This window comes from Streptomyces sp. NPDC088817 (genome assembly GCF_044750345.1).
In the GTDB taxonomy this organism is placed as follows: domain Bacteria; phylum Actinomycetota; class Actinomycetes; order Streptomycetales; family Streptomycetaceae; genus Streptomyces.
In genome coordinates this window covers 453292-678303 of the sequence record NZ_JBIVJN010000001.1, presented here as the reverse complement: position 1 = coordinate 678303, position 225012 = coordinate 453292, and the positions used below count along the sequence as shown (strand labels likewise).

Annotated in this window: 207 protein-coding genes, 1 tRNA gene, 1 other RNA gene, 5 pseudogenes and 2 riboswitches (2 of these 216 cut by a window edge); of the genes and pseudogenes, 88 read left to right on the top strand and 126 right to left on the bottom strand. The window is 72.1% G+C overall.

The window, feature by feature from the left end; all coding sequences use genetic code 11:
* Positions 1-403: the 3' portion of a hypothetical protein gene (locus ACIP4X_RS03140; protein ID WP_358729667.1), read on the top strand. The gene continues 470 nt to the left of window position 1, outside the view; only the last 403 of its 873 coding nucleotides appear in the window; its start codon lies off the left edge, out of view; its stop codon occupies positions 401-403.
* A gap of 4 nt (positions 404-407) precedes the next feature.
* Here the strand turns inward: ACIP4X_RS03140 and ACIP4X_RS03135 are convergent, their stop codons facing one another.
* Entirely contained in the window at positions 408-1037 is a 630-nt protein-coding gene (locus ACIP4X_RS03135; RefSeq protein WP_401346356.1) for a hypothetical protein, read from the bottom strand.
* Between the two features lie 157 nt (positions 1038-1194).
* Here ACIP4X_RS03135 and ACIP4X_RS03130 point away from each other — a divergent pair, with 157 nt between their 5' ends.
* Entirely contained in the window at positions 1195-1968 is a 774-nt protein-coding gene (locus ACIP4X_RS03130) for an IclR family transcriptional regulator (protein WP_358729475.1), read from the top strand.
* The gene (locus ACIP4X_RS03125) at positions 1965-2810 is read left to right on the top strand and encodes an SMP-30/gluconolactonase/LRE family protein (RefSeq protein WP_358729476.1); all 846 of its coding nucleotides are present in this window, start codon (positions 1965-1967) and stop codon (positions 2808-2810) included. Before ACIP4X_RS03130 ends, ACIP4X_RS03125 begins: the two co-directional genes overlap by 4 nt.
* 36 nt (positions 2811-2846) lie before the next feature.
* On the opposite strand, the gene ACIP4X_RS03120 is transcribed toward ACIP4X_RS03125, so the two are convergent.
* The 12 genes from ACIP4X_RS03120 to ACIP4X_RS03065 all read right to left on the bottom strand — a co-directional run bounded on the left by ACIP4X_RS03120 (position 2847) and on the right by ACIP4X_RS03065 (position 19843).
* Positions 2847-4244, bottom strand: coding sequence for an FAD-dependent monooxygenase (locus tag ACIP4X_RS03120; protein ID WP_358729477.1), 1398 nt, complete (start codon positions 4242-4244; stop codon positions 2847-2849).
* A gap of 26 nt (positions 4245-4270) precedes the next feature.
* Positions 4271-5446, bottom strand: coding sequence for an MAB_1171c family putative transporter (locus tag ACIP4X_RS03115; RefSeq protein ID WP_358729478.1), 1176 nt, complete (start codon positions 5444-5446; stop codon positions 4271-4273).
* 166 nt (positions 5447-5612) lie between these two features.
* Complete coding sequence (locus tag ACIP4X_RS03110) at positions 5613-6779, bottom strand: MAB_1171c family putative transporter (RefSeq protein ID WP_358729479.1); 1167 nt, start codon at positions 6777-6779, stop codon at positions 5613-5615.
* Positions 6776-7297 (bottom strand): toxin, encoded by a 522-nt coding sequence (locus ACIP4X_RS03105; RefSeq protein WP_358729668.1) that lies wholly within the window; start codon positions 7295-7297, stop codon positions 6776-6778. The genes ACIP4X_RS03110 and ACIP4X_RS03105 overlap by 4 nt, the downstream gene beginning before the upstream one ends.
* A 232-nt stretch (positions 7298-7529) precedes the next feature.
* Positions 7530-10496 carry a beta-galactosidase gene (locus ACIP4X_RS03100; RefSeq protein WP_358729480.1) on the bottom strand — a complete coding sequence of 989 codons (2967 nt, stop codon included), beginning with the start codon at positions 10494-10496 and terminating at the stop codon, positions 7530-7532.
* Between the two features lie 263 nt (positions 10497-10759).
* Positions 10760-12367, bottom strand: a complete 1608-nt coding sequence (locus tag ACIP4X_RS03095) for an aminotransferase class I/II-fold pyridoxal phosphate-dependent enzyme (protein ID WP_391453176.1) — start codon at positions 12365-12367, stop codon at positions 10760-10762.
* Positions 12368-12548: 181 nt separating this feature from the next.
* Complete coding sequence (mmsB, locus tag ACIP4X_RS03090) at positions 12549-13793, bottom strand: multiple monosaccharide ABC transporter permease (RefSeq protein WP_358729482.1); 1245 nt, start codon at positions 13791-13793, stop codon at positions 12549-12551.
* Complete coding sequence (mmsA, locus tag ACIP4X_RS03085; RefSeq protein ID WP_358729483.1) at positions 13790-15349, bottom strand: multiple monosaccharide ABC transporter ATP-binding protein; 1560 nt, start codon at positions 15347-15349, stop codon at positions 13790-13792. Before mmsA ends, mmsB begins: the two co-directional genes overlap by 4 nt.
* Positions 15350-15401: 52 nt before the next feature.
* Complete coding sequence (gene chvE / locus ACIP4X_RS03080) at positions 15402-16511, bottom strand: multiple monosaccharide ABC transporter substrate-binding protein (protein WP_358729484.1); 1110 nt, start codon at positions 16509-16511, stop codon at positions 15402-15404.
* A gap of 60 nt (positions 16512-16571) precedes the next feature.
* Positions 16572-17540 (bottom strand): hypothetical protein, encoded by a 969-nt coding sequence (locus ACIP4X_RS03075; protein ID WP_358729485.1) that lies wholly within the window; start codon positions 17538-17540, stop codon positions 16572-16574.
* Between the two features lie 138 nt (positions 17541-17678).
* On the bottom strand, positions 17679-18683 hold the full coding sequence (locus ACIP4X_RS03070; protein WP_358729486.1) for an alcohol dehydrogenase catalytic domain-containing protein: 1005 nt from the start codon (positions 18681-18683) through the stop codon (positions 17679-17681).
* Entirely contained in the window at positions 18680-19843 is a 1164-nt protein-coding gene (locus ACIP4X_RS03065) for a mandelate racemase/muconate lactonizing enzyme family protein (RefSeq protein ID WP_401346349.1), read from the bottom strand. The genes ACIP4X_RS03070 and ACIP4X_RS03065 overlap by 4 nt, the downstream gene beginning before the upstream one ends.
* Before the next feature lie 220 nt (positions 19844-20063).
* Between ACIP4X_RS03065 and ACIP4X_RS03060 the strand changes: the two genes are divergently transcribed.
* Positions 20064-20942 carry a hypothetical protein gene (locus ACIP4X_RS03060; RefSeq protein WP_401346346.1) on the top strand — a complete coding sequence of 293 codons (879 nt, stop codon included), beginning with the start codon at positions 20064-20066 and terminating at the stop codon, positions 20940-20942.
* 775 nt (positions 20943-21717) lie between these two features.
* On the opposite strand, the gene ACIP4X_RS03055 is transcribed toward ACIP4X_RS03060, so the two are convergent.
* The gene (locus ACIP4X_RS03055; protein WP_358729489.1) at positions 21718-22167 is read right to left on the bottom strand and encodes a MarR family transcriptional regulator; all 450 of its coding nucleotides are present in this window, start codon (positions 22165-22167) and stop codon (positions 21718-21720) included.
* Between the two features lie 87 nt (positions 22168-22254).
* On the opposite strand from ACIP4X_RS03055, the gene ACIP4X_RS03050 reads away from it, so the two are divergent.
* The 3 genes from ACIP4X_RS03050 to ACIP4X_RS03040 all read left to right on the top strand — a co-directional run bounded on the left by ACIP4X_RS03050 (position 22255) and on the right by ACIP4X_RS03040 (position 24675).
* On the top strand, positions 22255-23253 hold the full coding sequence (locus ACIP4X_RS03050; RefSeq protein ID WP_358729490.1) for an NADP-dependent oxidoreductase: 999 nt from the start codon (positions 22255-22257) through the stop codon (positions 23251-23253).
* Between the two features lie 120 nt (positions 23254-23373).
* Positions 23374-23793 carry an organic hydroperoxide resistance protein gene (locus ACIP4X_RS03045; RefSeq protein ID WP_358729491.1) on the top strand — a complete coding sequence of 140 codons (420 nt, stop codon included), beginning with the start codon at positions 23374-23376 and terminating at the stop codon, positions 23791-23793.
* A gap of 72 nt (positions 23794-23865) precedes the next feature.
* Positions 23866-24675, top strand: a complete 810-nt coding sequence (locus ACIP4X_RS03040; protein ID WP_391453190.1) for an EI24 domain-containing protein — start codon at positions 23866-23868, stop codon at positions 24673-24675.
* 181 nt (positions 24676-24856) lie between these two features.
* Here ACIP4X_RS03040 and ACIP4X_RS03035 read toward each other — a convergent pair whose 3' ends face one another.
* Both ACIP4X_RS03035 and ACIP4X_RS03030 read right to left on the bottom strand, forming a co-directional pair.
* Entirely contained in the window at positions 24857-25828 is a 972-nt protein-coding gene (locus ACIP4X_RS03035) for a galactose-1-epimerase (protein WP_391453192.1), read from the bottom strand.
* Positions 25829-25906: 78 nt separating this feature from the next.
* Complete coding sequence (locus ACIP4X_RS03030) at positions 25907-26779, bottom strand: SGNH/GDSL hydrolase family protein (RefSeq protein ID WP_358729494.1); 873 nt, start codon at positions 26777-26779, stop codon at positions 25907-25909.
* A 253-nt stretch (positions 26780-27032) separates the two neighbouring features.
* On the opposite strand from ACIP4X_RS03030, the gene ACIP4X_RS03025 reads away from it, so the two are divergent.
* Complete coding sequence (locus ACIP4X_RS03025) at positions 27033-27527, top strand: DUF3145 domain-containing protein (protein WP_141361221.1); 495 nt, start codon at positions 27033-27035, stop codon at positions 27525-27527.
* A 68-nt stretch (positions 27528-27595) separates the two neighbouring features.
* Here the strand turns inward: ACIP4X_RS03025 and fabF are convergent, their stop codons facing one another.
* From fabF to fasR, 5 genes are all read right to left on the bottom strand, one after another.
* Complete coding sequence (gene fabF, locus ACIP4X_RS03020; protein WP_358729495.1) at positions 27596-28867, bottom strand: beta-ketoacyl-ACP synthase II; 1272 nt, start codon at positions 28865-28867, stop codon at positions 27596-27598.
* Between the two features lie 86 nt (positions 28868-28953).
* Complete coding sequence (locus ACIP4X_RS03015) at positions 28954-29202, bottom strand: acyl carrier protein (RefSeq protein WP_003989952.1); 249 nt, start codon at positions 29200-29202, stop codon at positions 28954-28956.
* 100 nt (positions 29203-29302) lie between these two features.
* A complete protein-coding gene (locus ACIP4X_RS03010) occupies positions 29303-30334 on the bottom strand; it encodes a beta-ketoacyl-ACP synthase 3 (protein ID WP_391453198.1) in 1032 nt (343 codons plus the stop codon).
* A 21-nt stretch (positions 30335-30355) separates the two neighbouring features.
* A complete protein-coding gene (locus ACIP4X_RS03005) occupies positions 30356-31273 on the bottom strand; it encodes an ACP S-malonyltransferase (protein ID WP_358729497.1) in 918 nt (305 codons plus the stop codon).
* 89 nt (positions 31274-31362) lie between these two features.
* A complete protein-coding gene (gene fasR / locus ACIP4X_RS03000; RefSeq protein ID WP_358729498.1) occupies positions 31363-32568 on the bottom strand; it encodes a fatty acid biosynthesis transcriptional regulator FasR in 1206 nt (401 codons plus the stop codon).
* 95 nt (positions 32569-32663) lie between these two features.
* Between fasR and ACIP4X_RS02995 the strand changes: the two genes are divergently transcribed.
* Complete coding sequence (locus ACIP4X_RS02995) at positions 32664-33326, top strand: pirin family protein (RefSeq protein WP_358729499.1); 663 nt, start codon at positions 32664-32666, stop codon at positions 33324-33326.
* 26 nt (positions 33327-33352) lie between these two features.
* Here ACIP4X_RS02995 and ACIP4X_RS02990 read toward each other — a convergent pair whose 3' ends face one another.
* Together ACIP4X_RS02990 and ACIP4X_RS02985 are read right to left on the bottom strand one after the other, a co-directional pair.
* On the bottom strand, positions 33353-34177 hold the full coding sequence (locus tag ACIP4X_RS02990; RefSeq protein WP_391453202.1) for a serine hydrolase: 825 nt from the start codon (positions 34175-34177) through the stop codon (positions 33353-33355).
* 18 nt (positions 34178-34195) lie between these two features.
* Complete coding sequence (locus ACIP4X_RS02985; protein WP_358729501.1) at positions 34196-34666, bottom strand: GNAT family N-acetyltransferase; 471 nt, start codon at positions 34664-34666, stop codon at positions 34196-34198.
* Positions 34667-34772: 106 nt separating this feature from the next.
* Between ACIP4X_RS02985 and ACIP4X_RS02980 the strand changes: the two genes are divergently transcribed.
* A complete protein-coding gene (locus tag ACIP4X_RS02980; protein WP_391453204.1) occupies positions 34773-35246 on the top strand; it encodes a MerR family transcriptional regulator in 474 nt (157 codons plus the stop codon).
* Positions 35247-35299: 53 nt separating this feature from the next.
* Positions 35300-36322, top strand: coding sequence for an aldo/keto reductase (locus tag ACIP4X_RS02975; protein ID WP_391453206.1), 1023 nt, complete (start codon positions 35300-35302; stop codon positions 36320-36322).
* A gap of 27 nt (positions 36323-36349) precedes the next feature.
* Here ACIP4X_RS02975 and ACIP4X_RS02970 read toward each other — a convergent pair whose 3' ends face one another.
* From ACIP4X_RS02970 to ACIP4X_RS02960, 3 genes are all read right to left on the bottom strand, one after another.
* Entirely contained in the window at positions 36350-37204 is an 855-nt protein-coding gene (locus tag ACIP4X_RS02970) for a DUF4429 domain-containing protein (protein WP_358729504.1), read from the bottom strand.
* Between the two features lie 66 nt (positions 37205-37270).
* A complete protein-coding gene (locus tag ACIP4X_RS02965) occupies positions 37271-38488 on the bottom strand; it encodes an alpha/beta hydrolase (RefSeq protein ID WP_358729505.1) in 1218 nt (405 codons plus the stop codon).
* Between the two features lie 149 nt (positions 38489-38637).
* Positions 38638-39330: a TetR family transcriptional regulator gene (locus tag ACIP4X_RS02960; protein WP_358729506.1), complete on the bottom strand. Its 693-nt coding sequence runs from the start codon at positions 39328-39330 to the stop codon at positions 38638-38640.
* Between the two features lie 147 nt (positions 39331-39477).
* Between ACIP4X_RS02960 and ACIP4X_RS02955 the strand changes: the two genes are divergently transcribed.
* Positions 39478-41097: an MFS transporter gene (locus tag ACIP4X_RS02955; protein WP_358729507.1), complete on the top strand. Its 1620-nt coding sequence runs from the start codon at positions 39478-39480 to the stop codon at positions 41095-41097.
* 99 nt (positions 41098-41196) lie between these two features.
* A complete protein-coding gene (locus tag ACIP4X_RS02950) occupies positions 41197-41505 on the top strand; it encodes a small hydrophobic protein (RefSeq protein WP_358729508.1) in 309 nt (102 codons plus the stop codon).
* A gap of 61 nt (positions 41506-41566) precedes the next feature.
* On the opposite strand, the gene aceE is transcribed toward ACIP4X_RS02950, so the two are convergent.
* Positions 41567-44350: a pyruvate dehydrogenase (acetyl-transferring), homodimeric type gene (gene aceE, locus ACIP4X_RS02945; protein ID WP_401346339.1), complete on the bottom strand. Its 2784-nt coding sequence runs from the start codon at positions 44348-44350 to the stop codon at positions 41567-41569.
* Positions 44351-44762: 412 nt separating this feature from the next.
* Here aceE and ACIP4X_RS02940 point away from each other — a divergent pair, with 412 nt between their 5' ends.
* From ACIP4X_RS02940 to ACIP4X_RS02915, 6 genes are all read left to right on the top strand, one after another.
* Complete coding sequence (locus ACIP4X_RS02940) at positions 44763-45200, top strand: DUF3052 domain-containing protein (protein WP_358729510.1); 438 nt, start codon at positions 44763-44765, stop codon at positions 45198-45200.
* Positions 45201-45319: 119 nt separating this feature from the next.
* Positions 45320-45778 (top strand): peroxiredoxin, encoded by a 459-nt coding sequence (locus ACIP4X_RS02935; RefSeq protein WP_358729511.1) that lies wholly within the window; start codon positions 45320-45322, stop codon positions 45776-45778.
* Between the two features lie 136 nt (positions 45779-45914).
* Entirely contained in the window at positions 45915-46490 is a 576-nt protein-coding gene (locus tag ACIP4X_RS02930) for a TerD family protein (RefSeq protein ID WP_100567001.1), read from the top strand.
* Positions 46491-46602: 112 nt separating this feature from the next.
* Positions 46603-47181, top strand: a complete 579-nt coding sequence (locus ACIP4X_RS02925) for a TerD family protein (RefSeq protein WP_100567002.1) — start codon at positions 46603-46605, stop codon at positions 47179-47181.
* Between the two features lie 51 nt (positions 47182-47232).
* Positions 47233-48381 carry a DUF475 domain-containing protein gene (locus ACIP4X_RS02920; RefSeq protein ID WP_358729512.1) on the top strand — a complete coding sequence of 383 codons (1149 nt, stop codon included), beginning with the start codon at positions 47233-47235 and terminating at the stop codon, positions 48379-48381.
* A gap of 527 nt (positions 48382-48908) precedes the next feature.
* Positions 48909-49646, top strand: a complete 738-nt coding sequence (locus ACIP4X_RS02915; protein WP_358729513.1) for a Tellurium resistance — start codon at positions 48909-48911, stop codon at positions 49644-49646.
* A gap of 21 nt (positions 49647-49667) precedes the next feature.
* On the opposite strand, the gene ACIP4X_RS02910 is transcribed toward ACIP4X_RS02915, so the two are convergent.
* Positions 49668-50465 (bottom strand): TerD family protein, encoded by a 798-nt coding sequence (locus tag ACIP4X_RS02910; RefSeq protein ID WP_391453213.1) that lies wholly within the window; start codon positions 50463-50465, stop codon positions 49668-49670.
* Positions 50466-50636: 171 nt separating this feature from the next.
* On the opposite strand from ACIP4X_RS02910, the gene ACIP4X_RS02905 reads away from it, so the two are divergent.
* Genes ACIP4X_RS02905 through ACIP4X_RS02895 form a run of 3 tightly spaced genes read left to right on the top strand, consistent with a single transcriptional unit; the run spans position 50637 to position 55298 of the window.
* The gene (locus tag ACIP4X_RS02905; RefSeq protein WP_391453215.1) at positions 50637-51815 is read left to right on the top strand and encodes an HpcH/HpaI aldolase/citrate lyase family protein; all 1179 of its coding nucleotides are present in this window, start codon (positions 50637-50639) and stop codon (positions 51813-51815) included.
* 37 nt (positions 51816-51852) lie between these two features.
* Positions 51853-54486, top strand: a complete 2634-nt coding sequence (locus ACIP4X_RS02900) for a phosphoribosyltransferase domain-containing protein (protein ID WP_391453218.1) — start codon at positions 51853-51855, stop codon at positions 54484-54486.
* Positions 54486-55298, top strand: coding sequence for an HAD family hydrolase (locus ACIP4X_RS02895; RefSeq protein ID WP_358729517.1), 813 nt, complete (start codon positions 54486-54488; stop codon positions 55296-55298). Before ACIP4X_RS02900 ends, ACIP4X_RS02895 begins: the two co-directional genes overlap by 1 nt.
* A 40-nt stretch (positions 55299-55338) precedes the next feature.
* On the opposite strand, the gene ACIP4X_RS02890 is transcribed toward ACIP4X_RS02895, so the two are convergent.
* Positions 55339-55560 carry a zinc ribbon domain-containing protein gene (locus ACIP4X_RS02890; protein WP_358729518.1) on the bottom strand — a complete coding sequence of 74 codons (222 nt, stop codon included), beginning with the start codon at positions 55558-55560 and terminating at the stop codon, positions 55339-55341.
* 382 nt (positions 55561-55942) lie between these two features.
* On the opposite strand from ACIP4X_RS02890, the gene ACIP4X_RS02885 reads away from it, so the two are divergent.
* From ACIP4X_RS02885 to ACIP4X_RS02875, 3 genes are all read left to right on the top strand, one after another.
* Complete coding sequence (locus ACIP4X_RS02885; protein WP_358729669.1) at positions 55943-58186, top strand: transglycosylase domain-containing protein; 2244 nt, start codon at positions 55943-55945, stop codon at positions 58184-58186.
* A 58-nt stretch (positions 58187-58244) separates the two neighbouring features.
* Positions 58245-59549: a hypothetical protein gene (locus ACIP4X_RS02880; RefSeq protein WP_391453221.1), complete on the top strand. Its 1305-nt coding sequence runs from the start codon at positions 58245-58247 to the stop codon at positions 59547-59549.
* A 174-nt stretch (positions 59550-59723) separates the two neighbouring features.
* Complete coding sequence (locus ACIP4X_RS02875) at positions 59724-60959, top strand: amidase domain-containing protein (protein ID WP_391453819.1); 1236 nt, start codon at positions 59724-59726, stop codon at positions 60957-60959.
* A 31-nt stretch (positions 60960-60990) separates the two neighbouring features.
* Here the strand turns inward: ACIP4X_RS02875 and ACIP4X_RS02870 are convergent, their stop codons facing one another.
* The 4 genes from ACIP4X_RS02870 to ACIP4X_RS02855 all read right to left on the bottom strand — a co-directional run bounded on the left by ACIP4X_RS02870 (position 60991) and on the right by ACIP4X_RS02855 (position 64054).
* Positions 60991-62280, bottom strand: a complete 1290-nt coding sequence (locus ACIP4X_RS02870) for a hypothetical protein (protein ID WP_358729670.1) — start codon at positions 62278-62280, stop codon at positions 60991-60993.
* A 303-nt stretch (positions 62281-62583) separates the two neighbouring features.
* Positions 62584-63354: a DUF4097 family beta strand repeat-containing protein gene (locus ACIP4X_RS02865; protein ID WP_391453223.1), complete on the bottom strand. Its 771-nt coding sequence runs from the start codon at positions 63352-63354 to the stop codon at positions 62584-62586.
* A 215-nt stretch (positions 63355-63569) separates the two neighbouring features.
* Positions 63570-63641: transfer RNA gene (locus ACIP4X_RS02860), tRNA-Val, on the bottom strand.
* Between the two features lie 50 nt (positions 63642-63691).
* A complete protein-coding gene (locus ACIP4X_RS02855; protein ID WP_391453225.1) occupies positions 63692-64054 on the bottom strand; it encodes a hypothetical protein in 363 nt (120 codons plus the stop codon).
* 126 nt (positions 64055-64180) lie between these two features.
* Here ACIP4X_RS02855 and ACIP4X_RS02850 point away from each other — a divergent pair, with 126 nt between their 5' ends.
* On the top strand, positions 64181-64411 hold the full coding sequence (locus ACIP4X_RS02850) for a DUF2277 family protein (protein WP_391453227.1): 231 nt from the start codon (positions 64181-64183) through the stop codon (positions 64409-64411).
* A gap of 125 nt (positions 64412-64536) precedes the next feature.
* On the opposite strand, the gene ACIP4X_RS02845 is transcribed toward ACIP4X_RS02850, so the two are convergent.
* Positions 64537-65115, bottom strand: a complete 579-nt coding sequence (locus ACIP4X_RS02845; RefSeq protein WP_391453821.1) for a VTT domain-containing protein — start codon at positions 65113-65115, stop codon at positions 64537-64539.
* Between the two features lie 268 nt (positions 65116-65383).
* Positions 65384-66037: an HNH endonuclease family protein gene (locus ACIP4X_RS02840; RefSeq protein WP_358729525.1), complete on the bottom strand. Its 654-nt coding sequence runs from the start codon at positions 66035-66037 to the stop codon at positions 65384-65386.
* Positions 66038-66470: 433 nt separating this feature from the next.
* On the opposite strand from ACIP4X_RS02840, the gene ACIP4X_RS02835 reads away from it, so the two are divergent.
* Together ACIP4X_RS02835 and ACIP4X_RS02830 are read left to right on the top strand one after the other, a co-directional pair.
* Complete coding sequence (locus ACIP4X_RS02835; protein WP_391453230.1) at positions 66471-67049, top strand: TMEM165/GDT1 family protein; 579 nt, start codon at positions 66471-66473, stop codon at positions 67047-67049.
* Positions 67050-67454: 405 nt separating this feature from the next.
* Positions 67455-68114, top strand: a complete 660-nt coding sequence (locus ACIP4X_RS02830; RefSeq protein WP_358729527.1) for an HAD-IA family hydrolase — start codon at positions 67455-67457, stop codon at positions 68112-68114.
* Between the two features lie 36 nt (positions 68115-68150).
* Here ACIP4X_RS02830 and ACIP4X_RS02825 read toward each other — a convergent pair whose 3' ends face one another.
* Positions 68151-69020: a peptidoglycan-binding protein gene (locus ACIP4X_RS02825; protein ID WP_401346326.1), complete on the bottom strand. Its 870-nt coding sequence runs from the start codon at positions 69018-69020 to the stop codon at positions 68151-68153.
* A 954-nt stretch (positions 69021-69974) separates the two neighbouring features.
* Here ACIP4X_RS02825 and ACIP4X_RS02820 point away from each other — a divergent pair.
* On the top strand, positions 69975-72254 hold the full coding sequence (locus ACIP4X_RS02820; protein ID WP_391453235.1) for a DHA2 family efflux MFS transporter permease subunit: 2280 nt from the start codon (positions 69975-69977) through the stop codon (positions 72252-72254).
* Between the two features lie 3 nt (positions 72255-72257).
* Here ACIP4X_RS02820 and ACIP4X_RS02815 read toward each other — a convergent pair whose 3' ends face one another.
* Both ACIP4X_RS02815 and ACIP4X_RS02810 read right to left on the bottom strand, forming a co-directional pair.
* Positions 72258-72758, bottom strand: a complete 501-nt coding sequence (locus ACIP4X_RS02815; protein ID WP_391453237.1) for a GNAT family N-acetyltransferase — start codon at positions 72756-72758, stop codon at positions 72258-72260.
* 89 nt (positions 72759-72847) lie between these two features.
* A complete protein-coding gene (locus ACIP4X_RS02810; protein ID WP_391453239.1) occupies positions 72848-73252 on the bottom strand; it encodes a DnaJ family domain-containing protein in 405 nt (134 codons plus the stop codon).
* A gap of 100 nt (positions 73253-73352) precedes the next feature.
* On the opposite strand from ACIP4X_RS02810, the gene ACIP4X_RS02805 reads away from it, so the two are divergent.
* Positions 73353-73745 (top strand): hypothetical protein, encoded by a 393-nt coding sequence (locus ACIP4X_RS02805; RefSeq protein WP_358729532.1) that lies wholly within the window; start codon positions 73353-73355, stop codon positions 73743-73745.
* Positions 73746-73769: 24 nt separating this feature from the next.
* Here the strand turns inward: ACIP4X_RS02805 and ACIP4X_RS02800 are convergent, their stop codons facing one another.
* Positions 73770-74441: a class I SAM-dependent methyltransferase gene (locus ACIP4X_RS02800; RefSeq protein WP_391453241.1), complete on the bottom strand. Its 672-nt coding sequence runs from the start codon at positions 74439-74441 to the stop codon at positions 73770-73772.
* Between the two features lie 101 nt (positions 74442-74542).
* Entirely contained in the window at positions 74543-75904 is a 1362-nt protein-coding gene (locus ACIP4X_RS02795) for an MFS transporter (protein ID WP_391453242.1), read from the bottom strand.
* Between the two features lie 415 nt (positions 75905-76319).
* Here ACIP4X_RS02795 and ACIP4X_RS02790 point away from each other — a divergent pair, with 415 nt between their 5' ends.
* Together ACIP4X_RS02790 and ACIP4X_RS02785 are read left to right on the top strand one after the other, a co-directional pair.
* Positions 76320-78380: a phosphatase PAP2 family protein gene (locus ACIP4X_RS02790; RefSeq protein ID WP_391453244.1), complete on the top strand. Its 2061-nt coding sequence runs from the start codon at positions 76320-76322 to the stop codon at positions 78378-78380.
* Between the two features lie 62 nt (positions 78381-78442).
* Positions 78443-80368: a cellulase family glycosylhydrolase gene (locus ACIP4X_RS02785; RefSeq protein ID WP_391453246.1), complete on the top strand. Its 1926-nt coding sequence runs from the start codon at positions 78443-78445 to the stop codon at positions 80366-80368.
* Between the two features lie 27 nt (positions 80369-80395).
* On the opposite strand, the pseudogene ACIP4X_RS02780 reads toward ACIP4X_RS02785, so the two are convergent.
* Both ACIP4X_RS02780 and ACIP4X_RS02775 read right to left on the bottom strand, forming a co-directional pair.
* Positions 80396-80740, bottom strand: a pseudogene (locus tag ACIP4X_RS02780) (LuxR C-terminal-related transcriptional regulator); the annotation flags it as partial.
* A 163-nt stretch (positions 80741-80903) separates the two neighbouring features.
* Positions 80904-81338, bottom strand: coding sequence for an ATP-binding protein (locus tag ACIP4X_RS02775; RefSeq protein WP_358729537.1), 435 nt, complete (start codon positions 81336-81338; stop codon positions 80904-80906).
* A gap of 89 nt (positions 81339-81427) precedes the next feature.
* Between ACIP4X_RS02775 and ACIP4X_RS02770 the strand changes: the two genes are divergently transcribed.
* Entirely contained in the window at positions 81428-82276 is an 849-nt protein-coding gene (locus ACIP4X_RS02770) for a helix-turn-helix transcriptional regulator (RefSeq protein ID WP_358729538.1), read from the top strand.
* Positions 82236-82514, top strand: coding sequence for a DUF397 domain-containing protein (locus ACIP4X_RS02765; RefSeq protein WP_358729539.1), 279 nt, complete (start codon positions 82236-82238; stop codon positions 82512-82514). The genes ACIP4X_RS02770 and ACIP4X_RS02765 overlap by 41 nt, the downstream gene beginning before the upstream one ends.
* 3 nt (positions 82515-82517) lie before the next feature.
* Here ACIP4X_RS02765 and ACIP4X_RS02760 read toward each other — a convergent pair whose 3' ends face one another.
* From ACIP4X_RS02760 to ACIP4X_RS02720, 9 genes are all read right to left on the bottom strand, one after another.
* Positions 82518-83051, bottom strand: coding sequence for a PH domain-containing protein (locus tag ACIP4X_RS02760; RefSeq protein ID WP_391453250.1), 534 nt, complete (start codon positions 83049-83051; stop codon positions 82518-82520).
* A gap of 60 nt (positions 83052-83111) precedes the next feature.
* Positions 83112-83810 carry a DUF1275 family protein gene (locus tag ACIP4X_RS02755; protein WP_391453252.1) on the bottom strand — a complete coding sequence of 233 codons (699 nt, stop codon included), beginning with the start codon at positions 83808-83810 and terminating at the stop codon, positions 83112-83114.
* Positions 83811-83885: 75 nt separating this feature from the next.
* A complete protein-coding gene (locus ACIP4X_RS02750; RefSeq protein ID WP_391453254.1) occupies positions 83886-84305 on the bottom strand; it encodes a transglycosylase SLT domain-containing protein in 420 nt (139 codons plus the stop codon).
* Positions 84306-84624: 319 nt separating this feature from the next.
* Positions 84625-85512, bottom strand: coding sequence for an ECF transporter S component (locus tag ACIP4X_RS02745; protein ID WP_391453256.1), 888 nt, complete (start codon positions 85510-85512; stop codon positions 84625-84627).
* The gene (locus ACIP4X_RS02740) at positions 85509-87206 is read right to left on the bottom strand and encodes an ATP-binding cassette domain-containing protein (RefSeq protein WP_391453258.1); all 1698 of its coding nucleotides are present in this window, start codon (positions 87204-87206) and stop codon (positions 85509-85511) included. Before ACIP4X_RS02740 ends, ACIP4X_RS02745 begins: the two co-directional genes overlap by 4 nt.
* Complete coding sequence (locus ACIP4X_RS02735) at positions 87203-88339, bottom strand: CbiQ family ECF transporter T component (protein ID WP_391453260.1); 1137 nt, start codon at positions 88337-88339, stop codon at positions 87203-87205. Before ACIP4X_RS02735 ends, ACIP4X_RS02740 begins: the two co-directional genes overlap by 4 nt.
* Entirely contained in the window at positions 88332-88973 is a 642-nt protein-coding gene (locus ACIP4X_RS02730) for an SCO2322 family protein (RefSeq protein WP_391453262.1), read from the bottom strand. Before ACIP4X_RS02730 ends, ACIP4X_RS02735 begins: the two co-directional genes overlap by 8 nt.
* The gene (locus tag ACIP4X_RS02725; protein WP_391453264.1) at positions 88970-90190 is read right to left on the bottom strand and encodes a prenyltransferase/squalene oxidase repeat-containing protein; all 1221 of its coding nucleotides are present in this window, start codon (positions 90188-90190) and stop codon (positions 88970-88972) included. Before ACIP4X_RS02725 ends, ACIP4X_RS02730 begins: the two co-directional genes overlap by 4 nt.
* Positions 90191-90321: 131 nt before the next feature.
* A riboswitch (cobalamin riboswitch) is annotated at positions 90322-90395 on the bottom strand.
* Positions 90396-90556: 161 nt separating this feature from the next.
* A riboswitch (TPP riboswitch) is annotated at positions 90557-90732 on the top strand.
* Positions 90732-91355 (bottom strand): TetR family transcriptional regulator, encoded by a 624-nt coding sequence (locus tag ACIP4X_RS02720; RefSeq protein WP_391453266.1) that lies wholly within the window; start codon positions 91353-91355, stop codon positions 90732-90734. It overlaps the preceding riboswitch by 1 nt.
* 207 nt (positions 91356-91562) lie before the next feature.
* On the opposite strand from ACIP4X_RS02720, the gene ACIP4X_RS02715 reads away from it, so the two are divergent.
* From ACIP4X_RS02715 to ACIP4X_RS02705, 3 genes are read left to right on the top strand one after another with little or no spacing between them, the layout of a single operon-like run.
* A complete protein-coding gene (locus tag ACIP4X_RS02715) occupies positions 91563-92981 on the top strand; it encodes a glycosyltransferase family 4 protein (protein WP_358729549.1) in 1419 nt (472 codons plus the stop codon).
* Positions 92975-93727, top strand: a complete 753-nt coding sequence (locus tag ACIP4X_RS02710; protein WP_358729550.1) for a methyltransferase domain-containing protein — start codon at positions 92975-92977, stop codon at positions 93725-93727. Before ACIP4X_RS02715 ends, ACIP4X_RS02710 begins: the two co-directional genes overlap by 7 nt.
* Positions 93724-94797 (top strand): prenyltransferase/squalene oxidase repeat-containing protein, encoded by a 1074-nt coding sequence (locus ACIP4X_RS02705; protein WP_358729551.1) that lies wholly within the window; start codon positions 93724-93726, stop codon positions 94795-94797. Before ACIP4X_RS02710 ends, ACIP4X_RS02705 begins: the two co-directional genes overlap by 4 nt.
* Positions 94798-94838: 41 nt before the next feature.
* Here ACIP4X_RS02705 and ACIP4X_RS02700 read toward each other — a convergent pair whose 3' ends face one another.
* Positions 94839-95132, bottom strand: coding sequence for a hypothetical protein (locus tag ACIP4X_RS02700; RefSeq protein WP_358729552.1), 294 nt, complete (start codon positions 95130-95132; stop codon positions 94839-94841).
* Positions 95133-95282: 150 nt separating this feature from the next.
* On the opposite strand from ACIP4X_RS02700, the gene ACIP4X_RS02695 reads away from it, so the two are divergent.
* Positions 95283-95846, top strand: coding sequence for a hypothetical protein (locus ACIP4X_RS02695; RefSeq protein WP_358729553.1), 564 nt, complete (start codon positions 95283-95285; stop codon positions 95844-95846).
* Positions 95847-95960: 114 nt separating this feature from the next.
* Here the strand turns inward: ACIP4X_RS02695 and ACIP4X_RS02690 are convergent, their stop codons facing one another.
* The 5 genes from ACIP4X_RS02690 to ACIP4X_RS02670 form a co-directional block, all read right to left on the bottom strand.
* Positions 95961-96719, bottom strand: a complete 759-nt coding sequence (locus tag ACIP4X_RS02690; RefSeq protein ID WP_358729554.1) for a hypothetical protein — start codon at positions 96717-96719, stop codon at positions 95961-95963.
* A 154-nt stretch (positions 96720-96873) separates the two neighbouring features.
* Complete coding sequence (locus ACIP4X_RS02685; RefSeq protein WP_358729555.1) at positions 96874-97872, bottom strand: N-acetylmuramoyl-L-alanine amidase; 999 nt, start codon at positions 97870-97872, stop codon at positions 96874-96876.
* 124 nt (positions 97873-97996) lie between these two features.
* Complete coding sequence (locus ACIP4X_RS02680) at positions 97997-98353, bottom strand: DUF805 domain-containing protein (protein ID WP_358729556.1); 357 nt, start codon at positions 98351-98353, stop codon at positions 97997-97999.
* Between the two features lie 342 nt (positions 98354-98695).
* On the bottom strand, positions 98696-99367 hold the full coding sequence (locus ACIP4X_RS02675; RefSeq protein WP_391453270.1) for a class I SAM-dependent methyltransferase: 672 nt from the start codon (positions 99365-99367) through the stop codon (positions 98696-98698).
* A gap of 192 nt (positions 99368-99559) precedes the next feature.
* Entirely contained in the window at positions 99560-101302 is a 1743-nt protein-coding gene (locus tag ACIP4X_RS02670; protein ID WP_391453272.1) for an MFS transporter, read from the bottom strand.
* Positions 101303-101711: 409 nt separating this feature from the next.
* On the opposite strand from ACIP4X_RS02670, the gene ACIP4X_RS02665 reads away from it, so the two are divergent.
* Positions 101712-102506 carry a methyltransferase domain-containing protein gene (locus tag ACIP4X_RS02665; protein WP_391453274.1) on the top strand — a complete coding sequence of 265 codons (795 nt, stop codon included), beginning with the start codon at positions 101712-101714 and terminating at the stop codon, positions 102504-102506.
* A 31-nt stretch (positions 102507-102537) separates the two neighbouring features.
* On the opposite strand, the gene ACIP4X_RS02660 is transcribed toward ACIP4X_RS02665, so the two are convergent.
* The 4 genes from ACIP4X_RS02660 to ACIP4X_RS02645 are packed head-to-tail and all read right to left on the bottom strand — an operon-like array spanning position 102538 to position 106126.
* A complete protein-coding gene (locus tag ACIP4X_RS02660) occupies positions 102538-103179 on the bottom strand; it encodes a response regulator (RefSeq protein WP_391453276.1) in 642 nt (213 codons plus the stop codon).
* Between the two features lie 49 nt (positions 103180-103228).
* Entirely contained in the window at positions 103229-104476 is a 1248-nt protein-coding gene (locus tag ACIP4X_RS02655) for a histidine kinase (RefSeq protein WP_391453278.1), read from the bottom strand.
* A gap of 22 nt (positions 104477-104498) precedes the next feature.
* Positions 104499-105227: an ABC transporter permease gene (locus ACIP4X_RS02650; RefSeq protein ID WP_391453280.1), complete on the bottom strand. Its 729-nt coding sequence runs from the start codon at positions 105225-105227 to the stop codon at positions 104499-104501.
* Entirely contained in the window at positions 105227-106126 is a 900-nt protein-coding gene (locus tag ACIP4X_RS02645; RefSeq protein WP_391453282.1) for an ATP-binding cassette domain-containing protein, read from the bottom strand. Before ACIP4X_RS02645 ends, ACIP4X_RS02650 begins: the two co-directional genes overlap by 1 nt.
* Before the next feature lie 193 nt (positions 106127-106319).
* Between ACIP4X_RS02645 and ACIP4X_RS02640 the strand changes: the two genes are divergently transcribed.
* On the top strand, positions 106320-107255 hold the full coding sequence (locus ACIP4X_RS02640; protein WP_391453284.1) for a MaoC/PaaZ C-terminal domain-containing protein: 936 nt from the start codon (positions 106320-106322) through the stop codon (positions 107253-107255).
* Between the two features lie 29 nt (positions 107256-107284).
* Here ACIP4X_RS02640 and ACIP4X_RS02635 read toward each other — a convergent pair whose 3' ends face one another.
* Both ACIP4X_RS02635 and ACIP4X_RS02630 read right to left on the bottom strand, forming a co-directional pair.
* Complete coding sequence (locus ACIP4X_RS02635; RefSeq protein ID WP_358729565.1) at positions 107285-107440, bottom strand: hypothetical protein; 156 nt, start codon at positions 107438-107440, stop codon at positions 107285-107287.
* Positions 107441-107538: 98 nt separating this feature from the next.
* Entirely contained in the window at positions 107539-109083 is a 1545-nt protein-coding gene (locus ACIP4X_RS02630; RefSeq protein ID WP_391453286.1) for a hypothetical protein, read from the bottom strand.
* 197 nt (positions 109084-109280) lie between these two features.
* Here ACIP4X_RS02630 and ACIP4X_RS02625 point away from each other — a divergent pair, with 197 nt between their 5' ends.
* Genes ACIP4X_RS02625 through ACIP4X_RS02615 form a run of 3 tightly spaced genes read left to right on the top strand, consistent with a single transcriptional unit; the run spans position 109281 to position 112320 of the window.
* On the top strand, positions 109281-110150 hold the full coding sequence (locus tag ACIP4X_RS02625; protein ID WP_391453288.1) for a Nif3-like dinuclear metal center hexameric protein: 870 nt from the start codon (positions 109281-109283) through the stop codon (positions 110148-110150).
* Positions 110147-110890 (top strand): C4-type zinc ribbon domain-containing protein, encoded by a 744-nt coding sequence (locus tag ACIP4X_RS02620; RefSeq protein WP_358729671.1) that lies wholly within the window; start codon positions 110147-110149, stop codon positions 110888-110890. The genes ACIP4X_RS02625 and ACIP4X_RS02620 overlap by 4 nt, the downstream gene beginning before the upstream one ends.
* 50 nt (positions 110891-110940) lie before the next feature.
* On the top strand, positions 110941-112320 hold the full coding sequence (locus tag ACIP4X_RS02615; RefSeq protein WP_391453290.1) for a bifunctional RNase H/acid phosphatase: 1380 nt from the start codon (positions 110941-110943) through the stop codon (positions 112318-112320).
* Positions 112321-112337: 17 nt separating this feature from the next.
* Here the strand turns inward: ACIP4X_RS02615 and yaaA are convergent, their stop codons facing one another.
* Genes yaaA through ACIP4X_RS02600 form a run of 3 tightly spaced genes read right to left on the bottom strand, consistent with a single transcriptional unit; the run spans position 112338 to position 114584 of the window.
* Positions 112338-113138, bottom strand: a complete 801-nt coding sequence (gene yaaA, locus ACIP4X_RS02610) for a peroxide stress protein YaaA (protein WP_358729569.1) — start codon at positions 113136-113138, stop codon at positions 112338-112340.
* Between the two features lie 4 nt (positions 113139-113142).
* Positions 113143-113796, bottom strand: coding sequence for a hypothetical protein (locus ACIP4X_RS02605; protein ID WP_391453292.1), 654 nt, complete (start codon positions 113794-113796; stop codon positions 113143-113145).
* Positions 113793-114584: a MerR family transcriptional regulator gene (locus tag ACIP4X_RS02600; protein WP_391453294.1), complete on the bottom strand. Its 792-nt coding sequence runs from the start codon at positions 114582-114584 to the stop codon at positions 113793-113795. Before ACIP4X_RS02600 ends, ACIP4X_RS02605 begins: the two co-directional genes overlap by 4 nt.
* Before the next feature lie 128 nt (positions 114585-114712).
* On the opposite strand from ACIP4X_RS02600, the gene rnpB reads away from it, so the two are divergent.
* Positions 114713-115115: RNase P RNA component class A (rnpB, locus tag ACIP4X_RS02595), an RNA gene on the top strand.
* Positions 115116-115311: 196 nt separating this feature from the next.
* Here the strand turns inward: rnpB and ACIP4X_RS02590 are convergent.
* Positions 115312-116391, bottom strand: a complete 1080-nt coding sequence (locus ACIP4X_RS02590; RefSeq protein ID WP_391453296.1) for a UvrD-helicase domain-containing protein — start codon at positions 116389-116391, stop codon at positions 115312-115314.
* Between the two features lie 493 nt (positions 116392-116884).
* Between ACIP4X_RS02590 and ACIP4X_RS02585 the strand changes: the two genes are divergently transcribed.
* The 3 genes and pseudogenes from ACIP4X_RS02585 to ACIP4X_RS02575 all read left to right on the top strand — a co-directional run.
* Entirely contained in the window at positions 116885-117100 is a 216-nt protein-coding gene (locus tag ACIP4X_RS02585) for a type II toxin-antitoxin system HicB family antitoxin (protein ID WP_358729573.1), read from the top strand.
* Positions 117097-117321, top strand: a complete 225-nt coding sequence (locus tag ACIP4X_RS02580) for a type II toxin-antitoxin system HicA family toxin (protein ID WP_391453299.1) — start codon at positions 117097-117099, stop codon at positions 117319-117321. Before ACIP4X_RS02585 ends, ACIP4X_RS02580 begins: the two co-directional genes overlap by 4 nt.
* A gap of 262 nt (positions 117322-117583) precedes the next feature.
* Positions 117584-118102, top strand: a pseudogene (locus tag ACIP4X_RS02575) (NAD(P)-binding domain-containing protein); the annotation flags it as partial.
* On the opposite strand, the pseudogene ACIP4X_RS02570 reads toward ACIP4X_RS02575, so the two are convergent.
* Positions 118101-118466: pseudogene (locus ACIP4X_RS02570) on the bottom strand (response regulator); the annotation flags it as partial. The pseudogenes ACIP4X_RS02575 and ACIP4X_RS02570 sit on opposite strands and share 2 nt — an antisense overlap.
* 591 nt (positions 118467-119057) lie before the next feature.
* Between ACIP4X_RS02570 and ACIP4X_RS02565 the strand changes: the two are divergent.
* From ACIP4X_RS02565 to ACIP4X_RS02545, 5 genes are all read left to right on the top strand, one after another.
* The gene (locus tag ACIP4X_RS02565; protein ID WP_358729575.1) at positions 119058-120884 is read left to right on the top strand and encodes an ATP-binding protein; all 1827 of its coding nucleotides are present in this window, start codon (positions 119058-119060) and stop codon (positions 120882-120884) included.
* 122 nt (positions 120885-121006) lie between these two features.
* Positions 121007-121426: a roadblock/LC7 domain-containing protein gene (locus ACIP4X_RS02560; RefSeq protein ID WP_358729576.1), complete on the top strand. Its 420-nt coding sequence runs from the start codon at positions 121007-121009 to the stop codon at positions 121424-121426.
* The gene (locus ACIP4X_RS02555; protein WP_358729577.1) at positions 121423-121779 is read left to right on the top strand and encodes a DUF742 domain-containing protein; all 357 of its coding nucleotides are present in this window, start codon (positions 121423-121425) and stop codon (positions 121777-121779) included. Before ACIP4X_RS02560 ends, ACIP4X_RS02555 begins: the two co-directional genes overlap by 4 nt.
* Entirely contained in the window at positions 121760-122377 is a 618-nt protein-coding gene (locus ACIP4X_RS02550; RefSeq protein WP_358729578.1) for an ATP/GTP-binding protein, read from the top strand. Before ACIP4X_RS02555 ends, ACIP4X_RS02550 begins: the two co-directional genes overlap by 20 nt.
* The gene (locus ACIP4X_RS02545) at positions 122374-123633 is read left to right on the top strand and encodes a cytochrome P450 (RefSeq protein ID WP_391453302.1); all 1260 of its coding nucleotides are present in this window, start codon (positions 122374-122376) and stop codon (positions 123631-123633) included. Before ACIP4X_RS02550 ends, ACIP4X_RS02545 begins: the two co-directional genes overlap by 4 nt.
* 98 nt (positions 123634-123731) lie before the next feature.
* On the opposite strand, the gene ACIP4X_RS02540 is transcribed toward ACIP4X_RS02545, so the two are convergent.
* From ACIP4X_RS02540 to ACIP4X_RS02495, 10 genes are all read right to left on the bottom strand, one after another.
* A complete protein-coding gene (locus tag ACIP4X_RS02540; RefSeq protein WP_358729580.1) occupies positions 123732-124958 on the bottom strand; it encodes a cytochrome P450 in 1227 nt (408 codons plus the stop codon).
* A gap of 158 nt (positions 124959-125116) precedes the next feature.
* On the bottom strand, positions 125117-125920 hold the full coding sequence (locus tag ACIP4X_RS02535) for an urease accessory protein UreD (protein ID WP_391453305.1): 804 nt from the start codon (positions 125918-125920) through the stop codon (positions 125117-125119).
* A 7-nt stretch (positions 125921-125927) separates the two neighbouring features.
* On the bottom strand, positions 125928-126620 hold the full coding sequence (ureG, locus tag ACIP4X_RS02530) for an urease accessory protein UreG (protein WP_391453307.1): 693 nt from the start codon (positions 126618-126620) through the stop codon (positions 125928-125930).
* Positions 126610-127320 (bottom strand): urease accessory UreF family protein, encoded by a 711-nt coding sequence (locus ACIP4X_RS02525; RefSeq protein WP_358729582.1) that lies wholly within the window; start codon positions 127318-127320, stop codon positions 126610-126612. The genes ureG and ACIP4X_RS02525 overlap by 11 nt, the downstream gene beginning before the upstream one ends.
* A gap of 41 nt (positions 127321-127361) precedes the next feature.
* The gene (locus tag ACIP4X_RS02520; protein ID WP_391453310.1) at positions 127362-129071 is read right to left on the bottom strand and encodes an urease subunit alpha; all 1710 of its coding nucleotides are present in this window, start codon (positions 129069-129071) and stop codon (positions 127362-127364) included.
* Positions 129064-129375, bottom strand: coding sequence for an urease subunit beta (locus ACIP4X_RS02515; protein ID WP_358729673.1), 312 nt, complete (start codon positions 129373-129375; stop codon positions 129064-129066). The genes ACIP4X_RS02520 and ACIP4X_RS02515 overlap by 8 nt, the downstream gene beginning before the upstream one ends.
* A gap of 176 nt (positions 129376-129551) precedes the next feature.
* Positions 129552-129854, bottom strand: coding sequence for an urease subunit gamma (locus ACIP4X_RS02510; RefSeq protein WP_358729584.1), 303 nt, complete (start codon positions 129852-129854; stop codon positions 129552-129554).
* Between the two features lie 95 nt (positions 129855-129949).
* Complete coding sequence (locus tag ACIP4X_RS02505) at positions 129950-130441, bottom strand: hypothetical protein (protein WP_358729585.1); 492 nt, start codon at positions 130439-130441, stop codon at positions 129950-129952.
* 96 nt (positions 130442-130537) lie between these two features.
* Positions 130538-130906, bottom strand: coding sequence for a MazG-like family protein (locus ACIP4X_RS02500; RefSeq protein ID WP_358729586.1), 369 nt, complete (start codon positions 130904-130906; stop codon positions 130538-130540).
* Positions 130907-130973: 67 nt separating this feature from the next.
* The gene (locus ACIP4X_RS02495) at positions 130974-131519 is read right to left on the bottom strand and encodes a DoxX family membrane protein (RefSeq protein ID WP_358729587.1); all 546 of its coding nucleotides are present in this window, start codon (positions 131517-131519) and stop codon (positions 130974-130976) included.
* A 141-nt stretch (positions 131520-131660) separates the two neighbouring features.
* Here ACIP4X_RS02495 and ACIP4X_RS02490 point away from each other — a divergent pair, with 141 nt between their 5' ends.
* The 3 genes from ACIP4X_RS02490 to ACIP4X_RS02480 all read left to right on the top strand — a co-directional run bounded on the left by ACIP4X_RS02490 (position 131661) and on the right by ACIP4X_RS02480 (position 134389).
* On the top strand, positions 131661-131987 hold the full coding sequence (locus ACIP4X_RS02490; protein WP_358729588.1) for a nuclear transport factor 2 family protein: 327 nt from the start codon (positions 131661-131663) through the stop codon (positions 131985-131987).
* A 69-nt stretch (positions 131988-132056) separates the two neighbouring features.
* On the top strand, positions 132057-133052 hold the full coding sequence (locus ACIP4X_RS02485; RefSeq protein ID WP_391453314.1) for an aldo/keto reductase: 996 nt from the start codon (positions 132057-132059) through the stop codon (positions 133050-133052).
* A 143-nt stretch (positions 133053-133195) separates the two neighbouring features.
* Positions 133196-134389 (top strand): D-alanyl-D-alanine carboxypeptidase family protein, encoded by a 1194-nt coding sequence (locus ACIP4X_RS02480; RefSeq protein WP_391453316.1) that lies wholly within the window; start codon positions 133196-133198, stop codon positions 134387-134389.
* A 39-nt stretch (positions 134390-134428) separates the two neighbouring features.
* Here ACIP4X_RS02480 and ACIP4X_RS02475 read toward each other — a convergent pair whose 3' ends face one another.
* Both ACIP4X_RS02475 and ACIP4X_RS02470 read right to left on the bottom strand, forming a co-directional pair.
* Positions 134429-135187 carry an SDR family oxidoreductase gene (locus tag ACIP4X_RS02475; protein ID WP_358729591.1) on the bottom strand — a complete coding sequence of 253 codons (759 nt, stop codon included), beginning with the start codon at positions 135185-135187 and terminating at the stop codon, positions 134429-134431.
* Positions 135188-135296: 109 nt separating this feature from the next.
* Positions 135297-136355 carry a Gfo/Idh/MocA family oxidoreductase gene (locus tag ACIP4X_RS02470; protein WP_391453319.1) on the bottom strand — a complete coding sequence of 353 codons (1059 nt, stop codon included), beginning with the start codon at positions 136353-136355 and terminating at the stop codon, positions 135297-135299.
* A 153-nt stretch (positions 136356-136508) separates the two neighbouring features.
* On the opposite strand from ACIP4X_RS02470, the gene ACIP4X_RS02465 reads away from it, so the two are divergent.
* The 5 genes from ACIP4X_RS02465 (at position 136509) to ACIP4X_RS02445 (ending at position 141962) form a co-directional block, all read left to right on the top strand.
* A complete protein-coding gene (locus ACIP4X_RS02465; RefSeq protein ID WP_391453321.1) occupies positions 136509-137816 on the top strand; it encodes a Bcr/CflA family efflux MFS transporter in 1308 nt (435 codons plus the stop codon).
* Positions 137765-138952 (top strand): serine hydrolase, encoded by a 1188-nt coding sequence (locus ACIP4X_RS02460; RefSeq protein ID WP_391453323.1) that lies wholly within the window; start codon positions 137765-137767, stop codon positions 138950-138952. Before ACIP4X_RS02465 ends, ACIP4X_RS02460 begins: the two co-directional genes overlap by 52 nt.
* A 480-nt stretch (positions 138953-139432) precedes the next feature.
* Positions 139433-140428: a small ribosomal subunit Rsm22 family protein gene (locus ACIP4X_RS02455; protein ID WP_358729594.1), complete on the top strand. Its 996-nt coding sequence runs from the start codon at positions 139433-139435 to the stop codon at positions 140426-140428.
* A gap of 66 nt (positions 140429-140494) precedes the next feature.
* A complete protein-coding gene (locus ACIP4X_RS02450; RefSeq protein WP_358729595.1) occupies positions 140495-141124 on the top strand; it encodes a TetR/AcrR family transcriptional regulator in 630 nt (209 codons plus the stop codon).
* Between the two features lie 100 nt (positions 141125-141224).
* Positions 141225-141962: a bifunctional DNA primase/polymerase gene (locus tag ACIP4X_RS02445; protein WP_391453326.1), complete on the top strand. Its 738-nt coding sequence runs from the start codon at positions 141225-141227 to the stop codon at positions 141960-141962.
* Between the two features lie 30 nt (positions 141963-141992).
* Here the strand turns inward: ACIP4X_RS02445 and ACIP4X_RS02440 are convergent, their stop codons facing one another.
* The 7 genes from ACIP4X_RS02440 to ACIP4X_RS02410 form a co-directional block, all read right to left on the bottom strand.
* Entirely contained in the window at positions 141993-142994 is a 1002-nt protein-coding gene (locus ACIP4X_RS02440; protein WP_391453328.1) for a hypothetical protein, read from the bottom strand.
* Complete coding sequence (gene efeU, locus ACIP4X_RS02435) at positions 142954-143826, bottom strand: iron uptake transporter permease EfeU (RefSeq protein ID WP_358729598.1); 873 nt, start codon at positions 143824-143826, stop codon at positions 142954-142956. The genes ACIP4X_RS02440 and efeU overlap by 41 nt, the downstream gene beginning before the upstream one ends.
* Positions 143827-143829: 3 nt before the next feature.
* Positions 143830-145089 (bottom strand): iron uptake transporter deferrochelatase/peroxidase subunit, encoded by a 1260-nt coding sequence (gene efeB / locus ACIP4X_RS02430; RefSeq protein ID WP_358729599.1) that lies wholly within the window; start codon positions 145087-145089, stop codon positions 143830-143832.
* A gap of 17 nt (positions 145090-145106) precedes the next feature.
* Entirely contained in the window at positions 145107-146243 is a 1137-nt protein-coding gene (gene efeO, locus ACIP4X_RS02425; RefSeq protein ID WP_391453331.1) for an iron uptake system protein EfeO, read from the bottom strand.
* 186 nt (positions 146244-146429) lie between these two features.
* A complete protein-coding gene (locus ACIP4X_RS02420) occupies positions 146430-147254 on the bottom strand; it encodes a heme ABC transporter ATP-binding protein (protein WP_358729601.1) in 825 nt (274 codons plus the stop codon).
* Positions 147251-148336, bottom strand: coding sequence for a FecCD family ABC transporter permease (locus tag ACIP4X_RS02415; RefSeq protein WP_401346283.1), 1086 nt, complete (start codon positions 148334-148336; stop codon positions 147251-147253). Before ACIP4X_RS02415 ends, ACIP4X_RS02420 begins: the two co-directional genes overlap by 4 nt.
* A gap of 5 nt (positions 148337-148341) precedes the next feature.
* The gene (locus ACIP4X_RS02410) at positions 148342-149355 is read right to left on the bottom strand and encodes a hemin ABC transporter substrate-binding protein (RefSeq protein ID WP_401346281.1); all 1014 of its coding nucleotides are present in this window, start codon (positions 149353-149355) and stop codon (positions 148342-148344) included.
* Between the two features lie 112 nt (positions 149356-149467).
* Here ACIP4X_RS02410 and ACIP4X_RS02405 point away from each other — a divergent pair, with 112 nt between their 5' ends.
* From ACIP4X_RS02405 to ACIP4X_RS02395, 3 genes are all read left to right on the top strand, one after another.
* Positions 149468-150934 carry an HtaA domain-containing protein gene (locus tag ACIP4X_RS02405; protein WP_401346279.1) on the top strand — a complete coding sequence of 489 codons (1467 nt, stop codon included), beginning with the start codon at positions 149468-149470 and terminating at the stop codon, positions 150932-150934.
* Between the two features lie 125 nt (positions 150935-151059).
* Complete coding sequence (locus ACIP4X_RS02400; protein WP_401346277.1) at positions 151060-152652, top strand: HtaA domain-containing protein; 1593 nt, start codon at positions 151060-151062, stop codon at positions 152650-152652.
* A 65-nt stretch (positions 152653-152717) separates the two neighbouring features.
* The gene (locus ACIP4X_RS02395) at positions 152718-153407 is read left to right on the top strand and encodes a PhzF family phenazine biosynthesis protein (protein WP_358729606.1); all 690 of its coding nucleotides are present in this window, start codon (positions 152718-152720) and stop codon (positions 153405-153407) included.
* Between the two features lie 37 nt (positions 153408-153444).
* Here ACIP4X_RS02395 and ACIP4X_RS02390 read toward each other — a convergent pair whose 3' ends face one another.
* Positions 153445-154092 (bottom strand): biliverdin-producing heme oxygenase, encoded by a 648-nt coding sequence (locus tag ACIP4X_RS02390; RefSeq protein WP_358729607.1) that lies wholly within the window; start codon positions 154090-154092, stop codon positions 153445-153447.
* A 171-nt stretch (positions 154093-154263) separates the two neighbouring features.
* Positions 154264-155121: a type I methionyl aminopeptidase gene (gene map, locus ACIP4X_RS02385; protein WP_358729608.1), complete on the bottom strand. Its 858-nt coding sequence runs from the start codon at positions 155119-155121 to the stop codon at positions 154264-154266.
* A 58-nt stretch (positions 155122-155179) separates the two neighbouring features.
* On the opposite strand from map, the gene ACIP4X_RS02380 reads away from it, so the two are divergent.
* Positions 155180-155410 carry a hypothetical protein gene (locus tag ACIP4X_RS02380; RefSeq protein WP_358729609.1) on the top strand — a complete coding sequence of 77 codons (231 nt, stop codon included), beginning with the start codon at positions 155180-155182 and terminating at the stop codon, positions 155408-155410.
* A 28-nt stretch (positions 155411-155438) separates the two neighbouring features.
* On the opposite strand, the pseudogene ACIP4X_RS02375 reads toward ACIP4X_RS02380, so the two are convergent.
* Both ACIP4X_RS02375 and ACIP4X_RS02370 read right to left on the bottom strand, forming a co-directional pair.
* A pseudogene (locus tag ACIP4X_RS02375) lies at positions 155439-155665 on the bottom strand (MFS transporter); the annotation flags it as partial.
* A gap of 223 nt (positions 155666-155888) precedes the next feature.
* A complete protein-coding gene (locus tag ACIP4X_RS02370) occupies positions 155889-156488 on the bottom strand; it encodes a hypothetical protein (RefSeq protein ID WP_358729610.1) in 600 nt (199 codons plus the stop codon).
* 106 nt (positions 156489-156594) lie between these two features.
* Between ACIP4X_RS02370 and npdG the strand changes: the two genes are divergently transcribed.
* Both npdG and ACIP4X_RS02360 read left to right on the top strand, forming a co-directional pair.
* Positions 156595-157299 (top strand): NADPH-dependent F420 reductase, encoded by a 705-nt coding sequence (npdG, locus tag ACIP4X_RS02365; RefSeq protein ID WP_358729611.1) that lies wholly within the window; start codon positions 156595-156597, stop codon positions 157297-157299.
* A gap of 4 nt (positions 157300-157303) precedes the next feature.
* On the top strand, positions 157304-157570 hold the full coding sequence (locus ACIP4X_RS02360) for a hypothetical protein (RefSeq protein ID WP_391453344.1): 267 nt from the start codon (positions 157304-157306) through the stop codon (positions 157568-157570).
* Here the strand turns inward: ACIP4X_RS02360 and ACIP4X_RS02355 are convergent.
* Entirely contained in the window at positions 157560-158369 is an 810-nt protein-coding gene (locus ACIP4X_RS02355) for a site-2 protease family protein (protein ID WP_358729613.1), read from the bottom strand. The genes ACIP4X_RS02360 and ACIP4X_RS02355 overlap by 11 nt on opposite strands.
* Positions 158370-158522: 153 nt before the next feature.
* Here ACIP4X_RS02355 and ACIP4X_RS02350 point away from each other — a divergent pair, with 153 nt between their 5' ends.
* Positions 158523-162302, top strand: a complete 3780-nt coding sequence (locus ACIP4X_RS02350; protein ID WP_401346440.1) for an AfsR/SARP family transcriptional regulator — start codon at positions 158523-158525, stop codon at positions 162300-162302.
* 25 nt (positions 162303-162327) lie between these two features.
* Here ACIP4X_RS02350 and ACIP4X_RS02345 read toward each other — a convergent pair whose 3' ends face one another.
* The 3 genes from ACIP4X_RS02345 to panB form a co-directional block, all read right to left on the bottom strand.
* Positions 162328-163158, bottom strand: a complete 831-nt coding sequence (locus ACIP4X_RS02345; protein ID WP_358729614.1) for an ABC transporter permease — start codon at positions 163156-163158, stop codon at positions 162328-162330.
* Complete coding sequence (locus ACIP4X_RS02340; protein ID WP_401346271.1) at positions 163155-164180, bottom strand: ATP-binding cassette domain-containing protein; 1026 nt, start codon at positions 164178-164180, stop codon at positions 163155-163157. The genes ACIP4X_RS02345 and ACIP4X_RS02340 overlap by 4 nt, the downstream gene beginning before the upstream one ends.
* A gap of 282 nt (positions 164181-164462) precedes the next feature.
* Complete coding sequence (gene panB, locus ACIP4X_RS02335) at positions 164463-165329, bottom strand: 3-methyl-2-oxobutanoate hydroxymethyltransferase (RefSeq protein WP_391453348.1); 867 nt, start codon at positions 165327-165329, stop codon at positions 164463-164465.
* A 191-nt stretch (positions 165330-165520) separates the two neighbouring features.
* On the opposite strand from panB, the gene ACIP4X_RS02330 reads away from it, so the two are divergent.
* From ACIP4X_RS02330 to ACIP4X_RS02315, 4 genes are all read left to right on the top strand, one after another.
* Positions 165521-167119 (top strand): MFS transporter, encoded by a 1599-nt coding sequence (locus ACIP4X_RS02330; RefSeq protein ID WP_358729617.1) that lies wholly within the window; start codon positions 165521-165523, stop codon positions 167117-167119.
* Between the two features lie 122 nt (positions 167120-167241).
* Positions 167242-167868 (top strand): TetR/AcrR family transcriptional regulator, encoded by a 627-nt coding sequence (locus ACIP4X_RS02325; protein WP_358729618.1) that lies wholly within the window; start codon positions 167242-167244, stop codon positions 167866-167868.
* A gap of 176 nt (positions 167869-168044) precedes the next feature.
* On the top strand, positions 168045-169100 hold the full coding sequence (locus ACIP4X_RS02320) for an endonuclease/exonuclease/phosphatase family protein (protein WP_401346267.1): 1056 nt from the start codon (positions 168045-168047) through the stop codon (positions 169098-169100).
* Between the two features lie 107 nt (positions 169101-169207).
* Complete coding sequence (locus ACIP4X_RS02315) at positions 169208-170470, top strand: MFS transporter (protein ID WP_401346264.1); 1263 nt, start codon at positions 169208-169210, stop codon at positions 170468-170470.
* Positions 170471-170575: 105 nt separating this feature from the next.
* Here the strand turns inward: ACIP4X_RS02315 and ACIP4X_RS02310 are convergent, their stop codons facing one another.
* The 4 genes from ACIP4X_RS02310 to ACIP4X_RS02295 all read right to left on the bottom strand — a co-directional run bounded on the left by ACIP4X_RS02310 (position 170576) and on the right by ACIP4X_RS02295 (position 176137).
* The gene (locus ACIP4X_RS02310; RefSeq protein WP_358729621.1) at positions 170576-172330 is read right to left on the bottom strand and encodes an NAD+ synthase; all 1755 of its coding nucleotides are present in this window, start codon (positions 172328-172330) and stop codon (positions 170576-170578) included.
* A gap of 232 nt (positions 172331-172562) precedes the next feature.
* Positions 172563-174500 carry a protease pro-enzyme activation domain-containing protein gene (locus ACIP4X_RS02305; protein ID WP_391453356.1) on the bottom strand — a complete coding sequence of 646 codons (1938 nt, stop codon included), beginning with the start codon at positions 174498-174500 and terminating at the stop codon, positions 172563-172565.
* A gap of 309 nt (positions 174501-174809) precedes the next feature.
* Complete coding sequence (locus tag ACIP4X_RS02300; RefSeq protein WP_401346260.1) at positions 174810-175442, bottom strand: DUF305 domain-containing protein; 633 nt, start codon at positions 175440-175442, stop codon at positions 174810-174812.
* A complete protein-coding gene (locus ACIP4X_RS02295; RefSeq protein ID WP_401346257.1) occupies positions 175439-176137 on the bottom strand; it encodes a DUF3105 domain-containing protein in 699 nt (232 codons plus the stop codon). The genes ACIP4X_RS02300 and ACIP4X_RS02295 overlap by 4 nt, the downstream gene beginning before the upstream one ends.
* Positions 176138-176313: 176 nt before the next feature.
* On the opposite strand from ACIP4X_RS02295, the gene ACIP4X_RS02290 reads away from it, so the two are divergent.
* A complete protein-coding gene (locus ACIP4X_RS02290) occupies positions 176314-176757 on the top strand; it encodes an Rrf2 family transcriptional regulator (RefSeq protein ID WP_358729625.1) in 444 nt (147 codons plus the stop codon).
* Positions 176758-176864: 107 nt separating this feature from the next.
* Here ACIP4X_RS02290 and ACIP4X_RS02285 read toward each other — a convergent pair whose 3' ends face one another.
* Complete coding sequence (locus ACIP4X_RS02285) at positions 176865-178055, bottom strand: globin domain-containing protein (RefSeq protein WP_358729626.1); 1191 nt, start codon at positions 178053-178055, stop codon at positions 176865-176867.
* Positions 178056-178383: 328 nt separating this feature from the next.
* Between ACIP4X_RS02285 and glnA (ACIP4X_RS02280) the strand changes: the two genes are divergently transcribed.
* On the top strand, positions 178384-179745 hold the full coding sequence (glnA, locus tag ACIP4X_RS02280; RefSeq protein ID WP_100567106.1) for a type I glutamate--ammonia ligase: 1362 nt from the start codon (positions 178384-178386) through the stop codon (positions 179743-179745).
* Between the two features lie 96 nt (positions 179746-179841).
* On the opposite strand, the gene ACIP4X_RS02275 is transcribed toward glnA (ACIP4X_RS02280), so the two are convergent.
* Positions 179842-180288, bottom strand: coding sequence for a PIN domain-containing protein (locus ACIP4X_RS02275; RefSeq protein WP_358729627.1), 447 nt, complete (start codon positions 180286-180288; stop codon positions 179842-179844).
* Positions 180289-180610: 322 nt separating this feature from the next.
* A complete protein-coding gene (locus ACIP4X_RS02270; RefSeq protein ID WP_358729628.1) occupies positions 180611-181537 on the bottom strand; it encodes an SPFH domain-containing protein in 927 nt (308 codons plus the stop codon).
* Between the two features lie 251 nt (positions 181538-181788).
* Between ACIP4X_RS02270 and ACIP4X_RS02265 the strand changes: the two genes are divergently transcribed.
* Positions 181789-182487, top strand: a complete 699-nt coding sequence (locus ACIP4X_RS02265) for a VWA domain-containing protein (protein WP_358729629.1) — start codon at positions 181789-181791, stop codon at positions 182485-182487.
* A 473-nt stretch (positions 182488-182960) separates the two neighbouring features.
* On the opposite strand, the gene ACIP4X_RS02260 is transcribed toward ACIP4X_RS02265, so the two are convergent.
* Together ACIP4X_RS02260 and ACIP4X_RS02255 are read right to left on the bottom strand one after the other, a co-directional pair.
* Positions 182961-183170 carry a DUF397 domain-containing protein gene (locus ACIP4X_RS02260; RefSeq protein WP_358729630.1) on the bottom strand — a complete coding sequence of 70 codons (210 nt, stop codon included), beginning with the start codon at positions 183168-183170 and terminating at the stop codon, positions 182961-182963.
* Entirely contained in the window at positions 183167-184042 is an 876-nt protein-coding gene (locus tag ACIP4X_RS02255) for a helix-turn-helix transcriptional regulator (RefSeq protein WP_358729631.1), read from the bottom strand. Before ACIP4X_RS02255 ends, ACIP4X_RS02260 begins: the two co-directional genes overlap by 4 nt.
* A gap of 200 nt (positions 184043-184242) precedes the next feature.
* On the opposite strand from ACIP4X_RS02255, the gene ACIP4X_RS02250 reads away from it, so the two are divergent.
* The gene (locus ACIP4X_RS02250) at positions 184243-187239 is read left to right on the top strand and encodes a bifunctional [glutamine synthetase] adenylyltransferase/[glutamine synthetase]-adenylyl-L-tyrosine phosphorylase (RefSeq protein WP_401346248.1); all 2997 of its coding nucleotides are present in this window, start codon (positions 184243-184245) and stop codon (positions 187237-187239) included.
* 81 nt (positions 187240-187320) lie between these two features.
* On the opposite strand, the gene ACIP4X_RS02245 is transcribed toward ACIP4X_RS02250, so the two are convergent.
* Together ACIP4X_RS02245 and ACIP4X_RS02240 are read right to left on the bottom strand one after the other, a co-directional pair.
* On the bottom strand, positions 187321-188163 hold the full coding sequence (locus tag ACIP4X_RS02245; RefSeq protein ID WP_358729633.1) for a phosphatase PAP2 family protein: 843 nt from the start codon (positions 188161-188163) through the stop codon (positions 187321-187323).
* Between the two features lie 75 nt (positions 188164-188238).
* The gene (locus ACIP4X_RS02240; RefSeq protein ID WP_358729634.1) at positions 188239-189273 is read right to left on the bottom strand and encodes a LacI family DNA-binding transcriptional regulator; all 1035 of its coding nucleotides are present in this window, start codon (positions 189271-189273) and stop codon (positions 188239-188241) included.
* A gap of 444 nt (positions 189274-189717) precedes the next feature.
* On the opposite strand from ACIP4X_RS02240, the gene ACIP4X_RS02235 reads away from it, so the two are divergent.
* The 8 genes from ACIP4X_RS02235 to ACIP4X_RS02200 all read left to right on the top strand — a co-directional run bounded on the left by ACIP4X_RS02235 (position 189718) and on the right by ACIP4X_RS02200 (position 202648).
* Positions 189718-190989, top strand: coding sequence for an extracellular solute-binding protein (locus ACIP4X_RS02235; RefSeq protein WP_358729635.1), 1272 nt, complete (start codon positions 189718-189720; stop codon positions 190987-190989).
* 114 nt (positions 190990-191103) lie between these two features.
* Entirely contained in the window at positions 191104-192108 is a 1005-nt protein-coding gene (locus tag ACIP4X_RS02230; protein WP_358729636.1) for a sugar ABC transporter permease, read from the top strand.
* Positions 192109-192127: 19 nt separating this feature from the next.
* The gene (locus ACIP4X_RS02225; RefSeq protein WP_358729637.1) at positions 192128-193033 is read left to right on the top strand and encodes an ABC transporter permease subunit; all 906 of its coding nucleotides are present in this window, start codon (positions 192128-192130) and stop codon (positions 193031-193033) included.
* A 211-nt stretch (positions 193034-193244) separates the two neighbouring features.
* On the top strand, positions 193245-194933 hold the full coding sequence (locus ACIP4X_RS02220; RefSeq protein WP_358729638.1) for a glycoside hydrolase family 13 protein: 1689 nt from the start codon (positions 193245-193247) through the stop codon (positions 194931-194933).
* A gap of 132 nt (positions 194934-195065) precedes the next feature.
* A complete protein-coding gene (locus ACIP4X_RS02215; RefSeq protein ID WP_358729639.1) occupies positions 195066-196442 on the top strand; it encodes an alpha-amylase family protein in 1377 nt (458 codons plus the stop codon).
* The gene (locus ACIP4X_RS02210) at positions 196436-196648 is read left to right on the top strand and encodes a hypothetical protein (RefSeq protein ID WP_358729640.1); all 213 of its coding nucleotides are present in this window, start codon (positions 196436-196438) and stop codon (positions 196646-196648) included. The genes ACIP4X_RS02215 and ACIP4X_RS02210 overlap by 7 nt, the downstream gene beginning before the upstream one ends.
* Positions 196649-196846: 198 nt before the next feature.
* Positions 196847-202258: a pullulanase-type alpha-1,6-glucosidase gene (gene pulA, locus ACIP4X_RS02205; protein WP_401346240.1), complete on the top strand. Its 5412-nt coding sequence runs from the start codon at positions 196847-196849 to the stop codon at positions 202256-202258.
* Between the two features lie 33 nt (positions 202259-202291).
* Entirely contained in the window at positions 202292-202648 is a 357-nt protein-coding gene (locus tag ACIP4X_RS02200) for a 5-carboxymethyl-2-hydroxymuconate Delta-isomerase (protein WP_401346237.1), read from the top strand.
* An 18-nt stretch (positions 202649-202666) separates the two neighbouring features.
* Here the strand turns inward: ACIP4X_RS02200 and ACIP4X_RS02195 are convergent, their stop codons facing one another.
* The 3 genes from ACIP4X_RS02195 to ACIP4X_RS02185 all read right to left on the bottom strand — a co-directional run bounded on the left by ACIP4X_RS02195 (position 202667) and on the right by ACIP4X_RS02185 (position 205931).
* Positions 202667-203356 (bottom strand): TetR family transcriptional regulator, encoded by a 690-nt coding sequence (locus ACIP4X_RS02195; protein ID WP_391453385.1) that lies wholly within the window; start codon positions 203354-203356, stop codon positions 202667-202669.
* A gap of 97 nt (positions 203357-203453) precedes the next feature.
* Complete coding sequence (locus ACIP4X_RS02190) at positions 203454-205379, bottom strand: hypothetical protein (protein WP_358729644.1); 1926 nt, start codon at positions 205377-205379, stop codon at positions 203454-203456.
* Positions 205380-205430: 51 nt separating this feature from the next.
* On the bottom strand, positions 205431-205931 hold the full coding sequence (locus ACIP4X_RS02185) for a tetratricopeptide repeat protein (protein ID WP_391453387.1): 501 nt from the start codon (positions 205929-205931) through the stop codon (positions 205431-205433).
* A 158-nt stretch (positions 205932-206089) separates the two neighbouring features.
* Between ACIP4X_RS02185 and ACIP4X_RS02180 the strand changes: the two genes are divergently transcribed.
* Positions 206090-206503 carry a hypothetical protein gene (locus ACIP4X_RS02180; protein ID WP_358729646.1) on the top strand — a complete coding sequence of 138 codons (414 nt, stop codon included), beginning with the start codon at positions 206090-206092 and terminating at the stop codon, positions 206501-206503.
* Between the two features lie 126 nt (positions 206504-206629).
* Here the strand turns inward: ACIP4X_RS02180 and ACIP4X_RS02175 are convergent, their stop codons facing one another.
* The 7 genes and pseudogenes from ACIP4X_RS02175 to ACIP4X_RS02145 all read right to left on the bottom strand — a co-directional run bounded on the left by ACIP4X_RS02175 (position 206630) and on the right by ACIP4X_RS02145 (position 212976).
* A complete protein-coding gene (locus ACIP4X_RS02175; protein WP_358729647.1) occupies positions 206630-208219 on the bottom strand; it encodes a DUF1996 domain-containing protein in 1590 nt (529 codons plus the stop codon).
* 91 nt (positions 208220-208310) lie between these two features.
* Positions 208311-209426, bottom strand: coding sequence for an NAD-dependent epimerase/dehydratase family protein (locus tag ACIP4X_RS02170; protein ID WP_358729648.1), 1116 nt, complete (start codon positions 209424-209426; stop codon positions 208311-208313).
* Between the two features lie 59 nt (positions 209427-209485).
* Positions 209486-210124, bottom strand: coding sequence for a winged helix-turn-helix domain-containing protein (locus ACIP4X_RS02165; protein WP_358729649.1), 639 nt, complete (start codon positions 210122-210124; stop codon positions 209486-209488).
* 341 nt (positions 210125-210465) lie between these two features.
* Positions 210466-210867: pseudogene (gene glnII, locus ACIP4X_RS02160) on the bottom strand (glutamine synthetase); the annotation flags it as partial.
* 117 nt (positions 210868-210984) lie between these two features.
* Positions 210985-211713, bottom strand: coding sequence for a hypothetical protein (locus ACIP4X_RS02155; RefSeq protein WP_401346230.1), 729 nt, complete (start codon positions 211711-211713; stop codon positions 210985-210987).
* A gap of 161 nt (positions 211714-211874) precedes the next feature.
* A complete protein-coding gene (locus ACIP4X_RS02150; protein ID WP_391453396.1) occupies positions 211875-212237 on the bottom strand; it encodes an ArsC/Spx/MgsR family protein in 363 nt (120 codons plus the stop codon).
* A 118-nt stretch (positions 212238-212355) separates the two neighbouring features.
* Positions 212356-212976: a hypothetical protein gene (locus tag ACIP4X_RS02145; RefSeq protein ID WP_401346227.1), complete on the bottom strand. Its 621-nt coding sequence runs from the start codon at positions 212974-212976 to the stop codon at positions 212356-212358.
* A gap of 255 nt (positions 212977-213231) precedes the next feature.
* Between ACIP4X_RS02145 and ACIP4X_RS02140 the strand changes: the two genes are divergently transcribed.
* Positions 213232-213546, top strand: coding sequence for a hypothetical protein (locus ACIP4X_RS02140; RefSeq protein ID WP_358729653.1), 315 nt, complete (start codon positions 213232-213234; stop codon positions 213544-213546).
* A gap of 45 nt (positions 213547-213591) precedes the next feature.
* On the opposite strand, the gene ACIP4X_RS02135 is transcribed toward ACIP4X_RS02140, so the two are convergent.
* The 5 genes from ACIP4X_RS02135 to ACIP4X_RS02115 all read right to left on the bottom strand — a co-directional run bounded on the left by ACIP4X_RS02135 (position 213592) and on the right by ACIP4X_RS02115 (position 218537).
* Positions 213592-214779: a winged helix DNA-binding domain-containing protein gene (locus ACIP4X_RS02135; RefSeq protein ID WP_358729654.1), complete on the bottom strand. Its 1188-nt coding sequence runs from the start codon at positions 214777-214779 to the stop codon at positions 213592-213594.
* An 84-nt stretch (positions 214780-214863) separates the two neighbouring features.
* Entirely contained in the window at positions 214864-216501 is a 1638-nt protein-coding gene (locus ACIP4X_RS02130; protein ID WP_401346225.1) for an alpha/beta fold hydrolase, read from the bottom strand.
* 88 nt (positions 216502-216589) lie between these two features.
* Positions 216590-217174 (bottom strand): hypothetical protein, encoded by a 585-nt coding sequence (locus ACIP4X_RS02125; protein WP_358729656.1) that lies wholly within the window; start codon positions 217172-217174, stop codon positions 216590-216592.
* A gap of 2 nt (positions 217175-217176) precedes the next feature.
* The gene (gene htpX, locus ACIP4X_RS02120; RefSeq protein WP_358729657.1) at positions 217177-218100 is read right to left on the bottom strand and encodes a zinc metalloprotease HtpX; all 924 of its coding nucleotides are present in this window, start codon (positions 218098-218100) and stop codon (positions 217177-217179) included.
* A gap of 179 nt (positions 218101-218279) precedes the next feature.
* A complete protein-coding gene (locus ACIP4X_RS02115) occupies positions 218280-218537 on the bottom strand; it encodes a hypothetical protein (RefSeq protein ID WP_358729658.1) in 258 nt (85 codons plus the stop codon).
* Positions 218538-218911: 374 nt separating this feature from the next.
* Between ACIP4X_RS02115 and ACIP4X_RS02110 the strand changes: the two genes are divergently transcribed.
* A complete protein-coding gene (locus ACIP4X_RS02110; RefSeq protein WP_358729659.1) occupies positions 218912-219184 on the top strand; it encodes a hypothetical protein in 273 nt (90 codons plus the stop codon).
* Positions 219185-219311: 127 nt separating this feature from the next.
* On the opposite strand, the gene glnA (ACIP4X_RS02105) is transcribed toward ACIP4X_RS02110, so the two are convergent.
* Positions 219312-220721: a type I glutamate--ammonia ligase gene (gene glnA, locus ACIP4X_RS02105; protein ID WP_358729660.1), complete on the bottom strand. Its 1410-nt coding sequence runs from the start codon at positions 220719-220721 to the stop codon at positions 219312-219314.
* Positions 220722-220930: 209 nt separating this feature from the next.
* Between glnA (ACIP4X_RS02105) and ACIP4X_RS02100 the strand changes: the two genes are divergently transcribed.
* Positions 220931-221398, top strand: coding sequence for an RDD family protein (locus ACIP4X_RS02100; protein WP_401346218.1), 468 nt, complete (start codon positions 220931-220933; stop codon positions 221396-221398).
* Positions 221399-221515: 117 nt separating this feature from the next.
* Here the strand turns inward: ACIP4X_RS02100 and ACIP4X_RS02095 are convergent, their stop codons facing one another.
* The 4 genes from ACIP4X_RS02095 to lipB all read right to left on the bottom strand — a co-directional run bounded on the left by ACIP4X_RS02095 (position 221516) and on the right by lipB (position 224680).
* Positions 221516-222217, bottom strand: coding sequence for a DUF4191 domain-containing protein (locus ACIP4X_RS02095; protein WP_358731023.1), 702 nt, complete (start codon positions 222215-222217; stop codon positions 221516-221518).
* 103 nt (positions 222218-222320) lie between these two features.
* Positions 222321-222521, bottom strand: coding sequence for a hypothetical protein (locus tag ACIP4X_RS02090; RefSeq protein WP_358731024.1), 201 nt, complete (start codon positions 222519-222521; stop codon positions 222321-222323).
* Between the two features lie 273 nt (positions 222522-222794).
* Entirely contained in the window at positions 222795-223760 is a 966-nt protein-coding gene (gene lipA, locus ACIP4X_RS02085; protein WP_100567150.1) for a lipoyl synthase, read from the bottom strand.
* Between the two features lie 119 nt (positions 223761-223879).
* On the bottom strand, positions 223880-224680 hold the full coding sequence (gene lipB / locus ACIP4X_RS02080; protein ID WP_358731026.1) for a lipoyl(octanoyl) transferase LipB: 801 nt from the start codon (positions 224678-224680) through the stop codon (positions 223880-223882).
* Positions 224681-224924: 244 nt separating this feature from the next.
* Here lipB and ACIP4X_RS02075 point away from each other — a divergent pair, with 244 nt between their 5' ends.
* Positions 224925-225012 carry the 5' portion of a regulator gene (locus ACIP4X_RS02075; RefSeq protein WP_391453409.1) on the top strand. 1406 nt of this gene lie beyond the right edge of the window, so only the first 88 of its 1494 coding nucleotides appear in the window; its start codon is at positions 224925-224927; the stop codon falls past the right edge of the window.

Below are 225012 nucleotides of genomic sequence, written 5' to 3'. Positions count from 1 at the left end.
GATGCACGCCGAAGGGCTCACGGCCATGGTGCAGCCGTACATGCGGCGCATCGACGCGGGCGGGGAGCGGGCACTCCAGTTCTTCGGCGGACGTCTGCTGCACGCCGGCCGCAAGGGCGCCGTCCTCGCCCCCGGTATCGCCTACGACGAGCGCAAGGTGGCCCACCCCGGCATCTCGCCCTGGACCCCGACCCCTGCCGAACTCGCCGTCGCCGAAGCCGCGTTGGCCGCCGTGCCCGGAGCTCCCGAGCTTCTCTTCGCCCGGGTCGACCTGGTGGACGGGGAGGACGGCGAACCCCGGCTCATGGAGCTGGAGTTGGTGGAGCCGAACCTGTTCCTGTGGCTGCACCCGCAGTCGGTGGCGGCGGTGACGGAGGCGATCCTGGCCGCCGCCGCGGGCTGAGCCACTACTCGCCCACGCGCGTGCGCTGCAGCAGGCCCCAGGTGAACTCGGCCACGACCTCCCGGGGGACGCCCTCCCCGTCCGGGGCCCGGAACGCCAGGCCCCAGCGGGTCGGGGCGGTGCCCTCCAGGGGACGGGCCGGGGCGAAGGCGCGGGCGGCCTCGTCGACCGTGCAGGACCAGGGGGTCAGATCGGCCACGGTCCGCAGGTCGGGCCCCTCGGCGCCAGGGGCGCGCACCAGCCACTCGTTCCAGACCCGGCCGTCCGGGGCGACCAGTACCTCCAGGCGCAGGTCGGGCCAGAGCGGGACGGGCCACGTGCGCGCCTCACAGTCCAGATCGCCGATGCGGCGGGCGGTCGTCGACTCCGGTTCGCCGAGGACCGAGCGGATGGGGGCACCTCCCATGCCGTTGAGGCTATGGGGGAGGGACGCCGCCGAGCGGGCCCGTGGCGAGCGGGCCATCGCCTGCCACCGCTTGTTGGCCTCGCGCATCTGCGCGCGGGAGACGCCCAGCGTACGGCGGGCCTCCTCCACCAGCTCCGGGTTGTGGTCGGCCATGCGGCGCAGCAGCACGAGCTGGAAGTCCAGCGGGGTGAAGGGAGCGGCGGGGCGCTTTCCGGAGGGCGTCGTCATGCGGTCCATCGTCGCCCAAACCCGGCCTCGCCCGGCCCTTTCCCCCCATTGCCCGCGCATTCCGCTCTGACTAGCCTGTGTTCGTCATGCCGACCGCCTTTTGAGATTTCGAACAAGACTGGATCACACAGGCGCATATCAAGGGAGGGGACCGGTCGTGGGACGCCTCGTACCTGCCGTGACCCGGGCTCTGGACATACTCGAGCTCTTCCTCGACGGGGACGGGACGCTCTCCGCCCCCGACATCGTGCGCAGGCTGGGACTGCCGCGCACCACGGTGCACGAGCTGGTCACCACGCTCGCGGCACGCCAGTACATCGTCCCCGTGACCGGGCAGCCCGGACGCCACCGGCTGGGCGTACGCCCGTACCAGCTCGGCAGCCGCTACGCGGAGCAGCTGGATCTCGCCGCCGAGGGCCAGTCGGTCGCCCGCTCGGTCGCGGAGACCTGCGACGAGACCGTGCACGTGGCGATCCTGGAGGACACCGACGTCATCTACATCGCCAAGGTGGACTCCACGCACGCGGTGCGCATGGTTTCCGCGGCCGGCCGCCGCCTCCCGGCGCACTGCACCTCGGTCGGCAAGATGCTGCTCGCCTCCCTGCCCGAGGAGGAGCTCGGCGCGCGCATCCCGGACGACGCCGAACTGGTCGCGATGACGCCGAACAGCATCACCGACCCGGCCACGCTGCGCGAGGCCCTGGGCGAGGTCCGGCGGCGGGGTGTGGCGGTGGAGAGCCGCGAGTCCAACCCGGACGTCAGCTGTGTGGCCGCGCCGGTGCGCGACCGTACCGGGCGGGTGGTCGCGGCCCTGTCCATCTCGGTGCCGATGATCCGCTGGAGCGAGGAGCGGCGGGCGGAGCTGGAGCGGCTCGTCGCGCAGGGCGCCGCCGGGCTGTCCGAGCGGCTCGGCCACCGGGGCGCGGCATGACGGGCTACGAGGTCGCCGTCCGGGCACGGGCGGAGCTGGGCGAGGGCCCGACCTGGGACCCGGCGGCCGGGCGCTTGCTCTGGGTCGACATCCTCTCCTCCCGGGTGCACTCCTACGACCCCTCCTCGGGCCGGTGCACGGTCCGTACGACCGAGCAGCACGTGGGCGCGGCGAAACCCCGCGCCGGCGGCGGGCTCGTGCTCAACCTCCGGGACGGTGTGGGTCTGGTGGACCCCGACGACGCCTTCCGCTGGCTGCACCACGACCCGGCTCCAGGGCGGCGCGGCAACGACGCGGCCGTGGCACCCGACGGCTCCCTGTGGGCCGGCACCATGCGCTACGACGAGGCCGCGGGAGGCGGCACCCTGACCCGCCTCACCGGCGACGGCACGGCCGAGGTGGTGCTGCCCGCCGTGGCGGTGAGCAACGGCACCGCCTGGAGCCCCGACGGCCGCCTGATGTACTACGCCGACTCGCCGACCCGCCGTGTCGACGTCTTCGACTTCGACGGCCGGCGGATCACGGGCAGGCGGCCGTTGGCCCAGGTGGAGGAGGGCGCCGGCTTCCCGGACGGCCTCGCGGTCGATGCCGACGGCTGTGTCTGGGTGGCCCTGTGGGACGGCGCCGCGATCCGCCGCTACACCCCCACCGGCACCCTGGACCGCGTACTCGCGCTCCCCGTTTCCCACCCCACGGCCTGCGCCTTCGCCGGCCCCGGCCTGACCGACCTCTACGTCACCACGGCCCGCACGGGCCAGACCGCCCCCCACCCCCTGGCGGGCTCACTCCTCGTCGTCCCCGACGCGGGGCGGGGCCTGCCCCAGCCCGCCTTCGCGGGCTGAATCCGCCTGCCCCGGGGCTCGTCGGCCGGGGCCGGGTCAGGTGTTCGTCCGGTCCAGCTCCTGAAGGATCTTGCGTTCGGCCGGGGTCAGCGGCGGGCCCGCCAGCCGAGGAAGAAGAGGGCCGTTCAGGACGTCGAGAAGGGTGTCGGGGCGCAGAAGGCGCTCCGGGCCGCTGCGGAGGCTGGTGACCTCCCAGAGGGCGGCCGCTGCGCGGTAGGAGCCGGTGGCCGCCCGCGTGAGACGGCGGCTGTAGGCGGTGACCAGGCGGTCGACGGCTCCGGGGCGGGCGCCGCGGCTGTCCGGGTACCAGACGTCCTGGCCGACGGCGGCCGCCCAGGCCGCGTCGACCGGCCGGGCGGCGCCGCGCTGCACCCGGCGCGCGAGTCCGGGCGCGTCCGGGCCGAGGCGGCGCAGTTCGTCGCGCAGCAGCCGGGCGCCGAGCGCGGCCACCGACATGCCCTGCCCGTAGGCCGGGTTGTAGGTGGCCACCGCGTCGCCCAGCGCCACGAAGCCCTCCGGCCACCGCGGCAGCTTCTCCAGGTAGCGGCGCGCGTTGCTGGTGCTGCGGCTGATGTACACGTCGGTGAGCGGCTCGGCGCCGGAGACGAGCCGGCCGACGACGGGGGACGGCAGGTCGAGGGCGTAGCGCAGGAACCCGTCGGGGTCCGACGGCGGTTCGCCGCCCCGCGAGCCGGCGAGGCTGACCATCCAGCGGTCGCCCTCGATCGGCAGCACCATGCCGCTGCGGCCGGGGCGGCCCGCGTACGGGTCGGCCTGCACCATCGTCAGCGGGAACTGCTCGGCCCCGGCGGGCGTGCGGTACACGCGTGTGGCGTTGACCAGCCCGGCGTCCACGCCGCGTTCCCGCACTCCGGAGATCCCGAGCTCCCCGAGCCAGGTCACCACCCTGGTCCCGCGCCCGCTCGCGTCGACCACGAAGTCCGCGGCCAGCACCTCCTCCGCCCCGGGGGTGGCGACGCGCACACCGCGCACGCGCCCCGCGTCGCCCACCAGGCCGACCGCCTGCGCCTTGCGGATCACCGTCCCGGTGTGGGCGAGGACGGTGGAGCGGACCGTGAAGTCCAGCAGGGCGCGGGTGCAGCTGAGCATCCGCGGCCCGTCGTGCCGCCAGCGCCGCAGCCAGCCCTCGGGGGTCAGGGCCACCATGCCGTGGCCCAGCGGTATCTCCCGGGCGCCCGCGGCCAGCAGCCGCCGCCGGATGCTCCCGCCCGGCATCAGCTCCTCCATGGCGGCCAGACCGCCGGCCATGAGCAGATGGGCGTGACGCCCCTGCGGCAGCCCTCTGCGGTGCTCCGGCCCCTCGGGCAGGTCGTCGCGGTCCACCACGACCACCTCGTCCACGACGTCGGACAGCACCGCCGCGGCCAGCATGCCGGCCAGTCCGGCACCGATGACGACAGCTCTACGGGGCATGGGGCTCCTCGGAGTCGGCCATGGCCTCAGCCATGGGTGGTCCTCACCGTTCCCGCTGGTACGGCGGTTTCGGAGGGGGTACGCGCCAGGGCCTGCGCCAGTTCCACCAGGCCGCTGGTTCCGGACACCTCCGTGGCGTGGAGGCGGTAGCCGCTCGGCGCCGGGAGCGGCTCCCCGCGGGCGGCGGCGCGGCGCGCGGCGTCGGCGAGCATCGCCGCCTCCGCCGCGATCCGCGCCTCGTGCGCGCCGCGGCCCGCGCGCCGGGCGGCGGCCAGCGCCCGCTCGCGGACCGTGTCGTCGAAGTACGGCGCGAGGCCCAGCAGCGCGTCGTGGATGGACACCTCGCGCCACTGAAGGCGCGCCAGCGGCAACTGCCACCAGGAGCTCGGCGGTTTGGGCGCGGTGGACACGAACCGCACCCGCGACCACAGCGGGCCCAGCCGCCGGTGGTCGCGCAGACCGCGCGCCTGCGCGAGGGCCGCGGGGAGCAGTCTGGGCAGCACGAAGCCCGCCGAGCACAGGATCGCGGCGAGGGAGGCCATCGGCGGGGCGACCTTCGTGGACAGCACGTCCAGGTCGTGTCCCGTCCAACGGGCCACGACCGCCGTGTACTTGGCCAGCTGGAAGCCCACCACGTCCAGCGCCGAGCCGGCCAGGATCAGCCGCAGCCCGGCCCGCAGCAGCCCGGTGACCTCGCGGCTCCACTTGACGCACAGCGCGCACGCCGCCAGGGTCGCGGCGCTGTGCCCGAGCAGATAGAGCAGGATCATCTCGCGCAGGTACGGCGTGTTGGCGTAGTAGGTGTCCAGGTCGGTGAGCCGCTCGGTGCGGGCGTCGCCGAGGGCGAACAGCACGACGATGGCGACGATCAGCGGGGCGTAGACGGCGATGCTGCGCAGCACCGTCCGCCGCACCCGCTCGCGCGGCCCGCCCCGCCAGTTGATCAGCAGGATCAGCAGCGAGCAGCTGTACGCGGAGAGCATCCCGTAGGTCAGCGGGGCACCGAAGTTGGGGATGCCGGTGAGCTCGTTGACGGTGGCCAGCGTCAACGGCGCCGAGCAGACGAACACCAGTGAGCCGAGCACGATCGCCGCGCAGGTGGACATGGTCAGCGGGTTCCGCACCGCGGTCCGCGGCCGGCGCAGCAGCACGGTGGCGGAGAGCCCGAAGATCCCGGCCGCCAGGTAGACGACAAGACTCACCCCGACCACCTCCGCCCACGGCGCGCGGCGGTTCCGCGCGCGGCGGCGGCCGTGCGGGTGGCTGTGCGTGGTGCGGCGGGCGGGCGGGGCGCCGGGCGCCCCGTCGTGGCCACGGGCGTGGCTGCGGCGGGTTCCTGTGGCGGCCGTCGCGCCGCCGGGGTGGCCGTCATGGCGTGCTCGTGGGGGTGGGGCCGGTGGGGATGAGGGGAGCCGCCGCCGGGGGCGGGGCGGACAGGGCGTCCGAGACGCGGACCAGGGCGGCCGGGCCCGGTACCCGCACGGTCAGGCGGTCCGCTTCGCCGGGCAGCGGCGCGCCGGGCTCCCGTACGGCGGCGGCGATCACCGCCGCCCACGCGGCGGCCTCGGCGCGTTCGGTGTCCCCGGTCGCCCCCAGCACCGCCTCGTGGGTCCGCTCGTACAGGGACCGGTCGAAGGACGCGTCGAGGTAGCTCAGCGCGTTGTGGATGCTGGTCTGGCGCCACACCAGTCGCGTGGTGGGTGTGGCCCAGCGCGGCCGCGGCAGCCGCAGACAGCGACGGGTGAGGAGATCGTCCAGCTCGCGCTCCAGCGGCTCCAGCCGCGCGTACGCCCGCCGCGACCGCCGCCACTCGGCGAGGCGGGGCCCCGCCAGCGGCACCATGATGCCCGCCGACATCAGCAGCGCGCCCAGCCCGGCGGCGGCCGGCGAGACGTTCGTGCTGAGCCCCGACCAGTCCCGCCCGCACCAGCGGGCGACCACGGCGACGAGCTTGGTCACGCTGTACCCGCCGCCGCACAGCGACCCCACCCCCAGGACCACGAGACCCGCCCGCAGCCAGCCGGCCACGTCGCGCGCCCACCGCAGCGCGGACACCGCGGTGACGCTGACGGCGCAGAGATGCCCCACCAAATACAGCACGATCATCTCGGCGAGGAACGGCGTCGTCGCGTAGTAGGTGTCCAGGTCGGTACGCCGCTCCACCGGCGCCTCACCGAGCGCGAACATGGCGGCGATGCCGACGAGCACCAGCGTGTAGGCCACGATCCAGCGCCGGGCCACCCGGTGCACGTGCTCGCCGCCCCGCCAGTGGACGACGAGGACCTGGGAGGCCGCGCTGTAGGCGGTGATCGACGCGTACGTCAGCGGCGCGGCGAGGTTGGGCACACCGCTGAGCCGGTTGATCGCGCCGACCGTCGGCGGGGCCCCGAGCAGGAAGCAGAAGCCGGCCAGCCCCAGCACCGCGCAGATCGCGCGCAGATACGGATCGCTGCGGTGACGGGCCAGATCGGGCGCCTTCACCGCCAGGCACAGCCACAGCACACCGCAGCTCACGTAGTTGATCAAGCCGCTCATCCGCCCCGGATCCCCCGGTAGTTGAGGGCCGCCCCGATCCGTCCGGCGAGGTCCTGGCCGTGCTCGGGGCCCTCCGCGACCGGGTCCGCCGACGCCTCCAGCCAGGTCCGCAGCCGACGGCCCATCAACATGCCGAACCGGTCGGCCTCCTGCTCGTCGGCCAGGCTGAAGTCGGTGCGCGCCGCGACCGGCCGGGGCGGGCCCGCGGCCGGCGCGGCGTCCGCGTCGCTCCGCCGCCGGCTCATGTGCCACACCTCGTGACAGAAGATCACGAGCTGGTGCCACACGGCGGCCCGCTGGTCGACGACGACCACGTCCTGGGTCTCGCCCTCCAGCCACAGTCCGCTGGCGGTGTGCGGCGGGAACACCTCCCGCCGGACGACGACCCGGCGTCCCCGCCAGGCGCTGACGGAGTCGACGAGCGCGGCCAGCAGCACCTCCGGGTCGGCGGGCACGGGCACCTGGATCGGGTCGATGAGCGCGTCGGCCAGCCGGCGCATCTCCCTCTTCCTACGCACCATCTTCCGCCGCGCACCTCCCAGGCCTGCCCTCATCGCCGGGCGAGGCGGACCGGTCCGCCCGCGGAGTCCATCGCCGCACCCCTTCCGGCCCCCTGTCAGGGGGGTCGTCCGAGCCTACGCGGCCGGAGTTGCCCGCGTCATGCGATCCGACGACCGTCGTACGACCGGAAACGACCGCCGTCCTCCGCGCGACGCGTACCCGCCGGTGACCGGGCGGGAACCCGTCCGGTCACCGCCCCGGCGAGGGCAGCGGCGTCACCGGCACCCCGCCGGCCGCCGCGCCCAGCAGCGTCAGCCGCACCTGCCCCGGACCCGACAGCGTGGTGAACTCCGACAGCACCGCCAGGGCAAGGGTGTTGGTGCCGCGTGTGCGCAGGATCCCGTTCGGCAGGACGAACGTGTGCTGCGGACCCACATCGTTGATGTACTGGCCCATGTTCCAGCCGTTGAGGAAGATCTGCGCACGGTAGGAGCGGTACCGGTCGTCGTCCAGGGTGAGCCCGATCGAGGCGTCCACGCCCTGTTCCACGGCCAGCCGGAACGTGGTCCGGTACCAGGTCACCCCCTGCCGTCGCGCCGCGCGCGGGAACGTGACCGGCTCCCAGCCGCCGTCCGCGAAGCCCGGCAGGTGCCAGCCCTCCCGCTCCCCGTACAGCCCGCCGTTGTTGAGCGGCCCGCGCACCGGGTCCGGAGCGGCCTCGCCCTGGATCCGCCACCGCACCTTGGGCGCGCCCCCCTTGAAGGCGACCGCCGTCAGACCGCGCGCCGCCTTGTGCGTGTCGCGCGCGGAGCCGTCCTGGTCGTGCTGCATCCGCCGCACCAGGACCGACAGCACGTGCCGGCCGGGCCCGCGCCGTGCCCCGCGCACCGGGAAGACCGCCGTGTCCGACCAACTGCCCTTCCGGATCGTGCTGTTGTCGGGAACGGGCAGCCGGTGGGTGCCCAGCGGCTCACCGTCCAGCCAGGCCATCAGCAGCCCCTGCGTGCCGGCGGTGTAGGAGAGGGAGACCGACTCGATGCCGGTGGCGTCCGAGAACGTGCCGCGGTACCAGACGTCCCCGTAGTGGAAGCCGTAGTCGTCGGCGAACAGCACCGGCTGCCCCTTCGGCACCGGGGTCGTGCTGTACGAGGAGGTCCGGTCGGCGGCCTTCCACGCCGAGTCGTCGAAGCCCGGCCCGGACTCGGGGTTCTCGGTGCGCGTCCGCCAGCCGCCGAGCGCGGGCAGCGTCACCTCGGGCACGCCCGGCAGCGGGGCGCCCGCCCGCACGCTCTCCGAGCCGGTGGCCGACACCGGTACCGCGCGGCCGTTCCACGTCACGGCGTCGATGCCGCGTGGCCCCCACATCTCCAGACCGGTCTCGCCGACGGTGTCACCGGTGAGGTGCACCGTGGAACCGCTCACGGTGGCGGTGCGCAGCAGCGCGGGGCCGTGGACCAGCAGGGAGCCCGACGGGGTGTCGTACGGCCACAGGCGCGCCGAGGTGGCCTCGTCGGCGAACAGCAGCAGCAGGGGGCGGCCGTTGCCGTCGCCCTCCACCCGGACCCCGATCAGCCCGCCGGCGCCGAGCGGGACGGTCAGCCGCAGCAGGCCCCGGTCGTAGGCGTACGCGGCCTGCTGGCTCATCCGGGTCACCAGCGGCTCCTCGGCGGCCTCCAGGACCACGCGCGCCAGTTCGCCCTGCCGCCCGCAGAACACGGCGACGTCCTGCCGTCCGGCGTTCAGGAAGAGCATCGGCTGCGCGGTGGAGTACCGCACCTTCCGCTGCCCCAGCGTCAGCCCGGTGACCATCAGCCGGGCGTCCCGGGCCGGCACGGTCACCGGCAGGTCGGCGCCGGCCGCGCGCAGCGTCGAGGAGACCTCCTGGGCGCCGTCGTTGCGCAGGACGTAGACGTGGGCGCCGGTGTCGGGGTTCTTCAGGTGGTACGTCGTGAGCCCGCGCACCTTCACGTCGGCGGCGCGGTCCAGCCGGGCGAAGTCGGGGACGCGCTGGAGCATGTGCCCGATCTGGTGCAGCGGCACCAGCTTGTCGGTGGGCCGGCGGCCCTCGTCCAGGGCCGCCCCGTAGTCGTACGACGTGTAGACGACCGGTGCGGGCAGCCAGCCCCAGGAGGTGCCGCCGAAGGCCATGTACACGTTGTGGACGGTGATGCCGTTGGCGAGGTGGGTCAGGTAGAAACGCCGCTCGTACGCCGCGTCCCGGGTGCGCCGCGACTCCGCGTACCCCTTGCCCCGGGACCAGGCGCCGCCCCACGGGTCGAACCAGCCGCCGCCGGACTCCGGCATGAACCCGGGTGTACGGGGGCCGGCGCTCGCCCCGCCGGTCTTGCCGCCGGCGCCGAAGTGCCCCCAGTCGGGCGGCGTCCGGGACGGCGAGGGGTACCCGTCGAACCCGTACAGCCATCCCCGCTTCTCACCGCCGGTGTCGAACGAGCCGGGGGTCCAGTGGCCGTTCCTGCCCTTGTCGTTGTGGAAGAGGGGTACGTCGATGCCGTCGGCGCGCACCTTCTTGTACAGGTGGGACATGTAGGCGCGCCCGGTCGGCTCGTCCACGTGGGCGTCGTACTCGTTCTCGATCTGGTAGAGCAGGACGGTGCCCCTGCCCCGGGTGAACAGATGCCGGACGGCGATGGCGTCGACGTGGCTCAGCCACTCGTCGACGTGCTTCAGGTACGCCGGGTCGGCGGTCCGCGCGGTGCCCTCGGTGGCGGTCAGCCAGCCGGGGAAACCGCCGCCGTCGACCTCGGCGTTGATGTAGGGGCCGGGGCGCAGGATGACGTAGAGGCCGGTCTCGGCGGCCATCCGCAGGAACAGGTCCAGATCGCGCACGCCGGTGAAGTCGTACCGTCCCGGGGCGGGGGAGTGGTAGTTCCAGGCCACGTAGACGCTGACGGCGTTGAAGCCGTAGGCGCGCATCTTCTGGAGCACGTCCCGCCACAGGGCCGGGCTCGGCAGCCGGAAGGGGTGCATCTCGCCCGACCACAGCACCAGCCGCCGGCCGTCGACCAGCAGTGAGTAGGAGTCGAAGCCGACGCTGTGCCGTCGTCCGTCGGCGCTCGGCGGGGGCGGCGGCGGGCCCGTGGGCACGGAGCGCGCGGCGAAGGCCGACGGCGCCCCCGGGCCACCGCTGCCGCCCAGGGCCAGTCCGAGCGCGGCGGTACTCGCGAGAGCGCTGAATGAACGTCTGCTGAGCGCCAAGGGTGTGCCTCCGGGGCGATCTTACGGTCGCGGATCCCGCCATTCTCCACGCCGAGCCCCCGCCCCCACGCACGCCCACACCCCTGGGCGCGGCCACGGGGGACGACCAAGGAGCCGCACCCCCCGACTCAGCCGCCCCATACACGCCGCGCCCGACCAGCTCCGGAGACCGGCCCGGACGGCCGTCGAGGGGAGGGAACGCCTGGCGGGGTGGGGCCCGGAACGGGCCGGGTCGTGGCTGTGGGGTACCCCCGGCTCGGCTGCTACCCGGCCTGGTTCATGCCTGCTGCGTTGGGCCAGTTTTGGGGGGCGGGCCAGCCGGCTGCCGGGGCCGGGGTGAGGCCGGGGGCCTCGGGGGGCGGGGCGGTCATGCCGCGCACCTGGGCGGCGGTGAGGCCACCGCGGGCCGGGACGCCCGGCGGGGTGGGCCCGGGGACGGGGGGCGGAGCCTGTTGCGCCGGCGGGGCCAGGGGTTGCATCGGCACGGGCGGCAGGGGCGGGCCGGGGACGGGCGGCTGCGGGGCCGGGGCCGCCGCCGTGGCGGGGAGCGGCATCGCCACGCCGGGGGCCGGGGCGGTCAGCGCCATTCCGGCGGCCGGGGCAGTCAGTGCCGGGGCGGGGGCCGGGGCGGCGGCGGTCACGGCGGCCGGTATTCGCATGCCGGCGCCGTTGGTCTCGCTGACCAGCCGGTCCACCGCCGCCGTACCCGAGCTGTAGTTGGTCCCTGTCCCCAACTCGGGTACGGCGGCTCCCTTCCTGCTGCCGTAGAGCACCTGTTCCAAGGCGGACACGAGACGACGCACGTCCACCTCGGGGCGCACCACGAGCCGCAGGAAGCGGCTGGAGGAGCCGATCTTGTTGCCGCACTCGCGAACCAGGATCCGGTGCTCGGTGAGCAGCCGGTCCCGGACCACGGTGCCTTCGGCGCCCACGGGAAGGCGCACGAAGAGGAAGTTGCCCTGGGACGGGTAGACCGTCAGACCGGGCAGCGCCGAGAGATGGGCGGCCATCTCCATCCGGTCGCGGCGCACCTGCTGAAGGCTCTGCCGGTACTCCGTGCCGTGCTCCTTGAGCATGAACACCACGTGCTCGGCGAAGGAGTTGAGGTTCCACTTCGGCAGCATCGAGCGGACCTTGCCCGCCAGCGCCGGATTGGCGACCAGGTACCCGAAGCGGATCCCGTGCAGGCCGAAGTTCTTGCCCAGGCTGCGCAGCACGACCACGTTCGGGCGCAGCATGGCCTCCTGCACCACGCTCGGCTCGGCCTCGGCGTCGGCGAACTCCAGGAACGACTCGTCGATCACCACCAGGTCCAGATCGGCGAGGGAGTCCATGAACTGCACCAGGGTGTGCTTGGGTACGAAGCCGCCGTCGGGGTTGTTGGGGTTGCAGACGACGGCGACCCTGGTCCCCCGCGCCCGGATGAACTCGGAGTACTGCGCCAGGTCCAGGGCGAACCCGTTGGACTCCTGGAGCGGGAACATGTCGACCCGCTTGCCGGTCTCCATGGGCTGGTCGGTCCAGCGGCCGAAGGTGGGGACGGGGACGGCCAGGGACTCGCGCACCAGCAGATGGTCGATCCAGGTGATCAGCTCGGTCGAGCCGTTGCCCATCGCCACGCACTGCGGCGGCAGTTGGAGCAGATTGCACAGCTCTGCGGTGATCGTGTCGGCGCTGGACGGGTAGTACGTGACGATCTCACGCAGCCGAGTCGCCATGTCCTGGAACATCTCGGGCGTGGGGAAGTACGGATTGCACGGAATGCAGAAGTCCACCGGCCCGGCCCCGTCGCCGCCCTCCCGCGTCAGCGCCGCCATCGACGGACTGTGCGCCGCGGTGCTGCGGAACAGCGAGGTGACGTTGTCGGCCATGGAACCTCCCTATGGGGCGGGCCCGGTGGGGGCGGCCGGGTCCGTCGTTCTGGGGTGGCCCGCGCGGGGGAGCGCGGGCCACTCATGGATACGCGGACGGAGGCGGCGCTGTTCAACTCATGTGTGGGAAGTGTGCTTTCCGGGTAACCGCGGGCCCCGCGCGGGCGCGGCGCGCGTCGGCCTACGCACCGGACCTGCGCTTGTTCCACACGTCGAACCCGACCGCCGCCAGCAGCGCCAGCCCCTTGATGACCTGCTGCCAGTCGGTGCCGACGCTGAGCAGGTTCATGCCGTTGTTCAGCACGCCGAGGACGAGCCCGCCGATGATCGCGCCGAGCACCGTTCCCACACCGCCGCTCATGGACGCGCCACCGATGAACGACGAGGCGATGGCCTCCAGTTCGTAGTTCACGCCGGCCTTCGGAGAGGCCGCGTTCAGGCGGGCGGCCACCACCAGTCCCGCCAGGGCCGCGAGCACGCCCATGTTCAGGAACACCTGGAAGGTGACCCTTCTGTCCTTGACGCCGGACAGCTTCGCGGCGGGCAGGTTGCCACCGATGGCGTAGATGTGGCGGCCGAAGACGGCGTTGCGCATCACATAGCCGTAGCCGGCCACCAGCGCGCCGAGGACGATCAGCACGATCGGCGCGCCCTTGTAGCTGGCGAGCAGCAGCGTGACGACCAGGACGGCGGCGACGAGGGCGACGAGCTTGAGCGCGAACAGCCGCGCGGGCAGCACGTCGAGGGAGAACTCCTGCTGCCGGCGCCGGTCGCGCACCTCCTGCCACACCACGGAGGCGATCAGGACGAGGCCGAGGAGCAGGGTGAGGTTGTGGTAGTTGGTGCTCGGCCCGACCTCGGGCAGGAAGCCGTTGCCCATCTTCTGCAGCCCGCCCGGGAACGGGCCGAGGGTCTGGCCCTTGAGCAGGATCTCCGTCAGCCCGCGGAAGAGCAGCATCCCGGCGAGGGTGACGATGAACGACGGTATGCCCAGATAGGCGATCATGAACCCTTGCAGCGAGCCCGCGGCCGCCCCCACCAGCAGGCACAGGCCCATCGCCGCCGGCCACGGCACCTGGTGGCTGACCGTCAGGGCCGCCGCCACCGCGCCGACGAACGCGGTCAGCGAGCCCACCGACAGGTCGATGTGGCCCGCGATGATCACCATCATCATGCCGATGGCCAGGATCAGGATGTAGCTGTTCTGGAGCACCAGGTTGGAGACGTTGCGCGGCAGCAGCAGGTCCCCGCCGGTCCAGATCTCGAACAGGACGACGATCAGCCCGAGCGCGATCAGCATGCCGTACTGCCGCATGTTGCGGCGCAGACCGTTCAGCACCAGCCCGAGCAGACCGCCGCCGGTGGCCGCCGCGCCGCGCTCCGGTGGCGCGGGGGCCGGGGTCTGCGCGGTCATGTCCGTGCTCATCGCGTCACCTCTTCGTCCTTCGTGTTCTTCGTCATGTGGCGCATCAGCACTTCCTGGGTGGCCTCCGCCCGCGGCACCTCACCGGTCAGCCGCCCCGCGGCCATCGTGTAGATGCGGTCGCACATGCCGAGCAGTTCCGGCAGTTCGGAGGAGATGAAGACGACCGCCTTGCCCTGGGCGGCCAACTGGTTGATGACCGTGTAGATCTCGTACTTGGCGCCCACGTCGATGCCGCGCGTGGGCTCGTCCAGGATCAGCACGTCCGGACCGGCGAAGATCCACTTGCTGAGGACGACCTTCTGCTGGTTGCCGCCGGACAGCCTGCCCACCGGCTCGAAGACGGTCGGCGCCTTGATGTTCATGGACGTGCGGAACCCCTCGGCGACCTGCTGCTCCTCGTGTTCGTCCACCACACCCCGCCGGGCCACCTTGCGCAGCGCGGTCAGCGAGATGTTCCGGTGGACGGTGTCCATGAGGTTCAGGCCGTAGTGCTTGCGGTCCTCGGTGACGTAGGCGATGCCGTGCCCGACCGCCTCCGCGACGGTCCTGGTGCGGATCTCCCGGCCGTCCTTGAGGACCGTGCCGGCCGCGTACCGGCCGTAGGCGCGGCCGAAGACGCTCATCGCCAGTTCGGTGCGGCCGGCGCCCATCAGGCCCGCGATGCCGACGATCTCGCCGCGCCGCACCTGGACCGACACGTCGTCGACGACCCGGCGCTGCCGGTCGAGCGGGTGGAACACGGTCCAGCCCCGGATCTCCAGGGCCGGGGCCGCGCCTTCCTCGGTCGGATGCGGGGTGCGTTCGGGGAAGCGGTGGTCGAGGTCGCGGCCGACCATGCCGGCGATGATCCGCTCCTCGGTGGTGCCGGCCGCCTTCACGTCCAGGGTCTCGATGGTGTGGCCGTCGCGCAGGATCGTCACCGAGTCGGCGACCCCGCGGATCTCGTTGAGCTTGTGGGAGATGATGATCGAGGTGATGCCCTGCTTCTTCAACTCAAGTATCAGGCGCAGGAGTTTGCCGCTGTCCTCGTCGTTCAGGGCCGCCGTCGGCTCGTCCAGGATGAGCAGCTTCACGGACTTCGACAGCGCCTTGGCGATCTCCACGAGCTGCTGCTTGCCGACGCCGATGTCCGCGACCCGGGTCTCGGGGTGCTCGTCGAGGCCGACGCGGCGCAGCAGGGCGGTGGCGTGCCGGAGGGTGTCGTTCCAGTTGATGAACCCGCGCGTGGCGTGTTCGTTGCCGAGGAAGATGTTCTCCGCGATGGACAGGTACGGCACCAGCGCCAGCTCCTGATGGATGATGACGATGCCGCGCCGCTCGCTGGCCCGGATGTCCTTGAAGCGGCAGACCTCCTGCTCGAAGAGGATCTCGCCCTCGTAACTCCCGTGCGGATGGACGCCGGAGAGCACCTTCATCAGGGTGGACTTCCCGGCGCCGTTCTCCCCGCAGATGGCGTGCACCTCGCCCCGGCGAACCGTCAGCGTGACGTCCGACAGCGCTTTGACACCGGGAAAGGTCTTGCCGATCGAGCGCATTTCCAGGACGGGTCCCGCCATGGTCGTGCCTTCCAGTCGGTTGGGGTCGGTGGATGCGGCGGTCGCTTCCCGGCTACTTGTTCAGCTCGGCGTCCGTGTAGTAGCCGCCCTTGACCAGGACCTCCTCGTAGTTGCTCTTGTCGACGCTCACCGGCTGCAGCAGGTAGGCGGGCACCACCTTCGAGCCGTTGTCGTAGGTCTTGACGTCGTTGACCTGCGGCTTCTTGCCCTTCAGTGAGTCGTCGACCATCGCAGAGGCGATCTCGGCGAGCTTGCGGGTGTCCTTGTAGACGGTCTGCGTCTGGTCGCCCGCGATGATCGACTTCACCGAGGCCAGCTCGGCGTCCTGACCGGTGACGACGGGCAGCGGCTTGTTCCCCGAGCCGTAGCCGTCCGACTTCAGCGCCGACAGGATGCCGATCGAGATGCCGTCGTAGGGCGAGAGCACCGCGTCGACCCGGCCGCTCTTGTAGGACGAGGTGAGGATGTCGTCCATGCGCCGCTGCGCGGTCGCGCCGTCCCAGCGCAGGGTCGTGACCTTGGTGAGCTGCGTCTGGCCGGACCTCACCTTCAGCTTGCCGCTGTCCAGATACGGCTTCAGGACGCTCATCGCGCCGTTGAAGAAGTACTTGGTGTTGTTGTCGTCGTTGGAGCCGGCGAACAGCTCGATGTTGAACGGGCCCTTGCCGTCCTTCAGGCCGAGCTTGTCGACGATGTAGCCGGCCTGGAGCCGGCCGACCTTCTCGTTGTCGAAGGAGGCGTAGTAGTCGACGTGCTCCGTGCCGAGGATCAGCCGGTCGTAGGCGATGACCGGGATGCCGGCGTCGGCCGCCTCCTGGAGCACGTTGTTCAGCGACTTGTTGTCGATCGCGGCGACGATCAGGCCCTTGACGCCCTGGGTGATCAGGTTCTCGATCTGCGAGACCTGGGTGTCGGGGTTGTCCTCGCCGAAGACCAGTTTGGTCCGGTAGCCCTTGGCCTGGAGGTCCTTGACGACGTTGTCGCCGTCGGAGATCCAGCGCTCGGAGGACTTCGTCGGCATCGCGATGCCGATGGTGGCCCCCTTGGTGCTGCCCGACTTCTCCTTGCTGCCGCCCTCGCTGTTCTGCCCGCAGGCGGACAGGGTCAGGGCGAGGGACGCGGCTGCGGCCGTGGCGGCGAGGGCGGCTCTGCGGTTGCGCATGGTGATCAGTCCTTGTCCGTCTGGTCGGTGTGGGGCGTGGGGAGGTGCTCGCGGCGCCGGTCAGGCACCGGTGGGGAAGCGGTGGAGCGGGCCCGGCAGCCGGGAGCCGAGCGGGGCCATGTCACCGGCGGCGCCGTGGCGGGCGAGCAGGTCCAGGGCGAGCCGGCCGCGCCGCACCCGTTCCCGGGCGGTCGCCAGGGTGAGCTCCCGCAGGTGGTGTCCGTACGGGTAGATGCCGGGCGCCTTGGACAGGCCGAACTTCAGATAGAGCGGTGCGCCGCGCCGGATCAGCTCGGCGACCTCGTACATCCGCACATAGCCGCCGAGGTCGTCGGGCGCCTCGATGTACATGTCCATGGGGGCGCCCGACACCCGCCGGATCTCGGTGAGGTGATCGAGCGTCAGATCGCTGGGCACGTTCACGGAGTCGGCGCCCAGCCGCTCGAAGACGGCGTACGACGCCGGGTTCACCGGGCCGATCAGCGCGGACACCTTCAGGGTGGTGTCGGCCGGGATCAGGCCCGTCGTACGAGCCCGGTGCAGCGTCCACAGCACCCCCTCGTCGGCCACCAGCAGGCAGCGCACGCCCAGCTCCGTGGCCCGTACGGCGTCCTCGACGCACCCGGCGACCGCGTCGTGGCCCCGAGCGCGCAGCCCCGCCCCGCGCGAGTCGGAGCGCACCGAGCCCCCGGTGTCCCAGGTGCCGCGCGGGCCGGTGAACAGGCACAGTTCGACGCCGTGCGCGGTACTCGCGTCGACCATCTCGGTGATCTCGGCGTCGGTCAGCATCCACACGCCGCTGCCCTGGCTGATCCGGTGGACCGGCACATCGAGCCGTGCGGCCTCGTCGAGGACCACCGCCAGCGCCTCCGGGCCCTCGCACGAGGGGATCTCGGTGCGCCAGCGGCCGCCGCCCGGGAAGGCGTGCGGCGAGGTGTCGGCGGGGTCGAGGGCGGGGGCGCCGAGGCCCAGGGCGGTGAGCGTCTGCTCAGCGGGTCTGCGGGCGGCCGTGGCGGAAGCGTCGGTCACAGGCTGTCCTTAATGTTCGGTATTTCGGACAAGGTTCGCGGCTCCGGGTGAGGCGGGCGGCACACCTGGACCGGCGGTGAGCCGGGCCCGGTGCGGCGCTCGTGGCCCCCTCGGATCACGCCGTGAGCGGCATACGGATCACGGGCGGAGCAGCACCTTGCCCACTTTCGGATCGCCCGCCCCCACCAGATCGATGGCGTGCGAGAACTCGGTGAGCGGGAGCTCGTGGGTGACGAGCGGGAGCGGATCGAGCAGCCCGGCCGCGAACATCCGCACCGTGTGCGCCCAGGCGTGCGGCGGCGCCCCGAAGACGGTGTGCACCTCCAGCTGCCGTACGACGAGGTCGGTCGGGTCCAGCCCCTCGGCGCCCGGTGCCGGGATGCCCGTCAGGGCCAGCCGCCCACCGCGTCTGAGCAGCGCGGCGGCGGTACGCGCCGCGTCCGCCGACCCGGCCGTCTCGATCACCACGTCGAAGCCGCCGGGCAACCCCCGGTCCTTGGTGGTGAAGCCGGTGGCGCCGAACCGCCGCGCCAGGGCCGCACGGTCGTCGCGCGTGCCGACGACCAGCAGCTCGGCCGGGGAGGCTGCCTTGAGGAACTGCGCGGCGAACATCCCGAGCGTGCCGGTGCCGACCACGGCGACCCGCTCGCCCGGCCGGGCGTCCGCCTTCAGCGCGGCGGCCGCGACACAGGCGGCCGGCTCCAGCAGGGCGGCGGCGGTGAGGTCGGCGTCCTCGGGCAGCACGTGCAGCAGCCGGGCCGGCAGCGTCAGCGTGGTGGCCATCGCGCCCGGCAGGGTGAAGCCGGTCTCCTCGTACCCCGCCGTGCACAGCGTCGTCTCGCCGGCGTGACAGCGGTCGCACACCTGGCAGTTGCGGAAGCCCTCGCCGACCACCTTGCGGCCCACGAGAGCGCCGGGCACCCCGGCGCCCACCCGCCGGACCGTCCCGGACCACTCGTGGCCCGGCGTCAGCGGGTAACGGACGTACCCCTCGGGCCGGTTGCCCTGGTACACCTCGCGGTCGCTGCCGCAGATCCCCACGGCGTGCACGGCCACCAGCGCCTCGCCCGGCCCCGGTTCGCGCGGCGTGTGCCCGGCGATCCGGTGCGCGCCCGGCGCCTCGACGACGACCTCGGTGCTCACTTCGTCCCCTTCGGCCTGCGCTGCTCCCAGCCCTCGGCCCACAGGTCGAACCGGGCCTGCTGCTGGGGGAATTCGGCCGCCGCGTCGACGTCCAGCTCGACGCCGAGGCCGGGCGCGTCGGAGAGGTGGAAGCAGCCGTCCTCCGGATCCACGCGGGGCGCGCCCCTGACCACCTTCTTGATCTCCGCGTCGGCGAAGTCGTTGAAGTGCTCCAGGATCTTGAAGTTCGGCGTGGTGAAGCCCACTTGGAGCGAGGCGGCGGTGAGTACGGACCCGCCGACGTTGTGCGGGGCGACGGACATGTAGTGCGTCTCGGCGGTCGCGGCCAGCTTCCGTGTCTCCCAGATGCCGCCGACGTGGCCGACGTCCGGTTGGATGATGTCGGCGGACTGGTCGTCGAAGAGTTCGCGGAACTCGATCCGGTCGTGGATGCGTTCCCCGGTGGCGACCGGGATGTCGACCTTGGCGGCGACCTTCCGCAGCGCCTTCAGGTTCTCCGGCGGCACCGGCTCCTCCAGCCAGGCCGGGGCGAAGGGCGCCATCTCCCTGGCCAGCCGGACGGCGGTGGCCGGGGAGAAGCGGCCGTGCATCTCCAGCATCAGCTCGGCGTCCGGGCCGATGGCGTCCCGTACGGCCTCGACGAGCGAGACGGCGTACAGGGTCCGCTCGTGGTCGAGTTCGAAGTGCCCGGTGCCGAAGGGGTCGATCTTGAGGGCCCGGTAGCCGCGCTCCACGACCCCCTGCGCGGCCTTGTGGTACGCCTCCGGGGTGCGCTCGGTGGTGTACCAGCCGTTGGCGTACGCCTTCACCCGGTCGGTCACCCTGCCGCCGAGCAGCTGCCACACGGGGACGCCGAGCGCCTTGCCCTTGATGTCCCAGCAGGCCATCTCCACGACCGCGATGCCGGACATCACGATCTCGCCCGCGCGGCCGAAGTCGCCGTACTTCATGCGGCGGACGAGGTCCTCGGCGGCGAACGGGTCCGAGCCGAGGATGTGGTTGGTCTCGGCCTCTCTCAAGTAGCCGATCAGCGCGTCGGTGTGGCCCAGCATCCGGGTCTCGCCGACCCCCGTGATGCCCTCGTCGGTGTGCACCTGGACGTAGGTCAGGTTGCGCCACGGCGTCCCGACCACGTGGGTGCTGATTCCGCTGATGCGCACGGCGCCCGCCCCTCAACTGCTTGACATCACTGCTGTGTTCGAGATTTCGTCAGACGTTCGAAATGCTGGCGCGACAGTAGGGACGGGGTGGTGAGGGTGTCAATGGGTCCGACAGATAACGGTTTCGGTGAGGCTGTTCGGTCACTTTTTCGATCCCGCACAGAACCTTCACAGGGGTGCCTAGGAACCGCGCCCATCCGGAACTTACTCTTCCCGCGTCATGAACTACTGCCACCCGTGCCGTCGGCACCTCAATGGCGCTCTCGCCTGCCCGGGGTGCGGCACCCCAGTGGAGTCACCTCCCGTGCACACGGAGGACCCCGGGGTGAGTGCGGAACCCGCTGCCACCCAAGTCCCGCAAGAGAGCGGGGAGTTCCACCCTGACGAGGGGCGCGCTGAGCGCGCTGGGGACGACGATGGCGGGGGTGACGACGGCCACGCCGAGCCCGAGGGCCGGGCCGGGCGGCGCCGCTCGCGCGGCCGCGGCGTAGTGGCCGAGGACGGGGCGGAGGAGGACGTCGAGGGCGACGTCGATGACGCCGAGGGCCGGAGTGCGAGCCGGCGGGACCGCAAGGCCGCGGTCCACCGCAGGCGCCGCCGCCGCGTCGTGCTGATGGCCGCCGGCTTCGTCCTGGCGGGCGGCGGTCTGAGCCTGGCCGAACTCGGCGTCGACGCGCCGGGCCTGCCGGGCTTCTCCAGCCAGGAGCCGGCCGCGGTCGGCGACGACGTGGGGGAGGACGACGCGTCCCCCTCGGACACCGGTGGGACGGCCGGGCCGACTGACGGCGCGCCGGGGAGCGTTACGGACACGGCCACGCCGGACGCCTCGAAGTCGGCCTCTCCCTCCGCCTCCGCGAAGGACGGGCAACCGGAACCGGACGCGAGCGACACGAGCGGCCCCCGGCAGTCGGCCGAGGCGACGGTACAGAGCGACACGGGCAGGAGCGCGGACCGGCCGAGCGTGCCGGACTCCGCGACCCCGGAGGCGCCCCAGCCCGCGGACCCCCCGGCGAGCGACCCCGCCCCGCCGCCCCCTCAGCCGGACCCCACACCCACCCCGACCCACACCTGCGACCGCTTCCTGTGGTGGTGCACGTAGGGCGCGATGCGCGGGCCTGAGGGCCGCACGGTGGCTCGACGCCGAACAGGGCGGCGACCGCGGGTGATTGGCGAACCCGCGGCCGCCGCACTGCCGGCGCCGGGCCGCGCGTCCCCACAGCGGCGGCCGCGCTCGGCCGAGCCGCGCCGTTCAGCCGGCCCTCAGTGGAACTCGTCAACCCGAGCTTCTCGGCCGAACCACTCAGCCCGAGTGCCGGGGGCGTGAGCCCCTCGGCGCGAGCCTCAGCCGGACCGCTCAGCCGAGTTCGTCGGCCGAACCGCTCAGCCCGGGCCCCTCGACGCGGGCCCTGGGGGCCGGGCGGCTTGCCCCCGCCCGCTCGGCCGAACTGCTCAGCCGAGTTCGTCGGCCGAGTTCGTCAGCCGGACCGCTCAGCCCGCCCCCCGGGCCCGAGCCCCTCAAGCTGAGCCGCTCGGCCGAGCCGCTCAGCCCGGGCCCCTCGACGCGGGCCCTGGGGGCCGGGCGCCTTGCCCCCGGCCGCTCGGCCGAACCTCTCGGCCGAGTTCGTCGGCCGAGCCCGTCAGCCGAACCGCTCAGCCCGGGCTCCCGGGCCCTGGGGGCCGGGCCACTCGGCCGAACCGCTCAGCCGAGCCCGTCAGCCGGACCGCTCAGCCCGGGCTCCCGGGCCCTAGCCCATCGACGCGAGCCGTTCAGCCCGAGACCGGGGCCTGTGTCCCTCGACGCGGACCTGGGGCCCGAGCCCCTCGACTCGGGCCGCTCGGCCGAGCCGCCCAGCCGAGTTCGTCGGCCGGGCCCCTCAGTTCGGTTCCCCCTCGTTCACCATCCGTCGCAGCAGGTCCCGTAGGGCCAGGCGTTCGCCCTCGGAGAGGCCGGCCAGGGGTTCGCGGGCGAAGCGGAGGCCTTCTCGTAGTTCTCGGGCCACCCGGCGCCCCTCCTCCGTCGCCGCCGCCAGCTTCACGCGCCGGTCGCCCGGGTCCGGCCGTCGCTCCACCAGGCCCCGTGTCTCCAGCCGGTCCACGATCCCGGTGACGTTCGACGGCTCGCACTTCAGCTTCTGCGCCAGCCTGCGCATCGGCAGCGGCTCCAGCGACAGCAGGCTCAGCAGCCGCGCCTGCGCCCCGGTCAGCGCGTGCTCACCGGCGGTCTCCTCGTAGTCCTCGTAGAAGCGGGCCACGACGTCCCCGATCAGCTCGACGACCTCCAGGGTCAGCGCGTCGGGTCGGCGGGTGTTCGGTGCGGCGGCCATGCGTCCAGGGTACCGGCTTACTTGACTTCATGAAATATTCAGGCGCATGGTTGTTTCAGTAACTGAAGTAACCGAAAGGCTCCTGCCGTGATCAACCGAGAATGGCACCTGCTCAGCCGCCCGGTCGGCTGGCCGAAACCCGAGGACTTCGCCCTGGTCGAGGCCGAGGTCCCGCAGCCGGGCGAGGGTCAGGTCCTCGTCCGCAACAAGTACCTCTCCGTCGACCCCTATATGCGGGGAAGAATGAACGCGGCCAGGTCGTACGCCGAGCCGTACGACCTGGGCAGGCCCATGCAGGGCGGCGCCGTCGGCGAGGTCGTCGCCTCCGAGGCCGAGGGGATCGCGGTCGGCGACCACGTCCTGCACTTCGGCGGCTGGCGCGAGTACGCCGCCGTCAACGGCCGCAGCGCCGTCAAGGTCGACCCCGCGGCCGCGCCCCTGCCGGCGTACCTCGGCGTGCTGGGCATGACGGGGCTGACCGCCTACGCCGGTCTGCTGCGCATCGCCTCGTTCAAGGAGGGCGACGCCGTCTTCGTCTCCGGCGCGGCCGGCGCGGTCGGCGGCCAGGCCGGGCAGATCGCCAGACTCAAGGGCGCCTCGCGGGTGATCGGCTCCGCGGGCTCCGACGAGAAGGTCCGGCTGCTGACCGAGGAGTACGGCTTCGACGCCGCCTTCAACTACAGGAACGGCCCGGTGGCCGAGCAGTTGAGGGCCGCCGCCCCGGACGGCGTCGACGTCTACTTCGACAACGTCGGCGGCGAGCACCTGGAAGCCGCCATCGGCGCCCTCAACCTGGGTGGCCGCATCGCCATCTGCGGCATGATCTCGGGGTACAACAACACCGAGCCCGCACCGGGTCCGAGGAACCTCGCCCGGCTGATCCAGACCCGCGGCCGCATCGAGGGCTTCCTCGTCGGCGACCACTCCGACCTCCAACCCGAGTTCGTGCGGGAGGTCGGCGCCTGGGTGCGCTCGGGCGAGCTGAAATACCGCGAGACCGTCGTCGAGGGCATCGAGAACACCCTGGAGGCCTTCCTCGGCCTGCTGCGCGGAGACAACACCGGGAAAATGATCGTCAAGCTGTGACCCCCGCCCGACGGCCGTTCCCTGAAGTTTCGGTATGCGGTAGCTTCTTTCCGGAAACCGAAGCCGCCAGGTGCGACCGTGGGCGCGAGTCGCGGCGGACGCAGGAAGGAACGCAACCCCATGCCCATCCAGCACTCCGACGTTCTGTACACCGCCGTCGCCACCGCCGAGAACGGCCGCGACGGCCGGGTCGCCACCGACGACGGCAAGCTCGACGTCGTCGTCAATCCGCCCAAGGAGATGGGCGGCAGCGGCGCCGGCACCAACCCCGAGCAGCTTTTCGCCGCCGGCTACAGCGCCTGCTTCCAGGGCGCCCTCGGCGTCGTGGCCCGCCAGGAGGGCGCCGACATCTCCGGCTCCACCGTCACCGCGAAGGTCGGCATCGGCAAGAACGAGGACGGCTTCGGGATCATCGTGGAGATCTCGGCGGACATCCCCAACGTCGACGCCGCCACGGCGAAGAGCCTGGTGGAGAAGGCCCACCAGGTCTGCCCCTACTCGAAGGCGACCCGCGGCAACATCACCGTGACGCTCGCCTGAGTCACACGCTCGGCCCGCGCCCGTACCGCCCCCGGGGGGTGTGCGGGCGCGGGCCCCGCATACAGTCTTCGCATGCGTGACCTCGGGGCCGGCTTCGCTCATCTCCTCAAAGGCCAGCGCTGGATGGCCCGGCACGGGCGGTCGTACCGCTTCGGACTGCTCCCCGGTCTGATCACCCTCGTGCTGTACGCGGCGGCGCTCACCGCGCTCGCGCTGTGGGGCGACGGCGCGGTCACGTGGGCCACCCCCTTCGCCGACGACTGGCCGGACCCCTGGGCCGGTCTCTTCCGCGGCCTGCTCACCGCCGTGCTGTTCACCCTGGGCCTGCTCCTCGCCGTGGTCACCTTCACCGCGGTCACCCTCCTGATCGGCCAGCCCTTCTACGAGAGCCTGTCCGAGCGGGTGGACCGGGACGTGTCGCCCGACGGCACGGCGCCCGAGTCCGGCCTGCCGTTCTGGCGCGAGCTGTGGCTCTCGGCCCGTGACAGCCTGCGGATCCTCGTACGGGCCGCGCTGTGGGGCGTGCTGCTCTTCGCGCTGGGCTTCCTGCCGTTCGTCGGGCAGACGGTCGTGCCGGTGGCCGGCGTCTTCGTCACCGGCTTCTTCCTGACCGAGGAACTCACCGCCGTCGCGCTCCAGCGCCGGGGCGTCGGACTCGGCGCCCGGCTGGCCCTGCTGCGCTCCCGCAAGCTGCTGGTCTGGGGCTTCGGCGCGCCGCTCGGCCTGGCCTTCCTGGTGCCGTTCGTGGCGGTGTTCCTCATGCCGGGCGCGGTCGCGGGCGCCACCCTGCTCGCCCGTGAGCTGCTGGACGAGGAGTCCGGCGACGCGGCCGTTCCGGCACCGCGCACGCCCCCCGCGTCGGAGTCCCCGGCACCCGCCTGACCCGGGGGCCGCGGCACAGCGGCGAAGCCGCCCGTGATTGTGAAGGGTTCGTACGGGATCTCCGGCCCGGCGCCCGACAACCGGCCACCTCCTTCTTCCGGCGGCTAACGTCTGGTCCGGGCCGAGTCCGCCCACCGGCGCCCCGGCCCGGGACCTGACCCCCGGGCCGGGGCCGGCGCGCTCAGCGCGCCGAGAAGCCGTACACCGTCCGCGAACGGAAGACCTCGCCCGGCCTGAGCTCGGTGCTCGGGAAGCCGGGGCGGTTGGGGGAGTCCGGGAAGTGCTGGGTCTCCAGGGCGATCCCTTCGCCGGGGGCGAAGGGGGCGGGAAGGTGGTCGCCGGTGTAGAGCTGGAGGCCCGGCTCGGTCGTCGCCACCGTCAGGACCCGGCCGGACGCCGGATCGTGCAGCTCGGCGACCTCCACCGGCTCGCCGGTGACCCCCTTGTCGAGGACCAGGTTGTGGTCGTACCCGGAGCCCGTCTTGCGTGTCTGACGGAAGTCGAAGCGGGTGCCCGCCACCTCGTCGAGGGCGCCGGTCGGGATCAGCTCCGCGTCCACCGGGGTGTACCGGGAGGCGGCGATCCGCAGTTCGTGGCCGCCCGCGTCGCCGTGGCCGCCGAGGTTCCAGTACGAGTGGCTGGTGAGGTTGACGACGGTCGGCGCGTCCGTGACCGCCTCGTAGGCGATGTGCAGGGCGCCCGCCGTGTCCAGGGTGTACGTCACCGAGACCTCCAGGCGGCCCGGGAAGCCCTCCTCGCCGTGCGGGGAGACCCGGCTGAGCCGCAGCCCGTGCTCGAACGGCTCCGCCTCCCACATCCGCTTGTCGAAGCCGCCGTCCCCGCCGTGCAGCGAGTTGCCGCCCTCGTTCTGCTCCAGCGCGTACGTCCGCCCGTCCAGCGGGAAGCGGCCCCCGGCGATCCGGTTGGCGTACCGCCCGATCAGCGCGCCGAGGAACGGCTCGGGGTGGGCCAGATAGCCGTCGAGGCCGGGGAAGCCCAGCACCACGTCCGCCGTGCGCCCGTCCCGGTCCGGCACCTCGACCGACTGCACGATCCCGCCGTACGACAGCACCCGTACCCGCACCCCGGCCCGCTCCAGCGTCCAGCGGTGCACCTCGGTGCCGTCGGCCAGCGTGCCGAAGAGTTCGCTCATGGGGAAACCCTAAGTCCTGTCGTCCGGGGGCCTTCAGGGGCGCTTCAGGGGCTGTCCGGGGGCAGTTCGGGCGCATCGTCAGGATGTCTTCGCGGTGACGGTCCGGTAGGCGATCTCGGCGAGCCGCGCCTGGCCGTCGCGGCTCGGGTGGAACCAGTCCCAGTGGCTGAGCTGGTCGGTGCCGAAGCGGTAGTCGAAGACGGCGTTGTTGTCGAAGCGGCAGCGGCTGTCCTTCGCGCAGACCTCCTTCAGCACCACGTTGTACGACCGCACCCGGGCCTGCACCGTGTCGCGCCGCTTGGTGGCCGCCGCGTCCAGCGCGTCGGCGTCGCCCAGCATGGACGGGCAGATGCCGAGCTTCCAGATCTGCTTGCCCAGCGCGTTCGTACGGCCCTCGGACCACAGCCGCTTCAGGTCCGGCACGCTGGAGACATACACCTGTGTCTTGGGCAGGGACTGACGCAGTGTATCCATCGCGGCCTCGAACTCGGCCCGGAAGACCGCCACCGGCGTCATCGCGTCCAGGGAGTCGCGGCAGGCGTCGTTGGCTCCGGCCATCACCGTCACCAACTGCGGCTTCTTCTTCACGGCCTGCGCCATCTGGCTGTGCAGATCGGACATCCGGGATCCGGTCACCGCGAAGTTCCAGCTGCTCCGGGCCGCCCCGGTCGACCCGAGCAGCCGCACCGCCAGGCTGTTGACCGACGCGTCGCTGCCCGTCGCCCACGACGCCTCCGGGCAGTCCGTCAGCACCATGCAGGAGTCGAACCCACGGGTGATGGAGTCGCCGACCGCGGCGATCGACTCCGGGCTGGTGTTCCAGACGGGCGCCGCGGCCGGGCGGGAGGCCCCGGCCCCCGTGCCGAGACCGGTACCGCAGCCCGCGGTGGCCAGGGCGGCCGCCGCCACGACGGCGTGGGCGGCCCGGGTACGGTGACGTCGATTCCGCATGCCGTGATCCCCTCGGTCGTCGTGAAGTGCTCCCCTCCATGAGAACGCGCGAGGGTTCCCGCCCCCACTCGAGTGGTCGGCGCGCACCCGTACAAGCGTCCCCCTGGGTGAATGGAGGGCGTTTCCTGGCACCGGGACCGACGGTACGTCACACTCCTTGCCCCGTCGCACGGTAGCCTCGCCATCAACGTGGCCTCACACGCCACCGCTGTCCGCCCGCCCGCACCATGTCCCGCTCTGCCCGGAGGTCCCGGTGACGACACGTGGAGTTCTGTACGTGCACTCCGCGCCGCGCGCGCTGTGCCCGCACGTCGAGTGGGCCGTCGCCGGGGTGCTCGGTACGCGCGTCAGCCTGGACTGGATCCGGCAGCCCGCCGCTCCCGGCACCTGGCGCTCGGAGTTCTCCTGGCAGGGCCAGCCCGGCACCGCCTCCAAGCTCGCCTCCGCGCTGCGCGGCTGGCAGCTGCTCCGCTTCGAGGTCACCGCCGAGCCCTGCCCCACCGCCGAGGGCGAGCGCTACAGCTGCACCCCCGACCTCGGCATCTTCCACGCCGTCACCGGCATCCACGGCGACATCCTCATCCCCGAGGACCGGCTGCGCGCCGCCCTGCTGCGCTCCCAGCGCGGCGAGACCGACCTGGAGGCCGAACTCGCCAAGCTCCTGGGCAAGCCCTGGGACGACGAGTTGGAGCCGTTCCGCTACGCGGGTGAAGGCGCCCCCGTGCGCTGGCTGCACCAGGTGGTCTGACGACCACTCGCAGAACGAAAGGGCCCCCACCGACCGGTGGGGGCCCTTCCACATCCGCTGCCGGGGTCTCAGACCGACCGGAACGCCAGCACGACGTTGTGCCCGCCGAAGCCGAACGAGTCGTTCAGCGCGGCGATACGGCCCTCGGCGGGCAGCTTGCGCGCCTCGCCGCGGACCACGTCCGCGTTCGCCTCGGCCTCGGGGTCGATGTTCTCGACGTTGATGGTCGGCGGAGCCACCCGGTGGTACAGCGCCAGCACCGTCGCCACCGACTCCACGCCGCCCGCGCCACCGAGCAGGTGACCGGTCATCGACTTGGTCGCGGAGACCGCCATGTGGTCGGCGTCGTCGCCGAAGACCTTGCGCAGCGCCTTCAGCTCGGCGATGTCACCCGCCGGCGTCGAGGTGGCGTGCGCGTTGACGTGCACGATCTCCGCCGGGTCCAGGCCGGTGTTCTCGAGCAGGTGCTGGAGGGCGTGCGAGATGCCCCGGCCCTCCGGCTCCGGCTGGACGATGTCGTGGGAGTCGGCGGAGATGCCCTGGCCGACCGCCTCCGCGTAGACGCGGGCACCGCGCCTGGCGGCGTGCTCGGCGGACTCCAGGACGAGCACACCCGCGCCCTCGCCGAGGACGAAGCCGTCCCGGTCGACGTCGTAGGGGCGGGAGGCGCCCTCGGGGTCCTCGTTGTTCTTCGACATCGCCATCATGTTGCCGAACGCGGCGATGGGCAGCGGGTGGATCGCCGCCTCCGTACCGCCGGCGACGACGACGTCGGCGCGGCCGGTGCGGATCATCTCGATGGCGTAGCCGATGGCCTCGGCGCCCGAGGCACACGCGGAGACCGGCGTGTGCACGCCCGCGCGGGCGCCCACGAGCAGGCCCACGTTGGCCGACGGGCCGTTCGGCATCAGCATCGGGACGGTGTGCGGGGAGACGCGGCGGACGCCCTTCTCCTTCAGCACGTCGTACTGGTCCAGCAGGGTGGTCACACCGCCGATGCCGGAGGCGACGACCACGCCGAGCCGGTCCGGGTCGACGGAACCGTCCTCACCGGCCTTGCCGGTGAAACCGGCGTCCTTCCAGGCCTCCTGGGCCGCGATCAGCGCGAACTGCGCGGAGCGGTCCAGCCGGCGCGCCTGCGGCCGCGGGATGACCTCGGTCGGCTCCACGGCCACCGGGGCCGCGATACGGACGGCCTGGTCGGCCGCCCACTCCTGGGTCAGGGGCTTCACACCGGACTTGCCGGCGACCAGGCCCTCCCAGGTGGAAGCTACGTCGCCACCCAGCGGTGTGGTTGCGCCGATACCGGTGACGACCACGGTGCGATTGGTCGAGCTCACGGGAATTCTTTCTCCAACGGAACGAGGATTCGTACGGCGCCACCGCCGGGTGGCGGGGCAGTCAGCTCAAGGCTGTGATCGGTCGATCAGCCCTGGTGCTTGAGGATGTAGTCGGTCGCGTCGCCGACCGTCTTGAGGTTCTTGACGTCCTCGTCGGGGATCTTGACGTCGAAGCGCTCTTCGGCGGCGACGACGACCTCGACCATGGACAGCGAGTCGACGTCCAGGTCGTCGGTGAAGGACTTGTCCAGCTGGACGTCCTCGACCGGGATCCCGGCGATCTCGTTCACGATCTCCGCGAGACCGGCGACGATCTCTTCCTGAGTGGCGGCCATGTCGGCGCTCCTTCGTAGATTTCCAGAGGGTGTGGCGCCCACCGCGTCAGCGGCAGGGGTGTGCGGTCCCGCACCGGAAGCATGATCCGGCACGGAGTGCCTAGGGGAGGGTAACGACCGTCGCGGCGTACACGAGACCCGCCCCGAAGCCGATGACGAGCGCGGTGTCGCCGCTCTTCGCCTCGCCGGTCGCCAGGAGCCGCTCCATCGCGAGCGGGATCGAGGCGGCCGAGGTGTTGCCGGTGGTGCGGATGTCACGGGCGACCGTGACGTGCTCCGGCAGCTTGAGCGTCTTCACCATCGAGTCGATGATCCGCACGTTGGCCTGGTGCGGGATGAAGACGTCCAGTTCGTCCGGTGAAAGTCCGGAGGCGTCCAGCGCCTCCTTGGCGACCTTAGCCATCTCGAACACGGCCCAGCGGAACACCGCCTGGCCCTCCTGCGTGATCGCGGGGAACTTGACGTTGCCCTCGCTGTCGACAGGGAGTTCGGAGACGTCGCCGATCCTGAAGCGGTCCCACGGGACGGTCTGCTTGATGGTCTCGGCCTTGTCGCCCTCCGAGCCCCACACGGTCGGGCCGATCGCGGGCTCCTGCGAGGGGCCGACCACGACCGCGCCGGCGCCGTCACCGAACAGGAAGGCCGTGGCCCGGTCCTCCAGGTCGGTCAGGTCGGAGAGCCGCTCCACGCCGATGACCAGCACGTACTCCGCCGAGCCCTCGACGACCAGGCCCTTGGCCAGGGTGAGGCCGTAGCCGAAGCCGGCGCAGCCCGCCGAGATGTCGAAGGCGGCCGCCTTGTCCGTGCCCAGCTTGTCCGCGATCTCGGTGGCGATGGCCGGGGTCTGGCTGAAGTGCGAGACCGTCGAGACGACCACGGCGCCGATCTGCGAGGCGTCGATCCCGGCGTCCGCGATCGCCTTGCCGGAGGCCTCGATCGACATCACTGCGACCGTCTCCTCGGGCGACGCCCAGTGCCGGGTCTCGATGCCCGAGCGCGAGCGGATCCACTCGTCGGACGAGTCGATCGTCTCGAGGATGACCTCGTTGGGCACCACACGGGTGGGCCGGTAGCCGCCCACACCGAGGATGCGCGCGTACGGGGCACCCTTGCTGGGCTTGATCTTCGACATGCTCGTCGGCTCCTTAAGGCGTCAGGCGCTCGCGTGCTCGGCGATGAGCTCGCGGGCCGCGTCGAGGTCGTCGGGGGTCTTCAGCGCCAGCGTCTTCACGCCGGGCAGCGCGCGCCTGGCCAGGCCGGTCAGGGTGCCGCCGGGACACACCTCGACCATGGCGGTGGCGCCCAGCTCCTTGAAGGTCTCCATGCACAGGTCCCAGCGGACCGGGTTGGCGACCTGGCCGACCAGCCGCTCGACGACCTCGGCGCCGCTGTGCACGGCCCGGCCGTCCCGGTTGGAGACGTAGGTGACCTTCGGGTCGGCGGGCGAGAGCGACTTGGCGGCCTCCGCGAGCTTCTCGACCGCGGGCGCCATGTGGTGCGTGTGGAAGGCGCCGGCCACCTTCAGCGGGACGACCTTGCGCACGCCCTCCGGCATGTCCTCGCTCAGGGCGGCGAGCTGATCCATGGTGCCCGCGGCCACGATCTGGCCGGCCCCGTTGACGTTCGCCGGGGTCAGGCCCAGCTTGCCCAGGTGCGCCGTGGACACGTCCGGGTCGCCGCCGAGCAGCGCCGACATGCCCGTCTCGGTGATCGCGGCGGCCTCGGCCATGGCCAGGCCGCGGCGGCGGACCAGGGTCAGCGCCGCGGTGTCGTCCAGGACGCCGGCGAACGCGGCGGCGGTGATCTCGCCGACACTGTGGCCCGCGACCACGTCCGCGCCGGTGTCACCCAGTGCCGCGGCCGACAGCAGCCCGGCGGCGACCAGCAGGGGCTGGGCCACCGCGGTGTCGCGGATCGCGTCCGCGTCGGCCTGCGTGCCGTAGTGGACGAGGTCCAGGCCGATGGCGTCGGACCAGGCGGCCACACGGTCGGCGGCGCCGGGCAGTTCGAGCCAGGGAGTCAGAAAGCCGGGCGTCTGGGCGCCTTGGCCGGGAGCGACGAGTACGAGCACTCTCACACTCTCTCTTGGGGACGGCCGCGACCGCCCGTGGGGACAGGGACGAAGAACGGGAAGGGGTTTTGTGGGCCCCCGACAAAAGCCTAGGCCTGGGGATCTCCGTCGGCCAGACGCCCCAGGATCAGTGCGATCCGCAGGGTGAAGGCGGATCGTACATCGGAGGGTGACCAACCGGTGACGTCAGTCACACGTCGGAGCCGGTAGCGCACGGTGTTCGGGTGAACGAAGAGCATCCTGGCCGCGCCTTCCAGGCTGCTCGCCTGCTCCAGATAGACGCTGAGCGTTTCGAGCAGCGCGGAGCCTGCCTCCTCCAGCGGTCTGTAGATCTCCTCTACCAACTGCTCCCGCGCGCCCGGGTCGCCGGCGATGGCGCGCTCCGGCAGGAGATCGTCCGCCAGGACCGGCCGCGGCGCGTCCTGCCAGGCCGAGCAGGCCTTCAGCCCGGCCGCGGCGGCCTGCGCGGACCGGGTCGCGGCGAGCAGATCGGGCACGACGGGCCCGGCGACGACGGGGCCGGGCGCATACGGTCCGATCAGCGACTTGGCCACCGCCAGCGGGTTGTCGCTGCCGCCCGCGATCACGACCAGCCGGTCCCCGAGGACGCCGGTGAGCACCTGGAGCTTGGCGTGCCGGGCGGCCCGCCGGATGGCCTCCACGGTCAGCTCGGAGTCCCCGTCGGGCGCGGTCCCGAGCACCACGCACACGTGTTCGGGGGAGTTCCAGCCCAGGGCGGCGGCCCGCGACACGGCCCCTTCGTCGGCCTCCCCGCTGAGCACCGCGTTGACGACCAGGGACTCCAGCCGGGCGTCCCAGGCACCGCGTGCCTCGGCGGCCTGGGCGTAGACCTGGGCGGTGGCGAAGGCGATCTCACGGGCGTAGACGAGCAGCGCCTCCCGGAGCGCGGACTCGTCGCCCGGCGCCGCCACCTCGTCGATGGCCGACTCCATGACCTCGATCGTGGTGCGCACCATCTCCACGGTCTGCCGCAGCGTGATCGCCCGTGTCAGCTCGCGCGGCGCGGTCCCGAACACGTCGGTGGAGATCGCCTGGGGCGCGTCCGGGTGCCGGAACCACTCGGTGAAGGCGGCGATGCCCGCCTGGGCGACCAGCCCGATCCAGGAACGGTTCTCCGGGGGCATCGCCCGGTACCACGGCAGCGTCTCGTCCATCCGCGCGATCGCCTGCGCGGCCAGCGACCCGGAGGACTTCTCCAGTCTTTTCAGGGTCGCGGCATGGGGATGGAGGGGGCGGGCTGCGGCATCGGCCTGGCGGGTTTCGGGTTCGGGCACGGGGACAAGACTGCCTCATCCGGACGTGCGTGCGTGCCGCCGGGTCTGGCCTGGGCTGCCGGGGTTCCTCAGGGCCGGGAGTTACGGTGGTCCGCGTGACGACGGAAGTACGCCGCGCGGCAGAGCGCTACGAGGGCGGCGAGCCGGCCGCCGGAATCACCTCCCGGCACGCCTTCTCCTTCGGCCCGCACTACGACCCGGACAACCTCCGCTTCGGCGCGATGATCGCCTGCAACGAGGAACACCTCGCACCCGGCGCCGGTTTCGACGAGCACCGGCACAGTCACACCGAGATCGTCACCTGGGTCGTCGAGGGCGAGCTGACCCACCGCGACTCCACGGGCCGCGAGACGGTGGTCCGCCCCGGCGACGTTCAGCGGCTGAGCTCGGCGGGCGGCGTCCACCACGTGGAACGCAACGCCGGCCCCGCCCCCCTGACCTTCGTCCAGACCTGGCTGGCCCCCCTGGAGCCCGGCGGCACCCCCTGCTACGAACTCGTCCACGGCATCGCCGACTCCACCCCGTACGCCGTCCCGGAGGCCGGCACGATGCTCCACGTCCGCCGCCTGACGGCGGGGGAGCGGACGGCGGTACCGGACGCGGCGTACGTGTACGTCCACGTCGTACGCGGCGAAGTGCGCCTGGGAGCCGAAACGTTGGGCCCAGGGGACGCGGCCCGCATCACGTCGGCCAGGGACGCCGAGGCGGTCGCCCTGACGGCCGCGGAGCTGCTGATGTGGGAGATGGCGGCCGACTGACCCGGTGAACGCAGGCGACGCCCCCCTCAGGCGGCGCGCAGTTCGGACAGGACCCCGTCCGTGAACGGGGGCCAGGCATCGATGGCCCAGGGGCCGAAGGGGCGGTCCGTCAGGGCGACGCAGGCCGCGCCCGCGGCCGGGTCGGTCCACAGGAACGTGCCGGACTGGCCGAAGTGGCCGAAGGTGCGGGGGGAGGAGGAAGTGCCCGTCCAGTGGGGGGACTTGGAGTCGCGGATCTCGAAGCCGAGGCCCCAGTCGTTGGGGTTCTGGTGGCCGTAGCCCGGCAGGACGCCCTTGGTGCCGGGGTACTGGACCGTCATCGCCTCGGCTACCGTCCGCGGGTCCAGCAGGCGCGGGGCCTGGAGTTCGGCGGCGAAGAGGAGCAGGTCGTCGACCGTGGAGACCGCGTCCTTGGCGGGGGAGCCGTCCAGGGTCGTCCGTGTCATGCCGAGCGGGGCCAGGACCGCCTGGCGCAGGTACTCCGCGAACGGAATGTCCGTGGCCTTCGCCACATGGTCACCGAGCTGCTCGAAGCCCGCGTTGGAGTACAGCCGCCGCTCGCCGGGCGGGGCCATCACCCGGTGTTCGTCGAAGGCCAGCCCCGAGGTGTGGGCGAGCAGATGGCGGACGGTCGCGCCGGGCGGACCCGCCGGCTCGTCCAGCTCGATCGCGCCCTCCTCGTAGGCGACGAGCACCGCGTAGGCCGCCAGCGGCTTGGTGACCGAGGCCAGCGGGAAGGGCCGCGCGGTCGGGCCGTGGGTGCCAAGGACCGTGCCGTCCGCGCGGACCACGCCCGCCGCCGCGGTGGGGACCGGCCAGTTCTCGATCGACGCCAGGGAGTTCAACGACATGACGTCGAGCCTAAGCGCTCAGAGCCACAGCTCCAGCAACGGGTCGGGCTTGGGCCGGAAGCCCAGGGAGGTGTACAGCGGCGCCCCCTCGGTGGACGTGGTGAGCTGCACCCGGCCTGCCCCGCGCTCACGGAACCAGTCCAGCAGCGTCTCCATGCACGCGCGCGCGTACCCGCGGCGCCGGGTGTCCGGATCCGTCGCGACGCTGAAGACGTAGCCGACCGTGCCCCCGGGGTGGCCCGCCCGGCCGATCCGGTAGTCGAGCGTGCCCGCCACCAGCGCGGCCAGCGCCCCCGGTCGTTCCGGATGGTCCACCACGTACGCCGCGAAGTCCCCGTCCGGGTCGGCCAGCCTCGCCCGCAGGACGGGCAGGGACTCCGCGTGCCAGTCGGTGGAAGGATCGGTGCCGTGGACCGAGTCGATCATCACCTGGCGCAGGCGCAGCACTTCCGCCGCGTCCTCGGGCTCGGCACGTCGTACGAGACTCATGTCCGGCACGCTAACGGCCCCGCCCGTCCCGCGTCGTGCGTATTTCCCGCCCCGATGCCGGGTCCGGCTTGCTTGGAGCGCACTCGAAGGTCATAGCGTTGAGGCCATGACGGTGACGCAGACAACGGCCGTGACCATCGAGAACACCGAGGAAGCCCCCACCGGCGCCGACCTCTGCTCCGCCCCGCCCCGGCGGCACCCGCGCCCCGACGGGCAGGACGGCTACACGATCAGCGAGGTCGTCGCCCTCACCGGGCTGACGGCCCACACCCTGCGCTGGTACGAGCGGATCGGCCTGATGCCCCACGTCGACCGCTCGCACACCGGCCAGCGCCGGTACACCAACGGCGACCTCGACTGGCTCGACCTGGTCGGCAAGCTCCGGCTGACCGGGATGCCGGTCGCCGACATGGTCCGGTACGCGGAGCTGGTGCGCGAGGGCGAGAGCACCTACGGCGAGCGGTACGCGCTGCTGGAGGCGACCCGCCGGGACGTCCTGACCCGGATCGCCGAACTCCGCGACACGCTCGCGGTACTGGACCGCAAGATCAGCTTCTACGCGGACGCCGGACGACACTGACCAGCGACCGCGACCCCAGAACCCGCACGCCCCTGAGAAGCGGAGAGAACGCGATGACCGAGAGCAGGATCCCGACCGTACGGCTGGGTGAGGAGGGACCGGAGGTCGGCGTACAGGGCCTCGGATGCATGGGCATGAGCTTCGCCTACGGCCCCACGGACGCGGAGGAGTCCCGCGCCGCCCTGGAACGCGCCCTGGAACTGGGCGTGACCCTCTACGACACGGCCGACGCCTACGGGCGGGGCGAGAACGAGCGGTTCCTCGCGCCCTTCCTCAAGGCGTACCGGGACGAGGTCGTGATCGCCACCAAGTTCGCCCTGTCGATCCCGCCGGACGAGCCGAACCGGCGGATCATCCGCAACGACCCGCCGTACATCCGGCAGGCCGTCGAGGCGAGCCTGCGGCGCCTGGACGTCGACGTGATCGACCTCTACTACATGCACCGCCGCGACGTGAACGTTCCGATCGAGGAGAGCGTCGGCACCATGGCCGACCTGGTGCGCGAGGGCAAGGTGAAGCACCTGGGCCTGAGCGAGGTCACGGCCGACGAACTGCGGGCCGCGCGGGCCGTGCACCCGATCGCCGCCGTGCAGTCGGAGTGGTCGCTGTTCAGCCGCGACATCGAGACGCACGTGGTGCCCGCGGCGCGCGACCTCGGCGTGGCGCTGGTGCCGTACTCGCCGCTCGGCCGGGGCTTTCTGACCGGCGGGTTCGTCGACGCCGAGAAGGATCTGACCAGCGACGACCTCCGCCACGCCATGCCCCGCTTCCAGGGGGAGAACGCGGTGGCCAACGCCGCCCTGCTGGAGCCGGTCCGCACGGTCGCCGAGGCCCACGGAGCCTCGCTCGCGCAGATCGCGCTGGCCTGGGTGCAGCAGCAGTCGTCCGTGCACGGCCTCCCGGTCGTCCAGATCCCCGGCACCCGCAGGGCGAGCCGGGTGGAGGAGAACGCGGCGGCGACCCGGATCGTCCTGACGGACGAGGAAATGGCTTTGCTCGACCCGATCGCCGCGAAGGTGTCGGGGCCGCGGTACGCCGACATGTCGTTCACGTCGCGAGGCCGGGAGCAGCAGTAGCCCCGCGGCTCGGCCGAGCCGTGACTCCTACAGCTCGGAGAGGAGTTCCGCCTTCTTCAGCGAGAACTCCTCGTCGGTGACCAGCCCCGCCTGATGCAGCTCCCCGAGGTGGCGAATCCGTTCCGCGATGTCGGCGGGGTCGCGGTGCGGGGCCGGCACCGGTACCGGCGTCGGCGGGCCCGCCTCCCGCACCGCCGCCAGGACGGCCGCGGCGAACGGCAGTGACTCGTGCACCGGCCCGTACCCGAGCCCGAACACCACCGAGGCCGGGTCCTGGTCCGGCTGGGGCGGCGGCGCGGCGGTGCCTGGATCGCGCGGCAGCAGCCGCAGATGCCCCTCGAAGGCCTCGGGCGAGCGCCACTCCACGCCGCCCATGTCGGCGACGGGGAAACTCTGGTCTCCCGCCTTCCACTTGGCCGAGGAAGCTCCCGTCCAGGACCACCGGAACCGCACCGTCGTGCCGTCGAAGGACGCCTTCCCGTCGTACGCCTTGAACTGGAGCGGGGCCGCCGGTGGCGCCACCAGGTGGCGGTCGGCCGGTCCGTTCTCGAAGATGCGGGCCCGCAGTTCCTCGGCGCAGCGCTCGGCCGGCGTCTCCTGTTCGGCGGGCAGCACCAGGCGGTAGGGGTCGCAGCTCTCCTTGAGCTGCCCGTCGGCCGCGTCCATCAGCGGGTCGGCGCCCGGTCTGGGCTCGGCGCGCAGGACCACGGTGCCGCGGCGGCCCGCGCCGACCGTCACGCCCGCGAGCGCCGCCAGCGGGATCCGGCGGGCACCGAGGGCCTGGAAGAGCTTGGGTGTTCGAATCCCCCGTTCGTATCGGATGAGCACGGAATCGGACTCGAATTCCCAGGCAGCATGAAATCCGGCCAGTACATCACCCATGCGGCTCATCGTAGGGGGCTGGGGCTCCTTCGTCCCTCCCCGGGCGGACCGCAGTTCCTGCTGTCTCTACGCGCGTCCGGCCGGTGTCGCGCCGGACAGATTCGCCCGGCACCCGTCGTCGTCATGTGCACACCGCACCGACCCGTACGCGCCGACCCCGATCTCGGCGAAGTTGGCCAGGCTGTCGGTGCCCGGCTCGAAGTATCCGGCGTGGCCCTTGGCACCCTGTGCCGAGAGAACCCGTGCCCCGAACGCCGGGGAGACCGGGTCGGCGCCGTGGCCGAGGCCGCCGAGTTCGAGGTAGGGCACGTCCTGGATCCAGTCGGTGGCGTCCCGCATCGCCCACACCCGGGCGGAGGTGTGCAGGCGGGAGGCGTTCTGCACGCGCATGCCCGGGCTCGCGGCCACCGCTATGTCGGAGACCCGCCGCGGCAGGGCACGCGCGGCCACGCCGCACACCACCGACCCGTAGCTGTGGCAGAACAGGGAGACGGAGGAGTCGCCGGGCAGCCCCCGGAGCAGCTTGTTCAGCCGCACCGCGCCCTCTTCGGCGCGCATCGCCGTGGCCGCGTCCACACCGAGGCCGCTGGGCGCGGTGTAGTCGGCCCAGGCGATCACGGCCGTACGGGTCGAGGGGGCCGCGCCGCGCTCCGCCGCATACAGCGACTTCGCCATGCCGTACGGCGCCGAGTACGGGCGGTAGGTCTTCCGGAAGGTGATCAGGTCGGTGTCGACGCCGGGGACGACGACGGAGACCCGCTCGGCCCGGCGCAGATCGCCGAAGACCTCGGCGACGCGGCCCGAGCCCTCGGGATCGAAGGCCAGGATCTGCCGGTCCTTCGCCATCAGCGAGGTGTAGCGCTGCATGCGGCGGCCCGCGTCCTGCTGCCCGGCCGGTGAGAGCCGGCTGTCGTGCGTGCGGGCCAGCTCGGTTCTGCGCGCCTCGCGCAGCGCGATGCGGTTGGCCTGGTAGCGCAGCCGCACCGGGGCGCCGTCCATGTTGCCGACCGCGAGCGGATAGCGGTGGGCGAGCCGGCCGCGGTCCTGCGCGCCCAGCGAGTCGAAGAAGCGCCGCAGCAGAGCGGGGGAGGCGTCCGCGTCCGGCAGCCGGTGTCCGTGCAGGTGGCCGCGGTCCCAGGCGGTCAGCGACGCCTGGAGGGCGGTGGTCCCGCGATGGCCGCGCACCGCGGTCCAGCCGGTGGTGGCCAGCATCACGAAGACCACGGCCAGCGCGAGCAGTGCGCGCCAGACGTTGAGTTGTGGGGAGGTGTCGAAGGAAGTCACTGGAAGGACACACTAGGAGAACGGGACGGTCTCGCGTTAACCGAGTGACAGGTATCACGTTTCGAGCGGTGTGACGGTCACCTCAGCCGGTGAGCGTGTCCAAGGACCGGCGGACGTAAGGCAGTTCAAGATCGGTGGAATGTTCCGGCTCAAGGCCGTTGGCTCGTACGCCAGTTCCCGGTGAGCGCGGGTCCCACCTGATCGAGGTAGGCGGCGGTGAGTTCGCGCATGGCCTCCGCGCCGGCGTCCTCGCGCGTGCTCCACTGGCGGCTCGTCACCCGCATCACCGCGCCGAACACGGCCACCGCCAGCCGCGGCCGCGGGTCGGCGTCCACGTCGAGGCCCTCGCGCTCGGCGAGCAGCCGGGCGATCTGCTCCTCGGTCTCCGCCGAGCGCCGCAGATGCTCGGCGAGCAGGGCCGGCGTCGACTCGATCGCCCGGAACATGCGCAGGTACAGCTCCACGGGCACGACGCTCCCCACGGCGTCGCTGATCGTGTCCCAGCCCTCCAGCAGACCGCGGCGCAGCGCCTCCAGCGGAGCCTCCCCGGGCGGGCGGGCGCGCAGCGAGTCGATGAAGTGCGCCTCCACCATCTCCTGCACGGCGAAGGCGGCCTCCTCCTTGTTCGGGAAGTAGCGGAAGAAGGTGCGCTGGGAGACGTCGACGGCCTCGGCGATCTCGTCGACCGTCGTCCGTTCGTACCCCTGGGTGGTGAACAGTTCCAGCGCCGCCCGCAGCAGTGCGTCGCGGGTGCGCCGCTTCTTGCGTTCGCGCAGTCCCGGCCGTGCCGCCGTCCGTGACAGCGTCCGTGACGCCGTCCCGGCGGTCCCCGCCGTCTCCATGGACCTCTCCGGACCTCTTTCCCGCACCCGCACCGTTTCCCGAACACGAACCGTTTCCCCTGATCAGACTATAGGGGAGCGACACGTCAGTTACCGACTTGTGAATTGGTTTGTCGTTTGTCAGTGGCTGTCATTAGCCTCGAACGTATGACTAGTCAGACCACCATCGACACGACGGGGCCGGGGGACGGCGCCTCGGCGGGCCCGTCGGACCCCACGCCCGCCAAGGGGCTGCGCGGGCACCCGTGGGTCACCCTGATCACCGTCGCCGTAGGGGTCATGATGGTGGCCCTCGACGGCACCATCGTGGCCATCGCCAACCCCGTGATCGGCAGGGAGCTGCACGCGACCCTCGCCGATGTGCAGTGGATCACCAACGCCTACTTCCTCGCCCTCGCGGTCTCCCTGATCACCGCGGGCAAGCTCGGTGACCGCTTCGGGCACCGGCAGACCTTCCTCATCGGTGTGACCGGCTTCGCCGCTGCCTCGGGCGCCATCGGCCTGTCGGACACCATCGCCATGGTCATCACCTTCCGGGTCTTCCAGGGTCTGTTCGGCGCGCTGCTGATGCCGGCCGCGCTCGGCCTGCTCCGGGCCACCTTCCCGGCCGAGAAGCTCAACATGGCCATCGGCATCTGGGGCATGGTCATCGGTGCCTCCACCGCGGGCGGCCCGATCCTCGGCGGTGTGCTCGTCGAGCACGTCAACTGGCAGTCGGTGTTCTTCATCAACGTGCCCGTCGGCGCCCTCGCCCTGGTCCTGGGCCTGCTGATCCTGCTCGACCACCGCGCCGAGAACGCGCCGCGCTCCTTCGACATCCTCGGCATCGTCCTGCTCTCCGGAGCGATGTTCTGCCTGGTGTGGGCCCTGATCAAGGCTCCGGCCTGGGGCTGGGGCAACGGCACGACGTGGGCGTTCATCGCTGTCTCCGTGCTCGGCTTCGCCGCCTTCGCCTTCTGGGAGACGAGGGTGAAGGAGCCGCTGATCCCGCTGGCGCTGTTCCGCTCGGTGCCGCTGTCCGCGGGCGTGGTGCTCATGGTGCTGATGGCCATCGCGTTCATGGGCGGCCTGTTCTTCGTCACCTTCTACCTCCAGAACGTGCACGGCATGAGCCCCATCGAGGCGGGCACGCACCTCCTCCCGCTCACCGGCATGATGATCGTCGGCTCCCCGCTCGCGGGCTTCATGATCACCAAGGTGGGCCCGCGCGTCCCGCTGGCGGGCGGCATGGCCGCCACCGCGCTCGCCATGTACGGCATGTCCACGCTGGAGACGGGCACGAGCGGCCTCACCATGTCGCTCTGGTTCGCCCTGTTGGGCCTCGGCCTCGCTCCGGTGATGGTCGGCGCCACCGAGGTCATCGTCGGCAACGCGCCTCTGGAGCTGTCCGGTGTGGCCGGCGGCCTGCAGCAGTCCGCCATGCAGATCGGCGGCAGCCTCGGCACGGCCGTGCTGGGCGCGGTGATGGCCTCCAAGGTCAACAGCGATCTGGCCGGCAACTGGAAGGACGCGGGGCTCCCGCCGCTCACCCCGGCCCAGCTGGGCCAGGCCTCCGAGGCGGTCCAGTTCGGCGCGGCGCCGGTGCCGGAGGGAACGCCCGAGGAGATCGCCACGAAGATCACCTCCGTCGCGCACGAGACGTTCATCTCCGGGATGAGCCTCGCCTCCCTCGTGGCCGCCGGGATCGCGGCCGTGGCCGTCCTGGTGGCGCTGCTCACCAAGCGCGGGGAGAACGCGGAGGCGGGCGCGGGCGTCGGCCACATCTGACCGCGCGTCAAGCCCCATGGGCTTCAGTGGCCGGAACCGGGGTACCCGCACCTACGAAACCCAGAGGAACTCCAACTCGACAGACAGTCAAGGGAGTTGATGATGGCGGGCTTCGGAGGCGGAACGCGCGGGTACCCCCGTTCACGCGGCCGGACGTGGCAGCGGAGCGGGCCGGACCGCGCGACACTCGGGATCATCGGGACCATCTGCGCGGTCGCCGGTTTCTTCGCGCTGGGGATCATCCTCGGCCCGGCGGCGGTCGTCTGCGGCCGGCTCGCGATGGGCCGCACCTGGGCGGGCGACCGCTCGCTCCCGGCCCTGGTCGCCGTGGTCCTGGGCGCCATCGACACCCTCCTGGCCGTCGTCTGGCTGGCCGGAGCGGCAATGCCGGGCAACGGCCTGTTCTGACACCGGACAGGAGGGCGGCGGACCGACGGTCCGCCGCCCTCCTGCGGCTCCGGTCACAGCATCAGGCGTCGCCGCCCGCCGTGCCCGGGTCGGCCGCCGTCACCTCCAGGATCCGGTAGCGGTCCAGGGCCTGCTTCAGCACCGACCGGTCGACCCTGCCCTCACGGGCCAGCTCCGTCAGCACCGCCAGCACGATGGACTGGGCGTCGATGTGGAAGAACCGCCGCGCCGCCCCACGGGTGTCGGCGAAGCCGAAGCCGTCGGCACCCAGCGACTGGTACGTGCCCGGCACCCACCGCGCGATCTGGTCGGGCACCGACCGCATCCAGTCGGAGACGGCCACGAACGGCCCCTCGGCCGCGCTCAGCCTCCGCGTCACCCACGGCACCCGCTGCTCCTCCTCCGGGTGCAGCAGGTTGTACTCCTCGCACGCCACGGCCTCGCGCCGCAGCTCGTTCCAGGAGGTCGCCGACCAGACGCCGGCCCGGACGTTCCACTCCTCGGCGAGGATCCGCTGCGCCTCAAGGGCCCACGGGACCGCCACGCCCGACGCCATGATCTGCGCCGGGATGTCGCCCGCCGTGCCCTCGCCGAGCCGGTGCAGGCCCTTGAGGATGCCCTCGGCGTCCACGTCCGCCGGCTCGGCCGGCTGCTGGATCGGCTCGTTGTAGACGGTGAGGTAGTAGAAGACGTCCTCGCCGTGCGGATGCCGCTCGTCGCCGCCGTACATGCGGCGCAGTCCGTCCTGCACGATGTGCGCGATCTCGTACCCGTAGGCCGGGTCGTAGGCCACGCACGCCGGGTTGGTGGAGGCCAGCAGCTGGGAGTGCCCGTCGGCGTGCTGGAGCCCCTCACCGGTCAGGGTCGTACGGCCCGCGGTCGCGCCCAGGACGAAACCGCGCGCCAACTGGTCGGCCATCTGCCAGAACTGGTCGCCGGTGCGCTGGAAACCGAACATCGAGTAGAAGACGTACACCGGGATCAGTGGCTCGCCGTGGGTGGCGTAGGCCGAGCCCGCCGCGATCAGCGAGGCCGTGCAGCCCGCCTCGGAGATGCCGTCGTGCAGCATCTGCCCGGTCGGCGACTCCTTGTAGGCGAGCAGCAGGTCGCGGTCGACGGACTCGTACTGCTGGCCGAGCGGGTTGTAGATCTTCGCGCTCGGGAAGAAGGAGTCCATGCCGAACGTGCGGTACTCGTCCGGCGCGATCAGTACGAACCGCCTGCCGATCTCCTTGTCCCGCATGAGGTCCTTCAGCAGCCGGACGAAGGCCATGGTGGTCGCGATGGACTGCTGGCCCGAGCCCTTCTTCACGGACGCGTACGTCCGCTCCCCGGGCAGGTGGAGCGGCTTGGAGCGCACGATCCGGGTCGGCACGTAGCCGCCGCAGCTCTTGCGGCGGTCGTGCATGTACTGGATCTCCTCGGTGTTCCGGCCCGGGTAGTAGTACGGCGGCGGGCCGGACTCCAGCTCCCGGTCGGAGATCGGCAGGTGCAGCCGGTCGCGGAAGTGCTTGAGGTCGTCGACCGTCAGCTTCTTCATCTGGTGGGTGGCGTTGCGGCCCTCGAAGTTCGGGCCGAGCGTCCAGCCCTTGACCGTCTTGGCCAGGATGACCGTCGGCTGCCCCTTGTGCTCCAGGGCCGCCTTGTACGCCGCGTAGATCTTGCGGTGGTCGTGGCCGCCGCGGCCCAGGTGCAGGATCTGCTGGTCGGTCATGTTCTCGACCATCTTGCGCAGCCGGTGGTCGTCGCCGAAGAAGTGCCGGCGGATGTAGGCGCCGGACTCGGTGGCGTAGGTCTGGAACTGGCCGTCCGGCGTGGTGTTCATCCTGTTGACCAGCACGCCGTCGCGGTCCTGGGCCAGCAGCGGGTCCCAGGTGCGGTCCCAGATCAGCTTGATCACGTTCCAGCCGGCGCCGCGGAAGACCGACTCCAGCTCCTGGATGATCTTGCCGTTGCCGCGCACCGGGCCGTCCAGGCGCTGGAGGTTGCAGTTGACCACGAAGGTCAGGTTGTCCAGGCCCTCGCGGGCGGCGATCGACAGTTGGCCGAGCGACTCCGGCTCGTCCATCTCGCCGTCGCCGAGGAACGCCCACACGTGCGAGTCGGAGGTGTCCGCGATCCCGCGCGCGTGCATGTAGCGGTTCATCCGGGCCTGGAAGATCGCGCCGATCGGGCCGAGGCCCATGGAGACCGTCGGGAACTCCCAGAAGTCCGGCATCGAGCGCGGGTGCGGATAGCTGGACAGCCCGTACGGCGCCTTGGACTTCTCCTGGCGGAAGCCGTCCAGGTGCTCCTCGGAGAGCCGGTCCAGCAGGTACGCGCGCGCGTAGATGCCCGGTGAGGCGTGCCCCTGGAAGAAGACCTGGTCGCCGCCCCTCCCTCCCCCACTCTCGGCTCCGCTCGAGCGGGAGGTGCCCCCATCCTTGCCGCGGAAGAAGTGGTTGAAGCCGACGTCGTAGAGGGAGGCGGAGGAGGCGAAGGTGGCGATGTGGCCGCCGACGCCGATGCCCGGCCGCTGGGCGCGGGAGACCATCACCGCGGCGTTCCAGCGCGTGGCGTTGAGGATCCTGCGCTCGATCTCCTCGTTGCCCGGGAAGAAGGGCTCGCTCTTGGTGGGGATCGTGTTGACGTAGTCCGTGCTGCGCATCTCGGGCACGGCCACGCGCTTCTCGCGGGCGCGCTCGATCAGCCGGAGCATGAGGTAGCGGGCCCGCTCACGGCCCCGCTCGTCGACCGCGGCGTCGAGCGAGTCGAGCCACTCCTGGGTCTCCTCGGGATCGAAGTCAGGAACCTGACTCGGGAGGCCGCCAATGATGATCGGGTTTCGATCGGATCCGGAAGCCACGCTGTTCCTTACCTGTCAGAGGGCTGACATGTCTGGGGCGAATCTGGGTTCGTTCTGCTGGTTTCCTGTGTTCCTGTAGGTTTGTCTGACTGTGCCTGCACCGCTCCCCATCGTGTACCTCGCGCGAGCCGCACGTCATCTCTACCGCGGGGTAATACCGGCTCTCTCCGGCATCCCCTGCCCGGACGTGCGCTCCCGAACACGCGAACCGGACAGAACGGTGTGGTGTGTGTCGCCGCTGATCGCGATACCGTGTCAGGAGTTGCGGCGACACAGCCGGGATCGTCACCGTTTCGGCGGTCTGAACCGCCGGGTACTTGCGCGATCCGGCCCGCCCGTGTGGACTACGGCCAATGCTTCGCGCACGCGCGTGGCTGAAGACCTAAATCGCAACATCATCAGGAGGCAAACCGTGAGCGCGACCGCGGACCACGCGGAGGAGCGGACCAACCCGGCCGCCAGGCTGGGATTCCAGCCCGGGCAGGTGGTCCAGGAGATCGGCTACGACGACGACGTAGACCGGGACCTCCGCGAGGCCATCGAGGAAGCGATCGGCAGCGAACTCGTGGACGAGGACTACGACGACGTGGCCGACGCCGTGGTGCTGTGGTTCCGCGACGACGACGGCGACCTGACGGATGTGCTGGTGGACGCCACCACGTACATCGAGGAGGGTGGCGCGATCCTGCTCCTCACGCCGAAGACGGGCCGTGCCGGTTACGTGGAGCCGAGTGACATCTCGGAAGCCGCGACCACGGCGGGTCTGTCGGCGAGCAAGGGCGTCAGCGTCGGCAAGGACTGGAGCGGCAGCCGGCTCGCGACGCCCAAGGCGGCCAAGTCCAAGAAGTAGCCGCACCTCGTCCCCGGATCGACGGACGGGCCGACTCGAGTCGGCCCGTCCGTCGGCCTGCGGTGATCACTGCGTAGGGTGGCATCACCCGAACAGGCCCACCGAAGGGAAGCAGGACGATGGCGATCCAGGCCGGCGACAAGGCACCCGACTTCGAGCTCAAGGACAACCACGGCCGGACCGTGCGGCTGTCCGACTTCCGCGGCGAGAAGAACGTGGTGCTGCTCTTCTACCCGTTCGCCTTCACCGGAGTGTGCACCGGCGAGCTGTGCGCCCTGCGCGACAACCTGCCGAAGTTCGTCAACGACGACACCCAGCTGCTCGCCGTCTCCAACGACTCCATCCCCACCCTGCGCGTCTTCGGCGAGCAGGAGGGCCTGGAGTACCCGCTGCTGAGCGATTTCTGGCCGCACGGCAACACTTCGCGCGCCTACGGCGTCTTCGACGAGGACAAGGGCTGCGCGGTGCGCGGCACCTTCATCATCGACAAGGAGGGCGTCGTGCGCTGGACGGTCGTCAACGGCCTGCCGGACGCCCGCGACCTGAACGACTACGTGAAGGCGCTCGACACCCTGTGACCCGGCGACCCCGACACCGGTGATTCTTCGGCTCCAGGGCCTGCGTGGCGCGGGAACCCGTCACTAGGATCGAGTCGTTGATCCCATATCCGATGCACGACGGGGCTCCCTGCCCCAGGACACCAATGGAGGACTCGTGGGAGTCAGCCTCAGCAAGGGCGGCAACGTATCGCTGACGAAGGAGGCCCCGGGCCTGACCGCGGTCCTCGTCGGCCTGGGCTGGGACGCCCGCACCACGACCGGCAGCGACTTCGACCTCGACGCCAGCGCGCTGCTGCTGAACAACTCCGGCAAGGTGGTCAGCGACCAGCACTTCGTCTTCTTCAACAACCTCAAGAGCCCCGACGGCTCGGTGGAGCACACCGGTGACAACCTCACCGGCGAGGGCGAGGGCGACGACGAGACGATCAAGGTCAACCTGGCCGGCGTCCCGGCCGACGTCGACAAGATCGTCTTCCCGGTCTCGATCTACGACGCCGAGAACCGCCAGCAGTCCTTCGGCCAGGTGCGCAACGCGTACATCCGCGTGGTGAACCAGGCCGGCGGCCAGGAGATCGCGCGGTACGACCTCAGCGAGGACGCCTCGACCGAGACGGCCATGGTCTTCGGCGAGCTGTACCGGCACGGCGCCGAGTGGAAGTTCCGCGCCATCGGCCAGGGCTACGCCTCGGGCCTGCGCGGCATCGCGCAGGACTTCGGCGTGAACGTCTGAGCCGGGTCCGCACGGCTCGACCAGACCCGACCCGTCCGGCGCCGCGCGTTTCAGCGCGGCGCCGGACGCGCAGGACAACCAGACAGGCACCACCTCGGGGAGGACCAGCATCATGGGCGTCACGCTCGCCAAGGGAGGCAACGTCTCCCTCTCGAAGGCCGCACCGAACCTGACCAACGTCATGGTCGGACTCGGCTGGGAGGAGCGCTCCACCACCGGAGCCCCCTTCGACCTCGACGCCAGCGCGCTGCTGTGCACGGGCGCCAACCGGGTGCTGGGCGACGAGTGGTTCGTGTTCTACAACCAGCTCACGAGCCCGGACGGCTCGGTCGAGCACACCGGCGACAACCTCACCGGTGAGGGCGAGGGCGACGACGAGACGATCCTGGTGGACCTCACCCGAGTGCCCTCGCAGTGCGAGAAGATCGTCTTCCCGGTCTCCATCCACATGGCCGACGAGCGCGGCCAGACGTTCGGGCAGGTCTCGGACGCCTACATCCGCGTGCTCAACCAGGCCGACGGCACGGAACTCGCCCGCTACGACCTGAGCGAGGACGCGAGCACGGAAACCGCGATGATCTTCGGCGAGCTCTACCGCTACCGGGGCGAATGGAAGTTCCGCGCGGTGGGCCAGGGGTACGCGTCGGGGCTGCGCGGAATCGCTCTAGACTTCGGGGTCAACGTTTCGTAAAGCCAAGTGCGGCGCGGGGGAGACCCGTACCGGATACGGATTGGGTAGCCAGTGCTCCTGAAAACCTTCGGCTGGTCGTTCGGGGTAACCGCGGTCGGCCTGGCCGCGGCGGTCTTGTACGGGGGGTGGACCGCCTTCGGGATCGTGGCGATCCTGTCGATCCTCGAGATCTCGCTGTCCTTCGACAACGCGGTGGTCAACGCCGGAATCCTGAAGAAGATGAACGCCTTCTGGCAGAAGATCTTCCTCACGGTCGGCGTGCTCATCGCGGTCTTCGGCATGCGGCTGGTCTTCCCCGTCGTCATCGTCGCCGTCAGCGCCAAGATGGGCCCCGTCGAGGCCGTCGACCTCGCGCTCAACAACAAGGACCACTACCAGCAGCTGGTCACGGACGCCCACCCCGCGATCGCCGCGTTCGGTGGCATGTTCCTGCTGATGATCTTCCTCGACTTCATCTTCGAGGACCGGGACATCAAGTGGCTGGGCTGGATCGAGCGGCCGCTCGCCAAGCTCGGCAGCATCGACATGCTGTCGGTCTGCATCGCCCTGGCCGTGCTGCTCATCACCTCCTTCACCTTCGCCACCCACGCCCACCAGCACGGCGGCGCGCACGTCGACAAGGCGCAGACGGTACTGATCGCCGGCATCGCCGGTCTGATCACCTACATGGTCGTCGGCGGGCTCTCCGGCTACTTCGAGGACAAGCTCGAGGAGGACGAGGAACGCGAGCACGAGGAGGAGGAAGAGGCCGAGCGCACCGGCAGGAAGCGCTCCGCCGTCGTGCTGGCCGGCAAGGCCGCGTTCTTCATGTTCCTCTACCTCGAGGTGCTCGACGCGTCCTTCTCCTTCGACGGCGTGATCGGCGCCTTCGCCATCACCAACGACATCGTCCTGATGGCCCTCGGCCTCGGCATCGGCGCCATGTACGTCCGTTCCCTCACGGTCTACCTGGTCCGCCAGGGCACCCTCGACGACTACGTCTACCTGGAGCACGGCGCGCACTACGCGATCGGCGCGCTGGCCGTGATCCTCATGGTCACCATCCAGTACCAGATCAACGAGGTGATCACCGGCCTGGTCGGCGTGGTCCTCATCGCCTGGTCCTTCTGGTCCTCGGTGCGCCGCAACCGCGCCCTGGCGGCGGCCGGGGGAAACGCGTCGGGCTCGGACGAGGAGACTGAGGTTTCGGCGCAGGTGTGACGGACCTGGGGGGCAACTGCTCGCCAAGGGCGTGCTCAAGGTCTGCTTAGCTCGATCGTGTGATGGTCGGCTCGCGGGCTTGCGTTGCCCTGAGCTGATCGGAGTAGCGTGATCAACGCAGTCTGGGATGCCTGGGCACGGCATCGGCGTGCGGGGCCCCCTTGCCACCGGAGTGATGGTCTGGGGCCTCCCCGTCGCCTCCGGCCGTGCCCTACCGCCCAGGTTGTGCAGGGAACCGGACTCCCGGGATCGGACCACGCACGGGATGCGTGTCGCCGTCCTCGGGGACGAGTATGCCGGGGACCAGTACGCCCACAACCGTTCGGGGCGCGCGGCTGAGCACGCGCAACTCATGCTCAGTCTCCAGGAACGGTGTGACAGCCCTCCGAGTGAGGAAGGCTTCTGCGCGGGGCGGCCGACGCGGACGACGGCGATCGAGCCAGGTTCTCGGGGCCGCCCCATGGCGTATGTGGGTACATACGTGTGTGCGGGGCCGGTGTGCGGTGAACTTGGGGGCGGAAAGGGACATGGGCTTCTTCGACGGTCTGCTGGGAGGACGCGCGGCCGAATTCGACTCGGGCAGCGCCTCGTCCAACGCGATCGAACTGACCAAACGGCACCATCATGTGTCGCTGACCAAGCAGGGCGCGGCCACCGGCCATCTGCGCGTCAACCTGACCTGGCGGATGCGCACCTCCGACCTCGGCGGTCCGGCCCGGGAGAGCCTGCTGCGGCACCCGCTCAGGGCGCTCAAGCCGGCGCCGGTGATCGGGCACAGCCAGAGCATGGTCAACGTCGACCTCGACCTCGGCTGCATGTACGAGCTGTCCGACGGCACCAAGGGCGTCGTACAGCCCCTCGGCGGCTTCCTCGGCGACGTGAACGCGCCGCCGTACGTCAAGCTCAGCGGCGACGACCGGTTCGGGTCCGGGTCCGGCGAGACCATGTACATCAACCTCGACCACCGGGACGAGATCAAACGGCTCCTGGTCTTCGTCTACATCTACGACCAGACACCCGCCTTCGACCGCACCCACGCGATCGTCACGATGTACCCGAGCAACGGCCCCCGCATCGAGATCGGCCTCGACGAACGCCACCCGCAGGCACGCTCGTGCGCCGTGGTCCTGATCGAGAACGTCAAGGACGAACTGATCGTCCGCCGCGAGGTCAAGTTCGTCTACGGCTTCCAGTCGGAACTGGACCGCCTGTACGGCTGGGGCCTTCAGTGGGGCCGTGGCTACAAGTCCAAGGCCGACCGGTAGCGCACCCCGCCGAGGGCCGGCCTACTGCCCGATGAACTGCGGCCCCTGCGGCGGCAGCCGGAAGTCCGGGTCGGGCGCGGCCGCCACCGGCGGGGGATACCCGTACCCCGACGGGGCCGTGGCCGCCGGCGGCTGCTGCGGGTAGCCGTACGCGGGCTGCGGATAGCCGTAGGCCGGCTGCGGATATCCGTACGCCGGCTGAGCCGCCGCGGGCACCGGCGCGGGCTGCTCCGGCGGCAGCGGCTGCGCGGCCGGAGCCGCGCCCTGCGCCTCCTCCGACTCGTCCACCGAGATGCCGAAGTCGGTGGCGAGGCCCTTCAGACCGTTGGAGTAGCCCTCGCCGAGCGCGCGGAACTTCCAGCCCTCGCCCCGCCGGTACAGCTCACCGCAGATCAGCGCGGTCTCCTGGCCGGTCTCCGGCGTGATGTCGAAGTAGGCCAGCGGCTCCTCACCGGCGGCCGCCGCGTCGTACACCAGGATGCGCAGCCCCTGTACGGCGTCGAAGGCGACACCGTCCGCCGAGGCGACCAGCAGGATCCGGCCCACCTCGGGATCGAGCCCGGCGAGATCCGCCTGGACCGTGTCCGCCAGACCGTCCGCGATCCGCTTCTTGCCCAGCCGCCAGACCGTCCCGGACGGATGCCGCGGCTGGTTGTAGAAGACGAAGTCCTCGTCGGAGCGCACACGGCCGCCGGGCCCCAGAAGCAGCGCCGAGGCGTCGACGTCCGGGACCCCCTGCCCGGCCGTCCAGCGCACCACGGCCCGTACCGTGGCGGCGTCCAGCGGGACGTTCGACCCCTTCAGCATCGCGTGCGTCATGCCGTCATCCTGCCTTCTCCGTCCTGATCACGACAACGCGGGGCGTCGACACGGCGGGGTTACCTGAAATTCATGCCCAGCGGGAACCTCGGACATGGATTCGTACGTACTATTACCGGCCACCTTTTGACAGTCTTCGCAGGCCGCTCGATGCGCCACGGGGGGAGTTCCATGCGTCATTTCGGGCATCTCGCCACCGAGTTGCGCCAGCACCTGTTCCACCGGGAGCCGTGCGAGTTCACCGCCGACTCCCCGGCCCGGACCCTCTCCGCGGCCCTCGGTGCCACGCTGTACAGCCCGGCCACCCGGCCGCGGCTCGCCGCCGACGTCGTCAAGCAGGCGGCCCGCGGCGTGGTCTCGATGGTGCTGTGCCTGGAGGACTCGATCGACGACGCCGAGGTGGAGGACGGTGAGGAGAACCTGGTCCGGCAGTTCGCCGAACTGGCCTCGCTGCCGCGGACACCCGGCTCCGTGGAGCTCCCGCTGCTGTTCATCCGGGTGCGCACCCCCCAGCAGATACCCGACCTGGTGCGGCGCCTCGGACCCACGGTGCGGCTGCTGTCCGGGTTCGTGCTGCCGAAGTTCACCGGGGAACGGGGCATTCCGTTCCTGGAGGCGGTGGAGGCCGCCGAGACGGAGAGCGGACGGCGGCTGTTCGCCATGCCGGTCCTCGAATCACCCGAGCTGCTCTACCGCGAGTCGCGGGTGGAGACCCTGGAGGGGATCTTCCGCGCGGTCGACAAGCACCGCGACCGGGTGCTCGCGCTGCGCCTCGGCGTGACGGACTTCTGCTCCTCTTACGGGCTGCGCAGGGCCCCCGACATGACGGCCTACGACCTCCAGGTCGTCGCCTCCGTGATCGCCGACGTGGTGAACATGCTGGGACGCGCCGACGGCACCGGGTTCACGGTGACCGGGCCGGTGTGGGAGTACTTCCGGGTGCAGGAGCGCATGTTCAAGCCACAGTTGCGGCAGAGCCCCTTCATGGAGGTGCAGGCCGTCGAGCTGCGCGCGAAGCTGATCGAGCACGCGATGGACGGGCTGCTGCGGGAGATCTCCCTGGACCAGGCCAACGGACTGCTCGGCAAGACCTGCATCCACCCCTCCCACGTCCTGCCCGTGCACGCGCTGTCCGTGGTCAGCCACGAGGAGTTCAGCGACGCGGCGGACATCCTGCGGCCCGAGCGGGGCGGCGGGGGCGTGCTGAGGTCGGCGTACACGAACAAGATGAACGAGGTGAAGCCGCACCGCGCGTGGGCCGAGCGGACCCTGCTGCGCGCCGAGGTCTTCGGCGTGGCGCGGGAGGACGTCGGCTTCGTGGAGCTGCTGGCTGCCGCGGTCTCGGACTGACCGCACCGCACCACCGCCGAGGGCACACAAGGAAGGCATGAACAAGCCAGTGAACGACGGGCTCTGGTCCGGCACCTGGGTCGCCGAGCGACTCGGTGTCGAACTCCTGGGCGACGACCGGCTGACAGGCCTCCTGGGTCTCGCGCTGCGCCGCAACCCCAAGCGGGCGCACCTGCTCGTGTCCAACGTGCTCGGCAAGCACGTGCCGCAGTCGCCGTCGGTCGTGTACGGCCACGGGTTCGCCCTGGGCCGCAGGGTCCGGAACCTGCTGGGCACCGAACAGTCCGGCCGGGCGGTCGTCCTGGGCTACGCGGAGACCGCGACGGGCCTCGGGCACGCGGTCGCGGACGGCCTGGGCGACGCGCCGTACCTGCACTCCACGCGCCGCCCGGTGCCCGGCATCGCCCCGGCCGGCGGCTTCGAGGAGTCCCACTCGCACGCCACCTCACACCTCCTGCTGCCCGAGGACCCCGCCCTGCTCGCCTCCGACGGCCCGCTGGTCCTGGTGGACGACGAGTTCTCCACCGGCAACACGGTCCTGAACACCATCCGCGCCCTGCACGCCCGCTACCCGCGCAAGCGCTACGTCGTGGTCGCCCTGATCGACATGCGAGCCCCTGCCGACGCGGACCGCCTGCGGCAGTTCGCCGACCGGATCGACGCCCAGGTCTCCCTGATCACCACCGCCTCCGGCACCCTGCGCCTCCCGGCGGACGTCCTGGAGCGAGGCCAGGCCCTCGTCGCCCAGCACGAAACGGCCCAGCAGACCGAGCAGCGCACGCCGCACGCGTATGCGTCCGCCGTCCCGGAGGGGGCGGACGGGTCCGCCGTACCGGAGCCGGCCGGCGAGGGGGCCTCAAGCACCGCCGCGGAGCACCCCGGAACCATGGACGGGCCCGGTGAGCCGCCGGGCGATCTGCGGCAGTGGCCGACCGGGCGGGTGCGGCGGGTCGAGCTGCGGTGGCCGCGGGGGGTGCCGGACGGGGGCCGGCACGGGTTCACGCCGACGCATCGGGGACGGCTGGACGGAGCGCTGCCCGCCATGGCCGCGCGGATAGCCGAGGCGCTGCCGCGGCACGCCCGGCAGGTACTCGTGCTCGGCTGCGAGGAACTGATGTACGCGCCGCTGCGGCTGGCGCGGGAGCTGGAGCAGGTCGTGGAGGCCGAGGTGCGGTACTCCACCACCACCCGCTCACCCGTCCTGGCCGTCGACGACCCCGGTTACGCGATCCGCACCCGGCTGGTCTTCCCGGCCCACGACGACCCGGCCGACGGCCCCGGCGAGCGCTACGCCTACAACGTCGCAGGCGGCGGCTTCGAGGCCGTGGTCGCCGTCGTCGACTCCGCCGCCGACACCCCCGAACTGCACGCGCCCGACGGCCTGCTGGCACGGCTCGCCGACCACACCCCGCACGTCCTGCTCACGGTCGTGCCCTCGTACCTCCCCGCGCCCCCGCACGCCCCCGAAAGGTCCCCGATGCTGCCCGAGCCCCTTCGCGGCCCCGCCTTCTCCTCGTACGCGCCCGACGAGGTCGGCTGGCTGCTCCAGGACCTCTCGGACGTGACGCTGGAGGCGCCGACGGAGGAGCGCGAGGAGGCCATCCAGAGCGGCGGCGCCCACTACGCCGAGTCGCTGCCGGTGGAGTACCAGCCCAGCGAGCAGTACCAGGAGCTGTTCCACACGGCCCTGACGGCCTCCGCCGCGCGCATCGCCCGGGCCGTCGGCGTGGTCACCGAGACGATCCTCGCCGAAGTCCCCCTGCGCCGGAAGAGCCCGGCCGGGACGGACGAGAGCCCCGGCCCCGTGCTCGTCTCGCTCGCCCGCGCCGGCACCCCCGTCGGCGTACTGATGCGGCGCTGGGCCCGGTTCCGGCACGGCCGGGACCTGCCGCACTACGCCGTGTCGATCGTGCGCGGCCGGGGCATCGACACCAACGCGCTGCGCTGGCTCGCCGCCCACCACGACCCGCGCGACGTCGTCTTCGTCGACGGCTGGACCGGCAAGGGCGCCATCACCCGCGAACTGAGCCAGGCGATCAGGGAGTTCGAGGAACGGGAAGGGATCACCGGCTTCGACCCGGAGATCGCCGTGCTCGCCGACCCCGGCTCGTGCGTGCGCACGTACGGCACCCGGGAGGACTTCCTCATCCCCTCCGCCTGCCTCAACTCCACCGTCTCCGGCCTGATCTCGCGGACCGTGCTGCGCGCCGACCTGGTCGGCCGGCACGACTTCCACGGCGCGAAGTTCTACCGCGAACTCGCCGGCGCCGACGTCTCGAACGGCTTCCTCGACGCCGTCTCCCAGTGCTTCCCCGAGGTCGCGGACCGCGTCGACGTCGCCGCCAAGGAACTGCTCGCCACCGACCGCGCCCCCACCTGGGAGGGCTGGGCGGCGGTCGAGCGCATCAGCGAGGAGTACGGCATCCACGACGTGAACCTGGTCAAGCCCGGCGTCGGCGAGACCACCCGGGTGCTGCTGCGCCGGGTGCCGTGGAGGATCCTGGCGCGGGCCGGCGCCGGCGCCGACCTGGACCACGTGCGGCTGCTCGCCGGGCAGCGGGGTGTCCCGGTCGAGGAGGTCGGCGAACTCCCCTACAGTTGCGTCGGACTGATCCACCCTCGGTACACGCGCGGGGCGACCGGCGCCGACGGCAGGACGGTGACCCGCTGATGCCGGTTCTCGTGGCGAGCGATCTCGACCGTACGCTCATCTACTCCTCCGCCGCCCTGGCGCTCACCATGCCGGACGCGCGGGCGCCGCGGCTGCTGTGCGTGGAGGTGCACGAGAGCAAGCCGCTGTCGTACCTCACCGAGACGGCCGCCCAACTGCTCACCGATCTCGCCGACACGGCGGTGTTCGTGCCCGCCACGACCCGCACCCGCAAGCAGTACCTGCGCATCAACCTGCCCGGCCCGGCGCCGACGTACGCCGTCTGCGCCAACGGCGGCCACCTGCTGGTGGACGGCGTCTCGGACGGCGACTGGCACCGGCGGGTGATCGGGCGGCTGGCCGAGGAGTGCGCGTCGCTCGCGGAGGTCCAGGAGCATCTGCTGCGCACCGCCGACCCCGTCTGGGTGCGCAAGCACCGCGTCGCCGAGGACCTGTTCGCCTACCTCGTGGTGGAGCGCGAACTCCTGCCCGAGGACTGGGTGAAGGAGCTGACCGCGTGGGCGGCCGGGCGCGGCTGGACGGTCTCCCTGCAGGGCCGCAAGCTCTACGCCGTGCCCAAGCCGCTGACCAAGAGCGCCGCCGTCCGCGAGGTCGCCCGCCGCACGGGCGCCGACCTCGTCCTCGGCGCCGGCGACTCGCTGCTGGACGCCGACCTGCTGCACGCCGTGGACCGCGGCTGGCGGCCCGGACACGGCGAACTGGCCGACTCCGGCTGGACGGCACCCGGTATCGCGGCTCTGCCCGAGCGCGGGGTGCTCGCCGGGGAGCGGATCGTGCGGGAGTTCCTCAGGGCGGCCCGGGCGCCCGGGTAGGGACGCGAGCCGCCGTCGACGCCGGCCGGTTGTCGGTACGTCAGCCGCAGCAGCCTCCGCCGCAGCACCCGCCGCCGCCCGAGCCGGACCGCGGCGCGGGTGCGGGGGCGGCCGCGGAGCCGCCCACCGCGACCGTGGACAGCAGCTTGACCGTGTCGTCGTGCCCGGCGGGGCAGCCGGCCGGGGCGGAGGACTCCGCCATGGGACGGCTCAGTTCGAAGGTGTCGCCGCAGCTCCGGCAGCGGTACTCGTAGCGAGGCATGCGCCCAGATTAACGGGCGTGACAGGACACACAGCCCTTCGTGTTTCTTATGTCTTGGTTTCTGTCCAGTTCTTGTGCGGAGAATTGGAAAAGACGGCTGATAATTTTGTAGCGCCGCGAGGGCCGCGTGGTGACTGCGAACAAGGGGGAGAGCAGTCGCAGTTGCGGTGAATGTGTCGACCCGCGCGAGCACCACGAAAGTGCGGAGGAGGACGCAGTCGTGACGGAGGCAGGGCGGGGGGAAGGTCTTCCGGAGGAAGACCGCGAGTCCGACGGACGCCGCACCGAGGCCGGACAGCCGGACCAGTCGAAGACCGACCGGCCGGTGCGTGCGGAGGAAACGATCCAGCTCAAGGTGGACGCCCTGCGGGCGGACGAGACCATGCAGCTGAAGGTCGACAGCCTCCGCGAGCGGCATACAAGCGCGCAACCGCACGAGACGATGCAGTTGCGCGCCTTCCAGCCCCCACCCCCGGACCCGTCCGACCCCTCCGACCCGCCGGAGCGGTCCGAGCAGTCCGACCAGACCGACGGGTCCGGCCGGTCCGAACCGTCCGACGGCGCGCCCCGGCGGCGCGGCGACCGCCGCAAGCCGCGCACCCGCCCCACGGTCACGGTGCCCCCGGCCCTGACCCGGCGCCTCGCCCCCCTCGTCGCGGTGGCCGCGCCGTACGCCCGCAGACTCAAACCCGTCTACCCGCGCCCCGGCCGCACCGGCTGGCGCCGCTGGCTCCCCTCCTGGAGGCAATGGCTCGGCGCCACCCTCGCGGCCATGGGCCTGAGCGGCTTCCTGCTGGCCATCGCCTACGCCGCGACCGACATCCCGCAGAACCTGAACACCTACGCCACCCAGCAGGACAACGTCTACTTCTGGTCCGACGGCACCCCCATGGCCCGTACCGGCTGGGTGCAGCGCCAGGCGATGCCCCTGAAGGACATACCCGAGGACGTGCGCTGGGCCGTCCTCGCGGCCGAGAACGAGAGCTTCTACAGCGACCCCGGCATCTCCTTCACCGGCCTCAGCCGGGCCGTGTGGCGCACCGTCGGCCAGGGTGACACCCAGGGCGGTTCCACCATCACCCAGCAGTACGTCAAGAACGTCTACCTCTCCCAGGACCAGTCCGTCAGCCGCAAGTTCACCGAGGCGATGATCTCGCTCAAGCTCGACAACCAGATGAGCAAGGACAAGATCCTCGAGGGCTACCTCAACACGAGCTGGTTCGGTCGCGGCACCTACGGCATCCAGCGCGCCGCCCAGGCCTACTACGGCAAGGACGTCGGCGACCTGAACGCCAGCGAGGCCGCCTTCCTCGCCTCCCTGCTCAAGGGCGCCGGGCTCTACGACCCCACCCTGAGCGAGGCCAACCACCGCCGTGCCGTGGAGCGCTGGACCTGGACCCTCGACCGCATGGTCAAGATCGGCAAGCTGTCGAAGGCCGAACGTGACACGTTCCGGACGTTCCCCGAGCCGCTCAAGCGCAACCCGCTCTACGACACCGGCCAGCAGAGCGACTACCTGGTCGAACTGGCGTCGCAGTACGCCAAGAAGACCGCGCACATCACCGACCAGGAGTTCGACCTCGGCGGCTACCAGATCTACACCACCTTCGACCGCAAGCGGGAAGGAACCCTGACCGAGGAGGTCACCAAGGCCCGCAAGGAGGCCGGCAAGACCGCCCCGGGCCCGGCCAAGACCGTGCACTACGGCGCCGCCTCCGTGGCCCCCGACGGCCGCATCCTCGCCGTCTACGGCGGCCCCGACCACCGCACCCAGGGATACAACGAGTCCAACGCCTCCACCGTCCCGGCCGGTTCGGCCTTCCTGCCGTTCGTCTACGCGGCCGGACTCGAACACGGCGTCATCAAGCAGCGCGACGCCCCCCGGGAGCAGATCACCCCGCAGACCGTCTACGACGGCGACGACGACGTGCCCGTCACCACCCCCGAGGGCCCCTACTGGGACCGCAGCGGAAAGAAGGTGTCCGCCCACAACGACGACCGGAAGTCATGGGGGCGGATCAGCCTGCACCAGGCGCTCGCGAACTCCGTGAACACGCCGTTCATGCAACTCGGCATGGACACCGGCCTGGACAAGGTCAAGCAGACCGCCCAGGCGTCCGGACTGCTGCCCTCCAGCATGGGCCCGCAGGTCCCCGCGCTGTCCCTCGGCAGCTCCACCCCGAGCGCGATCCGGATGGCCGGCGGCTACGCCACCTTCGCCGCCAAGGGCACGCACACCGAGCCGTACTCCGTGCGGCGCATCACCCGCAACGGCTCCGCCGTCCGGCTGGACACCCCGGCCACGCGGCGCGCGGTCGGCCGGGACGTGGCCGAGGCGGTCACCGAGGCGCTCGGCGAGTCCTTCCGCACCGCCCACCCGGGCGTGGCGTCCGGCACGGCGGCGGAGGCGGCCACGGCCCCGGTGGCGGGCAAGGCCGGCACCACCGAGGACGACACCGCCGCCTGGTACGTGGGCACCGTCAAGTCGGTGTCCACGGCGGTCGTCGTCTACCGCATGGATCTGGCCAAGAGCCTCGAACCGCTGCCACTGGAAGGAGTCGCCGGTACCCGGGCCGACAGCGTTGCCTACGGGATCTGGGCCGGTGCCATGAACCCACCCGTCTGAACCCGGCGGTCCGCCCGCACCCGCCCTCACCAGCCCCCCTCGCAGATTGAGCCCCCCCATGAAGTCAACCGGCCGTCGGCGCAAGGCCCGTGAAACCCGCCGCGCCACCCGCCCCGAGTTCCTGACCCTGGCCGCCCTGCTGGTCGTCGCCTCCGTGGTGGCGGGGTTCCTGACGCTCACCCGTTCCGACTCGACCGCGCCCACCGCGTCCGCCGGATCGAAGGGGGAAGAGGCCAAGCGCGGCCCCAAGAAGGGCGGTTCGCCGTCCGGCCCGGCCGCGGAGCCCGAGTGGGACGGCAAGGTCCGGGTGCTCGGCGACGGCTCCACCTCCTACACCGGCCCGCAGAAGAACGAATGGAAGCCGAAGCCGCTCGAACCCGGCGAGAAACCACCGCAGTTCGTGGTCTTCTCCTGGGACGGCGCCCTGGAGGGCGACGACCACCTGTTCTCGCACTACCGGGAGCTGGCCAAGGAGTACGACGCCCACATGACCTTCTTCCTCACGGGCATCTACCTGCTGCCCAAGGCCAGGAAGGAGCTCTACCACCCGCCGCAGCACTCGCCGGGCGCCGCCGCCATCGACTACGCCACCGTCGACCACATCCGCACCACCCTGGAACAGCTCCGCGCGTCCTACGAGGACGGCAACGAGATCGGCACCCACTTCAACGGCCACTTCTGCGGCGACAAGGGCGGCGGCGACTGGAGCGTCGAGGAGTGGAAGAGCGAGATCGACCAGTTCTACGACTTCGCGGAGAAGTGGAAGACCAACTCCGGCCTCACCGACGTGGCGCCACTGCCCTTCGACTTCCGCAAGGAGATCACCGGCGGACGCGCGCCCTGCCTGGAGGGGCAGCCCAACCTGCTGAAGGCCATCAAGGACTACGGCTGGCGCTACGACGCCAGCTCGCCCGGCGACTTCCAGATCTGGCCGGCGAAGAAGGAGGGCATCTGGGACTTCCCGCTCCAGATGCTCCCCTACGAGGACGGCAAGTACCAGGGCCTGTCCATGGACTTCAACTTCCTCTACAACCAGTCCGACGGCGAGACCCAGGGCAATCCGGCCAACTTCCCGAAGTGGCAGCAGCAGACCGTCGACTCCTACATGGCCGGATTCAACCGCGTCTACTACGGCAGCCGGGCGCCCCTGTTCGTCGGCAACCACTTCGAGGACTGGAACGGCGGCATCTACATGAAGGCCATCGACGAGGTCGTCAAGAACACCTGCACCAAGAAGGACGTCAAGTGCGTGTCGTTCCGGGAGCTCGCCGACTGGCTCGACGTGCAGAAGCCGGAAACGCTGCAACGGCTGCGCGCCCTGGACCCGGCGCAGTCGCCCGACTGGTCGTCCGTGGTCAACTGACTCGCAGGACCGGAGAGTTCCGCTTGTGGCCCCCGCTCCACAGCGCCTCCACACCGCATGCGAAGATGCCGTCGCCCGGCAGGTCTGCCGGCGTAGAGGGGAACACCATTGAAATCAAGAAAACTCAGCCGTAAGCGGCGTCGCGCCACCATAATCTCGGCGGCGGCCGCCTCCCTGGTCGCCGGCGTCGCGCTGGTGCCCAACTGGAGCGCGGGCGCGGCCGTCACCGACGACCCGACCGTGGACGCGGCCACCAAGGCCACCTTCCAGAAGCTGGCCGACGCGGTCTTCACCGACCGCACCCAGGCCCTGGTGGACGACGCGGGCAGCAAGGGCCGCCACCACCGGCTGGCCTCCGGCTTCTCCGGCAAGGTCCGCCTGTCCGGCACGCAGTCGCGCCAGGAGACCTCCGCACTGGACCAGCTGCGCGGCCGCAAGGCACGGCTCGCGAAGCTGGGCGAGAAGTACAGCGCCGGCAAGACGAGCGTGTCGCTGGACGCCACCCGGGTGCAGGGCCGCGACGCCAAGGTCGCCGTCACCGAGACCACGACCCTGACGTACCGGAAGGTCCGCGGCAACGAGCCGAAGACCACCGGTTTCCAGGCCCGCCACGAACTGACGTTCAAGGCCGACCAGCGGGGCAACTGGCAGCTCACCGGCATCCGCGACACGGACGACGGCGTCGCCGTCAACCAGATCGCCGAACCGTCCGTCGTCACGCCGCCCAGCGCGAAGCCGTCGCCCACGGCACCGACCGCGAAGGCGTCGACCAAGCCGCCCACCACGGCGCCGACGACCCCGGCCCCGACCACCGCGACCCCGGCGCCCTCCACCACGGCCCCGAGCGTCGCCGCCGACGACAACCCGCCGTCGGCCGCCCGCTCGGCCATCACCGCGAACCCGCCCGCCGCACCGAAGAACCTCACCGGCGGGGCCTACGACTACAAGGCCATGGCGGCGTACGCGACGAAGTACTGGAACAACTACAACCCCGAGTACCCCGACTTCAACGGGGCGGGGGCCGGCGGCGACTGCACCAACTTCGTCAGCCAGTCCCTCAAGGCGGGCGGCTGGAAGCACGAACCCGGCTACACGTACGACTTCCACAAGTGGTTCGGCAACGCCGAGATCCAGTCGGACTCGTTCGTCGGCGTCAACGAGTTCTCCTGGTTCGCCCTGTCCTCCAAGCGGGTCACCAGCCTCGCCAACGTCTACCAGATGGACGTCGGCGACGTGCTCCAGGTGGACTTCAACCGCGACGGGTCCAAGGACCACTCCATGATCGTCACGTCGCGCACCGCGCAGGGCGTGCCGTACCTGTCGTACCACTCCACCAACACCTACAACAGGTCGGTGGCGAGCATCATCGCCTCCTACCCGGACGCGTACTACTACGCCTACCGCACCTGACCGGTGACTTTCGGGAGCGGGGAGCGGGCCGTCAGTGGCCGGCTCCCCGCTCCTCGCGGATCCGGGCCACCACCGCGGCCACCGTCCGCCGCACCGCCTCGGTCTCCGTCAGGAAGTGCCAGTAGTCGGGATGGCGGCCCTCCAGCGTCGCCACCGCCCGCTCCAGCCGGCCCACCGAGTCGTCCAGCGGCCGGGCGTGCCGCGGATCCGGCGTCGTACGGCCCGACATGGCCAGCCGCTGCGCGTCCCGGATCGCGAACCGGGTCCGCTCGATCTCCGCCTGCGGGTCCTTCTGCACCTCGTTCAGCCGCCGCAGCCGCTCCCCGGCGGCCGACACCGCCTCGTCCGTGGTGTTCAGCAGCGCCCGTACCGTCGACAGCAGCGCCGTCGCGTCCGGCCAGCGCTGGGCGTCCCGCGCGGCCCGCGCCTCCCGGAGCTTCGCCTCCGCCTCCCGCACGCTCCCGGCGGCCTGCTCCGGCACCTGCTGGAGATCCTGCCAGCAGGCGACCGTGAACCGCCGCCGCAGCTCGCTGAGCACCGGCTCCACCTGACCGGCCCGCGTACCCAGCGCCTGCGCCCGGGTGCGCAGCGACACCAGCCGGTGATCGATCTCGGCGGCCTGCTCGGGCAGCCGCGCCGCCTCCGCCCGGATCGCCTCCGCCTCCCGCGCCACCCGCTCGGCACGCTCCAGCGTCGCCTGCACACCGTGCTGTCCCGCACCCTGGTTGAGCCTCGTCAGCTCGGGGGAGAGCGCGGCGAGCCGGGCGGCCAGGTCGTCCGCCCCGAGCCCGGCCCCACGCGCGTCGTCCAGCGCGCCTGCGGCGGCGCTCAGGGCCTGCCGGGCACGCTCCACCGCGGGCGCCACACGGGCGAGTTGGGTCTCGGCCTTGCCGAGCAGCGGCCCGAGACCACTGCCGAATCGATCCAGCTCCCTCTTGACGCCCAGCAGTTCGTCCTTGGCGGCGGTCAGATCGACACGAGCCCGGGAGGCGACGGAGGCCTCCAGGTCGTCGCGGTCCAGGTCCTGGGCGTCGACGGCCTGGATGTAACGCTGACTGACCTCGTCGATGCGCCGGCCGAGAGCCTCGAACTCGCCGACCGCGCGCCGGGCGTCCGCGGAGTCGTCGACCGCCGTGATCGTCTCGATCGAGATCCGCAGGTCCCGCTGGGCGGTGTCCAGCTCGTAGAAGGCCGCCGCGGCGGCGTCCTTGGCGGCCTGCGCCTCGGCCCGCTGGGTCTCGGCCCGCCCGCCGAACCAGCGCCGGGTGCCGCCGCCCGCGAAGGCGGCGGGCAGCGCGAGCGCGGCCAGCAGGGGCAGCATCAGCACGACCGAGAGTGAGGTTTCGCTCAAAGGGGAGGAATAGCCCCGCGCGGCTCGGTATGCTGACTGCCGTGCGTTGCGAGAGCCAAGCACGCGCAACTCCTTTGTCCTAACGGGCAACCGGGCAGGTTCCGTCCCGGCTGGTGCTGAGAGCGTCGGACTCCTTCGTTCGCCGAGCGAATGAGCTGCTTGAGCCAGGAATCCCCTTGCTTCAGCTTGGGGAGGGTTCAAATCCCTCTCCCGTGTTCTTCGCCCTGCATAGTGCTCATTCTTCCATCTGTGCAGGACGAACACACGGGCCGGTCAGTCAGCCGTACGAACTGTGATCCCTCCGTCGCCGGTGGTCGCGGACACCACGTGGGAGGCGGCGTCGTCCCGGGGCACGTCGACGTCGACCGAGCCGTCGCCGGTTTTCGTCGTCACCCGGTACGCGGCGTGCGGCAGCGTGATGCTGACCGAGCCGTCCCCGGACCTGGTGTCCACGAGGTCCGGTACGGTGCCCAGCTCCAGGTGTATCGAGCCGTCGCCGGTGGTGGCCCGCACCCGGCGCGAGGAGACCTCGGCCCGTACGGAACCGTCGCCGGAGCGCAGCTCCAGGGGCCCGGTGGAGTCGGTGACGTGCACGGAGCCGTCGCCGGTACGGATGCTCAGCGCGTCCCCGAACCCGCGCGCCCGCACACTGCCGTCGCGGTCCTCGACCTTCACGGCGATCCCGCGCGGGACCTCGATCCGGTGCTTGGCGGAGCAGTCGGCGATGAACCCAGAGCACTTCAGCCGCAGCACCAGCCGGTCGTCCTTCATGGACCAGGTCACCCTCGGGTCGTCCCCGATCAGCACGGACCCGCGGAACCAGCGGGTGACCTCCACGGCCCCAGCCTTCGCCGAACCGCCGGAGACGATCTCCAGCGACGAGTCGTCCGAGTCGACGGTCAGGGTGTCCCCGCGCAGGGCGAACGAGCGCCGCTCGGGACTGCTGTCGTCCTCGGCGGAACCCCCGCAGGCCGTGGCCGTGGCGACGAGCACCACGACGACACCGGCGACGGCGGCGACACGAGCGGGCACGGAACGGGACATGACGATCTCCCCCTGACAACGGACGACGAACCCCAACGGCTCTGAGAGGACCGTAGAAAAAACCCGGCCCCCGGAAAATCCGGCGCGCCACCGGGCGGGGGGTGGGGTAAACCCCCGCAGCCACCGGGTCCTTGACACGACGAGGGCCCAGGTCCCGGGGTGTCACCCGTGGACCTGGGCCCTGTCAGTGCATTACGGCCATGTACCGTGACCGGTGGGCGCGGACGGTTTCGAACCGCCGACATCCTGCTTGTAAGGCAGGCGCTCTACCCCTGAGCTACGCACCCGGACGAGTCGACAGCCTACCTTGCCGGGGGACCTGTCCCGCAAACCCGGTTCAGGCGGTCGAGGGCGGGGCCTCGTCCTCGTTCTCCGGGGGCTCGTGGGCGTGTTTCAGGTGGCTTCGGGCGGTGACGCCGTCCGGGCCGGGCAGGTCCGACCAGTAGCGGTGGGTGCTGACGAACACCGCGAGTTCGCGCTCGCGGCGGCGTAGCTTTTCGACCGCCGCCTGTTCGTCGGGAGTCCAGCCCGGTGAGGCCGGGCGCTCCACCTTGCGCCAGCCGCCGTCGTCGCTGAACCCGTCCAGCGGCTCGACCGACCAGGGCAGCCGCTTGAGCAGGGCCGCCAGTTCGGCCCGGACCTGGTGCAGCTCCTCCTGACCGGCGAGGAGGTCACTCGGAAAGTCGTAGCGCGTACCCACACCGCAATGCTACGCCTGTTCGAATTTGTGGCGCGAGCGCAATGGGGTGGGTTCATGTGTTCGAGGCTGCCTCGGGGGCGCCGGGGCGCTTGCGCGGTGCGCGCGGGGCGTGCTGACACTGGGGGCATGTGCCGGAGTATCAAGACATTGCGCCCGCCCGTGTTGCCCGAGGAGGCGACCGAGGAGGAGATCCGGGCGGCCTCGTTGCAGTTCGTGAGGAAGGTCTCGGGGTTCCGGGCCCCGGCCGCGCACAACCAGGAGGTCTTCGACCGGGCGGTCGACGCGATCGCGCGGGCCACGGAGGAGCTGCTGGCGGGGCTGGAAGTGCGGGGGAGGGCGGGGCGCGGGGCCGGGTGACGGGCCGGGGTGGTCGGGAGGCTGGGGGGCCTTGGCGGCCGGGGCGGCTCTGGGGCCGTGGTGGCTGCTGGTGGCCGGGGGCGCTGGTGCCGGGTGCCGGGTGCCGCGTGCCGCGTGGCGGTCTTTTACGGTGCTTCGGCCGGTTTCAGGGGGCGGCGCATCAGGTAGACCGCTCCTGCGCCCGCCGCGAAGAGTGCCGCCACCGAGACGCCGGTCGCGAGCCAGGCCGCGCCCAGCCAGCGGGTGCCGAAGTAGCCGAGGGCCACGCTGTAGGTCGCCCAGGACAGGCCGGCCAGTGCCGACCAGGGCAGGAACTCCCGGACCCGGCGGTGCGTGGCGCCGGCGCTGAAGGAGACGACCGAGCGGCCGGCCGGGGCGAAGCGGGCGAGGACCACCAGTGCGCCGCCGCCGCGGGACAGGGCCGCGCCGAGCCGTTCCTGTGCCCTGCTCAGCCGCCGGGAGCGGGAGATCGCGCGGTCCAGGCGCTCGCCGCCGTGCCGGGCCAGACGGTAGGCGACGAGGTCGCCCAGTACGGACGCCGTCGCCGCGCAGAGGGTCAGAGCCAGGATGTCGGGCACGTTCTGCGGGACACGACCCGTCGCCGCTCCCGTGCCCGCGGCCGCCGCCGTGGCGGCCGTCACTATCAGCACGCCGCTGGGCAGGACCGGCAGGAACACGTCCAGCAGTACGGACGCGGCCACCATGACGTAGATCCATGGAGTGCCGGTGAGTGCACCCACCCTCGCCACACTCTCCAGCACCGAGAACTCCCCCTGTCACCCCCGTACCGCGGACCGTGCCGCGGTGTCGCGCGGGAGCGGCAGGAGCGGCCTGTGAAACCTATACAGCGTACGCCGGAAGTGTGACAGAAGTTTCACTGGGGGTGTATGTGGTTGGGGTGTTGGTTTCGGACGTCTCCGCCGCCCCACAGCAGTGCGGGGCGACGGAGACCTGTGGGGAGGGTGCCCAGGATCAGCAGGCGGCGAGGTAGTTCTGCAGTGCGGTCTTCTCGGCCGTGTCGACGGAGAGGTCGTAGTAGTACTTCACCTGCACCCAGGCACGGACGTAGGTGCAGCGGTACGACGTCTGGCTCGGCATCCACTGCGCCGGGTCCTTGTCGCCCTTGGACCGGTTGGAGCTGGCCGACACCGCGATCAGCTGGGGGCGCGTCAGGTCGTTGGCGAACGCCTGGCGCTGGGCGGTGGTCCACTTGCTCGCGCCGGAGTCCCAGGCCTCGGAGAGCGGCACCAGGTGGTCGATGTCGAGGCTGGAGGAGACGGTGAAGGTGGTGCCGTCGTACGCGGAGTACCAGGAGCCGCTGGTGGAGGCGCAGTTGGCGTCGGTGACGACGTTCGAGCCGTCCCGCACGAGGACCGTCTCGCGGGTGTCGCACTTTCCGCTGATGGTGATCCAGTGCGGGAAGAGGCTGCGGTCGTAACCGGTGTGGTTCGGCGTCGCGACGGTGAGCGAGGCGAGGTAGCTGCGGGCGGTGGCCGCGCTGACGGGGGTGGGGAGGGCGGCGGAGGCGGCCGGGCCGTTCAACAGGCCTATGGAGGCGATGAGTCCGGTGAGGGCCGCGAGTATGCTGAGCCGTTGACGCGCGTAGAACTTGGACCTGCGGGACATGCGAACTCCCTTGGGGGTGAGGGACCTTGGGTTCGAGCAGGGGGAGGCGAGGGAATGCTCGCCGCGCAGTGTTGCGAGCAGGTGAGTGTGCGGTGAGAAGTTAGTGACGCGTGCATGACACAGCAAGGGGTGTGACGGGACTTGCTGTCCGCTGTGATGTGGATCTCGGTGCCGGCCGGGGTGCGCGGGCGGTCGCGTACGATGGGCGGCGCGGAAGGGGAGTAGCTCTTCGCCGGACCGTCGACATACTGCTCAGCTCTGCTGAGCCGGCGCCCGGAGGCGGGCCTCGTGAGCGAGGCCGGCCAGCGAGACCTTCGGTGAGCAGTGCACGCCCGTGCCCTATGGCAGGGGTGACCCGTGTGCTGCCCTGCCGAGGCGTCTTCGCAACAGTCGCAGCACTCTCGGCGGGGTGGCCCCGACCGATTGAGGAACAGTGATCACCTTCAGCGTCCTGGCGATCGTCTTCGGCGTCGTCTTCCTCGCGGAGCTGCCGGACAAGACGGCACTCGCGGGGCTCGTCCTCGGTACGCGCTACCGGGCCTCGTACGTCTTCGCCGGTGTCGCCGCCGCGTTTCTGCTGCACGTGGTGCTGGCCGTGGCGGCCGGCAGCGTGCTGACGCTGCTGCCGCAGCGGATCGTGCACGCGCTGACGGGTGTGCTGTTCCTCGGAGGCGCGGCCGTGCTGCTGCTGAAGAAGGGGGACGGTGAGGAGGAGATCAGGCGACCCGAGGACCAGTCCTTCTGGAAGGTCGCGGGGACCGGGTTCATGCTGATCCTGGTCGCGGAGTTCGGTGACCTCACGCAGATCATGACGGCGAATCTCGCGGCTCGTTACGACGATCCGCTGTCGGTCGGGGTGGGGGCGGTGCTGGCGCTGTGGGCGGTGGCGGGGTTGGGGATCCTGGGGGGCAAGGCGTTGATGCGGAGGGTGCCGCTTGTTTTGATCACCAAGGTGGCGGCGTTGGTGATGGTGGGGTTGGGGGTGTGGGGGTTGTGGGAGGCGGTGGCGTGATCGGTTGGGTTCGGGTCCCGGCTTTGCCCACCCACCCGCCCGTCTCGGTGGGGTGAGGGGGCCCCGTCCCTGGGGCTCCGCCCCAGGCCCTGGCGGGGGCTCCGCCCCCTGCACCCCGGTTTCCCACCCGCCCACCCGTCTCGGTGGGAGGGGAGGGGCCCGTTCTGGGGCTCCGCCCCAGGCCCCGGCGGGGGCTTCGCCCCTTGCATCCCCAGGGCTTTGCCCCCTGCTCCCTGCCGAAGGCCCGCCTTCAGGATGGAGGCGTGGTGGCGGGATGCCCGGATGTTTTGTACCGTGGGGAAACAAAGTGGCTCCCGTCCGCTTTCCCTGACCGGTGGACGGGGCCGCCTTGTTTCTTCGGGGGCGTGTTCCCACGCCCCCTTCGCCATGTCTTGGAGTTTGCCGATGACGGCCACCGCCGTGTTCACCGCCCGCGCCCTCCTGCTGGACATGGACGGCACCCTCGTCAATTCCGACGCCGTCGTCGAGCGGATCTGGCGGCGCTGGGCCGACCGGCACGGGCTGGACGGCGACGAGGTGATGAAGGTCGTCCACGGTCGTCAGGGGCACGCCTCGATGGCACTGCTGCTGCCTGACCGGCCCGTCGAGCGGAACCTCGCCGACAACGCGCGCATGCTCGCCGAGGAGACCTCGGACATGGACGGCGTGATCCCGATCCCCGGGGCGGCTCAGTTCCTCGCGGGGCTGCGGGACGTGCCGCACGCCCTCGTCACCTCCGCCGACGTGGCCCTCTCCACGGCCCGGATGGCCGCCGCCGGCCTGTCCCTGCCCGACGTGCGCGTCACCGCCGAGTCCGTCGGGGCGAGCAAGCCGGACCCCGAGGGCTTCCTCAAGGGCGCCGCCGAACTCGGAGTCGCGCCCGCCGGCTGCGTGGTCTTCGAGGACTCCGGTGCCGGGATCGCGGCCGGCCGCGCCGCCGGCATGCGGGTGATCGGCGTCGGTCCACGCGCAGGGTTCCACCAGCCGGACGCCGTCGTGCGCGACCTGACCCAGGTGCGGGTCGAGCCCCTCGGTGACGGAGGCGTCCGGCTGCACGTCGGCTAGTCGCGCCGCCGCCGGGGCGCTCCCGCCACCCCCGGCTCAGGGCGCCTTCGTCTCCGACTCCAGGCGCGCCCTCGTCGCCGGTCCGTACACCCCGGATTCGTCGGCGCTGATGCCGCGCGCCCACTGGTACGCGCGTACGGATTTCTCCAGCCTGTGGCCGAAGACGCCGTCGACCTTCCCCGGGAACAGGAACAACTGGCGAAGCCGTAGCTGGAGTTCGGTCACCTCGGCGCCCTGGTCACCACGTCGCAGCACCGGGGCTGGGGCCGGGGCCGGCGGGGCGCTTTCACGCAAGGTTGTCGCCGTCTCCGTCGGCCCGGCCGACTCCGGACCCGGGGCGGGAACGTTCCCCGCCTCCGATCCGGACGGCGACGGCTCCGCCGTCCCCGGTTCCGAGGCGGACGCGGACGGCGAGACGTCCGCGCCGGGCGTCGGCGACTCGCCCCCCGGTGCCGCGGCCGACGGCGTGTCCGACGGCACGGCGGCCGTCGACGCGGACGCCGTGGGCGTCTCCACCCACGCGTCCGGCACGCTCTCCCGTACCTGACGGGAGGCATGGTCCCGCTCCGGCGACTCGTACGAGAACATCCCGCTCGCGAACCCCGCCCCCGCCACGACGGCGACCACGGCCGCCCCGGCGGCGACCACGACGACGGGGCGGGTACGCCGGCCGCCACGGCGGGTGCTCGCCCGGCCCGGCCGGCCCTCCGGGCCCCCGGAGCCTTCCGCGGCGACGACCGACTCCCGGGTGGCGGCCGGGTCCGCCCCTGTCGCCTTGTCGAACATGCTCACGTCGGCCGCGCTCGGTTCACCCGGCGGCGGCGCGAACAGGGTGGTCGCGGGTGGGGTGGTTGAGGGTGGGGTGGTGCTGGCCGGCGGCTGTGCGGGGATGGCTCGCAGCGCCATCGTGGACTCCGCGGGGGTGGCGGCGTCCTTCTGCCCCGTCCGCGCATCGGTGGGAGCGGCCCCTCGCACCGCCGCGGCCTCAGCGGGAGCGGCCCCTCGCACCGCCGCGGCCTCAGCGGGGAGCGTGCGCAGCGCCATTGTGGCGTCTGCGGGGAGGGCGCGCAGCGTCATTGTGGCGTCGACGGGGGAGGGGGACTGCGCTCCCTGCCCGGCGGCGCCAGCCGTACCGGCGGTCCGGGCCGTACCGGCGGCGCCAGCCGTACCGGTGGCTCCGGAGGTCATGGTGGCCCCGGAGGCCCCGCCGGTCCTGGTGGCCGCGAGCGCCTGGGTGGCCCTGCCGTCTTCGCCGCCTCCGGCGGCTCCGGCGGCTCCGGCGGCTCCCGCGACTACGGCTGCTCCCGCAGCGCCAGGGGTTTCTGCGGCCCCGGCGACCCCGCCATGCCCGGCACCCCCCGCCGAAGCGCCGCCCTCAGTCAACGCATCGCCCTCCGCCGAAGCGCCGCCCTCAGTCAACGCATCGCCCCCCGTCGAAGCGCCCGCCGAAGCACCGTCCCCTGCCGGGGCACCCCCCGTCAGGGCGTCCCCCGCCGTGCCCGTCGGCGCCGGTGGCTCCCCGATGTCCACGTACGGCCGAATCCGCAGTGGATTGAAGTCCTCCGCTGCCGCGGCCTCGGCTGTCCGGGTGTTGCGGAGAGCGTCGGACGCCCGGCTTCCGCAGGCGCATGACGGGGTGTTGTCCAAGCCCCGGGGCACCCCGCACTCGGGGCAGACATGCCCCTTCCGCTCTTCCACGCGTCGGTCCCCTCCCGTACGAACTCCAAGGATTATGCAGATCCTGCACACACCTTCTCCCCGAAGGGCCCCCGGAATGGCGGCGTCCGGGAGGACTCAACAGGCCATAACCGGACACACCGATGACGATGGGAGATGTCACGAGAGCGTCGGGAGGACTCCATGGCCGGCGATGGGCACGGCAGGACCGGCATGACGGGGACGACGGGCGACGTCCCGGGCGAGGTCCCGGGCGGCGACCGGCCGCCGTCGGCCGTCCCCGCGTCCCCGCGCGCCCCGGAGACCGAGCGGGTTCCACAGACACAGGCCGAGCAGCGTCCCCAGGCCGAGCAAGGTCCCCAAGCCCAGCAGCGTCCCCAAGCCCCGCAGGGTCCCCAGGCCGAGCCGGGCCCGCCCGGCCCGCCCGATGCGCAGGCCCCGCCCGGTGGTGCCGCGGCTCCGCCCGGGCAGGTACCCGGCAACGTTCTCGCCTCGATCGGCGCGCTGCTCCTCGGCTTGCTGCTGGCCGCGCTCGACCAGACCATCGTGTCGACCGCGCTGCCCACCATCGTCAGCGACCTCGGCGGCCTGGAGCATCTGTCCTGGGTGGTGACGGCGTATCTGCTGGCGTCGACCGCCGCGACTCCGCTGTGGGGCAAGCTCGGTGACCAGTACGGGCGCAAGAAGCTCTTCCAGACCGCGATCGTGATCTTCCTGATCGGTTCCGTGCTGTGCGGCATGGCACGGAACATGCCTGAGCTGATCGGTTTCCGGGCCCTGCAGGGACTGGGCGGCGGCGGGCTCTTGGTGCTGTCGATGGCGATCGTCGGCGATGTCGTCGCGCCCCGCGAACGCGGCCGCTACCAGGGCCTGTTCGGCGCGGTGTTCGGCACGACCAGTGTGCTCGGGCCGCTGCTCGGCGGGCTGTTCACCCAGCATCTGAGCTGGCGCTGGGTGTTCTACGTCAACATTCCCGTCGGCATGGTCGCCCTCGCCGTGATCGCCGCCTCCCTGCGCATCTCCCCCCGTTCGCAGCGGCACGTCATCGACTACCTCGGCACCTTCCTCATCGCCTCGGTCGCCACCTGCCTGGTGCTCGTCGCCTCGCTCGGCGGCACCACCTGGGGCTGGGGCTCGCCGCAGATCATCGGCCTGGTGGTGGTCGGCGTCGTGCTCGTTCTCGCGTTCCTGGCCGTGGAGCGGAGGGCGGCCGAGCCGGTGCTGCCGCTGAAGCTGTTCGGCATCCGCACGTTCTCCCTCTCCGCGGTCATCAGCTTCATCGTCGGCTTCGCCATGTTCGGGGCGATGACCTACCTGCCGACGTTCCTCCAGGTCGTGCGCGGCATCTCCCCGACGGTGTCCGGTGTGCACATGCTGCCCATGGTGGTCGGCATGCTGTCGGCCTCCACCGGTTCCGGGCAGATCGTCAGCCGCACCGGCCGCTGGAAGGTGTTCCCCGTCGTCGGCACCGCCGTCACCGCGATCGGGCTGCTTCTGCTGCACCAGCTCGACGAGCACAGCGCGACGATCGTGATGAGCGTCTGCTTCTTCGTCTTCGGCGTGGGTCTCGGCCTGGTCATGCAGGTGCTCGTCCTCATCGTGCAGAACGCCGTCGGCTACGAGGACCTGGGGGTCGCCACCTCGGGCGCCACCTTCTTCCGCTCCATCGGCGCCTCCTTCGGCGTGGCCATCTTCGGGACGGTCTTCGCCAGCCGCCTCGGCGACAAGCTGACCGCCGCCTTCAAGGGCGTGCCGCTGCCGCACGGAGTGTCGGCGGACACGCTGAAGTCCGATCCGCGCGGCATCGCCGCCCTGCCGGCCGCGCTGCGTCCGGCCGCGCTGCACGCGTACTCGTCCGCGATCACCGACGTCTTCCTCTACGCCGCCCCCGTCGCCCTCGTCGGCTTCGTCCTGGCCTGGTTCCTGCAGGAGGACCGGCTGCGCGGCTCGGTCACGGCCCCCGACGTCACGGAGACGTACGCGACCAACCCGGTCGAGCGGTCCTCGTACGACGAGGTGTGCCGGGCGCTGTCCGTGCTGGGCACCCGCGAGGGGCGGCGCGAGATCTACCGGGAGATCACCGCGCGGGCGGGCTACGACCTCGACCCCGCGGCGAGCTGGCTGGTGCTGCGGATCAAGAAGTACGGCTGGGTGGAGCCAGCCCTGCTGGCCGAGCGCACCACGCTCCCCCTGAGCACCATCATCGGGGCCACCCGCGAGGTCGAGGAACGGCACCTGGGCGAGCGCCGCGGCGTGGACCTCGTACTGACGGGCGCCGGCCTCGAGGCCGCCGAGCGGCTGGCGCGGGCCCGGGAGGAGTCGCTCGCCCGGCTGCTCGGCGACTGGTGGGGCCCGGACCGGCCGACCGACCTGGTGCAGCTGGTGAAGGAGCTGACGGCGGAGCTGTGCGGGTCCGACTCCGAACGGCCGCACGACGGGCGGCCGGCGACCCGTCCGGCCTGAGCCTCAGACGAGTGACTTGCCGAACCAGTGCTCCGCGTACGGGTCGTCGTTGTGCGGGGCGGTCTCCGTGTAGCCGAGCCGGGTGTACAGGGCGCGGGCCTCCACGAGGTCGCCGCGGGTGTCGAGGATCATCCGGCGGGCGCCCAGCGCGCGGGCGGCGTCCTCGGCGGCGGTGACCAGGAGGGCGGCGCCGCCCCTGCCCCGCGTCTCTTCGCGCAGGAACACCCGGGTGAGTTCGGCCCGTTCCGCGTCCAGCAGCCGTACGCCCGCGGTGCCGGCCGGGCTGCCGTCGTGCCGTGCGAGGAGCAACTGACCGGTGGGTGGGGTGAGTTCGGCGCCCGTACGGGCGGCGATCTCCCGTTCCAGCTCGGCGGGGTCGGTGCGCCGCCCCTCGTGCAGCAGGTACCAGCGGTCGCTGATCTCGGTGTAGTACGCGCGCCACAGTGCGGCGGCCGCGGGGGAGTCGACGGGTTCCGGGGCGATGGTCCAGGTCACGACCGCCATTGTGGGGACGTGGCGGGGGACGGACGCAACCGGTTAAGCACGCGCCGGACGGCGAGCTCGGCCGCCCGGGCGCACGCGATCTCCAGGGCCTACTCGGCCGCCGCCCGCCGTGTCCGCCACGCCTGGACGACCTCCTCGACGTCGTACCGCTTCAGGCCCAGCGGCGGGCCCGGCGGCGGCTTCACCATCATGTCGAGGATCTTGGTGTTGATGTCCGCGATGACGGCGCGGACCACCCGCTCCGAGGGGGCCGCGAGGGCCGCCGCGAGGGCGTCCTCGGCCTGTTTGCGCAGCGCGAGCGTCGGGGGCAGGTAGGACAGGCCCTCGCGGGACATCTTCCGCTTGACCCACCACAGCTCGTCGTACGTCGTGTCGTCCGGCAGCGGCTTGCCCGCGCCCGGCAGCCGGTCGAACTCGCCGCGTCCCTGCGCGTCGCGGATCTGCTTGTCGACCCAGGACTCGAACGCAACACCGGGTGGCTTCCGCTCGGTCATGGGTCCATTGTGCCGGACGTGGCCCCGCCGGGCGTTTTATCATGCGGCGGCGGTCAGGCAATCCGGCCACCGCGCGAAAGACGCCGCAGGGAGAACCGACGTGCTCGAACTGACCATGGCCTCCGTCTCCGGGACGGACGCGGGCGCCACGGCGGGGATGCTCATGGCCGACGCTCCCAGCGAGCCGGGCGCCGCGCTGCGGGTGGGCCGGGACCCGGCCGTCTGCCGCCTGGTGACGCCCGACGACTGGCTGTTCGTCTCCCGGGTCCACCTGGAGTTCCTGTGCGGGGCCGACGGGACCTGGCAGGTCACCTGGCTGCGCGGCTCCCAGCCGGACCCCTCCTCCGAGGTCCGGCTGACCCTCGGTGAGTACACCCAGCCGCTCGCCTACGGCGGGACGGTGGCGCTGCCCCGGGGCGGCTCCGGCGAGATCGTCGTGCAGGACCGTACGAGTCCGCGCAGCGTCAACGTCGGGTTCTTCCACGAGGTATGAGCACCGCCCGGCCGGTCGCCGCCGTCATTCCAGCACCCGTGCCAGCGCGAAGCCGTCGTGGCCCTTGCTGCCGACCGTCTGGATCGCCGTGCCGTCCAGCCTGGGGTGCTCGGCGATGAGGTCGAGGGCGGCGCGGGTGCCGAGCACGCTCGGGTCGGTACTGGTGGGGTCGGTGACGTGGCCGCCGCGTACGACGTTGTCCAGGACGATCAGGCTGCCGGTGCGGGTCAGGCGCAGGGCCCACTCCACGTAGTGCCGGTTGTTGGCCTTGTCGGCGTCGATGAAGACCAGGTCGAAGGGCGGCGGGTTCTCGTCGGCGAGCTGGGGCAGCGACTCCAGGGCGGGACCCACCCGCACCTCGGCGACCTGCTCCAGGCCGGCGCGCGCGATGTTGCGGCGGGCCACGTCGGCGTGGCGGGGTTCGTACTCCAGGGAGATCAGCCGTCCGTCGGCGGGCAGCGCGCGGGCCAGCCAGATGGTGCTGTAGCCGCCGAGCGTGCCGATCTCCAGGATGGCGCGGGCGCCCTGGAGCTGGGCGAGGAGGTGCAGCAGCTTGCCCTGGTTCGCGGTGACGTTGATGTGCGGCAGGCCCTCCGCGTCGCTGTCGCGCACCGCGGCCTGAAGGGGTTCGTCCTCCGGGGAGAGCAGAGTGGTGAAGTAGGAGTCCACGTCGTCCCAGAGCTGCGAGTCGCTCATGCACCAGGCCTTTCGTATGGCTAGTTAGATTCTCTAAGTAGCTGCGCTAACGAATATAGCCGGGCGGGGAGGCACTGTCAGGCAATGACGGCCGGGGACGTTCAGGCCTCCACCGACGGCGCCGAGCCCGGCAGCGGACGGCCCGCGGACTCCGCCATGAACCAGACCGCCGCACCGCCGATCAACGAGGCCGCCATCATGTAGTAGGCGGGCATCATCAGGTTGCCGGTCGCGCCGATCAGGGCGGTGACCACCAGCGGGGTCGTCCCGCCGAACAGTGAGACGGAGATGTTGAAGCCGATCGACAGCGAGCCGTAGCGGACCCGGGTCGGGAACAGCGCCGGCAGGGCGGACGGCATCGCGGCCGTGAAGCAGACCAGGAGCAGGCCGAGGGCGGCCATGCCCAGGCCCACCGCCGCCAGGCTGCCCTGGCGGATCAGCAGCAGCGCCGGGACCGACAGGAACAGGAAGCCCGCGCATCCGGCGGCGATCACCGGGCGGCGTCCGACGCGGTCGGTCAGCGCGCCGGCGAACGGCTGGACGATCATCATCAGGGCCATCACGCAGAGCACGACCAGCAGGCCGTGCGTCTCGTCGTACTTGAGCACGCTGGTCAGATAGCTCGGCATGTACGACAGCAGCATGTAGTCGGTGACGTTGAAGACCAGCACCAGGCCCACGCACAGCAGCAGCGCCTTCCACTGGCCGGCGATCATCTCGCGCAGCGGCACCTTCGGGCGTGACTCGCACTTGTCGGCCTCCGCCGCGAACGCCGGGGTCTCCTCCAGGCGCATCCGCAGATAGAGGCCGATGATGCCCATGGGGCCCGCGACCAGGAACGGGATCCGCCAGCCCCAGGAGGTCATCTGGTCCGAGGACAGCAGGGCCGTCATCAGGGTGACCAGGCCCGCGCCGCCGATGTAACCGGCCAGGGTGCCGAACTCCAGCCAGCTCCCGAGGAAGCCGCGCCGCTTGTCCGGGGCGAACTCGGCGATGAAGGTGGACGCGCCCGCGTACTCGCCGCCGGTGGAGAAGCCCTGCACCAGCCGGGCCGCGAGCAGCAGCAGCGGCGCTCCGACGCCGATCGTCGCGTAGGACGGGATCAGGCCGATCGCGAAGGTGCCCACGGCCATCATGATCATGGTGAAGGCCAGCACCTTCTGGCGGCCGACGCGGTCGCCCAGCGGGCCGAAGACCATGCCGCCGAGGGGCCGGACCAGGAAGGCCGCGGCGAAGGCGCCGAACGTGGAGAGCAACTGCGCCGTGGGGTTGCCGGAGGGGAAGAAGACCTTGCCCAGCGTCACCGCGATGTAGCTGTAGACACCGAAGTCGAACCACTCCATGGCGTTGCCCAGCGCGGCGGCCTTCACGGCGCGCCGGACGAGTGCCGGGTCGGTGACGGTGGTGTGGCGGCTCTTGGTGAGAGAGACGGACCCGGGTGCGGTGACGGTGACAGCTGACAAGGCTTCGCTCGCCTGCCTTTCGACGGGGACAGGGACCCGGCCCCGTGCGGCGGCGCTGACGCGGGGGCCGGATACAGCCCACCTGGGCAGGCCGAAAATCGACCATACGACTGTTGATGTCCGTTACGCACCGTGCGTGCGTCGGTGCGTGCTGCACCTAAATGTGGGGTGTACAGGCACTTAGCCCCCGCACGGACCGTGATCGACCGTTCCGCACTGTGATCCTTGTCGCGCCCGGCCGGGGGAACCGAACCGCCCCCGGACTATCGTCATCCTGACAAAAGGCGGGCGGACGACAGGTGAATCGGGGGTAGCCGCGTCCCTCTCCGGGGGAGGCGTGAGCCTCTCGGGGACGGCGAAAGGGTTCCCGGCGCGGGAAGAGCGCGGGACGTACCGGGCGGGAGGCCGAGGGGGCGTGGCGAATGCGGAGCACGGTGGGGGACCGGCGGCGGCGTTCGGAGCGGCGGCGGACCCGGCCACGGCGCGCCTGCACGCTATCCGGCTCGCCCTGTGGCTGATCGCCGGGATCCTCGCGATACGGCAGGTGGCGGCCGTCCTCACCTCTCCGCGCGGCAGCCGGCTCACCGACCTGGAGACCTGGGCAGGACCGAACGGCGTCCTGCACGTCAAGGGGTCGCTGTACGAGTCGACGCAGTTCACCGGCACCCCCTTCGGCGGCCTGGTGCTCAAGCCGCTGACCAGGGCCGCCGAGCAGGCCCTCGGCTGGGGCTGGACCTTCGGCACGCTGCTGCTCGTGGTCGCCCTCGGCCTGGTCGCCGCCCGCGCCCTGCCCGAGCCGGTCGGCCGCCGCACCTCCCTGCTGGCCGCACCCGTCGCGATCAGCCTGCTCATGCTGTCGCTGCCGGTACGCAACACGCTCTGGCTCGGCCAGACCAGCGTCATCCCGGTCCTGCTCGTCCTGCTCGGCTGCTTCGTCGTGCGCGGACAGCGGTCCTGCGGCGCGCTGATCGGCCTCGCGGCCGCCCTCCAGCCCGCGGTGCTCCTCTTCGCACCCCTGCTGTGGTTCACCGGGCGTCGGCGGGCCGCCGTCTCCACCGCCGTCACGTTCGCCGTGTGCACCGCGCTCGCCTGGGCCGCGATGGCGCACGACTCCTCCGTGTACTGGGTGCACCACATGGCGGGCGTGGGTCTCGGCGGCCGTGCCGACGGCCTCGCCAACCAGTCCCTGCACGGCGCCCTGCTCCGGCTCGGCCTGACCGGCCCGCCGGAGACGGGCCTGTTCCTGCTGCTGGGCGCGGCGGTCGCCGTGCTCGGTCTGCGCCGGGCCGTGCGCTACGCCCGCGACGGCCAGCTGCTGCTCGCCGTCGCGATCACCGGCTGCGCGGCGATAGCGGTGTCGCCCACCACCTGGCAGCACCAGTTGCTGTGGGTGCTGCTCGCGGTCGTCGGCCGGGTCGGCCGCCGCGCCTCGGACCGGTACGTCTGGCCGGTCGCCGTCATCCTTGTGATGACCCTGCCGGCGACGATGATGCTGCCGCACATGGCGGTCCTGAACCCGCTGCGGGACAACGTCGTCCTGCTGGCCGCCCTCGCCGCGGCGACGGCCGTGCCGTTCCTGTCCCGCGCCTCGGAGCACTACGCCTCACCCGTCCCCACGCAGTACGCGCCGCCGGTCCCGGCCCGCTTCCGGCGGGTCCCCCTGCTGCCCTTCCCGCGCCGGGTCCTCAGCCGCCCGAACCTGCTCCTCGAACTGCTCCTCATACGGGTCACCTACGCCGCCTACCAGCAGGTGCGCCTCGCCGCGACGGGCGGCACGACATCCGGCGGCCGGGCCCGTGCCGAGCGGCACGGAGACGAGATCCTCTCCATCGAGCGCTTCCTGCACATCGACATCGAGCACGCGGTCAACCACGCCGTGGTGAAGATCGACTGGCTGCGGGACTTCTTCGACTTCTACTACGAGTCCTTCCACTTCGTCGTCCCGCTGACGGTCCTCGGCGTCCTGTACTGGCGCCGCCCGGTCGACTACCGCTGGGCCCGCGCGGCCCTCGGCTTCGCCACGCTCCTCGCCCTCGTCGGCTTCTGGCTCTACCCCCTGGCCCCGCCCCGCCTGATGCCCGCCCTCGGCGTCATCGACACGGTCCACGGCGTCCAGGACTTCTCCCAGCCGGACTACGGCACCCTGACCGCCCTGACCAACCAGTACGCCGCGATGCCGTCCCTGCACTTCGGCTGGTCCCTGTGGTGCGGCGTGGTCATCGCGGTCGTCGCCCCGAAGTGGTGGATGAAGGCCCTGGGCCTCCTGCACCCCCTCTTCACCGTCTCGGCCATCGTCGCCACCGGCAACCACTGGGTGCTGGACGCGGTGGGCGGCGCGGTCGTCGTCGGCGCGGGCTTCGGGCTGACCTACCTGCTGTCCGGCCCGCGCGCGGCCGCCGTGCCCGCCGCACCGGAGCGAGAACCGGCACCCGAACTCGCCGCCCGCTGCCCGGGCCCGGCGGCAGGTCTGGACTGATTCCGGAACGTCCACCATGCTGACGCATACATGACAGCCATGCTCACTCGGGACGGTCAACCGTGCGTGGATTCCTGGGCAGGGCCGGCCTGGCCGCCGTACTCCTGCTGGCGCCCCTGGCGCCCGTCGCCCCCGCCGCCGCCGTGGAGAAGGAGGCCGGAGCCGGGGCCCCGGCGGTTTCCGTGACCGCCGCGGACTGGACGCCGCCGCTCAGCACGCGGGGCCGCTGGATCGTCGACGCGAACGGGAACCGGTTCAAGCTGCGGTCGGGCAACTGGCACGGGGCCAGCGGCACATGGAACGGCTCGGGAAGCACCGAGGACGAGGCCAACCACCACGCGGGCGAGAACTCCGGCCGCGTCCCGCTCGGCCTGGACCGGGCCCCCATGGCCGAGATCATCTCCGGCTTCCAGGAGATCGGGATCAACAGCATCCGGCTGCCCTTCTCCAACGAGATGATCCACGACGACCGTCCCGTCACGGACCGCGCCGTCGGCGCCAACCCCTCGCTGCGCGGGAAGACACCGCTCCAGGTGTACGACGCGGTGGTGCGCGGGCTCACCGACGCCGGACTCGCCGTGATCCTCAACAACCACACCAACACGACGCGTTGGTGCTGCGGAGTGGACGGCAACGAGCGGTGGAACGCGAGCCGGTCAACCGAGGCGTGGGAGAACGACTGGCTGTTCATGGCCCGCCGCTACCGCGACGACAAGCGCGTCGTCGGCGCCGACCTCTACAACGAGGTGCGCCGCAGCGTCTGGGACGACCCCAACTGGGGCCTCGGCGACGACCACGACTGGTTCGCCGCCTCGCAGCACGTCGCCGACCGCATCCTCACGGAGGCCGACCCCGACCTCCTGATCATCGTCGAGGGCATCAACTGGACCGGCATCCCCGTCGACGGCTTCGCACACGGGCGGCCCACCCTGGGACCCGTACGCCGCCTCTCCCACACGCTCGTCGACTCCGGCAAGCTCGTCTACTCGGCCCACTTCTACGACTACACGGGCCCCAACCACAGCGGCGCCACCGGACTCGGCGAGACCAGCGACCCCCGCTACCGCGACCTCGGCCCCGCCGAACTGGCCGACGTGGTGAACCGCCAGGCGCTCTACGTGGCCGCCGAGCAGGACCAGCACTTCACCGCCCCGGTCTGGATCAGCGAGTTCGGCGTCGGCGGCCGCGAGGAGACCGGCGCCGCGCCGCGCGCCTGGTTCGAGAACTTCGTCGACATCCTCGTCCGTGCCGACGCCGACTTCGCGTACTGGCCGCTCGTCGGCTGGCACGAGAACCGCACGGGCAACGGCTGGGCCCTGCTGCACTGGGACTCGGCCGGACACCGCATGGGCGTCTACGACGGCGACGACTGGCGGGCCGGCGCCTGGACCCGGCTCGTCCGGGCCCAGGGACGCACCGGCCCCGTCGCCCCCGTGGCCCACTGGTCGATGCTCAGCCCCGACCACGGCGACTTCGTCGCCTCCCGGCGGATGCGCGCCCTGCCCGACTGGAACCCCGGTGCCCGCAAGGCGGTCTGCCCCGACGGACAGCGCCTCCTCGGCGTCAGCCACACCGGCAACCGCGGCCTGTGCACGGACGTGTCCACCGGCCCCCTGGCGAACCCGGCAGGCGCCCACGAGGTCGTCACCGACGAGCGCCATGTCGCCCCGGGCCAGGACTGGGCGAGCGGCTACACCAAACTCCAGTGCGCCGAAGGCCAGTTCCTCACCGGCTACAGCGTCCGCGGCGCCGCCGTCTCCGCCGCCCTGTGCACCGCGGCCCCGGCCGGAGCACTCGGCACGGGCGGCCGGACCGTCTGGTTCGACCGGAGCGACAACAGGGGCACGTCCCCCCAGGGCGGCGACTTCGCCTACGGCCACTACAAGGGGCAGTGCGCGAACGACGAGTACCTGGCCGGAATCGCCTACACCGGCCGGCTGGGCTCCAGCCGGACCCCGGACGCCCTCTACTGCCGGAAGCTGGGCTGAGGAGGACGTCTCACCGGGAGGGACTCCTCACGCCGAGGCCAGGAAGCGCAGCACCGCCGGCACCCGGCGGTGGTCGCCGTCGGCCGGGGGCAGGTCGAGCTTGGTGAGGATGCTGTTGATGTGCTCGGCCACCGCGCTGTCCCCGACCACCAGGGCCTCGGCGATCCCCGCGTTGGAACGGCCCTCCGCCATCAGACCGAGGACCTCGCGCTCCCTGGGCGTGAGCTTGTCGAGCGGATCGCTGCGGCGGCGGAGCAGAAGCTGGGAGACCACCTCCGGGTCGAGCGCGGTGCCCCCGGCGGCCACCCGGCGCAGCGCCGCGACGAACTCCTCGACGTCGGAGACCCGCTCCTTGAGCAGATAGCCGATTCCCCGGTTGTGGTCGGCGATCAGGTCCGGTCGGCGGCAGCGGTGGGCGAGCACGGCCCTGGTGGTGGCAGGCCTGGCGATGGCCTTCTGCGCGGAGCTGCCGCTGGCGGCGGTGTGCGCGCTGGTCGCCTGTCGGGCCCTGCCCGGGCGGACCCGGTGAAGCTCCTCACGGCGGGAGTGTCCCAGCGCCCACGCACTCGAACCACACGGTCTTTCCGGCCCCTCCGCGCCGCTCCACGCCCCACTTGTCGGTCACGGCGTCGACCAGCAGCAGTCCCCGTCCGCCCTCCGCCTCCGGCGACAAGTCCAAAGGCACGGCGGGCAGTTGCGGCGACCCGTCCGTCACCTCCACACGGACCCCGTCCGTCTGCCGCAGCACCAGCAGCGTGCAGCGCCGGTCCGGGACATGCCGTACGACGTTGGCGACCAGCTCGGTCACGGCCAGCTCCACCGCGTCGGTGAGCCCGGCCAGACCCCAATCACCCAGGCAGGAACGGACGATACGGCGGATGTGCCGAGCGGAGTGCTCACCGAGGGTGAGGCACATGCGGTACTGGTCGGGACGGGGTCCCGCCAGGACGGAGGGAAAGTAGTCGTTCACGGTACGAGACTGACCTGCTGTCACTACGCTGGGCTACCGCCTGAATACAACGGGTCCGCCTGTGGGGCGTCGCGTGAAAGGGGTCATGCGTGACCAATATCAATGTCCTCGACCCGGGAGCCTCGCCGCTCGACTACTACGGCTTCGAGTTGCGCCGGCTCCGGGAGGCCGCCGGTCTGACGCAACGACAGCTGGGCGACATCATCAACTACACCGGCTCGCTGGTTGGACAGGTCGAGACAGCGCGGAAGCTGCCGACGCCGGAGTTCAGCGAGCGGGTGGACGCGGCGCTGGGCACGGACGGACTGCTGTCCAGGCTGGTCGCGTTGGTCATGCGCAGCCAGCTTCCGGCGTGGTTTCAGCAGGTGGCGGAGCTGGAGGCGCGAGCAGTCAAGATCCACACTTTCCACACCCACCTGGTGCACGGTCTGTTGCAGACCAAGGCGTACGCGCGTGCCGTCCTCAGTACGATGCATGTGGTCGACATCGATGACCGCACCGCCGTACGGCTGGCTCGCCAGCGCATCTTCGAGAAGAGCGAGCCTCCGGTCTTCTGGTCCGTGCTCAGCGAGACCGTGCTGTGCCAGGAGATCGGTAGCCGGGAGACAATGCGGGGTCAACTGGCCCGCCTGCTGACCTTCGAAACCAACCCGCGCGTAAACATCCAGGTGCTGCCGTTCTCGGCCGGTGTGCACGCGGGACTTCAAGGCTCGTTCGACGTCTTCCACTTCGCCGGAGACCCCGACATCGTCTATACGGAGGGCTATGGCAGCGGGCATCCGAGCGCCAATCCGGAAACCGTCACGGACTGTTCGCTCCGTTACGATCACCTCCAGGCCGCCGCGCTTTCGCTCAGGGATTCGGCGGAGCTGATCCGGCACGTGATGGAGGAGCGTTATGGGGAGCAACGTGGTGCCGACGAAGATCCAGTGGCGTAAGTCCAGCTACAGCGGCGACCAGGGCGGATCCTGCGTCGAATGTGCGCCGCTCGGCGCCCTGGCCTGGCGCAAGTCGTCGTACAGCAGCGACCAGGGCGGCGAGTGCATCGAAATCGCCGAGATACCGGAGGCCACCGTGGCCGTACGGGACTCCAAGATCCCCGCCGGCCCGGTGCTCACCCTCGCGCCCGCCGCCTTCACCGACTTCGTGTCGTGGGCGGCTGCGGACGCCGGCTGATCGTCAGCCGGCGACCGGCGGTACCTGCCCGCCCCACTGGTGGCTGCGCTGCTCGTTCTCCACGGCTTCGTAGATCAGGCCCTGGAGGCCCTCCGGGTCCGAGACGTGCTTCAGTTCGAGCATTCCGTGCTCCGAGGCCGACTGGACGGTCAGCGTTCCCTCGCGCAGGATGCGCTCCCACAGCGTGGCGCGGAACTCGACGTCGTTGACGCGGGCCAGCGGGATGCTGTGCCCGGTCTTCGTCAGGAAGCCGGTGCGCACGGAGACCCGCTTCGTCGTGACGATGTAGACGGTGCTGCGCCAGATCAGCAGCGGCCGCAGCCAGAACCAGACGGAGATGACCACCGCCACGCCCAGCACCACGTAACGGACGACGGTGCCCCAGTCCTTGTCGGACGGAATCACCCACGCCAGCGCGCCCGCCACGGCCCAGACGAGGACGAGCACGACGAACTCGCCCACCATCTGCGTCCAGTGCTGGCGGGTCGCATGTATCAGTTCCTCGTCATCGGCCAGATGACGGTGCACGTTCACCATGGGCGGCATCCTGGCACATCAAGTGCCTTATGAGTACGGCCCCTCCCGTCGGAGGGAGCGTCATTCGCGTCCCGACGCCGCCGCCGCCAGGACGCCCGATGCCGCCGCCGCGATCAGCAGGGGGATGCCCAGGTCGTGGTGGACGACCAGCCAGGCGCCGAGGACGGCGCCGGCGAGCATGGCGATCACGGAGGCCGTGCGGCGCGGGGAGCGGTGGCCGGAGCCGCCGCCGGCCCGGGAGTCGGCGGCGAGACCCGTCAGGGTCCTGGTCAGGACGGTGGTCGTCAGGTCGGGCACGCCCAGCTTGATGACCGTCGCGTTGCGCAGGCCCATCGCGAAGGCGGTCAGGGCGATGACCGAGTACGCCATGGCCTCCGTGCCCGGCGCGGCGAAGGCCACCACCGCCGACGCCGCGACCAGTACGGCCTCGGCGGCGAGAATCACCCTGGCCCAGGTGCGGCGCGAGCCGGTGCCGTAGCGCAGGGCGACCCGGCCGCCGACCGTCGCGCCAACCAGGAAGCACACCAGGGAGGCGGCGGTGTGCGGCACCGAGAAGCCCGGTGCCCCGGCGGCGGCGAAGCCGAGCACGACCACGTTGCCGGTCATGTTGGCGGTGAAGACGTGCCCGAGCCCGAGGTAGCTGACCGCGTCGATCAGTCCGCTGACCACGGTCAGCCCCAGGAGCACCGCCACCAGGCGCAGTCCGCGTGCGTCGGGGTCGTCCGGTGGCGGGTCCCCCGGCGGTGGGTCCGTCGTCATGGGCTCAGGAAAGCAGAACGTAGGGGCGCCGGCAGCCGGACACGGCGAGGGCGGCAGCCGGCGGGTGGGGCGGGCTCAGTACCAGCCGTGGGCCCGCCAGAACTTCCACGCGCCGGCCGGGCTGCCGTAGCGGGACTTCATGTAGTTCAGGCCCCACTTGATCTGCGTCTTGGGGTTGGTCCGCCAGTCGGCGCCCGCCGAGGACATCTTGGACGCGGGCAGCGCCTGGACCAGGCCGTAGGCACCGGAGGAGGCGTTGGTGGCGTGCGGGTTCCAGCCGCTCTCCCGCTCGACGATCTTGCTGAACGCGTGGAACTGCGCGGCATCCGGGATCATCTGGCGCGCGGCCGCCTTGGCGTAGGCGGCGGAGTGCCGCGGGGCCGCGTGGGCGGGGGCCGAGGTGAGGGCCAGGGCGGCGGCGGTGGCGGCGGCCACGGCGGTGGTGGTGAGGGCCTTCTTCGGGGTGGCGGTGGCGCGGAGGGCGGAGACGGTCATGGATCACCTCTCACGTCGGGGACAGGGAATCGCGGGCCGCCGCGCACCACGGAGTGTGGGGCGGGGCGTGCCCTCGGCTCAGCCCGCCCGGTGCGGGCCGGGCGGAGCCTGGCGACGCCGTACAGAAAAGCAGGCGGGAACTCCGCCCGCAAACACCCCCTTTTGCTGGTTTCCGCCGCTTTTACGGTGCTCCGTATGGGTGTGAGCGGGCTCTCAACGCGCAGGTCAGGGCCGTGAACGCGCATATGTGCCAGACCGGGCGGGCAACGGCCCGGACTCGTGGGCGACCCAGCTCATGCGGGCGGTCCCGCCGGGCGTGTCACGGCGAGGGTGCGTCGAAGGCGACCGGGGCCTCGAAGGCGGCCCGGCGGGTGGCCCGGCGCAGCGCCCGCAGGACGGCGTGGCCGAGGACGAGGGTCAAGGCCACGGTGACCGCGGCCCGGCCCAGGTCCCAGCCGAGCGAGGTGGCCAGGCAGTACGCCACGAACCGGGCCAGGTTGGCGGCGATGTCCGCGTGCGGGTCGAAGGCGATGGAGGAGGCGAGGGTGCCCATGAAGGGCCAGCCCGCGAGGTTCATGACGGTGCCGTACGCGAAGGCGGCAAGGAAGCCGTAGAGGGCGAGCAGCAGCAGTTCCGCGCGTCCGCGCAGCCGGTCGGGGCCCGGCAGCAGACCCGCGCCCATGGTGAACCAGCCCATGGCGAGCATCTGGAACGGCATCCACGGGCCCACCCCGCCGGTGAGCAGCGCGGACGCGAACATCGTCACCGAGCCCAGCACGAACCCGAAGCCCGGCCCGAGCACCCGCCCGCTCAGCACCATCAGGAAGAACATGGGCTCGATTCCGGCCGTACCGGCCCCGATCGGGCGCAGCGCGGCCCCGGTCGCGGCCAGCACGCCGAGCATGGCGACGGCCTTCGGGCCGAGGCCGGACTCGGAGATCGTCGCGGTGACGACGGCGACGAGCAGCACGAGCAGGCCAGCGAACAGCCAGGGCGCGTCCTGCGCGTGCGCGCTGAGCTGTGAGGCGGGCGGGGCGAGGAACGGCCAGCCGAACGCGGCCACACCGACCGCGCTGACCAGGGCGAGCGCGGCGAGGGACCGGGGGCCGAGACGGACGGCCCGCACCCGGGTGCGGGGCTTCGCGCCGGCCCGGGGTGCCTTCTCCTCGGCAGGGCGGGTCGTCGTGTCGGCGGGGCGGGCCGTCATGCCAGCGCCTCGCGGACCTGGGCGGCGGTGAGCCACCGCTGCGGAGCCAGGATCTTGGTGACCTGCGGGGCGAAGGAGGGCGAGGACACCACCACTTCGGCCGTCGGACCGTCGGCGATCACCTCGCCCTCGGCCAGCAGCACGACCCGGTGGGCGAGTTCGGCGGCCAGTTCGACGTCGTGCGTGGCGAGCACGATGGCGTGTCCCTCGGCGGCGAGCGCGCGCAGCAGGGCGACCAGGCGGGTCTTGGCGCCGTAGTCGAGGCCGCGGGTCGGCTCGTCGAGCAGCAGCAGGGGTGGGCGGGCGGCGAGCACGACGGCGAGCGCGAGCGCGAGGCGCTGGCCCTCCGACAGGTCGCGGGGGTGGGTGTCGTCGCCGACGCCGGGCAGCAGTTCGCGGACCAGGTCCCGGCAGGTGCCGGGCGTGGCCTGCGCGTCCTGGTCGGCGGCGGCGCACTCGGCGGCGACCGTGTCGGCGTACAGCAGGTCGCGCGGCTCCTGCGGGACGAGCCCGACCCGGCGCACCAGTTCGCGGGGCGTGGTGCGGTGCGGGACCGCGCCGCCGACCAGGACCCGTCCGGCGGACGGCTGGACCAGGCCGACGAGCGAGCCGAGCAGCGTGGACTTCCCGGCGCCGTTGCGGCCCATGAGGGCGACGGTCTCGCCGGGCGCGAAGGTCAGGTCGACGTTCCGCAGCGCCTGGACGCCGGCGCGCCGGACGCCGAGGGAGTGGACCTCGGCCACGGGCGCGCCCGCCGGGACGGGTTCGGGGGCGGGGCCGCGGCGCAGCCGCCACCGGGGCGCGGGACGGGGGTCCGGACGGGGCGCGGGGATCGGGAAGCCCGTGTCCGGTGCCGTCCCGGAGCGCACGGGTTCCCGGCCCTCCAGCCGCTGCCGCAGATCCGCGGCCCGGCGGCGGGCGTCGCGCACGGTCAGCGGCAGCGGGGACCAGCCCGCGAGCCGGCCCAGGTCCACCACCGGCGGATACACCGGGGAGACGGCCATGACGTCCGCCGGGGGCCCGAGCAGCGGGGCGGCGCCCGCGGCGGGCAGCAGGACGACCTGGTCGGCGTACTGGACGACCCGTTCCAGGCGGTGCTCGGCCATGAGGACCGTCGTGCCGAGGTCGTGCACGAGCCGCTGGAGGACGGCGAGGACCTCCTCGGCTGCGGCCGGGTCGAGCGCCGAGGTCGGCTCGTCCAGGACGAGGACCTTCGGGTGCGGGGTGAGGACCGAGCCGATCGCCACGCGCTGCTGCTGGCCGCCGGACAGGGTGGCGATGGGGCGGTCGCGCAGGCCGGCCAGGCCCAGCAGGTCCAGGGTCTCCTCCACGCGCCGCCGCATCACGTCCGGGGCCAGGCCCAGCGACTCCATGCCGTAGGCGAGTTCGTCCTCCACGGTGTCCGTGACGAAGTGCGACAGCGGGTCCTGCCCGACGGTGCCGACGACGTCGGCGAGTTCGCGCGGCTTGTGGGTGCGGGTGTCCCGGCCGGCCACGGTGACCCGGCCGCGCAGGGTGCCGCCGGTGAAGTGCGGCACCAGTCCGCTGACCGCGCCCAGCACGGTGGACTTGCCGGCGCCCGACGGGCCGACGAGGAGGACGAGTTCACCCTCGGGCACCTCGAAGTCGACGCCGCGGACGGTGGGTTCCACCGCTCCGTCGTAGATGACGGAGACATCCTCGAAGCGGATCACGACGGCTCCTTGGGGGCGGGACTCGCGGGTGCGGCGAACGCGGGGGCCAGACCGAGGAGTACGGCGGCGGCGGGCCACAGGGGAAGAGTGGGCGCGACGAGCGGGACCACGCCCGGGTGGAGGGCCTGGGGGTCGCGGGCGGCGGCGAGCGCCAGCAGGGCCGCGACCAGCGCGCCCGACCCCGCGACCAGGCAGGAGCGCGGGTTCCAGGAGTCCGGGCGGTAGCGGGTGCGCGGGGAGCGGCGCCCGCCGAGCCACAGTCCGGCCAGGGCGGCGGTGACCCCGGCGAGCAGCACCGGCAGTCCGTAGGTGCCGCCCTCGGCGGTGAGCAGCCCGTACGTCCCGGCGCAGACGCCCAGCAGACCGCCGAGCGTGAGCACGGCGGTGGTGCGGCGGACCGCGGGAGCGACCTCGGCGGTACGGCCGTAGCCGCGGGCGTCCATCGCGGCGGCGAGCGCGACGGAACGCTCCAACGCGCCCTCCAGGACCGGCAGTCCGACCTGCACCAGGCCGCGGACGCCCCGGTCGGGACGGCCCCGCAGCCGGCGCGCGGCCCGCAGGCGCCGGCCGTCGGCGACCAGGTGCGGGGCGAAGGTGAGCGCGACGACGACGGCGACCCCGGTCTCGTACAGGGCGCCGGGCAGGGACTTGAGCAGCCGGGCGGGCGCGGCGAGGGCGTTCGCCGCGCCGACGCACACCAGCAGCGTGGCCAGCTTCAGGCCGTCGTACAGGGCGAAGACGACCGCCTCGGCCGTGACCCGGCCGCCCAGGCGGATGCCCTGCGCCCAGTGCGGCAGCGGGACTTCGGGCAGGGAGAGGAGCACGTGCGAGCCGGGGATGGGCGAGCCGAGCACGACGGCGAAGACCAGGCGGATGACGAGGACGGCGAGGGCGAGCCTGACGAAGGCGGTGTAGGACCGCGCGGAGGGCGTGTCGGGGCGGCAGCTCACGACGACGTAGCCGGAGACCGCCAGCAGCAGGCCGAGCAGCAGGGGGTTGGTGGTGCGGGTGGCCGCGGTGCCCAGGGCCAGGGCCCACAGCCACCAGGCGCCCGCGTGGACACCGGCGGAGCCGCGGGCGGGTGCGCCGCCGGCGCGGCCCGCCCGCCCGCGGCTCCGCACGGTGTCACGCATTCCTGCGCCGCCGCGCCTGCCAGAGGCCCGCCGCGGCCAGTACGACCACCACGGCACCGCCCGCGAGGAGGCCCACCGAGGGGCCCGCGTGCGGCTCGTCCATGGCCGGCTGCTCCGTCCTACCGGCCGCCACCTGTTCGCCGCAGCCCTTCCGCGGGTAGCCGGCGATGGCGCACAGCAGGGCGTTGGCGTTGTACCGCAGCGGTTTGGCGACGGCCGCCAGGGCCTCGGCGGTGGTCGCGTCGGACGGCACCCGGGCGCACTCCGTGCGCGGCGCCGGCGGGGTCTCGCCCGCCGGGGCGTCCGCCTGGACGCCGAAGTCGAGGACGAGCGCCACCCGCTTGCTGCCCTTCTCGGCGGGCGTCTTCGCGCAGATGGCCGCGAAGTCGGCCGTTCCGCGCGGCTTGCTCGCGTCCTGGGAGTCCTCGCTCACCTCGAAGCGCAGGCCCTGCACGTCGCCGTCGGAGGGACGCGCCGTCGACGGGCCCTCGGTGGCGTACACCCACGTCCCGCCGTCACGGTCCCAGAAGGACCAGTACCGGTAGCCGGTGGCCTGCGCCTGGCCGGCGCCGGCCACCAGCAGGAGCGCGGCGGCGAGCAGCGGTGCGCACAGCGCCCGGAGCCGGCGGGTCACGACTGGCCCTGCTTCTTCCGGCCGCTCACCAGGAACCCGATGCCGACGCCCGCGACGGCGAAGACGCCGACGGTCCACCAGACGCCGAAGGCGGAGTCGCTCTTCGCGGAGTCCGTGGCGTCCTTGCCCTCGGCGGCCCGGGGAGCCGGCCCGGTGGCGTTGAGGCGCTGGATCAGGTCGACACCGCCGAAGTCACGCGGGTCGGCGCCGGCCGCGCGGGCCGCGAAGACGAGCTGGGCGTAGGCGGCGGGACCGCTCTGCTTCGCCCACGCCTCGGAGTTCTTCTCGAGCCACTTCAGCGGCTTCCGCGCCTGGGCGGAGCCGCCCTGCACGGCGAGGGCGACGACCGTGTCGGCGGTGTTGCCGAAGTCGGGCTGGTCGGTGGCGCCGGGGAGGGAGGAGGTGAGGTGACCGTCCTTGGCGACGGCCTGCGCGAGGTAGGAGGCGCCGTTGGCGGCGGCCCGGTCAGGGCTGGGCTTGCCGGAGTCCTCGCAACGGGCCGCGCCCGCGTCCTCGCCCTTGCCGCCGGCCTCGGGGGCCATGCCCTGCCCGAGCGCGGCGACGACGGCGGCCGCCGTGGCGTCGGTGTTGGCCTCGAGTTTGCCCTTCTTGTCCGGCTGGTAGGCGAAGGCGCCTGCTCCGCCACCCGAGCACGGCAGGGCGAAGGCGAGCAGGGCGTCGTAGGGGGACCTGCCGTCCTTGACGACGCTTTCCGGCTTCTGCCCGGCGGCGGCGAGCGCGCCGATCACCACCGAGGTCGAGTTGGCGTCGCTGGGCCCGCCGGGCATGTACCCCCAGCCGCCGTCCTTGTTCTGCACGGACTTCAGCCACGACACCGCCTTCCCGGTCGCCGTGTCGTGGCCGCCGAGCGCGGCGAGGGCCTGCACGGCGGCGCCGGTGCTGTTGGTGTCGACCATCACCTTGGCGTCGCAGGCCTTGCCCGGCTCGGCGCGGAAGGCGGCGAAGGAGCCGTCGGCGCACTGCTGTCCGGCCAGCCAGTCCACGCCCTCGGCGGCGGGCCGCACGCCCACGGTGTGCTGCGCGAGCAGTGCGAGGGACTGCCGCCACACTCCGTCGTACTGGGGGTCGGTCGTGCCGTAGAGACCTGCCGGAAGGGCCGGCGAGGACGGGTCGGCGGACGGGTTCGCGACGGCGGGGGCCGCGCTGCCGATCACGACGGCGGCGGCCAGGGCCGCGGCGCTGCGGCGGAAGTTCATGATCGGCGGGTGCCTCTCCCTGTGGGGAGCCGGACAGCGCGGGACACCCCGGCGGCTCGGCTCCGTATACCTCGACGGTGCGATGCGCTCGGCGGATCCGCCGAGCGCATGAGCCGGTCACGTTCCGCCCGGGGCATTCCGGCTCGCCGTCCTCGTGGGACGGTTCACGGCTGCGGGTCAGCGCCGGATTTCCACCGGCTTCCCCCCGAACGGGTGTGATGACGACCCGGTCACTCTACCGGCCGACCGAAAAGGCCCCGAGGGGTGGCCGAAACCGGTCTCCGCCCGGCCCGCGAGGAACCCAAAAAAATCTTCGAATTGGGGGGTTCCATCCGGTGCGTACGGATTTATCCTGGAGGTGGCCTACGAGGCGAGTGAGGGAGTTCGACCGGAGTAGCCGACTTTGGCGAGACGCTACGGCATCCGCTGGGGCCGACGTCGACGGTCGGGCTGAGAGGCCGGAAGGTAGCAGTCGGACCCGAAGGCGACCCCCATTACCTGATCCGGGTAATACCGGCGAAGGGAACCCGTCTCGTAGGTTCTATTCATGCCCGGCGGGAGGTGTGGTCAGGTCGATCAGCCGGCATGCCGTCTCTATGTCGGCCTTCGCCTGGGCGAGGGAGGCCCTCCCCGAGAGCCAGGTGACCAGGGCCGACAGCCAGGTGTGCTCGATCACGCGGATCGCGGAGAGCTGCTCGGCGGTGGGCTCCTGAAGTCCCATGGCGTCCAGGACGATCGCGGTGGTCTGGCGGGAGACCTGGTCGACCTCGGGGCTCACGCTGCGGTCCGCGAAGGTCAGCGCGCGGACCATCGCGTCCGCGAGGTGGGGATCGCGCTGGAGGGCCCCGAAGGCGCGCATCAGGGTCTCCGCCACCCGCTCACCGGCGCTGTCCCCGGCCGGCGGCCTCTTGCGCAGCGTGCCGTGCAGCCGCTCCAACTGGTCCTGCATCGTGGCGACCAGCAGATGGACCTTGGACGGGAAGTACCGGTACAGCGTGCCCAGCGCCACCTGCGAGGACTCCGCGACCTCCCGCATCTGCACGGCGTCGAAGCCGCCCCGGGCGGCCAGTTGGGCGCTCGCGCGCAGGATGCGGCGGCGGCGGGCCTCCTGCCGCTCGGTGAGGGGTGGTGGGGTGGGCCGGGAGGTACTGGCTCGCGCAGGCATGGGTCCGTTCCGTGACAGTCGGTGGGGGCAGGGGGCCGGACCGCGGGCAGTGGCGCGGGCCGTGGCACGAATCACCCGATCCGCTGCTCACCGCGTGGCTACCTGCCGGTAGATTCGGAACCTCCTGAACGATCAAGTCTGAAACTTGTTCTAGATTAGCGTCCCGGCGTAATGTCGCGGGACAGTGCGGCCAGAAGGGGGCGCGGAGTGACCGCTGAGCCCAGTCAGGCGGGGTCCCCGGCGGACCTGGCCGCGGACGGCGAGCGACCGCTCGGCATAGCGCTCCTCACCTACAAGGGAAACCCGTTCTGCGGCGGCCAGGGCGTCTACGTACGCCATCTCTCGCGCGAACTGGCCCGCCTCGGCCACCGGGTCGAGGTGATCGCCGCCCAGCCGTACCCCGTCCTCGACACGCTCGGTGACATCGCCGGTGACGGCCACGACGGCCGGCTGCGCCTGACCGAGCTGCCGAGCCTGGACCTCTACCGGCAGCCGGATCCCTTCCGCACCCCGAAGCGCGACGAGTACCGCGACTGGATCGACGCGCTGGAGGTCGCCACCATGTGGACCGGCGGCTTCCCCGAGCCGCTGACCTTCTCGCTGCGCGCCCGCCGCCATCTGCGCGCCCGGCGCGGGGAGTTCGACATCGTCCACGACAACCAGACCCTGGGATACGGGCTGCTGGGGGACATCGGCGCGCCACTGGTCACCACCATCCACCACCCCATCACCGTGGACCGGCGGTTGGAGCTGGACGCCGCCGAGGGATGGCAGCGGCGCTGGTCCCTGCGGCGCTGGTACGCCTTCACCCGCATGCAGAAGCGCGTCGCACGCAGGCTGCCCTCCGTGCTCACCGTCTCCGGCACCTCCCGCCAGGAGATCGTCGACCACCTCGGGGTGCGCCAGGACCGCGTCCACGTCGTGCACATCGGCGCCGACACCGACCTGTTCTCACCCGACCCGGCCGTGCGGCGGGTGCCCGGCCGGATCGTGACCACCTCCAGCGCGGACGTGCCCCTCAAGGGACTGGTGTTCCTCGTCGAGGCGCTGGCGAAGGCGCGCACCGAACACCCCGCCGCGCACCTCGTCGTCGTCGGCAAACGGCCCGAGCAGGGCCCGGTCGCGCAGGCCGTCGCACGCCACGGCCTCGAAGGCGCCGTCGAGTTCGTCAAGGGCATCTCGGACGCCGAACTGGTCGACCTGGTCCGCTCCGCCGAGGTCGCCTGCGTGCCGTCGCTGTACGAGGGCTTCTCCCTGCCCGCCGCCGAGGCCATGGCCACGGGCACCCCGCTGGTCGCCACGACCGGGGGCGCCGTCCCCGAGGTCGCGGGACGCGACGGCGAGACGTGCCTCGCGGTGCCGCCGGGCGACGCCGGGGCGCTGGCCGTGGCGCTCGGCCGGCTCCTGGGAGACCCGGAGCTGCGGCTGCGGCTGGGCCGGGCCGGGCGTGAGCGGGTCCTGCGGCACTTCACCTGGGCCCGCGCCGCCGAGGGGACCGTGGCCCGGTACCGCGAGGCCCTCGCCCACTCCCGCGCGGGCAGCCCCGCAGAGGCCGCCGCCCCCGCGGGGACCGGCCCCACCACGACCGACGCCGACCTCAACCGCGAAAGCAGGGCCACGTGCTGACCGTCGACTTCTCCCGGTTCCCGCTCGCCCCGGGCGACCGTGTCCTGGACCTCGGCTGCGGCGCCGGCCGGCACGCGTTCGAGTGCTACCGGCGCGGGGCCCGGGTCGTGGCGCTGGACCGCAACGGCGAGGAGATCCGCGAGGTCGCCAAGTGGTTCGCGGCGATGAAGGAGGCCGGGGAGGCGCCCGAAGGGGCGACCGCGACCGCCATGGAGGGCGACGCGCTGTCGCTGCCCTTCCCCGACGCGTCCTTCGACGTCGTCATCATCTCCGAGGTGATGGAGCACATCCCCGACGACAAGGGCGTCCTCGCCGAGATGGTCCGGGTGCTCCGGCCCGGCGGGCGGATCGCGGTCACCGTGCCGCGCTACGGCCCCGAGAAGGTCTGCTGGGCCCTGTCCGACGCCTACCACGAGGTGGAGGGCGGCCACATCCGCATCTACCGGGCCCACGAGCTCCTCGCCAGAATGCGCGAGGCCGGCCTCAAGCCCTACGGCACCCACCACGCGCACGCGCTGCACTCGCCGTACTGGTGGCTGAAGTGCGCCTTCGGCGTCGACAACGACCAGGTGCTGCCGGTACGCGCGTACCACAAGCTGCTGGTCTGGGACATCATGAAGAAGCCGCTGGCCACCCGGGTCGCCGAGCAGGCGCTGAACCCGCTCATCGGCAAGAGCTTCGTCGCCTACGCGACCAAGCCGCACCTGCCCGCCACGGCCGGGCGCGCCGAGGCGGCCGCCACGTGACGACTCCCCGGACAGAACACCTCGTCCTGCCCGGGGTCCTCACCGCCGGGCAGGCCGCCGCGACCGTGCGCGGCATACTCGCCGCCCAGCGGCCGGACGGGGCGATCCCGTGGTTCCGCGGCCACCACCTCGACCCGTGGGACCACGTCGAGGCGGCGATGGGCCTGGACGCGGCAGGCGAGCACGAGGCCGCCGAGCGCGCCTACGCCTGGCTCGCCCGCCACCAGCTCGACGACGGCTCCTGGTACGCCGCCTACGCGGACGGGGCGCACGACGACGTCACCGACCGCCGCCGGGAGACCAACTTCGTCGCCTACGCGGCCGTAGGGGTCTGGCACCACTACCTCTCGACCGGCGACGACACGTTCCTGGACCGCATGTGGCCCGTCGTGTACGCCGCGATCGAGTTCGTGCTGCGCCTCCAGCAGCCCGGCGGGCAGATCGGCTGGAAGCGGGAGGACGACGGCACGGACACCGCGGACGCGCTGCTGACCGGGTGCTCCTCGGTCCACCACGCGCTGTGCTGCGCGCTGGCCATCGCCGAACAGCGCGAAGAACCGCAACCGGACTGGGAGTTGGCCGTCGGCGCGCTCCGCCACGCGATCCGCGCGCACCCGGAGCGGTTCCTCGACAAGGACCGCTACTCCATGGACTGGTACTACCCGGTGCTGGGCGGCGCGTTGACCGGCGCGGAGGCCAAGGCACGCATCGCGGAGGGCTGGGACCGCTTCGTGGTGCCCGGACTCGGGGTGCGCTGCGTCGTCCCCAACCCGTGGGTGACGGGCGGGGAGTCGGCCGAACTCGCCCTGACGCTCTGGGCGGTGGGCGAGTCCGACCACGCCCTGTCCGTGCTCCAGTCCATCCAGCACCTGCGCGACGCGGACACCGGCCTGTACTGGACGGGCTACGTCTTCGAGGACGACGCCGTGTGGCCCCGTGAACTGACCACGTGGACCGCCGGCTCCCTCCTCCTCGCCGTGGCCGCGCTCGGCGGCCACGAGGCCACCTGCACGGTCTTCGCGGCGGGCGACCGCCTGCCGCGCGGCCTGGAGACGGACTGCTGCGGCTGACGTCGTCCTGCCTGCCGCCTGCCCGGCCCGGTCGGCCGTCGTCAGTGCCGGTGCATCCGGTTGGCGACGGCGTGGCCGACGAAGAGGTAGACCACGGCGGCCAGTCCGTAGCCGGCGATCACGCGGGCCCAGGGCCTGTCGAAGGTGAAGAGGTCCCGGGACCAGCCGGCCAGCCAGTCGGCCGCGCCGTGCACGAACCGGACCAGTTCGTTGGCCCGGTTGGCGTCCAGCAGGTACATCAGTATCCACAGTCCGAGGATGGCGGCCATGACGTCGGCGACCACCGCGATGACCGTACCGGCGGAGTTGGGACCCGTGCGATAGCGAGGGGACATGTTCTGCGTCTGCCCCGGAATCACGCCGGAAACCCGGTCCGCGCACGCGGAGTGACCCGGAGCATACCTCCGGTGCACTGTTTCGGCGCGGCCACCCGGGATCACACGGACCTCCTAAGCACCCGCGGCAACATGTTCCAGGAGGACACCGTGCCCGTACCGATACGGCGCCTCGCTCTGGCGCTGACGCTCTGCTGCGCCCTGCTCGCCGGTTCCACCGGGTGGGCGGGCGCCCAGAGCACTCCGCAACACAGTCCGACGGTCGCCGTGGCGGCGGCCACGCCCAGCCCCACCACACCCGCGCAGAGGCAGCACTTCGCCAAGACGCGGTTCGTGGCGAACGCGGCGCTCGCGGCCGGGGCCACCTACCAGTGGATCGTGAAACCGTACAAGGAGGGGAAGTTCAAGAAGGGTGCGCCGCACCGCAAGGCCACCCTCGTCAAGGCGGCGCTCGCGGGCGCGTTCACGTACAACCGGCTGCGGGCCGCCGTGCGCAACGCCAAGGGCGACCCCCTGTTGTCGAAGGCGCTCGCCCCGCTCTCCTCGGCCATCGCCGACCTGAAGGCCCTGCCCAGCAAACTGCGCAAGGGCGACACCTCGGCGGTCCACGACTACGGCAACGTCATCAACAAGGTGAAGGGCGCCGGGAGCAGCGCGGGCGCGCCGGTCCACAACCAGGTGCCGTCCCACAGGCAGCTCCTCCAGGGCTCCTAGAAGCCGTCCCGGGCTGTTCGACGACGGCCTGCCGCGGCCAGGCCCCGCGCACGGCACGGCAACGGCCCCCGCCCGTAAGGGCGGGGGCCGTCGGGGCTGGTCCGGCGGGCCGGATCAGCCGCGCTGGATGTTGGAGGTGTCCTGGAGGACACCGCGGCGGCCGTCCTGCATCTCGGCCAGCAGGCCCTGACCGCGCTGCTCGACGGCCAGGTACCAGACGCCCGGCGCCAGTTCGGCGATCGGCGCGGGGGAGCCGTCCTCCGCGAACAGCGGGCGCGGCGCCGGCACGGCGAACCAGAACGGCGAGAAGCCGGCCGCGGGCTGCGGGCCCTGCTGCGGCTGACCGCCGCCGAACGGCCCGGCCTGCTGGGGCTGACCCTGCTGCGGCTGACCGCCGAACGGCTGCTGGGCGCCCGGGTAGCCGTACCCGTTCTGCGGCTGTGCGCCGTAGGGCTGCGGCGCGGCCGGACCGGGGGCGGGCACCAGGGCGGCCTGGAGGGCCGGGACCAGAGGGGAGGCGACGGCGCCGGCGGCCAGGACGAGGGCCGCGATGAAGCCGAGGATCAGGCCGGCGCCCGCGCTGTAGGCGTCCACCAGGCTCCAGAACATGGTCCAGGCCACCAGGACCGTGAACGCCACTCCCACCGTGCCCAGGTCCAGACCCGCCACCTTGCGAGGCTGCGGCAGGCTCCGGTTGACGACGATCAGCGCGCCGCCGATCACTCCGCCCATGTAGACGCCGAAGCCCATACCGAGCGAGTCCCAGGCATTGATGGTGTAGCCCGAGCTGGTGCGGAGGAACGACGCGATGAACAGCAACACCGCTGCTCCGATCACCACGCCGTCGCCCCGAGTGAGGGAGCGGATATTCACGTCAGGTCCTTCTGGTTCGTCGTCTCGTCGGTGGAGGCGTCGCTGTCACCGTCCCGCCGTCGGGCGGGGGTGCGAAGCGCGGGGGTGGCACCTCATCGTACGGATGACACTATCGTCCGTACGCCCACGATGTCCGCCGTGCTGAGCGCCCTGATCACGACCCGCGCAGGAAACTCACGATTCCCTCAGAGATCCCCTGGGCCGCCTTCTGCCGCCAGGCGCCGCTGGTGAGCGAGGCGGCGTCCTTGCTGTCGCGCATGTTGCCGCACTCGATGAACACCTTGGGAACCGTTGACAGATTGAGACCGCCGAGGTCCTTCCGCGTGACGAGCCCGGTGCCGCCGCCGAGGTAGTTGGACGGCGCCTCGCCCGTGACCCGCACGAAGTTGCCCGCGACGCGCTCGCCCAGCTCGCGCGAGGCGGAGACGATCGGGCGGGTGTCGGCGGAACCGGAGTGCACGGCCCCCGGCAGGATGACGTGGAAGCCGCGGTCGCCGGACGCCGCGCCGTCGGCGTGGATCGAGACGGCGGCGTCCGCGTGCGCGTCGTTGCCGATCCGGGCGCGCTCGTCGACGCACGGGCCCCAGGCCGGTGAAGTGCCGTCGTGGGTCAGTTTCACCGTGACGCCCTGCGCCTCCAGCAGGGTGCGCAGCCGGTGGGCCACGTCCAGCGTGAACCGGGCCTCGGAGTAACCGGCGTTCGTGGACGTGCCGGTGGTGTCGCACTCCTTGCGGTTGGTGCCGATGTCCACCTTGCGGTTGATCTCCGCCGTGTGCCGGAAGTTGCCCGGGTTGTGGCCCGGGTCGATGACCACGACCTTGCCCTTGAGCGGGCCGGAGGCGGCGGGCGCCGAGGGCTTCCGCGTGGGGGAGGGGCCGCCGCCCTTGTCGTCCCGTCCGTCGTCCTGCCCGGGACGGGAGGGCAGGAGCGGCCCCTCGGACCCCGAGGGGGAGCCGGACGCCGAGGTGGAGCCGCTCGCCGACGGCGGGGCCGCCGTGTCCGGGCCGCCGGGGTCCCCCACCGCCTCGTACACCAGCCAGCCCAGCAGGGCCCCGGGCACCAGTGCCGCGAGGGCGACGGTCAGCAGCCCCCGGCGTGGGCGGCCGGGGCGCTCGGGCTGCGGGACATCGAAGTCGGGGCCTTGGTACGACACGTCTGCCACCCTAGCGGCCGTCCATGGTGTCCACCGGGCGCACAACAGGGCCCCGGCCGAGGAGATCGGCCGGGGCCCTGTTGCGCGCACCGGCCTTCGGTGACCCGTTCCGGCGCGGCTGGTGTCAGATCTGCGCCAGGGGCTCCTTCGGGTTCGCGCCGTACTTGTTCTCTCCCCGCGTGCCCTCGGTGGCCAGGAACACCAGCATCACGATGAAGCCGACGAGGGGGATGAGGCCGATGAGGATCCACCAGCCGGAGCGGTCGGTGTCGTGCAGGCGGCGAACCGTCACGCCGAGAGTCGGCAGCAGGACCGCGAGGGTGTAGAGCCAGTCCAGGATCTGGGTTCCGATGACGGCGTCCACGATGGCCAGCACGATGGAGATGATCACGCTGAACAGCGTGAACATCCAGTACTCCTGGCGGCGCGCCCTGCCGTTGAACACCACGTACTTCTTGAGGACCTCGACGTACCAGTTCATGCATCCCCCCTGGGATCGATGTGACCTGTCCGGATGGTTCGGGACAGTCGCCGAACGTTCACACGCGGAAAGGGACATGTCAATACATCGCGTTCGTGCTGCTCGCGAGGTGTGTGACGTCGGCTCGGCCCCGCGCGCACCCACTGCCAACCGGCCATTTCGGGACAGGTGTGGAGATGTCAACGTGGGCTCTCCGGGCGGCCCCTGGGGTTTCCGGTCCCGACACTCTCCCGTCACCGAACCGAAGGCGTTCGGTCGGCCGGGTCATACCGTTCCGGCATGGAAGCGATCGTCAATCGTTTCCTGGAACACGGCCGTCCCGGGCGAACGCGTCGCTCCCCTTCACCGGCTCCGGTGGCGGGCGCGGGCGGCTGTTTCCGTTCGCCGCAGGACGCGCAGCGATCCGGTCGCCGACACCTCGGTGAACCCGCCCGACTCCAGGGCGCGCAGGTACACGCGGTACGGGGCCTGCCCGGTGAACTCGTCCACCGGGTCCGGGAACACGTCGTGGATGACCAGCAGCCCGCCCTCGGCCAGGTGCGGCACCCACCCGTCGTAGTCGGCGCCGGCGTGCTCGTCGGTGTGGCCGCCGTCGACGAAGACCAGGCCGAGCGGGGTGTTCCACAGGGCGGCGATCTGCGGTGAGCGGCCGACGAGCGCCACCACGTGGTCCTCCAGGCCCGCCCGGTGCAGGGTCCTGCGGAACGTGGGGAGCGTGTCCATCAGCCCGATCTCGGGGTCGACCGTCTCCGGGTCGTGGTACTCCCAGCCGGGCTGCTGCTCCTCGCTGCCGCGGTGGTGGTCCACGGTGAGCGCGGTGACCCCGGCCCGCCGGGCCGCGTCGGCGAGCAGGACCGTCGAACGCCCGCAGTACGTGCCGACCTCAAGGAGCGGCAGCCCGAGCCGCCCGGCCGTCACGGCCGCCGCGTACAGCGCCAGCCCCTCGTCGGTGGGCATGAACCCCTTCGCCGCCTCGAACGCGGCGAGGATCGGGGGTTCGGGTGCCACGGGCATGGGATTCCTTCCGGTCGGTCGTCTCGGTCGTCTCGGTTGCCGCGGACGCTCGTCCTGGCCGCTCGTCCTGGCCGCTCGTCCTGGCCGGTCGTCCTGGTCGTGCGTCCTCGCAGGCCGCCATGCTGCCGCACCCCCGGCCGCGCGGGCGACCGGGGGTGCGTGGTGGCGCGTCTGTCGGGTGTGCGTCCCGGCTCAGGCGGTGACCGACTCGCCCGGCAGGGACAGGTCCAGGTCGACCGGGTGGTCCTCGCCGGTGTGGTTCGCCGCGCTGGCGAGCGGACCGTGCCCGGCGGCGCGGGCGGCCAGGACGTACGGGCCCCGGGCCGGGACCGCGACGGTGTAACTGCCGTCCTCCGCGGAGAGCGTGGCGCCCGCCTGGCGGCCGCGGCGGTCGATCAGCGTGACCTTGGCACGGGCGACCGGGGCGCCGCCCGCGTCCAGGACCCGGCCGCGGAAGCCGCGCAGGACCGCCTCGGCCCGCGCCAGGTTGGCCTCCTCCTCGCTGCTCGCACGCAGTAGCGGGCCCGTCGACAGGTTCGGCCGGGGCAGGCACAGGGCCAGCGCCAGGCCCACGACGACGGCGGCCGTGGCGAGCAGGAAGGAGACGCGGAAGCCGTGCATGGTCGGGACGGCGAGACCGCCGGGGGTGTGGTCCGCGGTGCTGGCCAGCACCATGCCGATCACGGCGCTGGACACCGAGGTGCCGATGGACCTCATCAGGGTGTTGAGGCCGTTGGCCGCGCCCGTCTCGGAGGCCGGGACCGCGCCGACGATCAGCGCGGGCAGCGAGGAGTACGCCAGCCCGATGCCGGCGCCCAGGACCACCGAGACGACGACGGTCTGCCAGGCCGCCGCCATCAGACCGAGGCCGGCGCCGTAGCCGACCGCGATGACCAGCAGGCCGATGATCAGGGTGACCTTCGGGCCGTAGCGGGCGGAGAGGCGGGCGTAGACGGGCGCGGTGAACATCATGGTCAGGCCCAGCGGCGCCACGCACAGACCGGCGACCACCATCGACTGCCCGAGCCCGTAGCCGGTGGCGGTGGGGAGCTGGAGCAGCTGGGGCAGGACCAGGGAGACGACGTAGAAGCTGACGCCGACCATGATCGAGGCGAGGTTGGTCAGCAGCACCTCGCGGCGGGCGGTGGTGCGCAGGTCGACCAGTGGGGCCGCGACGCGCAGCTCCATCAGGCCCCACAGCAGCAGCACGGCGACGGCCGCGGCGAAGAGGCCGAGCGTGGTGGGCGACGACCAGCCCCAGGCGCTGCCCTTGGTGACGGGCAGGAGGAGCAGGACCAGCCCGCCGGCCAGGCCGAGCGCGCCCGGCAGGTCGAAGGAGCCCTCGGCACGCGCCGGGGACTCCGGTACGACGACGAGGGTGAGGGCGATGGAGAGGACGCCGAGGCCGGCGGCGCCGTAGAAGAGGGTGTGCCAGTCGGCGTGCTGGGCGACCATGGCCGCGGCGGGCAGGGCGAGTCCGCCGCCGACGCCGATCGAGGAGCTCATCAGCGCCATGGCGGAGCCGAGCCGCTCGCGCGGCAGCATGTCCCGCATCAGGCCGATGCCGAGCGGGATCGCCCCCATCGCGAAGCCCTGGAGCGTACGGCCCGCGATCATGGGCAGCAGGGCGGAGGTGAACGCGCTGACCAGCGCGCCGACCACCATCACGGCGAGGCTGGCGATCAGCATGCGGCGCTTGCCGTACAGGTCGCCGAGGCGGCCCATGATCGGCGTGGCCACCGCACCGGACAGGAGGGTGGAGGTCAGGACCCAGGTGGCGTCGCCGGGCGAGGTGTCCAGCAGTTGCGGCAGGTCCTTGATGACCGGGACGAGCAGGGTCTGCATCACCGCGACGACGATCCCCGCGAAGGCGAGCACCGGGACGACGGCCCCGCTCGCGCTCCGCTCGGTCCGTCCGGTCGTCGTGAGCGTCATCGAGTGGGGCCTCCGGGCCGTGAGAGGTGAAGCGTGCGGTCATCCGTGCGGATCGAGCGCTGGGGCAACCCCGTCGACCGAGGCAACTATTCCGATGCTTTGGCGTACTAACGAATTCTTGACCGTTCCGTGAGCTTCTGACAGTCTGTCAGGCGGCCGGCGGGCCGGGGGAGGCGAGGCTGAAAAAGCGGGGCCGGCCCGGCGGTGGAAGCCGTCCTCAGCGTTCTGGGCGGGGGCGTGGGCGGATTTTCACGCCGGGCAGGGGGCGCGCCCTTCCGGTGTCCGCCGTGGCCCCGCACCCGTCCGCACAGCGGTCCCGAAAGACCCCGCTCACCCTCGCTGACCTGGGCTTTCGTGGCGCTTAACCCTAGAATTGGCCCACTCGGACACGGATACGGAAGGGGGCCGTATGGAGCGGGACGTCCGCACGGTCGAGGACGTACTGGAACTGCTGGACGGGCTGTTCGCGCCGGACGCCGACCGGTGGACCGGGGGCGCGGCCGGCTGGTGGGACGGGTTCTACGGGGACCGGGACCGGCCGGTGCCGTTCTTCGCGGACAAACCGGACGAGAACCTCGTCGAGTGGCTGGAGCGGGGGCTGATCGGCGGGCGCCGGGCACTGGACCTCGGATGCGGGCCGGGGCGCAACGCGCTGTACCTCGCCGAGCGTGGCTTCGCGGTGGACGCGGTCGACCTGTCACCGCAGGCCATCGCCTGGGCCCGGGAGCGGGCCCGGGAGACGGGGATCGGGGAGCCGGGGGCCGAGGGAGTGGAGATCGAGGGAGGTGGGGTCGGGAGCGCGGGGGCCGGGGTGCGGTTCCTGTGTCAGGACGCCTTCGGGTCCGACGGATCGCCGCTCACCGGACCGTACGACCTCGTGTACGACTCCGGCTGCTTCCACCATCTGCCGCCGCACCGCCGGATCAGCCACCTGGCCCTGCTCGACCGGGTCCTGGCCCCCGGCGGCCATCTGGCCCTGACCTGTTTCGCGGCCGGAGCCATGGGCTGCGAACTGTCGGACGCGGAGCTGTACCGCACCTCACGCCTGCACGGCGGCCTCGCCTACACGCCCGACTCGCTGCGGCGCCTCTTCGCGGACCTGACGGAGGTCGAACTGCGTCGGATGCACGACGAGCCGGAGGACTCACCGCACTTCGGGGAGGCGTTCCTGTGGGCGGGGCTGTTCCGGCGGGGGGTGGCGTAGCGAACGCCCCAGGCAGGGGCGGGCGGCGAGGTCACAGCCAGCCCTGGCGGCGGGCTTCTCGCAGGGCCTCCGTGCGGTTGCGGGTGCCGGTCTTGCCGATCGCGGCGGACAGGTAGTTGCGGACGGTGGACTCCGACAGGTGCAGCTGCGCGGCGACGTCGGCGACCGTCGCCCCGTCGGCGGAGGCCCTGAGCACGTCGCACTCGCGGGCGGTGAGCGGGCTGGGGCCGGCGCTGAGGGCGGCCGCGGCGAGTACCGGGTCGACCACCGTCTCCCCGGCGAGCACCCGGCGGACCGCCGCCGCCAGTTCCTCCACCGGCCCGTCCTTGACCAGGAAGCCCCCGGCCCCGGCCTCCATGGCCCGGCGCAGATAGCCGGGCCGGCCGAAGGTGGTCAGGATCAGCACCCGGCAGCCGGGAACCCGCTCGCGCAGCTCGGCGGCGGCGTCCAGGCCGCTCATCCCCGGCAGTTCGATGTCCAGCAGCGCCACGTCGGGGCGGTGGGCCAGCGCGGCGTCCACGACGGTGTCGCCCGCCGAGACCTGGGCGACGACCTCCATGTCGTCCTCCATGCCGAGCAGCAGGGCGAGCGCGCCGCGCATCATCTGCTGGTCCTCCGCGAGGAGGAGGCGGATGGACTGGGCGGGCCGGCGGTCCCCTGTCGTCTCGTTCACGGACCCAGGGTATTGACTCGCTCCCCGAGGGCGTGGGCCCGTGGGCCGGTCACCCCACCGAGGAGCCGAGCCGGGCGCCGTCGCTCTCCACCGTCTCCCCTTCGTCCAGCGGGACTTCGGCGGTCACCGTGAAACCGCCGCGCGGCGAAGGACCGGCCCGCAGCGAACCGCCCGCCGCCGCGAGACGTTCGGTCAGGCCCCTCAGACCCGTGCCGCCCACCCGGTCCATCGGGTCCACCGAGTCCACCGGGTCCGGATCCCCCGACCGTCCGGCCGACGTGCCGTCCCCGTCGTCGACGACCGTCAGGCGGGCCCGCTCGGCCGTGCCGGTGACGGTGATCTCGCAGCGCCGCGCGCCGCTGTGCCGTACGGCGTTGGTGACCGCCTCGCGCACCACCCAGCCGAGCAGCGCCTCGGCGCCCGGCGTCAGCGGCGGGCCCGACCGGCGCACCACGGGTTCGATACCGGCGGCGGTCAGCGCCGAACGGGCCCGGTCCAGCTCCGTGCCCAGGCCGCCCTCGCGGTAGCCGGTGACCGCCTCGCGGATCTCGGTGAGCGCCTGCCGCCCGACGGACTCGATGTCGGTGATCTGCGTCAGCGCCGCCCCCATGTCGCGGGGCGCCAGCCGCCGGGCCGCCTCCGACTTCACCACGATCACCGACAGCGTGTGGCCGAGCAGGTCGTGCAGGTCCCGGGAGAAGCGCAGCCGCTCCTCCTCCACCGCGCGACGGGCCAGCTCCTCACGGGCGGCCCGCAGTTCCCGTACGGCGTCGGACAGGCTGAGGATCACCGCCGTCACCACCGTCGACAGGAACGTGCCGTAGCCGATGTTGATGCCGTTCCAGCCCTCGCGCATCCCGGCGACGATCCCCGCGAACAGGCCGAGACCCACGCCGATCCGGCCGAGCAGCGGCCCGCGCAGGGACGCGCCCGCCGCCAGGCCGAACAGCGGCAGGAACAGCAGCCACGTGCCGCCGTACCCGATGGCCAGACCGCACGTCACCAGGAACAGCAGCAGCAGCGCGAGGCGGGTCGGGCGTGCTGTCCGCGCCCGCTGGTCGAAGGCGCGGAACACCACATAGATGTAGAGGGAGTTGAAGGCCAGCAGGCCCAGGCCGCCGATCCAGGGGTTGGGGGTCTTGCCCTGGAAGAGGTGGGAGAAGGCACCCATCCCCATCAGCAGCCAGGGCAGCAGCGAGAAGCCGGTGGGCGGCGGCCCCGGATGCTCGCGCTCCTGCCCGCCCTCGCACTCCGTCCCGTGCTCCGTGCGGCAGGAGCCCCTGCGTGACCAGCTCATGCTCATGCTCCGTTCCCCCGGATCAGACCTTGCCGGCGTGGCGGCGGTAGGACAGCACGGCGTACGAACCGAACAGCGACAGCCAGACCGCCAGTACGAGGATGGCACCCGCCGCCGGGACACGGCCCTCCGCGACCGAGCCCCCGAGGTCGGCGATCCCGTGCGTGGGCGTGTACGTGGACAGGACGGCCATCCAGTGCGGGAACAGCTCGACGGGGAACCACAGGCCGCCGAGCACGGCGAGCCCCAGGTTGCACACCATGTTGACCACGCCGGTGGTCTGCGCGGTGAGCCCGTAGCCGTTGCCCAGTCCGAGCAGCGTGAACGGGACCGAGCCCAGCCACAGCAGCAGCGCCGTCGCCGCCCACTGCCACGCCGCCAGCCGTACGCCGTTGATCAGACCGCCCGCCAGCAGCACCGCGCAGATCGCGGGCAGCACGGTCACCGAGGCGGTCAGCGCCCGCCCGGCGACCACCTGGCGCGGGGTCATCGGGGTCACCCTGAGCTGCCGCAGCCAGCCGACCGTACGGTCCTCGGCGACCCCGCCGCCGGTGTTGAGGGCCGAGCCGACCGCGCCGTAGGCGGCCATGCCGACCATGGACGCGGTCCGCCAGCCCCGGTCGGCGCCGTCGCCGAGGTTGGTGAACAGCAGGTACATCATCACCGGCATCGCGATCCCGCCGATCACGAAGCCCGTGTCGCGCAGGGTGCGTCGCACTTCGAGGCGCAGGTAGTCGAGTACGTCGCGCATCACGCCGCCTCCCGTTCGCGTTCCGCGGCCGCCCGCGCGCCCGTCAGGGCCAGGAAGGCGTCGTCCAGCGAGGCCGGCGCGACCTCGAGCCCCCGTACGGCACCCAGCTCGGCCAGGGCGATCACGGTCGCGTCCGGGTCGTCGGTGCACAGCCGCGCCCGGCCCCCGCGCACCTCCAGGGACCGCACACCGGGCAGGAGTTCCAGGCCCGCGCTGCCCCGCCCGGCCAGGTTGAAGGCGACCAGGCCGCCGCCCGCCGCGCGCCTCAGTTCCTCACCGGTGCCGTCGGCGACGATCCGGCCGTGGTCCAGGACGAGGATGCGGTCGGCGTGGGTGTCGGCCTCCTCCAGGTAGTGCGTGGAGAACAGCACCGTGCGGCCGTCGCGCGCGTAGTCACCCATCGCGTCCCAGAAGGCGTGGCGCGCCTCCACGTCCAGGGCCGCCGTCGGCTCGTCCAGCACCAGCAGGGCGGGGTTGCCGGACACCGCGACCGTGAACCGCACCCGCTGGGTCTGGCCGCCGGAGAGCCGGTCCACCCGCCGTCCCGCCAGGTGGGGGATGCCGGCCAGCTCCAGGGCGCGCGCGACGGACAGCGGCGACGGGTACCGTCCAGCCACGAAGGTCACCAGCTCGCGGACGGTGACCCGGGGCACCGCCCGCGCGTCCTGGAGCATGGCCCCGACCAGGCCGGCGCGCACCGCCCGCTCGGGCGGCCCGCCGAACAGTTCGACGCTGCCTTCGTCGGGCGCGTGCAGTCCGAGCAGCAGCGAGATCGCCGTCGACTTCCCGGCTCCGTTGAGTCCGAGCAGGGCGACCGTCTCGCCCCGCTCGATGGTGAGGTCGACGCCGTCGACGGCGCATACGGCGCCGAAGGCCTTGACCGCCCGTGTGAAGGACACGGCACGTTCCGTTTGTGTCATGTCTGCGACCTGTGTCATGTCTACGACGCTACGAACTCCCGTGCCCCGCCCGGCAGATGCGCTTGTACGGACTCCGGCAGGACAAATGTCACGGCCGGCGGCCTCGGCGTGCGCGTCCGGCGGGGCAGGATCCTTCACAGCCGATGAGGGCTGGGCTAGATTCAGGAGGCTCATGCCTATTGACGCAGCCAAGGCCCTCGCGGCCGGACCCCGTAGCGGTGAGATCTCCTGGAGTCCCCGGGACGTCCTGCTCTACCACCTCGGCATCGGCGCCGGCCTGCCCGCCACCGATCCCGGCGAGCTGCGCTACACCCTGGAGACGCGGCTGCACGTCCTGCCGAGCTTCGCCACCGTCGCGGGCGGCGGCCCGCCCGGTGTGATCGGCGGACTGTCCATGCCCGGCGTCGACGTCGACCTCGCCCGCGTCCTGCACGGCGGCCAGTCGCTGACCGTGCACCGCCCTCTCCCCGTGGCGGGCACCGCGACCGCCACCAGCCGCATCGCCGCCGTGTACGACAAGGGCACGGCGGCAGTCCTGATCATGCGCACCGACGTCGCCGACGGCGACGGCCCCTTGTGGACCGGTGACGCGGAGATCTTCGTCCGGGGCGAGGGCGGTTGGGGCGGTGACCGCGGACCCTCCGCCCGCACCGCGGCGTCGGCCGGCGAGCGGGGCGGTGAGTCGACCGGTGGGCCGCCCGGTGGGCCGCCCGGTGAGCCGGACCGCACCGTCGAGCGGACGGTCCGTGAGGACCAGGCTCTGCTCTACCGCCTCAGCGGCGACTACAACCCGCTGCACGCCGACCCGGAGTTCGCCGGGCGCGCCGGCTTCGAGCGGCCCATCCTGCACGGGCTGTGCACCTACGGCATGACCCTCAAGGCGGTCGCCGACACGCTCCTCGGCGGGGACGTGACCCGCGTACGGTCCTGGGCCACGCGTTTCGCCGGGGCGGTGTACCCGGGCGAGACCCTGCGCGTCCGCATGTGGCGGCGGGACGACGCGGTGCGGGTGGCGGTGAGCGCCGTCGAGCGGGCGGACGCGCCGGTGCTGACCGGCACGGTCGTCTGCGACGCCCCGGTACGCGAAACGGCCCCGCCCGTCAGCTGACGGGCGGGGCCGCGGCGTTCGACGTGCCGTCAGGCCGCCGATTCGTTCTGCTCGGCGGGCCTGCGGTGGCGGCCGCTGGGTGCGGCCTCACCGTTGCCCACCGAAACCGGACCCCGGTGCTTGCCGTGAGCCGCGGACTCTTCGACGTCGGCGGCGGACGGCTGGGTCGTGCTGGCGTCGCTCATCGGAAGAAATTCACCCCGTCAACAATGATCTTTCGTACAGCCCGGCGAGTTTAACCGGCACACCTCGGGTCGTATCCAGGCGGCCACGCCAACCGGCACTACTTCGTTACAAGCCTCCCCAGCGGCGCCTGTTGAAGAGGGACGGGACGAGGAGCGGGGCCGGACACGAAGGAGACCGGAGGGCCGGATTCCAAGGCGGGGGAGTGGTCGAGGGCGGGGTGCGGGACGTCGTGCGGGCCGGTTTCCGGGGCGGCTTGGGGTGCGGGGAGGGCGCCGGAATCGGTACGGATGAGAAACCCGGTTCCGAGGGTGGCGTGGGTTCCGGCGTCGGGGGCGAGATGCTCGCGGGGGGTGGCTTCGCCCGGGGCGGGCGGGCCGAACTCGGCTCGTGGATCAGGGTCGGCCCGTGGACCGGGGGCGGCGGCTGGTTCGGGGGAGGCGGACGGTTCTGACTCGGCGCGCGGTCCGGGATCGGTTCCGGGGTGCGGTTCCGGTGGCGTGAGCGGGTCCGGCGCATCTGATGGCGCGGGGAGCGGGATGCCCGCCCCTGCGGGTTCCGGTGTCGGCCCCGGTTCCGGTCGCGGTGTCGGGGCCGACCGGCTCGTCGGACTCGCCGGACTCGCCGGACTCGTCCATCGGACCACGCCGCACGGCGCCGTATTCGTGCTGCAGGGCAGGTGCAGTACGCCGTCGTCGGTCCACAGGCCGGACCCGGCAAGCCACCCCTCGGGCGCCGGAAGATGGCGTACCTGCCGCTCGGCGGGCCGCCATACGGCCACCCAGCTGCCGAACGCGCCGTCGCAGCGCAGCGCCACCCCGCACTGCTCGGGAGTGAGCACCTGCCCCGGCTGGATGGCGAACGGCGTCACCACGCAGTCCGGCAGCCGCAGGCACTCCGGGAAGCGGACCGGCTGGGCGCTGCCAAGGACACCCCAGCCCAGCCGGGGCTGTCCCGGCGAGGGTGCGTCCGAGCGGATCAGCAGCAGCCCGCTGTCGGGGTCGGCGAGCAGCAGCCGGTCGTCGCTGCCGGCCGCGATCTGGAGCAGCGGGGACGTCTCGCCGCCGCACTCCAGGTCCACCACGACCGCCTTGGTGCGCCCGCCGGTCTCCCGGTCCAGGGCCAGCATCCGCCCGGCGTGGTCCAGCCAGACCCCGCCCGAGCAGCGGCCCGGCACTTCGGCCAGATGCTCTGGCCCGAAGGCGCCGCCCACCACCAGCCACACCGCCGAGGACCGCCGGCCCACGGCGAGCGCGTAGGCCCGCTCGCCGCCGGGCGCCGGGGGCAGCAGCCGCAGCCCGGTGCCCTCGGGGCACTCGATGGCGCCGAGCGGCAGCTCGCCGGTGCCCGGGCCGGTCGGGTACAGCAGCGAGAAGGTGTGCCGCCCGTCCACCAACCGCCGGATGAGCACCCGGCCGTCGCCCATCGGCAGCACCTCCGTGCCGGGCTCCTCGGGCTGGTTGGCCGGCAGCGGCACCGCGTACGGCTCGGGGCCGTCCAGCGTCCAGCGCTCCGGGTACAGGGAGTCGCCGCCGCCCGCGAGCCGGGCGGCATAGGCACCGTCCACCGTGATCGTGCAGCCCGCCCGCGGGGTACCGTCCTTCTCCTCGCCGGCTGCCGGAGTCTCGACCATGCAGGCTGTCATCGTTCGGTCACCTCCTGCCAGGACGGTAGTTTTCCTACGCACACCGGACGGACCGGCGGGCGGCTGCTTCACACATACGGGTGGCCGAAAAACGATTCGCCTGAGGAAACCGTGACCGATGTGCTGGACGGCGCCGGTCCGGGCGGGGGCGACGGCACCGGTTCAGCCGCGGCGAACACCCAGGTAGCCTTGCACCCGTGCCCCGTCTGTCTGAAGTCATCGCCGCGCTGGAGAACCTGTGGCCCGCCGAGCGGGCCGAGTCCTGGGACGCGGTCGGCACCGTCGTGGGCGACCCCGAGCAGGAGGTCGGCCGGGTCCTGTTCGCCGTCGACCCGGTCCGGGAGACCGTCGACGAGGCGGTCGAGCTGGGCGCGGACCTGCTGGTCACCCACCACCCGCTCTACCTGCGCGGTACGACGACCGTGGCGGCCTCCACCTTCAAGGGCCGCGTGGTGCACACCCTGATCAAGAACGACATCGCGCTGCACGTGGCCCACACCAACGCGGACACCGCCGACCCGGGCGTCTCCGACGCGCTGGCCGGCGCCCTCGACCTCAGGGTCGTACGTCCCCTGGTGCCGGACGCCTCCGACCCGGAGGGCCGCCGGGGCCTCGGCCGGGTCTGCGAGCTGGACCACCCGCTGACCGTGCGCGAACTCGCGGCCCGCGCCGCCGAGCGGCTGCCCGCCACCGCGCAGGGCATCCGCGTGGCCGGCGACCCGGAGGCCGTCGTCCGTACGGTCGCCGTCAGCGGCGGCTCGGGCGACAGCCTCTTCGGCGACGTACGGGCCGCGGGCGTCGACGCGTTCCTCACCGCGGACCTGCGCCACCACCCGGCCTCCGAGTTCGTCGCGGACCGCGCCGACGGTCCCATCGCGCTGCTCGACGCGGCGCACTGGGCCACCGAGTGGCCCTGGTGCGAGCTGGCCGCCGCCCAGCTCGACGAGATCTCCGACCGGCACGGATGGGGCCTGCGCGTCCACGTCTCCACGACGGTCACCGACCCCTGGACCGCCCACGCGGCGTCCACCACCTCCACTTCTAGCGACCTGGGAGCCCCCAACTGAACGCCGCGCCCGCCGACCAGATCCGACTCCTCGAGGTCCAGGCCCTCGACGTCCGCCTCCAGCAGCTCGCGCACAAGCGGAAGTCGCTGCCCGAGCACGCCGAGATCGAGTCGCTGAACCGCGACCTCGTGCAGCTGCGCGACCTCCTGGTGGCCGCGCAGACCGAGGAGAGCGACTGCGCCCGCGAGCAGACCAAGGCCGAGCAGGACGTGGACCAGGTGCGCAAGCGTGCCGTCCGCGACCAGCAGCGCCTCGACTCCGGCGCGATCACCTCGCCCAAGGACCTGTCGAACCTCCAGCACGAGATCGCGTCCCTCGCCAAGCGGCAGGGCGACCTGGAGGACGTCGTCCTGGAGGTCATGGAACGCCGCGAGTCCGCGCAGGAGCGGGTCACCGAACTGACCGGGCGCGTGGCCTCCGTCCAGGCCAAGGCCGACGACGCGACCGCGCGCCGGGACGCGGCCTTCGAGGAGATCGACGGCGAGGTGGCGTCCGTGACGAAGGACCGCGAGGTCATTGCCGCGGCCGTGCCCGCGGACCTGCTGAAGCTCTACGACAAGCTGCGCGGGCAGCAGGGCGGCATCGGCGCGGCCAAGCTGTACCAGCGCACCTGCCAGGGCTGCCGGCAGGAGCTCGCCATCACCGAGCTGAGCGAGATCCGCGCGGCCGCCCCCGACACGGTCGTCCGCTGCGAGAACTGCCGCCGCATCCTGGTGCGCACCGCCGAGTCCGGTCTGTAGCCGGGTCCGTAGTCCTTGGTCCGTAGTCCGGTCGGTAAGGAGCAAGTGGCGTGCGGGAGTTCATCGTCGAGGCCGACGGCGGGTCACGGGGCAATCCGGGGCCCGCGGGCTACGGGGCCGCGGTGCTCGACGCGGCGACGGGCCAGACCCTTGCGGAGCACGCGGAGTACCTCGGCGTGGCCACGAACAACGTGGCCGAGTACCGGGGCCTGCTGGCCGGACTGCGCGCCGCGCACGCGCTGGACCCCGCGGCGGCCGTGCACGTCCGCATGGACTCCAAGCTCGTCATCGAGCAGATGTCGGGCCGCTGGAAGATCAAGCACCCCGATCTGAAGCCGCTCGCGACGGCGGCGGGCCGGGTGTTCCCGGCCGACCGGGTCACCTACGAGTGGATCCCGCGCGAACGCAACAAGCACGCCGACCGCCTGGCCAACGAGGCGATGGACGCGGGCGCCCGCGGCGAACGGTGGTCCGCCGCGCCGGCTCCGGACACCCGGAACACGCCGAGCGCCACCCCGGCCCCCGAACCCGGCCCGGCTCCCCGCGAGGCGGGTCCTTCGGCCACTTCCGGTGGGACTGCCGACGCCGGTGCGGGCGCCGAACCGGCTGCCTCCGGCGGTGCGGGCGCCGACGCCGGTGCGGGTGGCCGTGCGGTCCGTGCCTCGTCCGTCTCGGGCGGGCCCGGCGACACCGGTGCGGGCGCCGATGTCCGGGCCGCGCGTGCCACCGCCACGGGTGGCCGGGCGGCCTCCGGTGCGGCCCCCGAGGGGGCCGTGGCCGCACCCGGCTGGGCGCCCGCCGATCTCGGTGCGCCCGCCACCTTCGTGCTGCTGCGGCACGGGGAGACGCCGCTGACGCCGCAGAAGCGTTTCTCGGGCAGCGGCGGCACCGATCCGTCGCTGTCCGACGTGGGCCGTGAGCAGGCCGAGAAGGTCGCGGCGGCGCTCGCCCGGCGCGGCACCGTCCAGGCCGTCGTGTCCTCGCCGCTCGCCCGCACCCGTGAGACCGCCGGCATCGTCGCCGCCCGCCTCGGCCTCGACGTGACCGTCGAGGAAGGGCTGCGCGAGACCGACTTCGGTGCCTGGGAGGGGCTCACGTTCGGCGAGGTGAGCGAGCGCTACCCGGACGACCTGAACGCCTGGCTGGCCTCCCCGGACGCCGCGCCCACCGGAGGCGGCGAGAGCTTCGCGACCACCGCGGTACGGATCGCCGCCGCCAGGGACGAGCTGGTCGCCGCCCACGCGGGCCGCACGGTGCTGCTCGTCACGCACGTCACCCCGATCAAGACGTTCGTCCAACTGGCGCTCGGCGCCCCGCCGGAGTCCCTGTTCCGCATGGAGCTGTCGGCGGCGTCCCTGTCGGCGGTGGCGTACTACGCGGACGGCAACGCGAGCGTCCGCCTGTTCAACGACACGTCCCACCTGCGCTGACCGTCGCCACCGTCGCGTCAGTGGATCTCCGTCACCACCACGTCGAGCGACCACGGCCGCCCCGCCTTCGCCGGCGGCTCCGCCTCCACCACGTACCCGAGGTCCCGCAGCGCCTCGACCAGCCCCGCCGGGTTCTTCGGGGCGGCCGCCCCGGTCAGCAGGGCGCGTACGATCCGGCCCTTGGTGGCCTTGTTGAAGTGGCTGACCACGGACCGCTTCTCCACCCCGTCCACGACCTGGGAGTGCAGCACCCGCACGGTCGCCGTCCGGTCCGCGACCTCCCCCTTCGGCTTCCACGCCGCCGCGTACGCCGAGGAACGCAGGTCGAGGACCAGCCCGTCACCGGCCGCCTCGGGCAGCACCGAGGCCATCGGCGCACGCCAGTACGCGGCCAGCGCGCCGAGGCCGGGCAGCTTCACGCCCATCGAGCAGCGGTAGGAGGGGATCCGGTCGGTCACCCGGACCGCGCCCCACAACCCCGAGAACACCAGCAGCGAGCGCGCGGCGCGCCGCTTGGCCGACGGGTCGAGGGACGCCAGGTCCAGGGCGTCGTAGAGCACCCCGGTGTAGACCTCCCCGGCGGGCCGCGTCCCGGCCGTGCGCAGCCCGGTGTTCTTGGCGACCTCGCCGCGCAGGCCCTCGCTCAGCCCGAGCACCTCGCGGGCCTTGTCCTCGTCCCCGGCACACAGCTCGACCAGTTCCGTCAACACCGTCTCGCGGGCGGCGGCCAGTCCCGGCAGCGACAGCGACTCGGGCCTCAGCGGGGCGCCACGGCCGGCGGCGGCCTTGCCTTCGGACGGGGGCAGCAGCACAAGCACGGGGTTACTCCTTCGGATAGCGCTCCGCGCCAGCGTACGGCGTGCCGCCCGCGGGCCCCCGCCCCGCGTCCGCCGCCGTCGTCGCCCGCGTGAGCTCCCGTACGAGCGCACCGGCGTCCTCGGCGTGGAACCGCACGAGCCGCACCCGCCTGCGCCTGCCGAGGAGGGTGATGTGCTCGACGGGCGCGGTCAGTTCGAGGGTGACGGAGGTCTGGGAGCCGACGGGCAGGTTCAGCTCGCCCTCGGCCCGTTCGTGCGTGGCGCGCGTCTCGCGGCGCACGGACGCGATCCGGTGCAGCGGAACGCGCAGATCGACGTGGGCGGCCTGCCGTATGCGCAGGTGGTCTGCGCTCAGCACGTGCGGCCGGACCACGGAGGCCGCGTGCAGGGCTGCGACGAGGACGACGGCGTACACGTCGAGGAGCAGCACCACCGTGTGCGCGGCCGGCCAGTTCCGCAGCAGCACGGACATCGCCACCGTCTCGCTCACGCAGACGAACGCCAGCCCCGCCATGACCGGGCCCTGACCGCGGGCGTACCCGAAGGCCCGCCCGTCGTCGGTGCCGTGGGTGCGGCGCGTCACCCACAGAGTCAGGCCGGCCAGCAGGCGCAGCTCGTGCCGGGCGAGGCGGAACGCCGCCCGTGCCGCGGCCCTCACCGCCGTCCCTCCGAGAGGATCCGCAGGGCCTGCCGGACCGCCTCGGCCTGGGCCGGGGCGACGTCCGCGTAGAGGGCGCGCAGGAAGCCGTGGCTCTCATCGGGGCCCGCCCCCTCCGGCAGCACGTCGCGGGTCTCCCGCGGCAGCATGTCGCGGGGCACGCACCCGGCGATCACGCGGGCGGCCTCCGCGATCCGCGGATCGGGCGGACTCGCCTCGGCGTCCACGTCGGCGAGGGCGTCCAGCAGCGCGTAGGCCTCCCGCGCCCGCGCGGCCCCTTCCGGGGAGCCGAAGGCCGCGCTCATGGCGCCCATCATCCGCTCCCAGTCCGCAGGCGCCGCGGTCGTCTCCAGCAGGGCGAGGACCTCGCGGTCCTTGGCGGCCGCCGGGGAGTCGGCCAGCTCGGCGCCCGCCGTGGCGAACAGGGCGGCCAGCTCGGGGGAGACCGGCCCCTCGGCGGGCAGTTCCCCGGCGTCGAGCAGGGCACGCAGCCGGGCTCTGCGGTCCCGGATCGCCGCCTCCTGCCGCGCCAGGTCGGCATCGAGTTCTCCGAGCACCTCGGCGAGATCCTTCCCGGCGTCCTCCGCGAGCACGTCCCGCACCTCCGCCAGCCCCAGCCCCAGCTCGGTCAGCCGCCTGATCCGGGCCAGGGCGACGGCGTGCCGCAGGCCGTAGTGCCGGTAGCCGTTGGGCCGCCGCTCCGGCTCGGGCAGCAGCCCCAGGTGGTGGTAGTGCCGCACGGTCCGCGTCGTGACACCGACGGCGGCGGCGAGTTCTCCGATCCGCATGGGACCAGTACAGACGTTGACGTCGCGTGAAGGTCAAGCACGGGGTGCGGCGGCCGACCGGTGCCCGGCCCGGGCCCGACCGGAAACGGCGCGGCCCGCGCGACCGGTACCATGGTGCCCACGGCAGACGAGCCGGGCGGGCGGCCGCGTGGAGTCCCTCTGAGGGGCTTCCCGAGGAACGTCCGGGCTCCACAGGGCAGGGTGGTGGCTAACGGCCACCCGGGGTGACCCGCGGGACAGTGCCACAGAAAGCAGACCGCCGGGGATCTCGGTCCTCGGTAAGGGTGAAACGGTGGTGTAAGAGACCACCAGTGCCCAGGGTGACCTGGGCAGCTAGGTAAACCCCACCTGGAGCAAGGTCAAAAGGAAACACCCCGGTGTTTCTGCGCGGACGTTCGAGGGCTGCCCGCCCGAGTCCGCGGGTGGACCGCACGAGGTCGGCGGCAACGCCGGCCCTAGATGGATGGCCGTCGCCCCGGGCTCCGCGAGGAACCCGGGGAACAGAACCCGGCGTACAGCCCGACTCGTCTGCCGCTCTCCCTCGCGTATTGTCCGCCGTGTCCACCCCGTCGAGGGAGCAGTGCGTCATATCGGGTGCTTTGTGGGTGCCGGGGGGGACTGTGGCGATCGACGTCGAGACCACTTGGCGAAACGTGCTCAACATCGCGTGCCGCGGCCTACCGCATAGGTGCGCCATTCGCCACGATCGATGGCGTCCGGGCACGCTTTACGGATGGACGGAGCCCGAAGCGAACCAGTCGCGAGCTGTTGCCTCCGCTCCGTCTGGGAGGTCGTTGATGAAGACCACGGCCAGGCCGCGGCGGGCGCGTGAGCAGCAGACGTAGAAGAGGTTGCGTGAGCGCTCAGTCCGCTCGGATTTGTCGGTGCCGGCAAGCATCTTGCCGATGTTGTACATGGTCCGGACAGAGTCGTCGATCACTACGACGACATTCTCGAACTTGTCACCCTTGACGCCGTGTTGCGTTGAGAAGGGCGTGAGTTCATCGATGAACTGGATGACGCTGATGACTTCCCGGTAGGAGACACCTCGGATGTTGTTGGCGAAGTCTGCTTGCCGCTTGTGTCGCTCGTCGAGGTCGGCTGCGGTTCTGCGGCGCTCGCGGTCTTTCACTTTTCCGGGAACGGCCAGGAGCAGTGCCACGAAGTCCCGGGCCTGGTAGGCCGTGCTCAGGGCTTCGATCTGCGTCAGATACTGGATGTAGGGCTCGTTGCGTGCCATGAGGTCATCGGGGCCATGGCTGCCGAGCTGCCTGTACTGCTCCAGCAGGTTGGCGTATTTGAGTGTGCCCGCGATGCCGCGATGGGTCAGCAAGAGGTACTTCGCGTTCTCAAGCGACCAGCCCCTCTTCGCGAGGCTGGCTTTAGCGGCATCGAGCCGCCACGGGCCGGGCGGTACGTCGGTGCTGAGGAAGAGGTGTACCTCGCCCTCCTGTTGCTTCCCGGAGGCCTGTTGGCGGAGTTCGGGCCGCATCTTGTTGAGAACGTCGACTACAGGGCGCGAACAACGGTAGTTCTCGATTTTGGTGATGGGTGTGAGCTTGTCGTGCCGGACCGCGCCGACGCCGGATCGGTAGATCTTCTGCATGGAGTCGCCGAAGAGGCCGATCACACAGGGATCCTTGCCCGCTCCTGCCAGGTGGTTCAGCAGTAGTTCGATCGTCTTGGGTGAGGTGTCCTGGTACTCGTCGACGAAGATGACAGGATATTTGCTGGTGATGATGCGTATGAGTTTGGGGTGGGTGGCGACGAGCCGCAGGGACAGGGCGACGACATCGTCGTGGGACATGCAGCCCTCGCTCAGCTTCCGCCCGCGGTCGGAGTGCTCGATCGCTGAGGGAGCAGCCACCTCAGTGAGGTCTTCGTTCTGTTTCCGACGCTGGGGGGGACATCACCTCCCCGGCCTACCGGACGAAGCCTGATCGGATGCCTGGAAGGGCCACCTTCCGCAGCCTGGCATTCAGCGTTGTCCGCCTCCCTCGGATGGGCCAGCGATGCTGCCGCTCACGAACCACCACATCACGCCCTTGGGCTGGAACCACCTACCCGGCGGCCGAGGTGGGATCGGCTTCGGCAGTCAGGTGGCCGATGGTCACTGGTGTACCCGTTGTGCTGCCACGGCTGTGGACGCAGCAGTACCCGGCCTCGCCGGGTCGGCTGTATGCGAGCCGGGGCCGATATGGCGCCGGCGGGCGGATTCCGGCAGGTCAACGCGGCACCGGTACGGGTGACCGTGGGGAAGACCGCTGTCCGGGGAGGTCGGTGCGTGCCAGACTGGCGGCATGGCTGACGCACTGCACCTGACCGCCGCGATCACTCACGAAGGCGAGTGGTACGTGGCCCGCTGCCTCCAGGTCGAGGTCACCTCCCAGGGCGAGAGTATTGAGGAGTCCCTGGAGAACCTGCGCGAGGCGCTGGAGCTCTACTTCGAGGACGCTCCCGCGCCCGAGGTCACCGACGTGATCACCGCCCCTGTCGAAGTGCGGCGCGTCGCATGAGCCCTGCTGTCCCGGCGGGCCTGTCGGGCGCGGCCGTAGCCAAGGCCCTGGAACGCGGCGGGTTCGAGCACATCTCCACCCGTGGCAGCCACGCCAAGTACCGCATCGGCGAGCAAACCGTCATCGTGCCTCTCCACCGCAGCCTCGCGCCCGGCACCCTCCGCTCCCTCCTTCGCCAGGCAGACTGGACCGTCGACGACCTTGAAGAGCATCTGAAGTAGCACCGTCCACGAGGCACTCACCCCGGTGTGCGGCTGCGGGCCCTGGCGGAGGCTGCGGGCCCTGGCGGAGGCTGCCGGGCGGTCTTGCCGTTGTCGGGGTGCATCGGCAGGACGTCAGCCGGACGGGTTCCGAGGGTGCCTTGCCCGGCTCACGTCCGCATCGAGCAGACCTTCTGAACCCGGAGGGTGACGAGGCACTTGTCCGGGGCGGAGCCGGGTGAATCTCAGAGTCCTCTGATCTCGTGCGGCTAGCGTCCGGCTCATGGTGCGCGATTACCTGATCATCGGGGCCGGACCGGCCGGACTTCAGCTCGCCGCTCTGCTGGAACGCGACGGACGCGACTACGCCGTCCTGGAGCGGGGGAGCGGGCCGGGGACCTTCTTCACCCGTTACCCCCGGCATCGGCAGCTCATATCGATCAACAAGGTCAACACCGGGTACACCGACCCGGAACTCAGTCTACGCATGGACTGGAACTCGCTGCTCGCCGACGACCCCGAGCTGCTGTTCACCCGGTACAGCGAGCGCTACTTCCCGCAGGCCGACGACCTGCTGCGCTATCTGGCCGACTTCGCGGAACGCACCGGCGTGCGCGTCGAGTACGGCACGGAGGCGGTCCGGGTCTCCCGTGAGGGCGGCGGCTTCAGCGTCCTCGACGGCACCGGGCGGACCTGGCGGGCCCAGCGGCTCGTCGTCACGACCGGCGTCTCCCGGCTCCATGTGCCGTCCATTCCCGGTGTCGAACTCGCCGAGCGCTATGACGACTTCGACACCGACCCACGTCGGTGACGTCGAGCGACCGCCGGCACAACGCCCGGAGCCGGGCGCCGAGTTCGTCGAGGTCGAACGGTTTGGCCAGATAGTCGTCGGCGCCGGCGTCCAGTCCGTCGACACGGTCGTGCACGGTGCCCAGCGCCGTCAGCATCAGCACCGGGGTGCGGACCGCGCGGGACCGCAGCCGGCGCAGCAGATCCAGACCGTCGAGGACCGGCAGCCGCCGGTCGATGACCAGCACGTCGTAGTTCCGGGTGAGCCCGAGGTGCAGGCCCCGGTGCCCGTCGGCCGCGACGTCCACCGCGTACCCGTCGTCACGCAACACCTCGGCGAGCATGGCGACCAGCTCCCGGTCGTCCTCGACGAGCAGTAATCGCCAAGGGTCCCGCCCCTGCTCCTGTGCCACCGTCCGCTCCTCTCGCCCCCCGTCCCGCCTGTCAACGCCATTGCGTCGCGGGGTAGTTCCGGGCACCGGTGCCTCCGTGGAAGGGTGCGGCCGAACCCGGTTCCGAGTGACAGGATCACGCCAACGTTGGCGCTCCGGTTCATGATCCGGCGGCCTGCTCAAAAGCCTTTGAATGTAGGTGAGTTCGACTTCCGGTGGCGTAGGGTTGGCTGGAAAGTGACTGCTGGCGTTCGGAGTTGACGCGCGGGTGGCGATCTTTTTTACAATTTTGACACTCCGTCAGCACATTTGGCAGGCTGTCCTCGTGGGTCAGCGCGGGTGAGGAAGCGTCATCTCCCTTATCACGAGCGGGCGTTCAGGCAGTCGGTTCGCGACGAACTTGCGTGACCGGCTGACTGCGCGGTCAGCCAGATCTCCTCGCGCGGCAGTGTGGCTAGCATGAGCGGGTACCCGGTCGGAAGATCGTCGTCCTCTTGGCGACCCCTCTTCCGGCCCGCGGCCGCCGTGAGCCGGCTGCCCCGTTTCTTCTGATCTCATGGACCGAGGGACCGCGGAATGTCAGTGCCTGCACCGCCCAGTCAGCCCCGGTCGGCGAAGGCGCCGCACACCTCGCCGACCGCGCCCCTCGCCGTACTGGTGGTGGGTGCCGCGGCCGGTGGTGCGGCCGTCGCCCTGGCGCCGTCCGGCGCCCGCACCTGGGCGCTGACCGTCACGGCGGTCGCCTGGGTGTGCCTGGCCGTGACCGTCCTCGTCAGCCACCGGCTCGTCCACCGGGCCCGGCGCACGGCCGCGGCACAGGCCGCCGAGACCGGCCGGCTCAAGGCGCAGTCCGCGCAGCTCTCGGCGGAGACCGCGCACCTGGTCAACGTGACCCTGCCCGCCGTGGCCAAGCAGCTCCGGGACGGCGCGGGCGCGGACGACGCGGTGGGCAGCGTGCCGCCGCCGTCCGACCCGCAACTCGGCCGGATCACGCACACCTTCGCCGCCGCCGTCGAGGAGGACGTGCGGCGCGCGGCCGCCCTGGACGACGAGTGCCGGCGGGCCCGCCAGGAACTGGCGGAGGCCACCGCCGCGCTGGAGCGGCTGGAGAAGGAGACGCTGCCCGCCGCCGTCGACCGGCTGCGCGACGGCCAGTCCGCCGACACGGTGCTCGCCGAACTCGACCTGCCGCGGCTGGCCATGGTGCGCACCCCGACCGAGTCGTTCGTCCGCGAACTCGCCCACAGCGAGCGGCGCGCCGCCGCGGCCCAGGCCGCCTCCGCCAAGGCGCTCAGCCGCGTCCAGGCCAAGTCCGTCAGCATGCTCGCCGACCTGCGGGAGATGCAGGAACGCCACGGCGAGGAGGTCTTCGGCGACCTGCTCAAGCTGGACCACAGCACCTCCCAGCTCGGCCTGATGACCGACCGGCTGGCACTCCTCATGGGCGGCCGGTCCAGCCGCGCGTGGAACAAGCCGATCGTGATGGAGAGCATCCTGCGCGGTGCCGTCGGCCGTATCGCCGCCTACCAGCGGGTGCGTCTGCACTGCGCCACCACCGCCGCGATCTCCGGCTTCGCCGCCGAGGGCGTCATGCATCTGCTCGCCGAACTGATGGACAACGCGGCGAACTTCTCCCCGCCCATCGACGAGGTGCACGTCTACGTCGAGGACCGCAGCGCCGGCATGGTCGTCACCATCGAGGACAGCGGCCTGAAGATGGCCGACGCGGCGATGCGCCGCGCCGAGGAGGCGGTGTCCGGCCGTGTGAACGACCTCGCCTCGCTCCAGGGCACCCGGCTCGGACTCGCCGTGGTCGGACGGCTCGCGGGCAAGTACGGCATCAGCGTCAACTACCGACCCTCCTCGCGCGGCGGCACCGGCGTCGTGGTCCTGCTGCCCCCGCAACTGCTCGCCCAGCAGCGCGAGTCGATCCCGCGCGAGGCGACCGGCCGCCCCGCCGCGGGAACCGCGCCCACGCCCGGTCCCGCCGCGGCCACGTCGCCGGCCCCCGCCCCCGCGTCCGCCCCCGCCCCTGCGCCCGCACCGGCCTCCGCGCCCGAGCCCCCCTCGCGCCCACGAGCCCCGGAGCGGCCCGCCGTCCGGCCCGAGCCGCCCGAACAGGAACAGCCCCGCCGTGCCACCGGCGCCACGCTGAACGGCCTGCCCGTCCGCGCCCCCGGCCGCACCATGGCCGAGGCGGAACGGGAGCGCGAGCAGCGCCGGTCGGCGGCCGACGCGGCATCCGAGGCGGCGTCCGGCACGAAGTCCGAGGCGCCCGACGGAGTCCGCCCGGCACGCGACGCCGGTTCACGCTTCGGCGCCTTCCACCGCGGGCGCCGCGCCGCGGGCGGCACCACCGGACCGGACGCCCGGCCCGAGTCCGAGCCGCCCGCCGCCCCGTAGCCCGCCGCCCCCTTCCCGTACGGCGCCCGGGGCGTCGGCGCCCACGTCACGCTCGATTTCCTGAGATTGGAGGAACGGGCCGGTGACCGGTCGAACCGGGCACCACCGTCCCATCACCCATCATGCAGACCACAGACAACAGCCTCACCTGGCTCCTTCAGAGCCTCCTGGAGCGCACCCCGGGCACCCGGCACGCCCTGGCCCTGTCCCGGGACGGCCTCAAGCTGTGCTGGACCGAACACCTGGCCCTGGACCAGGCCGACCAACTGGCCGCGATCTGCTCCGGCATCCAGGCCCTCGCCCAGGGCGCCTCCATGGAGTTCGGCGACGGCAGCGGCGGCGTCCGGCAGTCCATGACCGAGTTCCACGGCGGCCTGCTGTTCATCGTCGAGGCGGGCGAGGGAGCGCATCTGGCCGTCCTCGCCGACGAGGACGCCGACCCCGGCGTCGTCGGCCATCAGATGACTGAGCTGGTCGAGCAGATCGGCGAGCACCTGCGCGCCCTGCCCCGAGAGCCCGTCCCGGGGAGTGCCACCTCGTGATGCGCAAACCCGTGGACACCGGTGACCCGGACCGGCTCTACACGGTCACGGCCGGCCGCAGCCGCGCCGACGAATCCTTCGACCTGGTCACTCTCATCGTCAGTGAGTGCCGGCCCACCGCGGGAATGCAGTCGGAGCACACCCGGATCCTGGAGCTGTGCCAACACCCCACGGCCGTCGTCGAGATCGCCGCTGAGCTGAGACTGCCCATCACGGTGGTGCGGATCCTGCTCGGCGACCTGCTCGACATGGGCCGTATCACCGCCCGCCACCCGCGTGCGGCGCGGTCCGTCGCCTCGCTCCCCGATTCCGCCCTTCTCAAGGAGGTGCTCCATGGGCTCCGCAACCTCTGAGCTGCCCTCCCACCGCACGCCACTGGACGACGCCGCCGAGACCGGCCTGAAGATCGTCATCGTGGGCGGTTTCGGTGTCGGCAAGACCACCCTGGTGCGCTCGGTCAGCGAGATCCGGCCGCTGAACACCGAGGAGGTGATGACGCAGGCCGGCGTCGGCGTCGACGAGACCAGCGCGGTCGCCACGAAGACGACCACGACGGTCGCGTTCGACTTCGGCCGGATCAGCCTCAACGAGCGCATGGTGCTGTACCTGTTCGGCGCCCCGGGCCAGGAGCGCTTCTGGTTCCTGTGGGACAGGCTGTTCTCCGGCACCCTGGGCGCCGTGGTGCTCGTGGACACCCGCCGGATGGACGACTCCTGGTACGCGATCGACCGGCTGGAGCACCACAAGACGCCGTTCGTGGTGGCCGTCAACCGGTTCGACGACGACACCGACCGGTACTCCCTCGACGAGATCCGCCAGGCGCTCGCCCTGCCCGAGCACGTGCCGATGCTCGACTGCGACGCACGGGTCCGGCAGTCCGGCAAGGACGTGCTGATCACCCTCGTGGACCACCTGTACGAACTGGCCATGGCCCAGGAGGCGACCCCGTGACCGACCCCTCTTCCGCGCGACCGGCTCCGCCGGGCTGCCCGGCTCACCAGCCCGACGCGGTGCGCCTGGCGGGGCTGGAGTACCAGCAGACGCCGTCGCAGCTCTACCGCGCGCTGCGCTGGGAGCACGGCCCGGTCGCGCCGGTGCTGCTCGACGGGGACATCCCGGCCTGGCTGGTGCTCGGCTACTCCGAGGTCACCTATGTGACCAGCCACGACGAGCTGTTCGCGCGGGACTCACGGCGCTGGAACCAGTGGGAGAACATCCCGGCGGACTGGCCGCTGATGCCGTACGTCGGCTACCAGCCGTCGGTGCTGTTCACCGAGGGCGACGAGCACCGGCGGCGGGCCGGGGTGATCACCGAGGCACTGGAGGGCGTCGACCAGTTCGAGCTGGCCCGCAACTGCCAGTTGATCGCCGACCGGCTGATCGCCGACTTCGCGGGCAGCGGCCACGCGGAGCTGATGTCCGGTTATGTGCACGCCCTGCCAATGCGGGCCGTGGTGCAGATGTGCGGCATGCCGCTCTCGGGCGAGGACACCCAGCAGCTCGTCGACGACCTGCGGATCTCGCTGGACGCGGCCGAGGGCGACGACCCGGTGGCCGCGTACGGGCGGGTGGGCGAGCGGCTGCGGCAGCTCGTGAAGGACAAGCGGGTCAGCCCTGGCCCCGACGTCACCTCGCGCATGCTGCGGCATTCGGCGGGGCTGACGGACGAGGAGATCGTCCAGGACCTGATCTCGGTGATCGCCGCGGCGCAGCAGCCGACGGCGAACTGGATCTGCAACACGCTGCGACTGCTGCTGACGGACGAGCGGTTCGCCGTGAACGTGTCGGGCGGCCGGCTCAGTGTGGGCGAGGCGCTCAACGAGGCGCTGTGGCTGGACACGCCGACGCAGAACTTCATCGGGCGCTGGGCCGTCCGCGACACCCAGCTCGGCGGGCGGCAGATCAGGACCGGCGACTGCCTGGTGCTGGGCCTGGCCGCGGCCAACACCGATCCGCAGATCTGGCCCGAGTCGCATGTGGGCGCGGAGAACGCCGCGCACCTGTCGTTCAGCAACGGCGAGCACCGCTGCCCCTATCCGGCACCGCTGCTGGCGGACGTGATGGCGAGGACGGCGGTCGAGACGCTGCTGGAGCGGCTGCCCGACCTGGTCCTCTCGGTGGACGCGGGGACGCTGACCTGGCGTCCGTCGATCTGGATGCGGGGGCTGATGTCGCTTCCGGTGCGGTTCACGCCGGTGGTGCACTAGTAGCGACACGCTACTAGTCGGGTGGTGCGCCAGGCGGGCGGATGGGCCCCTCTTCCTGGAAGGGGCCCATTGCCTCGGCGGTGGCGCGGGGCGGTTGATCAGGCGGTCACGGGTGTGAACCGCACCGGCAGACGCTCCGGTCCGCGGGTGAAGACGCCCTGCTCGGCCGGGTCGAAGCCGTCGGCGAGACGCAGGTCCGGCATGGCGTCCAGCAGTTGGCCGACCCCGATCTCGACCTCCGCCTTGGCGAGCAGCGCGCCCACGCAGAAGTGCCGGCCGAGCGCGAAGGCCAGGTGGTCGGCGGCGGCCGAGAAGGCCGTCGTGGCGGTGAGGTCGTCGCGGAAGATGTCGAAGCGGTCGGGGTCGCGGTAGCGGTTCTCGTCGCGGTTGGCCGCGCCGATCAGGCAGGTGACGGTGACGCCCGCGGGTATGGTGCCGCCGCTGAGCTCCACCTCGGTCGCGGACTGCCGCATGATCATGTGGACGGGCGGGGTGTACCGCAGGGTCTCGGCGAAAGCGCGCGGGATCAGGTCGCGGTCCGCGCGGACGGCGGCGAGCTGGTCGGGGTGGAGCAGCAGGTTCGCGAAGATGCTGGCGATCGCCTTGTCGGTGGTCTCGCCGCCGGCGGCGAGCAGCAGGCTGCAGAACGCCTTGATGTCCTCGTCGCTCATCCGCACGCCGTCCACCTCCGCGGCGCACAGCGTCGACAGCAGGTCGTCGCCCAGGTTGTCGCGCCGCTCGCGGATGATCGGCAGCATGTACTCGGCGAACTCGACACGGGTCCGCTCACCCGCCGCCGCTACCTCGGGGTCGCCCGAGAGGTTGCCGAGGAAGGCGATCACGGACGTGTACCAGCGGTGGAAGCGCGCGTGGTCGGCCTTGTCGAGGCCCAGCATGTCGGCGATGACGTTGACCGGGAAGCGGGTGGCGTAGTCGCCCACCAGGTCGGCGGAGCCGGAGTTCCGGAAGCCGTCGATCAGTTCGCGCGAGTTGCGCTCGATGACGGGCAGGAACTTCTCCTGGAGGTCGGCGCCGCGGAAGGCGGGGGCCACCAGGGCGCGGCGCACGGCGTGCTCACGGCCGCTGAGCTGGAGGATCGTCTTGCCGTGCACCGGCTCGATCTGCCAGTCGTAGTTGTCGGTGGTGAACTCGCCCTGCTTGTCCTTGAAGACGCGCTCGACGTCCTCGTAGCGCGAGACGATGTAACTCTGCGTGGCCTCGTGCCAGATGAGGGGCGCGGTGTCGCGCATCAGACGGTACGCCGGGTAGGGGTCCGCGGCGAACTCCGGCGAGAGGATGTCGGGCACCTGCTGCGCGGTGGACATGGGGCTCCCTCAAAGTGAGTGACTGGCTTACGGCACAAGGTAATTGATCAACAGTCAACCAAGACAGCCCCCACCCCCTCCCCAGCCGCCCCACCAGCATCCCTTGGCCGAAAACCACCTCTTGCGCGTGGCCGAAGGGGCCCGGCCGGTCCGCCGTGTCAGCCCTTGACCGTCCGCGACTGCGACGTCGCCAGGCCGGTCAGGCCCTGGTCGAGCAGTCGGCGCAGGGTGAGGGCGTCGTCGGCCAGGGCGGTGAGCAGGGTGGCGCCGGGGGAGAGGGGCATGACGGCCGCGTCGGCGGTGGGGGGTGCGGGCGGGAGCGCGGGACCGCCGGGGGCGACGACGAGCAGGGTGCCCAGGGCTCGCCGGCCGCCGGTCACGGCCGGGCCGTGCCAGCCCGGGACGTCCGGGCCGACGGTGAACTCCTGGTCGTGGAGTGGACGGCCGGCGAGGGTCACCCGCAGGCGCTGGCGGAAGGTGCCCGGGGTCTCGCCGTGGCGGCCCAGGAGCAGTTCCTCGCGGGCGAGCAGGCGGGCGCCCGGCTCCAGGTCGACGCGTGTCGTGGCGTGGTGGTCGCAGCGGCCGGCGGCGATCACCGGTTCGGGCAGCCACACCAGGGTGCCGCCCGGCGCGACCCGCAGGCGGGCCTCGGTGTGCGAGGGGCGGCCGTGCGGCCCCGGCAGCACCAGGGTCGCCGCCACACCGCGTACGACGAGCGCCGCACCCGCCGCGACCTCGACGTCCAGCCGCAGGTGGTCGCCGCCGATCGGGCCCGCGGCCGCGGCGGCCAGCGCCACGTGGGCGGCGCCGGGCGGGTTCCAGCGGCCCGTCGGCCCGACGGCGAAGGGGATCGTGGGCCGCCAGATCAGCGGCGCCTCGGAGCGGAGGCGGCTGATCCGGGTCCTGGTCCCGCCGGACCGGTCCCGCTCGGCCGTCACCGCCAGGCGGGCGTGTGCCCGCATCACCGGGTCACCGGGCGGGGACGGCGAGACAGTGCCGAACCCACGCGGCGACGTCGGCGGCGGTCGGGTCCCGGACCAGCGAGGTGAACAGCACCGGCAGGTCGCCGCGCTTGGCACGGGCGTCACGGTCCATGACGGCGAGGTCCGCGCCGACCTGCGGCGCCAGATCGGTCTTGTTGACGACCAGCAGGTCGGCCGAGGTCACCCCCGGCCCGCCCTTGCGGGGCACCTTGTCCCCGCCGGCCACGTCGATGACGAAGATCTGATGGTGGACCAGCCCGCGGCTGAACGTGGCGGTGAGGTTGTCCCCGCCGCTCTCCAGGAGGACGAGGTCGAGCGGCGGCAGGGTCGCCTCCAGTTCCTCCACCGCTTCGAGGTTGGCGGAGATGTCGTCGCGGATCGCGGTGTGCGGGCACGCCCCCGTCTCGACCGCCCGGACCCGCTCGGCGGCCAGGACGCCGTTGCGCAGCAGGAAGTCGGCGTCCTCGGTGGTGTAGATGTCGTTGGTGACCACGGCCAGGGAGAACTCCGGGGCCAGCGTGCGGCACAGCGCCGCGACCAGCGCGGTCTTGCCGGATCCGACCGGGCCGCCGATGCCGATGCGCAGCGCCCGGCCGGGGCTGCGGGGCAGGGTCCCCCGCGCGTCGGCGTGCGCGTGGACGTGGGCCCGATCGGGGCGAGGGGTGGGGTCAGGACGCAAAGAGACGCACCTCCCAGGCGGAGTGGTGTTCGGCACGGATGTCGAGCAGGGGGCCCGCACGGGACGGGAGATCCGCGGGCGCGGTGTCCGCGTGGCCCGCCGCCCCGGCGGCGACGGCGGCGATCCGCGGTCCCAGCCGGGCGAGGGCCGCGTGGACTTCGAACGGGTCGAGGCCGAGCAGCCGCACGGCGGCCGTCGCCGGGGTGAGCACCGCTTCGTGGGCGGCGGCCAGCGCCGCGGCGTCCGGACCCAGACCCGCCGCCGCGGCCACCGCGCCGAGGGCGACCGGCTGATGGGGGCCCTGCCCGGGCGCCGCGCTCAACTCGTCCAGGCGGGGGTGGGGCCAGACCGTACGGCCCGCCCGCAGCAGTTGCCGTCCCAGGCGGCGGGAGGCGGTACGCAACGCCGGCGACGGGGTCCTGGCGGCGAACTCGCGGTCCAGCAGCTCAAGTTGCTCGACGGGGGAGTCCCCTCGGCGGCCCGTACCGCCGAAGGCGGCGCACGCCGCGGCCGTGAACGCGGCGCTCACCAAGCCGGTCGTCGCCAGCCGTCCCCGCAGGAACTCCTCCAGCGCGGGCAGGTCGTCCACGCCGTCCAGGGCCGCCGCCGCTTCCAGACCACCGGAATGCGCGTGCCCGCCGGAGGGGAAGCGCCCGTCGGCGAGCAGCAGCAGCGCCGGCGGTGTCGGCTGCGGTCGCATGGTGTCGTGGGTGTTCATCGAGGCGCGTCGATGTCGTGGAGTCAGAAGAGGAAGTAGCGCTGTGCCATGGGCACTTCGGCCGCGGGTTCGTGCTCGATCAGTTCGCCGTCGACCCGCACGGCGTACGTGTCGGCGTCGACCTCGATACGCGGAGTGGCCGTGTTCTCCGGAAGGTCCCGCTTGCCGCGGCCGCGTACGTTCTCCACGGCCACGAGCCGCCGCCGCAGCCCCAGGCGGTCCGCGAGGCCGTCCTCGACGGCCGCCGGCGCGACGAAGGCGACGCCGCTCGCGGCGGCCGCCGGGCTGCCCACGTTGTAGCCCATCCGGTTCAGCACCGGCTGGGGCGTGGGGATCGACGCGTTCGGGTCGCCGAGGGCGGCGCTCGCGGCCATCCCGGCCTTGAACACGACCGTGGGCCGTACCCCGAACAGGGCGGGCTGCCACAGCACCAGGTCGGCCAGCTTCCCGGGCTCGACGGAACCGACCTCGCGTTCGAGGCCGTGGGCCACCGCCGGGCAGATCGTGTACTTGGCGACGTAGCGGCGGGCCCGGTGGTTGTCGGCCCCGCTGTCGCCGGGCAGTGAGCCGCGCAGCTCCTTCATCCGGTGGGCGGTCTGCCACGTCCGCGACACGACCTCCGTGATCCGGCCCATCGCCTGGGCGTCCGAGGACATGATCGAGAGCGCCCCGAGGTCGTGCAGCACGTCCTCGGCGGCGATGGTCGTGGGCCGTACCCGGCTCTCGGCGAACGCGAGGTCGTTGGGCACCTGCGGGTTGAGGTGGTGGGCCACCATCACCATGTCCAGCGCCTCGGCCACCGTGTTGACGGTGAACGGGCGGGTCGGATTGGTCGAGGCGGGCAGCACGTTCGGCTCACCGGCGATGCGGATGATGTCCGGTGCGTGGCCGCCGCCCGCGCCCTCGGTGTGGTACGCGTGGAACGTCCGGCCGCCCACGGCGGCGAGCAGATCCTCCACGAAACCCGCCTCGTTGAGGGTGTCGCTGTGGATCGCGACCTGAACTCCGGCCTGGTCGGCGACGGTCAGCGCGGCGTCGATCGCGGCCGGGGTGGCACCCCAGTCCTCGTGCACCTTGAACCCGCCCGCCCCGCCGCGCAGTTGCTCCCACAGCGCCTCGGGGGACACGGTGTTGCCGCGGGCCAGGAACAGCACGTTGAGCGGCCAGGGCTCGCAGGCCTCCAGCATCCGCCGCAGCCACCAGGCGCCCGGCGTGGCCAGGGTCGCCTTCGACCCCTCGGTGGGTCCGGTGCCGCCGCCGACGAACGTGGTGGTGCCCGCCGCGAGGGCCTCCTCGAACATGGCCGGGCCGACGAAGTGCACATGGGTGTCGATCGTGCCCGCCGTCAGGATCAACCCGTTGCCGGCCGCGATCTCCGTGGAGGGGCCGATGACGAGGTCGGGGTGGACCCCGTCCATGGTCTCGGGGTTGCCCGCCTTGCCCAGCGCCACGATCCGGCCGTCCCGGACGCCGACGTCGGCCTTGACCACTCCCCAGTGGTCAAGGACCACCGCGCCGGTGATGACCAGGTCCGGTGTTCCCTCGCCGCGGGTGGCCCGCGACTGGCCCATGGACTCCCGGATGGATTTGCCGCCGCCGAAGACGGCCTCGTCGCCGCCGCCGCAGAGGTCCCGCTCGACCTCGATGAACAGGTTGGTGTCGGCCAGGCGGACCCGGTCCCCGGTGGTCGGGCCGAACGATGCCTCGTACTCGCGTCGGCCGATCTCAGCCATCGAGTTCACCTCCGCACAGACCGCGCAGTCCGGCCACGATCCGCCGCCCCCCGATCGGGACCAGCTCCACCTCCTCCACGTCCCCGGGCTCGAAACGCACCGAGCCGCCCGAGAGCACGTTGAGCCGCCGCCCCCACGCGGCCTCACGGTCGAACTCCAGCGCGGCGTTGACCTCCGCGAAATGGAAGTGCGAACCGACCTGGACGGGACGGTCGCCGGTGTTCTCCACCCGCAGCCGGGTGACCTCCTTGCCGGCGTTGATCACGACCGGGTCGTCGCCGTAGAGCACTTCGCCCGGGATCAGGGGCTCGTCGGTCTCCGGATGTCTCCCCGTGTAGTGCCGCCGGGCCGCCTGCGGCGACCCGGTCCCGCCCCGCCGTGGCAGGCTGGGGCTGCCGACGCCGCTGGACGGGTGCAGCACCGAGCCGTGCTGGTCGTGCCGGCCCGGGTCGTCGCCGGGATGGCCGCCGCTCTTCATGATCATGAGATCGGCCCCGTCACCGTGATCAGGTTCGTGCCGTCGGGGAAGGTCGCCTCGACCTGCACCTGCCCCAGCATCTCCGGCACGCCCTCCATCACGTCGTCGCGACCGAGCACCGCTCGTCCGGACTCCATGAGTTCGGTGACCGTACGGCCGTCGCGCGCACCCTCGAGGAGGAACGACGTGATCACCGCGGTGGCCTCCGGCAGATTCAGCCTCAGGCCCCGCTCCTTGCGCTCCAGGGCCAGCTTCGCGGCCGTGTAGATCATCAGGCGCTCACGCTCGTGCAACGTCAGAAGCATCGGCCGCCTCCACGGGGCGAGAGGAAGAACCACGCTCTTGCAGTTAATCCCAAACGTGTCCCCGTCGCAGAGCGAGAGCTCACCCCGCGTGACGCTCAGCGGGCCCTGCCGACGGGCCCGACCTCCTCCGCGCGTACGCCGCCCGCCCGGGCGTGGGCCAGGGCAGCCCGCCGCGACCGGCCGTCCCGTGGCAGGTGGAAGGCCTGGAGGGAATGGCGCGCTCCGCCCGTGTCGAAGCGGTCGACGACCCTGCCCAGCGGGTTCCGCAGCCGCCCGTCCGGCATGAGGACGCCGGCCGGCTGGGAGAAGCGGGCCCGCTGCACGGCGTCGAAGTCGACCCAGCTCGCACCGGCGTGGCGCACCAGCACCTCGCCCACGTACGCCCCGAGGCCGAGCAGCGGCCCCCGTACGCGCTCGCGCGACGCGCCGCTCTTGCGCATGCCGTCGATCAGGAAGTCGACGATCCGCAGACTCGCCACGGAGTAGTCCAGGGGTACCCGGCTGCGCTCCGTGAGACGGGCGACCAGGACGGCCGCGCGCCGGGGCATCCCCTCCGCGTACGGAACGCTCTCGTCGGCCTCGGCCATGGAAATTCCACCCTTCGCTTGCCAGGGGGCCTTGACGGGCCCCTGATCAGCAAGCGGATTCCGCCACCGGAACGTCACGCGCGGGCGGGGGCCCGCTCAGGTCTCCCCACGCGGTCCCAGCGACCGCTGCCTGACCCGGTCCAGATGGCGGGCGAAGACCTCCCGGGCCTGGGGGGTCAGGGCGCGCAGGGCCACCAGGGCGCTGATCACCACGTCGCACAGTTCCGCCTCGACGTCGTCCCAGGTGTGGGTGGTGCCCTTGCGCGGGTTCTGGCCGGTCGCGCCGATCACCGCCTGGGCGACCTCGCCGACCTCCTCCGACAGCTTCAGGACCCCCGGCAGCACCGCCGCCTCCCGGCTCTCACCGAAGGGGCGGTGCCCGTCCAGCCAGGCCCACAGGTCGTCGACGGTGGACCAGAGATCCTCGGGTGGTGCCGGCGCGGAGCCGGGGTGCTGATCGCTCATGCGGCGCAGCCTGCCACGACCCGCCCGTCCCGTTCCGTGAAAAGCGCCTTCCGCTGTTCCTGGTCGCCTACTCCTCGAAGAGCGCCTCCTGCTCGCCCTCCTTCTCCCGGCGCAGCCGCCGGACCCGCGCGCCCAGGACGACGGACGTCGCCGCGGCCACCGTCGCGAACGCCGCGGGGACCATCCAGCCGCGGTTGACGGCGTGCCCGAGGGCGTGGTCCAGGGAGAGCCGGCCGGGGCCCGTGATCGCCAGGCCCGCGGAGGTCAGGCCGAGCGAAGCCGCGTACTCGTAGCCGCCGCTCTGGGCGAAGAAGCCGCTGGGCGCGTGCACCGCGGCCGCCCCCGCCATCGCGCCGGCCGCCGCCGCGCCCGCCGCCGGGGTCGCAAGGCCCAGGGCGAGGAGCAGGCCGCCGCCGGCCTCCGACAGCCCGGCCGCCATCGCGCTCGCCTTCCCCGGCCGGTAGCCCACGGACTCCATGAACCGGCCGGTCCCCTCGATCCCGCCCCCGCCGAACCAGCCAAGGAGCTTCTGCGCTCCGTGCGCGGCCAGCACACCGCCGGTACCCAGCCGGAGCAGCAGCAGGCCAAGATCACGTCGGTCGTAACAGGTCACGGTGACTCCCAAGACGTACGGCGGGAACAGCGGTTACGGACCGCTTCCGGGTGTCCACCGTCGCACCGCCCACACTCCGCCGGCCCGTCCTGGGCGCCGTCCGGGTGGCGGGGTCCCCGGGGCCGGTGTGACGCTGCCGACATGACGATTCAGACCGCCAGACTGAGCGACCCGGCCGTCCGTGCCTTCGTCACCGCCGTCAACGCCCACGACCGCGAGGGCTTCATGCACCTGCTCGCGCCCGGCGCGACCATGGCGGACGACGGGGCCGACCGCGACCTCGCGGAGTGGATCGAGGCGGAGATCTTCGCCACGCACGGCCACATGGAGGTCGACAACGAGTCCGCCGGCGGCCGCGCCCTCCTCGCCCGCTACCGCAACGACACCTGGGGCGAGATGCGCACCCGGTGGTCGTTCACCATCACCGACGACGGCCGGATCTCACGGTTCGAGACCGGCCAGGCGTAGCCCGCGGACACGGGGTCCCGTACCGGGGCCTTGCCCTCGCGTGCGCTCCAACTCGTAGCGTCCCGGGACATGGAGACCACCACCTTCACCAGGACACTGGGACGCGGCGGGATCGAGGTCGGTGCGCTCGGCTTCGGGTGCTGGGCGATCGGCGGGGAGTGGCGTTCGGCGGACGGGCAGCCGCTCGGCTGGGGCAGGGTGGACGACGAGGAGTCCGTACGGGCGATCCGGCGCGCCCTCGACCTCGGCGTCACCTTCTTCGACACGGCGGACGTCTACGGCTGTGGGCACAGCGAGCGGGTGCTCGGGCGGGCCCTGGGCAGGCGGCGGGACGAGGTCGTCGTCGCCACCAAGTGGGGCAACCTGTTCGACGAGCGCACCCGCACTGCCGACGGCCAGGACGCCACCCCCGAGTACGCGCGCCGCGCGCTCACCGCGTGCCTCGCCCGCCTCGGCACCGACCACGTCGACCTGTACCAGCTGCACCTCTCCGACGCACGGCCCGGCGACGCGGCCGCCCTTCGGGACGCCTGCGAGGACTTCGTGGCCGAGGGGCTGATCAGGGCCTACGCCTGGAGTACGGACGATCCCGCCCGCGCGGCCGTCTTCGCCGAGGGCGAGCACTGCGCGGCCGTGCAGCACGCGCTGAACGTGCTCCAGGACGCGCCCGGGATGCTCGCGCTGTGCGAGGAGCGGGGCCTCGCGAGCGTGAACCGCAGCCCGCTGGCCATGGGTCTGCTCACCGGCAAGCACGCCGGGCGCGCGCCCCTGGAGGCGGGGGACATCCGCAGCCGGCCGCCCGCCTGGCTGAAGGGCTTCGGGTACGGCTCCGGCGCCGACCCGGACTGGCTGGACCGCGTCGAGGCGCTGCGTGAGGTGCTGACCAGCGGCGGCCGTACGCTCGCCCAGGGCGCCCTGGCCTGGCTGTGGGCGCGCAGCGAGCGAACCATTCCCATCCCGGGCTTCCGCTCGGTCGCCCAGGCCGAGGAGAACGCGAACGCGCTGGCCAAGGGCGCGCTGACGGCCGCAGACCTGGCCGAGACCGACCGCATCCTGGGGCGGTGACGGTGACGGGGCGCGAGCCGGGGGGAGGGAGGGGCGAGGGGCAATTCGACAGGGCATTCGGTGACTCGTCCTTTGATGATCTTTTGATCAGGCTTTGAGGACATGTCGTGCACGGGCTCAGGCTCGCTCTGTACGGTCCCGGGGTGCGTGTTTCCTCTCGGTCCCCCCACGGCCTGTCCCGGCGTTCCCTGCTCACCCTCGCCACGGCCGCCGTGACCGCCACCGGCCCGGCCGCGTCCACCGCGGTCGCCGCCCCCGCCGCGATCGGCGGCGAGCGGCTGGCCCGTACGAAAGCGCAGGTGAGCGGTGCCACCGGCCTACTGGGCCGGCTCACCGCCCGCGCCTGGCTCCTCGCCGACTGGGAGACGGGGCACGTGCTCGCCGCCTACCGCGCCCACCAGCCCCTCGCGCCCGCCTCCACGCTGAAGATGCTGTTCGCGGACACGGTGCTGCGGAAGTTCCACCGTGCCCAGCGGCACACCGTCACCGAGGCCGAGCTGGCCGACATCCCCATGGGCTCCAGCCTCGTGGGGATCCGGCCCGGGACCACGTACACGGTGGAGCAGCTCTGGCAGGGCGTCTTCCTGCGCTCGGGCAACGACGCCGTGCACGTGCTCGCCCACATGAACGGCGGGGTGGCGAAGACCGTCGCCGAGATGCAGGCCAGGGCCCAGGACCTCCAGGCCCTGGACACCCACGTGGTCAGCCCGGACGGCTTCGACCACCCCGGTCAGCTGTCCTCGGCGTACGACCTGACGCTGATCGCCCGGCACGGGCTGCGCAACGCCGACTTCCGCGGCTACTGCGGCACGCACGCCGCCGACTTCCCGGCCGGCCGGAGCAGGACCTTCCAGATCCAGAACACCGACCGCCTGCTGACCGGAGCCTGGGGCCTGAAGGCGTACCACGGCCTGATCGGGGTGAAGAACGGCTACACCAGCGACGCCGGCAACACCTTCACCGGCGCGGCCGTACGCGGCGGCCGCACCCTGCTCGCCACGGTGCTCAACCCCGCGGCCGGCAGCAACGCCGTCTACGAGGAGACCGCCGCCCTGCTCGACTGGGGCTTCGGGCAGGGCGGTTCCGCGCGGCCCGTCGGCACGCTGGTCGAGCCGCTGAGCGAGGGCGGGAAGAAGGCGGACGCGGACGCCCCGCCCGTGCGGCAGGCGACACCGGCCGCCGCCGGGCCGCCGGGCGCGGCGGCGGACACGAGCCCCTCGGCCTGGCGGCTGCTGGAAGGCGCCGGCGGTACGGTCGCGCTGCTGGCCGGCGGCGTGTGGGCGCTGCGCCGGCGCCGGGCCGCGGCCGCCGCGTCCGGGGGACGCCACCGGCGCTGAGCCGTCCGCGCCGGGCCGTGCGGGCCCGTTCCGGGCGGCTCAGCCCCGTCCCACGTACGGCATCGCCGTCGCCAGTACCGTCGCGAACTGCACGTTCGCCTCCAGCGGCAGTTCCGCCATGTGCCGCACGGTGCGCGCCACGTCGGCCACGTCCATCACGGGCTCCGGGACCACCTCCCCGTTGGCCTGGAGGGCACCCGACTCCATCCGCGCCGTCATGTCGGTGGCCGCGTTGCCGATGTCGATCTGCCCGACCGCGATCCGGTACGGCCGCCCGTCCAGGGAGAGCGCCTTGGTCAGGCCGGTCAGGGCGTGCTTGGTGGCGGTGTAGGGCGCCGAGTGGGGCCGGGGCGTGTGCGCCGAGATCGAGCCGTTGTTGATGATCCGGCCGCCCTGCGGGTCCTGCTCCTTCATCCGCCGGTACGCCGCCTGGGCGCACAGGAAGGCCCCGTTGAGGTTGGTGTCCACCACGTGCCGCCACGCCTCGTAGGACAGGTCCTCCACCGGCACGCCGCCCGGCCCGAACGTGCCCGCGTTGTTGAACAGCAGGTCGACCCGCCCGAACCGGTCGACGGTGGCGGCGAACAGCGCGGCCACGTCGTCCGGCCGGGCCACGTCGGCGCGTACGGCGAGGGAGGCGGCCTCCGGGGCGAGCGCCGCCGTCTCCTCCAGCGTCTCGCGGCGGCGCCCCGCCAGGGCCACGGACCAGCCCGCGCGCAGCAGTTCCACGGCGACGGCCCGCCCGATGCCCGAGCCGGCCCCGGTCACCACCGCGATCTTCGATTGCCTGTCGGTCATGGCACCGGAGCGTACGAGGACGGTCCGCGGAGCGGAATCCACCGTCCGCCATACGGATGCCCGCGAGGGCCGTGAGTGTGTCTCCGGACGCCCGCCGGTGTCGCGGGGCTCAGGCGAGCGCGGCCTCCCGGGCCCGCCCGGCGCCCGGTCCGTCCGCCTCGCCCGGATACCGCACGCCGATCCGCTCCCGCACCGCGTCCAGCGTCCGCATCACCGCCAGGGTGCCCTCCAGCGGCACGAGCGGGGACTCCGTCTCGCCCGCGCGCAGGGCCCGCATCACCTCCCGCGCCTCGTGCCGCAGGGTGGTGCGCGGACCGTCGGCCGGATCCGCGGTGAACTCCTCCGGGTCACGGCCGTGCCGGCGCAGCACGAAACGGTCGGGGTGGAAGAAGCCGGAGGGCACGTCGATCCGGCCCTCGGAGCCGGTGACCGAGGCGCAGGTGGCCGTGGATCCCGTGATGGAGCAGTGCAGTTGGGCCAGCGCGCCGCTGTCCCAGGAGAGCAGCGCGCCGGTCTGCAGGTCGACGCCCTCCGCGGAGAGCACCGCCCTGGCCGTCACGTCCGACGGCTCGCCGAGCAGCAGCTGCGCGAACGACACCGGGTAGACGCCGAGGTCGAGCAGCGCCCCGCCGCCCAGGTGCGGGTCGCGCAGCCGGTGCGAGGGCGGGAAGGGGCCGGCGAGCCCGAAGTCGGCCTGAACGGTGCGTACTTCGCCGATCGCGCCGTCGTCGACCAGTGCCTTCAGGCGCCGTACCAGCGGATTGCAGTACATCCACATGGCCTCCATCAGGAACCGGTCGTGCTCCCGGGCGAGCGCGACGAGTTCCCCGGCCTGCCGCAGGTTCAGCGTGAACGGCTTCTCGCACAGCACGTTCCGCCCGGCCGCGAGGCACAGCCCGGCGGCCGCCCGGTGGGCCGTGTGCGGGGCGGCGACGTAGACGACGTCGACGTCCTGGTCCCGGGCGAGCGACTCCCAGTCGCCGTACGCCCGCGGGATCCCGAACCGTTCGGCGAACGCCTTCGCCGGCTCCTCGGTGCGCGAGGCCACCGCCACGACCTCGGCGTCCGGCAGGTCCACCAGGTCCGCGGTGAACGCGGCCGCGATCTGGCCGGTCGCCAGAACGCCCCAGCGCACCGTCTGTTCCGTCACCCCGGACACTTCCGACATCCCGGACCTCACTCTCGCTCACGCGTTCCTCGGCACGGTGTACGAGCTGAGAGCATAGGCGGCGGATCAGCCGGACAGGCCCGGAGAGGGCCGAAGAGGGCCACGAGCGGGCCGAAGAGGGCCACGAGCGGGCCGGGAGAGGAAGGGACACACATGTCGGAGGGTGGGGCGCCCGCACCGCACGCGCCGCGGACGGCCGTACCGGAGCGGGGACTCGCCGGACCACCGGCGCGCTCGGCCCGCCGCGCCGGGCTGCTGGTGACGCTGATCCTCGGCGGGCTGACGGCGACGCCTCCGCTCGCGATGGACATGTACCTCCCCTCCCTGCCGGAGGTCACCCGGTCCCTGCACGCCCCGGCCGCGACCGTCCAGCTCACGCTGACCGCCTGCCTGGCCGGCATGGCGCTCGGGCAGATGGTGGTCGGCCCGATGAGCGACCGGTGGGGGCGCCGCCGCCCGCTGCTGGCGGGGCTCGCCGTCTACGTCCTCGCCACCGCGCTGTGCTCGCTCGCCCCGAACGTCGAGACGCTGGTCGCCTTCCGGCTGGCCCAGGGCCTGGCGGGCGCGGCCGGCATCGTGATCGCCCGCGCGGTCGTGCGGGACCTCTACGACGGCGTGGCCATGGCCCGCTTCTTCTCCACCCTGATGCTGATATCCGGGGTCGCCCCGATCGTGGCGCCGCTGATCGGCGGGCAGATCCTGCGGGTGACGGACTGGCGGGGCGTGTTCGTCGTCCTCACGGTGGTCGGGGCGCTGCTGGCCGTGGTCGTCTGGACCCGGCTGCCGGAGACCCTGCCGCCCGCCCGCCGGCACGGCGGCGGCGTGGGCGAGACGCTCGGCTCGATGCGCCGGCTGCTTGCCGACCGCGCCTTCACCGGATACCTGCTCGCGGGCGGCTTCGCCTTCGCCGCGCTGTTCGCGTACATCGCCGCCTCGCCGTTCGTGATCCAGGAGATCTACGGCGCCTCCCCGCAGACGTACAGCCTGCTGTTCGGGCTCAACTCGGTCGGGCTGGTCATCGTGGGCCAGGTCAACGGCCGGGTGCTGGTCGGACGGGTCCGCCTCGACCGGGTGCTGGCCGTCGGCCTCGTGGTGGTCATCCTGGCCGCGGCCGCGCTGCTGCTGATGGCCACGGGGGTCTTCGGCGAGGTGGGCCTGGTGCCCGTGGCCGCCGCGCTGTTCGTGCTCATGTCCGCGATGGGCGTCACCCTGCCCAACACCCAGGCGCTCGCGCTGATGCGCACCCGCGAGCACGCCGGTTCCGCGTCCGCCCTGCTCGGCACGTCCTCCTTCCTCATCGGCGCGGTCGCCTCCCCGCTGGTCGGGATCGCCGGGGAGCACACCGCCGTGCCCATGGCGCTGGTCCAACTGGCGGCCGCGCTGGTGGCGCTGGCCTGCTTCATGGGAATGTGCCGTCCCTGGAGGCCATATGCGGCCGAGAGCGTGCAGGAGGAGAGCTGAGCGCACCGAGACTGCGCGGGGACACACCGGAGAAGGCCGGACTCGACCTCGCCGAGCTGCGTCACCTCGTCCGCGAGGTCCACGACCTCACCACCGGGGAGCGGCCCTGGGCGGCCGGCGCCGTCGTCCTCGCCGGACGCGGCCCGGTGATCGCCGTCGCCGAGGCGGCGGGCTGGGCGGTGCGGTACGCGTCCTACGACCCCGCCACCGACCGGGGCGTCGAACTCCCGCCCGACCGGCGGGTGCCGATGACCGTGGACACGCCGTTCGACCTGGCCTCCCTCACCAAGCTGTTCACCGCGGTCGCCGCCGTGCAGCAGATCGAGCGGGGCACGTTGGGCATCGACGCGCGGGTGGGGGCGTACCTGCCGGAGTTCCGCGCGGCCGCCGCACACGGCGTCACCGTACGGCAGTTGCTCACCCACACCTCCGGGCTGCGCCCCGAACTCCCGCTGTACGACTGCCCCGACGCGGCCTCCCGGTCGGCGATGCTGCGCGCCGAGGCTCCGGTGGGCGTGCCCGGCACGTACACCTACTCGGACCTCAACCCGCTGCTGCTCCAGCACGTCCTGGAACGGATCACCGGCCGCACCCTGGACGTCCTGGTCCGCGACGGGATCACCCGCCCGCTGGGCATGGCGTCCACCGGCTTCGGCCCGTGCCCCGGCGCGGCGGCGACCGAGGACCAGCGGCGGCCGTGGGCCAAGGCGGACCGGGGGATGCTGCGGGGCGAGGTCCACGACGAGAACGCCTGGGCGCTGGGCGGTGTGGCCGGTCACGCGGGCCTGTTCTCGACGGGCCCCGACCTCGCGGTCTTCTGCCGCGCGCTGCTCGCGGGCGGCTCCTACGGTCCCGCCCGGATCCTCGGCCCCGACTTCGTCGACCTGCTCCTCGCCCCACCGGGCCTGGGTTTCGCCGTGGACCAGCCCTGGTTCATGGGCGAACTGGCGGGCCACGGAGCAGCGGGCCACACGGGCTTCACCGGCACGTCCCTGACCCTCGACCGGGCCACGGACACCTTCCTCATCCTCCTGGCCAACACGGTCCACCCCCGCCGCCGCCCCCCATCAAGCACCCCCCGCGCAACAGCGGCAACCCACCTGTCCCGAGCAATCCGCAACACCCACCGGATCTGAGGGACCGAGTGCACCCGGTGGCCTGTCGGTCCCGACGGTCCAGAGGGACGCGAGCCCCTCACGCGTGGCGGCGACCCGGCCGCGGTCGGGGGCCCGTGCCGGTCCCGAGGGAGGTGAGCGGGCTACCGCTCGGCGGGGGCGAGCCGGCCGGTGAGGGCAAGGGCGACGCTCACGCTGTCCAGCACGCCGCCCCCGTCGGCGCGGGCGGCCCGCGGCGCCCATCGGGGGCGCGAGCCCCGCGGGCAGCCGGGCCCGAGGGGGCGCGGGACCCTCACGTGTGGCGGCCATCCGGCCGGCGCAAGTGGTCGGGGTTCGTCCCGGGCCCGGGGGAGGTGAGCGGGTCACCCCTCGGTGGGGGCGGGTCGGCCGGTGGGGGCGGTGTGCTCTCCAACGCGTCGACCCTGTCAGGCCGGTGGTCCCCGTTGGGCCCGGAGGGCCTCGGCGGTTCTGGGGGGCCGGTGGAGCTGAGAGAATTGGACGGTGAACGACGTTGTATCGCCGTCGGAGACTCTCCGTGCCGCGCTGTCCGGGTTGCTCGACGGGCTGCCGCCCCGGCAGGCGGCGGGGGCCGTGGAGCGGCTGATCGCCAATTACCGGGGGAGCACCCCGACCGACGCCCCGATCCTGCGCGACCGCGCCGACGTGGTCGCGTACGCCGCGTACCGGATGCCGGCCACCTTCGAGGCGGTGCGCTCGGCGCTGGCCGCGTTCGCGCAGGCCGCGCCGGAGTGGACGCCCGCCGGTCACACCGACGTCGGCGGCGGCACCGGCGCCGCCGCCTGGGCCGCCGCCGCCACCTGGGACGGCATCCGCCCGGTGACCGTGCTCGACTGGGCCGAGCCCGCGCTCGCCCTCGGCCGCCGGATCGCCGAGGCCGACCCCGCCCTGCGGGACGCCCGCTGGCAGCGCGCCCGGATCGGCGCGCAGCTCACCCTCGACGACACCGACCTCGTCACCGTCTCCTACGTCCTGGGCGAGCTGACCGCCCTCGACCGCGCGGCCGTCGTGGACGCCGCCGCGGCCGCCGCCCGCGCCGTCGTGGTCGTCGAACCCGGCACACCCGACGGCTACGCCCGCGTCATCGAGGCCCGGGACCGCCTGATCGCGGCCGGCTTCCGGATCGCCGCGCCCTGCCCGCACAGCGCCGCCTGCCCGATCGTGCCCGGCACCGACTGGTGCCACTTCTCGGCCCGGGTCAGCCGCTCCTCCCTGCACCGGCAGGTCAAGGGCGGCTCCCTCGCCTACGAGGACGAGAAGTTCAGCTACGTCGCCGCCACCCGCTTCCCGGTCACCCCGGCCCCCGCACGCGTCGTCCGCCGCCCCCAGATCCGCAAGGGCCAGGTCCTGCTCAACCTGTGCGCCCCCGACGAGGGCCTGCGCCGCGAGACGGTCACCAAACGCCACGGCGACCTGTACAAGGCGGCCCGCGACACGGACTGGGGCGACCCCTGGCCGCCCTCCGACCCCACTCGCTGAGGCCGGGACCCAGCCCGCCCGGGAGCAGCGAGACGCACCGTCTCACCGCCCTGCTACCGTCGGCGCATGCCCGACAAGCCCGCCCCCGACGCCAGCCGCCGCAACGAGAAGTCCCGCCGCGCGATCTACGCCGCCGCCCTCGCGCTCGTCGCCGAGACCGGGTACCCGAAGACCACGATCGAGGCGATCGCCGCGCGGGCCGGGGTGGGCAAGCAGACGATCTACCGCTGGTGGCCCTCGAAGGCGGACGTCCTCATGGAGGCGTTCCTCGACCTCGGCGAACAGGCGGCGGCCCGGCAGCAGGACGCGCGGGGCGACCGGCAGCCCGAGGGGATCCCCGACACCGGCGACCTCGCCGCCGACCTCAAGACCGTCCTGCGCGCCACCGTCGACGCACTCTTCGACCCGGCGTTCGAGGCGCCCGCCCGCGCCCTGGCCGCCGAGGGCCTGGTGAACGACCAGCTCGGCCGGCAGTACGTGGCCAAGCTGCTCCAGCCGCAGCTCGAGCTGTACGTCCACCGGCTCCGCTCGGCCCAGGACACCGGCGCCGTACGCCCCGACATCGACCCGCGCATCGCCCTGGAACTCTTCGTCTCCCCGCTGGCCCAGCGCTGGCTCCAGCGCACCGCGCCCGTCTCCTACGAGTACACCGACACCCTCGTCGACTACGCGCTGCACGGGCTCGCGCCCCGCTGAGCACCGCCCCGGCCACCCCGGTTGCGGGCTCCGGCCCCCCGAGGCGGAGGATGGTGGGACCATGGGACATGCTGTCCACACCAGCGAGGTCAGGGGATAAATGAGCGCGGAGTTCGGCGGTCGTACCGGCCGGGAGGGCAAACTCACCAGGTGGCTGCGGGGACGCCGCCCCAAGGAGACCGCCGGCGAAGGCGGCCGTGAGGACCTGCTGCTCGCCGCCGCCACCGCGGGACTGCCCCTGGCGCCCGCCGCGCACCCGGCCACCGGATACGGCTGCTCCTGCGACCGCGTCGGCTGTCCCACCCCCGCCCGGCACCCGGTGTCGTTCGCCTGGCAGACGCAGTCGACCACCGACCGCGCCCAGATCGAGCGCTGGGCCCGGCACCAGCCGGAGGCCAACTTCATCACCGCGACCGGAATGGTGCACGACGTCCTCGACGTGCCCGTGGAGGCCGGCAACGAGGCCCTGGAGCGGCTGCTCGCCGAGGGCGTGGAGGTCGGTCCGGTCGCCGAGAGCGACGACGGGCGCATGCTGTTCTTCACCCTCACCCGCGGCACGCCCGAGGACGAGGACGAGTGGTGGCCCTGCGAGCTGGACTGCCACCCGGAGACCATGGACGAGCACCCGGGCCTGCGCTGGCACTGCCGCGGCTCCTACGTCCTGGTCCCGCCGGCCCGTCTGCCCGGCGACGACGACCAGCAGGTGCGCTGGCTGCGGGGCCCCGAGTTCGCGCTCCCGGACCCCCTGAGCCTGCTGGAACCCCTCACCGACGCCTGCGCCCGCCACGCCGCCGAGGGCCCGGACTCCCACTCCTCGTCCTGGCCCCTGCACCGCTGACCCCTTGGGGCCCGCGGCGTCCGCGCCGTCCTACCCGCCCTGGGCCGAGGTCAGGCCCTGGACGCGGGCCAGTATCGACACCTGCTGTCCGGTCGCGCCCTTCGGCGGATCGAGGGCCACCTCGTTGGAGAAGAACTCCATGGTCAGCGACTGCCTGACCTCGCCCGTGGTGAGGGCCTGGACGTCCTTGTTGGGGGTGGGCACGGAGGCACCCTCGGCGGAGGTCTGCTTCTCGTAGTGGCGGGTGGTGAAGAACACCAGCGCCCCGCCGTCCGCGGTGCGCAGCGCCAGCGGCGCGAAGGCGCCGTCCGTCCTGGGCTGGTCGATGTACTGCCGCGCCAGCCCCGGCCGGCTCGCGGCCCTGTCGCGCAGCTCGCGCCAGCCGGTGGTGTGCGGGCCGTCGGCGAACAGGTCCCCGCCGTTGCCCAGGTACGTCGCGTAGCTCCGGCTCAAGTCGCCGGGCACGACCGCCAGTTCGGGGCTGCTCTCGGGCAGGGCCTCGGCCAGGCCGTCCTTGTCCTTGCGGAACTCCGGTATCTTCCCGGGGGCCACCAGCGTCAGATAGGCCACCCGCCACTCCTCGGTGGCGCCGTAGCGCAGGAACACCAGCAGCCAGCGCTGGTTGCCGCCCTTGTTGCCCTTGGCGTCGGCGAGGAACCAGCGCGGCCAGCCCGCCTTCTGCGGGATCGTGAACCTGGCGTCCGTCAGCGTCAACGGGGTGTGCGACGGGTTGCCGTCCGGGTGGTTGGCGCGCCCGGCCTTCAGCCGCGCCCCGTCGATGGCGCCGAGCGCGCCGACGACGAAGTCCGCGTCCAGGGTGCGGTCGTAGGCCTTGTCGGCCGCGTTGTAGGCGTCCGTGAACCGTGTCAGCGCCTTCGCGGCCTCCGCGGGGGTGGTGGCCGGAAGCACCTCGCGCTCACCGTGCACCACCACGCACCCGCTCGCGGTCAGCGTCAGCGCGGCCGCCGTGACCGTCGCCGTCGCCCAGCGTTCAAGCCTGCGAAGCCTGCGAGGGCCGCGAACCCTGCTCATCAGCCACCGTCACCTTCCTCTTCCCGGAGGCGAACCCTACCGGGACGAAGAAGAGGGTGAGCGTCGGGACCAAGTACAGCAGCCACACCGTGACCTGAAGCACCGTCGGGTCGGGCTGGAAGTTGAACACGCCCTTCAGCAGCGTGCCGTACCAGCTGTCCGGCGGCACGGCGCCGCTGATGTCGAAGGCCAGATCGCCAAGGCCCGGGACCCAGGCGGCCTCCTGGAGGTCGTGCAGGCCGTAGGCCAGCACACCCGCCGCGACGACGACCAGCATGGCGCCGGTCCAGGTGAAGAACTTGGCGAGGTTGATCCGCAGCGCGCCCCGGTAGAACAGCCAGCCGAGCAGGACCGCCGTGGCCAGGCCGAGGGCGACGCCGATCAGCGGGCGCGGGGTGCCGTCGGAGGCCGCGTGCACCGACGCCCACACGAACAGCGCCGTCTCCAGGCCCTCACGGCCCACGGCCAGGAACGCGGTGGCGACCAGCGCGCCCGTGCCCATCGCCAGCGCCTGGTCCAGCTTGCCGTGCAGCTCCGACTTCAGGTGCCGGGCGGTGCGCCGCATCCAGAAGACCATCCAGGTCACCAGGCCGACCGCGATGATCGACAGGCTTCCGCCGAGCGCCTCCTGCGCCTCGAACGTCAGCTCCTGGGAGCCGAATTCGAGGACGCAGCCGAAGCCCATGGCGATGGCGATCGCGATGCCGATACCGGTCCAGATCGGCTTCAGGGCGTCCCTGCGGCCGGTCTTGACCAGATAGGCGATCAGGATGCACACGACGAGGCTGGCTTCCAGCCCCTCGCGCAGGCCGATCAGATAGTTGGAGAACACGGGTCACGCCTCCTCGGACAGCAGGGTGCGGCCCCACCAGTCGTGCGGGTCACGCACGCCGGGCGGGATCGCGAAGACCGCCGAACCCACGTGCTGGATGTACTCGTTGAGCGCGTCGTCCGCGGCCAGCTTGCGCTGGAGCGGGATGAACCCGTTGCGCGGGTCGCGCTGGTAGGCCAGGAAGAACAGTCCGGCGTCCAGGCGGCCGAGGCCGTCGGTTCCGTCGGTGAAGGAGTAGCCGCGGCGCAGGATCGTGATCCCGCCGTTGGAGTCGGGGTGCGAGAGCCGTACGTGCGCGGTGGGCTTCATCGCCTTCAGGAACGGCTCGTCGTGCTCCTTCGGCCTGCCGACCGGCGCGCCCTCGCCCTTGTCCCGGCCGAAGATGTCCTCCTGCTCCTGGAGCGGAGTCCGGTCCCAGGTCTCGATGTTCATCCGGATGCGCCGGGCGACGAGGTACGAACCGCCGTGCATCCAGGCGTCGTTCGAGCCGCCGTCCCGGTCGCCGACCCAGACGTGCTCCGTCAGCCGGCCGGTCTCGGTGCCCGCGATGTTGCGGGTGCCGTCCTTGAACCCGAAGAGGTTGCGCGGGGTGTGGGCGTCCGGGGTGGTGGAGGAGGTCTTGCCGAAGCCGAGCTGGGACCAGCGGACGGCGACCTTGCCGAAGCCGATGCGGGCCAGGTTGCGGATCGCGTGCACGGCGACCTGCGGGTCGTCCGCGCAGGCCTGGACGCACAGGTCGCCGCCGGTGCGGGAGCGGTCCAGGTTGTCGCCGGGGAACTTGGGCAGGTCCACCAGGGCGGCCGGCCGCCTGTCCCGCAGTCCGAACCTGTCGAACAGCGACGGCCCGAAGCCGATGGTCAGCGTCAGCCGCGAGGGGTTGAGGCCCAGCGCCTCGCCGGTGTCGTCGGGCGGCGCCTCGGGGAGACCGCCGTACGCGCCCTCACCGACCTCCTTGCCCGCGGTCATCCGGCGTGCGGCGGCCGTCCAGTCCTTCAGCAGCCGTACGAACTCGGCGCGGTCGTCGGTCTTCACGTCGAACGCGGCGAAGTGCAGCCGATCCTGCACGGGGGTGGCGATGCCCGCCTGGTGGGCGCCGTGGAACTCCACCGCGCCGCCCGCGTCCGCGCCGACCGGGTCCAGGTCGGAGCCGGCCTTGGTCATCGCCACCGCGCCGCCCGCCGCGACGGCGCCGAGCGCGATCCCCGCCCCGCCCCAGCCGATCACGGCGCGGCGGGACGGAGTGCTGCCCTGGGTCTCGGTCATCTCCAGCCTCTGCTTCACTACTTCACGACGGCCGCGGCGAGCTTGGACAGCGGCTCGGCGAGCGCGTTCACCGCGTCCGAGAGCTCCTTGCGGTCGTCCTTGCCGACCTTGTCGTAGGAGACGAACTCGTACGACGTCTTGTCCGTGCGGTACTTGTCGAGGAGCGTCTCGAGCGCGGCGAACTGCTTGTCGAGTTCCTTGGCCAGCGCCGGGTCGTTCTTCGAGGCGACCGGCCTGAGGAGTTCGTACGCCTTCTGCGCGCCCTCGACGTTGCCCTTGAAGTCGACCAGGTCGGTGTGGGCGTAGCGGTCCTCCTCGCCGGTGACCTTGCCCTGGGCGACCTCGTCGAGGAGTTCCTTGGCGCCGTTGGCCATGGAGGTCGGGGTGATCTCGGCGGTGCCCACCCGCTTCTGCCAGTCCTCCAGGTCGGTGAGGAGCTGGTCGGCGAGCGCCTTCTCCTCGGCGCCGATCCTGCCGTCCTTCCACAGCGCCTTCTCCAGGCGGTGCCAGCCGGTCCACTCCTGGCCGTCCTCCAGGCCGTCCTCGCGGACGTCGACCTTGGGGTCGATGTCGCCGAAGGACTCCGCGACCGGCTCGGTGCGCTCCCAGCCGAGGCGGGAGATGGCGTACGCCTTCTTGGCGGCCGGCACGTCACCGGCCTTGATCGCCTTCACGAAGGCCTCGACGCGGGGCAGGGTCTCGTCGGCCTGGTCCTGGGCGTACTGGCGGTAGTCGGCGACGGCCTCGTCCAGCTTCGGGTCGCGCTTGGCGACCGAGCCGCCGGTCGCCTTGACCTCCTGGCGGATGCCCTTGCCCTTCATGCCCGGCTTGCAGGCGATGAGGTAGTCGCCGGCCTTCACCTCGGCGGTGACCTTCTGCTTGATACCGGGGCCGATGTTCTCGCGCTCGGCGACGATCCGGTCGTCGGGGAAGAGGAGGTAGACCTCGGTGACCTTCGAGCCCTTGTTCTCGATGGCGAGCTCGACGTGCCCGGCCGGGAACTCCTTCTTCGAGACCTCGCAGGAGTCGTCCTTCGCGGTCACGTCGACCACGCGGTCCGCGTCCTGGGCGCCGCTCTTCTGCGTACAGCCCGTCACGGCGGCCAGCGCGACCGCGGCCGCGGCGGTGATGACGGAGAAGCGGACGGCTCGCACGTGGGCTCCCGGGGTGGCTGGAAGGTGACCTGACACCCCACAACCCTTGGTGAGGCTTGCCTAACTTAACCGAGGCTTACCTGGTTCCCACCCGTGCGGACCGTGATTCCTGTCTCATGATCCGCGTGCGGGAACGAACTGATCGCGAAGGTGTCAACAACGGGCAAAGGGTAGGTCAAGTCGGGGTCAAGGGCTCCGTCTGGGGGTCACCAGGACCGCGCCCGTACGCGGATGCGGCAGCACCTCGACCCGCTGGTCGTAGACCCGGGAGAGCAGCTCCTCGGAGAAGACCTCGGCGGGCGGGCCGTCGGCCACGACACGACCGGCGCACAGGATCGCGACCCGGTGCGCGTACGCCGCGGCCAGTCCCAGATCGTGCAGCACCACGACGACCGCGTCCCCGGCGTGCGCCCTGTCCCGGCACAGCCGCAGCACCATCTCCTGGTGCTTCAGGTCGAGCGCGGCGGTCGGCTCGTCGAGCAGCAGCAGCGGTGTCCGCTGGGCCAGTACCCGGGCGAGCGCGACCCGGGCCCGCTCACCGCCGCTGAGCGCGGGGAACGGGCGCGCCGCGAACGCGGTCACCTCGGTGGCGGCCATCGCCTCGGCCACGATCCGCTCGTCCTCGTCCGGGGACGCCCAGGACGCGTGCGGGGCACGGCCCATCCGCACGACCTCCTCGACGGCGAAGGGGAAGGAGAGCGCCGCCGACTGCGGCAGCACGGCGCGGCGCAGCGCGAGTTCGGGTGCGGACCACTCCTGCGCCGGGCGGCCGTGCACGCGCACCACGCCCGCCGTGGGCGGGAGATCGGCGGCGAGCGCGGCCAACAGGGTCGACTTTCCCGCGCCGTTGGGGCCCACCAGGGCCAGCACCTCCCCGGCGCGGACCGCGACGTCGACGCCGTCGAGCACCTCGCGGGGGCCCCGGCGCACCCGCAGCGCCTCCGTCTCGGCGAGCACGTCCCCGGGACCAGCCGGGGTGGGGGGAACCGGTCGGATCCTCGGCAGTCTCATGCCCAGCCTCCTTGCCTGCGGCGGGTGCGGCGCAGCAGCCAGAAGAAGAACGGGCTGCCGACCAGTGCGGTGAGCACGCCGAGCGGAAGCTCGGCGGGTGCGGCGACGGTGCGGGCGGCCAGGTCCGCGCCGAGCAGGACGAGCGCGCCGAGCAGGGCGCTGCCCGGCACCAGGAAGCGGTGCCCGGGCCCGGCGGCCATCCGCAGCAGATGCGGTACGACCAGACCGACGAAGCCGATGATTCCGGCGACGCTGACGGCCGCCGCGGTCAGCAGGGCGATGACCAGCACCAGCACGACGCGCAGCCGCTCCACGTCCACGCCCAGGTGCCGGGCCGGACCCTCACCGAGCGAGAGCAGGTCCAGACGGCGCGCGTACAGCGGCGCGACGCCCAGTCCGAGCACCGCGCACGGCAGGACGGCCATGACCTTCGGCCAGGTGGCCTGGGAGAGCGAGCCGAGCTGCCAGAAGGCGATCTGGTTGACCGCGGCCGAGTCCGCGAAGAACAGGAACAGGCCGATCAGCGCGCCCGCGAAGGCGTTCACCGCGATCCCGGTGAGGATCAGCGTCACCACCTCGGTGCGGCCGCCCGAGCGTGCCATCGCGTACACCAGCAGGACCGTGCCGAGGCCCGCCGCGAAGGCGACCACCGAAACCGTCCAGGTGCCGAGGAAGTCGAGGCCGAGGGCGATCGCGGCGACCGCGCCGACCGCCGCCCCCGAGGAGACCCCGATGACGCCCGGCTCGGCCAGCGGATTGCCGAACACGCCCTGCATCAGCGCGCCCGCGCAGCCCAGCGAGGCGCCCACGAGCAGGGCCAGCACGATGCGCGGGAAGCGCACGTTCCACAGCACCGACTCCGCGACCCGGTCGAGACCGCCGCCGCCGAGGCCGATCCGGTGCAGCACGGAGGAGAGCACCTCGCCGGTCGGGATCGGGTACGCGCCGGTCCCGGCGGCGACCGGCACCAGCACGAGCAGACCGAGCACCAGACCGCCCGTCAGGAACCAGGCCGTGCCGCGCCGCTTCCGCCCGGCGGGCGCGGGCGGCGCCTGGAGGGGGCGTACGGGCTTGTCGTCCACCGCCGTCACCGGGCACCGCCCGCGTAGAGCTGGTCGACGATCGAGCGCAGCACCTGGGCCGTGCGCGGGCCGTAGTTGAGCAGCACGCCGTCCTCGACGGACACGACCCGGCGTTCCATCCCGGCCGGTGTCTGGGCGATGCCGGGGATCTTCACCAGCCCGTCGAGGCCGCCGACGGATTCGAGGCCCTTGCTCATCACGAGGATCGCGTCCGGAGCCGCCTTCGCCAGCGCCTCGGTGGTGATGGCGGTGAAGTCCTTCGTCAGCCCCGAGTCGGCGCCCGCGTCCACCCCGCCGGCCGCCTCGATGAGCGAGGTCGCACCGGACCGGGCGCCGCCGATCAGATAGACCGAGGCCGAGCCGCGCAGGTACAGGAAGGCGACGCGGGGGTGGTCGGCGTGCGCCGGGATCGCCTCGCGCACGGCGTCGATCCGGTCCTCGGAGCGCGTGGTCAGCTCCCGGCCCGCGGCCGGTACGCCGAGCGCACCGGCGACCGCCTGGATGCGTGTCCCCACGTCGGCGAGACCCGCGGCCGGCTTCACCACGAGCACGGGGACGCCCGCGGCGCGGATCTGGTCCATGGCCTCCACCGGCCCGCTGGTGGTCTCGGCCAGCACCAGGTCCGGGGCGAGGGACAGGACGCTCTCGGCGGACACGTCGTGATTGCGGGTCACCACCGGCAGCTTCGCCGCCTGCTGGAAGGTGGCGGTGATGTCACGGGCGACGACCCGGTCGCCGAGGCCCAGCGTGAACACGATCTCGCTGAGGCTGCCGGACAACGGGACGATCCGGCGCGCCTTCCTGACGGTCACCTCCCTGCCGTCCGCGGAACGGACCGTGACGGGCAGCCGGGGCGAGGGTGTGCCGGCCAGGGGTTCGACACGGTTGTCGACGGCGGCGGCCGCCGTCTTCGCGGCTGATCCCTGGTCCGTGCCGGAGGGTCTTGAACCGGAACAACCGGTAGCGGTCAGGGTGAGGGCGAGCACGGACACCAGTGCTCCCGCCAGTGTTGTGCGCAAGCGTCGCACGGTTTTGTCCGTTCCTTTCGGGGGGTACTGCCAGCATCTGACCGGCACATATTAGGTTAGCCTTACCTTCGCTTGCTACCGGTTGTGGATCGGGAGGTTCCCCATGCCCGCGCGCCTTCGCGCTCTGGTCACCGCGTCGTTCACGGCTCTCGCCGTGCTCGCCGCGGCCCTGTCGGCGGTCCTGCTGCCGGCCACCGCCGCCCACGCCGAGAGCCGCACCGTCCAGGGCGGCCGGCTGGACTGGGGCATCAAGTCCTCCTTCCAGAGCTATGTCACCGGGCCCATAGCCAAGGGGAGTTACTCCCTGACCGGTGGTGCCGCCACCGTCGGCGGCAGCACCTTCCGCTTCCACTCGGCGGCCGGTTCCTACGACGGCGCCACGGGCGCGTTCCGCGCCTCCTTCTTCGGCGGTGTCCGCTTCGTCGGCCATCAGGCGGCGAACGGCGGCTACCAGCTCGGCCTCACCCTCAGCCGGCCCACCGTGAGCATCAACGGCTCCGTCGGCACGCTCTACGTGGACGTCGTCAGCAAGGCGAAGGACACCGGGAGCGTCACGACCTCCGCGCAGGTGCCCTTCGCCACCCTCTCCCTCGGCGGGATCGACATGAGAGGCGGCGGCGACGCCGTCGTCCTCAACAACCTGCCCGCCACCCTCACCACCCAGGGCGCGCGCTCCTTCGCCGGCTACTACACGGCCGGAACCGCGCTGGATCCGGTGAGCCTCGCGGCGGACGTGCGTCCGGCCGCGAAGGCGGCGGCCCCCTCGCCCAAGCCCACGCCCACCCCGCCCAAGTCCGCGCGGAAGAAGACGGCTTCGCACCGGGCGCTCGTGAACGGCGCCGTCGACTGGGGCGTGCGCCGCACCTTCCGCGAGTACGTCACCGGCGACATCGCCCGCGGCAAGTGGACCCTGACCGACGGAGCCCAGGACGGCGGCGCCCTCTTCCGCTTCCCCTCCGGCCGGGGCACGTACGACAAGGGCGCGCTCGACGCCACCTTCAAGGGCGCCGTCCGCTTCACCGGCGCGCACGGCCTCGACCTCGAACTGAGCGCCGTCCGCGTCACCGTCGCCAAGGGCACGGGCACGCTCTACGCCGACGTGACGAGCGACCGCCTGACCGGCACGAAGGTCCCCCTGGTCACCTTCGCGGCCAAGAACCTGACCGCCCGCGACGGCCTGGCGAAGGTGACCGAGGCACCGGCCGAACTGACCGCCCGCGGCGCCAAGGCGTTCGGCGGGATGTACCCGGCGGGCACCGCGATGGACCCGGTGTCCCTGGCCGTGGCCCTCACCGACGACGCCGAACTGCCCGCCCTGCCCGACCTGGGCAGCGCCGCCACCGACACCACCGCGCCCGCCCCCACGACGGCCGCCCCCGCCACCTCGGCCGAGCCGGTCGCGGCCACCGGCGACGACGGCACCCCGGTCCTGCCGGTCGCCCTCGGCGCGGGAGGCGCGCTGGTGCTGGCGCTCGGCGGCGCGGCGCTGTACCGCCGCAGGAACCGTACGACCGCCGCCGTGCCGACCGTGGGTTCCGGCACCGACGAGGAGCGGTCGGGCGGAGCGTGACCCTTCGCGTCCGTCCGGCCCGCTGAGCCAGAGACCTTCACTCCCCATCCCCCACGTCCGATTCCCTTTCCCCTTCCCTTCCCTCCGCCGCCCCACCGGTGGATCCCGTCACGAGGAGAACCGCCATGTCCGCCACCGCCACCCGCGCCCGCAGACGGCCGGTGATGTTCGCCGCCGCCGTGGCCACGGCCACCGTGATGGCAGCCGCCGCCCTGGCCACGGCTCCCGGTGCCGCCGCGGCCTCCGCGCCCCTGGCCGGCTACGAACTGAGCTGGGGCATCAAGGACTCGTACCGGAACTACGTCACCGGCCCCTACACCAAGGGCACGTTCACCGTCAGCGACGGCGCCTCGCAGGCCGACGGCAACGGCGTCTTCACCTTCACCGACGGCCAGGGCACCTACGACAGCACCAACCACACGCTGCACCTGGCCTTCAAGGGCACCCTCGTCTCCGAGTCGCCGGTGCACGGGTTCAAGCGGGTGATGAGCGACTTCCAGTACGACAGCGCCACGGGCATCCTTACCGCCGACCTCACCGCCGACGACGGCCCGACCCAGCAGGACGTGCCGTTCGCCAAGGTCGCGGCGCCGGCCGGCTCGGACATGAGCGGCCTGGCCACCATCCTCACCACCGAGGCCGGCACCTTCCTCGGCGGCTCCAACTACGCGGGCGCGGCGGGCGATCCGCTGTCGGTGGTGAAGAAGCCGGGCACGACGTCGCCGAGCCCGTCGCCCAGCGACCCGGAGACCACCTCGCCCGAGCCGACGTCCTCGCCCACCACGTCGGCCTCGCCGAGCGAGTCGGAGACCGGCACCCCGTCGACGTCCCCGAAGCCCGGTGACTCGGCCTCCCAGAGCGCCGAGCCCACGGCGTCCACCTCGCCGTCCGCCTCCACCGCGCCCGCCCCCTCCAAGGGCGACATCGCCGACGGCAGGCTGACCTGGGGCGTGAAGGACTCCTTCCGCGGCTACGTCGTCGGACCGGTGGCCAAGGGCCGGATCGCGGCGTCGGACGGCGCCTCCCAGGCATCCGGCAACGGCGCCTTCACCTTCGCGGACGCCACCGGCAGCTACGACACCGAGGCCGGCGCCCTGTCCGCCGCGTTCAAGGGCTCGGTGAACTTCAAGGGCCACCAGGGCGAGGGCGAGGGCGGCGGCTACGGCCTCGACCTGACCCTCGACAACGTCAGGGCCTCCCTCGACGGCGGCTCCGGCAAGCTGACCGCCGATGTCACCAGCCTCGGCGAGAAGTCGCCGAACGTGGTCCTGGCCGACCTGAAGGCCGCCTCCGCCAAGCTCACCGCCAAGGGCGACGTCATCACCGTGAACGACGTGACGGCGACACTGACCGGGGCCGGCGCCAAGGCGTTCGGCGGCTTCTACGACAAGGGCACCGCGCTCGACCCGGTGAACCTGTCCGTCGCCCTCACCAAGGGCGCCGAACTGCCGTCCGGCAACGGCACGTCGGGCGGCGGCTCCGGCACGGGCGGCACCGGCACCTCCGGCGGCACGGGCGGCACGGGCGGCACCGGCACGGGGGGTACCGGTTCGACGACCGGCGGCGTCGGCTCCACCACCGGCGGCATCGGCGGCAGCATGGCCGCCACCGGCTCCGACGTCCCGGTGGGCGCCCTGGGCGCGGCCGCCGCGGCGACCGTGGCGGCGGGCGCGGGCGTCCTCTACGCCCTGCGCAGGCGCCGCGACACGGAGGCCTGATCCGCATCGGCGGCGGTACCGTCCCGGTTCGGACGGCACCGCCGCCGCGATGCTTCAATGCCCGGGTGACTGACTACGATGTCCTGCGCGTCTTCTGCGGCCCGCACGGCGGCTACGGCAACGAACTCGGTGTCGTCCGCGACGGCTCGCGCGTCCCCGACCGGGACGACCGCCAGGAACTGGCCGCCAAACTCGGCTTCAGCGAGACGGTGTTCGTCGACGACCCCGAGCGCGGCGTCATCGACATCTTCACGCCCACCCTGCGCCTGCCGTTCGCGGGCCACCCCTGCGTGGGAGTGGCCTGGCTGCTGGACGTACCGGAACTGGTCACCCCCGCCGGGACCGTGGGCACCCGACTGGACGGCGAGTTCACCTGGATCGAGGCCCGCCCGGAGTGGGCCCCGCCGCGCACCCTGCGCCAGTACGCCACCGCCGCCGAGGTCGACGACCTGCCCGTACCGCCGCCCGGCGAGTGGATCTACGCCTGGTCCTGGGAGGACGAGGCCGCCGGCCGCATCCGCGCCCGCGCCTTCCCGGGCCGAATCGATGAGCGCGGCGACAGCCGCTCCAGTGGAGCCGGGGCTTGCACCGGAGGCATCGACGAGGACGAGGCGACAGGCGCGGCGGCCCTACTGCTCACAGCCCAACTGGGCCGTGCCCTGAACATCGTGCAGGGCACGGGTTCACAACTCCTCACGGCCCCCCAGCCGGGCGGCTGGGTCGAGGTCGGCGGCCGAGTGGTCCTGGAGCGCTGAAAGGCACGGTCCACGTCCTGCCGGCCCCCGGCCGCGGTCACGCCGACAGGGGGAACTCCTCGGCCAGGGCGTGGAAGACCGCCGTGTTGAGGGAGAACGCCTTCTTGCACTCGGTCACGATGCGCTGCTTCTCCAGGTCGTCGGCGTCCACGTCGTCCAGGAGTTCGCGGTAACCCCGCTTGAAGGCGGCCGGGTTGGTGATCTCCTCGAAGACGTAGAAGCGGACTCCGTCGCCCTTCTTCGTGAAGCCCCAGGTCTTCTCCGCCTTGTCGCGGATGATCTGGCCGCCGGAGAGGTCGCCGAGGTAGCGGGTGTAGTGGTGGGCAATGTAGCCCGCCGGCCACTGCTCGGCGCACTCGCGCACCCGCTCCGCGTACGCCTCGGTCGCGGGCAGCGCGCTCACCTCCGAGCGCCAGGAGGCGCCGCGCAGATGCTCCAGGTCCCGCTCCAGCGCGGCCAGGCGGAACAGCTCGGGCTGGATGAACGGGCCCGCCACCGGATCCGACGCCAGCCGTTCGGCCCCGTCCTCCAGTGCCGCGTACACGAACCAGAGCTGCTCGGTGTACCGCGCGTACGCGTCCACGCCGAGCCGGCCGCCGAGCAGATCGCTCATGAAGGTGGAGGTCTCCGCCTCCGTGTGCTGCTCGTGGGAGGCGGTGCGGATGAGTGTCGAGAAGGAATCCATGAGGCCATCCTCTAAGGTAAGCCTTGCCTAAGTCAATGGGTTTACCGACACTGTGTCGGGAAAACTCTACGTCGAATTCCGGCCAAGCGGACACTTGGGGGCGTAAGAAAAGGCCCGCCCCCCGAAGGGAGCGGGCCACACGTCGAGGCGGCGGGTGTCGGCGCGGCCGTACTACGGCAGCGTCAGGATCTCCGCCCCCGAGTCCGTCACCACCAGCGTGTGCTCGAACTGGGCGGTGCGCCTGCGGTCCTTCGTGACGACCGTCCAGCCGTCGTCCCAGACGTCGTACTCGTAGGTGCCCAGCGTCAGCATCGGCTCGATCGTGAAGGTCATCCCGGGCTGGATGAGCGTCGTGGCGTGCGGGCTGTCGTAGTGCGGGACGATCAGCCCGGAGTGGAACGACGTGTTGATGCCGTGCCCGGTGAAGTCCCGGACCACGCCGTAGCCGAACCGCTTGGCGTACGACTCGATGACCCGGCCGATGATGTTGATCTGCCGCCCGGGGCGCACCGCCTTGATCGCGCGGTCGAGGGCCTCCCGGGTGCGCTCCACCAGCAGGCGGCTCTCCTCGTCCACGTCACCCACGAGGTACGTCGCGTTGTTGTCCCCGTGCACTCCGCCGATGTACGCCGTCACGTCCAGGTTGACGATGTCGCCGTCCCGCAGCACGGTCGAGTCCGGGATGCCGTGGCAGATGACCTCGTTGACCGAGGAGCACAGCGACTTGGGGAAGCCGCGGTAGCCGAGCGTGGAGGGGTAGGCGCCGTGGTCGCACATGAACTCGTGCGCCACCCGGTCCAGTTCGTCCGTGGTGACGCCGGGCGCGATGTGCCGGGCCGCCTCCTCCATGGCCTGCGCGGCGATCCGCCCGGCGATCCGCATCGCCTCGACGGTCTCCGGCGTCTGCACCTCCGGCCCGGTGTAGGGCTTCGGCGCGGGCCTGCCGACGTACTCGGGGCGGCGGATGTTTCCGGGCACGGAACGGGTCGGGGACAGCTCCCCGGGGACGAGCAACGACTGGCCAGACATGTCGGCGAGTCTATCCGGGGGCGATGGGGGAACATGTCCGTGGCGAGAGGAGCTGGTCATGGCCCTGTTCAAGAAGCGGACCGCCGGTAAGCCGGGCGAGTGGTACTACTGCCTGGAGCACAAGAAGGTCGAGGAGGGGCCCGAGTGCCCCGCCAAGGACCGGTTCGGCCCGTACACCTCCCGCGAGGAGGCCCAGCACGCGATGGACACCGCCCGCGAACGCAACCTCCAGTGGGAGAACGACCCCCGCTGGCACGACGCCCCGACGGGCGGCACCGAGGAGAGCTGAACAGCCCCCGAGGCACCGCTCACGCCGATCACGCGGCCGCGCGCACGGCGCCGGCCGCGCGGTCCGCCCGCATCCGCACCGCGTGCTCGTTCGTCCGCGCGTCGTACCGCATCAGCCCCGGCAGGCACAGCGCCAGCACCCCCACCGCACCCCGCCCGACCACACCGACGCCCGTACGCCCCACCACGCGGCGAAGGAGTCCGAGCGGACCTGCCCGAGCTGCGGACCCACCGAGTAAAAGGTGAGGAAGCTGCCGAAGTTCGAGATCAGGCCCGACACCCACAGCCGCCGGAAGTCGCGCGAGGCGTGCCAGGGGGCGAGGTCGGGGAGCACGGCCCGCAGGCCGGAGGGAGGGGCGGGGGAGTCGTCGGTCACGAGGGGCCATCGTCGGCAGGCGCGGGGACGGCGGCAACCGGTTTTCCGTACGCCCCCGCCGCCGGTTTCCGTACGCTCCCGCCACCGGTCTCCGTACGCCCCGCTACCAGCGCGGCGGTGGCGGTGCCGTCAGCAGGTCCGTCATCCGGGACAGGCGGTCGCGGAAGCGGCCGCGGCCGCGCTGGACCGGCAGCGGGTTCTCCCCGGCAGCCGCGCTCACCAGGTGCTGCACGGTGTCCAGGTCCAACTCGGACCCGGGCGGCACCGCCAGCGTCTCGTGCGCCATCGCCTCCAGTTCGCCCCCGCCGCAGCCAAGGGCCAGCACCGTCGCCCCGGCCCGCCGGGCCTCGTGCACGCGCTCCAGGAGCGGGGCGGGCTCCTCGGGGGCCACCACGAGCAGCGTCTCGCCGCGCCGGGCCGCCGCCAGCCGTCCCAGGCCCACGGCCAGATGCGCCCGGTCCGAGGGGCGCGGGGCGTGCCGTACGAGCGTCGGGGCCAGCTCCGGGGTGCCCGACCAGGCGGCCTCGTCCACCAGGTGCGCCGCCAGGTGCCAGGGCTCGTCCTCCGGGGTGCCCACGAGCAGCAGCCCGCCCCCGTGCGACACCACGGACCCCCGCAGCACCCCCGCGAACCGCCGGGTGGCCCCCAGCCACTCGGTCCCGGCGAGCACCTCGCGCAGCAGCGTGACCCGTACGGCGTCCATAGGCGCGCATCCTGCCGCAAACGGGCACGGGCGGGGCGGACTTCGACCGGCGTTCGTCCTCCCGGGGGACCCGGCGGAGGTGCGGCGGCGGACGTAGAGTCGGCGCATGACCTCTAGCGACAGTGCACACAAGGCCCCCGCCAAGGACCCCTGGGACCTCCCCGACGTCTCCGGGCTGGTCGTGGGCGTGCTCGGGGGAACCGGCCCGCAGGGCAAGGGCCTGGCCTACCGGCTCGCCCGCGCCGGGCAGAAGGTGATCATCGGCTCGCGCGCGGCCGAACGGGCCCGTGCGGCGGCCGAGGAGACCGGGCACGGCGTCGAGGGCGCCGACAACGCCGAGACCGCGCGCCGCAGCGACATCGTGATCGTCGCCGTGCCGTGGGAGGGCCACGGCAAGACCCTGGAGGCCCTGCGCGAGGAGCTGGCCGGCAAGCTCGTCGTGGACTGCGTCAACCCGCTCGGCTTCGACAAGAAGGGCGCCTACGCGCTCAAGCCGGAGGAGGGCAGCGCCGCCGAGCAGGCCGCCGCCCTGCTGCCGGACTCACGGGTGACGGCGGCCTTCCACCACCTGTCGGCCGTGCTCCTCCAGGACGCCGGGATCGAGCGGATCGACACCGACGTGATGGTCCTCGGCGAGGAGCGCGCCGACGTGGAGACCGTCCAGGCGCTGGCCGGCCGCATCCCCGGCATGCGGGGCGTCTTCGCGGGGCGGCTGCGCAACGCCCACCAGGTGGAGTCGCTGGTCGCGAACCTCATCTCGGTCAACCGCCGCTACAAGGCGCACGCGGGGCTCCGGATCACGGACGTATGAGTCCATGGGGGACACTGGTGGCCGTAGCAGTGTCCCCCGACAGGAGCCGACCACCATGCAGTCATCGCCCCCGCCCCACCCGGCCCGGCGACTCGCCCTCTACGCCTTGATCGTCTGCCTGCTGTCCGTGGCCGCGGCCGTCGTCTCGTTCGTCCAGGGCAGCTGGCTCCTCGGGGTCGTGTGGGTGCTGCTGGCAGGACTGTCGTCCAACATGACCTGGTACTACGTCCGCCGCGGCCGGATGCGGCAGGACGGCTCCGTCACCGGCTGACCGAACAGAACCCGCTGGTGCCCTGCCAGAAGCGGTACAGCTCGTGGCCGCAGTACTGGTCGAGGGGGCCGACGCCGAGGTGACGCAGCAGCGTGTGGATCACGTCGAAGAACGCGATGTTGAGCGAGGGCACCCACAGCAGCGCGAAGACGAAGATCAGGCCGAACGGTGCGAACGGCTCCACCTGGCGCTTGATGTCGTGCGACAGCCAGGGTTCGATCACGCCGTAGCCGTCCAGGCCCGGGACCGGCAGGAAGTTCAGGATCGCGGCCGTCACCTGCAGCAGCGCGAGGAAGGCCAGGGCGAACCGGAACCCGGCGGGCACGCCGTCCAGCGCGTGCAGCCAGAACGGCGCCGTGCACACCACCGCGAACAGTACGTTCGTCAGCGGTCCCGCCGCCGAGACCAGGCTGTGCCGCCAGCGGCCCCGGATCCGGCCGCGCTCGATGAACACCGCACCGCCGGGCAGCCCGATCCCGCCCATGACCAGGAACAGCAGCGGAAGCAGGATGCTCAGCACGGCGTGGGTGTACTTCAGCGGGTTCAGTGTCAGATAGCCCTTGGCGCCGACGGTGACGTCACCGCTGTGCAGCGCGGTGCGCGCGTGCGCGTACTCGTGCAGGCACAGCGAGACCACCCAGGCCGCCGTCACGAACACGAACACCGCCAGGCCAGGGCGGGCCGGAATCGGCGCGAACCCGGTCCAGGCCGCCCAGCCCCCGAGCGCGGTGACGGCCAGGATGCCGAGGAAGACGGGGCTGATCCGGCGGTCGCCGCGGCGGGTGGTGACGGACGTCATGGGGGACGGCTCCTGTGCTCGTACGGTTCGTGCGGCGAGCCCGACCGTACCGGGCACACGGGCGGAACGTCCCGCCCCGGGCCACTGGTTCCCGGACCGCCCGCGCGCCGCGCCGCCGAAATCCCGTGACCGTCCGTGAGACCACCGGAGACAATGGACCTCGTGCGCTACCGCATCCTCGGCACCACCCAGGCACTCCGCCCCGACGGCACCGCCGTTCCGCTCGGCGGGGCGCGGCTGCGTGCCCTGCTGACCGTGCTCGCCCTGCGTCCCGGCCGTACGCTCCCGGTGCGCGCCCTCGTCGACGAGGTGTGGGACGGCGAACCGCCCGCCGACGCCACCGGCGCGCTCCAGGCCCTGGTCGGGCGGCTGCGCCGGACGCTCGGCGCGGGCGCGGTGGCCTCGGCGGAGGGCGGCTACCGGCTGGTCGCCGCGACCGACGACGTCGACCTGCACCGCTTCGAGCGGCTGGCCGGGGAGGGCCTGCGCGCGCTGGGCGACGGCGACCCCGCGAAGGCGGCCGCCGCCCTCGACGACGCCCTCGCGCTGTGGCGCGGCCCCGCACTCGCCGACCTGCCCGACCGCACCGCCGAGGCGGCCCGCTGGGACACCCGGCACCTGGACGTGCGCCGCGCCCGCCTGACCGCAGCCCTCGCCCTCGGGCACGCCGAGCGGAGCCTGCCCGAGCTGACCGCGCTGTGCGACACGCACCCCCTGGACGAACCCCTCCAGACCCTCCGCCTGCGCGCCCTGCGCGACGCGGGCCGTACCGCGGAGGCCCTGGCCGCCTACGAGGACGTACGCCGGCTGCTGGCCGACCGCCTCGGGTCCGACCCCGGCCCGGAACTGCGCGCACTGCACGCGGAGCTGCTGCGGCCCACCGGCGGGACGCGACCAGGGAACGGGCCGATCGCGGGTGTCGGGGCCCGGGGCGCGGCCCCTGGTCCCGGCACGTTCTCCGGGCCGCGCGCCGTCGCTGACCCGGCCGCCTCCGCTCCGGCACCCGCCCACGGGGGTCCTACGGCGCCCGCGACAGCCCGGCCCGCGGCCGGCGCGCCGGCGGCTTCCCACGCCGCCGCAGGGACTGGCGTCACAGGAGGCGCAGGCGTCCCAGGGGCCACCAGCGGCCCAGGCGGCGGCACTGGCGTCCCGGGAGGCACGGATGCTTCGGCGGGCACCTATGCCCCAGGAGACGCGTATGCCCGGGGAGGCACCTATGCCCCGGGAGACACGTATGCCCGGGGAGGCACCTATGCCCCGGGAGACACGTATGCCCGGGGAGGCACTTACGCCCCGGGAGACACCCACGCCCCGACAGACGCTGCCGCCCCGGCAGCCGCCGAAGCCCCGCCGGCCACCCGCGCCGAGGCAGCCGCCTGGGGCGAGCAGCCGCCCCCCGCCGCGCCCGCCACCCGCCCGCCGAGCAATCTCCGCGCCCGGATCACCTCCTTCGTGGGCCGCGAGGCCGACATCGGGACGATCCGGGCCGACCTGGACGCCGCGCGTCTGGTGACGCTGCTCGGGCCGGGCGGGGCCGGGAAGACCCGGCTGTCGCAGGAGGCCGCCGAGGCCGTACGGCCGGTGCCGCTGGACGGCGTGTGGCTGGCCGAACTCGCCCCCGTCGACGACGCCGAGGCCGTGCCCGGGGCCGTGCTCACGGCCGTCGGCGCCCGCGAGACCGTGCTGTACGGCGCCGGTGCCGAGGAGATGCGGGCCGCGGTCGCCGACCGGCACAACGACCCCGTCGAGCGGCTGGTCGAGCACTGCGCCCGGCGCCGCATGCTGCTCCTGCTCGACAACTGCGAGCACGTCGTCGACGCGGCGGCCCGCCTCGTCGAGGAACTGCTGGCCCGCTGCCCGCACCTCACCGTCCTCGCCACCAGCCGGGAACCCCTCGGCATACCCGGCGAGGTGCTGCGGCCGGTGGAGCCGCTGCCCGAGCCGGTGGCACTGCGGCTGTTCGCCGAACGCGGGGCCGCCGTACGGCCCGGCTTCCGCACCGACGCCGACCAACACACCGCGGACGCCTGCGCCGAGATCTGCCGCCGCCTGGACGGGCTGCCGCTGGCCATCGAACTCGCCGCCGCCCGGCTGCGGATGCTCACCCCGCGGCAGATCGCCGACCGGCTCGACGACCGCTTCCGCCTGCTCACGTCGGGCAGCCGTACCGTCCTGCCCCGCCAGCAGACCCTGCGCGCCGTCGTCGACTGGTCCTGGGACCTGCTCGACGCCGACGAACGGTACGTGCTGAGCCGGCTGTCCGTCTTCGCCGGCGGCTGCGACCTCGCCGCCGCCGAGGCCGTGTGCGGCCCCGCCGCCTTCGACGCCCTCGCCTCCCTCGTCGACAAGTCCCTCGTGGTGGCCGCGCCCGCCGCCGACGGCGGGATGCGCTACCGGCTGCTGGAGACCGTCGCCGAGTACGCGCGCGAACGGCTCGACGAGACCGGTGACCGCACCGCGACCGAGCGCGCCCACCTGACGCACTACCGCGAACTGGCCCGCACCAGCGAGCCGTTGATGCGCGGCTCCAGCCAGCGGGAGGCGATGGCCAGGATCGAGCTGGAGTACGAGAACCTGCGCACGGCGCTGCGTCACGCCGTCGCCGCACGCGACGAGCAGGAGGGCCTGTGCCTGATCCTCTCGCTCGCCAACTACTGGCAGATGCGGGACATGCGCATCGAGGCCCGCAACTGGTGCGGCGAGTTCATGGAGTTCGGACCCGATCCCTTCGCCGAGCCGGTCCGGCCCGCCGCATCCGTCTGGCAGCGGTGCACGGACGCCCCGCCCCCGATGACCGGCGAGACGCTCGCCGAGGCCCGCCGCGGCCTGCACCTGGTTCATCTCTCCTGCATGGACACCGAGTTGGAGGCCTGGGAGTCGCCCGAGGCGAAACGGAAACTGCGGCTCATCACCCAGGTCTACGAGCCCGGCCAGCCGCAGATCTGCCGCAGTCCCGGCATGCTCTGGATGTTCGCGGTGATGATGACCGGCGACGTGAAACGCCTGCTGGAGGTCACCGACGCCGCCGTACGCACCTGCCGGGAGACCCCGGGATTCGAGTGGGAGCTGGCCCACGCCCTCCAGTGGCGCGCCAATCTGCGGGCCAACCGCACCGAGTGGGCCCGGGAGGCCGGCCGGGACGCCGACGAGTCGCTGGAGATCTTCCGCCGTCTCGACGACGCCTGGGGCACCGCCGAGGCGCTCTCCGCGCGCGCGGAGGCCCACGAGCGCACCGGAGCCTACCTGTCGGCCGCGGCCGACTACCGGTCGGCCATCGACCACGCCGAACACCTCGGCGCGACCGCCCAGGTCACCGTCCTCACCGCCCGTCTGGGCAGCGCGCTGATGGAGGCGGGCGACACCGAGCAGGGCGAACGACTGCTGTGGGAGGTCGTCGAGCAGAGCCGGAACAGCCACAACGAGGCCATGCCCCCCGCCCGCCTCTACCTCGCCGGCCGACTGGGCATGACCGGACGCATCCCCGAGGCGCGCGAACAACTGCGTTTGCTGCGCGAGGAGTTCGGCATCTCGCATTTCGTCGTCTTCGACGCCTTCATCCTCGGTGCCGAGGCCTGGGTCGACGCGGTCGACGGTCTGTACGAGGAGGCCCTGGGCAAGGTCCGCCGGGCCCTCCAGCGCGCCCAGGACCCGCTGTCCGAGGCCATCGCGCCCCATATGCGCTCGGCCTACCTGGCCATCGCCGCCCTGGCCCTGGCGGGCGTGGACGGCGGCCGCCGGGCCCGGGACGCCGTCCGCTGCCTCGGCGCCGCCGACGCCCTGCTGCCGCCCCGCCACGTCGCCTCGACCATGGAGCGCCACGTCCACGACGGGGTCGTCGCGCGCACCCGGGAACTGCTCGGCGACGAGGTGTACGAGGCCGCGTACGCGGAGGGCGGCGGCCTGTCCTGGGACGAGACCGCCGCCCTGGTCTGATCCGCGCCGGCGCCAGGCCGTACGGTCAGCTCTTGGTGCGGAACTTGTGGATCGCGACCGGCGCCATCACCACCGTGAGCGCCGCCGACCAGGCCAGGCTCACCCACAGGCTGTGCGCCACCGGGCCGCCCACCATCAGCCCGCGGGCGGAGTCCGCGAGCGCGGACAGCGGGTTGTACTGGGTGAAGGTCCGCAGCCAGCCCGGCATCGTGCCGGGCGGGGCGAAGATGGACGAGCCGAACTGGAGCGGCATCATCACCAGGAAGCCCATCGCCTGCACGGACTGAGCGTTCTTCATCATCACGCCGAGGGTGATGAACACCCACATCAGCGCCGAGCCGAAGACCGCCGACAGGCCCACTGCGGCGAACAGGCCGGGCCAGTTCTCGATCTCGAAGCCGACCAGGACACCGACGACCAGCAGGATCGCGGTGGCGATCAGCATCCGCAGCAGCTCCACCGCGATCTTGGCGAACAGCACCGAGCCGCGCCCGATCGGCAGGGACCGGAAGCGGTCCATGACACCGGAGTTGAAGTCCTGGTTGAAGCCGGTGCCCACGCTCTGGGCCAGGTTCATGCCCATCATGGCCATGAGGCCGGGCACGATGTACTGCACGTACTGCTGCTGCCCGCCGCCCAGCGACTGCCCGATCGAGCCGCCGAAGACGTACACGAACAGCAGCGTGAAGATCACCGGGAACAGGATCGCGTCGAACATCGACTCCGGGTCCTGCCGGATCCACAGCAGGTTGCGGCGGACCAGCGCGCCGGTGTGCCGCAGATGGCTGCGCAGCGGGATCCGGGCGTCGGCCTGGAGGCCGGGGGCGGCCAGGGCAGTCGTGGTGACGGCGCTCATACGGCGACCTCTTCGCGGGTGTCGGCGGGCACGGTGTCCTGCGGGGCACTGGCGCGGTGGCCGGTCAGGGACAGGAACACCTCGTCCAGGCTGGGCAGTTCGGTGGTGATGGAGCTGATCGTGATGCCGCGCGCGGTGACCGCGCCGACCACGGCGGTCAGCTGCTCGTCGCTGAGGACCGGCACGAGCAGGGAGCCGGACGCGGTGTCGACGGTCGTCGCGGCGAGCCCGGTGATGCCCAGGTCGTCGAGCATCCCGGCCAGCGGGCGCAGTTCGAGCGGGTCGGCCGGCTTGACCCGCAGGGTGCGCCCGCCGACCTTCGCCTTCAGCTCCTCGATGCGGCCGCCCGCGACGACCTTGCCGCGGTCCACGACGGTCAGCTCGGAGGCGAGCTGCTCGGCCTCCTCCATGTACTGCGTGGTCAGCAGCACGGTGACCCCGTCGCCGACCATCGCCTTTACCTCGCCCCACACCTCGTTGCGGGTACGGGGGTCGAGGCCCGTGGTCGGCTCGTCCAGGAACAGGACGGTCGGCCGTCCTATCATCGAGGCGGCGAGGTCGAGCCGCCGCCGCATGCCGCCGGAGTAGGTGCGGGCCGGCCGCCGCGCGGCCTCGGTGAGCGAGAACCGCTCCAGCAGCTCGTCGGCGCGGGCGCGGGCCTCCTTGCGGGGCAGGTCGAGCAGCCGGCCGATCAGGTAGAGGTTCTCCCAGCCGGGGAGCTTCTCGTCCACGGAGGCGTACTGCCCGGTCAGCCCGATCGCCCGGCGCAGCTGCCGGGGCTGCCGTGCCACGTCGTAGCCCGCCACGGTGGCCTGTCCGGCGTCCGGGGCGAGCAGCGTGGACAGGATGCGTACGAGGGTGGTCTTGCCGGCTCCGTTCGGCCCGAGCACGCCCATCACGGTGCCCTCGCGCACGTCCAGGTCCACGCCGTCCAGTGCCTTGGTCTCGCCGTAGTGCTTGACCAGTCCCCGCACGGTCACGGCGTTCGGCACGCCGCCGGGGTTGTCGTCGATTCGCGTCATGCCCCGAACAGTGCCAGCCCCCACCGACAAACCACCGACATCCGACCGACAGCCGCCACCAGGCATCGAGATGCAGCCGACAGCACCGCGACCATCGGACCGCCGACGAGCACCGCGACCACCAGATGCCGCCGACGAGCACCGCACCCATCAATGGAGGAACCACGACGGCGAGCAACCACCTCCGCGAGAGCGGCGCCGGCTCAGGCGAAAAGACGGCAGCCCCGCCGACGGGGGAAGATCGGCGGGGCTGCCCTGGTACCGCGATGGCTCAACCGGAGGTCAGTGCACGGAGTGCTCCTCCAACGGGAACGTCCCGCCCACCACGTCCTCGGCGAACGCCTTGGCCGCGCCGCCGATGACCTCCCGCAGGTCGGCGTACTTCTTGACGAACTTCGGCACGCGTCCGCCGGTCAGTCCGAGCATGTCGGTCCACACCAGCACCTGCGCGTCCGTGTCGGGTCCGGCGCCGATGCCGACGGTCGGGATGTGCAGCACCCGGGTCACCTCGGCGGCCAGTTCGGCCGGCACCAGTTCCAGGACCACCGCGAACGCGCCCGCGTCCTGAACGGCCTTGGCGTCCCGCAGCAGTTGCTGCGCCGCCTCCTCGCCGCGGCCCTGGACGCGGTAGCCCATGGCGTTGACGGACTGCGGGGTCAGGCCGATGTGGGCCATGACCGGGATGCCGGACTCCACCAGGAGCCGGATCTGCTCGTGCGACCGCTCGCCGCCCTCCAGCTTCACCGCGCCGACGCCCGCCTCCTTCACCAGCCGGGTCGCCGAGCGCAGCGCCTGCACCGGACCCTCCTGGTAGGAGCCGAAGGGGAGGTCGCCGACGATCAGGGCGCGCTTCGTGCCGCGGACGACCGCGGCCGACATCATCGCCATCTCGTCGAGCGTGACGGGCACGGTCGTCTCGTAGCCGAGGTGGCAGTTGCCGGCGGAGTCGCCGACCAGCATCACCGGGATGCCGGCCTCGTCGAAGACGGACGCGGTCATCGCGTCGTAGGCGGTGAGCATGGGCCACTTCTCGCCGCGTTCCTTGGCGAGGGCGATGTCGCGAACAGTGATGCGGCGGGTGCCCTTACCCCCGTACAGCGCCTTGCTGCCGTCGGAGGGTTTGTTGTGGGCAGCCGAAAGCTGCGTCATGACAACGGCTCCTTCAGTCATCTCGGGGCGCCCTGACGGCGTCCCCGGATCCCTCCCATGGTGGCACCTCGTGCCGGAGGCGGCCAGAGGAGCCCCGTGTGCGCAACGTCTCGGCACGCCGGTCGTAAGATGTGGGTAAAGGATTGCGATACGAGACGGTCTCGTATCGGAAATGCCCTACGCTCGTCGGCATGACTACTCCTGCCGACCGCGCCGCCGCCGGCCCCCGGGTTCCGGAGGCGGTGCACCGCCGACGCTGGGCGATTCTCGGCGCGTTGATGCTGAGCCTGCTGATAGTGGTGCTCGACAACTCGATCCTGAACGTCGCGATCAAGACCATCTCGACCCCCGCCCCGACGGGCCTGGGCGCCACGCAGAGCGAGCTGGAGTGGGCGATCAACGCCTACACCCTCGTCTTCGCGGGCCTGTTGTTCACCGCGGGCCTCGTCGGTGACCGCGTCGGGCGCAAGAAGGTGCTGATCGGCGGCCTCATCGTGTTCGGCGTCAGCTCCGCGCTGGCCGCCGAGTCCGGCTCGCCCGCCCAACTCATCGCCTTCCGCGCCCTGATGGCCGTCGGCGCGGCCTTCGTCATGCCGGCCACCCTCGCCGTCCTGATGAACGTCTTCGAGCGCGAGGAGCAGCCCAAGGCCATCGGCATCTGGGCCGGCGGCGTCGGCCTGGCCATCGCGATCGGACCGATCACCGGCGGTCTGCTCCTGGACCACTTCTGGTGGGGCTCGGTCTTCCTGGTCAACGTTCCCATCGTCGTCATCGCGGTCGCGCTGATGCTGTGGCTGGTGCCCGACTCCCGCGACCCGCGGCCCGGCCGCCTCGACCCGATCGGCGTCGTCCTGTCCGTCGTCGGCCTGGTCCTGCTCGTCTACGGCATCATCAAGGGCGGCGAACTCGCCGACTTCACCGACACGACCGTGCTGTCGACGATCGTGGCGGGCCTGCTCGTCCTCGCGGCCTTCGTGGTGTTCGAGAAGCGCAGCGACCACCCGTCCCTGGACGTCACGTACTTCAAGAACAAGGTCTTCTCGGCCGCCATGAGCGCCATCGCGCTGGTCTTCTTCGCGTTGATGGGCGTCACCTTCTTCGGCATCTTCTACCTCCAGAGCGTGCGCGGCTACTCGCCGCTGCAGTCCGGTGCGCTGATGCTGCCGCTGGCCCTCGCCCAGCTGATCTTCGCGCCGCGGGCCCGGCTGGTCGTCGACCGCTTCGGCAACAAGGCCACCACCACGGGCGGACTCGTCCTGCTCGCCGCCATGCTGGCCGCCTTCGCCGGCTTCGAGGCCGACACACCGATCTGGCTGCTGGAGGTCGTCTTCTTCCTCATGGGCACCGGCATGGCGCACATCATGACGCCGACCAGCGTCGTCATCATGCAGGCCCTGCCCCGCGAGAAGGCCGGCTCGGCCTCCGCGCTCAGCAACACGTTCCGCCAGGTCGGCGGCGCCCTCGGCATCGCCGTCCTCGGCTCGGTGCTCTCGACGGCCTACCGCAACGACATCGAGGGCAAGCTCGGAATGCTCCCGCCCGCACTGCGCGACAAGGCGGCCGAGTCCATCGAGGCCACCCTCGGCGTCGCGGCCAAGCTCGGCCCGCAGGGCAAGGGCCTGATCGACCCGGCCAACCACGCCTTCCTGCACGCCATGCACGTCACCTCGGTGTGCGGAGCCGCGGTCGCGCTCGTCGGCGCGCTCGTGGTGGCCCTGTTCCTGCCCGGCAGGCAGCCGGTGCCGCAGAAGGGTGAGGAAGAGGAGAAGGTGGTGGCGGCGGTGGAGTAGCCGGGATATGACGGGGGCACGCGGCGACGGGGGACTGCCGGCCGAAGGCGGCCGTCGGTGGGTCGGACCCACCGGCGGACCGCCCGATGGACAATCTCCTGTGCGACGAAAGGACGGCCCACGTGAGCCTTGCCGACAGCCACACCGCTGCGGACACCCCCGTGCGGGGGCGCCCCCGCAGCGAAGCGGTGGAACACGCCATTCTGGAGGGCGTGATGAAGCTGCTGGAGGACGGTGTGCCGCTGGCCGAACTCTCCATCGAACGCATCGCCCGCACCGCGGGCGTCGGCAAGGCCACCATCTACCGGCGCTGGAGCGGCAAGGAGGAGCTGTTCGTCGACGTCGTACGCGCCGCCGAGCCTCCGGACCCCGAACTGCCGGGCACCTCCATGCGCGACGACCTCGTGGCCATCCTCGAACAGCTCCGCCGCCGCGGCCTGGTGAGCCGCAGCTCGCTCATCCTGCACAACGTCTACGCCCAGATGAAGAGCAGCCCCAAGATCTGGTGCGCCTACCACGCGATCGTCGTCGAGCCTCGGCGCAGGCTCCAGGTGGAGGTCCTGCGCCGCGGGCAGCGCGACGGCGAACTGCGCCGGGACGTCGACGTCGAGGTGCTCGTCGACCTCTTCGTCGGGCCCATGCTGGTGCGCAGCGTGATGCGCCCGGACGCCGACCTGCCCGAGGGGTTGTCGGAGCAGATAGTGGATCTGCTGCTCGAAGGGCTACGGCCCGTCAGTTCCCCACGGTGATGTGCGCGTTTCGTCACAGACCGGTCCGGGCGCGGCGCAAGCGGAACTCCGCGCGCCGACTTGTTCGTCCTCCTGCCCGTACGGCCGTCGAGAACGGCGGGAACGGTGCCGATCATCCCCTAGGGTCGTAGAACGCGGGGGTGAACGGTGTGCACGGCAGGCAGTGAGGCGACGGTATGGCGCGACAGGCGTACGTGACGCAGACGGCGGGCGGTTCGGGCCCCGGGCGCCGAGGGGGCCGGCTGCGGCGCCTGGCGCACGGCCTCACCGACGGCCGACGCGGCGACGCCGGGATCTGGCGCCGTGGCCTCCTCCTCGCCGCGTTCGCCCTCGCCCTCGCCCTGGTGATGGTGGTGCACGCGCAGATCCCCAACCGGATCGGCAACCTCGGCAGCCTCACCGAGACCTTCCTGCCGTGGGCGGGCCTGTTCGTCCCGGTGCTGCTGGTCCTGGCCCTGGTGCGCAGGTCGGCGACCGCGCTGATCGCCGTGCTGCTGCCCGTGACCGTCTGGCTCAACCAGTTCGGCGGCCTGCTCACCGACAAGACGGGCACCGGCGGCGAGCTGATGGTCGCCACGCACAACGTCAACGCCGACAACCCCGACCCGTCCGGCACCGCCCGGGAACTGGCCGCCTCCGGGGCCCAGGTGCTCGCCCTGGAGGAACTGAAGTCGTCCGCGCTGCCCGTCTACGAGCGGACGCTCGCCCCGCAGTACCGGTACCACTCGGTGCAGGGCACGGTCGGGCTGTGGAGCAAGTACCCGATCAGCGGCGTACGCGCCGTCGACATCAAGCTGGGCTGGACGCGCGCCATGCGCGCCACCGTGGGCACGCCCGAGGGGTCCGTCGCGGTGTACGTCGCCCACATGCCCTCGGTGCGGGTGAAGCTGAACTCCGGGTTCACCGCCGCGCAGCGCGACGAGAGCGCGGACGCGCTGGGCGAGGCGATCGCCGGTGAGCAGCTGCCCAGGGTGGTCCTGCTCGGCGATCTGAACGGCACGATGAACGACCGCTCGCTCAACGCCGTCACCTCCCAGATGCGTTCCACCCAGGGCGCCGCGGGCAGCGGGTTCGGGTTCAGCTGGCCGGCCTCGCTCCCGATGGCGCGGATCGACCAGATCATGGTCAGGGGAGTGGAGCCGGTGAGCTCCTGGACCCTGCCGCGCACGGGCAGCGACCATCTGCCGATCGCCGCGCGGGTCAACGTCGGCACATCGGAAACCGGGTCGTAACCTGCTGGAATACTGGGCCTGAGAGGCTTTGTTCCGTCTGAGAACATACGCGGGTCACCGCGGTACGGAACTTCGCCCGCACGCTTCGAAGCTTTGAAAGGCCCTTCATGCCCCTGGCTGTGCTCGCCCTCGCCGTGGGCGCTTTCGGCATCGGCACCACCGAGTTCGTCATGATGGGGCTGCTCCCCGACGTCGCCGGCGACCTGCGCGTCTCGATCCCCGCCGCCGGGCACCTGGTCTCGGCGTACGCGCTGGGCGTCGTCATCGGCGCGCCGCTGCTGGCCGCCGTCACCTCGCGACTGCCCCGCCGGCACGTCCTGATCGGGCTCATGGCCCTGTTCGTCGTCGGCAACGCGCTCTCCGCCCTCGCCCCCGGCTACCACTCGCTGCTCGCCGCCCGGTTCCTCAGCGGACTGCCGCACGGCGCCTTCTTCGGCGTGGGCGCCGTGGTCGCGGCGGCCCTGGTGCCGCCGGAGCGCAAGGCGCGCTCGGTGTCCCTGATGCTGCTCGGCCTGACCCTGGCGAACGTCATCGGCGTCCCCGCCGCCACGCTCATGGGCCAGCACCTCGGCTGGCGGACGACCTTCCTCGCGGTCAGCGTGATCGGGGTCGCCGCGATCGCGTCCCTCGCCCTGCTGGTCCCGCACGACCGCGGCCACGTCCCCGCGACCGGGCTGCGCCACGAACTGGCCGCCCTGCGCTCGCTCCCCGTCTGGCTGGCCCTGCTGACGACCGTGGCCGGCTGCGGCGCGCTGTTCTCGGCGTACAGCTACATCACGCCGATGCTCACCGTCTCCGCCGGGTACACCGAGGCCGGAGTGACGCTGCTGCTGGCTCTGTTCGGGGTCGGCGCGACCGTCGGCAACCTGCTCGGCGGGCGCCTGGCCGACCGCTCGACGCGGGGCACGCTGTTCGGCGGGCTCGTCGCGCTGGTGGTCGTCCTGGCGCTGTTCCCGCTGATGATGCGGGCCCAGTGGAGCGCGGCCCTCGCCGTGACCCTGCTCGGCACGGCGGCGTTCGCCACCGGTTCTCCGCTCCAGCTCATGGTCATGGAGAAGGCGTCCACGGCCCCGTCCCTGGCGTCCGCGGCCAACCAGGCCGCCTTCAACCTGGCGAACGCGGGCGGCGCCTGGATCGGCGGGCTGGCGCTCGCCGCGGGCCTCGGCCAGACCTCACCGGCGCTCGCGGGAGCCGCCCTCGCGGTACTGGGCCTCGCGGTCGCCGGCACGGCCCGCCGGGTGGACCTGCGGCGGGCCGGTGCCGTACGGGGGCGGGAACGCGTCGTCGCCTCGCACGTGCCGGCCTTGGCGCGTCCGGAGGCCCCTTCCGGCTCGTCGAGCACGGGGGAGCCGCGGGCTGAGGCGGTGTGAGCGGAGGGCCGGCCTGGCGGTCCGGGAGCCTGCTTCCGCGACGGTGCGGACGTCGTCCGCCGCGGCACCGGCCCCGGACCCTCACCGCCGGTCGGGGACCGGTGGCTACGCCGACTCCCGCCAACCGTTGGTGATCGGCAGCCGCCGGTCCTTCCCGAAGCCCTTCGCGGAGATCTTCGTGCCCGGCGGGTACTGGCGCCGCTTGTACTCGGCCGTGTCGACCATGCGGAGCGTCTTCGTGACCAGCTCGCGGTCGTACCCGGCCGCGACGATCAGGTCGGCGCCCTTGTCCTGGTCGACGTAGAGCTCCAGGATCGCGTCCAGCACCGGGTAGTCCGGCAGCGAGTCGGTGTCCACCTGGCCCGGGCGCAGCTCGGCGCTCGGCGGCTTGGTGATGGAGTTCTCCGGGATCGGCGGGGTCTCGCCCCGCTCGGCCGCGGCCCGGTTGCGCCACTCGGCCAGCCGGAAGACCGACGTCTTGTACACGTCCTTGATCGGGCCGTACGCGCCCACCGAGTCGCCGTACAGCGTCGAATAGCCCACCGCCAGCTCCGACTTGTTGCCCGGCGCGAGGACGATGTGGCCCTCCTGGTTGGAGACCGCCATCAGCAGCGTGCCGCGCAGCCGGGACTGGAGGTTCTCCTCGGCCAGGCCCGTCAGGCCCAGGGAGCCCATGTAGGCGTCGAACATCGGGGCGATCGGGACGGTGCGGAAGTTCAGGCCGGTGCGCCGTGCCAGCTCCGCGGCGTCGTCCTTGGAGTGCTCGGAGGAGTACTTGGACGGCATGGAGACGCCGTACACGTTCTCGGGGCCCACCGCGTCGCAGGCGATCGCCGCGACCAGCGCGGAGTCGATGCCGCCGGACAGGCCGATCAGCACGGAGCGGAAGCCGTTCTTGCGCACGTACGCGCGCAGGCCCACGACCAGGGCCGTGTAGACCTCCTCGTCGTCGTCCATGCGCGCGGCGTACTCGCCGGTCGGCGCCGGCTCGTAGGCGGGCAGCGACTCGTCGGACAGCACCACGCGGTCGATGCGCAGACCGTCGTCGACCACGCCCGTGGGCGCGTCCGCCGAGGCGGCGGGCAGGTCCAGGTCCAGCACCATGAGGTCCTCGGCGAACTGCGGCGCCCGCGCGACCACCTCGCCGTCGGGGGAGACCACGATCGAGTCGCCGTCGAAGACCAGCTCGTCCTGCCCGCCGGTCATGGCGAGGTAGGCGAGGGTGCAGCCGGCCTCCTGGGCCCGCTTGCGGACCAGGTCGAGGCGGGTGTCGTCCTTCAGGCGCTCGTACGGCGAGGCGTTGACCGAGACCAGCAGCCCCGCGCCCGCGCTGCGCGCGGCCGGCACCCGGCCGCCGTCCTGCCACAGGTCCTCGCAGATGGCGAGCGCGACGTCGACGCCGTGCACGCGCAGGACCGGCATGGTGTCGCCGGGGACGAAGTAGCGGAACTCGTCGAAGACGCCGTAGTTGGGCAGGTGGTGCTTGGCGAAGCTCAGGACCACCTCGCCGCGGTGCAGCACCGCCGCCGCGTTCTGCGGCGCGCCGGCCGGCATCCCGTACTTCGGCTGGGCGGTCTCACCGCGGTCGAGGTAGCCGACGACCACCGGCAGCTCCCCGAGGCCCTCCTCGGCGAGCCGGGCGGCGAGGGCGCGCAGCGCGGCGCGGGACGCCTCCACGAAGGACGACCTGAGGGCCAGGTCCTCGACGGGGTACCCGGTCAGCACCATCTCCGGGAACACCGCGAGGTGCGCTCCGCGGTCGGCGGACTCCCGGGCCCGGCGGACGATCGCCTCGGAGTTCCCGGCGAGGTCTCCGACGCGCGAGTCGATCTGGTTCAGGGCGAGACGTAGTTGAGGCACGCCCCTCAGTGTAATCGTCAAAGCGACGCGATACCCGGGCCCGAGGGTGTGGCCCACCCCACCCCACCCCGCCTGCCGCGCGCCGGCTCGAAACGCCCGCCGACACCCGCAGCGGCTTTGATCACCCCACGCCGTCCGCCGAGGCGTCCGGCCCCTCTCGTGCGGAGGTGCCTGCATGCGTGTGCCCGCCCCCTCCGGGTGGAGGGGGCGGGCACACGAGAGGGGGCCGGGATCAGCGGCGGGGGTAGGACTCCACGTAGCCGGGTGCGGGCGAGCCCACGCCGGTGACGGTGTCGTAGCCCTTGACCGCCTGGAGCGAGCTGTCCTTGCCGAGGCTGCGGACGGAGTAGCTCAGGCCGTCCGCGGCGTCGACGCCGTTGACGAAGTCGACCCGCGCGACCGCGAGGTCCTTGCCGGTCGGACGGTCCACCACGTCGTGGTACACCTTCGAGCCGTACTTGGAGTAGATCGCCGGGTTGGCGAAGCCGATCGCCTTGCCGCCGCGGGCCTCCTGGGCGAGCGCCTGGACGGCCGCGATGACCGGCGCGGCCAGCGAGGTGCCGCCGATGCGGTACTCGCTGTACTGCTCCTTGCCGTTCGGGAAGGTCTGCGTCTGGCCGACCAGGAAGCCGGTGTTCGGGTCGGCGATCGCCGCGATGTCCGGGACGACGCGGTTGCCGGCCTTGTTGTTGGCCGTGGCCAGCGCCTTCGGCACCACGTTCTTCTGGTACGACGGCTGCGGAACCGTGCGGCTGGTGCCGCCGCCCGCGCCCGAGGTGAACGCGCCCGGGAAGCCCGCCCAGCTCTTGCCGTCCTTGGACAGCGAGGCCTTCTGGGTGCCCCAGCCGGTCTCCCACAGGTACGTGTGGCCCTTGCCGACGGCCAGCGAGGTGCCGCCGACCGCGGTCACCCATGCCGAGTTGGCCGGGGTGTCGACCTGCTTCGTACCGGTGTTCGCGACCTCGTCGCCGTCGTCGCCGGAGGAGAAGTAGAAGCCGATGCCCTCGACCGCGCCGAACTGGAAGACCTGGTCGTAGGCCGCCGCGACGTCCGGCGTCTCGTTGGCCTCGATGTCGCCCCATGAGTTGGAGACGATGTCGGCCAGGTGGTTGTCGACGATCTTGCTCAGCGAGTCGAGCAGATCGTCGTCGTAGCAGGACGCGGCGCCCACGTAGACGACGTTCGCGTCCGGCGCGACCGCGTGCACGGCCTCGACGTCGAGGGTCTCCTCGCCGTACCAGCCGGCCGCCCCGCACTCCTCCGTGTCCGTGTAGCCGGCCGGGAGCACCTGGCGCAACTGGCCCGTCTTCCAGGGCTTGTCGCCGTTCTTCTTCGCGTAGGTGGCCGCGTCGAAGGCGATGGTCGGCGAGGCGTAGGCGTCGGTGATGGCGACGCGGACGCCCTTGCCGGTGTACTTGCCGGCGCCGTAGGCGGACCGCAGCTCCTTGCCGGTGTAGCCCTTGACGGCGTACGGGATCTTCTGGCCGTACGCGGAGGGCAGCGTGCTCGCGACGTTGGAGCCGTGGTACGTGGAGAACGGCCCCGAGTTCTTGAAGACGTCGTCCGGCGGCGGCAGTTGGTCCTTGTGCTTCGCCTTGTGCGGCGCGTTGTCCAGACCGGTGACGGTCAGGACGGCGCCGTTCAGGGAGGCCGGCACCGACGCCGTCTGCGCCGGGGCGCGGTAGGTCCTCGAACCCTTGGCGAAGTTGTGGAGCTGGGTGCCGAACGCCTTCTCGACGGCGGCGACGTCACCGGAGACGGCGACGTAGTGCGCGGTCACGGAGGTGACCTTCAGCCCCGACGACGCCAGCCACGACTTCACGGCGTCCACCTGTGCCTGCGTCGCGCCGAAGCGCGCCTGCGCCTCCTGGGCGCTCAGGTGCTTGCCGTACGAGGCCGACGACGGGTCGGAGACCGCCGCGGCGTATTGGGCGAGGCCGGCGGCGTCCCGTCCGGCCAGGTAGACCCGGGCGCGGACCTGGGCGCTGTCCGAGGTGGCGCCCTTGTCCGCCGTGGCCGTCGCCCAGACGGGCTTGGTGCCCGCGAGCGCGTTGCGGCCCGGGTGGTCCGCTGCGTGCGCGGGTATGCCGAGCGCCAGTGCGCCGGCGAGCAGCGGCAGGGTCGCCGCCAAGCTCACTCCGGCGCGCGCTGTGGCACGGTTGGATCTCATAGAACCCCCTGCGATGCGTTCGCATGTGACGCAATGAGTGGTTGGCCCTCGCGCGATCCCCGCGGAGCCCGCGGCGGTTCGGCTCCGAATGGATCACACGAACGGGGTCACTCTTCCTGATGAACCGTTCATGTCAGGGGAATGGGAAGACCAAGAGAAACCCAAAGAACCGGTCGTACAGGGGGAATTGCGGCCTTCGTCCCCAGGTCGTCCCCAGGTCGTGCGCGGGGAGACGTGTGGCGAAAGGGGCGACCGGGTCCCGAACGGGGCGTCCGGGTCACGAACGGGCGCCCGAGTCGGGCATCCGGATCACGAACGGGGCGCCGCGCCACGCTCCTTGAGCATGTCGGCCATCAGCCGCAGCTCCGACCGCTGCGACGCGACCATGCCCCGCGCGAGCCGCTTCTCCACGCCGACCGTGCAGCGGGCGGCACAGCCCTCGGCCATGTGGACCCCGCCCTTGTGGTGGTCGGTCATGAGCTGGAGGTAGAACACCTCGGCCTGCCTGCCGTCGAGTTCGCCCAGCTCGCGCATCTCGGTGTTCGTCGCCATGCCGGGCATCAGCGCGCCGTCCTCGCCCGCGGGCATGCCGCCCATGCCCATCCACGCCATCGGCGGCTTCGCCGACACCTTCGGAAGCTCCCACAGGTCGAGCCAACCCAGCAGCATTCCCCGCTGGTTGGCCTGCGTCTGCGCGATGTCGTAGGCCAGGCGGCGCACTTCGGTGTCCGTGGTGCGGTCGCGCACGACGAACGACATCTCGACCGCCTGCTGATGGTGCACCGCCATGTCCCGGGCGAAGCCGGCGTCCGCCGACTCGGCGGCGGGCACCGTCGCGGCGGAGCGCGCCCCGCCGCTGTCCTCGGCGACCGCGTAGGTGATCGCCCCCGTCGCCACCAGGGCCGCCGCCGCGGCTCCGGCGATCAGCCCGATGTGCCTCACCGGTCGAGACCGCCCGTGCAGGTGGCACCCGGCTCCGGCGTCTGCGGACCCTGGACGAACTCGGCGAGGAACTTGTCCACGTGCGGGTCGTTCGCGCCCGTCACCGTGCGCTGGTGCGCCCAGGCGGACAGCATGAGGGGGTCCTTCTGGTCCTCGACCGGACTCATCAGCGTGTACGGGGTCTTCCTCACCTTCGCCGCGAGCGCGGCCACGTCCGCCTTGGACGCCTTGCTGTTGTACGTCACCCAAACGGCGCCGTGCTCCAGCGCGTGCACGGCGGCCTCGTTCTTCACCGGTTCGGAGTACACGTCGCCGTTGCAGTTCTGCCAGACCGGGTTGTGGTCGCCGCCGACCGGGGGCTCCATCGGATAGGTCACCGGGGCGGTGGTGTGGTTGCGGTCCAGCGTGCCCTTCCACGTCCGCACGCCGTCCGCACGGGTGACGAAGCTCCCCTCGCCGCCGCCCTTCTCACCGCTCTTCGCCCCGCCCTTCCCGTCACTCGCCGCGGCCGGCGCGGCGTCCGAGGACCCCGGGTCCAGCAGCACCACGCCGCCGGTGACCAGCCCGGCCACGACGACCACGCCCGCGGCCACCGTGAGCCACCGGTTGCGCCGCTCACGGCCGCGCTGCGCCCGGCGCATCTCCTCCATACGGGCCTTGTGCTGTTCGGTACCGGTCCGGGGCGCGGCATCCATGCGGAGTCCTTCGTGGGGGAGGGCGGGCGGATGTGGCGGTCGGGCAGGGCAGGCGGGCGCGGCGTGCGGGAGCTGTGCGTGCCCGAGGGGCCAGCTGATCGTAGTGGGACGGAGGCGTCCGCCGGGAGACCGCCGATAAGTTGAACGGCGGATGCGCATTACCTACCCTGGCCCCCATGCGGCTGCTGCGCTCCACCGACATGGCGCTGCGTGTCCTGATGAGGCTCGCGGTCGCCGGCGAGTCGAGTCCCACGACCCGGGAGGTCGCGGGCGACATGGGCGTGCCGTACACGCACACCGCGAAGGTGGTCGCCGAGCTCCAGCACCGTGGTCTGCTCGCGGCCCGCCGCGGCCGCGGCGGCGGACTGACGCTCACCGAAGCGGGCCGCGACGCCTCGGTCGGCGCCCTCGTGCGCTCCCTGGAGGGCGAGGGCGACGTGGCCGACTGCGAGGGCAGCATTCCCTGCCCGCTGAGCTCCGACTGCCGCCTGCGCGGAGCCCTGCGCCGGGCCCAGGAGGCGTTCTACGCCGCCCTCGACCCCCTCACGGTCGCCGACATGGTCGCGTCCCCGACGGGACCGCTGCTGCTGGGCCTGCCCACCATGCGACAGGCGACCTGAGCGGGGCCGGTCCGGGGGCCCGGAGGCTCCGTGTACGAGCACACGAAAGGCCGGCCGGGGCGGTGTGAACCGCCTCGGCCGGCCTTCCGGTCACGTGGGCCGGTCGCTCAGGCGGCCGGCTGGGCCAGCCACAGGTCGGGGCCGAAGACCTCGTAGTGGATGTCGGCCGGGGACACACCCTTGCCGAGCAGCTGCTCGCGCACGGCCCGCATGAAGGGCAGCGGGCCGCACAGGTACGCGCGCGTGCCGGCCGTGACGTCGACGTCGCCGAGGTCGACCAGGCCGGGCCGCCCGGCCCCTTCGGCGTCCTGCTCGTAGAAGAAGACCGGCCGCGCGTCCGGCAGCTTGGACGCGTACGCCTGGTGGTCGGAGCGGAGCGCGTGCGCGGTGGGCGAGCGGTCGGCGTGGACCACGGTCACCGGGGCACGGTGGCCGGTGAGGGCGAGCTGCTCCAGCATGGCGATCATCGGGGTGACGCCGATGCCCGCGGAGGCGAGCAGCAGTGGTGCCTCGGTGTCCTCCAGGACGAGGTCGCCGTACGGCGCGGAGAGCTGGAGGACGTCACCCACGCGCACGTGTGCGTGCAGATGGTTCGAGACCTCGCCGTCGGGCGTCGTGGCGTCGCCGGCCACCCGCTTGACCGCGAACTGCCGCACCGGCGAACCGGGGGCCGCGGTCAGGCTGTACTGGCGGATCTGGCGGGCGCCGTCCGGGAGCTCGACGCCGACCGAGACGTACTGGCCCGCCCGGTAGCCGGGCACCGGGGCGTCGTCGACCGGGCGCAGCCTGAAGGTGGCCACGTCCGCGGTCTCCTCGGTGCGCTCGACGACCTCCCACTCGCGCCAGCCCCGCTGCTCGCTCTGCTCGTACAGGCGCTTCTCGATGGCGATGAGGGCGTTGGCCATCAGCCAGTAGACCTCGGTCCAGGCGTCGGCGACCTCCGGGGTCACCGCGTCGCCGAGCACCTCGGCGATGGCCGCGAAGAGGTGCTCGTGGACGATCGGGTACTGCTCCGGGGTCACCCCGAGCGAGGCGTGCTTGTGGGCGATGCGCTGGAGCATCAGGTCGGGGCGCTGGTCGGGGTTCTCCACGAGGTGGGTGGCGAAGCCGGCGATGGAGCCGGCCAGGGCCTGCCGCTGGGTGCCGGCGGCCTGGTTGCCGCGGTTGAAGAGGTCACGCAGCAGCTCGGGGTGGGTGTCGAACAGTCTGGCGTAGAAGCGCTCGGTGATCCGGCCGATCGCCGCGCCGACGGCGGGGAGGGTGGCGCGGACGGTGGCTGCTGACTGCTCGCACAGCATGGGGACTCCTCGATGACTCGATCGGACGGGCTCGATCGCTCGACTGATCGAACGCTATTGAAACTTGCATTTGAGATGCAACTTTAAGGGGGGTGGTTTCGGTCACGTGGGTGACGGATCGGCCATTACGGATGACGGTGCGAGCGGGCAAGATGGGCGGCAGAGCGGTACGCCTGCCGTACGCGGGGCGATCGCCTCACGTGGCGGCCGGGCGACAGGGCTCCGCAACACGTGCGAAACGCGGCCGTGGTGGGATGCTCAGGTGCCCGACGGTCTCCCGTGACAGCGCACACAGGCGGCCTGACCAGCAAGGATGGGGAAGCGGAAGATGGACAAGCAGCAGGAGTTCGTGCTCCGGACGTTGGAGGAGCGCGACATCCGGTTCGTACGCCTGTGGTTCACGGACGTGCTCGGCTTCCTCAAGTCCGTGGCCGTCGCGCCGGCCGAGCTGGAACAGGCCTTCGACGAGGGCATCGGCTTCGACGGCTCCGCCATCGAGGGCTTCGCCCGCGTCTACGAGTCCGACATGATCGCCAAGCCGGACCCGTCCACCTTCCAGATCCTGCCCTGGCGTGCCGAGGCCCCCGGCACGGCCCGCATGTTCTGCGACATCCTCATGCCGGACGGCTCGCCCTCCTTCGCCGACCCGCGCTACGTCCTCAAGCGCGCCCTGGCCCGCACCTCCGACCTCGGGTTCACCTTCTACACCCACCCCGAGATCGAGTTCTTCCTGCTGAAGAACCGCCCGCTGGACGGCTCCCGGCCCACGCCCGCGGACAACTCCGGCTACTTCGACCACACTCCGCAGGCCATCGGCATGGACTTCCGCCGCCAGGCGATCACCATGCTGGAGTCGATGGGCATCTCGGTGGAGTTCTCCCACCACGAGGGCGCCCCCGGCCAGCAGGAGATCGACCTGCGCTACGCCGACGCCCTGTCCACCGCGGACAACATCATGACGTTCCGCCTGGTCATGAAGCAGGTGGCACTCGAGCAGGGCCTCCAGGCCACGTTCATGCCCAAGCCCTTCTCGGAGTTCCCGGGCTCCGGCATGCACTCGCACCTGTCCCTGTTCGAAGGCGACCGGAACGCGTTCTACGAGTCCGGCGCGGAGTACCAGCTCTCCAAGGTGGGCCGCTCCTTCATCGCGGGCCTCCTGCGCCACGCCGCCGAGATCTCCGCGGTCACCAACCAGTGGGTGAACTCCTACAAGCGCATCTGGGGCGGCTCCGAGCGCACCGCGGGCGCCGGCGGCGAGGCCCCCTCGTACATCTGCTGGGGTCACAACAACCGCTCGGCCCTGGTCCGCGTCCCGATGTACAAGCCCGGCAAGACCGGCTCCGCGCGCGTGGAGGTCCGCTCCATCGACTCCGGCGCGAATCCCTACCTGGCCTACGCCGTCCTCCTGGCCGCCGGCCTGAAGGGCATCGAGGAGGGCTACGAGCTCCCGCCGGGCGCCGAGGACGACGTCTGGGCCCTGTCCAACGCCGAACGCCGCGCGATGGGCATCGAACCGCTCCCCCAGAACCTCGGCGAGGCCCTGACCCTGATGGAGAACAGCGACCTGGTCGCCGACACCCTCGGCGAACACGTCTTCGACTTCTTCCTCCGCAACAAGCGCGCGGAATGGCACGAGTACCGCTCGGAGGTCACGGCGTTCGAGCTGAAGAAGCACTTGCCGGTGCTGTAGCGCTCGGCTGGACGGGCGACGGTTGTTCAGCGTGATGCCTCTGCCCCCGTACTCCTACGGGGGCAGGAGACGCCGGGCCCGGGCGTTGGTGGGGGGCTACAGCTCTTCGGGCAGCAGCCGGAACGCCTTGTGTCCGGTCAGCGGGCGGATCATGCGGAAGTGCAGGTCCGAGGTGAACATCGCTTCGGTGCGGTAGGCCGCGGCCAGTGCGACGTTCATCGCATCCGTCAGCCCGATGCCCTTCCCTCCATCGCCGTCCTTGTAGCCCTCCGCGACGGCGACTGCGGCACTCAGATGATCGCTCACAGGCGGCACTGCGAACCGGCGGGTGGCCACATTGCGTTCCACGAACCGCGCAGCCACGACGGCCTTCCCCGCTCCGGCTCTGGTGGCGATGAGGTAGTCCAGCTCAGCCAGGACCATGGGAGAGATGACGAGGTGACTGATGGAGGTCAGGGCCTTCCTGTGCACTGCGTGTCCGGTCAGCTTCGGGTCCAGCAGCCGGTACAGCGCGTTGGTGTCGGCGATGGCGATGAGACTCAAGAGCCCATCCCCCTCAGGGCGTCCTCGATTTCGTCGTTGTCGAGGTCGGGCAGCCCGAGGTCGGGGAGGTCGAGTTCGCCCATCGGATCCGTGGGATACGGGGGGGACGTCATCCGCGGTTATCGGCACGACGCGTGCGACGGCGACGCCGTTCAGGCCGCCGGCGGTGGCGAGCACGACGGCGGTCGCGGCCGCGGCGGTCGTGCGTTCTGCCGTAGGGCCGATTTTTGCGTTTTGCGGGGCAGCCCGAACGCAGAACCGCCGCAGTGCCCTGTAGGACACTGCGGCGGCACTCACGGCACGGAACAACCGCCTTCGGTGACTACGCCTTATCAACCTGAGTCAGGCCCTGGAGGCGACGCAGCGAGCTCTGCATACCCTCGACACTCCCGTCGAGGAAGATCACGTTGCCGTCGCCCTCCTTCGCGGACTCGCGAATCGTCTCCGTCCACATCGTGAAGGCCAGCAGACCAGGGTCGACCCCGTGATCCGTCAGGGTCTGCGCGGACTCCGACAGGCCCTTCGCCAGCTCCATACGGAACTGCGCCAGACCCTCACCGCGCAGTCGTGCGGCCTCCGCCTCGTTCTGCGCCGCGATCCGGATCGCGGCACCGTTCGCCTCCGCCTCCTTCGTCCGCGTGATCAGCAGCGCCTGACCCTCGAACTCAGCGGCCGACTGCGCGTTCTTCGCCGCCACCACACGAGACATCGACGCCATGACCTCCGCGTCGAAGGTGATGTCGTTCACCGTCAGGTCGACCAGGGTGTAGCCCCACGAAGCGAGCTGCTCATCCAGGGTCGACTTCGCGTGCGAGACGATTTCCGACCTCAGGCCCAGAACCTCGGCCTGCTTCTTCGTCGAAACGAACTCCCGCACACTCGCCTCGACGGCGCTGGTCATCGCCATGTGGAACGAATTGTCGTTGATGAACTTGAAGGCCACGAGCTGCACGGTCTCCGGGGAATGGTCGGACACCGTGAAGATGATCGTCGACGTGAAGTGGACCGCGGCCTGGTCGCCCGTGATGGCGGAGAACTGCAGACGGGAGGTCTGGTTCTGAACAGGCACCTTGCGATGGATGCGTTCGAAAATCGGGATGATGAGGTTCAGGCCGGGGTTCAGGACCCGGCGGTACTTCCCGAACAGGGTGACGACTGCGACATGCGCCTGGTCGACAGTGCGTATGGAACTGAAGAGCAGTACGAGCACTATGACGCCAACGGCACCCAGCGCGACAAGAAGAGACACAAGAAGACCTTTGAATCGGGCGAAACTGACGAAGTGCGCGGTGCACGCCGTACGAAGGGCGGCAGTAGAGCGCATACCTGAGCAGCGACGGAGACCTCGGAAGACAGGCCGCCCTGCCGCTTTCCGGGAACACGACCCCCAGCGGCCTGCACCAACACTGCCTTCTCGTACCCGGAAGGGGCCGGTGCTGTCCAGCCGAGCTCCTAGGCTGTCGTCGCCCGCCTCACCCTCGCCGCGTCAAGGACCCTCTGATGCCGATGAACTTCGACAAGCTCCCCGCCGGCCTGGTCGACCTCACCAGGACCGCGGCGATATCCCTGGAGAAGAACAACCTGGCGGGGCAGCGGGCGGCCGTCTACCTGGTCCTCGACCGGTCCCGCAGTATGAGCCGCTACTACCGCGACGGCAGCGTGCAGCACCTCGCGGAGCAGGCATTGGGGCTGTCCGCCAATCTCGACGACGACGGCATCGTCCCCACGATCTTCTTCGACAGCGACGCCCACCCCGTCGTCGACATCAGCGTCGACGACTATCAGGGCAGCATCGACCGCCACCACAAGGCGCTTGGCCGCATGGGCTCCACCAACTACGCCTGGGCCATGGACGAAGTCATCGATCACTACCTCGACTCCGGCAGCACCGACCCCGCCTTCGTCATCTTCCAGACCGATGGCGGGCCCGACTCACGGCGGGCAGCCGAACAGATGCTGTGCAAGGCGGCCCGGCTACCCCTTTTCTGGCAGTTCATCGGCTTCGGCCCCGACCGGTTCGACTTCCTCCGCAAGCTCGACCATCTTGAAGTGCCCACCAAGCGGGTGATCGACAACGCCGGCTTCTTCCCCGCGGGCGACGCCCCGAAGCGGATGTCGGACACGGAGCTGTACGACCGGCTGATGGGCGAGTTCCCGGACTGGCTCGCCAAGGCACGCGCGGCCGAGATCCTGCACTGACCACGCCGGCAAGCCCTCTTGCACGCCCGGTAAACCTTTGCGGTCACAGCGCTACCCTCTTGTGCCAATCTGTTTGTCATGCAGACCTGCCTGCATGACAGGCATGTCGGCGTCTCCAGCAGACACCCCCCAAGCGCTCCTGGCCACCGCCCGTGAACTCACCCGCCGGGTACGCGAAGCTCACCGTGCCACCTGGTTCCCGCTCCTCCTGCTCGGCCTCGTGAACCTCGCCGCGGTGCCCTTCTACCGCTACAGCCCCCACCCCACGGCCTGCAGGTCAGAGCTGCCGGTAGGAGACTCCGGCATCACGTTCTGCACCCAGTACGCCGCCTACGCCTTCGCCTACTGGCCGCTCGCCCTCGTGCTGGCCTATGCGGCGATCTGCGGCTTCTACGTGCTCAGGTCCCGCCGACGCGGCATCGGTACCCGCGTCCGGTCCTACGCCGTCGCCAGCCCGCGCATCCCGGCGGGGGTCAGCTCCCGCCCGCGAAAGTCACGAAGTCCGTCCAGGCGGCCGGTGCGAGGGCGAGGCGGGGGCCTCGGGGGTTCTTGGAGTCCCGGACGTGGACGGTGGCGGGGGTCGTGGCGACTTCGATGCAGTCGTTGCCGTCCCCGCTGCTGCTGTAGCTGCTCTTGAACCAGGCCAGTTCCGAGGCATGCCGGGTTCGGGGGGTGCGGATCATGACTCTCCAAGCATTCGCTCGATGAAGGCCCGCGACTCCCGGGGGGTAAGGGCCTGGGCCCGGATCATGCCATAGCGCAGTTCGAGGATCCTCAGCTGCTTGGGATCGGTCACCGGCCGCCCGCTGAACGCCCCGTCGGAGCGCCCAACAGCGCTGCCGTCGGGGAACTTCAGCACCTCGATCAGCCCGCCCGTCCCGAAGTGGTCCTGACTGTCGGTCAACAGCACCTGGATCGACACGTTGCGCAACTCGCCCAATTCCAGAAGGCGTTCGAGTTGCCCGCGCCACACCATTCTGCCCCCGACCGGGCGGCGGAGCGTCACCTCTTCCTGGACGAAACTGAGGGTCGGTGCCGGTGACCTCTCGAAGATCGCGCGCCGCGCCAGACGTGCGGCTGCCATGCGCTCGGTCTCCTCCTCCGAGTAGGCCGGGAGCCATACGTCGAACAGAGCACGCATGTGGTCCTCGGTCTGCAGGAGGCCGTGGACGTTGTGGTTGCTGTACAGCCCGATCTCGACCGCCTGGGACTCCAGCTTGGCCAGGTCCCTGACCTTCTTCGGGTACCGGACGCGCTTCACGTCCTCCTTCATCGCCGAGAGCAGCCCGCCCGCGCCCAGCACCTCGTCCGCCTTGTCGAGGTACTCGGGCCGGGGGATCCGCTTCCCGCCCTCGATCTTGTAGACGAGATCCTCGCCGTACCCGACCGCCGTCGCGAACTCGCCGGCCCGCATCCCCGCCGCCTCCCGCCGCAGCCTCAGCTGCCGCCCCACGGTGGCGACGACCGCGATGCCCCAGTCGTCGTCCGGGTCCACCTCCCACCCCGGCTCGTCCGCCTCGCTCCTGAGCCGTACCGCCTCACCGTCCACCGACATCCGGACCCCTCCGTCGTACGCGTCGTATCGCGATCTGCCTGACGGTAGACACGGCGGCCACTCTGAGTAGTTTGAATGGGGCGGTCGACACACCTACGAGTGAGCGCCGACGCACCGTGGCGGGGATCGCCGTCAGGGCCCCCGCCCCCGAGTCCGGATAGGCTCTGGCCAGGACGGGCTGGATCCGACGGGAGGCCGGGATGACGGCGCCGGGGCGCAGGAGCAGTACCTTCACGCGGCTGCTGCGGCACGGCTTCATCCATGCCACGGACGCCGAGCGGCTGCTGGACGGCCCGGACCTCGCGCCGCTCAGGGACGACCCGGTGCTGCTGGAGGCGCTGGGCGCCACCGCCGACCCCGACCTCGCGCTGGCGGGCCTGGTGCGGCTGCTGGAGGCGCAGCCGGAGTCCGTGGACCGCCGCGAGCTGCTCGACACCCTGATAGCGGCGAAGCCGCTGCGCGACCGGCTGCTCGGCGTGCTCGGCGCCTCCGCCGCCCTCGGCGACCACCTCGCCCGGCACGCCGGTGACTGGCGGGCGCTGGTCACCTACGAGCCGCGCGACCTGCACCCGGGGGTCGAGGAGTTCGAGCAGGGGCTCGCCGAGGCCGCCGACCCGGTCGCGCTGCGTGTCGCCTACCGGCGCTGCCTGCTCTCGATCGCCGCCCGCGACGTGTGCGGCACCACCGATGTCGCCGAGACCGCCGCCGAGCTCGCCGACCTCGCCACCGCCACCCTGCGCGCCGCGCTCCGGATCGCGCGGGCCGCCGCGCCCGAGGACGACGCGCTGTGCCGGCTCGCGGTGATCGCGATGGGCAAGTGCGGCGGCCACGAACTCAACTACGTCTCCGACGTCGACGTGATCTTCGTCGGTGAGGCCGTGAACGGCGCCGACGAGGTCAAGGCCCTGCGCGCCGCGACCGCGCTCGCCTCGCACATGATGCGGATCTGCTCCGAGACGACCGTGGAGGGCTCGATCTGGCCGGTCGACGCCAACCTGCGGCCCGAGGGCCGTAACGGACCGCTGGTGCGCAGCCTCAGCAGCCATCTCGCCTACTACCAGCGGTGGGCCAAGACCTGGGAGTTCCAGGCGCTGCTCAAGGCCCGCCCGGTGGCCGGCGACCCGGAACTGGGCGGCCAGTACATCGCCGCGCTCGCCCCGATGGTCTGGCAGGCCGCCGAACGCGAGAACTTCGTCGCCGACGTGCAGAAGATGCGCCGCCGCGTGGTCGAGACCATCCCCGTGGCCGAGGTCGAGCGCGAGCTGAAGCTCGGTCCCGGCGGCCTAAGGGACGTCGAATTCGCCGTGCAGCTCCTTCAGTTGGTGCACGGGCGGACCGACCCGTCACTGCGCAGCGGATCCACCCTGGACGCGTTGCAGGCGCTGGCCGCGGGCGGGTACGTCGGCCGCGTGGACGCCGTGCAGCTCGACGACGCCTACCGGTTCCTGCGCTCCCTGGAGCACCGCATCCAGCTCTTCCGGCTGCGGCGCACCCACCTCGTCCCCGAGGACGAGGCCGATCTGCGCAGGCTCGGACGGTCGCTCGGGCTGCGCAGCGACCCGATCACCGAGCTGACCCGCGAGTGGAAACGGCACACCAGCGTCGTACGCCGGCTGCACGAGAAGCTGTTCTACCGGCCGTTGCTCGACGCCGTCGCCCAACTCGCGCCCGGTGAGGCCCGGTTGAGGCCGGACGCGGCGCGGGAGCGGCTGGTCGCGCTCGGGTACGCCGACCCGGCCGCCGCGCTGCGGCACCTGGAGGCGCTGGCGTCCGGCGTCACCAGGAAGGCGGCCATCCAGCGGACCCTGCTGCCCGTGCTGCTGGGATGGTTCGCGGACTCCGCCGACCCGGACGCCGGGCTGCTGAACTTCCGCAAGGTGTCGGACGCGCTCGGCAAGACCCCCTGGTACCTGCGGCTGCTGCGGGACGAGGGGGCCGCCGCCGAGAACCTCGCCCGGGTCCTGTCGGCCGGGCGGCTCGCGCCCGACCTGCTGATGCGCGCACCCGAGGCCGTGGCCCTGCTGGGCGACGGCGACGCGGGCGGACTCGGACCGCGCGGGCGCGTCCAGCTGGAGCAGGAGGTCCTCGCCGCCGTCCGCCGCGCCGAGACCGCCGAGCAGGGCGTCACGGCGGCGCGCGGGGTGCGGCGGCGGGAGCTGTTCCGTACGGCCGCCGCCGACATCGTCGGCTCCTACGGCACCGAGACCCGGCCCGCCGAGGCCGACCAGGGCGCGCTCGTGGACCGGGTGGGCGGCGCGGTGTCCGATCTGACGGCGGCGACGCTGGCCGGGACCCTGCGGGCGGTCGTGCGCAAGGGCTGGGGGGACACCCTGCCGACCCGGTTCGCGATCATCGGCATGGGACGCTTCGGCGGGCACGAGCTGGGCTACGGCTCGGACGCGGACGTGCTGTTCGTGCACGAGCCGTGGGAGGGCGCCGACGAGCGGGAGGCCGCCGAGGCCGCGGCCAAGGTGGTCGCCGAGCTGCGCCGGCTGCTCCAGGTCCCGAGCGCGGATCCGCCGCTGCTGGTCGACGCGGATCTGCGGCCCGAGGGGAAGTCCGGGCCGCTGGTGCGCACGCTCAAGTCGTACGAGGCGTACTACCGGCGGTGGTCGCTGGTGTGGGAGTCGCAGGCGCTGCTGCGGGCCGAACCGGTGGCCGGGGACGAGGACCTGGGGCGGCGGTTCGTCGAGCTGATCGATCCGCTGCGGTATCCGCGCGGCGGGCTGCGCGAGGACGCGGTGCGGGAGATCCGGCGGCTGAAGGCCCGGATGGAGTCAGAGCGGCTGCCGCGCGGCGCCGACCCCAAGCTGCACACCAAACTGGGTCCGGGCGGCCTCTCCGACGTGGAGTGGACCGTGCAACTGCTCCAGATGCGGCACGCGGCCGGGGAGGCGTCGCTGCGGACCACGCGCACGCGTGAGGCGCTGGCGGCGGCGCGGGAGGCGGGACTGGTGTCCCAGGAGGACGCCTCGACGCTCGACGAGGCGTGGGTGCTCGCCACCCGGGTGCGCAACGCCGTCATGCTGGTGCGGGGGCGGGCCGGGGACACGTTCCCCACCGAGCCCCGGGAGCTGGCCGCGGTGGGGCGGTACCTGGGCTACGGACCGGGACACGCGGGCGACATGCTCGACGCGTACCGGCGGACGGCCCGCCGGGCCCGCTCGGTCATGGAGGAGCTGTTCTACGGCGCCTGAAGCGGCAGCTCGGTGAGACGGCCGTTCGGTGAGCCGGCCGTTCGGTGAAACGGCCGTTCAGCGGAACAGCCGCCCCGCCCCCTACGCCCCCGTCGGCCGCAGCGCCGGCGTCAGCCGTGGCAGCGCGTGCGGCAGCGCCCCGTACCAGACGCGGGCCGCCGTGAAGCCGAAGGAGAGGCACAGGACGCCGCCCACCGCGTCGAGCCAGAAGTGGTTGGCGGTGGCGACGATGACGACCAGGGTGGCCACGGGGTAGAGCAGCCCGAGGACGCGCAGCCACGGAACCGCGCTCAGGGCGAAGACGGTCAGCCCGCACCACAGGGACCAGCCGATGTGCATGGAGGGCATCGCGGCGTACTGGTTGGACATGTTCTTCAGGTCGCCCGAGGCCATGGAACCCCAGGTGTGGTGCACCTGGACCGTGTCGACGAAGCGGCCGTCGGTCATCAGGCGCGGCGGTGCCAGCGGGTACAGGTAGTAGCCGAGCAGGGCCACGCCCGTCGTCACGAACAGGGTGAGCCGGGCCGCCGCGTAACGGCCGGGGTGCGTGCGGTACAGCCACACCAGGACGCCGATGGTGACCACGAAGTGCAGCGTCGCGTAGTAGTAGTTCATGCCGATGATCAGCCAAGTAACCGAGTTCACGGCGTGGTTGACCGAGTGTTCGACGGCGATGCCGAGCCGGTGCTCGGCGCTCCAGACCCAGTCCGCGTTGCGCAGCGCCTGGGCCTTCTGCTCCGGGACCGCGTTGCGGATCAGCGAGTACGTCCAGTAACTCACCGCGATCAGCAGGATCTCGAACCACAGCCGCGGGTGGCGGGGTGTGCGCAGCCGCTCCAGGGCGGTGGGGCGCCGCTCGTCCGTGACGAGGTGTGGAACGGACTTTTCCCGGCCTTCCCGGCGTGTCACGGTCGAGTCACCCATAGGCACAGAGTGTGCCAGAAAAGCGTTCGTCCGCCGGTCATCCCCCGGTCGGGTTCCGTTCGCATGTTCTCCGTCTCAGGGGCGACTCCGGTCCCCGGGGGCCGAGGCGGTAGAACCGCGCACCACCAGCTCCGGCATGAAGACGAACTCGCTGTGCGGCGCGGGCGTCCCGCCGATCTCCTCCAGCAGCGTGCGCACCGCGGCCTGGCCCATCGCCGGCACCGGCTTGCGTATGGTCGTCAGGGGCGGGTCGGTGAAGGCGATCAGCGGGGAGTCGTCGAAGCCCACCACGGAGACGTCCCGGGGGACCTCGAGACCGCGCTGCCGGGCCGCCCGGATCGCGCCGAGCGCCATCATGTCGCTGGCGCAGACGATCGCCGTGCAGTCCCGTTCGACGAGCGCGGTGGCCGCGGCCTGGCCGCCCTCCAGGGTGTAGAGGGAGTGCTGGATCAGCTCCGACTCGACGACGTCCGCGGCCAGGCCGAGCTGGTCCCGCATGGCGCGGACGAAGCCCTCGATCTTGCGCTGCACCGGGACGAAGCGCTTCGGGCCGAGGGCCAGGCCGATGCGGGTGTGCCCCAGGGAGGCGAGGTGGGTGACCGCCAGGGTCATCGCGGCCCGGTCGTCCGGGGAGATGAACGGCGCCTGCACCTTGGGGGAGAAGCCGTCCACGAGGACGTAGGGCACGCCCTGGGCGCGCAGGCGCTCGTAGCGCTCCATGTCGGCCGTGGTGTCCGCGTGCAGACCGGAGACGTAGATGATCCCGGCGACCCCGCGGTCCACCAGCATCTCGGTCAGCTCGTCCTCCGTGGACCCGCCGGGGGTCTGGGTGGCGAGCACCGGGGTGTATCCCTGCCGGGTCAGCGCCTGGCCGATGACCTGCGCCAGCGCCGGGAAGATCGGGTTCTCCAGCTCCGGGGTGATCAGTCCCACCAGGCCCTCGCTGCGCTGCCGCAGCCGCACCGGGCGTTCGTAGCCGAGGACGTCGAGGGCGGCCAGCACGGACTGGCGGGTGGTGGCGGCGACGCCCGGCTTCCCGTTCAGGACGCGGCTGACGGTCGCTTCGCTCACCCCCGCCTGGGCTGCGATGTCGGCAAGCCGTGTGGTCACGTGACCGGACTGTACCGGTCGTCCCCCGCCCTGCCCACCGATGGGGCGCCTCGTGCGAGCCGTTGAACGGCCCGCTGCGGGCTGCTGCGTCATCGCGATCCCTCGTGTTCGGTCGGCGTCCGGTCGACGTCCGGGTCTCGGCGTCCGGTCCGCAACGGGATGATTCCTCCCTCGCCACTGTCTGGCAAGGGCTTGCAGAGTCTTGCACAAGTGTCCGACGGGCCGCCTGTCCGCGTGAAATCAGGACCGTGGGGCCCGCAAGGGTGGGTCACGAAGTGGTAACTGACGCGGTGTCTTGCACTTTTTTTCTGCAAGGTCTTTCGCCAGGCTTGCAACGCTGTTACGTTTCCCGTCGCCCGGCGGCGGCAATGGCGCGGTCGGAATCGGCAGGGCGGCGGACGGGGCCGTTACCTGTTCACGGGCTTAACCCTCAAGGAGAACTCAATGCGGCGTGGCATAGCGGCCACCGCGCTGGTGGCGTCCCTCGCCCTCACGGCGACGGCGTGCGGCGGGAGCGACAACGGCGACAAGTCGGACGGTCCGGTGACCATCACCTGGTGGGACACCTCCAACGCCACCAACGAGGCGCCGACGTACGAGGCCCTGGTCAAGCAGTTCGAAGCGGCCAACAAGGGCATCAAGGTCAAGTACGTCGACGTCCAGTTCGACCAGGCGCAGAACAAGTTCGACACGGCCGCCGGCTCCAAGGGCGCCCCGGACGTGCTGCGCTCCGAGGTCGGCTGGACCCCGGCCTTCGCCAAGAAGGGCTACTTCGTGCCGCTGGACGGCACCGAGGCCCTCGCCGACCAGGACAAGTTCCAGCCCAGCCTGATCAAGCAGGCCCAGTACGAGGGCAAGACCTACGGCGTCCCGCTGGTCACCGACACCCTGGCCCTGGTCTACAACAAGGCCCTCTTCAAGAAGGCCGGCATCACCGAGGCCCCCAAGACCTGGGACGAGCTGAAGTCCGCCGCCGCCAAGATCAAGGACAAGACCGGCGTCGACGGCTACTGGGGCTCCACCCAGGCCTACTACGCCCAGAACTTCGTCTACGGCGAGGGCACCGACACCGTCGACGCCGACGCCAAGAAGATCACCATGAACTCGGCGCCGGCCAAGAAGGGCTACGGCACCTGGCTCAGCCTGTTCGACGGCAAGGGCCTGCACAAGGCGGACACCACCGCCGAGGCCTACCAGCACATCCAGGACGCGTTCGTCAACGGCAAGGTCGCCGCGATCATCCAGGGCCCCTGGGAGATCACGAACTTCTACAAGGGCTCCGCGTTCACGGACAAGTCCAACCTGGGCATCGCCACCGTCCCGGCCGGCTCCTCCGGCAAGGCGGGCGCCCCGACCGGCGGCCACAACCTCTCCGTCTACGCCGGCTCGGACAAGGCCCACCAGGACGCGGCCCTGAAGTTCGTGAACTGGATGACCTCGGCGAAGACCCAGGAGGCCATCGCCCTGAAGAACGCCACGCTGCCCACCCGCGACGACGCCTACACCGCCGAGGTCAAGGCCGACCCCGGGATCGCCGGCTACCAGGGCGTCCTGGCCGCCGCCCAGCCGCGCCCGGCGCTGCCGGAGTACAGCTCCCTGTGGGGCCCGCTCGACACCGAGCTGGCCAAGATCGCCGCCGGCAAGGAGTCCCTGGACAAGGGCCTGGACAACGCCGAACTCGCGATCTCCAAGCTGGTCCCCGACTTCGCCAAGTGAGCCCGCGTGGCCGACGGAGTGCTCCCGCCGACGTGAACGTGAAGGGGGGAGCACTCCGGCGGCCACCGGCCTGCGCCCGGCCCCATTCCCTGATCTTGTAAAAGGTGTCGAACCATGACAGTCGCCATCGACCGAGCGACCGGCAGGCGCCGCGGTGACCGCGCGCCTCGGCCCGGGCTGGGGCAGCGCCTGAGGAACGGATTCCAGAAGTACTGGTACGCCTACGCGATGATCGCGCCGGTGCTGCTCGTGCTCGGCGGCATCGTGGGCTACCCCCTGATCCGCGGCTTCTACCTCACCCTCACCGACGCCAACAGCCTGAACTCGGCGCGCACCATCGGCGTCAACCACATCGAGGCCACCTACAAGTTCATCGGGCTGGACAACTACCAGGACATCCTGTTCGGCCCGACCGCGTACGACCGGTTCTGGTCGCACTTCCTGTGGACCGTCTTCTGGACGGCCGCCTGCGTGTTCCTGCACTACAGCATCGGCCTCGGCCTCGCGCTCATGCTCAACCAGAAGCTGCGCGGCCGCACCTTCTACCGGATGCTGCTGGTCCTGCCCTGGGCCGTGCCCGCCTTCGTCACGGTCTTCTCCTGGCGGATCATGCTCTCCGACTCCGGTGTGCTCAACCAGGTGCTCGGCAGTCTGCACCTGCCCCAGCCGCACTGGCTCGAGGACACCTTCTGGCAGCGGTTCGCCGCGATCATGGTCAACACCTGGTGCGGTGTGCCGTTCATGATGCTCTCGCTGCTCGGCGGCCTCCAGTCCATCGACTCCACGCTCTACGAGGCCGCGGAGATGGACGGCGCGAACGCCTGGCAGCGGTTCCGGTACGTCACCCTGCCGGGGCTGCGCTCGGTCAGCTCCACCGTGGTGCTGCTCGGCGTGATCTGGACGTTCAACCAGTTCGCCATCATCTTCCTGCTGTTCGGCCCCACCAGCGCGCCCGACGCCCAGATCCTCGTCACCTGGGCCTACTACCTGGGCTTCGGACAGCAGCCGCGCGACTTCGCCCAGTCCGCCGCGTACGGCGTACTGCTGCTGTCGATCCTCACCGTCTTCACCTCCTTCTACTTCCGCTGGCTGAAGCGCAATGACCAGCTCGCCGTCTGACGCCGCAGGAGCCGCCACCATGAGCACCACGACCCTCGCAAAGACCCCGGCAGGCCCGGCCCCCGCCGAGGCGCCTCCGGGCCGGACCCGCCGGCGGGGCGAGCGCGGCAGGCTCGGCGGCGTCCTGCTGCACGGCGGCCTCGCCGTGGCGAGCCTCATCGCGCTGGCCCCGGTGGCCTGGCTGTTCTTCCTGTCCCTCGGCCCGGACAAGGACGACTACCTGCACCCGGGCAAGATCCTCGGCAAGCTCACCTTCTCCAACTACAGCTTCGTGCTGCAGCACACGGCCTTCTTCGACTGGTTCAAGTCGACGATGATCGTGGCCTTCGGCACCACCCTGATCGGTGTCTTCGTCGCCGCCACCACCGGCTACGCGGTCTCTCGGATGCGGTTCCCCGGCTACAAGCAGCTGATGTGGGTGCTGCTGCTCACCCAGGCCTTCCCGATCGCCATCCTGATCGTGCCGATGTACGAGATCTTCAGCCAACTCGGTCTCATCGACACGTACTGGTCCCTGATCGTCATCAACTGCACCACGGCCGTGCCCTACAGCGCCTGGCTGCTCAAGGGCTACTTCGACACCATCCCGTTCGAGATCGACGAGGCCGGGCGCGTGGACGGGCTCAGCCCCTTCGGCACCTTCGCGCGGCTGATCCTGCCGCTGGCCCGCCCGGGACTGGCCGTCGCGGCCTTCTACAACTTCATCACCGCCGTCGGCGAGGTCGCCTTCGCGACCACCTTCATGCTGGACGACTCCAAGTACACCTTCGCGGTCGGCCTGCAGAGCTTCGTGAGCGAGCACGACGCCCAGTGGAACTACATGGCCGCCACCGCGGTGTTGATCGCCGTTCCGGTGTCGGTCTTCTTCTACCTTGTCCAGAAAAACCTCGTCACCGGCCTCACCGCGGGCGGCACCAAGGGCTGACCCCACCCCCGGTCAACGGCTCCCGCGCGTCAGCACGCGCGGGTGGCGGCCGCGGTGTCTCCCCGGCTCTTCGAGCAGGGGAACCACCTGACCCCGCCGGCACCGCGGCCGCCTCGTCACCCCGACGCCGTCCCCCCGCACCCATGACAAGCAAGCGCCCCGGCTCTCGCCCTCGCCCGAGCAGGGGCACACCCGACGCACCAAGGACGCCATGAGCAAGCAGCACTTCCCGGCCGAATCCCCCCTCTCCGAAGCGGCTGCCACCACCGTCGCCCCGCGCCGCGACTGGTGGCGGGACGCGGTGATCTACCAGGTCTATCCGCGCAGCTTCGCCGACAGCGACGGCGACGGCATGGGCGACCTGGAGGGCGTACGCTCCCGCCTGCCGTACCTGCGCGACCTCGGTGTGGACGCCGTCTGGCTCAGCCCGTTCTACGCCTCCCCGCAGGCCGACGCCGGCTACGACGTCGCCGACTACCGTGCCGTCGACCCCATGTTCGGCAACCTGCTGGACGCCGACGCGCTGATCCGCGACGCCCATGCGCTGGGTCTGCGGATCATCGTCGACATCGTGCCCAACCACTCCTCCGACCAGCACGAGTGGTTCAAGCGCGCGCTCGCGGAGGGCCCCGGCTCCCCGTCGCGGGACCGCTACCACTTCCGTCCCGGCAAGGGCGCGGACGGCGAACTCCCGCCCAACGACTGGGAGTCCATCTTCGGCGGGCCCGCCTGGACCAGGGTCACCGAGCCGGACGGCACCCCGGGCGAGTGGTACCTGCACCTGTTCGCGCCCGAGCAGCCCGACTTCAACTGGGACCACCCGGCCGTCGGCGACGAGTTCCGCTCCATCCTGCGGTTCTGGCTCGACATGGGCGTCGACGGCTTCCGCATCGACGTGGCCCACGGCCTGGTCAAGGCCGAGGGCCTGCCCGACCTCGGCGGCCACGACCAGCTGAAGCTGCTGGGCAACGATGTCATGCCGTTCTTCGACCAGGACGGCGTGCACGCGATCTACCGCCAGTGGCGGCACATCCTCGACGAGTACTCGGGCGACCGCATCTTCGTCGCGGAGGCGTGGACCCCGACCGTCGAGCGGACCGCGAACTACGTGCGCCCCGACGAACTGCACCAGGCGTTCAACTTCCAGTACCTGGGCACCGAGTGGGACGCCGACGAGCTGCGCGAGGTCATCGACCGCACCCTGGAGGCGATGCGCCCGGTGGGTGCCCCGGCCACCTGGGTGCTGTCCAACCACGACGTCACCCGGCACGCGACCCGGTTCGCCAACCCGCCCGGTCTCGGCACCCAGATCCGCAGCGCGGGCGACCGCGAGCTCGGCCTGCGCCGGGCGCGCGCGGCGACACTGCTGATGCTGGCGCTGCCCGGTTCGGCCTACGTCTACCAGGGCGAGGAACTGGGCCTGCCGGACGTCGTGGACCTGCCGGACGAGGTGCGTCAGGACCCGGCGTACTTCCGGGGCGAGGGCCAGGACGGGTTCCGGGACGGCTGCCGCGTGCCGATCCCGTGGAGCCGTGAGGGCTCCTCCTACGGCTTCGGCAGCGGGGGCAGCTGGCTTCCGCAGCCCGCGCAGTGGGGCCGGCTGAGCGTGGAGGCCCAGCAGGGCGTGCCGGGCTCCACCCTGGAGCTGTACCGCGAGGCCCTTGCCGCCCGCCGCGCCCACCCCGGCCTCGGCGCCGGCGACGCGGTGGAGTGGCTGCGCGCGCCCGAGGGCGTTCTCGCCTTCCGGCGCGGCGAGTTCGTCTGCGTGGCGAACACGACCGGCGAGTCGGTGACCACCCCGGCGTACGGCCGGGTGCTGCTCACGAGCGGTGAGGTCACGGAGGCCGACGGCGAGGCGAAGGTTCCCTCCGACACGACGGTGTGGTGGACCACGGCCTGAGCCGGCAGGTCACAGTTTCACATCAACTCCATACGGCCCGCTGCCCGTTGGGGCAGCGGGCCTTCTACCATCCGGGGTCAACGACTTGCTGAACCTTTCAGCAAGAGCCTTCAACGAAGAAGGAACCCCCACATGGCCCTCCGCAGACCACTTTCATACGCGGCCGCGCTCGCCGTGGCCGCCTCCGCGGCCCTCGCGACGCCCGCCGCCGCCTCCCCGCCCGGCACCAAGGACGTCACCGCGGTCCTCTTCGAGTGGAACTACGCCTCGGTCGCCAAGGAGTGCGCGAACACGCTCGGCCCGGCCGGTTACGGCTACGTCCAGGTCTCCCCGCCCGCCGAGCACATCCAGGGCTCGCAGTGGTGGACGTCGTACCAGCCGGTGAGTTACAAGATCGCAGGGCGCCTTGGCGATCGCGCGGCGTTCCAGAACATGGTCAACGCCTGCCACTCGGCCGGGGTGAAGGTCGTCGTCGACACCGTCATCAACCACATGTCGGCGGGCAGCGGCACCGGCACCGGCGGCTCCTCGTACACCAAGTACGCCTATCCGGGTTTGTACTCGAACAACGACTTCAACGACTGCCGGTCGGACATCTCCAACTACCAGGACCGCTACAACGTCCAGAACTGTGAACTGGTGGGGCTCGCCGACCTCAGGACCGGGTCGGACTACGTCCGCCAGGCCATCGCGGGCTACATGAACGACCTGCTCTCCCTGGGCGTCGACGGCTTCCGTGTCGACGCGGCCAAGCACATCCCGGCCGCCGACCTCGCCAACATCAAGTCACGTCTGAAGAACCCTTCCGCCTACTGGAAGCAGGAGGTCATCTACGGCGCGGGCGAGGCGGTCCAGCCGACCGAGTACACCGGCAACGGCGACGTCCAGGAGTTCCGCTACGCCTACGACCTCAAGCGGGTCCTCACCAACGAGAAGCTCGCCTACCTCAAGAACTACGGCGAGGGCTGGGGCTACCTGAACAGCTCGGTGGCCGGCGTCTTCGTCGACAACCACGACACCGAGCGCAACGGCTCGACCCTCAGCTACAAGAACGGCGCGAACTACACGCTGGCCAACGTCTTCATGCTGGCCTGGCCCTACGGCGCCCCCGACATCAACTCCGCCTACGAGTGGTCCGACGCGGACGCCGGTCCGCCCAACGGCGGCAAGGTCAACGCCTGCTGGCAGGACGGCTGGAAGTGCCAGCACGCCTGGCCGGAGATCAAGTCCATGGTCGCCTTCCGCAACGCCACGCGCGGCCAGGCGGTGACGAACTGGTGGGACAACGGCAACAACCTCATCGTGTTCGGCCGCGGCAACAAGGGCTATGTGGTCATCAACCACGAGAACACGACGGCCGACCGCTCCTACCAGACCTCACTCCCCGCGGGCACCTACTGCGACGTACAGAGCAACAGAACCGTCACAGTGGACGCCACGGGCTGGTTCAAGGCCGCAGTCGCCCCGAACACGGCCCTCGCCATCTACGCGGGCAAGTCGAGTTGCTGACGACCCCGCGCCTGCTCCTGCGGCCGGTCGAGCCGGACGACGTTCCGGCTCACCGCCGCCTGTGGACCGATCCGGAGGTGCGCCGCCACCTCGGCGGGCCGGTGCCCCCGGAGACGGTCCGCATCCGTGAGCGGGGCTGCGTGGGTGCCCCCGGGGAACGGTTCGTCGAGTGGGGCCAACCGCAGGTCCTCCACCGCTTCCCGTGAGGGTGGGGCCGGCGCTTCCGGAGTGGGGCGTCGGCCTCTGGCGGGGTGGGGGTTGGTGAAAGAAGTTGCTTGGTCTTGCAAGGGTATTGCAGTAAGGCTTGCGCGGGCGGTACGGTCGCGGCCGCGCCCGGTGGTCCTGTTGATGGCCGGGGCGAGGGGGCGCAGTCAAGTGAGCCGTACCGCCAAGGAGTTCACCCCGTGATACCGAGATGGCCGGCGCCCTCGCGGCGCCGCACCCCGTCAGGCAGACGCGTCGCAGCCGTCACCGCGGCCGCGATTGCCGCAGTGCTCGTCCCACCGCTCACGGCACAGGCGGCGGCACCGCCCGCACCGCCGTCCGACGCGAAGCTCGCGGCCGAGCCCGCCCGGCACGACAGCACCAGGGAGCAGTTCTACTTCGTCCTGCCGGATCGTTTCGCCAACGGGGACACCGGCAACGACCGCGGCGGGCTGACCGGCTCACGGCTCGTCACCGGCTACGACCCCACCGACAAGGGCTTCTACCAGGGCGGCGACCTCAAGGGCCTGACCAACCGGCTCGACTACATCAAGGGCCTCGGCACCACGGCCATCTGGCTGGCGCCGATCTTCAAGAACCAGCCCGTGCAGGGGACCGGCAAGGACGCCTCGGCCGGCTACCACGGCTACTGGATCACCGACTTCACCCGGGTCGACCCGCACTTCGGCACCGACAAGGACCTCACGACCCTCATCTCCAAGGCACACGCCAAGGGAATGAAGGTCTTCTTCGACGTCATCACCAACCACACCGCCGACGTCGTCGACTACGAGGGCGGCGCCCACGAGTACCTGTCCAAGGGCGCCTTCCCCTACCTGACCAAGGACGGCCGCCCGTTCGACGACGCCGAGTACGCGGACGGCACGAAGAAGTTCCCCGCCGTCGACGCCTCCTCCTTCCCGCGCACCCCGGTCGTCCCGGCCGCGAAGAAGAACGTCAAGGTCCCGTCGTGGCTCAACGACCCGACGATGTACCACAACCGCGGCGACTCCACCTACGCCGGTGAGAACTCCACCTACGGCGACTTCTCCGGCCTCGACGACCTGTGGACCGAGCGCCCCGAGGTCGTCAGCGGCATGGAGAAGATCTACCAGCGCTGGGTGAAGGACTTCGGCGTCGACGGCTTCCGGATCGACACGGTCAAGCACGTCAACATGGAGTTCTGGACCCAGTGGGCGACGGCGCTCGACAAGTACGCCGCCGCGCACGGACGCAAGGACTTCTTCATGTTCGGCGAGGTCTACTCCGCCGACACCGCACTCAACGCCTCCTACGTCACCGAGGGCCGTCTCGACGCCACGCTCGACTTCCCGTTCCAGGACGCGGCCCGCGCCTACGCCTCCCAGGGCGGCAGCGCGAAGAGGCTCGCGGGCGTCTTCGGCGACGACTACAGGTACACGACCGACAAGGCCAACGCCTACGAGCAGGTCACCTTCCTCGGCAACCACGACATGGGCCGCATCGGGTACTTCCTCAAGCAGGACGCCCCGAAGGCCACCGACGCCGAGATCCTGCGCAAGGACAGGCTCGCCAACGAGCTGATGTTCCTCAGCCGCGGCAACCCCGTCGTCTACTACGGCGACGAGCAGGGCTTCACCGGCTCCGGCGGCGACAAGGACGCCCGCCAGACCATGTTCGCCTCCAAGGTCGCCGACTACCTCGCCGACGAGCAGATCGGCACTGACCGCACCCACGCGAGCGACGCCTACGACACCACCGCGCCGCTCTACCGGCAGATCGCCGCCCTCGCGAAGCTCCGCAAGGACAACCCGGCCCTCGCGGACGGAGTCCAGACCGAGCGGTACGCGGCGGACGGACCCGGCGTCTACGCCCTCACCCGCACCGACGCCCGGACCGGAGCCGAGTACGTCGTCGCCTTCAACAACGCGGGCCAGGCGCGGACGGCCACGTTCGCCACAGGCTCGGCGCGGATGACGTACCGCGGGGTGTACGGCACCGATGCCGCCGTGACCTCCGGCGCCGACCGGAAGGTCACCGTCACCGTCCCGGCCGGATCGTCCGTCGTCCTCAAGGCCGCGGGCACCCTCGACCGGCCCGCCGCCAAGCCGGCCGTCACCCTCACACCCCCCGCCGCGGGCGCCACCGGCACTGTCGAGCTGAGCGCCGACGTCACCGGGGGGCAGCTCAACCGGGTCGTCTTCGCCGCGCAGACCGGCAACGGCCCGTGGAAGGTGCTCGGCTCCGCCGACCACGCCCCCTACCGGGTCACCCAGACCCTGCCCCGGACCGTCCCGGCCGGCACCGCCCTGCGCTACAAGGCGGTCGCCGTCGACTCGGCGGGCCGCACCGCGAGCGCGACCGCGGCCTCCACCACCGGCACCCCGCCGGCCCCCGAGGTTCCCACCGCCTCCTCCCGCGACTACGCCGTCGTCCACTACAAGCGCGCCGACGGCGACTACGCGAACTGGGGCCTGTACGCCTGGGGCGACCTCGCCGACGGCGAGTCGACCACCTGGCCCGACAGCCACCCGTTCATCGGCCGGGACGCCTACGGAGCCTTCGCGCACGTCAAGCTGAAGCCGGGCGCCTCCGACGTCGGTTTCCTGGTCATCGACAAGAACGGCACCAAGGACGTCTCCGCCGACCGGTCCATCGACGTCACCCGGACGGGCGAGGTCTGGATCGAGCAGGGCAAGGAGGACGTACGGACCACGCGCCCCGAGTACCCGGCGCAGGACCCGGCCAAGGCCGTCCTCCACTACCACCGCGCCGACGGGAAGTACGACGGCTGGGGCCTGCACGTGTGGACCGGCGCCGCGAACCCCACCGACTGGTCGAAACCCCTCCAGCCGGTCAAGACTGACTCCTATGGCGCGGTCTTCGAGGTACCGCTCACCGACGGTGCCGCCAGTCTCGGCTACATCATCCACAAGGGCGACGAGAAGGACCTGCCCACCGACCAGTCCCTCGACCTCACGGCAGCCGACGGCCACGAGGTGTGGCTGATGAGCGGCCAGGACAAGCCCCTGCTGCCGCAGCCCGCCGGCGGCGCGGGCGCCCTCGACCTCACCACCTCGAAGGCGGTCTGGATCGACCGGGACACGGTGGCCCTCAAGGGCGTGGAAGGCGCCGCCTCCACCCAGCTGCTCTCCTCCCAGGACGGCTCGATCACCGTCCGGGACGGAACGCTGACCAGCGACGACGAGCGCTGGCTGCGGCTGGCGAGGACCACGCTCACCGACGCCCAGAAGGCGAAGTACCCGCACCTGAAGGACTACACCGCCTGGTCCGTCGACCCCCGTGACCGCGCCCGCGTCCGCGAGGCCCTGCGCGGCCAGATCGTCGCCTCCCAGCGGGCCGCGAACGGGGCCGTGCTCGCCGCGACCGGCGTCCAGCTCGCGGGCGTGCTCGACGACGTGTACGGCAACACCGCCACCAAGGCGCAGCTCGGCCCCGTCTTCCACCAGGGCCGGCCCACGCTGAGCGTGTGGGCGCCGACCGCGCGGAACGTCGCCCTGGAACTGGACGGCAAGCCGGTCGCCATGCACCGCGACGACACCACCGGCGTCTGGTCCGTCACCGGCCCGGCGTCCTGGAAGAACAAGCCCTACCGGTACGTCGTGACCGTGTGGGCGCCCACCGTCCGCAAGGTGGTCACCAACAAGGTCACCGACCCGTACTCGGTCGCGCTCACCGCGAACTCCGAGCGCAGCCTCGTCGTCGACCTCGACGACCGGGCGCTGGCCCCGAGCGGCTGGCAGGGCCTGGCCAAGCCCAAGGCCGTACCGCTCAGGGACGCCCAGATCCAGGAGCTGCACATCCGGGACTTCTCCGTCGCGGACCGTACGGTCCCGGCCAAGGAGCAGGGCACCTACCTGGCCTTCACCGACAAGAACAGCGACGGCTCCCGCCACCTGCGGGACCTGGCGAAGGCGGGCACCTCGTACGTGCACCTGCTGCCCGCCTTCGACATCGCCACCATCCCGGAGAGGAAGGCCGACCAGGTCGCCCCGGACTGCGACCTGGCCGCCCACCCGGCCGACTCCGAGCGGCAGCAGGCGTGCGTGGCGGCGACCGCCGCGAAGGACGCCTACAACTGGGGCTACGACCCCTACCACTACACGGTCCCCGAGGGCTCCTACGCCACCGACCCGGACGGCACGGCCCGTACCGTCGAGTTCCGGCAGATGGTCAAGGCGCTCAACCAGGGCGGGCTGCGGGTCGTCATGGACGTCGTCTACAACCACACGGCCGCCGCGGGCCAGGCGGACACCTCCGTGCTCGACCGGATCGTGCCCGGCTACTACCAGCGGCTCCTCGCCGACGGCTCGGTGGCCGACAGCACCTGCTGCGCGAACACCGCGCCCGAGAACGCCATGATGGGCAAGCTCGTCGTCGACTCGGTCGTCACCTGGGCCCGGCAGTACAAGGTCGACGGCTTCCGCTTCGACCTCATGGGCCACCACCCCAAGGCCAACATGCTCGCCGTCCGCAAGGCACTCGACGCGCTCACGCTCAAGAAGGACGGCGTGGACGGCAGGAACATCATCCTGTACGGAGAGGGCTGGAACTTCGGCGAGGTCGCCGACGACGCGCGCTTCGTCCAGGCCACGCAGAAGAACATGGCGGGCACGGGCATCGCGACCTTCTCCGACCGGGCCCGTGACGCGGTCCGCGGCGGCGGCCCCTTCGACGACGACCCGGGCGTCCAGGGCTTCGCCTCCGGCCTCTACACCGACCCCAACTCCTCCCGGAACAACGGCAGCAGGGCCGAACAGAAGGCCCGCCTGCTGCACTACCAGGACCTGATCAAGGTCGGCCTGAGCGGCAACCTCGCCGCGTACCGCTTCACCGACACCGGCGGCAAGGAGGTCACCGGCGCCGAGGTCGACTACAACGGCGCACCCGCCGGATACGCGGACGCCCCCGGCGACGCCCTCGCCTACGCCGACGCCCACGACAACGAGTCGCTGTTCGACGCCCTCACCTACAAGCTGCCGTCCTCCACGAACGCGGACGACCGGGCCCGGATGCAGGTCCTCGCCATGGCCACGGCCGCACTGTCCCAGGGGCCCGCGCTGTCCCAGGCCGGGACCGACCTGCTGCGCTCGAAGTCCCTCGACCGCAACTCCTACGACAGCGGCGACTGGTTCAACGCCATCCACTGGAACTGCGCCGACGGCAACGGCTTCGGCCGCGGGCTGCCCCTGGCGGCCGACAACCAGGACAAGTGGCCGTACGCCGAACCGCTGCTCACCACCGTCAAGGTGGGCTGCCGGCAGATCCAGGGGGCCTCGGCCGCGTACCGGGACCTGCTGCGCATCCGCACCAGTGAGCAGGAGTTCTCGCTGGCCACGGCGGCGCAGGTGCAGCGGAAGCTGTCCTTCCCGCTGTCGGGCGCCGACGAGACGCCCGGCGTGATCACCATGAGGCTCGGCGACCTCGTCGTGGTGTTCAACGCCACGCCCGAACAGCAGCGGCAGCGCGTCGCGGAGCTCGCGGGGACCGGCTACCGGCTGCACCCGGTGCAGACGGCGGGCGCCGACGCGGTGGTGAAGACCTCGTCGTACGAGAAGGCGACCGGCACGTTCACGGTCCCGGCGCGTACGGTCGCGGTGTTCAGGAACTAGCGGGTCCACAGTAGGCCCGGAACAGGAGTGCTCATGCCGCAGATCACCTTCGACTACTCCGAGCGGCTGGCCGACGCCTTCGACCGGCGTGCCTTCGCGCGGGAGCTGCACGTCCGCACGGTCGAGATCGCGGCCGCCAAGCCCCCGGCCTGCAAGACGCAGTTCCGCCGCACAGAGGACACCGCCGTCGGTCCGGACACCGAGGGGCACGCGATCGTGCACGTCACCATCGGCCTGCTGGCCGGGCGCACCGACGAGACCAAGGCACGTCTGACGGAGGCGGTCCTGGACGCGCTGCGGGAGCATGTGAAGCCGGTCGAGGGCCTGGAGCTGCACGCGTCGGCCGAGGTGCGCGACCTCGACGCCTCGTACCGGAAATTCGACGCCTGACGAGGCGGAAAAACCGCGTCAGGAGGCGAGGGCGACGAGCCGGCCGACCAGGTCCAGGAAGGGACCCTCGGCCGGCTCGTCCTTGAAGACCCGGCGCATGAGCGCGCCCATCTCCTCGTCCTGGGCGGCGCTGACGGCGACCAGCGCGCCGAAGTCGTGCACGAGCTGGACCTCCAGCTCGGCACGCGGGATGCGCCGGCCGTCCAGCCAGATCAGCGCCGTCGACTCCGCGAGCGAGATCCACGAGCGGACGACCAGCTCCAGCCGCACGGGCGGCTGATCGATCCCGAGATGCGAAAGGATCTGGTCATACGCGGCCTGCCGGACGGAGTCGATGAGCGCGTTCGTCGTCGACGAGCCGACAGCCGGGCCGCCGCGCATCAGGGCCGAGAAACCGGGCCCGTGCTCGTCGACGAAGTCGAAGAACCGGCGCATCACCCGCAGCAGCCGCGCCCCCAGCGGGCCCTCGTGCGGCTCCGTGAACCGGCCCGCCAGATCGTCCGAGGCGCGCTGCAACGCGGCCTCGTACAGGCTGAGTTTGCCGGGGAAGTAGTGGTAGACCAGCGGGCGCGAGATGCCCGCCGCCGACGCTATCTCGTCGATGGAGACCTCGTCGGGCGAGCGGCGGCTGAACAGTTCGAGGGCGACGCCGATCAACTGCTGCCGTCGTTCGTCGACTCCCATCCTGCGGCGAACCCCGGTAGTCATACGAACACCTTACCGATCGATTCCGGCCCTGAACGGACCGGCTGGGACCGACCACGGTGTTCGACCGCGGCTCGTCACACCCCGCCGCGCCGACCGCTCACTTCTGCCGCAGCACGGCCACGGACCTGCCGTCCGCCAGAGTCCCCTTCAGGTCGGCCTGCGCGCCCTGCCGGGTCCGCACGGCGAGCAGGCGGCCCTGCGCGGAGGCGCTGACCCCACCGGTCGCGGTGATCGAGGCGGTGTCACGGTCGCCGGCCGCGAGCAGGTACCAGGCCCCTGCCTGCGACTTCCACAGCACTCCGGCCAGCACGTGCGGATCGCGGGCGCCGCACGCGGGCACGTTCTCGGCCTGGGCCGCGACCGCCGCGTACTTCCCGCCGGGCGTGTGGAACTGGGCCAGCACCCGCGACCCGTCGCCGCGCCAGGTCTCGGCGCGGGTGCACACCCACGCGGCGGCCGAACCGGTCGCGTCGGGCAGCGGCTGCTCGGCGTACTCCCAGGCGTTGACCGACCGGACGCCCTGTGCGCGCACGGAGCCCAGCGAGCAGGCCAGCGGCGCCCAGGCGCGCAGCCCCGCCGGGCCCGACGCCTCCTGCGGGGCGTCGGGGCGGCCCGTGGTGAGGCGGGCGGGGGCCAGTTCGCCGAGGTCGGCCAGGAGCTGCGTGCCGGGTTCGCCGGTCAGCTGGAGCACGTTCCACGAGGTGCAGCCGCCGGTGCGCTGGACCGGGCTGGCCAGCGGCCCGGTGACCCCGCCCGTGAGGCCGAGGTCCATCGCCCCGGCGTCCGGCTTGAGCAGGTCCCGCTCGGCCGCCGCCTTCACCCACGGCGCCGTCAGATAGCGGACGTTCCCGTCGGAGCGGCCCAGCACCACCGCGCCCGCCTCCGCGCCCACGGCGCCGTCGACCCGGGCGAAGTCGAGGGCTGCCCCGGTGGCGGAGTCCTTCGGCTCGGCGTAGCGGGCGATGCGCAGGCCGTCGTGGAAGAGCACCACGCGCGCGTTGTCGACGACGCCGGCGTACAGCAGTTGCGGCGGTCCCGCGGGACCGCCCGTGGCGGTGCCGGGGGTGGCCGAGACCCGTACCGACTCGCCGGGGCGGGCCCAGACGGCGAGGGCGCGGCGCAGCAGGGCCGTGTCGCCCGCCAGGCCGCCGCGGGCCGGCCACACGGAGAGGTCGAGCCGCGCGGAGGTCCGCCAGGCGGTGGGGGCGATTCTGGTCAGCCTGCCCGGGTCGAGGGCGGCCTCCGCGGACGGGTTGTGCGCGTAGGCGGGTGCGGCGGCGCCGTCCGGGCCCCAGCCGCCGCCGGGCAGCGCGACCAGCGCACCGCACACGACGAGGGCCGCGGCAGCGGCGAGCGCGGCCCTGGTGTGCTGCCTGCGCCGCTTCAGATCGGTGGGCCGGGCCTGCAACGAGCACGGATCGAACTCGGGGGAGTCGAGGAGCGCGTACTGGGCGGGCAGGCGGTCGGCCTGGCGCAGCGCGGCGACCGGGTCGGCCACGCCAGCGGCCGTCAGCACCTCCCGCACGGCGGGGTCGGGAAGCCTTTCCAGGCCGCGCAGCACGTAGGCGGCACGGGCCGGCCCGGACAGGGTCGCCAGCCTCTGGTCCAGGGCGAGTTCGTCGGCGCCGCCCGAGCGCGGGAACAGGCGCAGCCCCCACACCAGGGGCAGGGCCGGCCGCAGCCGGGCGCGTCCGGCACGGATCCCGCGCCGCGGCGGGCGGCCCGCCCCCAGCGCCGTGCGGATCACCTGGAGGCGGACGAAGGCGTAGCCCGGGTCGGACTCGCGGCCGGCCGACTGGGCCGGGATCACGGTCGCCGAGGACCGGCCCCGCGGCAGCGCCCGCTGGGCCAGCGCGTGCGCGGTCAGCACACGGCGGCCCCGCCCGAGCCCGGGCGGCAGCACCAGATAGGCGAGCCGGACCAGGCGCGGATAGTGCTCGACGAGCGCGGCCTCGGCCCGCTCGGCATCGACGACCGGTCCGGAGGAGGACTTGTGGCGCGGGGCGACATCCTGTGACTGCACGTCCAGGCCAACGAGCGAGCCGGTCCTTGGTCACACCGGGGTACGGCGGTGTCAGTCCTCCGGCTCCACCAGCAGCCGGGCGTAGTTCGCCATCGAACGCTGGTAGCGGGGCAGATGGGGCGCGAGGGCGCCGAGGACGAGGGACAGTCCCTCGCGGTCACGGCCCGCACCGGACAGGCACAGTGCCAGACACGCCCGTACGGCGTCGTCCAACTCGTCTGAGGGGCCGTCCAGTTCGGGCGTGAGCAGCTTGACGCCCTCCTCCGGCCGCCCGAGGTTGCGCAGCGAGCTGGCCAGTTGGATCCTGGCCCGTCGGCCCCGGTAGCCGCTCAGCCCGCGCTCCAGGGCCTCCTGGTAGAGCGGCACCGCCCGGTCCGGGTGGCCGGTGGAGTCCCAGGCGCAGGCCTGCTCGAACGGGCCGAGCGGGCTGCCGTCCGGCAGTTCGGCGACGAGCGCGTCGATCCTTGCCCGGAACGCGGGCGCCTCGTCCTCGGAACAGTCGTCGAAGCGGGCCCAGGCGGCGGCCACGCGGTCTTCCCAGTCCTGGTTCACCGGCTCACGTTCGCACGCGTGCGCAGGTGGCGTCCACCGGATTGAGCGCTGTGCGCGCCGGAGCCGTATCGAAGGGCGGCCCCCTGCCGGGGCCCGGTGCGGCATGCTTGTGGCGCGTGCCGCCGGGAACGGAGTGCCGGAAGCGACCGGAGGAACAGATGAGGGTGACCCGACCGATGCTCGCGGTGGCCGGTGCCGCGGCGGCACTGGTGCTGACGGGGTGCGGTTCCGGTGACGGTGCGGAGGCGAAGGTGCCGCCGACGGCCACCGGCAGCCTGGAGAGCCTGGCCGCCGAGGTGAAGTGCGAGCCGGACATGCAGACCGACGCCGACACCATCCGGCAGGCCATCTGCACCAACCCCACCGGCAAGTTCGTCCTCGCCACCTTCGCCACCGACCGCGGCCAGCGGGAGTGGATCGACGACGCCAAGGACTACGGCGGCTCCTACCTCGTCGGCCGCAAGTGGGTCGCCGTCGGCGACAGCGGCGTGGTCACCGCGCTGCGCGCCACCCTCGGCGGCGACGTGGAGACCGGCACGGACCACAGCGCCCACGGCGCGCACAGCGGCTGAGCGGCCTTGGGGGCACGGGCGCACGCGCGCACGGCCCCACGGGCACACGGCGAAGGCCGGCGGCGGGATCTCCCGCCGCCGGCCTTCTTCACGAGGTCACCGGTCCGGTGTCACCTGTTCAGGGCGTCACTTGCAGTTCCGGCCCGAGTTGACGCAGTTGGCGATCTTGTTGGCCAGACCGCCGGTCGTGATGTTGATGAAGTCGTCGTGGTCGGTGGCCGCCTTGTGCAGCTGCTCGGGGAAGCCGTCGACCGCGTAGGCGTTCTTCACCGCGCCGTTCTCGACGGTCGGCCGCGGCACGTCGTAGACCAGGCGCATCGTGAGCTTCGGAATGGCCTTGAAGCCGCTGGGGCAGTTGCCGCGGTCGTCTGCGAAGGCGATGTGCGTACGGTGGTTGGCGCTGTCGGTGTTCTGCCCGTCCCAGCAGCTCTGGAAGGCGAACGTGCGGACCATCTTGCTGCCCTCGGGGCAGATCGGGTACTGCTCCGTCAGCTGGACCTTGTTCTCGAAGCCGGTGCAGCTCCAGTGCGCGTTGGCGTTGGCCAGACCGTTGGTCGTGGTCTTGGCGTCACCGGTGATGATGCGCAGGAACTGCGGCATGGCGACGACCTTGCCGGTCGGGCTGCCGACGTACTTGATCTCCGCCTGGAGCGGCTTGAGGATCCGGCCGACGTTGCCCTCCTTGCCACCGCCGTCCGCGTCCTGGTCGAAGTCCTGCGAACCGTCCTGGACGCGGATCACCGGCCAGTAGTACGCCGACAGGTCGTTCTTGTTCTGGCAGCTCGTGCCGCTCTGCAGGAACGTGTCGTTGCTCGCGAACGCGTCGATCTTCTGATTGCCGACGTAGTCGTGCAGGTGGTGGGCGCCGTTGGCCACACCGGGCGCCACGATCACGTTGTCGGTGTTGTGGTTGCCGTTGGCGTTCACACCGCAGCGCGTGGTGAAGCTGCCGTTCGAGGCGTTGCGGCTCTTGCGCGGCTTGGCCGGGACGTTGGGCTGGACGGTGGTGATGTCCACGAAGTCCGCCGCGACGGGGCCGTTTCCGGCCTGGCCGCCGATGCCCTGCTGGCCGTCGTCGCCGCCCTGCTGGCCGCCGTCGTTCTGACCGCCGTCGTTCTGGCCGCCGTTGTCGCCCTGCTGCCCGTTGTCCTGGCCGTTGTCCTGGCCGGTGTCCTGGCCGTCGTTCTGGCCGTTGTCCTGACCGCCGTCGCCCTCGCCCGCGTCCGTCTGGTTCTGCTCGACGGGGGTTCCGGTGCAGGGCGCCATGTCGTCCAGGTTGCCGGGGGTCTTGCCGCCGGCCCGGTTGATCTCCAGCTTGATCCGGTCGAGGATCACCTTCCGCCGGTCCTTCAGCGGACCCAGGATGGCGTTCTGCACGAAGCTCGCGTCCCTGGCCTGCGCGTCGCGCGTGGTGGCCAGTCGCTGGTACGCCTCGGTGATCTGCTGGTCGAGCGTGGCGAGTTCGCCGTCCACCTCTCCACGGGCCTGCTCCGGCACGGCGGTGAGCTGCTGGCCGATGTCGGGGCACTTGATCGTCGCGACCTGCGCGTTGACGGCCTTCGTCCGGTTGCCTCCCCACGCGTCGTTCTTCGACTCGTGCGCGGATGCGTAGTAGTTCGCCCAGACAAGCCCGCCCCCACCGAGCGCTAGGGCCGCCGCCCCGGCTATGGCCTTGGTGGCCAGCGGCATTCGGCGTTTGCGTGTGTTGCGTCCCATGGAACTCCTCTGACTTCCTTGCGGGGCAGCATCGAGGCGCCCGACAGGAGTGAAGCGGCTCCCATGGATACGGACGCGGCCCCGGGCGTGTTCAGCCGACCCACGAATTGATGCGCGATCCGTGCGTCACTGGAGCCGCAACTGCCCCATTTCCGCAGGCAGTTGCGGCAGAACCGGCTGAAACTCCGGGCCGCCCGGCGGCCGAGTCCCCTCCCTGGAGCCCGAGCACCTTCGCCTCGACCTCCGGATCGAGGCCCTTGCGGGTCCGGTCAGGCCGTTGGGGTGCGGTCCCGCCCAGGGCCCGGAGCCAGGTCCAGGTGTCCGCGACCGTCTCGGTCACGGGGCGGCAGCGCAGGCCCGCCGCGAGGGCCCGGGTGACATCGGCGCCGTGCAGAGCGTCGTGGCCCTCGCTGCCCGGCGGCACCCACACCGGCAGCTCCGTCCAGGGCTCGATGCCCGCGGCGAGGATCACGTCCGGGTCGGTCCAGCGCAGCTCGGCGTCGGCGCCGGTGGTCCGCACACACGCCTCCAGCAGTTCACCCATCGTCGCGTGCCCTCGCGGACTGATCAGGGTGTACGGGCCGCTCAACCCCTTCTCCACCGCGTCGAGGGTCCACACGGCGAGGTCCCGGACGTCGATGTACTGAAGGGGCAGGTCCCGCGGGCCGGGCGCCAGTACGGGGCCGCCCCGCGCGATCCGGTTCAGCCACCACGGCAGGCGCCCGACGTTCTCGTACGGCCCGAGGATCAGCCCGGCCCGTACGAGCACCGAGCGGTCCGCCCCGAAGGCCTCCAGGGCGGCCAGCTCGCCGCCCCGCTTGTCCCGCGGGTAATCCGTCTGCCCCGCGCCCGCCTCGGCGCCCTCGACCAGCGGCGCCGCCTCGGTGTAGCCGGCGGGCGGGGCCCAGGCGTACACCGAGCAGCTCGACACATACACGTACCGGCCGGCGCGGTGCCGCAGCAGCCGCGCCGCGTCCCGGACCGCGCGGGGCGCGGCCGACCAGGTGTCGACGACCGCGTCCCACGCGCCGTCCGTCAGGGCAGCGAGCCCGTCGGGCGCGGTGCGGTCGCCGCGCAACGACCGCACTCCGGGAACGGGCGCGTGCCGCCCCCGGTTCAGGACCGTCACATCCCAGCCGCGCCCGGCCGCCGCCTCGGCGACGGCCCGCCCCGCGAACTCCGTACCACCCAGCACCAGAAGTCTCATACCGGTGACTGTGCCCGTCCGGGCCGTGGCAGGGAACCGGATTCTGCCCTTGGCAGAGATCAACGTCCGGTCGGCGGAGCGTACTTGTAGCCTACGCGGCGCACGGTCTGGATCGTCCGGCGGTGCTCGGCGCCCAGCTTGCGGCGCAGCCGGGCGATGTGGACGTCGACGGTGCGGCCGTCGCCCACGTGGTCGTAGCCCCAGACCGTGGTGACCAGTTGGTCGCGCGTGTGCACGCGGTGCGGGTGGGCCACGAGATGGGCCAGCAGCTCGAACTCCAGGTAGGTGAGGTCGAGTCCGTGCCCGTCCACCTCCGCGGTCCGCCGCGCGGTGTCGACGCGGACGAGCGGGTCGCCCGCACCGGGCGCGGTGCCGCCGTCCGTCCCGCCCTCCGGAAGGTCGAGGCGATCGGGGCGGTCGGGTACCGCCACCGGCAGGTGCGGCGGCTGCCGGTCGGCGGGCACGAGCACCAGATAGCCGACCATCGGCGGCCGGCCCGGCAGCCTGGGCAGGGCGTGCTGCGGAGCCGGCAGCCAGGTGGCACCCGGCGGCAGGAGATCGGCGATCTCCACGACCTCGTCCCGGCCCACGGCCCGCAGCCGGTGCCGTGCGGAGGCGGGAGAGGCCGGGGAGGAGGCGGAGCGGGAGGAGACGGGGGCGGGAAGGGAGGCGTCGGTCAGAGAACGAGTGGTCGCCATGACAGTCAGCTCTTTCGCGGGAGAGGTTCGCCGGAGGACCGACGGCCGCGAGTTCGTGGTCGGGCGCGTCGGGACGTACGTCGTTCCGCGCGGACCGGAGGCCGGTGGGTTACGGCTTCACCGGGCACGCGCGTGCGGCGCGCGGCAACAGAGCCGGTCGAAGTCGTGGTGCTGACGGGAGGGCCAGAACGGCTCCAGGTCATCGCGACCTGCCGCGACGCACTCCCGGAAACCGACCATGCCCCCATTGAAGCAGAACCCGTCTCCGGGCAGGACCCTCTTCTCACTGCGCGGACACCCCGTCGGGCGGCCCCCGCCCGACGGCCGCGCCCCCGCCCGGATCAGACCTGCCCGGCCTTCTCCAGGGCGGCGCAGCAGGTGTCGATCAGCAGTCGGGTGACGACGTACGGGTCGACGTTGGCGTTCGGCCGGCGGTCCTCGATGTGGCCCTTGCCGTCCCGCTCGACCTGCCAGGGGATGCGGACCGAGGCGCCGCGGTCGCCGACGCCGTAGGAGTACGCGTCCCACGGGGCGGTCTCGTGCAGGCCGGTGAGGCGGTCGTCGATCCCGGCGCCGTAGTTCTTGACGTGGTCCATCGGCCGGGAGCCCTCACCGAGGGCCTCGCACGCGGTGATGATCGCGGCGTAGCCCTCGGGGCTCTCGCGCATCGCCCGGGTCGAGAAGTTGGTGTGGGCGCCGGCGCCGTTCCAGTCGCCCTTGACCGGCTTGGGGTCGAGGGCGGCGTTACCCGGCGCGGTTGTGGCGCGGTTCACCCGTTCGGGCGGTGCTCGTGGCGCACGGCGAGGGCCCGCCGCTCCCGGTCGGGAACAGCGGGCCCCTTGCCCGTCGTGGGGCGGGTCTCACCCCACCTTCTCGATCACCGCGCGCCGGATCAGGAACTTGCCCGGCTCACGGACCTCCTCGAAGGCCGCGTCGTTGAGCAGGACGCAACTGCCGGAGACGGACGTGACCTTCACCGTGATGGCCTTGTTGTTGTCCAGGTTGGTGACCTTCAGCGTGGTGCCCGCCGGGAACTGGTTGCTGGACGCGGCCGGTGCGCCGCCCTCGCCGGAGAGCGTCACGGTGGAGCCCTGGCACACCTGCTGCCCGGACGCGGCGACACCGCCGCCGTTCCCGGCACCCCCGTCCTGCTGCCCGGTCTGCTGACCGTTCTCCTGCCCGGCCTGCTGTCCGGCGCCCTGCCCGTTCTGCTGGCCCGCCTGCTGTCCGGCCGCCTGACCGTTCTGCTGCCCGGCCTGGGAGCCCTGAGCCGACTCCCCAACCGTGCACCCGGACGCGGCCTGCTGGCGCTTGATCTGTTCGATGACCTCCTGGCGGTTGGCGATCCGCGCCTCGGACAGAGCGTCCGGATTGGCCCGCTGGTCTTCGATGAACTTCTGGTTGTTGCCGAGGGCGGTGGCGAACCCCAGGCAGGTCGTCGAGTCCGCGATCGACAGGGTCCGCGGGGCGTCCGGCTGCGCGGCGTTGGACGTGGCCGCGAGGGCGAAGGCCCCGCCGCCGGCCACGGCCACGGCCGTGACCAGCAGCGCGACCTTCTTCTTGGTGCTGACAGTGCGCCTACGCGACATGCGCGCCTCCTGGAGAGGTGGGGGAGCGTACGCCGCTAGGTACGGGATGCCGCACGAGGTTACTCAGCGGTTGCGGTCACGAGTTGAAGTGACGTGTGTCATAAGGGACTTGACGGCACGGCGCGCCGCTCGGGCGACGCTGCACGCCGATCCGCCGGCACTCACCCACGCCCGAGCGCCTCCCGCACCGCTTCCTCGGTCCGCGCCACGACCGCCGTGCCGTCGTCCGCCGTGATGATCGGGCGCTGGATCAGCTTCGGATGCTCGGCCAGCGCCGCGATCCACCGCTCGCGCGCCCCGGAGTCCCGCGGCCACTCCTTGATCCCGAGCTCCTTCGCGACGGCCTCCTGTGTCCGCGTGATGTCCCACGGCTCCAGCCCCAGCCGCCCGAGCACCTCCCGGATCTCCTCCGCACTCGGCACGTCCTCCAGATAGCGCCGCACGGTGTACTCGACCCCCTCGGCATCGAGCAGCCCGACGGCACTGCGGCACTTGGAACATGCCGGATTGATCCAGATCTCCATGCGGCCACGGTACGTGAGGGCGCCATGAGCGCTGCGGCCTCATTCTGCTGTCGGCGTCGTCCAGTCGTGTCTTCTCGCGGGAGCCTCGTCGGGCGACGCCGGTGGCGAGGGGCAGTTGCTACGGCAGTTCCCTTCTCAGTCGCGCCCAGGTGTGCGTGTCCAGGCCGTCGCGGGGGCCGATGCGGGAGAGTTCGGTGCCGTCGCGACCGAAGGCCACGATGAGCGGACGGGTTTTCCGGTGCGCGTGAGCGGAGATCCAGGCGGCGACGAGTTCGCGCTGTTCGTGCGCGCCGATCAGGCGATCGCCCATGAGGAGGTGGCCGACACCCGGCCCGACACGGACCTTGACGCTGCCGATCCACGGAGCCGTGGAGACGGAGTCCGGAGGGCCGAGGTATCGGGTGAGGCTGAGCGCACCCGCGCCGTCGCGGATCTCTAGCACGTCGACGTCGGCGGGATCGTCCGCGGGGCCGCTGCCCATGCCGGTGCACCGCCACTGCTCTTCGTGCCACTCCATCAGCGCGATGTGCTCACGCGCCCGTGCTGAACTCGGGTGCCACACAGCCCAGACCGCCCCGACACCGGCGGTGGTGTCGATGTCGGCCGACACCACTGTCAGCACCCGCCGCGGCAACCATCGCGGCTGCGGTTCCGCCCCTTTCAGCACGCGTCGCACCACGCCCGGCAGAAGGGCTTCCACCCACTGCCCCACCCACAGGTGTCTTTCCGGCGGCCGCATACGCCTGCGATACCCCGTGGGTCGGAACCCCAAGCCCGTGTTCCGGACGTGCCCCGCAACCATCCTGTTCGAATTTCTGTCGCCCCGCGCGCCTCATGCGAAGCAGTCGTGACGGGACGTCAACTACCCTTCCACCTGCGCAGATTCATGGACTCGGCAGGCCCCCGATGTCAGTGCCGGGCAGTAGAATTGAAGCAGTGTTCGAGAGCGTCGCCGGGTTTCCCGTGGCGCTCCCCTCGCGACAGGAGGATGCCTGTGGCCGCTGCCGTAGTGAAGCCGAAGCCGTTGCCGACCCAGTCCACCGCGAAGCGTCCGGTCCTGCTCGACCTGCCCTACGAACCCGTGGCGAAGCGGCCGTTGCCGCCGGGGCGTCCGCGGGAGTGGTACGTCATCCACAACCGCCGTCTGAAGGCGATGCGGCTCGCCATCGCGCTGCTCGACTCGGGCGTCCACCTGCCGCACCAGGCCCGCGACGAGACGATCCGCTCCATCGCCGAACTCATCGGCGTGCACCGGCCGTCGAGCACGACGTGTCACATGGTGCGGGCGCTGATGCGGTACTCGCGCTGAGCCCCGACGCCGGGCGCCCCGCGGACGCGGGGTGCCCGGCCCCGGTCACGAGGCCGTCAGTTCCTTCTCCAGCGGTGTGCGGAAGCGCGGTGTGACGCGGCTGGGGCCGAGCCGGCTCTCCAGTTCCTCCGCCTGCCCGGCGATCGCCGCCTCCGCCTCCGCGCCCAGCCCGTCCCGGTCCAGGATCCGCCAGGCGATCCCGCCGTCGGGGCGCTGGGCCCAGGCCCCGACGACCCGGCCGTTCCACCACACCGTCGGGCCGACGTTGCCGCTGCCGTCGAACAGGGCCGGCCGCAGCCGGGGCGCGAGGTACCAGTCCCGCTGCTGCCAGCCCATCGCCGTGGGGTCGAGAGCCGGCAGCAGGGCCGCCCACGGTTCCTCCGGGCCGGTCACCGGGGCGACGTCGTCCCCGGTGACGTACGCCGTGCCCTCGTCCACCCTCACCTCCCGTGCCCCCGCCGCGGCCAGCGCCCGCCGCACGTCCGTCACCCGCCACCCCGTCCACCACTTCAGGTCGGCCTCGGTCGCCGGGCCGCAGGCCGCGAGCCAGCGGTGCAGCAGATCGCTCTGGGCGGCGGCGACGTCCAGCTCGGGATGCTCGGGCGCGAGGGCCCAGCGGAACTGCGTGGACGTCCAGGAGCCGAGCGGCCGGCCCCGGACCACCTTGCCCTCCACGCCCAGGACGCGCAGCAGCCGCGAGGAGACCGTGTGCACGCCCTCGTAGCTCTTCCCGGCCGCGTACGCGAACTGCTCCCGCAGCCGCGGCTCGTCCATGGCCAGCTCGGCGGCCGTGGCCTGCCCGCGGCGGCCCATTGCGGCCAGCGCCGACTCCTCGACCTCCTTCAGCCAGGCCGCGTCAGGGGCGCCCGCCTTCGCCATGTCCTTGATCAGGGCGGCACGGGCCCGGGCGGCGACGGCGATCCCGGTCGAGGCGTGGACGACGGCGGTCAGCTCCGCCGGGAAGACGAAGACCGTGTGCCGCATGCCGTGCATCCGCACCAGCGTGCGGTCCTCGTACAGCGCGTGCTCCGTCCGCGCCACCGTCTCGGCCGGGTCGGCCAGGCGGGCGCCCACGCCGAGGTACACCGTCGCCGGGTCCGTGCCGTGCAGTGCCACCAGCGCCCGGGCGACCTCCTCCGGGCTGCTCGCCCGCGTCCCGGCGGCCAGCCGGTGCCGCAGGGCCAGCCTGGCCCGCCGTTCCGCCACGTCGATGTACCGGGGTTCCTCGTCCATGAGTCCTCCGCCCGTAGTAACGCCTGGCCGCATCCTCCCCGACACCACTGACACCGGCCCCGTCCCGCCGTCGCCGGACCGGCCTCAGCCGTACCGTTCCACCAGCCCCTCCACGTACGCCTCCAGCCGGTCGCCCAGTACCTCCGCGGTGAGGTCGGTCCGCCCGAGTTCGCGCCACGGACCGGCGAGTGAGGCCGCGTCGGGGGCGTAGTGGAGGGTGTCGAGCAGCCGCCAGTACAGGTGGTCCGGGCCGTCGGCGAGCGGACGTCCGCCGTGGGCCTCGTAGCGGTCCCGGAAACCCAGTCCGTGCCCGGGGCCGTGCAGCAGCGCGAGAGCCGTCGAGCAGTGCGCCACGTCGAGGTCGGCGGGGCCCCACGAGGTCTCCACCCAGTCGACGACACCGCTGATCCGCAGATCGTCGCCCGCGCCGGTGAACAGCACGTTCCCGGGGTGGAAGTCGCGGTGCAGGAAGCAGCCCTCGTACTCCGGAGGCTCACGGCGGAGCACGTCCACCGCGCGCTCCCACAGCGCGCCCGGCCGGGCCCGCACCCGCTCCGGTGACGTCCACGCCTGGTACCGCCGCGGGCGTTCGTCCGGCACGACGCCGTGGATCCGTACGAGCTGCGCCGCCAGCAGGTCCAGCCGCGCGGCCAGGTCCTCCTCGTCGACCCGGACCCGGCCCGCGAGCCGCGACATCAGCGAAGAGGGGTGGTCGCAGTGCTCGGCGGTGGCGTCGACGGCGATGGGCGTCGGCGCCGGGATGCCGTCCCGGCCGGCCAGCAGACCCAGGACGGCGGCCTCGCGGGTGAGCAGCCCGGGCGCGTGGCGCCGGAAGAAGGGCTTGACGAAGGTCCGCAGCACCAGGCCGGTGCCGTCGTCGAGGGTGAGCGCGCGCAGCTGCGAGCTCGAACCGCCGCGCAGCAGGGTGGTGCCGCGTACGGTGCGGTCCTGCGGCAGCTGCTTGGCCACCCACGCCCTCGTCGCCGCCCAGCCGCCCTCGGCCGGCCCCGTCAGCACCGCGTCCACGAAGTCCCGCCGGTCACCGGCGTGGTCGCGGAGCCACAGCCCCAGCGTGTGCCCGGCGTCGGGGAGTTCGAGGCGGGTGAACTGGGCGCGGGCGCTCAGCGCGTCCTGGACGGCCTCGGTTACCGCCGGCGGGATGACGGTGTCGGTGCCGGGCACGGCGAGCACGGCCCGGCCCTCGTAGGCGCGCAGTGCGTCGAGTGCGGAGGCCGCGCGCCAGCCGCCGGGCCTGCGGATGATCTCGCTGAACCGCCCGTTCCCCGTGCCGAACGGCACGTCCCAGGCCTCGTCGGCGTAGACGGCCGGCGCGCACAGGCCGAGCGCCGTCACCCGCTCCCCGTAGTGCCGGGCCAGGTCGGCCACGGTCTGGCCGCTCATGCTGAACCCGACCAGGATCAGCGGACCGCCCGCGGGCACCCGGGCGTCGATCACGGCAACCGCCTGCTCGAAGCGCCGGCGCAGGCTCAGCTCCCGCAGCGCGCCGGTGCTGTCCCCGTGCCCCGAGAAGTCGAACGCGACACCGCGGCAGCCTCGGGCGACGAACTCGGCGAGCAGCGGCAGCAGCCGCCGCGCGTCGCCGTTGCCCGCGCCGTGCAGCAGCACGACGGTGGGCAGGTCCGCGCCGTCGCCGTCACCGCCGTACACGCCGCTGAGTCGTTCGCCGTCATGGTCGTGGCCGAAGGACGAGAGCTCGCTCATCCCGCCATTCACTCACGGCGCCCGCGCGGTTCGTGGCCGTCCGCGCACATCGGAGCAGCCCGCACGGCCGGGTGCGCCGGGGGCGTGGTCACAGACCGGGGGCGCCCCACACCGGGAACCAGCGGCTCAGGTCCTGCTCGATGCGCAGGTCGTCGGCCAGGGCCGCCTTCACCCGGATTTCCAGCGCGTTATCGCGCCGCTGCGCCTGGCCGGCCAGCGGCGCGAACGGGTAGAAGGTGCCCCGCTTGTAGAGGTACACGAGTGCCAGCCGCCGGCCGGCGTCGTCGTGGAAGCCGGCCAGGGAGCACAGGAGCTGGGGGCCGAAGCCGTTGACCTCCATGGCGCTGTTCACCGCGTGCAGGTCGTTGACCAGCTCAGGAAGCTGGTCCGGGCTACGGCGGGAGACCAGCCAGGAGTAGCCGTAGGAGTCCTGGGACAGCTCGACGGGCGGCCCTTCGCGGTCGGCGTCCGCGTCCAGCAGGGCCTGGACCTCGCGATGGGTCTGCTCGAAGGCGGCGCCCTCGACCGTGGCGAAGCACACCGCGCCCTGCCCGGTCGGGGTGAAGCCGGCCGCCGCCTCCAGGGTCACGGCCGCCGACGGCAGCCCGAAGAGCTGGTCCAGATCGGGCAGGGCGGGTTTGGTACGGCCGAGGAGAATGTCCAGGAGCCCCATCCTCAGCCCGCCTTCCCCGGCGTCGCGGCCTCGCCCAGCTCGGCGGAGATCCGCGCCAGCTCCTCGAGCCGCCGCTCCAGGGTCGGGTGGGTGGAGAACAGCCGGGAGATGCCGGGCTCGGCGCCCAGCGCGGGAGTGAAGTAGAAGGCGTTGAAGGCCTGCGCGGTGCGCAGGTCCTCGGACGGGATCCGGCCGATGTCACCGGTCACCTTGGTGAGCGCGGAGGCCAGCGCCGAGGGGCGGCCGGTCAGCAGCGCCGCCGACCGGTCCGCGGCCAGCTCCCGGTACCGGGACAGCGCCCGGATCAGCAGGAAGCTGATCGCGTACACGGCCGCCGAGACGCCCATCACCATGGCGAACAGGGCGAGGGTGTTCTGGTCCTTGCGCCCGCGCCCGCCGAACAGTTCCGAGTAGAAGGCGAACCGTACGACCAGGCCCGCGACCACTCCGAGGAAGGAGGCGACCGTGATCACGGCGACGTCCTTGTGCGCCACGTGCGACAGCTCGTGTGCGAGGACGCCCTCCAGCTCGGCCGGTTCCAGCCGCCGCAGCAGCCCCGTGGTCACGCACACCACGGCGTTGTCCGGGTTCCGCCCGGTCGCGAACGCGTTCGGCATGTCCAGGCTGGACACGGCGACGGTGGGCTTGGGCATGTCCGCCATGGCGCACAGCCGGTCGACCACCGTGTGGAGCTGGGGATACTCCTCCCGCTCCACCACCCGGCCGTGCATCGCGAACAGGGCGATCCGGTCGGAGAACCAGTACTGGGCGGCGAGCACGCCGGCGGCGATCACCACGACCAGCACCCAGGACTTCAGCAGCACGATCAGCACGGCCACGAACGCCACGTACAGCAACCCGAGCAGGAACAGCGTGACCCCCATGCGCACGGTCAGCCGTCGGTCGCTCCGGAAGCGGCTCTGCATCTTGCATCACCCCGCAGTCAGGCACTCGTCCCGCCATCCAGTGTGCACCTGCGGATGCCCATGAAGCGGTCCCGATCAGCTCCAGGAGCGGCAAAAGCCGCCTGTGAGCCCGCGTGCGCGCGGGGTGAGCGCACGCGGGCCCCGGGACGTGACGAAAGGCCTCGCAGGTATCAGGGGCATCAGAGGTAGCCGTGCGTACGGCCGTAGCCGAGCAGCACGATCACCGCGGCGATGCAGCCGAGGACCAGGACCGTGGATATCCACGAGGAGCGGCGCGGCGCGACCGGTTCCGGGTCGGCGCGGAACGGGACCGGCCCCGGCGGGTTGTGCTTCCAGCGCGCGGCGAGCATCCGTGCACGGGCGGACGGCTCCTTGTGCTCGGCGGCACGCGCCCACCGGTGATCGAACTCTCGCTCAAGGTCGTCGTGCTCGGTCATCCCCGTTACCTCTCCGGTCCTTATCCGTCCTTGATGCCGACGAGGAATCATCCCCTGACCACGGGAGTGCTGTGAAGCGATCGTCGCTGCGGGGCGATCGCTCGAGATGCTGCGCGCCCGCCGGGAAGCTAGCCTCTATGGGTGAGGGCGGCGGTCCGGGAACAGGCCGGGCGTCGACCGAAGACCCTGCTCACAGGGCTGACAGCGCGACCGCGCGGGCCCAGCCGCCTGTACCCACGCGGCAACACCTACGACCGCGCCGCCGAACCCTTTCCGGCTGCGGCCGCGGCCTTCTTCTCGTGCCCGAACCCGCACGAGGGGATGGAAAGGAAGGTATTCCCATGAAAGCACAGCGTGCAAGGCGTCTCTTCGCTATGTCCGCCGTCGGTGTCCTGATGGCGGCCGGCACCGCCCTCGGCGCGGCGGGCACGGCCTCGGCAGCGACCCCGGCCTCGGCCCCGGCCCACGTCTCCACCAGCGCCGTCCAGGGTGGCGGCTGGGGCTGCGGTTGGTGGTCCCGCTGGTGCGGCGGTTACGGCCGCGGCGGTTTCTTCGGCCCCGGCTACGGCGGCTTCGGCGGTTTCGGCGGGTACGGCGGCTACGGCTACGGCTACGGCGGTGGCCCGGTGGTGGTCGTGGTCCGCTGACGGCCCCACGAGCCGTGGCCCACTGACATCAGGAGCCGTGGCCCACTGACGGCACCACGGCCAAGGGCCGCCCCCCGACACCGGGGGGGCGGCCCTCACCATGAGACCTGCCGATCAGACCTGCCGATCACACGTCGAAGTACAGCTCGAACTCGTGCGGGTGCGGGCGGAGCTGGAGCGGGGCGATTTCGTTCGTGCGCTTGAAGTCGACCCACGTCTCGATCAGGTCGGACGTGAACACGTCGCCCTGGAGCAGGAACTCGTGGTCGTCCTCCAGGGCGTGAAGGACGGCCTCCAGCGAGGTCGGGACCTGGGCGACGTTGGCGTGCTCCTCGGGCGCCAGCTCGTACAGGTCCTTGTCGATCGGCTCGGCCGGCTCGATCTTGTTCTTGATGCCGTCGAGGCCCGCGAGCAGCAGCGCCGAGAAGGCCAGGTACGGGTTGCCGGAGGAGTCGGGCGCGCGGAACTCCACACGCTTGGCCTTCGGGTTCGAGCCGGTGATCGGGATGCGCATCGCGGCGGAGCGGTTGCGCTGCGAGTACACCAGGTTCACCGGGGCCTCGAAGCCCGGCACCAGGCGGTGGTACGAGTTCACCGTCGGGTTGGTGAACGCGAGCAGCGCCGGGGCGTGCCTGAGGATGCCGCCGATGTAGTAGCGGGCGGTGTCCGACAGACCCGCGTAGCCGGCCTCGTCGTAGAACAGCGGCTCGCCACCGCTCCACAGCGACTGGTGCACGTGCATGCCCGAGCCGTTGTCGCCGAAGATCGGCTTCGGCATGAAGGTCGCCGTCTTGCCGTTGCGCCAGGCGACGTTCTTCACGATGTACTTGAAGAGCTGGAGGTCGTCGGCGGCGGCGAGCAGCGTGTTGAACTTGTAGTTGATCTCGGCCTGCCCGGCGGTGCCCACCTCGTGGTGCTGGCGCTCCACCTTCAGACCGTTCTTGGCCAGCTCCAGGGAGATCTCGGCACGCAGGTCGGCGAAGTGGTCGACCGGCGGGACCGGGAAGTAGCCGCCCTTGTAGCGGACCTTGTAGCCGCGGTTGTCCTCCACCGCGCCGGTGTTCCAGGCGCCCGCCTCGGAGTCGATGTGGTAGAAGGACTCGTTCTCGGCGGTCCGGAACCGGACGTTGTCGAAGACGTAGAACTCGGCCTCGGGGCCGAAGAACGCGGTGTCGGCGATCCCGGTGGACGCCAGGTACGCCTCGGCCTTCCTCGCCACGTTCCGCGGGTCACGGGAGTATTGCTCACCGGTGATCGGGTCGTGGATGAAGAAGTTGATGTTGAGGGTCTTGTCCCGGCGGAACGGGTCCACCCGAGCGGTGGACAGGTCGGCGCGCAGGGACATGTCGGACTCGTGGATGGCCTGGAAGCCGCGGATCGAGGACCCGTCGAACGCCTGCTCCTCGTCGGGGTCGAACGCCTCGGCGGGCAACGTGAAGTGCTGCATGACGCCCGGCAGGTCGCAGAACCGGACATCGACGAACTTGACGTCCTCGTCCGCGATGTACTTCTTGGCCTCGTCGGCGTTCTGGAACATCCAGCTCCTCCTACTCCCGACCGTCCCGCCGGGGTGGTAGATCGTTGGTGCGGCCGGTGCGGTGGCACACGCTGAGCTCGACCCTAGGGACGGGTGATTTCCCGGGCGTGACCCATTTGTTTCGCTGAAGTTAACCGGCTCGGGTGGCGGTCACGGTCGCGGACACCCCGCCGACCCCTCTGATTCCAGCGTCGCAGTACGGTGGTCGGGTGGACAACAGGCAAGCAATGGGATCATGGCTGTCCGGCCCGCGAGCGGCCATGGAGGACGCCGGCGCGGACTTCGGCTACCGGGGACAGCAGCTCGGGCTGCCGGAGCAGGGGCCGGGTTCGATCGCGGGTCCGGGACGGCGGCTCGGCGCCCTGGCCGTCGACTGGGCGCTGTGCCTGTGGATCGCCTACGGCCTGATCACGCACGGCTACCACCAGGCCACCAGCAACTGGGCGCTGCTCATCTTCCTGGCGCTGGGCGTCCTCACCGTCGGCACGATCGGGTTCACGCCCGGCAAGCGTCTGTTCGGCCTGCGCGTGGTCGCCCTCGCCACCGGACGCGTCCAGCCGCTGCGCGTCCTGCTGCGCACGGTCCTGCTGTGCCTGGCCGTTCCCGCCCTGATCTGGGACCGCGACGGCCGCGGCCTGCACGACCGGCTGGCGGGCACGGTGGAGGTTCGCATCTAGATACGCAGATACGCGCGTATAGATGCGTGCGTACGACGAGAGGTGCTCCTACGACGGCGGGGGCGCCCGGAGTGGTCTCCGGGCGCCCCCGCCGTCGTAGGAGGTGTCTGCGCGGTGTCAGCGGGTCTTCGGGCCGCCCTTAGGCATCCGCATGCCCTTGGGCATCGGACCCTTCGGCACCGGCATGTTGCTCATCAGGTCGCCGAGGGCGCGCAGCCGGTCGTTGGTGGTGGTGACCTGCGGGCCGGTGAGCACGCGCGGGAACTTCAGCATCGTCGTGCGCAGCTTCTTCAGCGGGACCTGGCCCTCGCCCTCGCCCACGATCACGTCGTGCACCGGGACGTCCGCGACGATCCGGTTCATCTTCTTCTTCTCGGCGGCGAGCAGGGACTTCACCCGGTTCGGGTTGCCCTCGGCGACCAGCACGATGCCGGCCTTGCCGACCGCGCGGTGCACCACGTCCTGGCTGCGGTTCATGGCCACCGCAGGGGTGGTGGTCCAGCCGCGGCCCACGTTGTCCAGGACCGCCGCGGCGGCGCCCGGCTGGCCCTCCATCTGCCCGAACGCGGCGCGCTCGGCCCGGCGTCCGAAGATGATCGCCGTCGCGAGGAAGGCGAGCAGCAGGCCCAGGATGCCGAGGTAGACCGGGTGGCCGAGCGCGAAGCCGATCCCGAGAAGGACACCGAAGGTGATGATGAAGACACCCGCGAGTACCAGACCGATCTTGCTGTCGGCCTTGCGGGTCATCTTGTAGGTCAGAGCGATCTGCTTCAGTCGCCCGGGGTTGGCAGCCTCGGCTGCGTTGTCCTTCCTCGCCATGCCACGAAGTCTACGTGGCTCCCGGAGCGGCCCACGACGGCAGTGCCCGTACGGGCACCGGGCAGCAGGTGGGAAGGGGTGGGGGAGGGTGAGGGAGGAGCGGTCAGGGGCCGACGGCGGGGAACTGGTCGAGGACGCGCTGCGCCTCGACGCGGTCCTTGGCCCGGCGGCGGTCCTCCAGGACGGAGTTCCAGGCGTTGCGGCGGGCGGTGCGCTGGCCGCCGCTCATCAGCAGGGACTCGACCGCGCGCAGTGCGACGGTGAAGGACGGGATCGCGGTGGCGCGAACGTGCGCGGCCTGCATGGGAGGTCCCCCTCATGACGGCTCTTGTTGTACAGGGTGTGAGTCCAGGGTCACTGCTTGGTGTTACCAGGGCGTGACCGGGCGGTCAAACACCGATGAAGCCTCGCGGCCGGCGGTCCGAAAGGCTGACGCGGCCCTGTCCGAGGCGCTCATCTGCGGCGACGGTCAGGACCGCGTCGTATCGGCCACTACCGGGCAGTAGGTCCTTGTGCCCGATTTCACATACTCTCCGCCCCCCGGCGGGACGGGAGTGGTGACGGATGGTCAGGCGCGTCAGACCGCCTGGGCGGCGATGTACGTGCCCCGCTTCTCGACGGCCATCCGGTACAGCCGCCCGGCGCGGTAGGAGGACCGTACCAGCGGACCCGACATCACGCCCGAGAAGCCGATCTGCTCGGCCTCCTCCTTCAGCTCGACGAACTCCTGCGGCTTGACCCACCGCTCCACCGGGTGATGGCGCACCGAGGGACGCAGGTACTGGGTGATGGTGACCAGCTCGCAGCCCGCGTCGTGGAGTTGCTTGAGCGCCTCGACGACCTCCTCGCGGGTCTCGCCCATGCCGAGGATGAGGTTGGACTTGGTCACCAGGCCGAAGTCGCGGGCCTCGGTGATGACCTTCAGGGAACGCTCGTAGCGGAAGCCGGGGCGGATCCGCTTGAAGATCCGGGGCACCGTCTCGACGTTGTGCGCGAAGACCTCGGGGCGGGAGTCGAAGACCTCGGCCAGCTGCTCGGGGACGGCGTTGAAGTCGGGGGCGAGCAGTTCGACCTTCGTACGGCCGTCCTCGCGGTCCGCCGTCTGCTGGTGGATCTGGCGCACGGTCTCGGCGTACAGCCAGGCGCCGCCGTCCTCCAGGTCGTCGCGGGCGACGCCGGTGATGGTGGCGTAGTTGAGGTCCATGGTGACGACGGACTCGCCGACGCGGCGCGGCTCGTCGCGGTCCAGGGCCTCGGGCTTGCCGGTGTCGATCTGGCAGAAGTCGCAGCGCCGGGTGCACTGGTCGCCGCCGATGAGGAAGGTCGCCTCGCGGTCCTCCCAGCACTCGTAGATGTTCGGGCAGCCGGCTTCCTGGCAGACCGTGTGCAGGCCCTCGCTCTTCACGAGGTTCTGCATCTTGGTGTACTCGGGACCCATTTTCGCCCGGGTCTTGATCCACTCGGGCTTGCGCTCGATGGGGGTCTGGCTGTTGCGGACCTCCAGGCGCAGCATCTTGCGTCCGTCGGGTGCGACTGCGGACACGACCGGCTCCCTGTAGCTTCGATTCTTCGGCGTACACCAGGGTACGCCCGTGCTTGTTGCGCCCCGTCGGGGAGGCCAACCTGCGGGCCTGAGGGATCATTCCCCCCGGGCAGTCACGGTCAGGCGGTGGCGGCCCGCTCGATCTCCCGCGGCTTCAGGTCCGCGTTCTCCAGGACGTCCCGCAGGTGCCGCTCGACGACCGGCAGCACTTCCTCGATCGTGACGTCCCGGCCGAGCTCGGCCGCCAGCGAGGCGACGCCGGCGTCCCGGATCCCGCACGGGATGATCTTGTCGAACCACTTGTTGTCCGGGTTCACGTTCAGTGCGAAGCCGTGCATCGTGACGCCCTTGGCGACCCGGATCCCGATCGCCGCGATCTTGCGGTCCTCGCGGCGCTGGCCGGCGTTGGAGGGGGCGTACTCCGGGCCGTTCAGCCGGGGGTCGAACTCCTCGTCGGCCAGGCGCGGGTCGAAGTCCAGGGACAGCCCGCCCAGGGAGGGCCGCTGCTCCACCGGGTCGCCGAGCACCCAGACGCCGCTGCGTCCCTCGACGCGCGTGGTCTCCAGGCCGAAGTCCGCGCAGGAGCGGATCAGTGCCTCCTCCAGGCGGCGCACGTGGGCCACCACGTCCACCGGGCGGGGCAGCTTCTGGATCGGGTAGCCGACCAGCTGGCCCGGGCCGTGCCAGGTGATCTTGCCGCCGCGGTCCACGTCGATGACGGGCGTGCCGTCGAGCGGGCGCTCGCTGTCCTCGGTCCGCCGGCCGGCCGTGTAGACCGGGGGGTGCTCCAGAAGCAGCACGGTGTCGGGGACCTCGTCCGCGAACCGGGCGGCGTGCACCCGGCGCTGCTCGTCCCAGGCCTGGACGTAGTCCACGGCCTCGGTACCGAATCCCATGCGGACGAACCGCAGCTCGCTCACGGCGAACGCCTCCCTGGAAGGTCGTAAGGCACGAAACGTGCCCACGTCACTGTACGTCCGGCCGGACGGCGTCAGCCCCGCGGGCAATCCTCACACGATCGGATGAATGGTGGTCGAACTCTGCGGTCAGTTGCTCACTCTCCGCTACATTCGCGCCGTTCATGAGGCCATAAGGGCTGCTCACAGGCAATCCGGGCACCACGCGGCCGCGTGGCTGCCCGAGAGGCAGGAGACCGCACCGCAGATGACGGAACGACCCGCGCAGCGCACTCCCAACCGCCAGCTCGCCGCGCTCATCGCAGAAGCGGGATTCTCCAACGCGGGTCTGGCCC

Coding starts and splice junctions, on each gene's coding strand:
- ACIP4X_RS03135 (WP_401346356.1), bottom strand. CDS start 1,037: ATGACGACGCCCTCCGGAAAGCGCCCCGCCGCTCCCTTCACCCCGCTG.
- ACIP4X_RS03125 (WP_358729476.1), top strand. CDS start 1,965: ATGACGGGCTACGAGGTCGCCGTCCGGGCACGGGCGGAGCTGGGCGAG.
- ACIP4X_RS03120 (WP_358729477.1), bottom strand. CDS start 4,244: ATGCCCCGTAGAGCTGTCGTCATCGGTGCCGGACTGGCCGGCATGCTG.
- ACIP4X_RS03110 (WP_358729479.1), bottom strand. CDS start 6,779: ATGAGCGGCTTGATCAACTACGTGAGCTGCGGTGTGCTGTGGCTGTGC.
- ACIP4X_RS03095 (WP_391453176.1), bottom strand. CDS start 12,367: ATGGCCGACAACGTCACCTCGCTGTTCCGCAGCACCGCGGCGCACAGT.
- mmsB (WP_358729482.1), bottom strand. CDS start 13,793: ATGAGCACGGACATGACCGCGCAGACCCCGGCCCCCGCGCCACCGGAG.
- mmsA (WP_358729483.1), bottom strand. CDS start 15,349: ATGGCGGGACCCGTCCTGGAAATGCGCTCGATCGGCAAGACCTTTCCC.
- chvE (WP_358729484.1), bottom strand. CDS start 16,511: ATGCGCAACCGCAGAGCCGCCCTCGCCGCCACGGCCGCAGCCGCGTCC.
- ACIP4X_RS03060 (WP_401346346.1), top strand. CDS start 20,064: ATGAACTACTGCCACCCGTGCCGTCGGCACCTCAATGGCGCTCTCGCC.
- ACIP4X_RS03055 (WP_358729489.1), bottom strand. CDS start 22,167: ATGGCCGCCGCACCGAACACCCGCCGACCCGACGCGCTGACCCTGGAG.
- ACIP4X_RS03045 (WP_358729491.1), top strand. CDS start 23,374: ATGCCCATCCAGCACTCCGACGTTCTGTACACCGCCGTCGCCACCGCC.
- ACIP4X_RS03040 (WP_391453190.1), top strand. CDS start 23,866: ATGCGTGACCTCGGGGCCGGCTTCGCTCATCTCCTCAAAGGCCAGCGC.
- ACIP4X_RS03035 (WP_391453192.1), bottom strand. CDS start 25,828: ATGAGCGAACTCTTCGGCACGCTGGCCGACGGCACCGAGGTGCACCGC.
- ACIP4X_RS03030 (WP_358729494.1), bottom strand. CDS start 26,779: ATGCGGAATCGACGTCACCGTACCCGGGCCGCCCACGCCGTCGTGGCG.
- ACIP4X_RS03015 (WP_003989952.1), bottom strand. CDS start 29,202: ATGGCCGCCACTCAGGAAGAGATCGTCGCCGGTCTCGCGGAGATCGTG.
- ACIP4X_RS03010 (WP_391453198.1), bottom strand. CDS start 30,334: ATGTCGAAGATCAAGCCCAGCAAGGGTGCCCCGTACGCGCGCATCCTC.
- ACIP4X_RS02990 (WP_391453202.1), bottom strand. CDS start 34,177: ATGTCGTTGAACTCCCTGGCGTCGATCGAGAACTGGCCGGTCCCCACC.
- ACIP4X_RS02985 (WP_358729501.1), bottom strand. CDS start 34,666: ATGAGTCTCGTACGACGTGCCGAGCCCGAGGACGCGGCGGAAGTGCTG.
- ACIP4X_RS02980 (WP_391453204.1), top strand. CDS start 34,773: ATGACGGTGACGCAGACAACGGCCGTGACCATCGAGAACACCGAGGAA.
- ACIP4X_RS02975 (WP_391453206.1), top strand. CDS start 35,300: ATGACCGAGAGCAGGATCCCGACCGTACGGCTGGGTGAGGAGGGACCG.
- ACIP4X_RS02970 (WP_358729504.1), bottom strand. CDS start 37,204: ATGGGTGATGTACTGGCCGGATTTCATGCTGCCTGGGAATTCGAGTCC.
- ACIP4X_RS02960 (WP_358729506.1), bottom strand. CDS start 39,330: ATGGAGACGGCGGGGACCGCCGGGACGGCGTCACGGACGCTGTCACGG.
- ACIP4X_RS02955 (WP_358729507.1), top strand. CDS start 39,478: ATGACTAGTCAGACCACCATCGACACGACGGGGCCGGGGGACGGCGCC.
- ACIP4X_RS02950 (WP_358729508.1), top strand. CDS start 41,197: ATGATGGCGGGCTTCGGAGGCGGAACGCGCGGGTACCCCCGTTCACGC.
- ACIP4X_RS02935 (WP_358729511.1), top strand. CDS start 45,320: ATGGCGATCCAGGCCGGCGACAAGGCACCCGACTTCGAGCTCAAGGAC.
- ACIP4X_RS02925 (WP_100567002.1), top strand. CDS start 46,603: ATGGGCGTCACGCTCGCCAAGGGAGGCAACGTCTCCCTCTCGAAGGCC.
- ACIP4X_RS02915 (WP_358729513.1), top strand. CDS start 48,909: ATGGGCTTCTTCGACGGTCTGCTGGGAGGACGCGCGGCCGAATTCGAC.
- ACIP4X_RS02910 (WP_391453213.1), bottom strand. CDS start 50,465: ATGACGCACGCGATGCTGAAGGGGTCGAACGTCCCGCTGGACGCCGCC.
- ACIP4X_RS02905 (WP_391453215.1), top strand. CDS start 50,637: ATGCGTCATTTCGGGCATCTCGCCACCGAGTTGCGCCAGCACCTGTTC.
- ACIP4X_RS02900 (WP_391453218.1), top strand. CDS start 51,853: ATGAACAAGCCAGTGAACGACGGGCTCTGGTCCGGCACCTGGGTCGCC.
- ACIP4X_RS02895 (WP_358729517.1), top strand. CDS start 54,486: ATGCCGGTTCTCGTGGCGAGCGATCTCGACCGTACGCTCATCTACTCC.
- ACIP4X_RS02890 (WP_358729518.1), bottom strand. CDS start 55,560: ATGCCTCGCTACGAGTACCGCTGCCGGAGCTGCGGCGACACCTTCGAA.
- ACIP4X_RS02885 (WP_358729669.1), top strand. CDS start 55,943: ATGCAGCTGAAGGTCGACAGCCTCCGCGAGCGGCATACAAGCGCGCAA.
- ACIP4X_RS02880 (WP_391453221.1), top strand. CDS start 58,245: ATGAAGTCAACCGGCCGTCGGCGCAAGGCCCGTGAAACCCGCCGCGCC.
- ACIP4X_RS02870 (WP_358729670.1), bottom strand. CDS start 62,280: ATGCTGCCCCTGCTGGCCGCGCTCGCGCTGCCCGCCGCCTTCGCGGGC.
- ACIP4X_RS02865 (WP_391453223.1), bottom strand. CDS start 63,354: ATGTCCCGTTCCGTGCCCGCTCGTGTCGCCGCCGTCGCCGGTGTCGTC.
- ACIP4X_RS02850 (WP_391453227.1), top strand. CDS start 64,181: ATGTGCCGGAGTATCAAGACATTGCGCCCGCCCGTGTTGCCCGAGGAG.
- ACIP4X_RS02845 (WP_391453821.1), bottom strand. CDS start 65,115: ATGGTGGCCGCGTCCGTACTGCTGGACGTGTTCCTGCCGGTCCTGCCC.
- ACIP4X_RS02840 (WP_358729525.1), bottom strand. CDS start 66,037: ATGTCCCGCAGGTCCAAGTTCTACGCGCGTCAACGGCTCAGCATACTC.
- ACIP4X_RS02830 (WP_358729527.1), top strand. CDS start 67,455: ATGACGGCCACCGCCGTGTTCACCGCCCGCGCCCTCCTGCTGGACATG.
- ACIP4X_RS02825 (WP_401346326.1), bottom strand. CDS start 69,020: ATGGCGCTGCGAGCCATCCCCGCACAGCCGCCGGCCAGCACCACCCCA.
- ACIP4X_RS02820 (WP_391453235.1), top strand. CDS start 69,975: ATGGCCGGCGATGGGCACGGCAGGACCGGCATGACGGGGACGACGGGC.
- ACIP4X_RS02815 (WP_391453237.1), bottom strand. CDS start 72,758: ATGGCGGTCGTGACCTGGACCATCGCCCCGGAACCCGTCGACTCCCCC.
- ACIP4X_RS02810 (WP_391453239.1), bottom strand. CDS start 73,252: ATGACCGAGCGGAAGCCACCCGGTGTTGCGTTCGAGTCCTGGGTCGAC.
- ACIP4X_RS02800 (WP_391453241.1), bottom strand. CDS start 74,441: ATGAGCGACTCGCAGCTCTGGGACGACGTGGACTCCTACTTCACCACT.
- ACIP4X_RS02765 (WP_358729539.1), top strand. CDS start 82,236: ATGGGGAGCAACGTGGTGCCGACGAAGATCCAGTGGCGTAAGTCCAGC.
- ACIP4X_RS02760 (WP_391453250.1), bottom strand. CDS start 83,051: ATGGTGAACGTGCACCGTCATCTGGCCGATGACGAGGAACTGATACAT.
- ACIP4X_RS02755 (WP_391453252.1), bottom strand. CDS start 83,810: ATGACGACGGACCCACCGCCGGGGGACCCGCCACCGGACGACCCCGAC.
- ACIP4X_RS02750 (WP_391453254.1), bottom strand. CDS start 84,305: ATGACCGTCTCCGCCCTCCGCGCCACCGCCACCCCGAAGAAGGCCCTC.
- ACIP4X_RS02745 (WP_391453256.1), bottom strand. CDS start 85,512: ATGACGGCCCGCCCCGCCGACACGACGACCCGCCCTGCCGAGGAGAAG.
- ACIP4X_RS02735 (WP_391453260.1), bottom strand. CDS start 88,339: ATGCGTGACACCGTGCGGAGCCGCGGGCGGGCGGGCCGCGCCGGCGGC.
- ACIP4X_RS02725 (WP_391453264.1), bottom strand. CDS start 90,190: ATGAACTTCCGCCGCAGCGCCGCGGCCCTGGCCGCCGCCGTCGTGATC.
- ACIP4X_RS02720 (WP_391453266.1), bottom strand. CDS start 91,355: ATGCCTGCGCGAGCCAGTACCTCCCGGCCCACCCCACCACCCCTCACC.
- ACIP4X_RS02700 (WP_358729552.1), bottom strand. CDS start 95,132: ATGTCCCCTCGCTATCGCACGGGTCCCAACTCCGCCGGTACGGTCATC.
- ACIP4X_RS02680 (WP_358729556.1), bottom strand. CDS start 98,353: ATGAACTGGTACGTCGAGGTCCTCAAGAAGTACGTGGTGTTCAACGGC.
- ACIP4X_RS02675 (WP_391453270.1), bottom strand. CDS start 99,367: ATGCCCGTGGCACCCGAACCCCCGATCCTCGCCGCGTTCGAGGCGGCG.
- ACIP4X_RS02670 (WP_391453272.1), bottom strand. CDS start 101,302: ATGACGCTCACGACGACCGGACGGACCGAGCGGAGCGCGAGCGGGGCC.
- ACIP4X_RS02665 (WP_391453274.1), top strand. CDS start 101,712: ATGGAGCGGGACGTCCGCACGGTCGAGGACGTACTGGAACTGCTGGAC.
- ACIP4X_RS02655 (WP_391453278.1), bottom strand. CDS start 104,476: ATGAGCTGGTCACGCAGGGGCTCCTGCCGCACGGAGCACGGGACGGAG.
- ACIP4X_RS02650 (WP_391453280.1), bottom strand. CDS start 105,227: ATGCGCGACGTACTCGACTACCTGCGCCTCGAAGTGCGACGCACCCTG.
- ACIP4X_RS02640 (WP_391453284.1), top strand. CDS start 106,320: ATGCCTATTGACGCAGCCAAGGCCCTCGCGGCCGGACCCCGTAGCGGT.
- ACIP4X_RS02635 (WP_358729565.1), bottom strand. CDS start 107,440: ATGAGCGACGCCAGCACGACCCAGCCGTCCGCCGCCGACGTCGAAGAG.
- ACIP4X_RS02630 (WP_391453286.1), bottom strand. CDS start 109,083: ATGACAGCCTGCATGGTCGAGACTCCGGCAGCCGGCGAGGAGAAGGAC.
- ACIP4X_RS02600 (WP_391453294.1), bottom strand. CDS start 114,584: ATGCGGATCGGAGAACTCGCCGCCGCCGTCGGTGTCACGACGCGGACC.
- ACIP4X_RS02590 (WP_391453296.1), bottom strand. CDS start 116,391: ATGTCCCACGACGATGTCGTCGCCCTGTCCCTGCGGCTCGTCGCCACC.
- ACIP4X_RS02585 (WP_358729573.1), top strand. CDS start 116,885: ATGGCTGACGCACTGCACCTGACCGCCGCGATCACTCACGAAGGCGAG.
- ACIP4X_RS02580 (WP_391453299.1), top strand. CDS start 117,097: ATGAGCCCTGCTGTCCCGGCGGGCCTGTCGGGCGCGGCCGTAGCCAAG.
- ACIP4X_RS02565 (WP_358729575.1), top strand. CDS start 119,058: ATGTCAGTGCCTGCACCGCCCAGTCAGCCCCGGTCGGCGAAGGCGCCG.
- ACIP4X_RS02560 (WP_358729576.1), top strand. CDS start 121,007: ATGCAGACCACAGACAACAGCCTCACCTGGCTCCTTCAGAGCCTCCTG.
- ACIP4X_RS02550 (WP_358729578.1), top strand. CDS start 121,760: ATGGGCTCCGCAACCTCTGAGCTGCCCTCCCACCGCACGCCACTGGAC.
- ACIP4X_RS02540 (WP_358729580.1), bottom strand. CDS start 124,958: ATGTCCACCGCGCAGCAGGTGCCCGACATCCTCTCGCCGGAGTTCGCC.
- ACIP4X_RS02535 (WP_391453305.1), bottom strand. CDS start 125,920: ATGCGGGCACACGCCCGCCTGGCGGTGACGGCCGAGCGGGACCGGTCC.
- ACIP4X_RS02525 (WP_358729582.1), bottom strand. CDS start 127,320: ATGCGACCGCAGCCGACACCGCCGGCGCTGCTGCTGCTCGCCGACGGG.
- ACIP4X_RS02520 (WP_391453310.1), bottom strand. CDS start 129,071: ATGGCTGAGATCGGCCGACGCGAGTACGAGGCATCGTTCGGCCCGACC.
- ACIP4X_RS02510 (WP_358729584.1), bottom strand. CDS start 129,854: ATGCTTCTGACGTTGCACGAGCGTGAGCGCCTGATGATCTACACGGCC.
- ACIP4X_RS02505 (WP_358729585.1), bottom strand. CDS start 130,441: ATGGCCGAGGCCGACGAGAGCGTTCCGTACGCGGAGGGGATGCCCCGG.
- ACIP4X_RS02500 (WP_358729586.1), bottom strand. CDS start 130,906: ATGAGCGATCAGCACCCCGGCTCCGCGCCGGCACCACCCGAGGATCTC.
- ACIP4X_RS02490 (WP_358729588.1), top strand. CDS start 131,661: ATGACGATTCAGACCGCCAGACTGAGCGACCCGGCCGTCCGTGCCTTC.
- ACIP4X_RS02485 (WP_391453314.1), top strand. CDS start 132,057: ATGGAGACCACCACCTTCACCAGGACACTGGGACGCGGCGGGATCGAG.
- ACIP4X_RS02475 (WP_358729591.1), bottom strand. CDS start 135,187: ATGACCGACAGGCAATCGAAGATCGCGGTGGTGACCGGGGCCGGCTCG.
- ACIP4X_RS02470 (WP_391453319.1), bottom strand. CDS start 136,355: ATGTCGGAAGTGTCCGGGGTGACGGAACAGACGGTGCGCTGGGGCGTT.
- ACIP4X_RS02465 (WP_391453321.1), top strand. CDS start 136,509: ATGTCGGAGGGTGGGGCGCCCGCACCGCACGCGCCGCGGACGGCCGTA.
- ACIP4X_RS02450 (WP_358729595.1), top strand. CDS start 140,495: ATGCCCGACAAGCCCGCCCCCGACGCCAGCCGCCGCAACGAGAAGTCC.
- ACIP4X_RS02445 (WP_391453326.1), top strand. CDS start 141,225: ATGAGCGCGGAGTTCGGCGGTCGTACCGGCCGGGAGGGCAAACTCACC.
- ACIP4X_RS02440 (WP_391453328.1), bottom strand. CDS start 142,994: ATGAGCAGGGTTCGCGGCCCTCGCAGGCTTCGCAGGCTTGAACGCTGG.
- efeB (WP_358729599.1), bottom strand. CDS start 145,089: ATGACCGAGACCCAGGGCAGCACTCCGTCCCGCCGCGCCGTGATCGGC.
- ACIP4X_RS02420 (WP_358729601.1), bottom strand. CDS start 147,254: ATGAGACTGCCGAGGATCCGACCGGTTCCCCCCACCCCGGCTGGTCCC.
- ACIP4X_RS02405 (WP_401346279.1), top strand. CDS start 149,468: ATGCCCGCGCGCCTTCGCGCTCTGGTCACCGCGTCGTTCACGGCTCTC.
- ACIP4X_RS02400 (WP_401346277.1), top strand. CDS start 151,060: ATGTCCGCCACCGCCACCCGCGCCCGCAGACGGCCGGTGATGTTCGCC.
- ACIP4X_RS02390 (WP_358729607.1), bottom strand. CDS start 154,092: ATGGATTCCTTCTCGACACTCATCCGCACCGCCTCCCACGAGCAGCAC.
- map (WP_358729608.1), bottom strand. CDS start 155,121: ATGTCTGGCCAGTCGTTGCTCGTCCCCGGGGAGCTGTCCCCGACCCGT.
- ACIP4X_RS02380 (WP_358729609.1), top strand. CDS start 155,180: ATGGCCCTGTTCAAGAAGCGGACCGCCGGTAAGCCGGGCGAGTGGTAC.
- ACIP4X_RS02370 (WP_358729610.1), bottom strand. CDS start 156,488: ATGGACGCCGTACGGGTCACGCTGCTGCGCGAGGTGCTCGCCGGGACC.
- npdG (WP_358729611.1), top strand. CDS start 156,595: ATGACCTCTAGCGACAGTGCACACAAGGCCCCCGCCAAGGACCCCTGG.
- ACIP4X_RS02360 (WP_391453344.1), top strand. CDS start 157,304: ATGGGGGACACTGGTGGCCGTAGCAGTGTCCCCCGACAGGAGCCGACC.
- ACIP4X_RS02355 (WP_358729613.1), bottom strand. CDS start 158,369: ATGACGTCCGTCACCACCCGCCGCGGCGACCGCCGGATCAGCCCCGTC.
- ACIP4X_RS02350 (WP_401346440.1), top strand. CDS start 158,523: ATGGACCTCGTGCGCTACCGCATCCTCGGCACCACCCAGGCACTCCGC.
- ACIP4X_RS02345 (WP_358729614.1), bottom strand. CDS start 163,158: ATGAGCGCCGTCACCACGACTGCCCTGGCCGCCCCCGGCCTCCAGGCC.
- ACIP4X_RS02340 (WP_401346271.1), bottom strand. CDS start 164,180: ATGACGCGAATCGACGACAACCCCGGCGGCGTGCCGAACGCCGTGACC.
- panB (WP_391453348.1), bottom strand. CDS start 165,329: ATGACGCAGCTTTCGGCTGCCCACAACAAACCCTCCGACGGCAGCAAG.
- ACIP4X_RS02330 (WP_358729617.1), top strand. CDS start 165,521: ATGACTACTCCTGCCGACCGCGCCGCCGCCGGCCCCCGGGTTCCGGAG.
- ACIP4X_RS02320 (WP_401346267.1), top strand. CDS start 168,045: ATGGCGCGACAGGCGTACGTGACGCAGACGGCGGGCGGTTCGGGCCCC.
- ACIP4X_RS02315 (WP_401346264.1), top strand. CDS start 169,208: ATGCCCCTGGCTGTGCTCGCCCTCGCCGTGGGCGCTTTCGGCATCGGC.
- ACIP4X_RS02305 (WP_391453356.1), bottom strand. CDS start 174,500: ATGAGATCCAACCGTGCCACAGCGCGCGCCGGAGTGAGCTTGGCGGCG.
- ACIP4X_RS02295 (WP_401346257.1), bottom strand. CDS start 176,137: ATGGATGCCGCGCCCCGGACCGGTACCGAACAGCACAAGGCCCGTATG.
- ACIP4X_RS02290 (WP_358729625.1), top strand. CDS start 176,314: ATGCGGCTGCTGCGCTCCACCGACATGGCGCTGCGTGTCCTGATGAGG.
- ACIP4X_RS02285 (WP_358729626.1), bottom strand. CDS start 178,055: ATGCTGTGCGAGCAGTCAGCAGCCACCGTCCGCGCCACCCTCCCCGCC.
- glnA (WP_100567106.1), top strand. CDS start 178,384: ATGGACAAGCAGCAGGAGTTCGTGCTCCGGACGTTGGAGGAGCGCGAC.
- ACIP4X_RS02265 (WP_358729629.1), top strand. CDS start 181,789: ATGCCGATGAACTTCGACAAGCTCCCCGCCGGCCTGGTCGACCTCACC.
- ACIP4X_RS02260 (WP_358729630.1), bottom strand. CDS start 183,170: ATGATCCGCACCCCCCGAACCCGGCATGCCTCGGAACTGGCCTGGTTC.
- ACIP4X_RS02255 (WP_358729631.1), bottom strand. CDS start 184,042: ATGTCGGTGGACGGTGAGGCGGTACGGCTCAGGAGCGAGGCGGACGAG.
- ACIP4X_RS02250 (WP_401346248.1), top strand. CDS start 184,243: ATGACGGCGCCGGGGCGCAGGAGCAGTACCTTCACGCGGCTGCTGCGG.
- ACIP4X_RS02245 (WP_358729633.1), bottom strand. CDS start 188,163: ATGGGTGACTCGACCGTGACACGCCGGGAAGGCCGGGAAAAGTCCGTT.
- ACIP4X_RS02235 (WP_358729635.1), top strand. CDS start 189,718: ATGCGGCGTGGCATAGCGGCCACCGCGCTGGTGGCGTCCCTCGCCCTC.
- ACIP4X_RS02230 (WP_358729636.1), top strand. CDS start 191,104: ATGACAGTCGCCATCGACCGAGCGACCGGCAGGCGCCGCGGTGACCGC.
- ACIP4X_RS02225 (WP_358729637.1), top strand. CDS start 192,128: ATGAGCACCACGACCCTCGCAAAGACCCCGGCAGGCCCGGCCCCCGCC.
- ACIP4X_RS02220 (WP_358729638.1), top strand. CDS start 193,245: ATGAGCAAGCAGCACTTCCCGGCCGAATCCCCCCTCTCCGAAGCGGCT.
- ACIP4X_RS02215 (WP_358729639.1), top strand. CDS start 195,066: ATGGCCCTCCGCAGACCACTTTCATACGCGGCCGCGCTCGCCGTGGCC.
- ACIP4X_RS02200 (WP_401346237.1), top strand. CDS start 202,292: ATGCCGCAGATCACCTTCGACTACTCCGAGCGGCTGGCCGACGCCTTC.
- ACIP4X_RS02195 (WP_391453385.1), bottom strand. CDS start 203,356: ATGACTACCGGGGTTCGCCGCAGGATGGGAGTCGACGAACGACGGCAG.
- ACIP4X_RS02180 (WP_358729646.1), top strand. CDS start 206,090: ATGAGGGTGACCCGACCGATGCTCGCGGTGGCCGGTGCCGCGGCGGCA.
- ACIP4X_RS02175 (WP_358729647.1), bottom strand. CDS start 208,219: ATGGGACGCAACACACGCAAACGCCGAATGCCGCTGGCCACCAAGGCC.
- ACIP4X_RS02170 (WP_358729648.1), bottom strand. CDS start 209,426: ATGAGACTTCTGGTGCTGGGTGGTACGGAGTTCGCGGGGCGGGCCGTC.
- ACIP4X_RS02165 (WP_358729649.1), bottom strand. CDS start 210,124: ATGGCGACCACTCGTTCTCTGACCGACGCCTCCCTTCCCGCCCCCGTC.
- ACIP4X_RS02155 (WP_401346230.1), bottom strand. CDS start 211,713: ATGTCGCGTAGGCGCACTGTCAGCACCAAGAAGAAGGTCGCGCTGCTG.
- ACIP4X_RS02150 (WP_391453396.1), bottom strand. CDS start 212,237: ATGGAGATCTGGATCAATCCGGCATGTTCCAAGTGCCGCAGTGCCGTC.
- ACIP4X_RS02145 (WP_401346227.1), bottom strand. CDS start 212,976: ATGCGGCCGCCGGAAAGACACCTGTGGGTGGGGCAGTGGGTGGAAGCC.
- ACIP4X_RS02135 (WP_358729654.1), bottom strand. CDS start 214,779: ATGGACGAGGAACCCCGGTACATCGACGTGGCGGAACGGCGGGCCAGG.
- ACIP4X_RS02130 (WP_401346225.1), bottom strand. CDS start 216,501: ATGAGCGAGCTCTCGTCCTTCGGCCACGACCATGACGGCGAACGACTC.
- ACIP4X_RS02125 (WP_358729656.1), bottom strand. CDS start 217,174: ATGGGGCTCCTGGACATTCTCCTCGGCCGTACCAAACCCGCCCTGCCC.
- htpX (WP_358729657.1), bottom strand. CDS start 218,100: ATGCAGAGCCGCTTCCGGAGCGACCGACGGCTGACCGTGCGCATGGGG.
- ACIP4X_RS02115 (WP_358729658.1), bottom strand. CDS start 218,537: ATGACCGAGCACGACGACCTTGAGCGAGAGTTCGATCACCGGTGGGCG.
- ACIP4X_RS02110 (WP_358729659.1), top strand. CDS start 218,912: ATGTCCGCCGTCGGTGTCCTGATGGCGGCCGGCACCGCCCTCGGCGCG.
- glnA (WP_358729660.1), bottom strand. CDS start 220,721: ATGTTCCAGAACGCCGACGAGGCCAAGAAGTACATCGCGGACGAGGAC.
- ACIP4X_RS02095 (WP_358731023.1), bottom strand. CDS start 222,217: ATGGCGAGGAAGGACAACGCAGCCGAGGCTGCCAACCCCGGGCGACTG.
- ACIP4X_RS02090 (WP_358731024.1), bottom strand. CDS start 222,521: ATGCAGGCCGCGCACGTTCGCGCCACCGCGATCCCGTCCTTCACCGTC.